Below are 223,026 nucleotides of genomic sequence, written 5' to 3'. Positions count from 1 at the left end.
GCGTCGTCAGCGTGATGAGCAACTGCTGCAGAAGACCGCGAGCGCGAAGGACGCCGTCGGCCTCGAGCGGGAGCTGGCGTCGCTGACTCGCCGACAGGACGAGCTCGAAGAGACGCAGTTGGAGCTCATGGAGCGTCTCGAAGCTGCGGAGGCTGCCGTTGCTGAGCAGCAGCAGCTCGTGGCCGCGAACAACGACGAAGGATCGCGCCTCTCGGCGGAGGCGAAGGAGACCGTGGAGACCGCGGCGGCTCTCGAACAGCAGCTGGGTCGTGACCGCGCCGCTGTCGCAGGCTCCGTTCCGGAGCAGCTCCTCGCGCTGTACGAGAAGCTGGCGACCCGCTCGGCGGGAGCGGCGCTGTTCCAGGCCCGCACCTGCGGCGGCTGCCACATGATGCTCTCCGGCACCGATCTCGCAGCCCTGCGACAGGTGGCCGACGACGTCGTGGCGACGTGCCCGGAGTGCGGCTGCATCCTCGTGCGCACCGCCGAGTCGGGATTGTGATCCGCCGCGGTCGGATGAGATGACCGGCCGCGATGGCACGCCGTCGTCGTGGCGCATCGTCGCCGCGGACGGCGTCCGTGAGGTGTCCGACGACGCGCCGTCGCCCGCCCGATGGGTGTGGGCCGACACCGGCGTGAGCTACCCCGCGATGCTCGCGGCGGGGGAGCGCGTCGCGAGGGCGTGGGATGTGCGGCTCGCGCGCCGCATCCTGCGCCACAGTCCGCTGAGCCCCTCGAGTGTGCCGTGGAGCGCGAGTGACAGGTGGGATCTCGCTCCGACCGTCCCGGACGGAGGCGAGGCGTTGTTCGCGTTCGACGAGGTACCCGCCTTCGGTCTCGATGAGGTCGAGGCGGAGTGGCGCGCCCAGCAGGGGGTGGTCGCCGCATCCCACGACCCGGGACGGTTGACGCTGCTCATCACGGCCGAATCGGCGGGCGCACTCGTCGCCGCAGAGATGCACGCGGCCGGGTTGCCCTGGCATCGCGCGACACACGAGCGGATCCTGGTCGACACGCTCGGCCGTCGTCCGGTGGGCGGCGGTGCGCCCGAGCGCATGCGCGAGGTGGGCGAGCGGGTGCGTACAGCGCTCGGTGACGCGTCGCTGTCACTGGACTCGCCGCCGCGAGTGCTGCGAGCGCTGCATCGAGCCGGACTGACGGTCGGCTCGACCAGCAAGTGGGAGCTCGCACACGTCGAGCATCCCGTCGTCGAGCCACTGCTCGAGTACAAGAAGCTCGCAAGGCTCTACACGGCGAACGGCTGGGCGTGGCTCGACGAGTGGGTACGCGATGACCGCTTTCGCCCCGTGTACGTGCCGGCAGGCGTGGTGACCGGTCGATGGGCCTCGAGCGGCGGCGGAGCGCTGCAGATCCCGAGGCAGTTGCGTCCCGCCGTGCGTCCCGATTCAGGCTGGGTCATCGTGGATGCGGATGTGGCCCAGCTCGAGCCACGGGTGCTGGCCGCGACGTCGCGCGACACTCGAATGGCGGAGGCGGCACGTGGGCGGGACCTCTACGAAGGGATCGTCGCGACGGGCGCGGTCGCGACCCGCGAGGAGGCCAAATATGCGGTCCTCGGCGCGATGTACGGCGCGACCACCGGCGACAGCGGACGCCTCGTGCCGCGTCTGCGCAAGACGTTCCCGACCGCGATGGCGCTCGTCGACGATGCGGCAGTCGCCGGTGAGGACGGCCGCGGGGTGGCCACCTGGCTCGGACGCGGCACGCCCGACGCGGAGGCGCCGTGGCTCGCGCTGCAGTCGCGGGCCAGCGAGGCGGATGCGGAGCCGGGCGTGCGCGAGGGCGCGCTGCGCGCAGCCAGGGAACGCGGGCGCTTCACGAGGAACTTCGTCGTGCAGGGCACGGCGGCCGAGTGGGCGTTGTGCTGGCTCGCCGAGATCCGGCGGCGTCTCGACGCGCTGCCACCTGCCGCCGGCACGCCCGCGGCCGCATCCGGCCCAGCCTTCGCGGATCGTGCGCACCTCGTCTTCTTCCTTCACGACGAGGTGATGGTGCACGCGCCGCAGGAGCAGGCGCAGGCGGCGGCGCAGGCAGTGGTCGAGGCCGCCGAGGCGGCCGGACGCCTGCTGTTCGGCACGTTTCCGATCGACTTCCCGCTGGATGTCGAGGTCATCCGCCACGAGCCGGAGGATGCGGTTCGCCCCCGGTAGACTCGACACGCGAATGGGTCGGCTGGACGGTCGCGTCGCGGGCAACCGCGCCGAGGAACGTCCGGGCTCCGTAGGGCAGGGCGGTGGGTAACACCCACCCGGAGCAATCCGCGAGACAGTGCCACAGAGAGCAGACCGCCCGGGCTTCGGCCCGGGTAAGGGTGAAAGGGTGGTGTAAGAGACCACCGGGGTCGTGGTGACACGACCCGCAAGGTAAACCTCGTCCGGAGCAAGGCCAGACAGGGGATGATGACGCGGCTCGCCGAGTCCCCGGGTAGGCCGCTGGAGCGGCACGGCAACGTGTCGCCGAGAGAGATGACCGTCCACGGGGCGAAAGCCCCCGGACAGAACCCGGCGTACAGGCCGGCCCATTCGCCCCGCCCGCCGCAGACCTAGACCGCGTGCGACTGGGCGTAGATCCTCTGGCGGAGTTCGTCGAGCCGCCGGTTCACCGCGGCGACCTGATCGTCGGTGACGGCGTGCCCGTTGGCCGGATGGATGATCAGATCGCTGAAGCTGCCCATCCCGCCGAACACGCCGCGCACATCGCGGGGATCGCCACCCAAGGCGATGCGGTCGGCGGCGCGCGCCGCCCACTGCGCCCAGTAGGTCTCGCCCACCGAGGCGAGCAGCGTGTTGAGCTCGCGGAGGGACTGCTCCAAGGGGGTGTCGCCCATCGTGCCGGTGCCGGCCGGTCACTGACCGGTGACGGTCTCCTCGAGATCCGGCTCGACGCCCAGCGAGAGCGCTGCCGCGCCGATGATCCCGGCGTTGTTGCGGTGTACGGCGGGGACGATCGGCGTGCGGAGATCGAGCAGGTGCAGGAACTTGTCCGCGTGCTTGGACACCCCGCCGCCGACGATGAACAGGTCGGGGCTGAACAGGAACTCGACGTGCGAGTAGTACCACTGCAGGCGTTCGGCCCACGCTTCCCAGCTCAGCTCGTCGCGCTCCATGGCGGAGTAGGCGGCGTACGCCTCGGCATCCTTGCCGTGCTTCGCACGCTGTAGGTGGCCGAGTTCGCTGTTGGGGATGAGGACGTCGTTGTAGATGACGGCCGATCCGATACCGGTGCCGAGGGTCGTGAGGATCGTGAGTCCGTCGACGCCCTTCGCGGCACCGAAGCGCATCTCGGCGACGCCGGCCACATCCGCGTCGTTGGCGAAGTGGATGTCGCGGCCGAGCCCCTCCTCGAAGAACTCCTCGGCGGGGAAGTCGATCCACTTGTCGGACACGTTCGCCGCCGACAGCGTGCGACCGTTCTTGACGATCGCGGGGAAGGCCACGCCGAGCGGGTAGTCGGAGTCCGCGACCTCGAGCGTGTCGAGCACGCTGCGCACGGCAGCCAGAACGTCCTTCGGCTCTGCGCCGGAAGGTGTGGACACCTTGATCCGGTCGCTGATCAGCTCGCCCTTGTCGAGGTCGACGATTCCACCCTTGATACCGGTTCCGCCGATGTCGATACCCACCGCGCGAGACTTCTGTGCTGCCATGGTTTCAGCCTATCCAGCACACGGGTCGCGATCAGTAGGATCGTCTCGAGAGCGATGAGGAGTCTGCCGTGAGCGAAGACAGCGAGAAGTACTGGTACAACCTCACCACCGGCGAGGTGGAGCGAGGTTTCGAGTCCCCGGCGATCGACCGCGCCGGTCCGTTCGACACCGCGGAAGAGGCGGCGAACGCCCCCGAGTTGATCAAGCAGCGCTCCGCGCAGTGGGCGGCTGACGACGCCCTCGAAAACGACTGACGCGCCTCTCGGAGCGCACCCCCATCACGTGATCGGGCCCTGTGGGGCCGGGAGGAAAAGCATGGACAAGCAGCGCGATTTCGTACTGCGCACGATCGAAGAGCGCGGCGTCAAGTTCATCCGCCTCTGGTTCACCGACGTGATCGGAACGCTGAAGTCGGTGGCGATCGCCCCCGCCGAGGTCGAGGGAGCCTTCACCGAGGGCCTCGGTTTCGACGGTTCCGCGATCGAAGGCCTCACGCGCACGTTCGAGTCCGACCTGCTCGCCCACCCGGATCCCACGACGTTCCAGATCCTGCCGTGGCGCGGCGAGATCGACCCGACCGCGCGCATGTTCTGCGACATCACGACGCCCGACGGCCAGCCGGCCGTCGCCGACCCGCGTCACGTCCTCAAGCGCACGCTCGCGAAGGCCTCGGATGCGGGATTCACGTTCTACACGCATCCGGAGATCGAGTTCTACCTGCTCAAGTCCTCCACCTACGGCCCCGATGGCCCCGAGCCGGTCGATTCCGCAGGCTACTTCGACAACGTTCCCGGAGGAACGGCACACGACTTCCGTCGCCGCTCGGTGCGGATGCTGGAAGACCTCGGCATCTCCGTCGAGTTCAGCCACCACGAGGGCGGTCCGGGGCAGAACGAGATCGACCTGCGCTACGCCGATGCGCTGGCCACGGCCGACAACATCATGACGTTCCGCACGGTCATCAAGGAGGTGGCGATCGAGCAGGGCGTCTACGCGACCTTCATGCCGAAGCCGCTCAGCGGGCAGCCGGGCAGCGGTATGCACACGCACATGTCGCTGTTCGAGGGTGACCGCAACGCGTTCTACGAAGAGGGCGCGCAGTACCAGCTCTCCAAGGTCGGCCGTCAGTTCATCGCCGGCCTGCTGCGTCACGCCAACGAGATCTCGGCCGTCACGAACCAGTTCGTGAACTCGTACAAGCGCCTGTGGGGCGGCGACGAGGCGCCCAGCTTCATCAGCTGGGGCCACAACAACCGTTCGGCGCTCGTGCGCGTGCCGCTCTACAAGCCCAACAAGGGCGGCTCCTCGCGCGTGGAGTACCGTGCCCTCGACTCGGCCGCCAACCCGTACCTCGCGTACGCCCTGATGCTGGCCGCCGGCCTCAAGGGCATCGAGGAGGGCTACGAGCTGCCGCCGGAGGCCGAGGACAACGTGTGGTCGCTCACGGATTCCGAGCGCCGCGCGCTCGGGTACGCGCCGCTTCCCGCGAGCCTCGATCAGGCGTTGCAGTACATGGAGGAGTCGGAGCTCGTCGCCGAGACACTGGGCGAGACCGTGTTCACCTACGTGCTCGCCAACAAGCGCCGCGAGTGGGCGGGCTACCGTTCGCAGGTGACGCCCTTCGAGCTGCAGAGCAACCTCGAGATGCTCTGAGCCGGCGATGGCCGGCACGGAGCGCTCCTCGAGCCGAACGGACCTCGTCCGGCTCGGACTCGGCGACCTCGACGCGGCGGAGCGGGCGTTCGATGAGCTCGTCGAGCTGCTGGCGCTCGGCCGCTCCGAGGTGATCGCCGATCTCGGCTTCGCCGCCGATCCCGACGGCGCGCTGCGCAGCGCGAGCAGGATCGCCCGGCGCAATCCCGATGCGGTCACGGCGACCTTGCGCGACCCGCACGCGCGCCGGGTCTTCTGGCTGCTGCTCGGCGCGTCGGATGGTTTCGGTGAGTTCTACCTGCGCCACCCGGAAGAACTCGCAGACCTCGCGACCGCGGGCGAGATCCTGCCGCGCGCCGATGAGATGCAGCGAGATCTGCAGGAGTCGGTCGGGGCGCAGGACGGCTTCGCCTCATCCGGGGACGAGTCCGCGTGGGTCGCACTGCGCGTGCGCTACCGTCGGCTGCTGGCACGCATCGCGGCCTTCGATCTGCGGGCGCCGGATGCGATCGATGTGCTGCCCGAGGTCGCGGCTGCCCTCGCGGATGCGGCGGGCGCCGCGCTCGAGGCATCGCTGAGCGTGGCCCGCACCCGCATTTCGCAGGGCAGACCCGGAGGTCTGTTCCCCCGGGAACAGGTCGCGGCCACCCGGCTCTCGATCATCGGCATGGGCAAGACCGGCGCACGCGAACTGAACTATGTCAGCGACGTCGATGTCATCTTCGTGTGCGGTGCCGCCGAGGGCGCCGAGGAGGAGTGGGGCGCCAGTCGCATCATCGACATCGCGACGCGCCTCGCCGTGCAGACCATGCAGGGAATCTCGGGGATCGAGATCGAACCGCCTCTGTGGGAGGTCGACGCGAACCTGCGACCCGAGGGCAAGCAGGGCGCTCTGGTGCGCACCCTCGAGTCCCACCTGTCGTACTACGACCGTTGGGCGGGCAGTTGGGAGTTCCAGGCGCTCCTGAAGGCGCGGCCGCTCGCCGGCGATCTGGATCTCGGTCGCGAGTACGTCGCCGCGGTACAGCCCAAGGTGTGGACGAGCGCCGCCCGCGAGAACTTCGTCGACAGCGTGCAGCGGATGCGCGAGCGCGTGACGGACCACATCCCGGCGCACGAGGTGCCGCTGCAGATCAAGCTCGGGCCCGGCGGCATCCGCGACATCGAGTTCACCGTGCAGCTGCTCCAGCTCGTGCACGGGCTCACCGACGACCGCATTCGCCAGCGGGGCACACTGGACGCATTGGATGCGCTCGTCGCTGAGGGCTACATCGGGCGCGCCGAGGCGGCGGCCTTCGCTCGCGACTATCGGTTCCTCCGTGTGCTCGAGCACCGATTGCAGCTGCGCGGCCTTCGTCGCACCCACCTCATGCCGGAGAAGGACGACGATCGCCGCGTGCTCGCGCGCGCGAGCGGCGTCGCCGACAGCGCCGCCGGAGTCACCGCCGAGTGGGAGCGGGTGAAACGCGAGGTGCGCGACATCCACGTGCGCCTGTTCTACCGACCGCTCCTCTCCGCCGTCGCAGCCCTCCCGGAGGGAGAGCGCACGTTGTCTGCCGCGCAGGCGCACGATCGTCTGGCGGCCATCGGTTTCCAGGACCCGGCCGGAGCGCTCCGGCACATCGCGGCGCTGACGAGCGGGATCAGCCGCAAGGCCACGATCCAGCGCCACCTCATGCCGATCATGATCCGGTGGTTCGCCGACGGCGTCGACCCCGATTACGGCCTGCTCGCCTTCCGCCGCATCAGCGAGCGGCTGGGGGACACCCCGTGGTTCCTGCGTCTGCTGCGGGACTCGTCGGCGGCGGCCGAGAGTCTCACCCGCGTGCTGTCGGGCTCTCGCTACATCGGCGAGCTCATGGAGTGGATCCCGGAAGCGGCGGCCTGGCTGGACGACCCCGAACTCCTGCGCCCGCGCAGCGGCGTCGCCCTGCAGACGGAGGCCCGCGCGATCCAGACGCGGCATGACAGCCTCGACGACGCGATGCCGTTCGTTCGCGCGCTGCGACGACGGGAGCTGCTGCGCACGGCGATGGCTGCCGTTCTGGGTGTGCTCACGATCGAGGAGCTCGCCGACTCGCTCAGCACGATCACCGAGGTCACGATCCAGGCGACGCTACGTGCCGTGCGTCGTGAGGCCGTGCCGCCCGAAGACGACGCGCTCGACTTCTCGGTCATCGCGATGGGGCGCTTCGGCGGGCGCGAGCTCGGTTTCGGCTCGGATGCGGACGTGCTGTACGTCTACCGGGCGAACGGCGTCGACCCGGAACGTGCGCACGCGCTGTCGCTGAAGCTCGTTCAGGGTCTGCGCACCCATTCCGAGGATCACCGCGTTCCGCTCGATCTCGACGCGGACCTGCGCCCGGAGGGACGCAACGGTCCGCTCGTGCGGTCGCTGGACTCGTACGCGGAGTACTACGGTCGGTGGTCGCTGTCGTGGGAGGCGCAGGCCCTGCTTCGCGCCCGCGGCGTCGCGGGCAGCGTGAAGCTCATCGACGCGTTCACGGCGCTGGCCGACCGCGTGCGGTACCCCGTGCGCGCCGACCCGCAGGGCGTCCGTGAGATCAAGCGCATCAAGGCGCGGGTCGAGAGCGAGCGGCTTCCGCAGGGCGTCGATCCGTCGCGCCATCTCAAGCTCGGTCCCGGCGGGCTCAGCGACGTGGAGTGGCTCGTCCAGCTGCTGCAGCTGCAACACGCACACGCCGTGCCGGCGCTGCGCACGACCTCGACGACGGACGCACTGCGCACGGCCGGAGAAGCGGGGCTTCTGCCCGAGAGTGCCGTTCCACGCCTGCACGAGGCCTGGCGGCTCGCCAGTCGCCTGCGTTCGGCCAACACCCTGTTGTCGGCGCAGACGAGTGATGTCCTCCCTGCCGACCGCCGCCGCCTCGACGGCATCGGACGGCTCTTGGAGTATCCGCCGCGTTCGGCATCGCGTGTCGAGGAGGACTGGATGCGGGCGGCCCGCCTGTCGCGGCGCGTGTTCGAGAAGCAGTTCTACGGGTGACCACCGACGTGGGGTGAGGCATCTCCGACCGGCTGCAACAATAGGGTCGTGCGCCGTTCCCGTCTTCCCCGCCTGCTGCGCGGGACGACGTCTGCGGCCGTGGCGACCTTCGTCGCGCTCCTCTCGCACGTCAGCGCCGGCGGTGCGGTGCCGGGGTGGCTCGGCATCCTGATCCCCTTCGTGTTGTCGCTCGCCGTCTGCACGGTCCTCACAGGGCGTCGCCTCTCGGTATGGCGCCTGTCGGCGGCCGTCCTGCTCAGTCAGGCACTGTTCCACACCCTCTTCGTCCTCGGGTCCTTCGCCGTGCCCGGTATGGGGCAGGAGCATCACGCGATGCACGGCATGGGTGACGCGCCGCCGACGTCGAGCGTCGGGACGATCGATGCTCTCCACGGCGATCCGGCGATGTGGCTCGGGCACGCCGTCGCCGCCGCCGTGACGATCCTCGCGCTGCACCGCGGGGAACGTTGCGTTCGTGCGCTCATCGAGTTGACGCGCACGCTGGTCGGGCGCCTCCGCATCCGCTTGGCCCTCGTCGTCGCGGACGTCGAAGCCGACGCTCCGCGCTTCTCGTCCGTCGCCTGCGCGCAGCAACGTCGGCCCCGTCAGAGGCTCTTCCTCCGAGACATCGCCCGTCGCGGCCCACCGCGACTTCACACGGTCTGATCACGCTGTCACGACGCGCTCGCGTCGTGTGCTGCGCTTCCGCCTGTCGTCGAGACAGGCGTCCCGTGTGGTGCGGCGCCTGCGCGCGCCGCTGTCGAAAGGTGTCCCATGTCCCTGTCGCGACGTATCGTCGCGGGGATCGTGGTGGCGTTCGCCGCCGTCTTGGCGGTGGCCGCCCCCGCGTCCGCTCACGATGAACTTCTCTCCTCCACGCCCGAGACCGGGCAACGACTCACCGAGGCTCCGACGCAGGTCACGTTGACCTTCTCCGCCGATGTGCTGGACACCGGCGCGGCGGTGATCGTCGCCGATGCCGAAGGGCATGACTGGGCGGCCACCGAGCCGGTGCTGGACGGGTCGACCGTCACCGTCGATCTACAGCCGGACATGCCGGCCGCAGGATACGAGGTGCGGTGGCGCGTGGTGTCGTCGGACGGGCATCCGATCGCGGGCACCGTCCCGTTCACGATCGGCGACGGGCCGCCTCTCGAGCACACGGCGCAGCCGACGGCGCCGAGCGCCGACGGCCAGGCGGCGCAGTCAGACGAGCCGACGGTCGACGAGGCCGGTCAGGAGAACGCCGGAGCGCTGCGCATCGCGTTCATCGGCGCCGCCGGCGCCGGCATTGCCGTCGCGCTCTTCGCACTCATCATCTTCCTCCGCCGCCGCTCCGACGCGCGCGGCACCGACGACGCAGAGCACTGAGCTCGCTCGTCCCGCTTTTGAAAGGCATACCCCTGTGAACACTCCCACCACTCGTATCCGCTTCACCGCAGCGCTCGCTCTCACCGCACTCGCCCTCGCGGGCTGTGCCGCCCAGGGCCAGCCGACCTCGGGCTCCGCCACCGCTGCCGAGGCGATCTCCGTCTCCGATGCCTGGGTCAAGTCCGCCGACTCCGGGATGTCGGCCGCGTTCGGCGAATTGAACAACGACGGCGATACCGACGTCACGGTGACCGCCGCGACGACGCCCGCCTCGTCGGCGGTCGAGCTCCACGAAACGGTCGAGAACGAGTCGGGGCAGATGGTGATGCGTCAGATCGAGGGCGGCTTCGTGATTCCCGCCCACGGCAGCCTCAGCCTCGCCCCCGGCGGCAACCACATCATGCTCATGGATCTGACCTCGCCCCTCGTCGCGGGTGACGACGTCACCCTCACCCTCACGTACGCGGACGGCACGAGCTCCCAGATCACCGCCCCGGTCAAGGATTACGCCGGAGCGAACGAGAACTACGAGGGCGGCGACATGGACATGAGCGGCGACAGCGGGATGAGCCACTGATGTCACGGCGCGATCCCGACGAGACCACGGTCCGGCATCGCGCCACCCGGCGACAGTTCCTCCTCGGAGGAGCTGTCGCCGGTATCGGCGCGGCGGCCGCGATCGCCATCGACGCTGCATTCCAGGCGGCCCCGCCCGCGGCATCCGCCGTCCCACCCCTCAACGGGGAGACCACGGTGCCGTTCTACGGCGTGCATCAGGCCGGAATCGACACGGATGCGCAGTCGCACGCGGTCTTCGTGGCCTTGGACCTGAAGCCTGACGTCGGTCGAGACGGCCTGCGCCGACTCATGCGCACGTTGAGCGACGACGCCGCGCGGATGACGCAGGGTGAGCCGGCGCTCGCAGACTCAGAGCCCGAGCTCGCGCTGGCGCCGGCCCGCCTCACGGTGACGTTTGCGTTCGGGCCGCGCTTCGTCGCGGTTGCGGGCGGCTCCGCCCCGGCGTGGCTGGCGCCTCTGCCTGCTTTCGGCATCGACCGGCTGCAGCCCGAGTACTGCGATGGGGACCTGCTGATACAAGTGGCGTCGGACGATCCGGTGACGCTCGCGCACGCGTCGCGGATGCTGCTGAAGGATGCGCGCAGCTTCGCGACCGTCCGGTGGACGCAGAACGGGTTCCGCCGCGCACACGGCACCGTGAAGCCCGGCACCACGATGCGCAATCTCTTCGGACAGGTCGACGGCACGGCCAATCCCGAACCCGGCACCGCCGATTTCGACGAGCTCGTGTGGCATCAGCGCGGATGGCTGGCCGGCGGCACCGGGGTGGTCGTGCGCCGCATCGCGATGGATCTGGACAAGTGGGATCGACTGGACCGTCCCGGACGCGACGAGTCCGTCGGCCGCTACCAGTCGAACGGTGCGCCGCTGACGGGGACGAACGAGCACGACGAGCCGGACTTCGAAGCGAAGACCCCCATCGGCTTCCCGGTCATCCCTGAGTTCTCGCACATGCGCCGTGCGCGCAGCGACGATCGCCGGGAGCGCATCTTCCGGCGCGGATACAACTACGACGACGCTCCCGCGGGTGGCGAGATCTCGCGTGCGGGTCTGGTGTTCGTCGCCTTCCAGGCGGATGTGGCGAGTCAGTTCGTGCCGTTGCAGCGGCGTCTCGACGAGCTCGACCTGCTGAACGAGTGGACGACGCCCATCGGGTCCGCGGTCTTCGCCGCTCCGCCCGGTTGCGCCGAGGGCGGGTTCATCGGCGAGACCCTGCTGTCGTGAGGAGCGAAGAGGTGACCGCTACACTCGTGCCTCCGCCGCAGGCACGCCCGCGCCGTCCGGCCCGTTCCCGCGGTGGCTGGTTCGGATCACTGCTGCTGCGGCTCCACTTCTACGCGGGGCTGCTCGTCGGTCCCTTCATCCTGGTGGCGGCGACGAGCGGGGCGCTGTACGCGATCGCCCCGACGCTCGATGAGCTCTTCTACGGGCATGAGCTTCATGCACCGGCGACTGCCACGTCGTTGTCGCTCGCGGAACAGATCATCGCGGCGGAGACGTATGCCGGTGAGGGCGCGGTGCTGACCGCCGTACGACCTGCTCCTGAGCCGGGCGATACGACCCGTGTCATGTTCGCCGGGGATGACCTTGGGGCCAGCGAGTCGCGTGCCGTGTTCGTCGACCCCGGGACGGGGGAGATCCGCGGCGACCTCACGGCATACGGTACGAGCGGGTCGCTCCCTGTGCGCACGTGGATCTCCAACCTCCACCGCAATCTCCACCTCGGTGAACCCGGACGCCTGTACAGCGAGCTGGCCGCATCCTGGCTCGCGATCATCGTGCTCGCGGGTGCGGTGCTGTGGGTCCATCGCATCCGCAAAGCGCGCGTCAAGCGAGAGCTCGTGATGCCCGCCGTGCGGCGAGGAGGGTACCGACGTCTGTTCAGCTGGCACGCATCCGTCGGTATCTGGGTGCTTCTCGGCGCTCTCATGCTCTCGGCGACCGGGATCACGTGGTCCACCTACGCCGGGGCGAATGTCTCCGCTCTGCGCGCGGCGATCGGAGGCGCGACACCAGTGCTGCAGACGGATCTCTCGGGTGCCGAGGCGGCGCCGGACGAGCACGCTGCTCATCACGGCGGCGCGGCGCGGATGCCGACGGGGGAGGCCAACCCTGCGACCTTCGAAGCCGTCCTTGCGATCGCACGTCGGATCAACGTCGACACGGGCGAAGTGGAGATCAAGCCTCCCGCGGCGTCCGGACAGGCGTGGACGGTCACAGAGATCAAGCGTTCCTTCCCCACGCAAGCGGATGCGGTCGCGATCGACGGTGCGACGATGCAGGTGGTCTCACGGGTGGACTTCGCCCAGTTCCCGCTGCTGGCGAAGCTCGCCAGGTGGGGCATCGACCTGCATATGGGCGTGCTCTTCGGATGGGTGAACCAGCTCGCGTTGCTGTTCATCGCCGTCGGCATCGGGACGCTCGTCGTGCTCGGCTACGCGATGTGGTGGACAGGCGGGAACAAGCGGTGGGGATCTGCACCGGCACGAGGTGGGTTGCGCGCCGCGCCCTGGTGGGGCGTGCTCTCGGTTGTCGCGATCGCGGGGCTGATCGGCTGGTGGCTGCCGCTCGTCGGATATCCGCTGATCGCTTTCGTCGTCATCGACGTGCTTCTCGGTCTGCGAACGCGAATACGTGCGTGCTGAAAGCGCCGGATCGTCAACCCCCTCCGGTGACCGCGGGGGCGCGCCTACGTTCGCCGAATGACAGAACAGCATGACGTTCTCCGGACGACCCAGCACGGTTCGGAGGTCACGCCGCTCCGCATCCGCCGACTGCCCGGAGACGCCACCGTCTCGCTCTGGCGTGAGGGCTACACCTTCGGGACGCGTCGCTTCGAGCGCTTCGACACGCAGGCGTTCCGCACCCGCATCCTTGGGCGATCGACATTGGTGATGCGTGGTGTGGACGCGGTGCGGTTCTTCTACGGGGAGGATCGTTTCGATCGAGGCGGCGTGGTACCTCGGTCAGTGCTGCACTCGCTGCAGGACGAGGGCAGCGTGCAGACCCTGGCGGGCGACGATCACCATGCGCGCAAAGAGGTCTTCCTCGATCTGGCGTTCGCACCTCGCTCGCGCCAGCCGCTCGTGCGCATCTTCCAGGAACTGCTTGCGGAGGAGATGGACCGCGCTGTCGGCCAGCACGATCACGACGTCCTGAAATGGCTGACGCGGATCCTCACGGCCACGGCATTGACCTGGGTGGGTCTGCCCTATGACGAGCGCTCGTTGCGAGAGCGTGCGGTCGAGTTCGACGCGATGATCGACGGCGCAGGTTCCTTCGGGGTGCGCAACGCGCGAGGACGCAGGTATCGGCGACGGACGGAACGCTGGGCGCGCCAGATCGTCGACGATGTCGCGGATGAGCGCTGGAACAACATGGTCGTGGCCCACATTCTGACGCACACCGGGGACCGCGACGTGGCGATGGTGGAGCTGCTGAACGTCGTGCGACCCGTCGTCGCCGTCGCCCGATTCGCGGCCTTCGCGGCGCTCGCCCTCTGGACATACCCCGAGGCCCGCGCCGTCGCAGCGGTGTCGGATGCGGGTGCGCGCTCGGTGGCGCAGGAAGTGCGGCGTACCGCGCCCTTCTTCCCCCTCATCGGGGGAGTGGCGACGCGGGAACTGGCCTGGCGGGGCGTGCGATTCTCACCCGGTGATCGCGTGATCGTCGACCTGTTCGCCACGAATCGTGACCCGCGCCACTGGCCTGCGGCGAGGTCCTTCGACGCACAGCGCTTCGTGGACGGGCGCGGCGAAGACGACATCGTCGCACAAGGAGCGGGTAGCTGGAGCGACGGGCATCGGTGTCCGGGGGAGCCGGCGACCGTCGACCTGTTGTCAGCCTTCGTGAGTGAGCTGGCCGCGCGACGCTGGGAAGCGCCGCATCAGGACCTCGGGGTGTCCTTGTCCCGTCTGCCGGCAAGGGCCGGTCGCCCCGGCATCCGCATCCGTATGCTGGACGGCAACCGCTGAGCGTGTTCGCAGCGCCCGGCGCGATGCACAGCGACACGAAGACGACCGGGGGAACGATGTCCGATCCGCAGCAACCGTCCGAGCCGCACACGGCGGCGCCCGACGGCTCTCTCCAGCCGGAACCGATGGTCGGCGGGCCGCAGCCGGCACCGCAGACGGGGTACCCGGCGCAACCGGCTCCCGGCTCCGGCGCGTATCAGGCCGGACAACCGCCCTATGGCGTACCGCCCCAGCCCCACGGGGCTCCGCCGCAGCCGACGTACCCGGGATACGCGCCGCCGGCGTATCCGCCGGCGCAGGGCTACGGCCGGCCGCCCGCACAGGGCTATGCGCCCGCTCCGGGCTATGGGCCACCCCCGCAGACGCCCGGCTACCCGCCTGCACTGAGTTACGGCCAGCCGCAGGTCGGGTATGCGCCTCAGCCCCGCTACCCGGCCCCGCACCAGGCCACGCCGACGGCGGACGGTGCCCCGTCCAACAACCCCGCACTGTGGTCGATGATCCTCGGCGCGATCTCCGCCGCATCCCTGCTCAGCCTGCTGATCCCCTTCCTCGGGTTCTTCATCGTGATCATGACGTTCCCGCTGAGCATCTGCTCCGTGGCGCTCGGCTACGCGGGCCTGTCGAAGGCGAAGCGCACGGGAGGCGTCGGTCGCACGAACGCCATCATCGGCATGATCCTCGGCCACATCGTGCTGCTGCTCGCGATCGCGGTCGGCATCTTCCTGTTGATGGCGCTCATTGCCGCCATGAGCGGCGGTTCGTTCGGCTGAGCCGAACGACGAAGAACCGCCCCGGCACATGCCGGGGCGGTTCTTCGTCGAAAGCGCGAAGCTCTCGGCGTCAGACGCCGAAGTAGAGCTCGTACTCGAAGGGGTGCGGGCGCTGAGCGATCGGCTGGATCTCGTTCTCGATCTTGTACTCGATCCAGGTCTCGATGAGCTCCTCGGTGAAGACACCGCCCTGCAGCAGGAACTCGTGGTCGGCGCGCAGCGCCTCGAGCGAGTCGAGCAGCGAGTTCGGCACCTGCGGGATGCCCTTGGCCTCCTCGGGGGGAAGCTCGTAGAGGTCCTTGTCGACCGGCTCGTGCGGCTCGATGCGGTTCTTGATGCCGTCGAGGCCGGCCATGAGCTGCGCGGCGAAGGCGAGGTACGGGTTGCCCGAGGCGTCGGGCGCGCGGAACTCGATGCGCTTGGCCTTGGGGTTGGTGCCCGTGATCGGGATGCGGATGGCCGCCGAGCGGTTTCCGGCCGAGTAGACCAGGTTGACCGGAGCCTCGAAGCCCTTCACCAGGCGGTGGTAGCTGTTCAGCGTGGGGTTCGTGAAGGCGAGGACGGCGGGGGCGTGCGCGAGGATGCCGCCGATGTACCAGCGGGCGATGTCGGACAGCCCGCCGTAGCCCTTCTCGTCGTAGAACAGCGGCTTGCCGTCGTTCCACAGCGACTGGTGCGTGTGCATGCCGGAGCCGTTGTCACCGAAGAGCGGCTTGGGCATGAAGGTCGCGACCTTGCCCCACTGCTCGGCGACGTTCTTGACGATGTACTTGAACTTCAGGATGTCGTCGGCCGCGTGCACCATGGTGTCGAAGCGGTAGTTGATCTCCTGCTGGCCGCCGGTACCCACCTCGTGGTGCGCGCGCTCGAGGATCAGACCCGCCTCGATGAGGCGCAGGCTGATGTCGTCGCGGAGATCCGCCGTCTTGTCGACGGGGGAGACCGGGAAGTAACCGCCCTTGTACGGAGTCTTGTTGGCCAGGTTGCCGCCCTCTTCGGCGCGGCCCGTGTTCCAGGCGCCCTCTTCGGAATCGACCGAGTAGAAGCTCGAGTTCTGCTTCACCTCGTAGCGGACGTCGTCGAAGATGTAGAACTCCGCCTCGGGGGCGAAGAACGCGGTGTCGGCGATGCCGGTGGACGCGAGGTACTTCTCGGCCTTCTTGGCGACCTGACGGGGATCCTTCGAGTAGATCTCGCCGTTGCGCGGGTTGTAGATGTCGAAGACCATGACGAGCGTCTTCGCCTCGCGGAACGGGTCGAGGTACGCGGTCGACACGTCCGGGATGAGCTGCATGTCCGATTCGTGGATGTTCGCGAACCCGCGGATCGACGAGCCGTCGAACAGCTGACCGACGGTGAAGAACTCCTCGTCGACGGTGGACGCGGGGATGTTGAAGTGCTGCTGCACACCAGGGAGATCCGTGAAGCGGATGTCGAGGAACTTGACGTCCTCGTCCTTGATGAACTTCAGCACCTCGGATGAATCACTGAACATGGAGACTCCAGAGGTAGGGCATTTCGGGAAGTTCCGCCCGCCACGGCGGGCTGATCCGACGCTATCGATCGGGCGTTGCTCGCCAGTGTCCCATATGTTTCCGGGATGTTACGGGTGCCCGATTAGGGTTGATGCATGCCCGAGACCCCCGTCGAGTCCAGCTATCCCGGTGAGCGCCTCGGGCTGCCCCGTACCGGTTCGACCTCGGTCGCGCGTGTCGGCCGTCGCCTGCTCGCTCTGCTGATCGACTGGACGTGCGCCACGATCCTGGCCGTCGCGTTCCTCCGGTACGACCCGTGGGCGTTGCCGGGGGAAGCGGGGCTGTCGACCTTCGCGCCGATGCTGGTGTTCGCGCTCGTGCAGATCGTCTTCATCCCCCTGATCGGGGGAAGCCCGGGGCACCGCATCCTCGGGATGCGGCTGGTTCTCGTCCGCGGCGGATGGATCGGTCTATGGCGGCCGATCATCCGCACGGTACTGCTGCTGCTCGTCATCCCCGCCGTCGTCTGGGATGCCGACCAGCGCGGCCTGCACGATCAGGCTGCGGGCACCATCCTCATCCGCGTCTGAGGATCAGCGCGGGCGCTGAGCCCGCACGCGGTTGGGGTCGACGCCCTTCGGGATCGGCAGTGAGGTCAGCGACTGCGACACCGAGTCGATGCGCTTGATGACGGCGGCCATGGTGGTGCGGTCGATCTTCTTCGGCAGGGCCTTGATCGTGCTCGCGAGCTTCGCGATCGGAACCTCGTCGTCGCCGTGACCCACATAGAACACGGTCACGGGCACGCCGGAGGCGACGCGCTGCGCCTTGGAGCGCTCATCTGCGATGAGGCGCGTCAGGCGACCGCGTGCGCCCTCACCGACGAGAACGATGCCGCCGCGGCCGACGGCGCGGTAGACGGCCTCCTGCGTGCGGGGGTTGATGCCGACGGGCATCTCGCTGGCCTGCCAGCGGCGGCCGAGCGACACGGACATGACGCGTCCCGCCGCTCCCGGCATGCCGTCGATCTGCTTGTACATCGCGATGGTCGAGAGGCGCGTGGTCAGAATCAGCGAACCGAGGATGCCGGCGAACAGACCCGTGATGCCCCAGAGGATCACACTCCAGATGGCGAAGGGCGGGATGAGGAAGCCGACGCCCGCGCCGAGCGCGATGCCGAGCAGCACGATGCCGATCAGGGCGTACGGCAGCCAAGAGTACGCGTCCTTGGTGTAGCGGTAGAGGGTCTTCAACTGCGAGAAGAATCCGGGGCGCTTCTCGGGTGCGGAATCGCGGGCTGCCATACCCTCCAGCCTACCGGTGCCGTCCGATCTCTTCTCCCCATCCGCCGGCGGCGCACCGTGTCTGCTCCCGTCCCGCGACCGGAGCAGCGCGCTTCGTTCGAGCGGACACGATCGGAGTATGTCGTCGTCGCTCCTGCCCGCACCGCCGCCGTTGCGCCCGCTCATCGAGCCCGTCGTGCTGCGCTCCGTGGCCGCGGATGCGGCACCCTTCCGCGGAGACGTGGTCGTCCACGAGGGCGAGCCGGCCCTGGCGGTGCCGGTGGCCGCCGTCGAGGGCACAGGCATCTGGGCGGCCTCGGGCGAGCACGTCATGGCGCCGCTGGAGGTCGTGACGACGGCGGAGGGGCCACTCGTCCTGCTCCCGGCGGTCCGCTGCACGCTGGAGTCGCTGCTTCGACGGCGGGTGACGGTGGAGCCGGGCGAGGCGGTCACCATCGCCGTGAGCCTGCTCCGGGGCGTCGCGGCGGAGACGTCCGCGCATCCACGGGGCAGCTGTATCGGCACCTGGTGGCTGGACACCGCAGGGACCCCGCTCTTCGTCCACGCTCACGATGGCTCCACCGCTGCGGCGGGAGCGGCCGAGCTGATCGCGGCGCTCGATCCCGGTGACCACGAACTCGCTGTACGCGCGATCGGCGCGGCGGCCGGCGCGGCGCGCGACACCGCGCGGATCGTCAGGGGACTTCCCGCCCTGGAGGACGACTTGTTCGCCGCGGCGCGGCCGCAGGCAGTGCGCATCGACGGAGCATCCATCGGAGCGTCGATCACCCGCGCCCAGGCGCGCGCGGAGGCGAACCGGCCCACGTCGGCGTTGCGCCGACTGACCGTGGCGATGGACGGTTCGCTGAGTGACCTCGTCGCAGAGCGCATGGACGCCCTCCGTCAGCGGTGGCGTCGTCCCACGCCGGCGAAGAAGCCCCGATCCCGTCGGCCGGTGCTGCTCGTCGGGATCGGGGTCCTTGGCCTCGTCCTGGCGCTGGGGCTCCTGTGGCCGGAGCCCGGCGACGCGTCGCCCGAGACCGCTCCGTCCGGAGTCTCCCTCCCCACAGATGATGGCGGGGTCGTGGTGCCGCCCGTCGATACTCATGCCGTCGCGCCGGTGACGGACGACCCCGTTGCTGCGGCGACCGCGTTGCTCGCCGCATGGAACGCGTGCGGCGACGATGCCTGTCGACAGAAGCTGCAGGAAGCGCGGATCGACGCGGACCCGGCAGGTGCGGCGGGCGTCGCGAACGTATCGCTGACGGTCATCGACGATCTCGGCGATCTGACACTCTTGCGTGCCGACGATCCAAGCGGCCGAGCGGTGTCGCAGATCGTGGCGATCGTGCGCCAGAACGACGAATGGGTGCTGCGCGGCATCCATGATGTCGCGCAGCACCCATAGGTGCGGGAAGGGTCAGATCCCGAGGTCTCCGGCGAAGTCGGCCGTCTCGAGGCGCGTCTTCATCGCCGAGAGGAAGCGTGCCGCGTCCGCGCCGTCGATGATCCGGTGGTCGTACGAGAGCGCCAGGTACACGTAGGAGCGGACCGAGAACGCGTCCTTGCCGTCGACCGTCACGACGCCGGGGCGCTTGACGACGGTCCCCGTGCCGAGGATGGCGGACTGCGGCAGGAACACGACCGGGGTGTCGAACAGCGCGCCGCGGGAGCCCGTGTTCGTCACCGTGAACGTGCCGCCGGCGAGCTCGTCGGGCTTCAGCTTGTTGTCGCGCGTGCGGGCCGCGAGGTCAGCGATGTCGTGAGCGATCTGGGCGAGGTTCTTGTCGCCCGCCTCGCGCACGACCGGCGTGAGCAGACCGCGCTCCGTGTCGACCGCGATCGAGATGTTCTCGCTCGACGGGTAGACGATCTGCTCGCCGTCGACGGTCGCGTTGATGACGGGGTACGTCTTCAGCGCCTCGGCGGCTGCCAGGACGAAGAAGGGCAGGAAGGAGAGCTTGTCACCCGTCCTCTGCTGGAACTCGTTCTTCACGCCGTCGCGGAACAGCGCGACCTTCGTCACGTCGACCTCGACCACGGTCGTGAGCTGCGCAGTGGCCTGCATCGACTCGACGGCGCGCTTGGCGAGCACCTTGCGCAGACGCGACATGGGCTGCGTCGTGCCGCGGAGCTCGGAGACCTCGACGGGAGCCTTGGTCGCAGCCGGGGTCGCGGGTGCGGATGCCGCGACGGGAGCGGAAGCAGCCTCGGCCGCCTTGAGCACGTCCTCCTTGCGGATGCGGCCGCCGACGCCCGAGCCGGTGACGGTCGAGAGGTCGACGCCCTGCTGAGCGGCGAGGCGGCGCACCAGCGGCGTCACGTAGCCGGAGCCCTCGTCGCCCGAGGACTCGGCTGCGGGTGCCGGAGCAGCGGCCGGGGCAGGGGCGGGCGCCGAGGCAGCGGCCGGAGCCGGTGCGGCCGGAGCCGGTGCGGCAGCGGGGGCGGGTGTCGCGGGGGCCTCGGCCTCAGCCTCTTCGACGTCGACGGGCTTCTCCGTGGACGGAGCCTCGGGAGCGGCCTCGGCGGCCGGAGCAGCGCCGTCGCCGATGCGGGCGAGCGGGCTTCCGACCGCGACCGTCTCGTCCTCCTGGACGAGGATGGCCTGCAGCGTGCCGGCGAACGGCGCGGGGATCTCGGTGTCGACCTTGTCGGTGGAGATCTCGAGCAGCGGCTCGTCCACGGCGACCTCGTCGCCCACGGCCTTGAGCCAGCGGGTGACGGTGCCCTCGGTGACGCTCTCGCCGAGCTCGGGCAGAACGACGTCACGGCCGCCGGATGCGGCGGGAGCGGCCGAGGGGGCGGCCTCCTCCGCGGCAGGTGCCGGCGCGGCGGCCGGAGCAGCCTCGGCGGCGGGCTCGGGAGCGGCGGCCACCTCGGGCTCGGCGGCGGGCGCTGCCGCGGCGGAACCGTCGCCGATCTTGGCGAGGACGGCGCCCACCTCGACGGTGTCGTCCTCCTGGAAGAAGATCTCTTCGATGACGCCGCTGACCGGCGAGGGGATCTCGGTGTCGACCTTGTCGGTGGAGATCTCGAGCAGACCCTCGTCCGCCTCCACCGTGTCACCCACATTCTTGAGCCAGCGGGTGACCGTTCCCTCGGTGACGCTCTCGCCGAGAGCGGGGAGGACAACGGAAGTGCTCATGGGATTTGCTCCTTCGAACTGCGATATCGGTGTCTAGCTTAGTGAAGCCGAAGCCTCATAGCGTGTGCAGGGGCTTGCCTGCCAGAGCCAGGAACGCTTCGGACAGCGCCTCGCTCTGAGTGGGGTGCGCGTGGATGAACGGGACGACATCCTCGGGGTGTGCATCCCAGCCGATCACCAGCTGCGCCTCGGTGATCAGCTCGCCCACGCGCGGACCCGCGAGATGGACGCCCACCACGGGGCCGTCGACGCGCCGGATCACCCGCGCGACACCGCCGCCGCCCAGGATCTCGGTGCGTGCGTTGCCCGCCAGGTTGTAGTCGACGACGCGGATGCCGTCGGCGCCGTAACGCTCCTCGGCCGCCTGGCGCGTGATGCCGACCGACGCGAGTTCGGGCGAGCTGTAGACCACGCGCGGCACGAGCTCGTCCGAGACGACCGTCGGCTCCTGGCCCGCGATCCTCTCGGCCACGGCGATGCCGTGCTGGAACCCGCGGTGAGCGAGCTGCGGGCCCGCCACGATGTCGCCGACGGCCCAGATTCCGGGGACGGCAGTACGCAGCCGCTCGTCGACGACGACGAAGCCGCGATCGAGAACGACCCCGACCTCCTCGAGTCCGATCCCGTCGGCGGCGGGTTCACGCCCCACCGCCACCAGCAGGTAATCGCCGGTCAGAACGCTTCCGTCCGCCAGCTCCACGTGCACGTGCTGCGCATCCTGCGTGACGGCGGCGAAGGGCGACCCGAGCCGGGTCTGGATGCCGCGACGGCGGAACGCGCGGGCGAGCTGCTGGCGCAGGATCTCATCCTCCGCGGGGACGAGGCTGTCGGCAGCCTCGACGACCGTGACCTCGGCGCCGAGGGAGCGCCACAGGCTGGCGAACTCCACGCCGATGACGCCTCCGCCCAGCACGATCGCCTGCGACGGAACCTCATCGAGCTCGAGGGCCGTCTCACTGGAGAGGATGCGGCCGCCGAGCTCGATCCCGAGGGTGCGGGTGCGAGCGCCGGTGGCGACGATGATGTCGGTGGCTGCGATCTTCTCGCCCCCTACCTCGACGACACCGGGGGAGGCGATCCGGCCGCGGCCGGGCACGATCTCCACCCCACGCGCCGCCAGCAGTCCCTGCAGGCCCTTGTACTTCTTCGCGACCAGATCGCTGCGGAATGCGTGCATCGCGGGCACATCGATCGCATCGAGGGTCGCCTTCACGCCCAACGAGGGTCCTTCGCGGACCGCGTCCGCCGTCTCCCCGACGTGCAGGAGCGCCTTCGTGGGCACGCATCCTCGGTGCAGGCACGTGCCGCCGACCTTGTCCGCTTCGATGACGACGACCTTCTTGCCCAGCTCCGCGGCGCGCAGAGCGGCCGCATAGCCTCCGCTGCCGCCGCCGATGATGGCGACGTCGGTGCTGCGGGCGGTCACCGCGAGGGTCCGGTGACGAGGTCGATGAGGCTGCGAACGGTGGCTGCGGTGGGGCCCTTGTCGGTGAAGCCGTAGCCCGCGCCCTTGTTCATCCCGACGCCCGCGATGTCGAGGTGCACCCACGGGATGCGCGGCGAATCGGGACCGTCGATGCGCCCGACGAACCGCTGCAGGAACAATCCGGCGAACAGCGAACCCGCCGCCGGGTCGCCGATCTTGGCGTTGACCATGTCGGCGATCGGGGAATCGAGCTCCTCCTCCATGTGCGCCGGGAGGGGCAGGCGCCACGAGAGCTCGGAGACCCGATCGGCGGACGCGAGGTACTCGGCGACCGCGTCGTCGGAACCCATGACGCCGGTGAGGCGGGTGCCGAGCGCGACGGTGATGGCGCCTGTCAGGGTGGCGACGTCGACGATCAGATCGGGGTTCTCGCGGCTGGCCGCGACGAGGCCGTCGCCCAGGACGAGGCGGCCCTCCGCATCCGTGTTCAGCACTTCGACCGTTGTCCCGTCCGCCATGCGCAGGACGTCGCCCGGGCGGGTCGCGCGGCCGGACGGCATGTTGTCGGCGATGCAGAGCCACGCCGTCACGCGGGTGTCTGCGGCGAGCTGAGCCGCTGCGCGGACGACGGCGAGGACGGTCGCGGCACCGCACATGTCGTACTTCATGCCGACCATGGATGCTGCGGGCTTGAGCGAGAGGCCGCCGGTGTCGAACGTGATGCCCTTGCCGACGAGCGCGATGTGCCGCTTGGGATCGGCGGGGGAGTAATCGAGGCGGACGAGTCGCGGCGGACGGTCGGAGCCCTGCCCGACGCCGAGGATCCCGCCGAAGCCCTCCTCGCGCAGGCGCACCTCGTCGTAGACCTCGACGGTGATCGGGAGGTCTGCCACCAGCTCGATGGCCTGATCCGCCAGATCCGCCGGACCGAGCCACTCGGCGGGGGTCGACACGAGGTCCTTAACCACGGCGGCGGCGGATGCGGTCGCCCGCGCGGCGGCCAGGTCTGCCTCGGAACCGTCGGCGTGCACGGTCACCGACTCGGCGCGGGTCTTTCCCGTCGAGCTCTTGTAGCCCGCGAAGCGATATCCACCGAGACCCGCACCTTCCGCGAGTTCGCGTGCTCCGCCGGTCACCGACGGGGCGGCGAGCGAGAGCGAGGTGAAGCCGGCGAGCGTCCGCACGCCCGCGCCCGCCGCGAACCGCAGCGCCCCGCGGTCGGGGGAGGCACCGGTGCCGACGACGGCGACCGGGATGGAGGGAAGCCCTGCCACTCCGGGGAGGACCACGCGCTGCACGGCACCTGCGGCGCCGGTGAAGCCCACCGCATCCAGCGTGTCGCGCATCGCTTGCCCGAGTCCGTCCTCGTAGAACGCATCGTCGAGCGGAGGCAGCGCCAGCAGCAGCGCGTCCGCGGTGCTGTCGGTGAGAGGGGCCGAGGTGAAGTGCAGATCCGGGAACGGCATGACTCCATCCTAAGGACGCCGACGCGAGTAGAGACGGCCCAGCGCGTCCGTCGCGTCTTCGCAGACTCGTACCATGGAGTAATGTCCTGGACCCCGCCGCTGTACGTGAGCGTCGATGACGCGCCCGCGGTGCCCACCGGGTTGCCGCTCGTGATCCTGCTCACGGGATTCACGGATGCGGGTTCCGCCGTGTCGCAGTCGATCGCGTATCTGCGCGACGAGGCGAGTCCCGCCGTGCTGCTGCGCTTCGAGAACGACGTCCTGCTGGACTACCGTGCGCGCAGGCCGCAGATCACCTTCGACGCCGACCACCTCACCGACTACCGTCCCGCGCGTCTCGAACTCTCGCTGGCCTACGACGCCCTTTCGCGCCCCTTCCTGCTTCTTGCCGGCTACGAGCCCGACTTCGCGTGGGAGGCGTTCGTCAACGCCGTCGTGGGCGCGGCGACGGCGTTCGCCGTCTCATCGGTCACGTGGGTGCACGCGATCGGCATGCCGGTGCCGCACACGCGCCCCTTGGGAACGACGGTCTCGGGCAACCGTGCCGCGCTCACCGAGGCGCACTCGGTCTGGAAGCCGCACACGACGGTGCCCGCGACGGTGGGTCATCTGCTCGAGTATCGCTTCGTCGCCGCTGGACACTCCGTCGCCGGCTTCGTGCTGCTGGTTCCGCACTATCTGAGCGACACCGAGTACCCGGCATCCGCCATCACGGCACTCGACAGCATCACGGCAGCCACGGGCCTCGTCTTCGCGGTCGACGACCTACGAGAGCAGAACGAGGACTTCCTGTCGAAGGTCGGCGAGCAGGTGGGGGCGAGCGACGAGCTCACGACCATGCTCACGGGCCTGGAGGAGCGCTACGACGCCTACATGGCAGGTGCAACGCTGGCCACGCCGCTGCTGCACGAGGCGGATCTGCCCAGTGCGGACGAGATCGCGGCCGAGCTGGAACGCTTCCTCGCCAACGGCTCCCCAGACGACGATCAACGAGGACCGAGTTTCGGCTGACGCCGGGCGCCGGGGGAATGCAGGGGGAACCGGGGGTGTTGTCAAGAGGAGCAGGCCGCGCGTGTAAAGCCGCGGTCGGGGGTATGAGACAATAGAGCACCGGCCCGTTGTCGATCAAGGAGTTTACCGCTCCGGACTTGACAAGGGTCTTACTCGTGTTCGAGAACGACCGGCGTGATCGCGTCGGTGAAAGGTGAACCGTGACTCCTGGCACGAAGACCGAATCCCGCTCGCGGAAGACCGCGACGCCGGGTGACGAGGAGGTCGTCGACACGGCGACCGAGACCGCGGCGCCGGCCAAGAAGGCGCCCGCGAAGAAGGCTCCGGCCAAGAAGGCACCTGCCAAGAAGGCGCCTGCCAAGAAGAAGGCCGCGGCCGACGACGAGGAAGAGTTCGAGGACGACGTCGACGTGGACGTCGAGGTCGACGACAGCGACGACGCCGAAGAGGGCGACGAGCAGCCGACTGCGGGCGACAAGAAGAGCGCCAAGGCGTCCGACGACGATGCGGAGGACGAAGACGGCGAGAACACCAAGCCCGCCTTCAGCGAGCCGCTTCCGACCGGTGCGATCGTCATCTCGTCGAGTGACGAGGACGACGTCCCTGTCTATTCGACGCAGATCACCGGTGCCACCGCCGATCCCGTCAAGGACTACCTGAAGCAGATCGGTAAGGTCCCGCTGCTGAACGCGGCCGAAGAGGTCGAGCTCGCCATGCGGATCGAGGCGGGCCTGTTCGCCGAAGAGAAGCTGTCGAAGATGTCGACGGCCGAGAAGTCGACGCAGCTCGGACTCGACCTGCAGTGGGTCGCTCGCGACGGACAGCGTGCGAAGAGCCACCTGCTGGGCGCGAACCTGCGTCTGGTCGTCTCGCTCGCGAAGCGCTACACCGGACGCGGCATGCAGTTCCTGGATCTCATCCAGGAGGGCAACCTCGGCCTCATCCGCGCCGTCGAGAAGTTCGACTACACCAAGGGCTTCAAGTTCTCGACCTACGCGACGTGGTGGATCCGTCAGGCCATCACGCGCGCGATGGCGGACCAGGCTCGCACCATCCGTATCCCGGTCCACATGGTCGAGGTCATCAACAAGCTCGCCCGCGTGCAGCGCCAGATGCTCCAGGACCTGGGTCGCGAGCCCACGCCTGAGGAGCTCAGTCGTGAGCTCGACATGACCCCCGAGAAGGTCATCGAGGTGCAGAAGTACGGTCGTGAGCCGATTTCGCTGCACACGCCGCTGGGCGAAGACGGCGACAGCGAGTTCGGTGATCTCATCGAGGACACCGAGGCGGTGGTCCCCGCCGATGCGGTGGGCTTCACCATGCTGCAGCGGCAGCTCGAGTCTCTGCTGGACTCGCTCAGCGAGCGCGAAGCGGGTGTCATCCGCATGCGTTTCGGTCTCGGCGACGGACAGCCCAAGACCCTCGACCAGATCGGCGACACGTTCGGTGTGACCCGCGAGCGGATCCGTCAGATCGAGTCGAAGACGATGGCGAAGCTGCGGCACCCCAGCCGTTCGCAGTCGCTGCGCGACTACCTGGAGTGATCGGGGCGTGAGCGGCAGCATCCGTTATGTCCCCGCGGTGCTCGCAGGCAAGGCCGCCCGTTTCGCCACGCGTCTGCGTGGTGGCGGGTCGGCCTTCCCGGGGTACGTCGCCAACCGGCTCGCGCCGACGCTGCTGAGCAGCCTCGCGGCGCAGTTCCCTTACGGCGTGGTGTTCGTCCTCGGCTCCAACGGGAAGACGACGACCACGCACATGGTCAGCGAGGTGCTGCGCGCCCACGGGCTGCGTGTGTTCACCAATCCCACCGGCGCCAACCTGCCCCAGGGTGTGACCAGCGCGCTGCTCGCCGAAGCGACCCCGACCGGCAAGGTCCGGGCCGACGTCGCCGTGCTCGAAGTGGACGAGGGGTACGCGGCGGATCTCGCCGACATCCTGTCGCCGCGCGTCATCGTCGCGCTCAACGTCCAGGTGGACCAGCTCTACCGCTTCTACGAGACCGAGCGGGTCGCCGACATGATGCTCGACGCCGCGACCCGCGCCTCGGTGCGTGTCGTGGTCAACCGCGACGATCCCTACCTCAGCAAGATCGACGCCTCGGCGCTGCGGTCTCCGGTGTCGTTCTTCGGCGCATCGCGCGAGGTCGTCGCCGCATCGGCGCACGGGCTCAACAACGCCGCCGACACCCGCAGCGGAACCGTCGGTGCTCTTGATCATCCGGCCGAGAGCGAGGTCACGTCCGTCACCGGACGCAATGTCGAGATCACGCTCGAGGGTCGACCGATCGCCGTGACGCTGCCCGCTCGCGGGCTGCACTACGCCGTGGATGCTGCGGCCGCGATCAGCACCGCGCGTCACGTTCTGGGTGAGAGCTTCCGGGCCGATGCTGCCGCTGCGGGCTTCGCGAAGATGACGCCGGCCTATGGCCGAGGCGAGCTCGTGCCGCTGCGCCGCGACCGATCGGGTGAACAGGTCGAGTTCGTGATGTTCAAGAACGGGCCCAGCCTCCAGCTCAACGTCGACGCCCTGGACGGCGCGCCCGAGCGCGTTCTCATGGCTATCGACGAGGGCACCCCCGACGTCTCCTGGCTCTACGATGTCGATCTCAGTGCCTTCGACCACGTGGACGTCGTCACGGGGGAGAAAGCGCACCAGATCGCGACACGACTCGCGTACGCGGGCATCCCGATCGGAGTCGTGGAACCTGACATGGAGAAGGCCGTCGAACTCATGCGCGCGTTCGCCCCGACCTCCGCGGGCCGCCAGATCTGGTTCGTCAACTACGAGCTCATGATGATCGGTCGCCGCATCCTCGGCTACGGCGATCAGGAGGTGGCTCGACGATGACGACGCTGCGAATCGTTCAGCTCTATCCCGATCTGCTCGGCGTGACGGGAGATCGCGGCAACGTGGAGGTGCTCGCGGCGCGGGCGTCGCTCGCCGGCCACGAATCAGAGGTGACTCCCGTCGGGATCGGTGAGGACGCGCCGGCGGAAGCCGACGTCGTCGTGATCGGCAACGGTCCGCTGTCGGCGCTGCGCGTCGTTCGAGACGACCTGGCGAGCCGTCGAGAGTGGCTCGCGGCGCTCATCGGAGCGGATGCCGTCGTGCTCGCCGTGGGCGGAGGGTCGGAGCTACTGTCTGAGGGCATCGACCTCGTCGACGGCACGCACCTCGACGGACTGGGACTCATCCCCGCCCGCGTGCGGCGTACGAAGCAGCGCCGGGTGGGATACGTCGTCGCCGACACCGCCGACGGAAAGCTCATCGGATTCGAAGACCATGCGTCGCTGTGGCGCCTGGGCGATCCCGTCATCGCCTACGGCACCGTGACCGCCGGCAACGGCGGAATCGAGGGCGGGTTCGAGACGGTACGCATGGGGTCGGTCTATGCCACGAACGTGCAGGGTCCGGTGCTGCCGCTCAACCCCGACCTGGCCGACGCGCTGCTCACGCAGGCGTTCGCGCGTCGGGACGCGCAGTACGCGCCCGGCCCCCGCGCATGCCGAGATCGATGCGCACGCCCGCGCGGCGCGCGCCGAGATCGAGCGACTGGCCGTCGACAAGCGCTTCACCGCGATCCAGCTCTGAGACGCATGAGCGACGACGGCGCTCCCGTGGCGCGCATCCGCACGTCGGCCATCGTGGCCAACGTCCGATCGGCCGGCATCGTCGCGCCGGTCGTCGACCTTCGCCGCGATGCCTACGGCCACGGTTTGCTGGCGACCGCCTCCGCGCTGAGAACCCAGACGGACGCTGTGCTGCTGATCGACGGCGAGGCCGCCGCCGAGCTCGCCATCCGCGATCGTACGGTGACGGAGGGGTCCGCGACGCTTCCGCCCGACGTCGTCTTCGGGTGGGATCGGACGCTTCCTGCGATGACGCTCGTCGGCACTGTGCTCTCCACCAAGGCCCTGCGTGCCGGCGAGGGCGTCTCGTACGGTTACCTGCATCGCGCGCCGCACGATACGCGTGTCGCACTGGTCACGGGCGGGTACGCGCAGGGCGTCGTGCGTGAACTCGGAAATCGAGCGCACGTCGTGATCGGCGGAGCTGCGCATCCGATTGTGGGGCGCGTGGCGATGGACGTGTGTGTCGTCGATATCGGCGACGCGCCTGTCGCACGCGGAGACCGCGCGGTGTTCTTCGGCGACGACGGTCCGCGCGTCGCCGACTGGGCGCGCGCGATCGGATGGCGCGCCGACGAGATCGCGACCGCTGTGGGACTGCGGGCTCGACGGGAGGAGGCGTCGTGACCTCCGTGCTGCACGTGGACCTCGATCAGCTTGCGCGCAACATCGCCGTCGTGAGCGATCGCGTGGCACCCGCCGCGCTCATGCTCGTGGTCAAGGACGACGCGTACGGTCACGGGGTGTCGCACGTGGTGCGTCGCGCCGTGGCCGAGGGGGTCGGCTGGATCGGCGCGTTCGATGTCGCGACGGCGCTCGAGGTGCGGCGCGCCGTCGCGCAGGAGCCGCGCATCTTCGTCTGGATGATCGCGGGCGAGAGCGCGATCCTCTCGGCGCTCGATGCCGATCTCGACCTCGGCGTGGGCGACGCGGATCTCCTCGAGGAGGTGGCGGCTGCGGCCCGATCGCGCGGTGTCCGCGCGCGCATCCACCTCAAGATCGACACCGGTCTGCACCGCAACGGCATCCGGCCCGAAGCGTGGACGGATGCGGTGGCCCGCGTCGTCGAGCTGGCGCGTGAGGGCGTCGTGGAACTCGCCGGTGTCTGGAGCCACATCGCCGAGGCATCCGACGAGGAGGACGATCTCTCGCGAGCCGCCTTCGAGCATGCCGTCGCGGCCGTGACGGATGCGGGATTCGACCGCCCGCTCCGCCATCTCGCCGCGAGCGCGGCTTCCTCGGCCCGCCCGGAGTTCCGGTACGACCTCGTCCGGGTGGGGGCGTTCTGCTACGGGATCCGCCCCGCGGGCGGCCCGGCCGACGTGGAACTGGGGATCGCGCCCATCGGCTCGTGGGACGCCGAGGTGCTCTCCGTCGACGGTGATCGGGTGCGCATCGATGCGGGCGCGATGGACGGGTTGGTCTCGGCGCTGGCAGGGCGTGTCGATGTCATGACGCCGGCGGGTCCGCGGCGTCTGTCTGCCGTGGAAGAGGTCACTGCGGTGGTCGTCGGATGGGACGGCGCACGCGCGGGGGACGTTGTCCGCATCTATGGCACGGATGCGGCGAGCCCCACCGATCTGGCCGAGACGATCGGCACGATCGGCGAGGAGATCGCGCTGCGGGTATCGCCGCTTGTGGAGCGGCGATACCGCTGAGGCGGATCAGACCGCGTCGACCAGGCGGGCGGTCTCGTCGTGCCAGCTGGTGGCGACGGCGCGGAGCTTCTCTTCGTACTTGCGGCCGTGGTGCGCGCAGAACAGCAATTCGCTGCCGTTGACCTCGGCGGCGATGTAGGCCTGCGCTCCGCACGAGTCGCAGCGATCGGCGGCAGTCAGCCGGTGTTCCAGTACGTCGGACTGCTCGGTGGGTGTCGACGTCGTGCTCATCGGAGACCTCCTCGGTGCGTCGGGCGGGTACGGATATGACATGTAACCATGCATGCCTGTGACCCATGCCCGCTCGGGCGCGCGTTTCGCTGACCGCGTACGGCGGCCCGGGTGGCGTCGTGTCTGTGCAGAGCCGCGGGGGTGGCCCCGGATACCCTTGAGGATTGTGACTGCCGAGTACTCCGCCCACCACCTGCAGGTCCTCGAAGGACTCGAGGCCGTCCGCAAGCGCCCGGGCATGTACATCGGCTCCACCGACTCCCGCGGCCTCATGCACTGCCTGTGGGAGATCATCGACAACTCCGTCGACGAGGCCCTCGCCGGGCACGGTTCGCGCATCGACATCCTGCTCCACGCCGACGGCAGCGTCGAGGTGCGCGACCGCGCGCGCGGCATCCCCGTCGATGTCGAACCGCGCACCGGACTGACCGGCGTCGAAGTCGTCTTCACGAAGCTCCACGCCGGCGGAAAGTTCGGCGGCGGCTCCTACGCCGCATCCGGCGGTCTGCACGGTGTCGGCGCCTCGGTCGTCAACGCCCTCTCGGAGCGTCTGGACGTCGAGGTCGACCGCGGCGGCAAGACCTACGCCATGTCGTTCCACCGCGGCGAACCCGGCACGTTCGCCGGCGATTCCCCGGATGCGCCGTTCACGCCCTACCAGCGCTCCTCGGAGCTGCGCGTCGTGGGCAAGGCACCGCGCGGAGTCACGGGAACCCGCATCCGGTACTGGGCGGATCGACAGATCTTCACGAAGGACGCCACCTTCGGACTCGACGAGCTCGTGCAGCGCGTACGCCAGACGGCGTTCCTGGTGCCCGGGCTCGAGATCGTGGTCGACGACCAGCGCGGCGAGGAGCGGGTGGAGACCAGCTACCGCTTCGACGGCGGCATCTCCGAATTCGCGGAGTTCCTCGCACCCGACGCGCCCATCACCGACACGTGGCGGCTGACCGGCGAAGGCACGTTCACCGAGACGGTCCCCGTGCTGCAGCCTTCGGGCGCGATGGTGCCGACCGAACTCGAGCGCTCGTGCGAGGTCGACGTCGCGCTGCGCTGGGGGACGGGCTACGACACGACCATGCGCTCGTTCGTGAACATCATCGCGACCCCGAAGGGCGGAACGCATCAGGCGGGCTTCGAAGCAGGACTGATGAAGGTCGTCCGCAGCCAGGTGGAGCAGAACGCCCGTCGACTCAAGGTGGGCAACGACAAGCTGGAGAAGGACGACATCCTCGCGGGGCTCACGGTCGTTCTCACCGTGCGCCTGCCGGAGCCGCAGTTCGAAGGTCAGACGAAGGAGATCCTCGGCACGCCGGCGGTGCGCCAGATCGTCGCCAACGTGGTCTCGCGCGAGCTGACGGCGAAGTTCACCTCCACCAAGCGCGACGACAAGAACCAGACCGCGCAGCTGTTGGAGAAGGTCGTCTCGGAGATGAAGGCGCGTATCTCCGCACGCACCCACAAAGAGACACAGCGTCGGAAATCCGCACTCGAGTCTTCGTCCTTGCCTGCGAAGCTCGCGGACTGCCGGACGAACGAGGTCGCCGACTCCGAGCTCTTCATCGTCGAGGGCGACTCGGCCCTCGGTACGGCGAAGCTGGCCCGCAACAGCGAGTACCAGGCGCTGTTGCCGATCCGCGGCAAGATCCTCAACGTGCAGAAGGCATCGATCAGCGACATGCTGTCCAATGCCGAGTGCGCGGCGATCATCCAGGTGATCGGTGCGGGCTCCGGCCGCTCCTTCGACCTCGATGCCGCGCGCTACGGCAAGGTCATCCTCATGAGCGATGCGGATGTCGACGGCGCCCACATCCGCACCCTTCTGCTCACCCTCTTCTTCCGCTACATGCGTCCACTGGTCGAGGCCGGACGCGTCTACGCCGCCGTTCCGCCGCTGCACCGCGTGGTCGTGATGAACCCGGGCACGAAGCCGAACGAGACGATCTACACGTACAGCGAGAAAGAGCTGCACACGTTGCTGGCGAAGCTGCAGAAGGCGGGCAAGCGCTGGCAGGAGCCCGTGCAGCGCTACAAGGGTCTGGGTGAGATGGACGCCGATCAGCTCGCCACCACGACGATGGACCGCGCAGGTCGTATGCTCCGGCGGGTGCGCGTCGAGGACGCGGATGCGGCGAACGCGGTGTTCGAGCTCCTGATGGGCAACGACGTGGCCCCGCGCCGCGACTTCATCGTGACTTCGAGCGACCGGCTCTCGCGCGAATCCATCGACGCCTGACCCGCCGCATCCGTCCGCTCTCGCGTCCTCTTTCCCGCTCGGGGTGTGAAGGAGCGGGGTCAGGCGACCGGGGTTCCGATGGCGCCGATGACGTCGTCGAACGGCTGACCGGATGCGTCGCGCTTCGCGCCCGCCTCGGGGAGCGTGCGCACAGCGCCGTCGGGACCGACGGCGCGCGGCTGGTCGCCGACCCACGCGAGCATCAAGGTGTCCTCGCCCTTCAGGAAGCGCTGCGCGCGCACTCCGCCGGTCGCGCGTCCCTTCGCGGGGAACTCGGAGAGCACGGAGACCTTGCCGCTGCCGCCGGCCGTGCCGGCTAGCGCCTGCGAGGAGTCCGCGATCGTCACGACGACGGACTCCTCGGACGCGGCGACGGCGGTGAACAAGATCACCTTGGCGCCGTCGGCGAGACGGATGCCGGCCATGCCGCCGGCGCTCTTGCCCTGGGGGCGTACCGCGGCCGCGTCGAAGCGCAGCAACTGGGCATCGGAGCTCACGAAGACGAGCTCGACGTCATCGGGCGCCAGAGCCGCGCCGACGACGCGGTCGCCCGGCTTCAGGGCGATGATCTCCGCATCCGGCTTGCCGGGCGCGAGCTCTGTGACGGCGACCCGCTTGACGACGCCCTGGGTCGTCCCCAGCGCGATCGGGGCGGTTGCGTCGAGCGGGACGAGAGCGAGGACGTGCTCGTTCGCGCTGAGACCGAGGTACTGATCGGCCTTCGCGCCGGCTGCGGGCTGCACGCTGTTGCCAGGAACCGAGGGGAGGTCGACGGGGGAGAAGCGCACGAGTCGTCCGGCGCTGGTGACCGCTCCCACATCACCGCGGACGGTCGCGTCCACCGCGCTGCGGATGGCGTCGTGCTTGCTGCGCCGAGCGGGCGGCACGATGCCGCCGTCGATCGCATCCGGGACGAGCTCGGCGCGCAGCATCCGTCCCGTCGCCGTGAGGAACACGCGGCACGGTGCGTCCGCGATCTGCAGGTCCGCAGCGGCCGCGGCCTTCGCGCCGCGAGGTGTGACGGGACCGCCGTTCAGCAGCAGGGTACGACGCGGCGTGCCGTACGTGTCGGATGCGGCCTCCAGCTCGCGAGCGACCTGGGCGCGCAGGAGCACGTCGCTGCCGAGCAGCTCTTCGAGTGCCGCGATGTCGGCGCGCAGCTGGTCGCGTTCGGTCTCGAGCTCGATCCGCGAGAAGCGGGTGAGGCGTCGCAGGCGCAGCTCGAGGATGTATTCCGCCTGCAGCTGCGAGAGGTCGAACACTTCGATGAGGCGCGTCCGCGCCTGCTCGCTGTCGTCCGAGGAACGGATGACCTGGATGACCTCGTCGATGTCGAGGATCGCGATGAGCAGACCTTCGACGAGGTGCAGCCGTTCCTGCTTGCGCGCGAGACGGTAGCGACTGCGGCGCGTGACCACGGAGATGCGGTGGTCGAGATACACGCGCAGCAGCGGCTTCAGACCGAGCGTCTGCGGTTGACCGTCGACGAGGGCGACGTTGTTGATGCCGAACGAGTCCTCCAGCGGCGTCAGCCGGTAGAGCTGATCGAGGACGGCCTTGGGATCGAATCCCGTCTTGATCGTGATGACCAGGCGCAGGCCATGGTTGCGGTCGGTGAAGTCAGCCACATCCGCGATGCCGGTGAGCTTCTTCGCATTGACGGCGTCCTTGATCTTCTCGATCACACGCTCGGGACCCACCATGTACGGCAGCTCGGTCACGACCAACCCGGTTCGCCGCGGGCCCAGCGACTCGACGGACACCTTGGCCCGGGTGCGGAAGCTCCCGCGTCCGTGAGCGTACGCGTCCTTGATCCCGTCGAGACCCACGATGACTCCGCCACCGGGAAGGTCGGGGCCGGGGACGAACTCCATGAGCTCTTCCAGCGTCGCGTCGGGGTTGTCGAGCAGGTGGATGGCGGCGGCGACGACCTCGTTGAGGTTGTGCGGCGCCATGTTGGTCGCCATGCCGACGGCGATACCGGTCGTGCCGTTGACGAGCAGGTTGGGGAACGCGGCGGGGAGGACCTCGGGCTGCTGGAACTGGCCGTCGTAGTTGGGGATGAAGTCGACGACGTCCTCGTCGAGATTCTCGGTGAGCGCGAGCGCGGCGGGCGCCAGACGCGCCTCCGTGTAGCGGGCGGCGGCCGGACCGTCGTCGAGCGAGCCGAAGTTCCCGTGGCCGTCGACGAGCGGCACGCGCAGCGCGAAGTCCTGCGCGAGGCGCACGAGCGCGTCGTAGATGGGGGAGTCGCCGTGCGGATGCAGCTTTCCCATGACCTCGCCGACGACGCGGGCGCTCTTCACATGCCCGCGGTCCGGGCGCAGGCCCATGTCGGCCATCTGGAACAGGATGCGTCGCTGCACCGGCTTGAGGCCATCGCGCGCATCCGGGAGGGCACGCGAGTAGATGACCGAGTACGCGTACTCGAGGAAGGACCCCTGCATCTCGGCAGACAGGTCGATGTCTTCGATGCGGCCTTCCTCGGCGGGCGCGGAATCGGACGTGGCTCGGGACATGCAGAACACCTCGGGTCGAAAAGGGCCTGGCGCGGGTATGCGAGACTGGGCCCGATGACCCTCAGCCTACCGGCGGACCCCTCCGGCGCCCCGAGGCTCACCGGTGTGCTGCCCGACGCGATCGCGGCCCTCGACGGCGGCTCCGCCCGCTGGCCCACCGTGCAGAGCCTCATCGTGTTCGTCGTCGACGGGCTGGGCGCCGCCAACCTCGCAGAGAACCTCGCCTACGCGCGTTTCCTCGCCGAACATCGCGGCAAGAAGCGCGTCGCGACATCGGTGTTCCCGAGTACGACGGCGGCCGCTCTGACGAGCCTGCTCACCGCGTCCGACGTCGGCGAGCACGGACTCGTCGGCTACCGCGCGCGCGATCCGCTGACCGGGCTCGTCCACAACCAGCTCACCGACTGGGGGCCCCGTGCTCTCGATCCGCTGGCGTGGCCGCAGATCGCCCCGCTCAGCGCGCACGACACCGCACACCGCTGGGTCGTCGCGTCCAAACCCGAGTACGCCGGTACAGGCTTCACCGAGGCGACTCTCCGAGGGGCTGAGAACTTCGGCGAGAAGCGGCTCGACGATCGCGTCGAGCGCGCGATCACCGAGGCCCGCAGCATGCCGGGAACGATCGTGTACCTCTACGCTCCCGAGCTCGACGCGGCCGGCCACCGGCACGGTGTCGCATCCGATCGTTGGACCGCCGCGCTCGAAGCGGTGGATGCGGCGGCGCGCCGCCTGCACGCGGGCGCGGGCGCGGGCGTGGGGGTCATCGTGACCGCGGACCACGGCATGGTCGACGTGCCGCGCCACCGTCAGATCGTCATGGTGGACGGCGACCCGCGCCTCGAAGCGGCTGCGGCCATCGCCGGGGAACCTCGGATGCTGCACCTCTACGCGCACCCGGGTGCCGACGAGTCGCTGATCCGCGCCTGGCGGGACGAACCGAGCGCCTGGGTGTTCACGCGGGAGGAGGCGATCGCCGCCGGCCTGTTCGGCGACGCCGTGTCCGCTGCGGTCGCCGCACGCATCGGCGACGTGATGGTGGCGGCGCGCGGTCGTGTCGCCTACTACGACGGCCGCCTCGCCGACACCTCGGCGCAGCACATGGTGGGCCAGCACGGTTCGCTCACCACAGAGGAGCGCGTGGTCCCCTTGATCGGACTGGGGGGCTTCGCCGGCTGAGAGCTCTCAGCTCTCGTCGGAACGGGCTCCGAAGACGATCTCGTCCCATGAGGGCATCGAGGTGCGACCCTTGCGGCGTCCCGCGTCGGATGCGGGCTCGCTTCGGGAGGTCTCTGCCGGTGCAGGTTCGCTCGTCTCGGTGTAACCCGGCTCCAGCGCGTCGAAGAGGGCGACCGGCGAGGGAGAGCGGTTCGGCTCCTCCGGAGTCTCTGAAGCGGGCGCGGGCGTCCGCTGGCCGCGCCGGCGGCGCAGGGCCTCCAAGAGGTCCGCCGTTTCGGCCGAAGTCTGCACAGCCTCGGGCGCACGCTTGATGGCCGCATCCTGCACCGCCGGGCTCGCCGGTGCCGGAAGGGTCGGGCGCTCGGTCACGTCGTGGCGGGGGCCGAACGCACCGCTGTCGAAGCGAGTGTCGTCCTTGATCCCGGGGGTGTCGAGCGCGCGCAGGCGCGGGATGAGCCCCTCGGGAAGCGATCCCTGGCGGGAAAGCTGAGTCGCGTCCGCGTTGAGCGGAGACAGCGAACTGCGCCGGGGCTCGAAGCTCCATCGTGCATCGCGCTCGACGTCACCGGCGACGAAGCCCAGTTTGACGACCCATCCGGTGGGCTCCTTCCAACTGGTCCACCGCTCTCCCGTCGCGCCGGCTTCGGCCAGCTTGGCGCGCACGGCGTCGCCGAAGCTCGTCTGGTTGTCGCCGTCGAAGTCGGATCCGAGCAGCACCGGCACCGCGAGAGCCTGCCCGACGATGAACTCGCGTTCGGCGAGCACGGGCGGCTCGAACCGGACGACGTCCTCGAGAGTCGCGCCGAGCACCTCGGCCACCTCGCGCGCCGAGAGGCCCGCGCGGATCTGCGCCTGGATCTCGCGGGGGCTGGGGCGGTTCGCCTTGGCCGGCTCTTCGCGCTCCTTGCGTGCCCGACGAAGCTCCGCGCGCAGCACCTCGTCGACGGCCAGGGAGTAGCGCTGCCCGGACTCGGTGGAGACCACCAGCACACCGTCTTCGGTGCCGATCACTCTGAGTTGTTCCATGCGACACACGCCTCCCATCTGCCGTGTGGGCCCATGCTGACACAGGGCATCGCCGCGGGCGGGAATATCCGGGGCGTGGCGCGAGTTTCGGTGCGTGCCGACCGCGATGCGAGCACTACGCATCCGCATTTGCTAAATGCCACCCGGTCATGCAAACTATCGCCGCCTGCCCGACGGCGGGAGATCCACAACGCGACAAGAGACACGAGAAGAATGGCTACGGACTACGACGCCCCCCGCAAGACCGAAGATGACAGCGAGTCCATCGAAGCGCTCAAGGAGCGCGTTCCGGACAAGATGTCCGGGGCCGTCGACGTCGAGGACGCCGACAACCCGTCAGGCTTCGAGCTGCCCGGCGCCGACCTTTCGGACCTGGAGCTCGACGTCGTCGTGCTCCCCGCGCAGGAGGATGAGTTCACCTGCGTCAGCTGCTTCCTCGTGAAGCACCGCTCACAGATCGACCACGAGGAGTCGCTCGGCGCTATCTGCGTGGAGTGCGCTGCCTGACCTGCGCCCTGCGCACCGCCGCGGCGAGTCGGTCGGGCGTCCGAGAGGACACCACCCACGCCGGTGTCGGATCGTCCGCATCCTCGACGGGAACGACGACCGCCCCACCGATTCCGCCGCGCACCAGAATCCATGACCGAGGGTCGGCATCCCGGCCACGCGCGAACCGCGCGTCCTCGCCCGTGTAGGCGACCGGCTCTCCCAGAAGGTCGACCGGGATGTGGGCTCGACCCGCACGAAGCTCCCCACCGCTGACCTCGACACGGGGCGCGGTCGCCATCAGGGCCCAGACGATCAGGGCCGCGACCGCGACGCCCGCCACGAGCGCGAGAGTGGTGTCGACGGGGGACAGGGCGAGCGCCACCATGGGGGCGCAGACCGCCGCGGCGACGAGAGTCCACAGCGAGGGGCTCAGGCGTTCGCGATAGACGACGTCGGAAGTCATGTTCTGCATTACCCTCGTGAGGTGGCCGAAAGCGTGGACATCCCCATTATCGCGCCCGTCGTCCCGGCGTTCGCTCATCCGGGCGACGCGGGCGCCGACCTGATCGCCGCGGAGGGGGTGCGACTCGGCCCCGGAGAGCGTGCTCTCGTGGGCACCGGTGTCCGCATTGCGCTGCCCGAGGGGTACGCGGCGTTCGTGATGCCCCGTTCGGGGCTCGCGGCCAAGCACGGGGTGACCGTCGTCAACGCTCCCGGGACCGTCGACGCCGGCTATCGCGGCGAGATCAAGGTCGCGCTGCTGAACACCGACCGCACGGAGGCCTACGAGGTTTCGGCGGGTGACCGGATCGCGCAACTGGTGGTCCTTCCGATCCCGCCGGTGCGCTTCCTCCCGGTCGACGAGCTGCCCGCCAGTGTGCGCGGCGAAGGGGGCTTCGGCTCCACCGGATACGACACTTCTGCGAGGACGACCCGATGACCGACGCATCTCTGGAACCGACCGGCAAGAGCGCGCCGATCGACCGCGAAACCGCGGGACCCTTCGACGAGTCGGAGGTGAACCCGGTTCGTCCCTACATCGATCTGGGTGCGATCAAGGTGCTGCCGCGCGAGGGGCTGAACCTGCGGCTCGAGGTCGAGGAGCAGACCAAGCGCATCGTCGCCGTCGGGCTCGACTACGCCGACTCGACGCTCCAGGTGCAGCCGTTCGCCGCGCCTCGGTCGAGCGGCCTCTGGGAGGAGACCCGTGAGCAGATCCGCCAGCAGGTGCGTCAGCAGGGCGGACGCGTCGAGGAGCGCGAGGGTCCGCTCGGCCCTGAGCTGCTCGCCGAGGTCCCGGTCGTCGTGGCCGGCGATGCCAGCAGTGGCGCCAAGCGACTCGCGCGCTTCGTGGGCGTCGACGGCCCCCGTTGGTTCCTGCGCGGCGTGATCGGGGGAGCGGCGACGTCCAACGTCGAGGCCGCGGCCCAGATCGAGGATCTCTTCCGATCGCTCGTGGTGGTCCGCGGCGGCACGCCGATGCCGCCGCGCGATCTCATCCCGTTGAAGATGCCGGCGACCCCGGGCGCGGCGTGAGCCCCGACGAGACGCACGACGAGCGCCCGTCGCTCGATCCGCCGGCTCCCGCCGAGCCCCGCGCATCCGAGCTCATCGGTTCCGCGCTGGGCGCGGCCGCCCGGCGCGCGGGACTGGACCCGGCGCAGGAGGCCAGCACCGGTCACGTGGTGTGGCACGCCATGGGCGGCTGGCGTGGTGTCGTCGAATCGGTGCTCCCGAGTCTTCTGTTCGTCATCGTCTACACGGTGACGACGAACCTCGTCCTCTCCCTTGCCACCTCCGTCGGTATCGCTGTCGTTTTCACCGTGGTACGCCTGTTGCAGAAGTCGCCGGCGTCCGCGGCCCTCGGGGGACTGGTGGCGGCCGGGGCCGCCGCCGTTCTCGCCCTGATCACGGGCAATCCCTCCGACAACTTCGTGCCGGGCCTTCTGACGAACGCCGGCTACGGTCTGGCCATGCTCGTGTCCGCCCTCATCGGCTGGCCGCTCATCGGCCTGGCCGCCGGATATCTGATGGGCGAGGGCACGTCGTGGCGGCAGGTGAAGGCGAAGCGTCGCGCCTACTTCTGGCTCACCATCGCCTGGGCGGCACTCTTCGTCGTCCGGTTGGGCGTGCAGCTTCCGATCTACTTCTCGTCGCTCGACCCAGCGAACCGGGAGAGCGCGGTGGCGCTGCTCGGGACCCTCAAGATCGCGATGGGCCTGCCGCTGTTCGCACCTCTCGTAGCGGCCACCTGGCTCACCGTCCGCGCCGTGCACGCACGGGTCTCGCAGGGCGGCGCGTCCGTCGAGGAGTCCGACGCCCGGTGATACTATTTATCTCGACATCGAGATAAATTTCCGGGCGACGGGGTAAGGCTTACCTTCCTAGCAACCCCTTCCGGACGCGGGGAAGATGGGCAGATCGGGCCCCGCGACGACGCCCGTGAACGCCGACGAAGGAGACAGACGTGTCCACGGTTGACAGCTTCGGTGCGAAAAGCACCCTGACGGTCGGCAGCACCGACTACGAGATCTTCCGTATCGACACGGTCGCCGGTTACGAGAAGCTCCCCTTCAGCCTCAAGGTCCTCCTGGAGAACCTGTTGCGCACCGAGGACGGCGCCAACGTGACGAAGGAGCAGATCCAGGCCCTCGGCTCGTGGAACCCGGATGCGGAGCCCGACACCGAGATCCAGTTCACGCCCGCACGCGTCGTGATGCAGGACTTCACGGGTGTGCCCTGCATCGTGGACCTCGCCACGATGCGTGAGGCCGTCACCGCCCTCGGCGGCGACCCGAACCGCATCAACCCGCTCTCGCCCGCCGAGATGGTCATCGACCACTCGGTCATCGCGGACCTCTTCGGTTCCGAGAACGCGCTCGAGCGCAACGTCGAGATCGAGTACGAGCGCAACGGCGAGCGTTACCAGTTCCTGCGCTGGGGTCAGACGGCCTTCGACGACTTCAAGGTCGTCCCGCCGGGCACCGGCATCGTGCACCAGGTGAACATCGAGCACCTCGCCAAGGTCATCTACGACCGGTCGGTCGACGGCGTGCTGCGCGCCTACCCCGACACCTGTGTCGGCACCGACTCGCACACCACCATGGTCAACGGCCTCGGCGTGCTCGGCTGGGGCGTCGGCGGCATCGAGGCAGAGGCTGCGATGCTCGGTCAGCCGGTCTCCATGCTGATCCCGCGCGTCGTCGGCTTCAAGCTCACCGGCGAGATCCCTGCCGGTGTCACCGCGACCGACGTCGTCCTGACGATCACCGATATGCTGCGAAAGCACGGCGTCGTGGGCAAGTTCGTCGAGTTCTACGGCGAGGGCGTCGCCTCCGTCCCCCTGGCCAACCGTGCCACGATCGGCAACATGAGCCCGGAGTTCGGCTCCACGGCCGCGATGTTCCCGATCGACGACGTGACCCTCGACTACCTGCGCCTCACCGGCCGCAGCGACGAGGCGATCGCGCTCGTCGAGGCGTACGCGAAGGAGCAGTCCCTCTGGCACGATCCCTCGCGCGAACTGGTGTTCAGCGAGTACATGGAACTCGATCTCGCCACGGTCGTCCCCTCGATCGCCGGCCCCAAGCGTCCCCAGGACCGCATCCTGCTGTCCGAGGCGAAGACTCAGTTCGAGAAGGACATCCTCAACTACGCGACCGCGTCCACCTCGGACTCGATCGTGGACCTCGAGGGCGACCAGTCGTTCCCCGCATCCGACCCGGGCCCCGTGCCCGGCGAGGAGCACGTGCACACCGGCGAGATCCTGATCTCCAGCGGAGGACCGGCGGCCGCATCCAACCCCGTCAAGGTCACGCCTCCCGAGGGTGCGCCCTACATCCTCGACAACGGCGCGGTCACCCTCGCGGCGATCACGTCGTGCACGAACACGTCCAACCCGTCGGTCATGATGGCGGCGGGTCTGCTCGCGAAGAAGGCCGTCGAGAAGGGCCTGACGCGCAAGCCCTGGGTCAAGACGACGCTCGGCCCCGGCTCAAAGGTCGTGACCGACTACTACGAGAAGTCTGGCCTCGACAAGTCGCTCGAGGGTCTCGGTTTCTACACCGTCGGCTACGGCTGCACGATCTGCATCGGCAACTCGGGTCCGCTCATCGAAGAGGTCTCCGAGGCCATCAACGAGAACGACCTCGCCGTGACGGCCGTCCTCTCGGGCAACCGCAACTTCGAGGGTCGCATCAGCCCGGATGTGAAGATGAACTACCTCGCGTCGCCGCCGCTCGTGGTGGCCTACGCGCTGGCCGGTTCGATGAACTTCGATTTCGACAACGACCCGCTCGGCAAGGACCAGAACGGTCAGGACGTGTTCCTCAAGGACATCTGGCCCTCCACCGAGGAGGTCCAGGCCGTCATCGACACCTCGATCTCGCGTGAGCAGTTCATCAAGCAGTACGCGACCGTCTTCGACGGCGACGACCGCTGGCGGAACCTGCCCACGCCCACCGGTCCGGTCTTCGAGTGGGATGCGGACTCCACCTACGTGCGCAAGGCGCCCTACTTCGACGGCATGTCGATGGAGCTGACTCCCGTCACCGACATCACCGGTGCGCGTGTGATGGCGACTCTGGGCGACTCCGTGACGACCGACCACATCAGCCCGGCCGGCAACATCAAGGCGGGCACCCCCGCCGCGCAGTACCTGACCGAGCACGGTGTCGCGCAGAAGGACTTCAACTCCTACGGCTCGCGCCGTGGAAACCATGAGGTCATGATCCGCGGCACGTTCGCGAACATCCGCCTGAAGAACGCGATCGTCAGCGCGGTCAACGACGGTGCCGTCGTCGAGGGCGGCTACACCCGCGACTTCACGCAGCCCGGCGGTCCGCAGTCGTTCATCTACGACGCCTGCCAGAACTACGCCGCGCAGGGCACGCCCCTCGTCGTCTTCGGCGGCAAGGAGTACGGCTCCGGCTCGTCGCGCGACTGGGCGGCCAAGGGCACGAGCCTCCTCGGCGTCAAGGCGGTCATCACCGAGAGCTTCGAGCGCATCCACCGCTCGAACCTCATCGGCATGGGCGTGGTCCCGCTGCAGTTCCCGGAGGGTGAGAGCTGGTCCTCGCTCGGCCTCGACGGCACCGAGATCGTCTCGATCACGGGCCTCGAGAAGCTCAACGAAGGCGTCACGCCCAAGACCGTGACCGTCACGGCCGAGCCGAGCGAGTTCTCGCCGGAGGGCAAGCAGACGATCACGTTCGAGGCGAAGGTGCGCATCGACACACCCGGTGAGGCGGACTACTACCGCAACGGCGGCATCCTGCAGTACGTGCTGCGCTCGCTCGTCTGAGCGTTCGCGCCCCAGACGGGTCGGTCCTGGCAAGGGACCGGCCCGTCTTCTGCTGCAGCGGCTAACCTGTGGAGATGAGCCGGATCTTCGCGACGCCGTTCGCCGACATCTACCCGCTCTATGTGGCGAAGATCGAGCGGAAGGGGCGCGTGAGCGCCGAGCTCGACGAGGTCGTCCGGTGGCTCACGGGGTTCGATGACGAGGAGATCTCCCGCCACCTCGCCGAGCGCACGAGCCTCGAGGATTTCTTTGCTCTGGCGCAGCTCAACCCGCAGGCCGACCGGATCACCGGGGTGATCTGCGGCGTCCGGGTCGAGGAGATCGACGATCCCCTCATGCAGCGGATCCGATATCTGGACAAGCTCGTCGACGAACTCGCGAAGGGGCGCCCGATGGTGAAGGTGCTGCGGCAGGAGCCTGCCGATGCCCGGGGGACTCGATGATGACCGCCTCGCCCGAGAGGAAGGGAACCGATATGTCGCTGTTGTCCCGCGTGACCCAGCCAGGCGAACTGCGCACCCTGACGGCCGCCCAGCTCGAAGAACTCGCCGGGGAGATCCGTGCGTTCCTCATCGAGAACGTGGCACGCACCGGCGGGCACCTCGGACCGAACCTCGGGGTGGTCGAACTCACCATCGCGTTGCACCGCGTCTTCGATTCGCCGAACGACCCCATCGTGTTCGACACGGGCCACCAGTCGTACGTGCACAAGCTCCTCACCGGTCGGCAGGACTTCTCAGCTCTGCGCTCACGCGGCGGCCTCGCCGGGTATCCACAGCGTTCGGAGAGCAAGCACGACATCGTCGAGTCCTCCCACGCCTCCAGTTCCCTCAGCTGGGCCGACGGCATCTCTCGCGCTTTCGCGCAGACCGGCCGCCGGGACCGTCACGTCGTCACCGTCGTCGGCGACGGCGCCCTCACCGGTGGCATGACCTGGGAGGCGCTCAACAACATCTCCGATGACAACGATCGGAACCTGGTCATCGTCGTCAACGACAACGGCCGCTCGTACGCGCCGACGATCGGCGGCATGGCGCGCTACCTCAACCGCGTACGCACCGCCGACGCGTACCAGAGCCTGCACCGCGGGTCCCGTAACCTCATCACCCGTCTGGGGCCGGCCGCTCGTGCGTTCTATCGCGGCGTGCGCGGTGGCACGCGCGGCTTCCTCTCGAGGTTCACCAACAACGAGGCGCTGTACTCGAACCTCGACATCAAGTACCTCGGCCCCCGTCGACGGCCACGACATCCGGGCGCTGCTCGAGACGCTCGAGCTCGCGAAGAACTACGGCGCTCCCGTGATCGTCCACACGATCACGGAGAAGGGGCGCGGCTACCAGCCGGCCGTCGATGACGAAGCCGATCAGTTCCACGCGGTCGGCCGCATCGACCCGGTGACGGGCGCGACGCTCGGTGCGGACGCGGGGACCGCCTGGACCGACGTGTTCGCGGAGGAGCTGACGCGCATCGGAGCGGAGCGGTCCGACGTGATCGCCGTCACAGCCGCCATGCTGCGCCCGACCGGCCTGCTGCCGTTCGCGCAGCGGTTCCCCGACCGTGTCTACGACGTCGGCATCGCCGAGCAGCACGCGGCCGCGTCGGCCGCTGGTCTCGCGTACGGGGGTCTGCACCCGGTCGTCGCGATCTACGCGACGTTCATGAACCGTGCCTTCGACCAGGTGCTGATGGATGTGGCTCTGCACCGCGCAGGGGTGACGTTCGTCCTCGACCGCGCCGGTGTCACGGGCCCCGACGGCCCGAGTCACCACGGGATCTGGGACCTCGCGATGCTGCAGCTGGTGCCGCGCATCCGGATCGCCGCGCCGCGTGACGCCGCGCGCCTGCGCGAGGAGCTGGCAGAGGCGGTGGAGGTCTCGGACGCGCCGACGGTGCTGCGCTACCCGAAGGGAGCGGTGGGCGAAGAACTTCCCGCCGTCGAGCGTCTGGACGACGGCGTCGACGTGCTCGTGAGGCCCCAGGCGGCCGACGTGCTCGTCATCGGCATCGGGCCCATGGCCCACACCGCGGTGGAGGTCGCGGAGCGCCTCTCCGCGCAGGGCATCGGCGCCACCGTCGTCGATCCCCGGTGGGTCGTGCCCGTACCAGGCTCCCTCGTCGACCTGGCGGCGGCGCACCGTCTCGTGATCACGATCGAGGACGGCATCCGGGTGGGCGGGATCGGCACCCGCATCCGTCAGGTACTCCGTGAGAACGGCGTCGACACGGCTGTCGACGAGCTCGGAGTCCCGGACGAGTTCATCGACCATGCATCCCGCGACCAGATCCTGGCGGATGCCGGCCTCACCGCTGCGAAGATCGCACAGGACGTGGTGGCGCAGGTCCTCGGTACGCGGATCCCCGTCGCCCGGGGATCGAAGGACGCGGCAGAGCTCCGCGTTCCGGACGACGAGGGCGTCGGTACGCGCAACTCCTGACACGACGCGACAGGGGCGGCCCACCGTTCGGTGAGCCGCCCCTGTTTGTGTCAGGCGCCGACGCCGCGGATGGGCGGTGTGTGGAACGTCGCTCCGAACACGCGCTCAGAGGCTCCCTCCCGGTCGAGGCAGGGCGACGCCCCGCCGTCGATGAACGGCCAGCCCGCGCCGAGGATGAGGCACAGATCGATGTCCTGCACCTCGGGCACGACGTCGTCGTCCAGCATGATGCGGATCTCCTGCGCCAGGCCGTCCTGCACGCGCCGGAGGATCTCCGTCTCCGCAACGGGAGTCGTGCCGACGGCGGGCTTCAACACCTTCTCGGCCGCCTTCGTCCAGCCGGTGACCCGTCCGTTCTTGTCCTTCTCGACGACCTCCGGCAACGCGGCCAGCTGGTGGAAGTTCTCCGACGCGAAGAACCGGTCGGGGAAGGCGTGAGCCATGGTGTCCTGCACGTGTGCCGCGACCTTCCAGCCCACCAGATCGATGAGCTGGAACGGCGTCATCGGCAGCCCGAGGGGAGCGAACGCCTTCTCGACGGTGAGCAACGGCGTGCCTTCGTAGACGGCGCGTGCGGCTTCGCCCATGACCTTGGCCAACAGCCGGTTGACGACGAAGCCGGGAGCGTCGGCGGTCAGCACGGCGTTCTTGCCCAGGCCCTTCGCGACGACGAAAGCCGTGGACAACGCCGCATCCGAGGTCGCGTCCGTCTTGACCACCTCGATGAGCGGCATCACGGCCACCGGGTTGAAGAAGTGGAAGCCGACCAGGCGCTCGGGGTGCGCGAGCTTGGACCCGATCTCGGTGACCGAGAGCGACGAGGTGTTTGTCGCGAGGATCGCATCCTCGGCCACGATCGACTCGATCTCCGCGAACACCTGCTGCTTGACGCCGACTTCCTCGAAGACCGCCTCGATGACGAAGTCGCAGTCCGCGTACTGCGACTTGTCGGTCGTACCGGTCACGAGTCCGCGCAACTGGTTGGCGGTGTCCGCGTCCAGACGACCCTTCGCCTCGAGCTTGCCGATCTCGTCGTGGATGTGCGCCACCCCCTTGTCGACCCGAGCCTGGTCGATATCGGTGATGAGCACGGGCACGCGGAGCTTGCGCACGAACAGCAGCGCGAACTGACTGGCCATGAGGCCTGCGCCGATCACGCCCACCTTGGTGACCTTCTTCGCGAGCGCCTTGTCCGGCGCGCCGACGGGGCGCTTGGCGCGCTTCTGGACGAGGTCGAACGCGTACATCGAGGCCGCGAACTGATCGCCGACGACGAGATCCGCCAGCGCCTCGTCTTCCCGCGCGAAGCCCTCGGCCTTGGTGCCGCCCTTGGCCTTGTCGAGGAGTTCGAGTGCGACATAGGGGGAGCGCGGGACCGTGCCGATACGGCTCTCCAGCATGCCCCTCGCCATCTTGATGGCGATCGGCCACTTCGTGAGGCGTTCGATCTTGCCGGGCTCGTTCTTGCGCTCGACCTTGACCGTGCCGCCGATGACACCGTCGGCCCAGACGAGCGATTCCTCGAGGAAGTTCGCCGGGGAGAAGATGGCGTCGAACATGCCCAGCTCGAAGGCCTGGCGCGGCTTGAGCGTGCGGTTCTGCTTCAACGGGTTCGAGATGACCACCTCGAGCGCCATCTCGATGCCGATGAGGTTCGGGAGGAGGTACGACCCGCCCCAGCCGGGGATGATGCCGAGGAACACCTCCGGCAAGGCGATCGCGGCTGCGGACGCGTCCACCGTTCGGTAGGTGGAGTTGAGCGCGATCTCGACGCCGCCGCCGAGCGCCAAGCCGTTCACGAAGGCGAAGGACGGCACGCCGAGCTCTGCGAGGCGCCCCAGCACCTGATGACCGCGCTGCGCGATGAGCTTGGCGGCATCCCGTGAGGGGACCTTCGAAACATCGGACAGGTCTGCGCCCGCGGCGAGGATGTACTGCTTTCCCGTGATGCCGACCGCGTGGATCTCGCCCGCGGCGGCACGCGCGGCGAGCGTGGACAGCGTCTCGCCGAGCTCCTTGAGCGTCGCGGGGCCGAGAGTGTTCGGTCGTGTGTGGTCGCGGCCGTTGTCGAGCGTGATGAGCGCCAGCACCTTGCCCGAGGGCAGACGGATGTCGCGCACGGGGGAGTGGGTGACGACTTCGTCGCCGGAGAACTGGTCGAGGGGGGAGAAGTCGATCGCATCGTAGTCGGTCATGGTCGCACTCACTTCCGCTTCTTGCCGTCGAAGAACGGGTTCTCCCAGATGACCGAGCCGCCCTGGCCCAGTCCCACGCACATCGCTGTCAGCCCGTAGCGGACGTCCGGCCGCTCACGGAACTGCGCGGCGAGCTGGATCATCAGGCGCACGCCGGATGCGGCCAGCGGGTGTCCGAGGGCGATGGCGCCGCCCCAGGCGTTCACACGCGGGTCGTCGTCGGCGATCCCGAAGTGATCGAGGAGCGAGATCACCTGGATCGCGAACGCCTCGTTCAGCTCGAACAGGCCGATGTCGTCGATCGTGAGTCCCGCCTTGCGCAGGGCCTTCTCGGTGGCGGGGATCGGCCCGATGCCCATGATCTCCGGCTGCACACCCGCAAAGGCGAAGGAGACGAGCCGCATCTTCGGCTGCAGGCCGAGCTCCTTGACCGCGCTACCGCCGGCCAGCAGGCCCATCGTCGCACCGTCGGTGAGCGGCGAGGAGGTGCCGGCCGTCACACGGCCATGCGGGCGGAACGGGGTCTTCAGAGTCGCGAGCTGCTCAAGCGTCGTCTCCGGACGGCGTCCCTCGTCCTCGGTCGCGAGGCCCCATGCGCCGTCGGCGTCCTTGATGGCGACCGGAACGAGGTCGGGCTGGAACTTGCCGTTCTCGTACGCCGCTTGCGCCTTGTGCTGGCTGAGCATGCCGAACATGTCGCTGCGTTCGCGCGTCAGGTGCGGGAAGCGGTCGAAGATGCGCTCGGCGGTCACGCCCATGTTGAGCGCTCCCGGGTCCACCATCCGCTCGGCGACGAAGCGCGGATTCGGGTCGGCGTTGGCGCCGATGGGGTGACGCCCCATGTGCTCCACACCGCCGGCGAGGGCGACGTCGTACATACCGACGCCGATCGAGCCGGCCATCGTCGTGACGCTCGTCATGGCGCCCGCGCACATGCGGTCGATCGCGAAACCGGGGACCGTCATCGGCAGGCCTGCCAGGATCGCCGCCGACCGACCCAGGGTGAGTCCCTGGTCGCCCGTCTGGCTGGTCGCGGCGATGGCGACATCGTCGATGCGGTCCGCGGGGACCTGCGGATTGCGCTCCATGACGCCGATGATCGTCTTGACCACCAGATCGTCCGCGCGGGTGTTCCAGTACATGCCCTTCTCGCCGGCGCGCCCGAAGGGCGTACGCATGCCGTCGACGAAGAAGACGTCCGAAATCTCGGCCACTCTGCCTCCAATGATCGGGGTTTCCTCCAACGTAGGAGGGGCTCGGGGCCGGAAAAAACCGGTTGGATCGAACCTACGAAGCGCCCTCCGCCGCGTTCTCGACCGATTGCACGGAAGCCACAAAAGCATCGGCGATCACCTGTGCGGTTTCTCGCACCTGCCAGTGCCGGGCGCCGAGGTCCAGGAGGGCTGCGCCCACGGTGTCCGCGTCGATCGGCGTCGGCGGCTCCCACGCGACGCGTCGCAGCAGTTCGGGGGTCAGCAGGTTCTCGGTCGGCATCGTCAGCTCTTCGGCGCGCGCTTCGACGAGGGGCCGCGCGGCCTTCAGACGGGCATCGGCCTCGGGGTTGCGGTCGATCCATGCGCGGGGCGGGGGCAGCGCGTCGCTGCCGACGCGTTCGAGGGGGAGGTCCGTCGCTGCGCGTCCCTCCTCTATGGCCGCCCACCATCGGTCGAGCTCCGAGCGGCTCGCCCGACCGGTGAACTCCTTCACCGCGGCGAGAGCACGCTTGCTGTCGGGGGCGGCCGCCACGGCCGCCACGAGAGCCCGGTCGGGCACGAGGCGGCCCGGCGACACGTCCTGTGCGACGGCGAGATCTTCCCGTGCCTGCCAGAGAGCGCGAGCGACGGCGAGGTTGCGCCGCCCCCGGAGGGTGTGCAGGCCGCTCAATCGTCGCCAGGGATCCGTGCGCGGCGGCTTGACGGGCCGGTCCAGCACGGCCTGGAACTCCTCCTCTGCCAGGTCGGTCTTCCCCTGCTCGGCAAGCTCCGACACGAGTGCGTCGCGCACGTCGACCAGATGCACCACATCCAGCGCGGCGTACTCGAGCCAGGACTGGGGGAGCGGCCGCGTCGACCAATCCGCCGCGGAGTGCGCCTTGGCGAGGGTGATGCCGAGCGTGTCTTCGACGACGGCCCCCAGCCCGACGCGGGCGTGTCCGAGAAGCCGCGAGGCGAGTTCGGTGTCGAAGATGCGCGGCGGCTCCAGACCCAGCTCCCGCAGCGAGGGCAGGTCCTGGCTGGCAGCGTGGAGCACCCAGTCCGCCGTGGCCAGGACGGCCTGCAGCGGGGTGAAGTCGGAGAGGGCTGGCGGGTCGATGAGGAACACGCCCGACCCGCGCCGGTAGATCTGCACCAGGTAGGCCCGCTGCGAGTAGCGGAAACCGGATGCACGCTCCACGTCGACAGCGAACGGACCTTCACCCTCGGCGAGTCTCTCTATCGCCGACGTGAACTCTGCTTCGTCGGCGATGACGGAGTACTCAGGCACGGGATGAACCCCTTCCCCGGATCTGCGCGATCCCTTCCGAGCCGGGTGGGAGCCCGGCGAGCATGCATACCAATTCTGCCCACGCTTCGACGTGCCGTTCGATATCGCCCTCCGGCGACCAGGACGCACGCAGTTCGATCTGGGCGCCGTCGCCCTCTACGGCGAGCGAACCGAACCCCTTCGAGAGGGTCTTCGTGGCCGTGCCCGATGCGGCGTGATAGCCGGCACCGCGGGCCTGGAGGGCGTCGACCAGCCAGGACCAGGCGACATCGGCCACCAGCGGATCCGTGCCGATCTCCGTGTCCAGAGGAGCTTGCGCGAAGCACACGATGCGCCACGGTGAGTCCCAGGGCTCCGGCTCCGACGCGTCGTGCAGGAGGAGGAAGCGACCCGTGCCGAAGGCGGATTCTTGCTCGCCGGGTTCGGGGCGCACGTCGCCCGCCAACGCGAACGATGCGGGTGCGATCCCGGACGGAGCCGGAATCTGACGCACGACGAGGTCCTCGCGGAACGAAACCTCGAGGATCCGCGCGACGGCGTCGTCGAGTGCAGACGCGGGTGCGGCTGGGTCGGAGGGCACGGCGACAGACTAGAGTGAAGCCACGATGTTGGACTCCAGGCGCGCCGCCCGCCATGGCGCCTCACCCACCGCCTTCGCCCTCTTCCGCGGCGCAGCCGTCGCTCTCGCGACCGCGACCGCGCTCTGCTCCGCCCTGATCGGAGCCGTCGCCATCCGGGTCGCGCGTCAGGTCGTGACGCCCGCCGGCCGTCGTGCCGACACCCGCATCCTCGCACTGGACCCGGCCTCGCAGACGATCACCCTCGAGCGCAACGACGACACCGAGCTGCCGGGGCGCTACGGCCTGTTCACTCGCGGCACAGAGGACTACGTCAAGCTCGGCAGCGTGCTGGCCGAGAACGAAGCGGGCGTCAAGCGCAAGCTGCTGACGCACGTCGGTTCGGATGCGCGCCTTTCCGCCGAGGCGGCCTTCAGCGGCTGGTATTTCGACCGACCGGAACAACTGCAGCTGCCCTTCAGCTCGCAGCTCATCGGTTCGGCGGTCGGGCCGTGCCCCGCGTGGCTCTTCCCGGCCGAGCAGGACACGGATCTGTGGTGCATCCAGATCCACGGCCGCGGCACGACCCGCGCGGAGTGCCTCCGTGCCGTTCCTCTCATGCGCAACCTGGGCATCACCACGCTCGTCGTCTCGTACCGCAACGACGGCGAGGCGCCGCGTAGCCGCACCGGCACCTATGGGCTCGGTGCCACGGAGTGGCGCGATGTCGATGCGGCGATCGGCTTCGCCCGCCGCAACGGCGCCCGCCGCATCCTGCTCATGGGATGGTCGATGGGCGGCGCGATCGCGCTGCAGCTGGCGCTCAGCTCGGCCCACCGGGACATGATCGCCGGTGTCGTGCTGGACTCTCCGGTCATCGACTGGCGCGTCGTGCTCGATTACCAGGCGGGCCTCATGAAGCTCCCGCCCACCGTCACCAAGCTCGCCATCTCGGCGCTGGAGTCGGACTGGGGCACGGCCTTCACCCGCACGGGCGCGCCGATCCCGTTCGATCGGCTGGATGTCGTCGCGCGGGCGGACGAGCTGCGTGATCCGATCCTCATCCTGCACAGCGACGACGACGGCTTCGTCCCCTCGGACGCATCGCACGATCTCCGGCAGGCGCGGCCCGATCTCGTCGAGCTCGAGGTCTTCGAGGTGGCTCGCCACACGAAGCTGTGGAACTACGACGAGCAGCGGTGGAGCGCGCGCATCCGCGACTGGGTGCGGGCGCAGGGACTCACGCCGACGGTCGAGCCCGCAGAAAGCTGAAGCCGGAGTCATCGACGAGCAGACCGTGCGGAGCCGCCAAGGCGTGACCGTCGGGCACACGGATGAACGGCGCGGTCGCCGGTACGAGTTGCGGTGCGACAGAAACGCAGAACTCGTCGATCACCCCCGCCTGAGCGAATTGAGAGGCGAGCGTCGGCCCGCCCTCGCAGACGACACGCAGCCATCCCCGATCCGCGAAGGCCGAGATGACGCGGGAAGGGTCGAGATCGTCGCCGGGAACGGCGATGACGTCGAGCCCCAGACTTTCGCTGTTGCTTCTCACGGTGTCGGCATCGCGCTCGGCGCAGACGAGGAAGACGCGGGCAGTGTCGTCGTCCGGCGCCAGCTGGTGGCCCTCGAGCCGTCCCGTTCGTGTGACGATCGCCAGCCGGGTGCGCTTGGGGACGACGTACCGCTCGGCGCGCACGCTCTGTGCTCCTACGACCACGACATCGCTCCACCCGCGGATCACCCCCAGGATGCGTCGATCGACGGGACTCGACAGCGTGTCGCTCGTGCCGTCCGCGCCGGTCGCAGAACCCGTCAACGACGTGATCATGTTGAGGCGCACCGACCGCTCAGCATCCGGTTCGTACTCGGCGCGGAGCCACGCAAGCCCTGAGTCGCCATCGGCGTCGATGCGTTCCACAGGACGGGGGATGACACGCGTGAGGTGCATGCTCACGCGCCGCTCTTGCGCTGGATCTGTCGCTTCGCGCGCAGGAGCATCCCCGTCATCCCCGCGATGCGCAGAGGGGACACCGCGCGGGTCAGGCCCAGGCTCTGCGGGTAGTCATCGGGAACCGCGAGCGCGTCGGCGACCGTGAGGCCGGTCAGACCCTGGGCGAGGATGCTCGCGAAGCCTCGGGTCGTGGGAGCCTCCGCCGGGGCTGCGGCGTGCATGGCGACGATGCCCTCGCCATCCACATCGACGACGATGTACACGGGGGACTGGCACTCGGCCACCCGCTCGCACAACTCGGGGTGCCCCTCGTACTCCGTAGGGATCGGCGGGAGCTCCTGCGAGAACTCCAGAAGAAGCTGCAGGCGTTCGGGTTCGGCGAGGGCGAGGAAGTCCTCGCGGATCTCGGCGAGCTTCTCGGGGAGGGCGCTGTCGGTCATCCGCGACATTCTCGCATGCAGCGTCTAGCGGCCGGGCACCTCGCCCGGCTCCGCGCCGGTGACGATGGGGACACGCACCGCGCTGCCCCACTCGGTCCAGGACCCGTCGTAGTTGCGGACGTCTTCGAAACCGAGCAGGTGCTTCAGGACGAACCAGGTGTGGCTGGAGCGCTCACCGATCCGGCAGTATGCGACGACCGGCTCGCCGTCGGTCAGACCGGCCTCATCGCGGTAGATCGCATCCAGGTCCTTGCGGGTCTTGAACGTGCCGTCCTCGGCGACCGCGCGTGCCCACGGCACGCTCTGCGCCGAGGGGATGTGGCCGGCACGCAGCGCGCCCTCCTCGGGGTAGGCGGGAGCGCTGGTGCGCTCACCCGAGTACTCCTCGGGTGACCGCACGTCGATCAGCGGATGTCCGAGGTGTGCCAGGACGTCTTCCTTATAGGCGCGCAGAGCGCTGTCGTCGCGCTCGATGACGGGGTACTCGGTGCGCGCGCGACTCGCGGGCTCGGTCGTGATCTCCCGCCCCTCGGCGATCCACCGGTCGCGGCCGCCGTCGAGCAGGCGGACATCCTCGTGTCCGAACAGTGAGAACACCCACAGTGCGTAGGCCGCCCACCAGTTGTTCTTGTCGCCGTAGATGACGACGGTGTCGTCGCGCGAGATGCCCTTGCTGCTGAGGAGCTCGGCGAACCCGTGACCGTCGACGTAATCGCGCACGACGGGATCGTTCAGCTCGGTGTGCCAGTCCACCTTCACCGCGCCGGGGATGTGTCCCGTCTCGTACAGGAGAACGTCCTCATCCGACTCGACGACGACGAGTCCCGGAGTGCCCAGGCGATCCTGCAGCCATTGCGTGGTGACGAGTCGCTCGGGGTGCGCGTAGGCGGCGAACTTCTCGGACGAGGCATCGAGGTCGACGGGCACGGGGATCTCCTGTTCAGTCGGGGTGCGACCGAGCACGTAAAGTGAGCACGTCGCTCGACCGAGCCTAGGTTCGCGTCGCCGCGTCCGCATCCGCTCCGTAACCGTGTGACACAGGATCCCGCATGACTTCGCCCGCTCACCAGAACGCATTCGTGCACCTCGCCGAGCGGTCGCCGCAGGTGACCGGTGCCGAGATGGTCGCCTCCCTCGTGCCTCCACCACAGTTCGCCGACGCGAGCTTCGACACCTACCGGGCGGATGATGCCTTCCCCTCGCAGGCAGAGGCCAAGCAGACGCTTCGTGAGTTCGCCGGTGCCGTGGCCGAGACACCCAAGCGCGGTCTGTTCCGCCGCGCCCCCCGCTCACCCGAGCGCAAGCCCGGCGTCTACCTCGACGGCGGCTTCGGTGTCGGCAAGACGCACCTGCTCGCATCGATCTATCACGCGATGCCCGCGCGCCGGAAGTACTTCGGCTCGTTCATCGAATACACGGCGCTGGTCGGCGCGCTCGGCTACCAGCAGACCGTCGAGCTGTTCCGCGGCTCCGACCTTCTGTGCATCGATGAGTTCGAGCTGGACGACCCGGGCGACACGATGGTGATGACGCGCCTGCTCGGCGAGCTCGTCGCATCCGGCACCAAGCTGGCTGCCACCTCGAACACCCCGCCGAACGCACTCGGCGAGGGGCGCTTCGCCGCACAGGACTTCCTACGCGAGATCCAGGCGATGTCGGCCTCGTTCGAGACGCTGCGCATCGACGGCGTCGACTATCGCCAGCGCGCGGTGGACGGCCATGCCGTCGTTCTGGAGCCGGGAGCATACGAGGGCGCTCTCGCCGAGGCCGCTGGATCCGGAGTCGTCTCCGATGACGAGTTCGCGAGCCTCATCGCCCATCTGGCAAAAGTCCACCCGTCGCGATACATCCGCCTCATCGACGGCGTGACGACCATCGGACTCCGCGACGTACATCAGCTGACCGACCAGTCCGCGGCCCTCCGCTTCGTCGCCTTCGTCGATCGCGCGTACGACGCGCAGATCCCGGTCCGCTCCACCGGCGTGGCGTTGGACGAGGTGTTCGGTGACGAGATGCTCGCGGGCGGCTACCGCAAGAAGTACCTGCGTGCCATCTCACGACTGATCGCGCTCACCCACTCCTGAGCCGCGATCCCTGGCGGGTTCCCGGTGTGGGGAAACCTGTTGTTTACCGTGGCGGGCTCGCTGTAACAAAGCCGAAACACCATTCGCGCACCACTGGAACTCCTTCTCGACAAACTGTGGACGTCCTGAGGAGCTGCGACCCGATCTGCGGCCCTGGGATTACCTCGAGTAACACGACATGGATGAGGAATTTCATGGATAGCGGAAATCTCGCCTGGTCCGTCGCTGCGACGGCACTTGTGCTCTTCATGACGCCGGGCGTCGCGTTCTTCTACGGAGGACTCGTCAAGGCCAAGAGCGTCGTCAGCATGATGATGATGAGCTTCGGCGCGCTGGGCCTGGTCAGCGTCCTGTGGATCCTCTACGGGTTCAACATGAGCGCCGTCGAAAGCCCGTTGTCGTTCGCCGGCAACCCCTTCTCCGACTTCGGCCTGGGCGGCCTCGACGACAACGGTCTCGTCGGTGCCACTTACGGCGCTACGTTCGCGATCATCACCGTCGCCCTGATCTCCGGTGCGATCGCCGACCGCGCCAAGTTCGGCGCTTGGATGATCTTCGCCGGCGTCTGGGCCACGGTGGTCTACTTCCCCGTCGCAGCCTGGGTCTGGGGTGGCGGCTGGGTCATGAAGCTGGGGGAGACCTTCGGCTTCTCGACGTCGGTCATCGACTACGCCGGTGGTACGGCCGTGCACATCAACGCCGGTGCTGCGGCGCTCGCGCTCGCGCTGGTCCTCGGCAAGCGCATCGGGTTCCAGAAGGGCATCACGAAGCCGCACAACGTGCCGCTCGTCATGCTCGGTGCGGCCATCCTTTGGTTCGGCTGGTTCGGCTTCAACGCCGGCGCTGAGGGCACCTTCGGTCTGCTCGGCACCGAGGACTCTTCGGTCGGTCTCATCATCATCAACACGCTGGGTGCGACCGCCGCGGCCATCATCGGTTGGCTCGTCGTCGAGAAGCTCAAGGACGGCAAGGCCACCTCGGTGGGCGCCGCCTCGGGTGCGGTCGCCGGTCTCGTCGCCATCACCCCCTCGTGCGCCAACCTCACGCCCGGCTGGGCCCTGCTGCTCGGTGTCGTCACCGGTGCTGTGTGTGCTCTCGCGATCGAGCTCAAGTGGAAGCTCGGCTACGACGACTCGCTCGATGTGGTCGGCATCCACCTCGTCGGTGGTCTGATCGGAACGATCTACCTCGGCTTCTTCGCAACCGAGACGGGCCTGTTCGTCGGCGGCAACTACGAGCAGCTCGTGCTGCAGGTCATCGCCGCGGTGGGCGTGCTGGTCTACTCCTTCGTGGTGGCCTGGATCATCGGCTTCGCGATCGAGAAGACCATCGGCTTCCGCATCAAGAACGAGGACGAGCTCGCCGGCGTGGACTCCACGGTTCACGGCGAGGAAGGCTACTCGCTCGCCGAGCAGTCCTGACTCATCGTCTCCAGCAGGGGAGGGCGTCGCGGATCACCGCGGCGCCCTCTCCTTTCGGCATCTGCGGCATCCGTCGGGCTGGATAGGCTGGCCCGATGGGTCTGCTCTCCCGTCTCGGCCGCGGTGTCCTGCGCCTGGTACGTCCTGCGGCGTCCACTCAGACCTACGAGGTGGATCCTCGTTCCGCGGGGCGTCTGAGGCTCGCGTATGCGCCGCGTCACGATGGGATCCCGGATGCGGGGGAGATCGTCTGGACATGGGTGCCGTACGCCGAACGTGATGGGCGCGGTAAGGACCGTCCCGTGCTCGTCATCGCACGTCAGAGCCGCGACCGTGTCTACGCGGTCAAACTCACCAGTCGTGCGCATCCGGGCTCTGACGCGTACGTCGCTCTGGGAGCAGGTGGGTGGGACCCGAAGCGCCGCCCGTCATGGGCCGACATCGATCAGCTCTACAGTGTGTCCCACGCGGGACTGCGCCGTGAGGGGGCGGCGCTGGACGCGGTGCGCTTCGCCCGCGTCGCGGACGCCTTGCGCGCGCGCTTCGGGTGGCGATGAGCGTCAATCGTCGCTGATCGAGATCCCGACGTGCGCCGCGAGGAGCGGCGCCAACTGAAGCGCCTGCTCGTGGGTGATCGTGGCACCGGACAGATGGCCGACGCCCGAGACAGCCGAGAGCGTCGCGCCTCGGAAGTCGACGTTCGTCAAGGATGCGCGAGGCACCTCGAGTGAGGCGATCCGCGTGTCCGTGAACCGCACCCGACGGCATCGCGTCTCGCCCAGATCGAGTTCGTCGATCGAGCAGTCCGTGAATTGGACATCGAGCAGCTCTGCGCCGCGCAGGTTCACGAAGCCCAGCCGGCATCCGGTGAAGTGGATGCTGCGCAGCGAGCTGTCGTACGCGGTGAGAGCTCCGACACGGCCGCTGAGGCGGGCGTCAGACCAGTCTGTGCGCGCGGCGTCCACGACGGGGACGTCGAGGGCGTCGAACGCGACCTCCAGCAGGCCCGCGCCGCGCAGGCGCAGCTCGGGGGCGACGAATCGATCGAAGCGGACGCCGTCGAGTCTGGTGTCGGTGAGATCGACGGGTGAGCGCTGGTCGACGCCGAGGCTCCTGCCGGTCAGCGTCGCCCCGGGATGCAACTCCTCAGGGCTTGCCTCGGCGAGGTCGTCGAGGTGGAGCGTGTTCAGCTGCGGAGGCTTCGGCGCAGACGGCATGCGTCCATCCTGGTGTGTCACGGATCTTTTCGTGGGCTCGGCGTGGATCCGGACGCGTTCACCTGTAGCCTCGGCCCATGCGGCGAACATGGAGGTCGGCTCTCCGCGGACTGGTCTGGGGAGCGCTTGTCCTCATCGGCGCCGCGGTCGTCCTGTTCATCACGACCTCCAGCCAGGGAGTCTGCTACGACTCGGGTGCGGACCCCGACGCAAGCTACTGCACGAGCGGACCGGTCGTGGGCGTGGCGGGTGTCTGGATCCTCTGGGCCGTGTGGGCGCTCCTCGCCGCCTACACGGGTTACCGATTTCTTCGGCGAAGGACTCCGTGACGACGGTGCGGGCAGCCCGGGAAAACACGAAGCCCCCGGCTGAACCGGGGGCTTTCATGGTGGGCGATACCAGACTCGAACTGATGACCTCTTCCGTGTGAAGGAAGCGCGCTACCAACTGCGCCAATCGCCCATGACCCGTGGGTCCGAGAATCGAGCATACCGGATGCGGGCGGGCTCCGTTGACCAGACCGCGAGACACGCGCGGGCCCGTCTCGGTTTTGCGAAGCGTCGGAGTTGGGATAATGTTTTCCAAGTGCCCGAGAGATCGGGAACGAAATGCGGATGTAGCGCAGTTGGTAGCGCATCACCTTGCCAAGGTGAGGGTCGCGAGTTCGAGTCTCGTCATCCGCTCGAGTGCGGGGATCTCCCTCCGGGGAGATCACGTCACGTGGGTCGAACCACACACGGTGGCGTGGCCGAGCGGCTAGGCACCGGCCTGCAAAGCCGTTTACACGGGTTCGAATCCCGTCGCCACCTCGCCCATAACTGAACAGCCTGTACAGGCGCGATTGGCGCAGCGGTAGCGCGCTTCCCTGACACGGAAGAGGTCACTGGTTCGATCCCAGTATCGCGCACCGAAGAACCCCCGGTTATCCGGGGGTTTTCTCGTTTCCGGGGTGGGTCGTACGACCCACGGACCCGTCTCGCGCAGACGTCGTGGCGCCCGGGAGATGCGACATCTGCACGAGACGTGGTGCAGATGAGGCCTCCTGCGGTCGGTGTGGCGCTCAATCCCTCATCCGTCGTGCAGCTGTCGCGTCACCGGACCTGCTCCACCCGGCCGATCCCTGCCCGGCGCGGGATGATGCCGCGCCGGGCAGGCGCGAGGGTCAGGCGAGCTCTGCGAGTGCCGTCTTGATCAGTTCAGCGACCGCCCCGGGGTTCGAGACCATGACCGAGTGCGACGCACCGTCGATCACGCGGGTGCCGCGCGAGCCGGCACGCTCCGCCATGAACGCGAGCCCGGCCTCGGGGATGTTCTTGTCGCCCGTGCCGTAGACGAACCACGACGGGAGAGTCTTCCATGCCGGCGTCTCGGCGGGCAGGCCCTCGCCGAGGGCGTAGTCCCGGACCGGGCGCTGGGCGAGGGCGGACAGCTTCGCGACCTCGAGCGGTACGTCGGCGGCGAACTGGTCGGGGAACAGCGCGCGGTCGACGACGAGATCGTTCGTGCCGTCGCCGAGCGGATACGGGCGCACGCGCTCACCCAGGGTGCTGCCCGGGAACTGACCCGTCAGGTCGAGAGCGTTTTCGCCGTGGTCGGGTGCGAAGGCCGCAACGTATACGAGTCCCTTGACCTTGACGTTTCCTGCGCCGGCTTCGATGATGACCGCACCGCCGTACGAGTGGCCTACCAGCAGCACGTCGCGGGGCAGCGAGTCCACGAGGCGACGCACGTTCTCGGCATCCGTGGTCACGCTGCGCAGCGCATTCGGCGTCGCGATCGCGTCGACGCCCGCATCCTGCAGGAGGGTGAGGACGCCGTTCCAGCTCGAGGACTCGGCGAAGGCGCCGTGGACGAGGACGACGGTGATATCGGACATGGGCGGGTTCTCCTCAGGTTCCTGTGCTCGCTCGCGAGGCGCCCGGCGGCGCGGCGCGGCGCGTACGGCCCGAACCTATGAGCGGTGCCGGTAGCCCGCATCCGCTCTGCGTCGGAAGCCGCCCCGCTCCCTGACGAGGGGCGTCCGAGGCTCGACGCGCGTCGAAGCGACTTCCGTCACCACGCGGTGCCAGGTCGGGATGCGGCTCGGCGAGACTCACCGGCATCCAGTTCACGGGACGAAGGAGCATCACCATGGACACCCCGGACAGCACCGCGCCGCATCACGAGGCGGCCACACTCGGCAATCCTGACCTTCCGCCGGAGGGCGGGGTCAACACGGTGGACCGGCCGCAGAGCACCGTCATGACCGGTCCGCAGAACCCCGTCATCGCGTCGCAGTTCCCGAACCAGATCGACGCCCCGGCCACCGACATCTCGACGCAGCCGTTCTTCTGGTCCTCGTTCAACATCTCGCCTCGTCGCGTGCAGCGCGGGGGATGGGCGCGTGAGCTCACCAGCAGCGACTTCCACATCTCGGACGAGATCGCCGGCGTCAACATGTACCTCGAGCCGGGTGGTATCCGCGAGCTGCACTGGCATCAGACCGCGGAATGGGCTGTCATGACGCGCGGCAAAGCTCGTGTGACGACCCTGAGCCGTTCGGGGCTGCCGGCGGTGGAGGACGTGGAGGAAGGCGACCTGTGGTTCTTCCCCGCGGGGACCCCGCACTCGCTGCAGGGACTGGGTCCGGACGGCGCGGATTTCGTGCTTGCTTTCGACGACGGGCAGCAGTCGGAGTCGAACACGCTTCTGCTGACGGACTGGTTCGCGCACACGCCGCCGGACGTGCTGGCGAAGAACTTCGGGGTCGCTCAGGAGGTCTTCTCCGACATCCCGTTGCACAACCTCTGGATCTTCCCCGGCGACGAGCCGCCCGCCCTGGAGGTCGATCAGGCCGCCGCGGGCGTCGAGTGGGGCATGGAGCCGGTCATCTTCCGTCTGTCGCGCTCTCAGCCGCGGTATCAGAACTCGGGCGGCAGTGTGCAGGTCGCCGATTCCACCAACTACGAGTACTCGAACACCGTCGCGGCGGCTCTCGTGACGGTCGAGCCCGGTTCGATGCGTGAGCTGCACTGGCATCCCAACGCCGACGAGTGGCAGTACTACCTGCGCGGCTCCGCCCGCATGACCGTGTTCAACACGGGCCCGCACGCCAACACGACGGATTTCCGGCCGGGCGATGTCGGGATCGTGAAGAAGAACTACGGCCACTACATCGAGAACACCGGCGACGACATCCTGCAGTTCCTCGAGGTGTTCCGCACCGACAGGTACGAGGAGATCAGTCTCGCCAACTGGCTGGCGCACGTGCCGCCCCAGCTCGTCTCCGCCCACCTCAGTATCGACCCCGCCGTCCTCGCGACCTTCCCGCGGACGGCGCAGGGCATCACGCCCCTGCGCGGATGAGCGGATGCGTGCGCCGGGACCTGGCCCGCGGGATGATGGCCCGGCGCACGCGTCGTTCAGCGCCCCGCTTCGGGCGGCAGCGCCAGCCAGGCGGCGCGGCGCTCCGCCTGCGCCACCGGATCCGGCACCGGCAACGACGTCAGGAGGCGCTCTGTGTAGGCGTCCTGTGGATGCAGGAGCACCTGCGCGGTCGTTCCCTGCTCGCGCACCTCACCCCGTCGGAGGACGACGACGCGATCCGCCACGGCGTCGATGACGGCGAGGTCATGGCTGATGAACAGTGACGCGAAGCCCAGCTCCCGCTGGAGTGCCGCGAACAGCTCCAGCACCGTCGCCTGCACCGACACGTCGAGCGCACTGGTCGGCTCGTCCGCGATCAGCAGCTTCGGGCCGAGTGCGAGGGCGCGGGCCTAGACCACCGCAGGGGTCGTCGCAACCGCCCCGTGCCGGGGTGGACGGCAGCGCATGGTGGATGCATGAGACGCATCACCTACGCCGGCGAGAACGTTCTGACCACCGACGATGTGGCGCGCCTCCTCGTCGAATTGACGGCGGAGCTCGCCAAGCGTGGTGAAGCGGCCGCGGTGCGGATCCCCATCGATCCGGAGGGCACCGCCGAACTCGTCGTCGGACTCGGCAACGATGTGCTCTCGGTGCCCGTCACGAGGGACGGTGACGACCCGGACTTCGACAGCTCCGAACTCGAGGCTCACCTGCAGCGGGTCCGCCCGACACCCGAGCGCCATCTGCGGGCGGTCGAGGGCTTCGACGGGCCGGATGACGGATACGACCCCGACTACGACATCTCCGAAGCCTGAGCTCACCGCATCCACAGCAGCGGAAGCGCGGCGAGTCCGACGATCAGCGGAGCGGCGAGCGCACCCCAGAGGATGAATCGTCCCCACGACACCTCGATGCCCTCCGACTGCAGCCTCTCGTGCCACAGCAGCGTCGCCAGCGACGCCCACGGCGTGATGAGCGGACCGGCGTTGACGCCGATGAGGAGGGCCGCAAGATGAACAGGGGATGCCGCGACCGCCGGTTCGAGAGCCAGGTAGGCGGGCAGGTTGTTGATGACGTTCGCGCCGACGGTGCCCGCACCGGCCACCGCGAACACCGTCCAGGGCTGGTCCGAGGAGTTGAGGACGGCCGACACGGAATCGAGGAGGCCCGCCGCATCCGCCGCCGAGGCGACCAACAGCAGACCGCTCGCGAACACGAGCAGTTGCCACGGGATGAGCCGCAGCGACAGCAGCCGGGGCGAGCGCCACGAGACGAACCCGACGAGCACGACGGCCGCGGCCGTCGCCGGGATCCACGGCTCGAGGCCGGAGACCAGCAACGGCAGCATGACCGCGACGATCACCCCGGCGGCGATCAGCAGCGCCTTGTCGGCGATCTGCGGCGATCTGGCGGGGGTGAAACGTCCCCGCAGTCGCCGGCGATCGCGTAGCCACAGCAGGAGCACGGTGACGATCACGGCGATCAGCGCCGACGGTCCCAGGAGACCGACGAACGCTGCCGTGCCTCCCTCGAGGTTGTGGGCGGCGAGCAGGTTGGTGAGATTGGAGACCGGCAGGAACAGCGACGCCGTGTTCGCCAGCCACACCGTCGCGAACGCGAACGGCAGTGGGGGAAGTCCGTTCGCTCTGGCGACAGCGACGACGACGGGTGTCAGCAGCACCGCGGTGGTGTCGAGCGAGAGGAAGGCGGTGGACACGAGCGCGAGAGCCACCACAAGCAGCCAGAGGACGATCGTGCGACCGCGCGAGAGGCGGGCGAGAAAAGCACCCAGCACATCGAACAGCCCGATGCGGGTCGCGAGCTCGGCGACGACGGTGATCGCGGTGACGAAGCCGAGAACCGGCACGATGCGTTCGGTCACCGCGACGGCCGCATCCGGGGGGAGGACGCCGAAAAGGACCGCGGCGATGCCGACCAGCAGCAGCGCGCCGCCGATGAGGGCCAGCTTCACGACACCATCTTGCCGCCTCGCAAGCTCGATAGGATCGATTGAGACCCACTCCAGGAGCGTCCTTTGACTGATCTGACCCCGGCAGCCGTCGCCTACCCCGCAGACGGATTCGCCCTCTTCCCCGACCGCTCCGTCATCGCGTTGCGCGTGAACGGCGAACTGAAGGACCTGGCGACGACGGTCGCCGAGACCGACGTCGTCGAGCCGGTCACGATCTCTTCCGAGGACGGCCTGGCCATCCTTCGGCACTCCACCGCGCACGTGCTCGCACAGGCGGTGCAGCGCATCAAGCCGCAGACGAACCTCGGCATCGGCCCGCCGGTCACCGACGGCTTCTACTACGACTTCGGCACCGACACGCCTTTCACGCCGGAGGACGTCAAGGCCATCAAGAAGGAGATGGAGCGGATCGTCCGCGAGAACCAGCGCTTCGTGCGTCGGGTCGTGACCGATGACGAGGCGCGCGCGGAACTGGCCGACGAGCCCTTCAAACTCGAGTTGATCGGTCTGAAGGGCGGCAAGAAGGAAGCGGCCGAGGGAGCGTCGGTAGAGGTCGGCGCGGGCGAGCTCACGATCTACGACAACGTGAACCGCGACGGCGAGACGGTCTGGAAGGACCTCTGCCGCGGGCCGCACGTGTCGAGCACGCGCGTCATCGGCAACGGCTGGGATCTGCAGCGCATCGCCGGCGCGTACTGGCGCGGCAGCGAGAAGAACCCGCAACTGCAGCGCATCTACGGCACCGCGTGGGCGACCAAGGACGACCTGCGCGCCTACCAGCATCGACTGGAGGAGGCGGCCAAACGCGATCACCGCAAGCTCGGCAAGGAGCTGGACCTATTCTCGTTCCCCGACGAGATCGGCTCCGGCCTCAGCGTCTGGCACCCGAAGGGCGGCATCGTCCGCGGCGAGATGGAACAGCATGCCCGACGTCGGCACGTCGAAGGCGGCTACACGTACGTCTACACCCCGCACATCTCCAAGGAAGACCTGTTCATCACCTCCAACCACCTGGTGACCTATCGGGAGGGCATGTTCCCGCCCATCACCATGGATGAGGAGCGCGACGCGGAGGGCAACGTCACCAAAGTCGGCCAGGAGTACTACCTCAAGCCGATGAACTGCCCGATGCACATCCTCATCTACAAGGAACGCGGCCGCAGCTACCGCGACCTGCCGATGCGTCTCGCCGAGAACGGAACCGTCTACCGCAACGAGCTCTCGGGCGCGCTGCACGGGCTCACCCGCGTGCGTGGGTTCACCCAGGACGACTCGCACCTGTTCGTCACGCCCGAGCAGCTCGAGTCCGAGGCGACCCGCGTGCTGGAGTTCGTCATCTCGATGCTTCGCGACTTCGGCCTCGAGGACTTCGAGCTCGAGCTGTCCATGCGCGATGACGAGAAGTCGAAGTGGATCGGATCGGACGAGTTCTGGGACTACTCGACGAACGCGCTGCGCAACGTCGCCATGGCGAGCGGTCTGAAGCTCACCGAGGTGCCGGGTGAGGCCGCCTTCTACGGTCCGAAGATCGATCTCAAGACCCGGGACGCCATCGGCCGCACCTGGCAGCTGTCGACCGTGCAGGTCGACCCGAACCTTCCCGAGCGCTTCGGCCTCGAGTACACCGGCCCCGACGGTGAGAAGCACCGCCCGATCATGATCCACCGGGCGCTGTTCGGCTCGATCGAGCGCTTCTTCGCCATCCTGCTCGAGCACTACGCCGGGGCTTTCCCGGTGTGGCTCTCGCCGGTGCAGGTCGTCGGCATCCCGGTCGCCGAGCAGTTCGCGGACTACCTCGACGGCATCGTCGAGCGCCTCAAGGTGTCCGGCGTCCGCGCGGAGGTCGATCACTCCGATGACCGGATGCAGAAGAAGATCCGCACGCACACGACGCAGAAGGTTCCGATCCAGTTGATCGCGGGGGAGCAGGACCGCAGCGCCGGCACCGTCTCCTTCCGCTTCCGTGACGGGACGCAGACGAACGGGATTCCCGTAGATGACGCGATCGCGATGATCCAACGGGCGATCGCCGAGAAGACACTCGTCAACACCGCGGAGGACCTCGCGTGACGACCGAGCCGGAGCAGACGGATGCGGCGCTGATCGCCGCATCCGATCTGCCCGGCGTGCCGGATGAGTTCCAGCGGCTGTGGACTCCGCACCGCATGGCCTACATCCAGGCGGGTCCCGAGCCGCACTCCGAGCGGTGCCCGTTCTGCGCCGCGCCCCACAAGAGCGACGAGGACGGACTCATCGTTCATCGCGGGGTTCGCGCGTACGTCCTGCTGAATCTGTTCCCGTACAACTCCGGCCATCTCCTGGTGTGCCCGTACCGCCACATCCCCACGTACGATCAGGCGGATGCGGACGAGGTCGCGGAGATCGGTGCGCTCACCCAGACCGCGATGCGCGTGTTGCGCGAGACGTCCCGGTGCGACGGGTTCAACATCGGCATGAACCAGGGCGCCGTCGCCGGTGCGGGGGTCGCGGGCCATCTTCACCAGCACGTCGTCCCGCGATGGGCGACCGACGCGAACTTCTTCCCGATCATCGCGCGCACGAAGGCGCTGCCGCAGCTGCTCGGCGACGTGCGCCGCTCGCTCGCGGACGCATGGCCGCTCTGAGCGTTCTCCACAAGCCCCCGATACGAGCAACGACCTGCCGATAGCGTGTCGGGCATCGTTCCACGAGCCCGGGGGTCTCTCATGCGCACACGTTCCGTCCGACTCGTCGCGCCGATGCTGCTGCTTGCGCTGGTGCCGTTGGCGGGGTGCCAGTTCACCCCGCTGCCCGCATCCAGCGAACCGGGCGAAGCGCTCGCTCCCTCGGACGAACCCACGGGGAGCGCCGGCGAATCGGGATCCGACGACCTGATCGACGGCGACGTCTTCGCCGAGCGCGATGCCTTCTTCGAAGCTCAGCAGCAGATCCCCGGCGACCCGATGCTCACGCCGAAGACCCCCGAGCAGCAGGAGTTCATCTCCCAGCAGCGGGCCTACACCGAGTCGCAGGGAGGCACGTGGTCGCCGGAGATCGAGAGCATCACCCTCGCTCTCGCGCTGGACGCCTGTGAGACCTCGATCCTCAACGGTCACGATGTCGGCCAAGACCTGTATGCCACGCACGTGGCGACGTCGCCGCTGATCTCCGCACTCACGAACGGCGATCCGACGGCGGAGCGCAACGTCACCAGCATCATGGTGTTCGGAACGGGATTCCTGTGCCCGGCCGACGCTCCGCAGTGGGAGAGCGCCTTCCGTGCCGCCACGGGCGGCTGAGTCGGCTCAGCGCACCTGACGAACGGCGAACTGCAGGCGGGGGTGCGCGTAAGCCTCCTGCGACTCGACCAGCTGCAGCTCGCGTTCGCCCGAGCGGTGCGTCGCCTCCAGCAGGTCGAAGACGCTGGACGCGGTGCGCGCGAGGGCATCCGCAGCATCGCCGCTGCGCGTGTAGTGCGCGGTGAAGAGGGCGGCGGTCACATCGCCGGATCCGTTCGCCTTCATGGGCAGCAGGGGGGTCGTCACGATCCAGGCGCCCCGGGGGGTGACGGCCATCATCTCGATCGTGCCCTCCTCGCGGTCGGGGCGCTCGACGCTCGTGACCAGTACCGTGCCCGGTCCCATCGCGCGGGCGGCATCCGCCGAAGCGAGCGTCTCCTCGATCGTGTGCGGATCGGTGCCCGTGAGAAAGCCGAGCTCGAATTGATTCGGCGTGATGATGTCCGCCACCGGAACGACCTTCTCGCGGAGGAGCTCGGGGATGGCGGGAGCGACGAAACAGCCGGACCTGGCGTTGCCCATCACCGGATCGCACGCGTAGACCGCGCTCGGGTTGGCGGCCTTCACGCGGGCCACCGCGTCGACGATCACGTCGGCGATCCCCTCGGAGCCCTGGTACCCGGACAGGATCACGTCGATCTTGTCGAAGACGCCGCGCTCCTCGATTCCCGTGATCACATCGCGCACGTCGTCCGGTGCGATGAGCGGTCCCCGCCAGGCGCCGTACCCGGTGTGGTTCGAGAAGTTCACGGTGTACACAGGCAGAACCTCGACACCGATGCGCTGCAGGGGGAAGACCGCAGCGGAGTTGCCGACGTGACCGTAGGCGACGGCGGACTGGATCGAAAGTACCTTCACAGCGGAGTCATCCCATCTTCGAGGTGGCGGCGACCGCATCCACGGCCGCGACGAGGTCCGTGATGAGCCGATCGGCGTCATCGTCGGAGAGATCATGCACCGTCAGGCGCAGGTAGTGCGTGGCGCGCGCGTCGGCGAGCACGAACTCGTCGCCGGGGCGTGCGAGCCAGCCGCGGCGCATGAGCTGCTCGGCGACGGCGCGAGCGGGTACGCCGAGGGGGACCCACAGGTTCAGTCCGTCGCCCGACTCGACGGCGAGGCCGTGGTCCCGAGCCCGTTCGGCGAAGACGCCGTTGCGGTCTGCGTAGTGCCGTCCTGTCGCCCGAATCGCGCTCTGCACGGTGTCGTCGGCGAGCAGGGCGATCGCGAGCCGCTGCAGGAGATGGCTGACCCAGGTGGTCCCGGGACTGAGTCGCAGCGCGAGACGATCCGCGGTCTCGGGATCTGAGGCAGCGACGGCCAGGCACATATCGGGTCCCAGGAACTTCGACACCGACCGCACGAGCGCCCACCGTCGGTGGCTCTCGCCGATGATCGAGTGGTACGGCTGCGGCGACAGAAGCGAGAAATGGTCGTCCTCGATGATGAGGACGTACGGATGGTTCTCGAGCACCGCGCGCAGCTTGGCGGCGCGGCGTGCACTCAGACTCGCGCCGGTCGGGTTCTGGGCGCGTGGCGTGCAGACGATCGCGCGGACGCCGGCGGCGAGAGCAGCGCGAAGCCCGTCGACCGTCATCCCCTCGGCGTCCACGGGAACAGGAACGGCGCGATAGCCGCCGAGGCGCACGGTGTGGATGCTGGCAAGGAAGCAGGGGTCTTCGAGAGCGACGGCATCGTCTCTGGTCAGCGCCTGCGCGAGCAGGCGCTCCACGGCATCGACCGCCCCGCTGGTGATCGTCAACCGCACCGTCGACGGCGCGAGATCGGCGCGCACCCAATCCCGGGCCCACGACTCGAGATCGGGGTCGATGACGGGTTCGCCGTAGAGGACCGGGCGCCGGGCGATGCGCGTCAGCGCGGGAAGGGCCTTCGGGATGCGGTCCGGATCGGGATTGCCGGTGCCCACATCGCGCAGCACAGTGCCGGCGGCGAAGCCCTCTTGCGCGACCGGTGCCGCCTCGGCCACGAGCGTGCCGCCGCGCCCGCGGGTGACGACGATACCGGCCTGGGTGAGGAGCCGATATGCCGCCGCGACCGTGTTGCGATTGACGTCCAACGACTCGGCGAGCGCCCGGACGGGCGGGAGCGACTGGCCGGGAGCGAGTTCGCCGCGCTCGACGAGTGCGCGAATGCTGTCGGCGATCTCCGCGGCGGAGGAGCCGCGGATCTCGGAGCGGGTGTCAGACAGAGACATCGGGGACAGCCTACGCCGTAGGACATGCTACGTTCTGGCCTAGGACAAAGCGTCGCATGCGGCGGCGTCGACGAAGGAGCACCCGATGACCGATTCCCTCACCGGTTCCACGCGCGTCAAGCGCGGACTCGCCGAGATGCTGAAAGGCGGCGTGATCATGGACGTGGTCACCGCCGAGCAGGCGCGTATCGCGGAGGATGCGGGCGCCGTGGCCGTCATGGCCCTCGAGCGCGTCCCCGCCGACATCCGTGCGCAGGGCGGAGTGGCACGGATGAGCGATCCCGACCTGATCGACGAGATCATCGCCGCGGTGTCGATCCCGGTCATGGCGAAGGCGCGGATCGGCCATGTCGTGGAGGCGCAGGTCCTGCAGGGTCTCGGTGTGGACTACGTCGACGAGTCCGAGGTGCTCTCGCCGGCGGACTACGTCAACCACATCGACAAGTGGGGCTTCACCGTTCCGTTCGTGTGCGGCGCGACGAACCTCGGTGAGGCGCTGCGGCGCATCACCGAGGGCGCGGCGATGATCCGTTCCAAGGGGGAGGCGGGCACGGGCGACGTCTCCGAAGCCACGAAGCACATCCGCACGATCCGCGGTGAGATCGCGGTCCTCGGCGCGAAGAGCGCCGATGAGCTCTACGTCGCGGCCAAGGAACTCCAGGCGCCGTACGAACTCGTGGCAGAGGTCGCCCGCACCGGCACGCTGCCGGTCGTCCTGTTCACGGCCGGCGGCGTCGCGACGCCGGCGGATGCCGCATTCATGATGCAACTGGGCGCCGACGGCGTGTTCGTGGGCTCCGGGATCTTCAAGTCCGGCAACCCCGCCCAGCGCGCAGCGGCCATTGTGAAGGCGACCACGTTCTTCGACGATCCCGCGGTCATCGCCGAAGCCTCGCGCGGACTCGGTGAGGCGATGGTCGGCATCAACGTGGCAGACCTCCCGGCCCCGCATCGCCTCGCCGACCGTGGCTGGTGACGCACCGCGCATCGGGGTCCTCGCGCTCCAGGGCGACGTGCGCGAGCACGTGCGCATCCTCCGGCTGCTGGGCGCACAGACGCGGCCGGTTCGCCGGCCCGCGGAACTCGCCGAGGTCGACGGCCTGGTGATCCCGGGCGGTGAGTCGAGCGTGATCGACAAGCTGAGCCGGGCGTTCGGGATGCGTGACCCCCTGCGCCGTGCGATCGCCGAGGGGCTCCCGGTCTACGGCACGTGCGCCGGTCTCATCCTCCTCGCCGACGAGGTTCTCGACGGCCTCGCCGGGCAGCAGAGCTTCGGCGGTCTCGATGTGGCCGTGCGGCGCAACGCCTTCGGCTCGCAGCTCGACTCGTTCGAGAGCGACCTGCGGGTCGACGCGTTCGGCGGGCCGCCGGTCAAGGCCGTCTTCATCCGTGCGCCCGTGGTCGAGCGGGTCGGTACGGGCGTCGAGATCCTCGCGGCCCTCGACGACGGGCGCGTGGTCGCGGTGGAGCAGGGCAACCTCCTGGGAACCTCGTTCCACCCCGAGGTCTCGGGCGAGACACGGTTCCACGAACGCCTTCTCGAGCGGGTCCGCGCGCGGCTGAACTAAGATCGACGCTGGACTTTCCAGCCGCTGAACACGGGAGACTCATGTCCGGTCACTCCAAATGGGCCACCACGAAGCACAAGAAGGCCGTCGTCGACGCGCGCCGTGCGAAGTCGTGGGCGAAGCTCATCAAGAACATCGAGGTCGCCGCGAAGCTGGGCGGCGCCGATCTGGCGGGCAACCCGACGCTCTTCGATGCGGTCCTCAAGGCGAAGAAGACCTCGGTGCCCAAGGACAACATCGATCGCGCCATCAAGCGCGGAGCCGGGATCGGCGGCGAGTCGGTCGAGTACTCCTCGATCATGTACGAGGGCTACGGGCCCAACGGCGTCGCTCTCATGATCGAGTGTCTGACCGACAACAAGAACCGCGCCGCTGCCGAGGTCCGCACGGCACTGTCCCGCAACGGCGGCACCCTGGCCGACCCCGGGTCGGTCGCGTACAACTTCACGCGCAAGGGCGTCATCGTCGTGTCCGAGGAGGGCACGAGCGAGGACGACGTCATGATGGCCGCGCTCGAGGCGGGCGCGGAGGAGATCGAGCCGCATGCGCAGGGCTTCGAGGTGATCACGGAGGCCTCCGACCTCGTGTCCGTCCGCACCGCGCTCACCGACGCGGGCATCGAGTACGAGTCGGCCGATGTCGAGTTCGTGCCGAACCTCAAGGTCGAGGTCGACGCCGAGACGGCGCGGAAGGTCTTCCGCCTGATCGACGCGCTCGAAGACAGTGACGACGTGCAGAACGTCTTCAGCAACTTCGATCTGACGCCCGAGGTGCAGGCGGAGCTCGAAGCCGACGAGTGAGCGTCCTCCGTCACGGGCGCGTCGGGTGCCCGGCACGTCCCGGGGCGCGTAGCGTGGCGGGGTGGCTTCCTCTCTGCGCGTGCTCGGTGTCGACCCGGGTCTGACGCGCTGCGGCGTGGGCATCGTGGACGTCGCTGCCGACCGTCGCGCGAGTCTCGTGCATGTCGGGGTGATCCGCTCGTCACCCGAGCTGCCGATCGCCGAACGGCTGCATCTGATCGCGCAGGGGCTTCGCGACGCCGTGCGGGAGCATCGCCCCGAGGTGGTCGCCGTCGAGCGGGTGTTCGCCCAGCAGAACCGCAGCACCGTGATGGGGACGGCGCAGGCCAGCGGTATCGCGTTGCTCGTCGCGGCCGAGCACGGTCTGCGAACGGCGACTCACACACCGAGCGAGGTCAAGGCCGCGATCACCGGCTACGGGTCCGCCGAGAAGCTGCAGGTGCAGACGATGGTGGCCAGGGTCCTCCGACTGGACGCGCTCCCTCAGCCGGCGGATGCCGCGGACGCGCTCGCGCTCGCGCTGTGCCATGCGTGGCGCGGCGGCGGTGCCGGGGGAGCGGCGGTCACGGATGCGGCCCTCACTCCGGCGCAGCGTGCATGGCGAGCGGCGGAGAAGGCACGACGCTGAGCGTGTCGAATCGAACAAAGGTGCGAAGCGGGATAAGCTCACAGCCATGATCGCCTCGCTCCGCGGCTCCGTCGTGCACGCATCCTCCGACGGCCTCGTCCTCGAGGTCGCCGGCGTCGGCTACAGCGTCGCGGTGACCCCGGACGTCTCGCGCACGGTGCGCCTGGGCGACGAGATCCTGCTGCACACGCACATGATCGTCCGTGAGGACGCCCTCTCGCTCGTGGGCTTTCGCACGCGAGAGGAGCTGGCGGTGTTCGCGGCGCTGATCGCCGTGTCCGGGGTCGGTCCGAAGTCCGCGCTCGGTGTGCTGGCCGAGCTCAGCATCGACCAGATCGCGCAGGCGGTGGCAGATGAGGCCGATGGTCCCTTCCGCAAGGTCTCCGGCATCGGACCCAAGACGGCCAAGCTGATCGTGGTGCAGCTCGCCGGCAAGCTGGCGCCGCCCACCGCATCCGCCACCGGCTCCTCGGCGGCGTCCACCGATCTCGTCGATCAGCTCGCACAGGCGCTCGTCGGCCTGGGCTGGTCCGAGCGCGTCGCCGCAGAAACGGCAGCGGTCGTGGTCGCCGACGCGCCCGAGGAGCGGACGGTCGCGGCACTCTTGCGCAGGGCCCTCGCGGCGCTGGGCCCGGCTCGCGGGGAGGCTGTGCGTGGATGAGCTGAGGGATGCGGGTACCCCCGCGGACGAGAGCGAACTCGCCATCGAGGGGGCGTTGCGCCCCGACTCCCTCGCCGACTTCGTCGGGCAGCAGAAGGTACGGGGGCAGCTGCAGCTGCTGCTCGACGCGGCGCGCATCCAACAGCGCCCGCCCGACCACATCCTGCTCTCGGGACCGCCCGGGCTGGGCAAGACGACGCTCGCCATGATCGTGGCGCATGAGAGCGGCCGTGCGCTGCGCATGTCGAGCGGGCCTGCCATCCAGCATGCCGGCGATCTTGCGGCCCTGCTGTCGTCGCTCACGCCCGGCGAGGTGCTGTTCATCGACGAGATCCACCGCATGGCGCGCTCGGCGGAGGAGATGCTCTACCTCGCGATGGAGGACTTCCGGATCGACATCATGGTCGGGAAGGGCGCCGGTGCCACGAGCATCCCCCTCGATCTCGCCCCCTTCACCCTGGTGGGAGCCACCACGCGGTCCGGGCTGCTGCCCAACCCGCTGCGTGACCGCTTCGGCTTCACCGCGCACCTCGAGTACTACGAGCCCGAGGAACTCGAACGGGTCATCGCCCGCTCGAGCTCGATGCTCGGCGTCGAGCTGCCCACCCCGGCACGCTCCGAGATCGCCCGCCGCTCGCGCGGGACCCCGCGCATCGCGAACCGATTGCTGCGGAGAGTGCGCGACTACCTCATCGTCTACGCCGACGGTGGATCGGGCAGCCTCGCGAGCGTGGATGCTGCGCTCGAGCTGTACGACGTCGACCCGATCGGCCTCGACCGGCTCGACCGGGCCGTGCTGGACGCGCTCATCCGACGCTTCCGCGGCGGTCCCGTCGGTCTGAACACCCTGGCTGTCGCGGTCGGCGAGGAAGCAGACACGATCGAATCGGTCGTCGAGCCCTACCTGGTCCGGATCGGCTTCATGGGGCGCACGCCCCGGGGGCGCGTGGCGACTCCGGAGGCCTACGGACACCTGGGCGTGCCGCATCCGACCGGAGCGCTGCGCCTGGATGACCTATAATCGCTGAAGGCTTTCGCCGCAACTGACTCGACCAGCGCTGGACCCGGTTCGCGCTGCCCCGGAAAGGGCCCCTCCACTTCATGGACTTCGCGACCTTCTTCGCCAACTACGGTCTGATCATCCTGCTGGTGATCCTCCTGATCTTCATGTTCTGGAGCTCGCGTCGCCGCATGCAGAAGGCGAAGGCCGAGCAGGAGCAGAAGGCCCGCCAGACGGTTCCCGGCGCCGAGGTGCTGTTGCAGGGCGGCCTGTACGGAACGATCGTCGAGTTCGACGCCGACAACCTCGACCAGCCGGCACTCATCGAGATCGCCCCCGGTGTCGAGATCAAGGTGCACAGCCAGGCCATCCTTCGTGTCGTCGACCCCGTCGAGGGCGTCGTGACCGAGGACGAGTTCATCGAGGCCGAGGCGAGCGAGGCGGAGTACATCGCCGGCGTCGCCGACGGCGACATCACCTCGATCAGCGACGACCACAAGTACTCGTCGCACAGCGACGAGGTCGAGAACGACAAGAAGGACAAGCCCGAGGCCTGACACCTCCGTCCCTTCCTGCACGAGAAAGCTGATCGTCCGTGGCGACATCCACTCCCGTCCGTCACGCCTGGCGCGCCCTCATCGGGCTCCTCGCGGTGACCGCTGTGCTCTTCGGCGTGAACGCCCTGGGCGTCTACGTCTTCAAGACCTCCGCCGGAGCTCCCGCGAGCTCCTGGTCTCCTGAACTCGCTCTGGATCTTCAGGGCGGCACGCAGATCATCCTCGCGGCGCAGACCGCCGACGGCGCTGCTCCGAGCGGCGACCAGATGACGCAGGCCGTCACGATCATCCGCCAGCGCGTCGACGCCTCCGGCGTCGGCGAGGCCGACGTCACGACCGAGGGCGGACGCAACGTGGTCGTCCAGATCCCGGGCGAGGCCGACGAGGAGACGCGTCAGCGTATCCAGGACTCGGCGCAGCTGCAGCTGCGCCCCGTGCTCGTCGAGTCGGGCGAGGTCAGCGGCAGCTTCATCGGTCAGGACGGAACGGCCACGCCGTATCCGACGCCCGATCCCTCGCTCGAGGCGACGCCGACCGCGTCGCCGACCAACGGCAGCGACGTGAGCTGGATCACCCCGAAGCTGCAGGCGGAGTTCCAGGCGTACGACTGCGCCAACCCGACGAACGATCCGGCGAACGCTCCCGACGCCGATCCGTTGATCACCTGCTCGACGGACGGCACGGCCAAGTACATCCTCGGCCCGGTCGAGATCAAGGGCGACGACGTCGCGGACGCGAGCTCGGGGGTCGTCCAGACCAACGGTCAGTGGGCGGTCAACCTCGTCTTCAACGCAGAAGGCACCGACAAGTTCACCGAGATCAGCCAGCGGCTCTACCCGCTCCAGCGACCGCTCAATCAGTTCGCGTTCGTGCTCGACGGAACTGTGCTCTCGGCTCCGTCGATGAACGGCATCATCACCGACGGCAAGCCGCAGATCACGGGCTCCTTCACGCAGGAGAGCGCGAAGACGCTCGCTGACCAGCTCAAGTACGGCGCGCTGCCCTTGAGCTTCACGGTGCAGAGCTCCGACACGATCTCGGCCACCCTCGGTTCTCAGCAGCTGATGATCGGCCTGATCGCCGGCCTCATCGGTCTGGCTCTCGTGGCGGTGTACTCGTTGACCGTCTACCGAGCACTCGGCACGGTGATCATGGCCTCGCTCGTGGTCATGGGTGTCCTGACCTACATCACGCTCTGCATCCTCGCCTGGCGCATGGGCTACCGCCTGTCGCTGGCAGGCGTCGCGGGTGTCATCGTGTCGATCGGGTTCACGGCCGACTCGTTCATCATCTACTTCGAGCGCATCCGCGACGAGTTGCGCGACGGCAAGTCGATCACCGCCGCCGTCGAGGACGGCTGGAGCCGCGCCAAGCGCACGATCTACATCTCGAAGTCGATCAACGTGCTCGCCGCGGTCGTGCTGTACATCCTCGCCGACGCGACCGTGAAGGGCTTCGCGTTCACGCTGGGCCTCACGACCGTGATCGACGTGCTCATCTTCATCCTGTTCACCCACCCCGTGATGCAGCTGCTGGCGCGCACCCGGTTCTTCGGCTCCGGCCACCCGCTGTCCAGTCTCGACCCGACGGCGCTCGGCGCTGTCTACCGCGGTCGCGCGCAGTTCCGTGCTCCCGTGGTCCAGACCGGCCGCGTGGCCCGCTCACGCGGTGAGGCGGAGCGTCGTCAGACCATCGCCGAGCGTAAGCGCGCTGCGCAGCAGGGGGATGCCGGCTCCACATCCGCGGACGAAACCGTGTCCCAGTCGAAGGGCGGTCGCAGCTGATGCGCTCGATGTCCCAGGTCGGTAACGACCTCTACACCGGCAAGACGTCGTTCCCGTTCGTCGGACGCCGCCGGCTCTGGTTCCTGATCGGAGCCCTGCTCGTCATCGCCTCCGCGCTGGTGCCGCTGTTTCGTCCGATCGAGTTCTCGATCGAGTTCACCGGCGGGTCCCAGTTCACGATCAACGAGTTGTCGAACCCCGACCAGGCCATTGCGACGACTGCCGTGCAGTCGGTCGTCCCGAACGCCGAGACACGCGTCACGACGGTCGGTTCAGACTCTGTCCGAGTACAGACCGACCAGATGTCCAACGACGAGACGCAGCGCGTCTCCGAGGCCCTCGCGGAGGCATACCAGGTGCCCGCCGCGGATGTCACCTCGTCCTTCATCGGCCCGAGCTGGGGCGAGGGAGTGACGCGGCAGTCCCTGTGGGGCCTGGCCATCTTCCTCACGCTGACATTCGTGATCCTGGCGCTGTACTTCCGCACCTGGAAGATGTCCGCGGCCGCGATCATCGGCGTCGTCGATGTGCTCATCGTCACGATCGGCATCTACGCGGTGTTCGGCTTCGCGATCTCTCCCGCCGCCGTGATCGGATTCCTCACGATCCTCGCGTACTCGCTCTACGACATCACCGTCGTCTTCGACAAGATCCGAGAGAACACGAGGGACGACGGGGAGATCTCTGCCCGCACCTTCGGCGAGTCGGTGAACCTGGCGGTCAACCAGACCCTCATCCGCTCGATCAACACGACTGTCGTCGCCATCCTGCCGACCGGGGCCATCCTGTTCATCGGCGCGTTCTGGCTCGGAGCGCAGACCCTGACGGACATCTCGCTGTCGATCTTCGTGGGAACCATCGTGGCGGCGTACTCGACGCTGTTCCTCGCGGCTCCGCTGTACAGCCTCTTCCGAGAGGGCGAGGCGAAGGTCAAAGCGAGCGACGCGCGAGTGCTCTCGGCGCGCGAGCGCGCGGTCGTCGAAGCCTGAGCGGATCGCACACGCGTAAGATGATCCGACCGGGCGAAGGGTGGTGATCGAGGCATGGCCGAGACGCTTCCCGCGGGCGCCCAGAGCTCTTCTCTGCGCCGCCTGATCCCGCGGATCTTCTCGCGCGCCGCCCGCCGCGACGATGTCGACAAGCTCGTCCGTACGGTGCGCACCCACCACCCGAAGGGCGATCTCGCGATCGTCGAGCGCGCCTACGTGGTCGCGGCGCGGGCGCACGAGGGACAGAAACGGCAGAGCGGCGAGCCGTACATCACGCATCCGCTCGCGGTGGCCCAGATCCTGGCAGACCTCGGCCTCGGCCCGAAGGCTGTCGCCGCGGCTCTCCTGCACGACACCGTCGAGGACACGGGGTACCGGCTCGACGAGCTGAGCGCCGAGTTCGGCGACGAGGTCGCGATGCTCGTCGACGGCGTGACGAAGCTCGACAAGGTCAAGTACGGCGAGAGCGCGCAGGCGGAGACCGTCCGCAAGATGATCGTGGCGATGTCTCGCGACATCCGCGTGCTCGTCATCAAGCTCGCTGACCGCCTCCACAACGCCCGGACGTGGGGCTTCGTACCGCCCGAGAAGGCGTCGAAGAAGGCGACCGAGACGCTCGAGATCTACGCGCCGCTGGCGCACCGGCTCGGCATCCAGGCCATCAAGTCCGAGCTGGAAGACCTCTCGTTCGCGGTGCTCCACCCCAAGCTCTACGTCGAGATCGACAGCCTCGTCAAGCAGCGCACCCCCCAGCGCGAGCAGTACCTGCAGAACGTCATCAACGCGGTCGAAGAGGATCTGCGCGAGCTGCGGATACGTGGTCGAGTAGCGGGTCGCCCGAAACAGCTCTACTCCGTGTACCAGAAGATGGTCGTGCGAGGTCGCGAGTTCGACGACATCTACGACCTGATCGGCATCCGCGTGATCGTGGCGACCGTTCGCGACTGCTACGCCGTCCTCGGTGCGCTCCACGCGCGGTGGACGCCGCTTCCCGGGCGATTCAAGGACTACATCGCGACGCCCAAGTTCAACCTCTACCAGTCGCTGCACACGACCGTCATCGGCCCGAACGGACGCACGGTCGAGATCCAGATCCGCACGAACGAGATGCATCAGCAGGCCGAGTTCGGTGTCGCGGCGCACTGGAAGTACAAGGAGCGGATGTCGGGCGCCAAGACCGACGGGAAGGCCGTCGACGCCGACATGGCCTGGCTCGCGCACATCTCCGATTGGCAGGCGGAGACCGCCGATCCGGGCGAGTTCCTCGATTCGCTCAGGTTCGAGATCGGCGCGAAGGAGGTCTACGTCTTCACGCCCAAGGGGCGTGTCATCGGCCTGCCGGCGGGTGCCACTCCGGTGGACTTCGCGTACGCGGTGCACACCGAGATCGGGCACCGGACGATGGGCTCGAAGGTCAACGGCCGGCTCGTGCCGCTCGAGTCGGAGCTGCACTCCGGTGACGTCGTCGAGGTGTTCACCTCGAAGAACCCGGACGCGGGACCCAGCCAGGACTGGCTGGGATTCGTCAAGAGCACCCGCGCGCGCAACAAGATCCGCGGGTGGTTCACCAAGGAGCGCCGTGAAGAGGCGATAGAGCAGGGTCGGGAGTCGATCGCGCGCGCGATGCGACGGCAGAACCTGCCGCTGCAGCGCTTGATGAGTCAGGACTCGTTCACGCAGGTCGCACAGCAGCTGCGGTACGAAGACGTGTCGGCGCTCTACGCGGCTGTCGGTGAGGGGCACGTCTCCACCCAGTCGGTGATCGAGAAGGTCACGGCGCTCGTCGCGGCTGACAACGACACCTCCACCGGTCCCATCGACATCCCCCACATCGGTCGGGGTCGTGCGCCGCGCGACGGTGATTCCGGTGTGCTCGTGCGAGGTGCACCCGACATCCTCGTCAAGCTCGCGAAGTGCTGCACGCCCGTTCCGGGCGATGAGATCGTCGGGTTCGTGACCCGCGGGAGCGGTGTCTCGGTGCACCGCGCCGACTGCACGAACGTCAAGGCACTCGAATCCGACCCGGAGCGCATGATCGATGTCGAGTGGGCGCCGACCACGAAGAGCGTCTTCCTCGTGCAGATCCAGGTCGAGGCACTCGATCGCTCGGGGCTGCTCAGCGACGTGACGCGGGTGCTGAGCGAACACCACGTCAACATCCTCTCCGCGACGGTCTCCACCTCGAACGATCGTCTCGCGCTCAGTCGTTTCGTGTTCGAGATGGGCGACACGGTCCACCTCGACCGCGTGCTGAACGCGGTGCGTCGCATCGACGCCGTCTACGACGTCTACCGCGTCACTTCGTCCTGACGAGCTCCTGCAGAAGGGCGAGCGCGGCGAGGCGGCGCGGCACGCGTCGTCTGGATTCGAGCCACGCGATCGCGCCGTGCACGGCGTCTGGTGCCCGCTCGCCGCACTGACCCAGCAGGCCGCGGGCCGTCGCATCGGTGCCCCGCGCCAGATCGGCCAAGGTGCGAGCCGGCGTCGTGACGGGGACGCCGCCGAGACGGAGCAGATCCTCATCGGGGATGCGCGGATCGCGATAGACGAAGCGCCGGTCGACGGGCTCGTGCAGGCGATGCGCGCTGATGCGCTGAAGGTCGTGACGGCTGGGCACCTCGTCGATGAAGCCGTGCACCCAAGCAGCGCTGCGGTGCGTCGCGGCCATTCGTTCGCCGACGAGCGGACGCAGGGATGCGGCGCGTAGCGCGGCCGTCTCGATCGTGTCCGCGGGAACGAAGCCCTCGCCGAGTCCCACGAGGTCACCGTCGAGGCAGGCGGCCGTGAGCTCGGCACGGCTGAGCAGTTCGCTCGGGAAATAGAGGAAACGGGATCCCATCGCCTCAGTGTGCCGGGAGGGGAAGTGGCGACGCGCGGGGCCCGTCCGATCTGTGGACAGGCCCCGCGCGTCGAGGTCAGATGGAGGAGGGGTCAGCCGCCGATGGCGCGCAGCCACGCCTTCCGCGCTTCGAGGGACTCACGTGCCGTCTTCGCCGCCTTGGTGTCCTTGCGGGCCTCGGCGTCGGCGAGTTCGCTCTCGAGCTTCTCGATGGCATCCGTCAGCTGACGGGTCATGTCGTTCGCGCGCGCGGTCGTCTCGGGCTCGTTGCGCTTCCACTCGGCGTCCTCGCGGCCGCGCACCTGCTGCTCGATCTTGCGGAGTTCGTCGTCGAGCGCGCGTTCGCGATCACGCGGGAAGATGCGGCCGATCTCGTCCCACTGGCGCTGGATCTCGGTGAGACGCTGACGGGCCGTGGACAGGTTCTTCTCGTCGACGATGGGCTTCGCCGTCTCGAGCAGCGCCTGCTTGGCGACGATCCGCTCCTTGGACTCTTCGGCCTCGGCGGCTTCGCGGCCCTGACGCGCTCCGTAGAGCGCGTCACCGGCCGCCTTGAAGCGGGCCCAGAGAGCGTCGTCGACGCGCTTGCCGGCACGCCCCGCGGCCTTCCAGTCGTCGAGGAGATCGCGGTAGGCGGGGATGCCGTCCTCACCGCGCGGGGCGAGAGCCTCGGCGCGCTCCACCAGCCGCGTCTTGCGGTCCTTGGCAGCCTTGTGGACCTCATCGAGTTCCGCGTAGAACGCTCGGCGATGACGCTCGAGCGCACTGCGCGCGTCGCGGAAGCGCGTCCACAGCTGCTGCGACGCGGACTTCGGCAGACGCGGCCCGTTCTGCTGCTGGCTCTGCCACTGGTCGAAGAGCTCCGTCAGCTCTGCGGTGACCTGCTTCCACTGCAGCGATTTCGGGTCGCGCTGAGCGAGAGCCTCTGCCCGCTCGACGAGGACGGTACGCTGCGCGAGTGCCTCGTCGACAGCGGCTTTCGCCGCCTCGGCCTCGTTCGCGGTCGCCTCGGCCAGCGACGCGACCAGAGTGTCGAGCCGAGTGCGCAGTGCGTCGAGGTCGCCGACGGCTGCGGCATCCGTGACCTTCTCGCGCAGTGAGTTCGCCGTGTGGCGCAGGTCCGATGCCGACGCACCGCCACGGCGGTGACGCACCTCGAGGAGCGTCACCTCGCTCGCAAGGTCGGTGTACTTGCGCACGAAGTACGCCAGTGCCTCGTCCGGAGTCCCGTCGGGGTACTGGCCGACGACACGCCAGTTCTCGCCCTCGCGCACGGCGACGGTGCCGTCGGCATCCACCCGGCCCCAGGGCTCGTCAGCGGCCCCGGTGGTGTCGGGCTGGTCAGGGGTGTGGTCTGTCGCGGCAGTCACGGGGCACCTCGAGCGTCTCGCGTCGGCGGGGGAAATCGGACTCAGCCTAGTACGCCGGCCGCTCCGGCGCCGCGCAGGTCAGGACGTCGGCTCCGGCGTCGGCAGCGGTGTCGAGGCCGGAGCGGGGTCGGAGGGTGTCGGGCTGGGCGTCTCGACGGTCGGGGAGGTCGCACCGGGACCGACCGTGTAGTAGGCGATCTGACCGCCGAGGATGGCGAGGACCAGCACTCCGCCACCGAGCCCCGCGACGAGGTTGTCGCGCCGGCGCCGAGCGATCTGCGCGTGGTGGTGGGCGCGGCGCGCCTGATACAGCCGTGCGCGTTCGCGCTCGGCGCGCTGCTGCTTGTTTCCCGATGCCACGGTTCCTCCTCGCCGGCCGGACCAGCCGATCTTATGCGTCGGCGACGGCGACCATCAAAGCCGGGCGTCGCCGGCCGCCGTTAGCCTGGGGGAGTGACCTCCTCCGGCGCCCTCTTCCAGGGCCAGACGCCTCTTGCCGTGCGCATGCGTCCGGCGTCGTTGGCCGAGGTCGCGGGCCAGGCGCATCTGTTGAAGCCCGGTTCGCCGCTCGTCGCGCTGGCCGACCCCGAGCGGCAGACGTCGGGAGCGGTGTCCGTGATCCTCTGGGGGCCGCCGGGCACCGGCAAGACCACCCTCGCGCAAGCGATCGCGCGTTCCTCCGGACGTCGTTTCGTCGAGCTGTCCGCCATCACGGCCGGTGTGAAAGACGTTCGCGAGGTGATGCAGGAGGCGCTCAACCAGCGCGACCTGTACGGCCAGTCCACCATCCTGTTCCTGGATGAGATCCATCGCTTCACGAAGGCGCAGCAGGACGCGCTGCTGCCCGGCGTCGAAAACGGCTGGGTCGTCCTGATCGCTGCGACCACGGAGAATCCTTCGTTCTCTGTCATCTCGCCGCTCTTGTCCCGGTCTCTCCTGCTCACGCTGCAGCCGCTCGGCGATGACGACCTGGGAGAGCTCGTGGATCGGGCCGTGAGCGATCCACGGGGACTGGCCGGGCGGATCGCGCTCGACCGCGAGGCCAAGGAGGCGCTCGTCCGACTGGCCTCCGGCGACGCCCGGCGTGCGCTGACGGCACTGGAGGCCGCTGCGGCCATGACCGAAGGTGACGAGGAACCGCGGATCACGGCGGCCCTCATCGCGCAGGCGGTCGATCGGGCACTCCTGCGCTACGACCGCCAGGGCGATGAGCACTACGACGTCATCAGCGCCTTCATCAAGTCGATCCGCGGATCGGATGCGGACGCCGCGATCCACTACCTGGCACGGATGCTCGAGGCGGGGGAGGACCCCCGGTTCATCGCGCGGCGCCTGGTCATCTCCGCTGCCGAGGACATCGGGCTCGCCGATCCGCAGGCTCTGCCGATCGCCGTCGCCGCGGCGGATGCGGTGGCGTTCATCGGAATGCCCGAAGGGCGTATCCCTCTCGCGGAGGCGACGGTGTATCTGGCGACCACGGCGAAGTCGAATGCCGCCTACAACGCCATCAACGCCGCGATGGCCGATGTGAAGGCCGGTGGTTTCGGCCGGGTCCCCGCACACCTGCGGGACGGACACTATCCGGGTGCCAAGCGTCTCGGGCACGGCAAGGGCTATGTGTATCCGCACGACCTCGACGTCGGCGTGGCGACTCAGCAGTACCTCCCGGACGAACTGCGAGGCCGGCGGTACTACCAGCCCACACAGCGCGGCCTCGAGCGCGACATCGCCGCGCGCGTCGAGAAGATCCGCAGGATCCTCGAGGGTTGAGTGTCCGGTGGCGGCGTCATGACGGCTCGGCCAGGCGGTGACGCCGACGCGGCCGCATCCGTCGCGGACCGGAATCTCGAGTACGGGCTGCTCGTGTTCTACGGCATGCGCGAACTCGCGGAAGGGCTCTCCCGTGACGCCGCCGCGCTGAGCCGCCGGATGGAGCGGGAGGCGAAGCGGTCTGCACGCCGTCGTTTCGGCGTGGCGACCTCGTTCGGCGCGCCACTGGCGGGACTGCAGTTCCTGCTCCTGCTCGTGGCCGCGACCGTTCTCATCAGTGTCAACATGCTCAGCGTGCAGTTCGACCGGGAGCACCGACTCGAGCAACTGCAGCCCGATGCTGCGTCGCTCGCCGTCTCCGGTGTCGTCGCTCTCAGCCTCGTCGCGATGTTGGCGGCAGTGGGCCCCAGGGTCGTCGATCGTTCCGTTTCCACTGTGGCCGCGCGTGCGGCGCTCGTGTACGCCCTGGCCGGAGGCGCCGCGGTCTTCGCCTCTGTGAACGGGTCGGCGGCGCCCTCCGCCGCCGTGGCCGTCGTCGCCATGGCCCTGCTGGCGACGGGCGCCGCGGTGTGGTTCGCCGCCAACCGACGTCGCAGGCCCGCTGCCGCGGCAGCGGTCGATGAGGCGTGGTCATGGGCTGTGACTCAGCAGCTGCCGGCCTTCGAGCACGAACGGGAACTGCTTCGCGAGCGGGTGGCGTCCGCTTTCGCCGGACGTGCGGACGCGGCCACGATCATCGCCGACCGCGACAGCATCCGCGCTCCCGCCACCGCGGGCGCGCTGCCGGGCGAGGCCATCATCTCGATGCAGAGTTCACTGTGGCTGACCGCGGGGCGGCACGCTCGTGGGCGCCGCATGCCGGTCTGATAAGATGAACCGGCTCGAAACCGAGTTTTCGGGCATCCCCCTCCTTCAGCATCACCGTCCGACGCGCCCCGGCGTGCGCGTCATCGGGAGAAGTCGGGTGATACGCCCGTGAGCCGCGAAAGGCGCGGCCACGTCATCGGAAGGACATCTTCGTGACCACGAAGTCCCAGGACCGCCGCAAGGTCCGCCTGTCGCGCGCGCTCGGCGTCGCGCTGACCCCCAAGGCCGCCCGCTACCTCGAGAAGCGTCCCTACGCTCCCGGCGAGCACGGCCGCACCAAGCGCAAGGCTGACAGCGACTACGCCGTCCGTCTGCGTGAGAAGCAGCGTCTGCGCGAGCAGTACGGCATCCGCGAGAAGCAGCTGCGCATCGCGTTCAACGAGGCCCGTCGCACCGACGGTCTGACGGGTGAGAACCTCGTCGAGCTCCTCGAGATGCGTCTCGACGCCCTCGTGCTGCGCTCCGGCTTCGCCCGCACCACGGCGCAGGCCCGCCAGTTCGTCGTGCACCGCCACATCATGGTCGACGGCCAGATCGTGGACCGCCCGTCGTTCCGCGTGAAGCCCGGTCAGCTCATCCACGTCAAGGCCCGCAGCGAGGGCACCGAGCCGTTCCAGGTCGCGGCCGCCGGCGGTCACGCCGAGGTCCTGCCGAACGTTCCCGGTTACCTCGAGGTCGAGCTCGACAAGCTCCAGGCCCGCCTGGTGCGTCGTCCGAAGCGCGCCGAGGTCCCCGTGACCTGCGACGTGCAGCTGGTCGTCGAGTACTACGCCGCGCGCTGAGTCGTTCGCGCACGAAGGGCGTCGGGGTCATCCCGGCGCCCTTCGTCGTCGGCCCGTCGCCGGCATCCGTTGTCGCCTACGATGGAGGATGCTCGCGACAGGCGCGGACACGATGAGGAAGAGGTCACGGTGAGAAGTCTTCTCTGGTTCGCGGTCGGAACGACGGCCGGGTTCGTGCTCGCGCACCTCGTCAACAAGGATCCCCGCGGACACGAGGTGCTCGCCGAGATCGACGCCCGCATCACAGAGTTCACCGATCGCATCCAGGACGCCTACCACGAACAGCAGGCGCGGTTCGATACCGGACCCGCCGCCGCAGGCTCCGCCGACGATCGCTGACCACCCGCGAACTCCGAACGGCCGCTCCGGCGGCCTTCCTGTCCTGCCCGAGGAAGACACCGCATGAAGACCGCCGAGATCGCCCAGCGTTACCTCGACTTTTTCGAGAAGAACGATCACACCATCGTTCCCTCCGCCTCTCTGGTCAGCGATGACCCGACGCTCCTGTTCACCGTCGCCGGCATGGTGCCGTTCGTCCCGTTCCTGAACGGGACGGTGCCGCCGCCGTTCCCGCGGGCCGCCGATGTGCAGAAGTGCATACGGACGAACGACATCGAGGAGGTCGGGCACACGGCCCGTCACGGCACGTTCTTCCAGATGCTCGGGAACTGGTCTTTCGGCGACTACTTCAAAGAAGGCGCCATCACCTACGCCTGGGATCTGCTGACGCGCTCCGAGGCGGACGGCGGTCTCGGCTTCCAGGAGAAGGATCTGTGGGTCACGGTCTACGAGACCGACGACGAGGCCGCCGATCTGTGGCGTCGCATCGCCGGGCTCCCCGAGCACCGCATCCAGCGACTGGGCCGCGAGGACAACTACTGGTCGACGGGTCAGCCCGGTCCGGCGGGTCCCTGCTCCGAGATCTATTTCGACCGTGGGCCGGCCTACGGCCGCGACGGCGGACCCGCCGTCGACGATTCGCGGTTCACGGAGATCTGGAACCTCGTGTTCATGCAGTACGCCATCACCAACGTGCGCTCGAAGATCGACTTCGACATCGTCGGCGAGCTGCCGAACAAGAACATCGACACCGGCATGGGACTCGAGCGCGTCGCCTTCATCAAGCAGGGCGTCGACAACATGTACGAGACCGACCAGGTGCGCCCCGTCCTCGACCGTGCCGTCGAGCTCTCCGGCCGCCCGTACGGCAAGGAGCACGAGGACGACGTGCGCTACCGCGTCATCGCGGACCACGTGCGCTCCTCCCTCATGCTGCTCTCCGACGGTGTGACGCCGTCGAACGAGGGCCGTGGGTACATCCTCCGCCGCCTCATGCGCCGCTCCATCCGCGCGATGCGACTGCTCGGCGTCGACGGCGCCACCTTCCCGGAGCTCTTTGCGGCGTCCCGCGACGCGATGGCGGCGTCGTATCCCGTCGTGGCCGAGGATTGGGGCCGCATCTCGCAGTACGCCTTCGCGGAGGAGGAGACGTTCCTGCGCACCCTCGCATCCGGTTCGTCGATCCTGGACCTCTCGATCGCTGAGACGAAGAAGACCGGCGGTTCGTCGATCTCCGGCGACCAGGCGTTCCTCCTGCACGACACCTACGGCTTCCCCATCGATCTGACGCTCGAAGTCGCCGAGGAGGCCGGCCTCAGTGTCGACCGCGACGCATTCGACACCCTGATGCAGGAGCAGCGCACCCGGGCGAAGGCCGACGCGAAGAGCCGTCGTCGCCAGCTTGCCGATCACAGCGTGTACCGCGACTTCCGCGCTCAGGGTGAGACGGTCTTCACCGGGTACACGGACCTCGCGACGGAGTCGCGCGTGCTGGGCATCCTGCAGGACGGAGTGTCGGTCGACCGCGCGCGTCAGGGTCAGGTCGTCGAGGTGATCCTGCCCGCCACCGCGCTGTACGCGGAGTCCGGCGGTCAGGTCGCCGACAAGGGCACCATCGTCGGTTCGGGCTTCGAGCTCGACGTCCTGGACGTGCAGAAGCCCGTTCCCGGACTCATCAGCCACACCGTCGAGGTGCTCACGGGTGAGGTCGGGGTCGGTGACGCGGCGACGACGGTGGTGGATGCGGCCAACCGCCGCGCCGCGCGACAGGCGCACTCCGCGACCCACCTCGTGCACGCGGCGCTCCGCGACACCCTGGGAAGCTCCGCGACCCAGGCGGGCTCGTTGAACCGTGCCGGATACATGCGCTTCGACTTCAACTGGAGCCAGGCGCTCTCGCCCGCGACGCGGAGCGAGATCGAGGAGATCGCCAACAACGCCGTGCGCGACAACCTCGAGGTGACCACGCGTGTGCTGCCCCTCGACGAAGCCAAGGAACTCGGCGCGATGGCGCTGTTCGGCGAGAAGTACGGGACCACCGTGCGCATGGTCGACATCGGCGGTCCGTGGTCGCGTGAGCTGTGCGCCGGTACGCACGTCGCCTCCAGCGCAGAGGTGGGACTCATCAACCTCGTGGGGGAGTCCTCGGTGGGCGCGACCGCGCGGCGCGTGGAGGCGCTCGTCGGACTCGACGCGTTCCGCGATCTGGCGGCAGAGCGTGCGATCGTGTCTCAGTTGACGTCGGACCTGAAGGTGCCGCGCGAGCAGATCCCCGCGAGGATCGCCGATCTCGCGGCGAGTCTGAAGGCGGCGGAGAAGAAGATCGCGGCATTCGAGGCGCAGGCTCTCGCGCAGCGCGCCCCCGAGCTCGCGGCGCAGGTGCGGCGCGTCGGACAGGTGGGCGCCGTCGTCGCATCGATCGGCGCCGTCGGATCGGCCGATGATCTGCGCACGGTGGCCCTGGCGGTCCGCGATCGCCTCGGCGAGGACGCGAGCGTCGTCGCCCTCGGCGCGACAGCGGGAGGACGTCCGATCGTCATCGTCGCCACGAACGAGGCGGCACGGCGGTCGGGTGTGAAGGCCGGCGTTCTGGCCAAGGGCGCTGCGGGAGTGCTCGGCGGCGGCGGCGGCGGACGCGACGACGTCGCACAGGGCGGCGGTTCGGATGCGGCTGCGCTGCCCGACGCGCTGGATGGCATCGTCCGATCGCTGGAGACCACGTCGGCGTGAGCGACTTCCGCAGGGGCGTCCGGCTCGGCATCGATGTGGGGAAGGCGCGGGTCGGCGTGGCCCGGTGCGATCCCGACGGGATGCTCGCGACGCCGGTGGAGACGGTTGCGCGCGCGGACGACGCACCGCAACGCGTACTCGCCATCGCCCGGGAGGAGAACGCGACCGCGCTGTACGTCGGGCTTCCGATCAGCCTGAACGGCAACGAGACCGCCTCGACGCAGGACGCCCGCGAGTTCGCGCGCGTCCTCGCCGCGGACGGATCTCTGCCCGTGCGGCTGGTTGACGAGCGATTGAGCACAGTCTCGGCCCACGCGGCGCTCCGGCGTTCAGGACGTTCCCAGCGCTCTTCGCGTGGGATAGTGGACCAGGTCGCCGCCGTGATCCTGTTGCAGAACGCCCTCGATGTCGAGAAGCAGACAGGGCGGGCGCCCGGCACTCCCGTCGACCCCGGACCAGGAGACCGACTGATGTCCGACACTCCCTCCTCCCGCCGCGAAGCGCGCGAGGCCGCCGAGCGCGCCAGCGCGCCTCAGCCCGCCTCGGCTCCCACACCGACGCCCGCGGCCGCCGAGCAGATCTTCCGCGCACCGGCGGAGCCCGCGCCCACCACCCCTTCGCGTCCCTCGTTGGACGATCTCTTCACGGGTGACGCGACGACGGACGTTCTGGGCGCGCCCCCGCCCCCACCGGACAAGCGCCGCCGCCGCAAGGGAGGGTGGATCGCTCTGGCGATCGTGCTGGTGCTCCTCGGCGGCGTCGCCGCGGGCGGCCTCTGGGTGTGGAACACGTACGAGGACAAGATCCGCGCGGTGCTGGGATGGGAGGAGCCGACCGAGTTCGAGGCCGGACAAGCGCACGGCGAGGCGACGATCACGGTCGTCAGCGGCGACGCCGGTCCCCAGGTGTCCCAGAAGATGTTCGATGCAGGCGTGACACGCACGGCGAACTCGCTGTACAGCTACATGATCGACAACAACGTCGCCTTCACCTTCCAGCCCGGAACGTACAAGCTGCAGCAGGAGATGACATCGGCGGCGGCACTGGAGGCGCTCGGGGATCCCGCCAACCGGCTGGAGGGTCGCGTCGTGCTCCCCGAGGGGCTGACGGTGGATGTGGCGCTGCAGCGGATCGCCGACGGCGCGAGCGTCCCGCTCGACGAGTTGACCGCCGCTGTTGCGGACCCCTCCGCCTATGGCGTCTCGGCGTCGAGCCTGGAGGGCTGGCTCTTCCCCGCGACGTACACGATCGAGCCCGGCACCGGTGCGACATCGATCATCCAGATGATGGTGGACCGCACCGTCCAGTCGCTCGATGCGGCGGGGGTCCCTGCCGATCAGCGAGAACGCATCCTGACGATCGCATCGATCATCCAGCGCGAGGCGCGATACGAGGCGGACATGCAGAAGGTGTCGCGCGTCATCCTCAACCGACTCGACCCCTCCAACCAGGAGACATTCGGTCTGCTGCAGATGGACTCGACCGCGCAGTACGGATACGGCGAGCTCCATGCCGGCTCGGTGAGCACCTCGGAACAGGCGCAGCGCGACGACAATCCATGGAACACCTACGTCCATCCCGGTTTGCCGGTGGGGCCGATCTCGAACCCGGGTGATGTGGCGATCGATGCCGCGATGCATCCCGCGGACGGCCCATGGCTGTACTTCGTGACCGTGAACCTGGACACCGGGGAGACGGTGTTCACGACGACCTATGCGGAGCACCAGAAGTACGTCAAGCAGTTCCAGCAGTGGTGCAGCGAGCACCCGGATTCTGGATGTTGACCGGCACGCGCCTCGCCGTGTGGGGTGATCCCATCTCCCACAGCCGTTCGCCGCTGCTGCACGCAGCCGCCTACGAGGTGCTCGGTGCGGAGTGGACGTACGACAGACGGCGTGTCGATGAAGCGGGGTTCGGCGCCGAGCTCTCGTCGCTGGACGCGTCCTGGCGAGGGCTGTCGCTCACCATGCCCCTCAAATCTGCGGGCTTCCGCGCGGCCGTCGAGGTCGACGGGAGGGCGCGCGCGACAGGAGCCGTCAACACGCTGCTGCTCGACCCGCGGGGGCCGCGCGGGTACAACACGGACGTCGGGGGCATCGTTGCCGCGCTCGGCGAGGCGGGTGTCGCGGAGGCTTCTTCGGCGCGCATCCTGGGGGCCGGCGCCACCGCCACATCGGCGCTGGTCGCGTTGTCGGAGATGGGCGTCGGTTCCGTGGAGGTCGTGGCTCGCCGGCGGGAAGCCGCGAAGGATCTCGTGGCCCGGGGCGCAGAGCTGAGGCTGCACAGTACTGCTCGCTCTCTGGATGGCCGGCATGGCGCCGTCGACGTCACCGTGTCGACGCTCCCGGGAGACGCCTCCTTGGCCCCCGACATCGTGGCGTCGCTGGCGGATGCGGGCGGCACCCTCATGGATGTCGTCTACGGAACCTGGCCGACATCCCTGTCGGCGGCATGGGTCGAACGCGGTCTCACCGCGGTGTCCGGGCTGCCGATGCTCCTGCATCAGGCGCTCCGACAGGTGCGCGTGTTCGTGGGCGGAGCGCAGGACCAGGCGCTCGATGACGAAGCGCGGGTACTGGCCGCAATGCGCCGGGCGCTCGTGGGAGAATAGACGAATGCTCCGCGTGCTCACGGCCGGCGAATCGCACGGCCCCGAACTCGTCGCCATCATGGAGGGCCTGCCTGCCGGCGTGCCCGTCGCCCGTGACGCGATCCAAGCCGACCTCGCCCGACGCAAGCTGGGCTACGGCCGCGGCTCACGGATGAAGTTCGAGGAGGACGAACTCTCGATCTCCTCGGGCGTGGTGCACGGGTACTCCATCGGCAGCCCGATCGCGCTGCGCGTGGGCAACACGGAGTGGCCGAAGTGGGTCGAGGTCATGAGCCCCGATCCAGTGGAGCTCACGGAGCGCTCGCGCGGTCGCGGGGCAGCGCTCACGCGTCCTCGGCCCGGACACGCCGATCTCGTCGGGATGCAGAAGTACGGGTTCGACGAGGCCCGTCCCATCCTCGAGCGCGCGAGCGCCCGCGAGACCGCCGCGCGCGTCGCCCTGGGCGCCATCGCGCGCTCGTTCCTCGGCGAGCTCGGAATCCGCCTCGTGAGCCACACGCTCTCCATCGGCCCGGTGCGCGTCCCCGAGGGCGCGGCGCTTCCGACCCCGGACGACGTCGACGCACTGGATGCGGATCCGCTGCGCTGCTTCGACGCGACGACGTCCGCGGCGATGGTGGCCGAGGTCGACGCCGCGAAGAAGGACGGCGACACCCTGGGCGGCATCGTCGAGGTGCTGGCGTACGGCATGCCGCCGGGGCTGGGATCACACGTGCAGTGGGACCGCCGTCTCGACGCCAAGCTGGCGCAGGCGCTCATGAGCATCCAGGCGATCAAGGGTGTGGAGGTCGGCGACGGCTTCGAGACGACCCGTCGGCGCGGCTCTGCGGCACACGACGAGTTGTTCGCGACCGACGGCGGGATCACGCGCGGCACCGACCGCGCCGGCGGCACCGAGGGTGGCATGTCCACCGGGACCGTGTTGCGGGTGCGAGCCGGAATGAAGCCGATCGCGACCGTCCCGCACGCGCTGCGGACCATCGACGTCGCCACGGGCGAGACCGCCTCGGCGCACCACCAGCGTTCGGACGTCTGCGCAGTCCCCGCCGCCGGTGTCGTCGCGGAGGCCATGGTCGCCATCGTCCTCGCCGACGTCGTGCTCGAGAAGTTCGGCGGTGACAACATCGTCGAGACCCGCCGCAATCTGCAGTCCTACCTGGCGGCGATCCCGGACACCTTGCGCACGGCGGACGCCAGCGATCCCGATCTCGATCGATGACAGGGCCCGCCGCCTCGGCGATCGTGCTCGTCGGACCCATGGGTGCGGGAAAGACCAGCATCGGCAAGCGGGTCGCCAAGATCCTGGAGCTCGGTTTCGTCGATACCGACGCGATCGTCGTCCGATCGCACGGTCCGATCGCCGACATCTTCTCCACGCGCGGCGAGGCGCACTTCCGCGAGCTCGAACGTGAGGCCGTCACGCAGTCTTTGGCTCAGGGCGGCGTCGTCTCGCTGGGCGGCGGCTCCGTCCTCCATCCCGACACGCGGGCCGATCTGCGAGCCCACCGCGTCGCCCTCCTGACGGTCTCGCCGGCGATCGTCGCCGGCCGGATCGGGGGTGGGCACCGTCCGCTGCTCGCCGCCGAGGGCGAGGATCCCGTCGCGCGCTGGCACTGCATCCTCGAGGAGCGGATGCCGCTGTACACAGACGTCGCCGACGCGACCTTCGACACCTCGCACGGACCACTTTCCGACGTCGCCGACCAGATCGTGGCGTGGGCGCGCACAGCCGCACCGAAGGGACACTCATGACCGAGACGACCGAGATCACCGTCGCCGGTGACAACGGGTACACGATCCATCTCGGGCGCGACATCCTGGATCGGGTGGGGGAGTCTCTCGCGGCGTCGGTCCGCAAGGTTCTCGTGGTCCACCCGCCGACACTGGCCGCGGCAGCAGCCTCCCTGCGTGAACGAATCATGGCCGACGGGGGGCGCGAGGTGCTCCTGGCTGAGATCCCCGACGCGGAGCAGGGCAAGCGCGTCGAGGTGGCCGCGTTCTGCTGGCAGGTCATGGGCCAAGCGGACTTCACGCGGACGGATGCGGTGGTCGGGTTCGGCGGGGGAGCGGTGACAGATCTGGCGGGCTTCGTCGCCGCCACCTGGCTGCGTGGCATCCAGGTCGTTCAGGTTCCGACGACCGTCCTCGGCATGGTGGATGCAGCTGTCGGCGGGAAGACGGGCATCAACACGGCAGAGGGCAAGAACCTCGTCGGCGCCTTCTGGGCGCCGCAGGCCGTCGTCTGCGACCTGTCGATGCTGGACGGTCTGTCCCAGAACGAGGCGACCGCCGGCTTCGCCGAGGTCGTGAAGGCGGGTTTCATCTGGGCACCGGAGATCCTCGATCGGATCGAGGCTGAGCCGCAAGCGATCGTCGACCCGTCATCGGCATCCTTCCGCCGCTGCCTCGAGCTCGCGATCGACATGAAGGCGCGCGTGGTGGGCGAGGACTTCCGCGAGGCGGGGCTGCGGGAGATCCTCAACTACGGTCATACGCTCGGCCACGCGATCGAGCACGCCGAGCGCTACCGGTGGCGCCATGGCGCCGCCATCTCCATCGGCATGGTGTACGCCGCCGAGCTCTCGCGCCTGGCAGGGCGACTGTCGGACGGGGCTGCGGCGCGCCATCGCGAGATCCTCGAGTCGCTCGGGCTGCCCACAAGCTATCGCGCCGGCGCCTGGCCGCAGCTGCTGGCGACCATGCAGCGAGACAAGAAGTCGCGCGGCGGGATGCTGAGGTTCATCGTGTTGGATGACATCGCTCGCCCGACGGTTCTGCAGGCACCAGACGAGTCGCTGCTGTTCGCGGCCTATCAGGAAGTCGCGGGCTGAAGCGGGCGACTCGGCGCCTCGCCGGTCGCTTCGATCAGTCGGGCGAAGTCCCTGCCCATGCGGGCCGGATCCGGGCGGATGCCGGTGATCAGCTCGAAGGCGTCGGCCGCCTGGTGGACGGCCATGCCGCCGCCCGAGACCGTGCGGCAGCCACGCTCGCGCGCGACACGGAGCAGTTGAGTCTCGAGCGGCCGATAGACGATGTCAGCGACCCAGAGGTCCGGACGCAGGAAGTCGGCCGAGACCGGGAGGCCCGGATGCTCTCGCATCCCGGTGGGCGTGCAGTGCGCGAGACCGTCGGCTTCGGCGAGCACATCCGCGATCCCGTCGGCGCTGCGGGCGCTCACCGGGACGCCGTGGCGTCGGGCCAGTTCACCGGCGAGGCGCTCGGCGCGGGAGCGATCGACGTCGATGATGTCGAGGCGTCGGGCCCCGAGCCGCAGGAGCGCGTCGGCGACGGCAGAACCGGCGCCCCCGGCGCCGAGCAGCGCGACCGCGCCGGGCTCTTCGTCACCCATCTGCTCGCGGAATGCGGACTCGAATCCCGAGGTGTCGGTGTTGTGTCCGATTCGGCGCCCGTCACGAAGGAGCACGGTGTTGACGGCTCCCAAGCCCGCGGCCTGCGGCGAGAGCTCGTCGAGGTGGGGGATGACGCCCTGTTTGCAGGGATGTGTCACGTTCACCGCGTCGTAGCCCAGCCGCTCGGCCCAGGTGAGGATTTCGCCGATCTCGTCGGGCTGAAGGCTCAGTTCACCGAGATCGATCCGACGGTAGACGTAGGACAGGCCGTGACGCGCGGCCTCTGTCATGTGCAGACTCGTGTGAGCGACGGACCGATGCCCGAGCCGATCAGTCCGACGAGAAATGCTCGCGGCGTTGACATCCATGTCCTCGCATTCAATGTACGAACTGGTACGTACGGAAGTGAATCAGGATGCGGGGCTCCTGTCAACCGCGTGGCACCCGTTCCGGACCGTCGGTCAGCCAGCCGACGACGATGTCGCCCAGGGTGGCGCGCATGCGTGCTCTCTGTCGTGGATCCTCGAAGTCGAGGCCGAAGAGGTAGCCGAACGTGTGGCGGTTGGCGATCTGGAAGACGCAGTAGGAGCTGATCATGAGGTGCACCTGCAGGGCATCGACGTCGTCGCGGAAGACCTCGGCCGCACGTCCGCGCTCGAGAACGCGCTCGAGAACGTCGACCGCCGGCTGCGAGAGTTCGCGAAGTGCGGGCAACTGCGTGATGTGCTCGCCCCGGTGGATGTTCTCGACGGCGACGAGGCGGATGAAGTCCTGGTGACCCACGTGGTGATCGAACGTCAGTTCGGCGAGTCGACGTATCGCATGCAGGGGGTCCTCTTCGTCGACGTCGAGCGTCTGCTCTGCGTCGCGGATGCCGCGGTACGCCTCCTCGAGAACCGCACGGTAGAGCCCCTCCTTGCCGCCGAAGTAGTAGTAGATCATCCGCTTCGTCGTGCGGGTGCGTTCGGCGATGACGTCGACGCGAGCGCCCGAGAAGCCCTCGGCCGCGAACACCTCCGTCGCCACGGCCAACAACTCCATGCGCGTGCGCTCGGCATCGCGTGTCGGCTTTGTGGTCACGACGTCAGCGTAGTGCAGGCGTTCGCCGGGCCCCTCGGGCCATGGCGGGCGGGATTGACAGGGAGAGGCGAAACGTGCACCATGCCAGTGGACTAACTAGTACGTTCGCAAATGTCCTCAAAGTGGAGAACAAGGAGCAGTCGATGACGACCCACCCGAACACGCCCGTCCGCGCGGCAGGCAACCCCCGAAAGGCGGCAACGGCCGCCTGGATCGGAAGTGCTCTCGAGTACTACGACTTCTTCATCTATGGGACCGCCGCGGCGCTCGTGTTCGGAAAGGTGTTCTTCGGCGGTTCCGATCCGATCCTCGCGACCGTGTTGGCGATCGGCACGTTCGGGGTCGGATATCTCGCGCGACCGCTGGGTGCTCTGGTGCTCGGGCACATGGGCGACCGGTTCGGTCGCAAGCGCGTCCTCGTGCTCACCGTCCTGCTCATGGGGGTCGCCACCTTCGTCGTGGGATGTCTCCCGACGTACGAGCAGATCGGCGCCGCTGCGCCGGTCTTCCTCGTGATCCTGCGTCTGCTGCAGGGGTTCTCCGCGGGGGGCGAGCAGTCGGGCGCGAACTCGATGACTCTCGAGCATGCGCCGGATGACCGACGGGCATACTTCACGAGCTTCACCATGAGCGGAACGCAGGCGGGGCAGATCCTCGCCACCGGTGTGTTCATCCCCGTCGCCCTGCTGCCGACCGACCAGCTTCTCACGTGGGGCTGGCGACTGCCCTTCTGGCTCAGCGCGGTCGTCGTGGTTGCGGCGCTCATCATCCGGCGCACCCTGGAGGAGACCCCGGCGTTCTTGGCCGAACGGGCGGAGGGCGCCGTCGCGCAGGCCCCGCTGGGTGTGCTGATGCGCCGTCACTGGCGGCCTCTGCTGCGGGTGATCTGCGCGGCCGTCATCGCCTCCGTCAGCACGATCTTCACGGTCTACGCCCTCTCATACGCGACCAACGACATCGGGCTCGACCGTGCCGCGATGCTCTGGGTGGGCGTCTTGGCGAACGTCGTCGCTCTCGTCACGATCCCGCTGTGGGGTCGCCTCGCCGACCGGATCGGACGCAAGCCCGTGTTCCTGTTCGGCTCGATCGGGTGCGCGGTGCTGATCTTCGGCTATCTCGGAGCGATCGCGGCGGGTTCGTACCTCTGGATCTTCGTCGTCGGCATCCTGATGTTCGGCGTGATCCACAGCGCCACAGCGGGCGTGTGGCCTGCGTTCTACGCCGAGTGGTTCCCCACGAAGGTCCGCCTCTCCGGAATCGCGCTGGGCACACAGATCGGCTTCGCCATCGCGGGCTTGGCCCGACCATCGCGACGGCCGTGGCGGGTCAGTCTGAGCAGGCGTGGCTCATTGTCGCTGCGATCACGGCCGGTTGCGTGGTCATCAACGTCATTGCGATCGCCACCGCCAAGGAGACCTACCGCACCCCGCTGTCGGAGCTCGGAGACGCGGATGCGGCCGACGCTCGTCGCGAGGCGGTGCACGCGGGATGAGTGCGGTGCTGCGCCCGAGCGCGTCCGAGGACGAGTACGTGGTCTACGCCGTGCGCTACGCGTCGCGCGAGGGTGTCCGGGCGCAGCACTTCCATCACTGGACGCCGCGATACGACGAGGAACACGCGACGGCCTACTACGTGTGGGTCCTGCGTTCGGCGGCCCGCACGATCCTCGTCGATGCCGGCATCAGTCCCGAACGTGCGGCGGCCGCCGACGGGATCGACTACGTGGGATCTCCCGCGGACCTGATGCGCGATCTGGGCGTCGCGGCGCCCGAGGTGGATGCGGTGGTGCTCACACACCTCCACTACGACCATGTCGGCACGGTGGGGGACTTCGAGGGGGCGTCCATACATCTGCAGCGTGCCGAGCTCGAGTACTGGGAGGGTGATATCGCGCGGCGCAATCACAGGGAGAGCTGGCTCTCGGACCCCGACGACCGTGCGCGCCTCCGCGCCGGCGCGTGCGGCGGGCGCGTCGTGCTCGAGGACGGCGACCGCGAGATCGCTCCGGGCGTGAGCGTGCATCTGGTGGGCGGGCATACCCCGGGCATGCAGGTGGTCCGAGTGATCACGCCCGCCGGCGTGGTGGTCATCGCATCCGACGCGAGCCACTACTACGAGAACATCGAGGTGGATCGGCCCTTCGCGATCCTCCACGACGTGCCCGGGATGTACGCGGCCTTCGACCGCATCGCCGACCTCGCAGGGGAGCTGCCGGTCGTGCTTCCGGGACACGACCCCGCCGTGTTCGCGCGCCATCCCCGGCTCGATGGCACGGCGATCGATGTGGCCGTGGTGGGGGAGTGATGAGAACGTCGATCGCCACCGTGTGCCTCAGCGGGACACTGGTGGACAAGCTTCGGGCGGCGGCCGCGGCCGGCTTCGACGGCGTGGAGGTCTTCGAGCCCGATCTGGTCGCCGCAGCGGAGTCCCCCGAGGAGATCCGCGCGCTGGCAGAGCGGCTCGGACTGACGCTGGATCTCTACCAGCCCATGCGCGACGTCGAAGGCGTCACGGAAGACCTCTTCGTCGACGTGCTCCGCCGGGCGGAGGCGAAGTTCTCGATCATGGCCCGGCTCGGGAACGGCACGGTGCTGTGCTGCAGCAACGTCGCCACGGCGACGATCGACGATGACGCGGTGAGCGCCTCCCAACTGCGTCGCCTGGGTGAGGCGGCAGCGCGCCACGGCGTTCGCATCGCCTTCGAGGCGCTCGCCTGGGGGCGCTACATCGATGACTACCGCCGGGCCTGGAGGGTGGTCGAGCTCGCCGCGCACCCGAGCGTCGGCGTGTGTCTCGACTCGTTCCACATCCTCTCCCGGGGGCATGACACGCAGGCGATCGAGTCCATACCGGGTGATCGGATCTTCTTCCTCCAACTCGCGGACGCCCCGTCACTCTCGATGGACGTCCTGTCGTGGAGCCGTCACCACCGCCTGTTCCCGGGCGAGGGCAGCTTCGATCTGGTCGACTTCGTCCGGCGAGTGCTTCGCGCCGGCTACCGCGGCCCACTGTCCTTGGAGGTGTTCAACGACACGTTCCGCCAGACGCCGGTCGAGGTCACGGCGCGGCACGCGCGACGGTCGCTGCGGTACCTCGAGGACGCGGTCGCCCGTGCGGGCGTCGACGTGCCGGAGATGCTCGTGTCCGCTCTGCCGGATCCCGGCCGCACACGTGGTGTCGACTTCATCGAGATCAAGGCGGACGACACGTCGGAGGTGGAGGCGCTGCTCGAGCGGGCGGGTTTCGCGTCACGCGGCCGCCATCGGACGAAGCCCGTCACGCTCTGGGCGGCCGGCGAGGCGCGTGTCGTCCTCAACGAGCAGCACGCGCGCGGTCAGACGCCGCATGTGAGTGCCCTGGGGATCTTGGTCGAGGACCCGGACGCTCTCTCCCGGCGTGCGAGCGAGTTCGGCGTCGTCCGTCCCTACCGCCGGACCTACGCGAGCGAGCAGCGCCTCGATGCGGCCATCGCGCCCGATGGGACGGAGGTCTACTGGGCCGCGGCGCAGGTAGGCGAGCCGGCGTGGGTGGCGGAGTTCGAACACGGTGCGGGAAGCGGCGCCGACGAGGTCGAGTCGGTCGACCATCTCAGCCTCACGGTGGACTGGCAGGTGGTGGAGGACGCGGTTCTGTTCCATCGCGCTCTCGTCGGGATGCGGGTCGTCGCAACCACGGATGTCCCCGGACCGGAGGGGCTGGTGCGTTCCCGCGTGCTCAGCACGGGGGACCGCGCGGTGCGCCTCCCGCTGAACGTCGCGCCTCCCGCGAGCATCGACCGCGGCGCCGGGACAGCATGTCGCGTTCGCCTGTCGGGACGCGGCGGCGCTCGCGGAGCGGATGAGGCAAGCGGGCACGGACCTGCTCTCGATGCCGCAGAACTATTACGACGATCTCGCTGCGCGCTTCGGTCTGAGCGAGGAGCGCGTCGCCGAGCTGCGCCGCCTGCACCTCGCTTACGACCGCGATGCGGACGGCGAGTATGTGCACTTCTACACCGGGACCATCGGTCACGTGTTCTTCGAGTTCGTCCAACGCATCGGCGCCTACGACGGCTACGGCGCCGGTACTGCGCCGGTGCGTTTGGCAGCGCAGAGCGCACTGCCGTCGACTGGTAGCGTGCTCGAGTGACCGCCCCACGTCGTCTTCTGCTCGTCAACGGCCCCAATCTGAATCTGCTCGGGACGCGTGAGCCCGACATCTACGGGACGGAGACGCTCGCGGACGTCGAGCGCATCGCGTCGGAGGCCGCGCGTGCGCACGGTTTCCAGCTGCGCGCCGTGCAGAGCAACCATGAGGGCGTCCTGCTCGATGCGATCCATGCCGCGCGGGAGGACTGCGCGGGGATCGTGATCAACCCGGGCGGTCTCACCCACACCTCCGTCGTGCTGCGCGACGCTCTGAGCGGTGTCTCGCTCCCTGTCGCGGAGGTCCACATCTCGGATGTCATGACGCGTGAGGACTTCCGACACCACTCGTACGTCCGGGACGTCGCGATCGTGCACGTCGTCGGCGAGGGCGTGCAGGGCTATGCGACGGCGGTGGATCGCCTCATCCGGGTGATCGCCGGGCAGTCGGATGGGTGAACAACCTCTTTGCGAATGGGAATGAGTCGACTCACTTTTGAGTTGACTCATTCGTGGCCGATGAAGAGGGACGCCGGGAGCGCGGAAAGCAGCTGAAGCGGGAGCGCATCTTCGCTGCCGCGCGTGATCTGTTCGACGAGTTCGGCTACGCGCGCGTGACCACTCAGCAGGTGGCGGATCGCGCCGATGTCGCCGTGGGCACGGTGTTCCGCTACGCCGCCACCAAGGCGGAGCTGCTGCTCATGGTGCGCAACGAGGACGTCCGCCACGCCGTGCGCCGCGGACTGGAGGCGGCCCGGTCGGTGCCGGACGCGACAGCGGCCGTGCATGCCGCCCTGACCCCGCTCTTCGACACGGCGGCGCAGCACGCCGCCGATGCGGCCGTGTACCAGCGGGAGCTCATGTTCGGCGACGCGAACGAGCCCCACCGCGCCGACGGCTTGGCGGTGGTCGCGGAACTGGAGGACGGCATCGCCCGGATTCTCTCCGGCGGCAAGGAGAGCGCGTCGGCCCGCAGTGCGGCCCGCGCGATCTTCGCCTGCGCGCATATCGTGCTCGTCCGGCCCAGGGGCGAAGTGCGCTTCGACACCACCGACCTGCCCAGGCAGATCGCGCTGATCGTCGCCGGCTACCGTGCCGGCGCGGCTGATACCGCGGCCGACCCGACCGCGAAGTGAGCGACGGGGGATCCCCGTCAGGAGGAAGAGATCATGACTGACATCACGACCGTCGCGGTTCTCGGAACAGGTGTTCTGGGATCGCAGATCGCGTTTCAGAGCGCATACAGCGGGTTCCCCGTCGTGGCGTACGACATCGACGACGAGGCACTCGTGGGTGCGCGCGAGCGATTCGAACGCCTCGCTGCCACCTACCGCGCCGAGGTGCCGGGCGCTGCCGAGGGAACGCGTGTCGAGGATGCGCTGGCGCGCGTGACGCTCACCAGCAGTCTTGCCGACGCGGCGAAGGTCGACCTCGTCATCGAGGCCGTTCCCGAGGTGCTCGAGCTGAAGCGCGAGGTGTACTCGCGGCTCGCCGAACTCGCGAACGAGAACACGATCTTCGCGACCAATTCCTCCACGCTCCTGCCGTCCGACATCGTCGAGTTCACGGGGCGGGCCGATCGCTTCCTCGCGCTCCATTTCGCGAACCGCGTGTGGAAGTTCAACACCGGCGAGGTCATGGGGACCGAGCGCACCGCCCCCGAAGTGTTCGACGCGGTGATGCACTTCGCCGACGCCATCGGCATGGTGCCGATCGCCATCCGCAAGGAGAAGGCGGGCTACGTGCTCAACTCGCTCCTCGTCCCGCTGCTCAACGCCGGCATGGGACTCGCAGCGGGCGGATACGCCTCCGTCGCCGACATCGACAAGACGTGGCGCATCGCCACCGGCGCCCCCATGGGGCCGCTGCAGATGCTCGACGTCATCGGGCTGAACACGCCGTACAACATCCTCACGCACTCGAGCACGGGGGATCAGGCGCTGGCCGCCTGGTTGAAGGAGAACTACATCGACCAGGGCAAGCTGGGTGTCGCCACCGGCGAGGGCTTCTATCGGTACGCATGACGCCGCCGCCGCCCCCGCCGCGTCATCGTGCGCCCGGCGGGGCCGGCGAGCATCCCGTAAGATGGGTCGCTGGGTCGTCGCCTGATGCGACAGGCCCGCAGATCTCACGACGAACGGAACCTCCACCCCCATGGCATCTACCGCAGACATCAAGAACGGCGTCGTCCTCAGCATCGACGGACAGCTGTGGAACGTCGTGGAGTTCCAGCACGTCAAGCCCGGCAAGGGTGGCGCGTTCGTGCGCACGAAGTTGAAGAGCGTCATGACCGGCAAGGTCGTCGACAAGACGTTCAACGCCGGGGCCAAGGTCGACATCCAGAACGTCGACCGTCGCGACTTCACGTACCTCTACAACGACGGTGAAGGCTTCGTCTTCATGGACGTCGCCGACTACGACCAGATCACGGTGGGCGCGGCGACGGTCGGCGACGCGGCGAACTACCTGCTCGAGAACCAGCAGGTGCAGATCGCGCTGCACGACGGCAACCCGCTCTACATCGAGCTGCCCGCGTCCGTCGTCCTCGAGATCACCTACACCGAGCCCGGTCTGCAGGGCGACCGCTCATCGGCGGGAACGAAGCAGGCGACGGTGGAGACCGGTCACGAGATCCAGGTGCCCCTGTTCGTCGAGACGGGCACGAAGGTCAAGGTCGACACGCGCACGGGCGACTACCTCGGTCGCGTCAGCTGACGGGTGAGCGCTCGTAGCAAGGCGCGTAAGCGCGCCCTCGACATCCTTTTCCAGGCCGACGTCCGCGGCGAAGACCCGGCGGCCATCCTCGCCGCAGAGGCTTCCCGTGCCGCCGGCGAGCCCGACCGTCAGAGCTCCTGGTTGTACGCTCGCGACATCGTCGACGGTGTCATCGACCACCGGGACGAGATTGACGAGCAGATCGTCACGCACGCCCGCGATTGGAAGATCGAGCGGATGCCGGCGGTCGACCGTGCGGTTTTGCGCATCGGCGTCTGGGAGGCCGTCTTCAACGACGAGGTTCCGGTCGCGGTCGCCATCGACGAAGCCGTGGAGCTCGCGAAGGAGTACTCGACCGACGAAGCCGGGTCGTTCGTTCACGGCGTGCTCGCGCGCATCGCCCGCTCGGCCTGACGCGGGGCCGCCTGCCCGAACGCGAGCGAGGCGGCGTCGGCGGTGCGGACGGGACACACAGCTGCCGCTGCCTAGACTCGAACGCGGAAAGGACTCTTCTATGCGCATCACGGGTCTCGGCCACGCGGGCATGTTCATCGAAACGGCGGGCGGCAGCATCCTCTGCGATCCCGTCATCGGACCCTCGTTCTTCGGGTCGTGGTTCCCGTTCCCCGACAACCGCGGGCTCGATTGGGAGCGTTTCGGTCAGGCGGACTTCCTCTACATCTCGCACCGTCATCGCGATCACTTCGATCCGCGGCTGCTGAAGAAGTACGTGCGCTCCGACATCCCCGTGCTCCTGCCCGATTACCCGACGGACGATCTGGAGCAGGATCTGCGCGCTCTCGGCTACGAGAACATCGTCTACACGCAGTCCGGCGTTCCGCTGCAGTACGGCAAGCTCGCCGTCATGGTGACCCCGCTGCGCGCGCCGAGCGACGGCCCCATCGGGGACTCGTCCCTGAGCGTCGATGATGGAACGGCCTCCGTGCTGAACCAGAACGACTCGCACCCGCTCGATCTCGAGAAGCTGCTGGCGTTCTCCAAGCCCGATGCCTACTTCACCCAGGTCTCGGGGGCGATCTGGTGGCCGATGGTCTACGACCTGCCGCAGGACGCGAAGCAGAACTTCGCACAGCTGAAGCGCGACGCGCAGAACAAGCGCGCGATGTACTACATCGAGAAGGTCGACGCCGAGCACGTGTTCCCGATGGCCGGACCGCCGATGTTCCTGCGCGAGGAACTGTTCCGCTACAACGGCCTCGGTCTCGAGAACGACTCGATCTTCACGGACCAGAGCGAGTTCTTGGCGCACATGGCCGAGCTCCGTCCCGAGCAGAAGGGCTACCTTTTCGTGCCCGGCACGCAGGTCGACCTCGACAACGGGGCGATCGAGGTCACGCAGACCCTCTATACCGATGCCGAGATCGAACGCATCTTCGCCGACAAGTGGGCCTACCTCGCCGAGCAGCGAGACAGCCGTCAGCAGGAGATCCGCGACGAGGAGGCGACCCGCGCGGACGTGCTGGCGCCGGCCGAGATGCTGGCCGCCATCAAGGAATGGTGGGAACCGCTGCTGCGTCGTGCCCGCACGATCCGCAACGGTGTCGGCGGCAATGTCCGGTTCCGCATCGGGGACCTGGACATGGTGGTCGACTTCCCGAAGGCGAAGGTCCGCGAGTACGCGGGGGAGGAGTGCATCTACTGGTACACGATCCCGGCCGACCTCGTGTCCACGAACATCGCCGACCATGAGATCGACTGGTCGAACTCCATCTTCCTGTCTATGCAGTTCGAGGTCGGACGAAGCGGCAAGTTCAACGAGTTCCTCACCACGTTCCTGAAGTGCCTCTCACGCGACCGCATCGAGTACGTGGAGAACTGGTACGCCGAGCAGTCCGATCAGACTGAGGACACCCAACTGGGTGACTGGGTCGTGCAGCGCCGGTGCCCGCATCTGCGCGCGGACCTGACGAAGACCGGCAAGATCGAGGACGGCGTGCTGACGTGCAGCCTTCACGATTGGAAGTGGGACCTCGCGGGCGGGCGGTGCCTGACGACGCAGGGGCACCCCATCCGCGCGTCGCGCGCCGCCGCCGAGGTCGCCTCCGGCGTCTGAGAACGGGTTTCGTCTCGCCCGCTCGTCGGCCGGAGCTGACTGCTCGGCCGACGAGCGGGCGATCGGAACGCGGAATCTCAGGTCCGGTCGGCGGAATACTGGCGTGCGCGCCCGCGTACGCCCGCGAAGTGGTACGGCCACGGGGATTGTGCCGGCACGGTGACGTCCTGACGGCTACCCAGGTGGGCGGCGGCGTGCAGTGCGCGGTACGCGGGCACATCCACGCGCGTACGGGCAGCGAGCAGCTCCGCGGTCTCATCGGCGCGGGTGTGCTCTCGGTATCCGGGCTGCACCACACCGGCGAAGAACTCGCTGACGCTGCCGGAGCCGTAGCTGAACATGCCCACGCGCTTGCCGGTCAGGTCGTCATCGCCGTCCAGCAAAGCGGCGAGTCCGAAGTACAGCGACGCCGTGTACGAGTTTCCGATGCGCCGGTTGTAGAGGGTGGAGCGCAGGTAACGGTCCTCAGAGAGTTCCGTCCCCAGGTGCTCGGCGAGCCGGCGATGTGCCTTCGCGGCCATCCGCGTGAACGGCTGGTGATGCGTGAAGACGTCGATCTCGTCGATGGCCGCCCCGCCGTGGGCGCGGTAGTCGTCCCATGCGCCGACGAAGCCGTCCAGGTACGCGTCGATGGACAGCTTGCCGTCGACCACGGCGGTCACGCTGTCGTTGGGCCGCCAGAAGTCATCGACATGGGCGGTGTGCAATCCGGTCGCCGGCTCGATGCTCAGCAGTGCCGGATCCGCAGTGACGAGCATGGCGACCGCTCCGGCGCCCTGCGTGGGCTCGGCGGCGGAGTCCAGCTCGTAGCGGGCGACGTCGCTCGCGATGACGAGGACCTTCGATCCGGGCTCGCGCGCGACGAGACCCGCGGCCGCCTGCAGGGCGGCGGTGGCGGAGTAGCAGGCCTGCTTGAGCTCGATCACGCGGCTGGTGGAGGGCAGGCCCAGCAGATCGTGCACCCAGACGCCGGCGGACTTGGACTGGTCGACGCCGGACTCGGTCGCGAAGAACACGGTGCGGATGCCGTCGACGCCGTGCCGATCGATGATGCGCCGTGCCGCGGTCGCACCCATCGTCACGATGTCCTCATCAGGGCCGGGGACGCTCATCTGATCCTGGCCGAGCCCGATGTGGAACTTGCCCGGATCGACGCCTGTCGCCGCCGCCAGGTCGTCGAGTTCCAGCACGTGGCCGGCGGTCGCGACCGCCAGGTCATGGATACCGATCAGGGGCGCGGTCATCGCGTGGCCTTTCCGTTTCGCTCCAGCTGGAGGTGGGAGGTCATGAGTTCTCCGGGGTTGGTCTGCGCGGCCAGGAGCGAGAGCTCGCCGCAGAGCACGGTCGCTGCCACGAGGGCGGCGAGGCGGCGGGCGTTCTCGCCCGACTCGCGCTCTTCACGGCACCCGAGGCGGGTGAGTGCCTCCTCGACCTGGGGGAGGTCCTTGCCGTTGCCGACCGTGCCCACGATGAGGGTGGGCAGGGTGCAGGAGAAGTACAGGTCGCCGTCGCCGCGGACCTCGGCCCACGTGATCCCCTGCGAGCCTTCGACGATGTTCGCGGCGTCCTGACCGGTCGCGAGGAAGATCGCGAGAAGCATGTTCGCGTAATGCGCGTTGGCCGAGCGCAGCGCGCCGGCGATGGTGGAGCCGACGAGGTTCTTGCGCGTGTTCAGCTCGACGATCCGCGCCGCGGTGGAACGCAGCTGCGCCTGGACGAGCTCTGCCGGGATGAGGATGTCGGCGACGACGTTGCGACCGCGACCGAGGATGCCGTTGACGGCGGTCGCTTTCTTGTCGGAGCAGTAGTTGCCGGAGATCGATCCGTACTCCAGCTCGGGGTGCCACTGGAGGATCTGCGTCATGAGCGACTCGGCAGCCAGCGTCACCATGTTGTGCCCGGACGCGTCGCCGGTCGACAGAGCGAAGCGCACGAAGAGCAGGTTGCCGACGACCTCGGTGTCGACATCGAGCAGTCGAGCGTGCCGGCTCTGCGCGGCCACGGTGGCTGCGAGCTCGGCGAAGCGACCGCGGATGTCCCGACCGGCGCGGACGGCCGTCGCGGCGTCGACGGCCGTGAACAGCGAGGAGCGCGTCATCCGCTCGTCCACGACCGTGACCCGGATGCCGTCGTCGACCAGGCGGGAGATGCGCGCGCCGCGCCCGACGGACGGCCAGAGCGGGCTCTCGTAGGTGGCGAGGGGAACCTCCTGCTCACCGACGACGTCGCCGCTCAGACGCAGCGGGCCGACCCAGCGCGTGGGCAGGGGAGTGAACTCACCGGTCATTCCGGCTCCTTCCAGGTGCGCCGAGCGCATCGGAGCGATGCGTCAGCGAGGTGATGTCGATCGCGCGTGCCCGCGCGAAGTCGGCGGTCTCGCCGCCGATGATCAGATCCGTCGTGACCAGGTCCGCACACGTGCGCGCACCGAGGACGGTGAGGAGGGCTCGGAGCTGGCTTTTCCACGCGTCGAGTGCGACGGACAGGGCATCCGCGCCTCCGTCGAGCACGATCCGCAGGAACGTGCCCGACACGCCGACCGCTCCTGCGCCGAGGGCGATGCCCCGGACGATGTCGAGGGGTGTGCGCACCCCTCCGGAGGCGAGCAGCGGGGGTGCGTCGGGCGGCGCGTCGAGCAGACACTCGACCGCGCTCTGCCCCCATCCGGCCAAGTAGCCGAAGTCGGCATCCGCGCGGCGCGCATTCTCGATCCGCACGAAATCCGTTCCGCCGCGACCTGCAACGTCCGCGGCGGAGACCCCGATCTCCCCGAGGACGGAGAGCGTGCGTCGACTGAAGCCGAACCCGACCTCTTTGACGACGACGGGGACGTTTACCGCCGCGACGATACGCTCCAGAGAGGCGACCCAGTGGCCGAAGGAGCGTCCGCCCTCCGGCATCACGATCTCCTGCACGGCGTTCACGTGGATCTGCAGGGCGTCCGCCTCGATGAGGTCGATCGCACGGCGGGCGTCATCGGCTGATCGCTCGATCCCGATGTTGGCGAACAGGACTCCCTCGGGGTTCTCCTCGCGCAGCACACGGAACGTCGGTGCCGCATCGGGATGGTCGAGCGCGACACTCATCGAGCCCGAAGCGATCGGCACACGCGCGGCCGCGGCCGCGCGGGCGAGCGCACGATTGATCTCGCCCGTGCGAGCGCTGCCGCCGGTCATCGCGTTGATGTAGAACGGCGCGGACCACTGCAGCCCGATCACCTCGGTGTCGAGCGTCACCTCGGCCGCATCGATACCGGACAGGGCGTGATGCAGGAAGCGGACGTCGTCGAAGCCGTTCCCGTCGACCAGCGGATGCTGAGCGGCGGCCAGCCGCACGTGATCGTCCTTGCGATCCGGGGCGCTCACGGCGCACCTCCCTCGGCGGGGGACACCGAGAGCGTCAGATGCCGGATGTCGCGTTCCTCCCAGTCGCGGAGCATGCCTGCGATGTCTGCGTCTTCAGGCGCGAGCACGATGCCGCAGTCGCCGCCGCCCGCGCCCGACGACTTCGCCGCGGCACCTGCGGCTTCCGCAGTGTCGCAGAGGGCCGCGAGCGCATCCGTCTCGATGGCGACGCCGGCGCTTCGTCCGAGACGGCGCAGCAACCGACGCGCCCGGCGGACCGCGTGGAGGGTGGCGCTGTCGTCGGAGTCGTCCAGAGCGCGCGCCAGGTCCGTCACGCACGCGCGAGAGTCGAGCAGGAACGCCGGGTAGTCCATCGCGCCGGATCCGTCGCGCACCGCGTCGACGAGGCGGGCGGTGGATGCCGGTCGACCGGTCCAGCCGACGAGGAAGCGGAGGGATGCGGGCGGCGCGAGGCGGGCGATGTCCAGCGGTTCCCACCCGCGCGACGCCAGCAGACCGGCGACCGACTCCTCCGCGTCGAGCGCAGCCCGAAGCACTTCGCGGTCCGGCGAGCGGTAGGAGATCCAACCGCCGAACGCACTGGCGGCGAGGTCGCCCCCGGACGCCTGCGGAGCGACCTGGATGGTGGCCAGCAGTGCGAGGCGGTACGCGTCTCGTCGGGAGAGTCCGAACCCGTAGAACTCGTCGATCGCGCGGATCGTCGCGATCGTGACCGCCGCCGACGATCCGAGACCGAACTTCCGGCCGGACGCGTCGTCGAGTCCGCTGTCGATGCGGAGGTCGTAGTACCGCGCGGGAAGTCCGCGCTCGGAGCGGAGACGCTCAGCGAGGCTGATGGCGGCGAGCACGTACTCGTAGGGATGATGCTCGGCATCGATCGTGAGTCCATCACCCGCCCGGCCCCACACCAGGGGAGTGCGGCCGAACTCGGGGGAGTGAACACTTCCGGAGTCCGCGCTCGGCGTGAGACGGACCGTCAGGTAGCGATCGACGGCGACGAGCACGGCCGGCTCTCCGGGAGTGACGACCGCGTACTCGCCCGCGATGAAGAGCTTGCCCGGCGAGCGGACGATGATCGGGGCGGTCATCCGACGGACCTTCCGCCGACCACCAGCCCGGGCCCGGGCAGCGCGACGACCGTCTGGGCGAACGCGCCGAGCTCGCTCGCGACGGCCTCCGCATCCGCGGCGCGGCACAGGGCGACGACGTTCGGTCCCGCATCCGCCGTCGCATAGGACTCCAGGCCCGCGTCGCGGAGCGCCGCCACGCGGTCGAAGAGCGCGATGCTCGTCGGCGAGAGGTAGCGGATGGACGGAGCTGAGGCCTGGATCACGGCGTGCATCCGGAGCGCGTTGTTCTCGGTGAGACGTCCGAGCTGCGCGACGTCGCCCTCGACGCATGCGCGCCGCGCCTCCTCGAGCGTCGCCGCGGTCGAAGAGATCCACGCGGGGTAGAAGGGCGAGGTATCCGCCGTGCGGCGCATCGCCTCACGGCTGGAGACCTGCTTCTCACCGCTGTCCACGATCGCGACGACCATCGCGAGATCCGCCGGGGCCGGCAGCGGCTCGGCGTAGGACTGTTCGTCGTCGCCGGCGTGCCAGAGGGCGAAGCCCCCGAAGATCGAACGCGCGGCGGATCCCGAACCGCAACGCGCGAGCCTGCTGAGCTCCTGTGCGCTCAGCTGCAGTCCGTAGGCGGATGCGGCGGCGCCGGCGAGTGCGGCGAAGCCGGCCGCGGAGGATGCGAGCCCCGCAGCCGACGGCACGGTGTTGTGCGACTCCACGCGAGCATGGAGGGCGGAGCCGGAGAGTGCCCGCACGAGGTCGAGGAATCGTGCGGTGCGCTCGGCGGGGACCCCCGACTGCTCACGGCCGTTCAGCACGAAGACGTCGGCGTCCAGCGCCTCGTCCACCACGACCGTGGTCGTGGTCGGGAACACGCCCAGCGTCATGGACAGGCTGCCGGTAGCCGGCAGGTTGAGCGCCGCGTCGGCTTTGCCCCAGTACTTCACCAGTGCAATGTTCGGATGCGCGATCGCGCGGGCCTCTGTCATATCGTCGCCTCCACCGTGGTGGTCCAGGTCGCGGCCGCTCCCGCGCCGCGCAGGGCGCCGGCGACCTCGGCGGCGCTTTTCGTCGTCGCGGATCAGCACGAGGACGCATCCGCCCCGCCCTCCGCCGGTCAGTTTCGCTCCCCAGGCGCCGTGCGCGCGTGCCGTAGCCGCAAGCTCGTCCAGCGACGGGTCGCCCACACCCAGGAGGTCGAGCGTCGCGTGACCCCGGTCCATGACGGCGCCGAGACTTCGGGCATCGCCGGTCGCGAGGTGCGTGCGGGCGTCGCGGGTCAGCTCGCCCAGTTCGTCGAGCAGAGCCGTCGTGCCCTGCGGGTCTTCATCGTGACGCCTGCGGACATCGGCGACGGCTTCTCTCGTGCGGCCCGCGACGCCGGTGTCGGCGATCACGAAGGTGAGGGGAGCGGCAACCGCGACGGGTGACACGGCTCCGTCCTCGAACCAGATCGGTGCGTCGGCGCGCACGGCGTGTGCGTCGAGACCGCTCGGTGACACGTGAGCGACCCGTTCGGCCTGCTGGATCACTTCGTGCTCGGCCGCGGCGTCCAGGTCGGTCCCGAACGCGGCGGCCACGGCGCGCACGACGGCAGCGGCGACGGCGGCGGAGGATCCGACACCGCGCTCGGCCGGCAGGTCGCTCGCGATGCGGAGATCGATCGACTCACCGGCGGCCCCGACCGCTTCGAGCGCCGCGGCGGCAGCCATGGCGGTGGGGCCCAGGCGTGCGGGGGCTGCGGTCAGAGGTCCGTCGTACAGGTCACTGTGCAGATGGCTCGGACCGCTCGACCGCCGGACCTCAGCCCGCACCTGAAGCGCGGAGAGCGGAATGGCAAGCGCGGGCCGTCGGTAGACGACGGCGTGCTCGCCGAGGAGGATCGCCTTGCCGGATGCCCGCCCGCTCGCTGCAGCAGTGGGGGTCGGCGTCGCCGGCGCATCGGATGGGCGCGCGGGACGGACGGAAGAACTGGTCATAGGAACGCACGCGAGCCTAACAGCGTCCGCGCCGCCGGGCGCGGAGCCGACTGTCTGGGATAGGCTGTATGCAAACCACAGCAACCTTTAACCCCGTCCTGAGAGGCGGAGAAGGGAGCGGCGGATGAGCACGCGAACCGTGCTGCATGAGGCCGACATCGCCAGGGCCCTGACTCGGATCTCCCACGAGATCCTGGAGTCCAACCGCGGTCCGGAGGGGTTGGTGATCCTCGGCATCCCGACGCGAGGGGTGCCACTGGCCCGTCGTATCGGCGCCCTCGTGTCCGACTTCGGCGGGGTACCGGTGCCCGTGGGTGCTCTCGACGTCACGATGTACCGCGACGACCTCGCCAGCAACCCCACCCGGGCACCGCACCGCACCGACATCCCCGCGGGCGGCATCGACCACCGCACGATCGTCCTCGTCGACGACGTGCTCTTCTCGGGCCGGAGCATCAGGGCCGCTCTCGACGCGCTGCAGGACATCGGACGCCCCGCCGCAGTGCGGTTGGCCGCCCTGATCGACCGGGGCCATCGCGAGCTTCCGATCCGCCCGGACTTCGTCGGCAAGAATCTCCCGAGCGCGCGCGACGAGCGCGTCAACGTCCGCCTCGCAGAGACCGACGGCGTCGAGGAGGTGACGATCGAGTCATGAGGAACCTCCTCGACACCCGCACGCTGGACCGTGCACAGGCCCTGCGCATCCTCGACGTCGCAGAAGACATGGCGGACACGCAGCAGCGTGAGATCAAGAAGCTGCCGACGCTGCGCGGCAAGACGGTGGTGAACCTCTTCTTCGAGGACTCGACACGCACCCGCATCTCCTTCGAAGCGGCGGCGAAGCGCCTGTCCGCCGACGTCATCAACTTCTCGGCCAAGGGCTCGAGCGTCTCGAAGGGGGAGTCCCTGCAGGACACCGCCCAGACGCTGCAGGCGATGGGCGCGGATGCGGTCGTCATCCGACACGGCGCATCCGGGGCTCCTCGCACACTCGCCACGAGCGGTTGGATCACCGCCGGTGTGGTCAACGCCGGCGACGGGACCCACGAGCATCCCACCCAGGCGCTGCTGGATGCGTTCACCCTGCGCAAGCGCCTGTTCGGGGCCGACAGCCGCGGGCGGGACCTCTCCGGTGTGTCGGTCGCGATCGTCGGTGACATCCTGCATTCGCGCGTCGCACGCTCCAACGTGTGGCTGCTGCACACGCTGGGCGCGCGGATCACTCTCGTCGGGCCACCGACCCTCATCCCGCAGGATGTGTCGGCATGGCCGGCAGCGATCGAGTACGACCTCGACCGTGCCATCGCCGACGGTCCCGATGCGCTCATGATGCTGCGCATCCAGCTCGAGCGGATGAACGCGGCGTACTTCCCGACCGAGCGCGAGTACGCGAGAGCGTGGGGACTGGACGGCGAGCGTCTCGACGCGCTCCCGGCCGATAGCATTGTCATGCACCCTGGGCCGATGAACCGCGGGCTGGAGATCTCCGCTGCGGCGGCGGATTCGCCGCGATCCACGGTGCTCGAGCAGGTCACCAACGGCGTATCCGTGCGGATGGCCGTGCTGTACCTGCTGCTTGCGGGCGAACGCCCCGCCTCCGAGAAAGAAGGTGCGTCATGAGCGGAACGTACGTGATCCGCGGCGTGCGGCCGGTCGGCGCCGCCGCGGTCGATCTCGTCGTCGCGGACGGCCTCATCCAGGAGATGGGGAGCGGCCTCAGTCGAGCCGGGGCCCAGGTCATCGATGCCGACGGCCTCGTCGCCCTTCCCGGCCTCGTCGATCTGCACACGCATCTGCGAGAGCCTGGCTACGAGGCGTCGGAGACCATCCTCACCGGCTCCCGTGCGGGCGCCGCGGGCGGGTACACGGCCCTGTTCGCCATGCCGAACACGTCGCCCGTCGCGGACACCGCGGGAGTCGTCGAACAGGAGCTCGCGCTCGGCGAAGCCGCCGGCTTCGTCGACGTCCAGCCGATCGGGGCCGTGACGGTCGGACAGAAGGGCGAGCGTCTGGCGGAGCTGGGAGCGATGGCCCACTCCCGCGCCCGTGTGCGTGTGTTCAGCGATGACGGCTTCTGCGTCTTCGATCCGCTCATCATGCGTCGCGCCCTCGAGTACGTGAAGGCGTTTGACGGCGTGATCGCGCAGCACGCGCAGGACCCGCGCCTGACCGAGGGCGCTCAGATGAACGAGGGCGCCGTCTCGGCCGAGCTGGGGCTCACCGGGTGGCCCGCCGTCGCGGAGGAGTCGATCATCGCCCGCGACGTCCTGCTCGCCGAGCATGTCGGCTCGCGCCTGCACGTCTGCCACCTCTCCACGGCCGGCAGCGTCGACATCATCCGCTGGGCGAAGAAGCGGGGCATCGCGGTGACCGCCGAGGTCACCCCGCACCACCTGCTGTTGACCGAAGAACTCGTTCGCGGATACGACGCGCGGTTCAAGGTGAACCCCCCGTTGCGGCGGGACGAGGACGTGCAGGCGGTCCGGGAGGGCCTCGCCGACGGCACGATCGACATCGTCGCAACCGACCACGCACCGCATCCCGCCGAGGCGAAGGCCTGCGAGTGGCAGGCCGCGGCCAACGGCATGGTGGGACTCGAGAGCGCCCTGCGCGTCGTGCACCACGCCATGGTCGAGACCGGGCTGCTCGACTGGGCGGACGTCGCGCGCGTCATGAGCAGCGCGCCCGCCGCGATCGGGCGCCTGCAGGGACACGGCCGTCCTCTCGCCGTAGGCGAGCCGGCTCACCTGGCTCTGTACGACGACGGCGTGCGCGCGAGGTTCGCCGTCGACGACCTGCACGGACGCAGCACCAACTCGCCCTACCTCGGGCGCGAGCTGCCGGGTTCAACGCGGTGGACGTTCCGCGCCGGCACCGCGACCGTGCGCGACGGCGTCGTCGTGGATGCGGCGGAGGTGCACGCATGAGCCGGGAGGGTGCGCTGCTGGTCATGCTCGCCGTCGCGCTGCTGCTGATCGGCCTGATGCTCTGGGGCTGGCTGCGACGAGTGCGACGAGACAGCGGCCTTGCCGCGCCGCTCGGATCGCCGCCCGCCGACGCGGACGTGCTCGCACGCTTCGCCGGCCTGTACGTGGCGACGACCGCGCACGACAGCGCCCTGGAACGTCTCGCCGTTCGAGGGCTCGGGTTCCGCGCCAAGGCCGACCTCCTGATCACCGACGCCGGCGTGGCACTGCTCGCCCACGGAGGCGAGCCGGTGTTCATCGACAGAACGCGCCTCGTGTCCGCGCAGCAGGCCACGGTCACGATCGACCGCGTGGTCGAACGCGACGGGCTCGCCCGCCTCACCTGGCGCATCGACGACGACTCGCTCGTCGACTCCTACTTCCGCCCGCAGGACGCCTCGGCACGCGCGGTCGCCGCCGCCCTCGACGCGATTCTGCCCCACCCCACCTCGACGGGAACCGACGTATGACTCTCTTCCGCTCCGGACCGGCCGTCCTCGTCCTCGAAGACGGCACGCGCCACACCGGCCGCGCCTACGGCGCCACCGGCACCACCCTCGGCGAGGTCGTCTTCGCCACCGGCATGACCGGCTACCAGGAGACCCTCACCGACCCCTCCTACGCGGGGACAGATCGTCCTGCAGACCGCGCCGCACATCGGCAACACCGGTGTCAACGAGGAGGACCCCGAGTCGCGGCGCATCTGGGTCGCCGGCTACATCGTGCGCGACCCCTCGCGCGTCGTGTCCAACTGGCGTGCCGACGAGTCGCTCGACGACGCGCTGACGAACGACGGCATCGTCGGCATCAGCGGGATCGACACCCGTGCCGTGACGCGCCACATCCGCTCCGCCGGCAGCATGCGTGGCGGGATCTTCTCGGGCGACGCGGCCGCGATCGATCCCGAGGAGCAGCTGCGCATCGTCCGCGAAGCGCCGGCGATGGCGGGACAGAACCTCTCCGCATCCGTCTCCGTGATCGAGACCGAGATCACCCCTGCGACCGCGGAGCGCGTCGGCAACCTCGCCGTGCTCGACCTCGGCGTCAAGCAGGCGACGATCGACAACCTCGCCGCTCGCGGCTTCGACGTGCACGTGCTGCCGCAGACCGCCACGATCGAGGAGATCCGTGCGATCGACCCCGTCGCGGTGTTCTACTCCAACGGTCCCGGCGACCCGGCGGCATCCGCCGATCACGTGGAGCTGCTGCGCGCGGTGCTCGATGACCGCCTGCCGTTCTTCGGGATCTGCTTCGGCAACCAGCTGCTCGGGCGCGCGTTGGGCTACGGCACGTACAAGCTCCCCTTCGGTCACCGCGGCATCAACCAGCCCGTCATGGACCGCACGACCGGGCGCGTGGAGATCACCGCGCACAACCACGGCTTCGCGGTGGACGCGCCACTGGATGGCGTGAGCGACAGCCCGAACGGCTACGGCCGCGTCGAGGTCAGCCACGTCGGCCTCAACGATCAGGTCGTCGAGGGCCTGCGCGCGCTCGACATCCCCGCGTTCAGCGTGCAGTACCACCCGGAGGCCGCAGCCGGCCCGCACGACGCGAACTACCTCTTCGACCGGTTCCGGGACATGGTCATCGCCGAGCAGAGCAAGAAGGACACCAAGTAATGCCCAAGCGCGACGACATCCGCTCCGTCCTCGTCATCGGCTCCGGCCCGATCGTCATCGGTCAGGCTTGTGAGTTCGACTACTCCGGCACCCAGGCGTGCCGTGTGCTGCGCGCCGAAGGGGTGCGCGTGATCCTGGTCAACTCGAATCCGGCCACGATCATGACGGACCCCGACTTCGCCGACGCCACCTACATCGAGCCCATCAACTGGCGGGTCATCGAGACCATCATCGCCAAGGAGCGCCCCGACGCGATCCTGCCGACCCTGGGTGGCCAGACGGCGCTGAACGCGGCGATCGACCTGCACAAGAACGGTGTGCTGGAGAAGTACGGCATCGAGCTCATCGGCGCCAACTTCGAGGCCATCAACAAGGGCGAGGACCGCCAGATCTTCAAGGAGCTGGTGATCGAGGCCGGTGCGGATGTGGCCGCCTCCGTCATCTGCCACTCCATGGACGAGCTCCTCGCCGGCGCGGAGAAGCTCGGATACCCGCTCGTGGTGCGCCCCTCGTTCACGATGGGCGGCCTCGGTTCGGGATTCGCCTACGACGAGGCCGACCTCCGCCGCATCGGCGGTGCCGGTCTGCACGACTCTCCGACCAACGAGGTCCTCCTCGAGGAGTCCATCCTCGGGTGGAAGGAGTACGAGCTCGAGCTCATGCGCGACACCGCCGACAACACGGTGGTGGTCTGCTCGATCGAGAACGTCGACCCCGTCGGCGTGCACACGGGAGACTCGATCACCGTCGCCCCCGCCCTCACGCTGACCGACCGCGAGTACCAGAAGCTGCGCGACATCGGGATCGAGATCATCCGTCGCGTGGGTGTCGACACGGGCGGTTGCAACATCCAGTTCGCCGTCGACCCCGTGACGGGCCGCATCATCGTGATCGAGATGAACCCGCGCGTGTCGCGCTCCTCGGCGCTGGCGTCCAAGGCCACGGGATTCCCGATCGCCAAGATCGCCGCCAAGCTCGCGATCGGCTACCGCCTCGACGAGAGATCCCGAACGACATCACGAAGGTGACCCCGGCGAGCTTCGAGCCGACGCTGGACTACGTCGTCGTCAAGGTGCCCCGGTTCAACTTCGAGAAGTTCCCCGCTGCGGACACGACCCTCACGACGACCATGAAGTCCGTCGGCGAGGCGATGGCGATCGGTCGCAACTACGCGACGGCTCTGCAGAAGGCGCTGCGCTCGCTCGAGAAGCGCGGCTCCAGCTTCCACTGGGGCGAGGAGCAGCGCTCGGTCGATGAGCTCCTGGAGATCGCAGCCACCCCGACCGACGGGCGCATCGTGGTGCTGCAGCAGGCCATGCGCAAGGGCGCCACGATCGAGCAGGCGTTCGAGGCGACGGCGATCGACCCCTGGTTCCTCGATCAGATCGCACTCATCAACGAGGTGGCCGAGTTCGTGCGCGCGGCCGCCGAGCTCGACGCCGAGGTGCTGCGGGTCGCGAAGGAGCACGGCTTCAGCGACGTGCAGATCGCCGAGCTGCGCGGCATCGGCGAGGCCGAGGTGCGCGGCATCCGCCACGCCCTGGGGTTGCGCCCCGTCTACAAGACGGTCGACACCTGCGCCGGGGAGTTCCCGGCCCTCACGCCGTACCACTACTCGAGCTACGACACCGAGACGGAGGTGTCGCCCTCGGAGCGCACCAAGGTCGTCATCATCGGCTCCGGTCCCAACCGCATCGGTCAGGGCGTCGAGTTCGACTACTCGTGCGTGCACGCCAGCTTCGCGCTCTCGGATGCGGGCTACGAGACGGTCATGATCAACTGCAACCCCGAGACGGTCTCGACCGACTACGACACGAGCGATCGGCTGTACTTCGAGCCCCTCACGCTCGAAGACGTCCTCGAGGTGCTGCACGCCGAGAGCGCCTCCGGCGAGATCCTCGGTGTCATCTGCCAGCTCGGCGGTCAGACCCCGCTGGGCCTCGCGAAGGGCATCGAAGCAGCGGGCTACCGCATCCTGGGCACGAGCCCCGCGGCGATCGATCTGGCGGAGGAGCGCGAGCTGTTCTCGCGCCTCCTGGACGACGCGGGCCTGGTGGCGCCGCGCAGCGGCACGGCGATCGACGTCGACGGCGCGGTGAGCGTCGCCGAGGAGATCGGCTACCCGGTGCTGGTGCGTCCGAGCTTCGTGCTCGGCGGCCGCGGCATGGAGATCGTCTACTCGACCGAGGCGCTGCGCGACTACTTCGTCCGTATCGCCGACGCGGCGATCATCGGCCCGGGGCTGCCCCTGCTCGTCGACCGGTTCCTGGACGACGCGATCGAACTCGACGTCGATGCCCTGTTCGACGGCCAGGAGCTGTACATCGGCGGCGTGATGGAGCACCTGGAGGAGGCGGGCATCCACTCCGGCGACTCCTCCTGTACGCTCCCGCCGGTTTCGTTGGGCCGCACCGACATCGACCGGGTCCGCGAGGCGACGCTCGCCATCGCCCAGGGCGTGGGGGTGCGGGGACTGCTCAACGTGCAGTTCGCCATCAGTGCGGGTGTGCTCTACGTGATCGAAGCGAACCCGCGCGCGAGCCGTACGGTGCCCTTCGTCTCCAAGGCGCTCGGCATTCCGCTCGCGAAGGCGGCCAGCCGCATCATGGCGGGCAGCTCCATCGCCGAGCTCAAAGCGGAGGGCATGCTGCCCGAGCAGGACGGCTCGCGCGTTCCGCTGGACGCGCCCGTCGCCGTCAAAGAGGCCGTGCTGCCCTTCAAGCGGTTCCGCACGAAGGACGGTCAGACCGTCGACTCCGTGCTCGGCCCTGAGATGCGCTCGACCGGTGAGGTCATGGGGTTCGACCGCGATTTCCCGACGGCGTTCGCGAAGAGCCAGCAGGCCGCCTACGGCGGAATGCCCCTGTCGGGCACGGTGTTCATCTCCGTCGCCGACGCCGACAAGCGCGCCGTCATCCTGCCGGCGCATCGTCTCCAGGAACTCGGCTACGAGCTCGTGGCGACGGAGGGAACGGCCGAGATCCTGGCACGCAACGGCATCGCCGTGCGCACCGTGAACAAGTACTCCGCGACGCAGGAGACGGGGGAGACGAACATCGTCGACCTCATCAACGCGGGTGAGATCGACATGATCGTCAACACGCCCAGCGGCGGCCTGGCGCGTGCAGACGGCTACGAGATCCGCGCGGCCGCGGTGGCTGCGGACAAGGCCCTGTTCACGACGATGGCCGTGCTCGGCGCCGCCGTCAGCGCGCTGCCCGTGTTGCGCGAGGGGTTCGACGTGAAGAGCCTTCAGGAGTACGCGGTGGAGCGGACGGCGCGCGCGTGAGCGCAGCCGGTTTCGGAACGCGGCTCCACGCCGCGCTCGAGGAGTACGGGCAGCTGTGCGTGGGGATCGATCCCCACGCACAGCTGCTGCGCGCCTGGGGCCTCGGCGAGGATGCGGCCGGTGTGCGCGAGTTCGGCCTCCGCGTCGTGGACGCGGCGGCCGGGCGCGTGGGCGTCGTGAAGCCGCAGGTCGCGTTCTACGAACGATTCGGGTCGGCAGGCTACGCGGCCCTCGAGGACGTGCTCGCGGCAGCGCGGGATGCGGGTCTGCTGGTGATCGCCGATGCGAAGCGCGGTGACATCGGTTCGACGATGGACGGCTACGCCGCCGCTTGGCTCGAGCCGGGTTCGCCCCTGGAAGCGGATGCGCTCACCCTCAGCCCGTATCTCGGACCGGAATCGCTGCACGAGACCATCACGCGCGCGATCCGGGCGGACAAGGGCGTGTTCGTCCTGGCGGCGACGAGCAACCGAGAGGCCGCCGCCGTGCAGACCGCCATCACGGTGGACGCATCCGCCGGCGATGACGAGCCGACCGCGGCCCGTGTCGCCCGCGAGGTCGGTTCCTACAACGTGGGAAGCGCGGGAGCCCTCGGCCCCGCGGGGGTGGTCGTGGGAGCGACGCTGCAGCGCACATCGTTCGGCCTCACCGACACCGTGCTGGCCGGGACTCCCATCCTGGCGCCGGGCTTCGGTGCGCAGGGTGCACAGCCGTCGGACCTCGACGCGCTCTTCGGCTACGTGGCTGCGCAGGTCGTCGCCAGTGAGAGCAGGAGCATCCTGTCTGCCGGCCCTGCTCGCCTGGCCGCCCGCATCGACGAGAGACGCGCGCTCTATTCGGAGGTTCGCCGTGGTTGACAGCCGAACGCCTCCCGAGGTCGACCGAGCCGCCGCTTCGCGGCGGGCCGTCGAAGCCCGCCGCGCCCGGGCATCGCTCAAACGCGACCTCGCCACTCGCGTGATCAGCGGCCAGGAGGTTCTGCGACGTGCGGTGGCAGAACCCACATCCGCCGCCGGGACCCTGCGCGTCCCGGAGTTCCTCACCTCGCTCCCGGCCATCGGAGAGGGCAAGCGCGACCGCATCCTCGCCGAGCTCGGCATCTCGCCCGTGAAGCGTCTCGGCGGTCTCGGGGTGCGCCAGCGCGCCGCGCTGCACGGGTGGCTCGACGGGCGTCTCCCGGAACCCGAGCCGCGCGCGGCACGCAGCCGTCTGCTCGTGCTCGCAGGCCCGACCGCGGTCGGCAAGGGCACCGTGGCCGCCCATATCCAGGAGCACTACCCGGAGATCCTTCTCTCCGTCTCGGCGACCACGCGTCCGCCTCGCCCCGGCGAGATCGACGGCACGCACTACTTCTTCGTGGACGACGCCGCCTTCGACGAACTCATCGCCCGCGGTGAGCTGCTGGAATGGGCGACCGTGCACAACAAGTACCGGTACGGCACGCCCCGCGGGCCGATCGAACGCGCGTTGGCCGACGGTCGCACGGTTCTGCTCGAGATCGATCTGCAGGGAGCTCGGCAGGTGCGGGCGGCAGCGCCGGACGCCGCGCTCGTGTTCCTGCTCCCGCCCAGCTGGGACGAGCTCGTGCAGCGTCTGGTCGGGCGCGGCACGGAGGATGCCGAGGAGCGCACGCGACGCCTGCGCACCGCACGGGTGGAACTGGCGGCTCAGGGCGAGTTCGACTACCGGGTCGTGAACGCAGAAGTCGCCGAGGCGGCGCGCAAGGTCGTAGAATTGACGAAGGCTTCCGCGCGTCTATCGTGATGCGTCGTCGTCGAACGACTCTCCGCCGACATCCCCGAACCAGGAGGTACCGCCATGGCTGGGACCAACCAGGGCATCATCGAGCCCCCCATCGACAGCCTTCTCGACAAGGTCGACTCGAAGTATCAGCTCGTCATCTACGCATCCAAGCGGGCGCGTCAGATCAACGACTATTACTCCGATCTGCACGAGGGCAACCTCTTCGACAACGTGGGCCCGCTCGTGGACTCCACGATCGAGGACAAGCCGCTCACGATCGCGCTGCACGAGATCAACGAAGACAAGCTGCGGCTGCGTCACGCCGAGTGATCTGATCATCTCGACGCTCCCCCCGGCACTTCGGTGTCCGGGGGGAGCGTCACAGTGGGGGGGTGTCCCTCACATCTCGAGTGGAGTTGCGATGACCGAGCTGCGTCTTTTCACGTCCGAGTCCGTCACGGAAGGCCATCCGGACAAGATCTGCGACCAGATCTCCGACAGCATCCTCGACGCGATCATCGCGGAGGATCCGACGGGCCGCGTCGCCGTCGAGACCCTCGTGACGACGGGTCTCGTGCACGTCGCCGGCGAAGTGTCGACGCGTGCCTACGTCGAGATCCCCGCGATCGTGCGCGACGTCGTGAACCGCATCGGATACACCTCCAGCGACACCGGTTTCGACGGCGACTCGTGCGGTGTCTCGGTCTCCATCGGCGCACAGTCCTCGGATATCGCCGCGGGCGTCAACCAGGCGTTCGAGCAGCGCGAGGGACGATCGGTGGATCCCCGCGACGAACAGGGCGCCGGCGACCAGGGCATCATGTTCGGCTTCGCGACGACCGAGACGGCACAGCTCATGCCCATGGCGGCGTGGACAGCGCACCGGATGGCGGAACGCCTGGCGGCGGTGCGCCGATCGGGCGCCCTCGACTTCCTCCGTCCCGACGGCAAGACGCAGGTGACCCTCGGCTACGACGGCCACACGCCCAAGACGGTGGAGTCGGTCGTGCTGTCGACGCAGCATCATCCCGATATCAGTCAGGATGAGCTGCGCAAGCTGGTGCGTCGGGAGGTCATCGACCCCGTCCTCGCGGACACCGGGCTCGACACGCCCGATGTGCGGTACTACATCAACCCCGCGGGCCCCTTCGTGACCGGCGGCCCCAAGGGCGACGCCGGCTTGACCGGCCGCAAGATCATCATCGACACCTACGGGGGCGCCGCGCGCCACGGCGGTGGCGCCTTCAGCGGCAAGGACCCCTCCAAGGTCGACCGCTCCGCCGCCTACGCCATGCGCTGGGTCGCCAAGAACGCGGTCGCGGCAGGTCTCGCCGAGCGCCTCGAGGTGCAGGTCGCGTACGCGATCGGTAAGGCGAGTCCCGTCGGCCTGTACGTCGAGAGCTTCGGCACGGGACATGTGAGCGACGAGACGATCACCGCGGCGATCCTCGACGTCTTCGACCTGCGACCCAAGGCCATCATCGACCAGCTGGATCTGCTGCGTCCCATCTACTCGGCCACGGCCGCCTACGGTCACTTCGGTCGCGAGCTTCCCGAGTTCACCTGGGAGCGTCTGGACCGCGTCGACGAGTTGCGCGCCGCAGCCGGGCTCTGAGATGCCCGGGGCAGCCGGCCCCGGTCGGCCCGTCGCGCGCGTCCTGCTCGACTCGCCGCTGCCGCAGCTCGACCGCCTCTTCGACTACGCGATCCCGCCCGAGTTCGACGCGGATGCTGTGCCCGGGGTGCGCGTCCGTGTCCCGTTGCGAAGTGCCGGCCGCGTCGTCGACGGGTTCCTCGTCGAACGCGGCGAGGAGACGGACCATGAGCGTCCGCTCTCCGAGCTCGACAGCGTGGTCTCGCCGATGCGCGTCCTACCTCCGAGCCTCTACAGCCTCGCCCGGCGCGTCGCCGATCGGGCGGCGGGATCCGCATCCGACGTCCTTCGCCTCGCGGTGCCGAAGCGGATGGTGCGTGCCGAGAAAGCATGGCTGCACTCGCCCGAGCCCGTCGTCGAGGCGCCCCATGCCGATGCGGTGAAGACCGCCGAAGAGGTCCTCGCGGCGTTTCCGCACCTGGCGGAGGGTATCCGCGCCGGCGAACGCCTCGCCGTGGATGCGACGCCGCGCGTCGTGGAGCTCGCGGAGGGCGGCACGGTCGGATCGTGGGCCGTCCTGATCGCTGCGGCGGCGACCATCACCCTCGCCGCGGGACGGAGCGTGGTGATCGTCGTTCCCGACCACCGTGATCAGGAACAGGTGATGACCGCCCTCGCGGGGCGCGTGCCGCCGAACGCGCTCGTGCAGTCCGACGCTCGGCAGACCGGACCCTCACGCTACGGCGCGTACCTGCGCACCCTCGCGGCGGCGCCCTGCATCGTGGTCGGGAACCGATCCGCCGTCTACGCGCCCACGAGTGACACGGGTCTCGTCGTGATCTGGGACGACGGCGACCCGTTGCTGGCAGAGCCCCTGAGCCCCGGCGTGCACGCGCGCGACGTCGCGCTGCTGCGCCAGGAGAGCGAGCAGAGCGCCTTGCTGGTGCTGGGGCACACGCGCACCACGGATGTCGAGCGGCTCGTTCAGATCGGGTGGTTCCGCCACCTGGCCGCGGCCCGTCGGGTCACGCCGCGCGTCGTGCTGACGGCGACGTCCGATGCGGTCGCGCAGGCACGCATCCCCTCCTCGGCGTTCCAGGCCGTGCGGGACGCGCTGACGGAGGGACCGGTCCTGGTCCAGGTGGCCCGCCCCGGATACGCGCCGGTAGTGGTCTGCTCCTCGTGCCGCGCGCCCGCGCGCTGCCTGCACTGCTCGGGGCCGCTCCGCGTGCGCAGGCAGGGCAGACCACCGGAGTGCGCCTGGTGCGGACGCGGGATCGCCGGCTGGCAGTGCGCGGTGTGCGAGGGGCAGCATCTGCGTCTCGCATCGTCGGGAAGCGAGCGCACTGCGGACGAACTCGGTCGGGCATTCCCCGGGACGCGCGTGATCGTGGCCGACGGCGAACATCCGGTCGCGCGCGTCGAGCATCGCCCTGCTCTGGTCATCGCGACCAGGGGGGCGGAGCCGATCGCGGAAGGCGGGTACCGAGCGGTGCTGCTGCTGGACGGCGACCGGATGCTGCTCGCCGAGGACCTGCGGATCGGCGAGTCGTGTCTGCGGTGGTGGTCGAACGCGGCCGCGCTGACCACGCCCGGCGCACCGGTGCTGCTGACCGGGGTCGCCGGTCCGCTCGCCCGAGCTCTGGCCACGTGGACGCAGGCCGCCTACGCCCGCGCGGAGCTCGCCGACCGAGCGGTGCTGCATCTGCCGCCCGCGGTGCGGGTCGCGGTCGTCGAGGGCGAGCCCCGGACCGTCCACGAGGCGCTTGCGCAGCTGCGCGCCGAGGTTCCCGCGCTCGACCCCGATGCCGTCCTCGGGCCGTCCGAGATCCTCGGAGAGGATCCGCCCCGGTCGCGAGCCCTCGTGCGATTCGACTATGGCCATGGGAAGGCCGTGACGGGCTCTCTGCGGGCCGCACTCATCGCCGACGCCGTCCGCGCGCGCCGTGCGCGCGGCCGGAGCCCTGCGCGGAGCCGGAATACACTCAGAGTTCGGGTGGACGTGCCCGATCCCGAGCTGTGAGGAACCCGATGCGTCTTGTCTTCGCGGGAACGCCCGAACCCGCCGTCGCCTCGCTTCGCGCCCTGGCCGGCACCGATCACGAGGTCGCCTGCGTCGTCACCCGCCGTGACGCGCCCGTGGGGCGCAAGCGCGTGCTCACGCCGTCGCCCGTCGCCGCTGCTGCCGCGGAACTGGATCTCGACGTGTTCAAGACCGATCGCTTGGATGCGGAGGCGACCGAGCACATCGCGGCGCTCGAACCGGATCTGGGCGTCATCGTGGCGTACGGCGGCCTCGTCCGGGAGCCGCTGCTGAGCACACCGCGGCTCGGGTGGATCAACCTTCACTTCTCGTTGCTGCCGCGCTGGCGCGGAGCCGCGCCCGTGCAACGGGCGCTCATCGCCGGGGACAGCGAGACCGGGACGAACGTGTTCCAGTTGACCGCGGGTCTCGACGAGGGCGCCGTGTACGGGGGAACCCGCTACCGCATCCCCGCAACAGCCACCGCCGGACGCGTGCTGGACGATCTCGCGCGCGACGGTGCCGCGGCGCTCGTCGACGTCGTCGATCAGCTGGCGACCGGGACCGCTCGCGGAGTTCCGCAGGCGGGAGAGAGCACGTACGCGGGCAAGCTGACCGCCGAGGACGGCCGTCTGGACTGGACGCAGGCGGCGGATGCGGTCCTGTCGCGCTTCCGGGGCACGACGCCCGAACCGGGCGCCTTCACGACGGTCGACGGCGCGCGCGTGAAGATCCACGACATGCATCGCGCGGAGCACGCCGCGGCCTTGGCGCCGGGGGTGATCCGTGCGGCGCGGTCCGAAGTGCTCGTCGGTACCGCGACCGACCCCGTCGCGCTCGTGCGCGTGCAGCCGGCGGGGAAGGCGGCGATGGCTGCGGGCGACTGGCTGCGAGGCCTTCGCGCCCCGGAAGGGCTGGTGGCGTCGTGAGCGGCTCCGATCCGCGGCGGGTGGCCTTCGACACGCTGCGCGCCGTCGCCGCATCCGATGCCTACGCGAACCTGCTTCTGCCGGCCGAGATCGCGCGAGCGGGCCTCGATGCGAAGGACGCTGCCCTCGCGACCGAGCTGACCTACGGGACCCTGCGGCGCCTGGGCACCTACGACGCCATCATCGCGTCGGCGGCGGGGCGGCCCACCGACGAGATCGACGAGGACGTGCTCGACGCCCTGCGACTGGGCGCGCATCAGCTGCTGTCGACCCGGATCGCGTCCCACGCGGCCGTGCACGAAACGGTGGGGCTCGTGCGCGAGACGATCGGCGCTGCGCCGACCGGGTTCGTCAACGCCGTGCTCCGGAGGATCTCCCGCGACACGCCGGGGGAGTGGCTCGCCCGTATCGAGGCGGCGGCACGTTCCGACGACGAACGGCTGGGGCTCGCGTATGCGCATCCGGTCTGGGTGATCCGCGCCTTCCGCCGGGCGCTGGCCGCCGAGGGGCGCGCCGACGAACTCGAAGACCTGCTGCGTGCGGACAACGCGTCGCCGCGGGTCTCGCTGGCGGTGCTTCCCGGTCTCGCCGATCGGCCGGCCGAGCTCGCGCCGACGCGGTACTCGCCCGTCGGCGCACTCTCCGCAGGCGGAGACCCCGAGCCGCTGATCCGTGCGGCCGGCGGCCGCATCCGCGTGCAGGACGAGGGCTCGCAGCTGGCCGCGCTCGCACTCAGCCGGGCCGAGCCGGTGACCGCAGGGGAGCGGTGGCTCGATCTGTGCGCCGGGCCCGGCGGCAAGACAGCCCTGCTCGCCGCCGAGGCTCTGGCAGGCGGAGCGCTGCTCGAGGCGAACGAGATCGCTCCCGCGCGTGCGGGCCTCGTGCGTCAGGCTCTCGCGGGCGTTCCCGCAGAGATCGCGGTCAGCGAGGAGGACGGCCGTTCGCGTGCGGGCAGGGCCCGTTACGACCGCATCCTGGTCGATGCGCCCTGCACGGGCCTGGGTGCCCTGCGCCGGCGACCCGAGGCGCGCTGGCGGAAGTCGCCGTCAGACGTGGCGGCGCTCGCGAGCCTTCAGCGGGAACTGTTGGAGAGCGCTCTCGATGCGCTGACGCCCGGCGGCATCGTCGCCTACGTCACGTGCTCGCCCCACCTGGCGGAGACGAGCGCGGTCGTGGCCGAGGTGCGTGGACGCCGAGGCGACGACATAGAGGAGCTCGACGCCCGCGCCGTGCTCCAGGATGTGGCCAGCCACCCCCTGGATCTGCCCACGCCCGCCGATGGCTCAGGACGCGCCCAGCTGTGGCCCCACCGTCACGGGACGGACGCGATGTCGATCTCGCTCCTGCGGCGACGCGCGTGACCGTCGCCGATAATGGCAGGGTGAGCGCCCCCCGCATCAATCCCTCGATCCTCGCCGCAGACTTCGTCAACATGCAGGCGGAGCTCGGTCGCATCTCCGGTGCCGACTTCGTGCACGTGGACGTGATGGACAACCACTTCGTGCCGAACCTCACGTTCGGTCCGCAGATGGTCGAGCGCGTGCAGGCGACGAGTCCCGTGCCGCTGGACGTCCACCTCATGATCGACGACCCCGATCGCTGGGCGCCCGGATACGCGGAGCTTGGTGCGGCCTCGGTGACCTTCCACCTCGAAGCCGCCGCCGACCCGGTGGCTCTCGCACGGCGGCTGCGTGAGATCGGTGCACGTGCCGGGGTGGCGATCAAACCCGGGACCTCGGAGGAGCCGCTCCTGGAGCTGCTGCACGAGTTCGATCAGATCCTGGTGATGACCGTGGAGCCGGGATTCGGCGGACAGTCGTTCATGCCCGAGACGATGCCCAAGCTCGCCCGGCTCGCCGACGCCGCGCGCCGGGTCGACTCCGCGGTCTGGCTCCAGGTCGACGGCGGCATCGCTCCAGCCACCATCGAGCAGGCGGCCTCCGCCGGCGCGGACACGTTCGTCGCCGGATCCGCCGTGTTCGGCGCGGCGGATCCGGATGCGGCGATCGCCGGGCTCAGGGCGCAGGCCGCCGATGCGAGGATGCACCGCCACTGAGGGCGACATCCGAGTCGGTCGGCGGACGGTACCCTAGGACGGTGAAGACGTTCGACGACCTGTTCGCGGAGCTGGAGCTCAAGGCCCGGACGCGACCGGCCGGATCCGGCACCGTCGCGGAGCTGGATGCCGGTGTGCACGCGATCGGCAAGAAGATCGTCGAAGAGGCCGCGGAGGTCTGGATGGCCGCCGAGTACCAGAGCGACACCGAAGCGGCTGAGGAGATCTCCCAGCTGCTCTACCACCTCCAGGTGCTCATGCTGGCCAAGGGTCTGACGCCGGCGGACGTGTACCGACATCTCTGATGCCCGCACCCGCCGCATCCGTCACCTTCCCGAGAGTTTTCCCATGCTGAGAATCGCCGTGCCCAACAAGGGCTCCCTTTCCGAGACCGCGGCGGCCATGCTCGCCGAAGCGGGCTACAAGGGCCGTCGTGATCCGAAGGATCTGCACGCCATCGACCCGCTCAACGACGTCGAGTTCTTCTACCTGCGCCCCAAGGACATCGCCACCTACGTCGGTTCGGGCGCGCTCGATGTCGGAATCACCGGTCGCGACCTGCTGCTGGACGCCCGCATGCCGGGTGCGCGCGAGATCGAGGCGCTCGGATTCGGCGGCTCCACGTTCCGCTTCGCCGGCCCTCCCGGTCGGTTCACCGAACTCGCCGACCTCGAGGGGATGCGGGTCGCCACCGCCTACCCGGGCCTCGTCGACGCCTACCTCGACGAGCACGGTGTGGCCGTCGACCTCGTGCCGCTCGACGGTGCCGTGGAGTCGGCCGTCGAACTCGGCGTCGCCGACGCGGTGGCCGACGTCGTCTCCACCGGCACCACGCTTCGCCAGGCGGGGCTCGAGATCTTCGGCCCGGTCCTTCTGGAGTCGGATGCGGTCTTGATCACCGGCGCGCAGGAGCCTGCAGGCCTCGAGACGCTGCTGCGCCGCCTGCGCGGTGTCATCGTCGCGCGCGAGTACGTGCTCATCGATTACGACCTGCCCGCCGCCCTCGTCGACGACGCGATCGCCGTCGCCCCAGGTATCGAATCACCGACGATCTCGCCGCTGCGGGATCCGTCGTGGGTGGCGGTGCGTGTCATGAGCCCGCGCAAGGGCGTGAACCAGGTCATGGACGCGCTCTATGCGATTGGTGCGAGGGCGATCCTCGTGACCGAGATCCACGCGGCGAGGCTCTGATGAGCGTGGTCTGCCGAGTCATCCCGTGCCTGGACGTGGCGGCGGGGCGAGTGGTGAAGGGCGTGAACTTCGAGAACCTCCGCGACATGGGAGACCCCGTCGAGCTCGCGCGCGTGTACTTCGAACAGGGTGCTGACGAGCTCACGTTCCTCGACGTGACGGCGACCGTCGACGAGCGGGCGACGACCTACGACGTCGTGCGTCGCACGGCGGAAGAGGTCTTCATCCCGTTGACCGTCGGCGGCGGCGTTCGTTCGGACGAGGACGTCGCGAGGCTGCTCGCGGTCGGCGCGGACAAGATCGGCGTGAACTCCGCGGCGATCGCCCGTCCTGGCCTGATCGACGAGATCGCCGACCGCTTCGGTGCGCAGGTGCTCGTGCTGTCGCTCGATGTCAAGCGCGCCGAGGGGATGCCCTCCGGGTTCGCCATCACGACCCACGGCGGACGTACGCTGACGCAGCTCGACGCGCTCGCGTGGGCACGCGAGGCGATCGAGCGCGGTGCGGGCGAGCTGCTGGTCAACTCGATCGACGCCGACGGCACGAAGAACGGCTTCGACCTCGAGCTCGTCGCTCTGATGCGGGAGATCTCTCGCGTTCCGGTCATCGCCTCCGGCGGCGCCGGGCAGGTCGGCGATTTCGCGCCCGCGATCCGAGCCGGCGCCGATGCCGTGCTCGCCGCATCCGTGTTCCACTCCGGTCAGCTCACGGTCGGCGACGTCAAGGACGCGCTGGTCGGAGACGGGATCGAGGTGCGGCGGTGAGCGAGAGCATCGAGGAGCGCATCTCCCGAGTCCGCTTCAACGACCAGGGCCTGGTCGCGGCGATCGTGCAGCAGTGGGACACCCGAGAGGTGCTCATGATGGGCTGGATGGATGCGGAGGCGCTGCGGCGCACGCTCACGTCCGGCCGCGCCACGTACTGGTCGCGCTCGAGGCAGGAGTACTGGCGCAAGGGCGACACCTCGGGGAACATCCAGGTCGTGCACGGTGCCCGTCTGGACTGCGACGGCGATGCCGTGCTGCTGTCCGTCGAACAGACCGGCCCCGCCTGTCACACCGGCACACGGACCTGCTTCGACTCCGACGACCTGGACCCCGTTCGAGGCGGCGAGTGATCCGTCGCGCGCGCTCGAGCGCGGTTCTGGCGATCCTGGTAGGCGGTGCCGCGAGCACCCTGGCGGCCACGCAGACCTGGATCCACGTCGCGCTGACGGACGGCGCGGCCGCCGATGTCGCGGTCGCGGGGACCGCCGCCATCCCCGTGCTCACGCCGCTGAGTCTCGCGGTGCTCGCGTTGGGCGCTGCGTTGTCGATCGTCGGCCGGGTCCTCCGGGTCGTGTTCGGCGCTCTGACGGTGGCTGCCGCGATCGGTATCGCGCTGCTCACGGCGCCCGTCGCCTTCGACGCTCCCATCGACGCCTATGCCCCGAGCGTGACGGAGACCACCGGCATCACCGGTGACTCGTCGGTGGCGGCACTCGTCGCGAGCACGAGCGTCACGGGGTGGCCCGTGGTCACCCTCGTCGCCGCCGTCGTGCTGCTGGTGGCGGGCTCGTTCGTTCTCGTCACCGGTTGGCGCTGGCCGGGCGGAGGGCGCAAGTACGACGCTCCGCGCCGTAGGGGAGCCACCGCCGACGGCGCACCGCTGGACGCGATCGACTCGTGGGACGACCTCTCGCGCGGCGATGATCCGACCTTCCCCGACCCGCCCCGCTAGACTGGATCCGGCCGTCACGAGGCCGCACCCGAAGGAGAGACATGAGCAATTCCATCGACGACCCCGGCCACGGACACTCCCCGGCAGCCTGGACGGCCGTGGTGATCATGCTCGTCGCCGTCGCGCTGGGCACGGTGTTCTTCGTGCTCGACATGCCCGTGCTCGTCTGGGCGTCGGTCGGTCTGCTCGTGGTGGGTCTGATCACCGGGTGGGCTCTGGCCCGCGCCGGTTGGGGCGTCAACGGCCCCAAGTACGTCGCGAAAGAGCACTGATGGTGCTCGCCGACCTCACGGCCGGCGCAGTGGAGGATGCCCGCGAGCGAGAGTCGCGCACGCCTCTGGCGGTCGTGGAGCGCGCTGCGCTGGACCGCCCCGCTGCGCTCGACGCGCTGGCCGCCCTCGCCCCCGCGGACCGCGTGAAGATCATCGCCGAGGTGAAGCGGGCGAGCCCGTCCCGCGGCGACCTGGCGGCGATTCCCGATCCCGCCTTCCAGGCATCTCGATACGAAGAGGGCGGCGCGAGCGCGATCTCGGTGCTCACGGAGGGGCGCAAGTTCAAGGGCAGCCTCGCCGACCTCGAAGCGGTGCGCGAGCGCGTCTCGGTCCCGGTTCTGCGCAAGGACTTCATCGCCACGCCCTACCAGGTGCTCGAAGCCCGCGCATCCGGGGCGGATCTGGTGCTGCTGATCGTCGCGGCCCTCGAGCAACAGCTGCTCGCCGAGCTGCACGAGCTCGTTCTCCAGCTCGGCATGACGCCGCTCGTGGAGACGCACTCGGCCCAAGAGTTGTCCCGCGCAGCCGATCTCGGAGCACGTCTCATCGGGGTCAACGCGCGCAACCTCAGCACGTTCGAACTCGATCGCGATCTGTTCGGCCGTCTCGCCGATTCGTTCCCGAGCGATGCGATCAAGATCGCCGAATCGGCGGTCCTCACTCCCGATGACGTGCGCCACTACCGCTCCGGCGGCGCGGACGTCGTCCTCATCGGCGAGGCTCTCGTGACCTCGGAGCCGGTCGCGACCCTGCACGCTTTCCTGGAGGCTGGATCATGAGTCTGCGCGATGTCAAAGGACCCTTCTTCGGTCAGTACGGCGGGCGCTACATGCCCGAGTCGCTCATCGCCGCGATCGACGAGCTGACTGCTGTCTACGAGTCCGCGATCGTCGATCCCGCCTTCCAGGCGGAGTTCGCGGAGCTGCTGCACTCCTACGCCGGACGTCCTTCGGTGCTCACGGAGGTGCCGAGGTTCGCCGCCCACGCGGGTGGCGGACGCGTGTTCCTCAAGCGCGAGGACCTCAACCACACCGGCTCGCACAAGATCAACAACGTTCTCGGACAGGCCCTGCTCACCAAGCGCCTGGGAAAGACGCGCGTCATCGCGGAAACGGGCGCCGGGCAGCACGGCGTCGCGACCGCGACCGCTGCGGCGCTGTTCGGATTCGAGTGCACGATCTACATGGGCGAAGTCGACACCGAGCGGCAGGCTCTGAACGTCGCGCGGATGCGGCTGCTGGGCGCCGAGGTCATCCCGGTCACGACGGGCTCGCGCACTCTCAAGGACGCCATCAACGAGGCGTATCGCGACTGGGTGGCGAGCGTCGAGACGACGAACTACATCTTCGGTACCGCAGCGGGGCCGCATCCGTTCCCCGCCCTCGTGCGCGACTTCCAGAAGGTCATCGGCGAGGAAGCTCGCGCACAGCTCCTCGATCAGGTGGGCCGGCTTCCCGACGCCGTGTTCGCGTGCGTCGGGGGCGGCTCGAACGCGATCGGCATGTTCGACGCGTTCCTCGACGACGAGTCGGTCGCGCTCTACGGCGTCGAAGCGGCGGGTGACGGGGTCGACACCCCGAAGCACGCGGCCTCCATCGAACGCGGTCGTGCGGGCATCCTGCACGGCGCGAAGACCTATGTGCTCCAGGACGAGGACGGCCAGACCGTCGAGTCCCACTCGATCTCCGCGGGCCTGGACTACCCGGGTGTCGGCCCCGAGCACGCGTGGCTGGCCGACATCGGGCGTGCGTCCTACATCCCGGCGACCGACGACGAGGCCATGCAGGCTCTGCGTCTGCTCTCGCGCACCGAGGGCATCATCCCCGCCATCGAGTCGGCGCATGCGCTGGCGGGCGCGCTGCGCATCGGCAAGGAGCTGGGCCCCGACGCGGTCATCGCCATCAACCTGTCCGGTCGCGGTGACAAGGACATGGACACCGCCGCCCGCTACTTCGACCTTTACGACGCCGCAGGCGAGGAGGGGTCGCCGGTCGATGTCCCGCCGTCGTCCGACGAGGCACGAGGAGAGGGGACCGAGCTGTGAGCTCACGCGTCGCAGCGGCCATCGAGGCCGCCCACGCCGAGGGACGGGGAGCGTTCGTCGGGTACCTCCCGCTCGGTTTCCCCGACATCGCCACCAGCATCGAGGCGGCGGTCATGCTCGCCGAGAACGGCGCGGACATCATCGAGCTCGGCCCGCCGTACTCCGATCCCGTGATGGACGGCCTGGTCATCCAGGAGGCGACGCAAGCCGCGCTGGCCGCAGGCTTCCGACTGCGCGACCTGTTCCCGGCGATCAAGGAGATCACGAGCCGCGTCGACGTTCCGGTCGTCGTGATGACGTACTGGAACCCCGTTTTCCAGTACGGCGTCGATCGATACGCCGACGACCTGCTCGCGGCCGGGGGAGCCGGGCTCATCACCCCCGACATCACTCCGGAGGCGGCTGCCGAATGGATCGCCGCGAGCGAGCGGACGGGACTCGACCGCATCTTCCTCGCCGCACCCACTTCGAGCGACGAGCGGCTCGAGCTCGTCGTGCAGAACTCGACGGGATTCGTCTACACGGTCTCGACGATGGGGATCACCGGGGAGCGCGCCGAGCTGGATGCGGCCGCACGCACGCTCGTGGCGCGACTGCGCGAGAAGGGCGTAGAGCACGCCGCGGTCGGCATCGGAATCTCGAACGCGGAACAGGTCTCCGGCGTCCTGGAGTACGCCGACGGCGCGATCGTGGGAACGGCCCTGGTGCGCGCGCTCCGTGACGGCGGACTCGAGGAGCTGGGGCGCACCGCCCGCGCCCTCGCTGACGGCACGCGTCGCTGAGCCCGGCTCGCGAGGAAGGCTCGGTTCGCGTAGCGTCGCCGAGGTGAGCTCCTCCGTGATCCCCCTGTCGTCGCCGCTCTACGGAGCGTCCTGGGCGCAGGCGATCGCGCGTTACTTCCTGAAGTACGCGACGTTCGCGGGCAGGGCGAGCCGCAGCGAGTTCTGGTGGTGGGTGCTGACGAACGCCCTGGTCGGGATCGGATTCCAGATCGTCTCGACCGCCGCCGGCGAGCCGCTGACCTTCGCGGCGTGGCCCGCACCCTACGTGGTGTGGAACGGCGCACAGTCTGACGCCGGCGTGACGACGGTGATCGGGGCCATCGCCACGCTCTACTCCCTGCTCACCCTCCTGCCCGGTCTCGCCCTGACCTGGCGCCGTCTGCACGACACCGATCGCAGCGGGCTCTGGTTCTTCATCCTGCTGATCCCGCTGATCGGGGCGATCGTCCTGCTGGTGTTCACGATCGAGCGTTCCCGACCCGAGGGCGCGCGCTTCGACAGGTATGCCTGAGCGCGCACGAGCGCACCATCGACGCCTTTAGACTCGTCGTCATGACGTTCGCCCTCACGAGCGCGCCCGCAGGCGTGCTCGCCAGCATCCCGAGCCCTCCGATCAACCACTTCGACCTGTGGCCGGGCGGTCCGGAGATCCGCTTCTACGCGCTGTGCATCATCGCCGGCATCGTCGTGGCCACGATCCTCACCAACCGGCGCCTGACCAAGCGCGGTGGCGAGCCCTGGGTCGTCGTGGACATCGCACTGTTCGCGATTCCTCTCGCCCTCATCGGCGCCAGAGCCTTCCACGTGCTCACGCACCCGGGGTTCTACTTCGGTGACGGCAAGAACACGTGGAACCCCTTCGAGCAGGGTTCCGTGTGGGCCATCTGGGAGGGCGGCATCGCGATCTACGGCGCCCTCATCGGCGGTGCGATCGGCGCGCTGATCGGCTGTCGCTGGACGGGTATCCGGTTCTGGAGCTTCGCCGACGCCCTCGCTCCTGGGCTCATCATCGCCCAGGCGATGGGCCGTTTCGGCAACTACTTCAACCAGGAGCTGTTCGGTCAGCCGACCGACGGGTGGTGGGGGCTGGAGATCGCCCGGCCGAACGACGCGATCCCCGTGGGACTGCCAGAAGGGACGCTTTTCCAGCCGACCTTCCTCTACGAGGTGATCTGGAATCTTCTGGGCGCGGCCGTGATCCTGTGGGCCGGCAAGCGCTTCACGCTCCAGTGGGGTCGTCAGTTCGGTCTCTACCTCGTCTGGTACTCGGCGGGCCGAATCGTCTGGGAGAACATCCGCATCGACCCGAGCGAGGTGTTCCTCGGGCTGCGCTCGAACGTGTGGGCCGCCATCGTCGGCGTCATCCTGGGACTCGTCATCCTGGTCGTGCAGAAGGTGCGTCACACGGGTCTGGAGGCATCGCCGTACCGGCCCGGTCGCGAGTGGGTGGACAAGTCGGCTGTACAATCGCAGAACACCGAGGACTTCGTCGATGTGAGCGCACCCCCCGCCGACGAAACCATCACCACTGGCAGCGCCACAAGCACCGCCGCCAAGTAACTCTCCGGGCCGACGTCGTCCCAGCAACAGCAACAATCGAGGACGGTTGGTATGGCTTCGAGCCCCCGTCACAGCGCCCCCGGATCTGCGGGCTTCGGCGCCTTCCCTGCCAAGCAGGGCATGTACAACCCCGCGTTCGAAAAGGATGCGTGTGGTCTGGCCATGGTCGCGACCCTTCGCGGCGAGGCGGGCCACGACATCATCGATCTCGCCCTGACGGCGCTTCGCAATCTGGAGCACCGCGGCGCGATCGGATCCGACGCCGGCACCGGCGACGGCGCGGGAATCCTGACGCAGATGCCGGACGCGTTCCTGCGCGCCGTCGTCGATTTCGACCTGCCGCCGGTGGGGGAGTACGCGGCCGGTCTCGCGTTCCTGCCGCGCGACGGTGAGGAGCGCGCCGCGCAGAAGGCCGGCATCGAGCGCATCGCCGCGAGCGAGAACCTCGTGGTGCTCGGCTGGCGCGAGGTGCCCACGGAGGAGGAGCACCTCGGCAAGCTGGCTCTCGAGGCGCGTCCGGCGTTCGAGCAGCTCTTCCTGTCGCGTCCGGCGGTGGGCGACGCGCCCGCGCTCAGTGGCATCGACCTGGATCGTCGGGTGTTCCGGCTCCGCAAGCGCGCCCGCAACGAGCTCGACGCCTACTTCGTCTCGCTGTCCAGTCGCACCCTCGGATACAAGGGCATGGTCACGACCCTGCAGCTCGAGCCGTTCTATCCCGACCTGCAGGACGAGCGTTTCGCCTCCGAGCTCGCGGTCGTCCACTCCCGTTACTCGACCAACACGTTCCCGTCGTGGCCGCTCGCGCAGCCGCTGCGGATGGTCGCACACAACGGTGAGATCAACACGGTCAACGGCAACCGCAACTGGATGCGGGCGCGTCAGTCGCAGCTCGAGTCAGAGGTGCTGGGCGACATCCGTCCGCTTCTGCCGATCTGCACCGACGGGGCGAGCGACTCCGCGTCGTTCGACGAGGTGCTGGAGCTTCTGACGCTCACGGGCCGGAGCCTGCCGCACGCCATCATGATGATGGTCCCGGAGGCGTACGAGAAGCAGCCCGACATGGATCCGAAGCTGCGCTCGTTCTACGAGTACCACTCCATGCAGATGGAGCCCTGGGACGGTCCGGCCGCGCTGATCTTCACCGACGGCACCGTCGTCGGTGCCACCCTCGACCGCAATGGGCTGCGCCCGGGACGCTGGACGGAGACGACCGACGGACTGGTCGTCATCGGCAGCGAGACCGGCGTGCTCGATTTCGAGCCCGAGCGCATCAAGCGCCGCGGTCGGCTGCGGCCCGGTCGGATGTTCCTCGTCGACACGGCCCAGCGCCGCATCATCGAGGACGACGAGATCAAGAACGAGCTCGCGACGCTCCAGCCGTGGCAGGAGTGGCTGGATGCGGGCCGCGTGCGCCTGTCCGAGCTTCCCGAGCGCGAGCACATCGTGCATCCCATCGCCTCCATCACACGACGTCAGCGCACCTTCGGCTACACGGAGGAAGAGGTCCGCATCCTCCTGACGCCCATGGGGCAGACCGGCGCCGAACCTCTCGGAGCGATGGGCAGCGACACGCCCGTCGCGGTACTGAGCGAGCGCCCCCGGCTCCTGTTCGACTACTTCACGCAGCAGTTCGCGCAGGTGACCAACCCGCCGCTGGACTCGATCCGTGAAGAGGTCGTGACCTCGCTCTCGCTGGGCCTCGGCCCCGAGCCGAACCTGCTGAGCTGGGGCGCGGAGCACGCGCGTACCGTCACGCTCGACTTCCCGGTGATCGACAACGACGAGCTCGCGAAGATCCAGCACATCGACACGGCTCTGCCGGGTCGCACCTCCGCGACCATCCGAGGCCTCTACCGCGTGCAGGCCGGCGCGAAGGGGATGGAGAAGCGTCTGACGCAGATGTGCGCCGAGGTCGACCGCGCCATCGAGGACGGCGCCGAGTTCATCGTGCTCAGCGACCGCGACTCCAACGCGGATCTGGCACCCATCCCGTCGCTGCTGATGCTCGCCGCGGTGCACCACCACCTCATCCGCAAGGAGACCCGCATGAAGGTCGGCCTCGTGGTCGAGGCGGGCGACGTGCGCGAGGTGCACCACGTGGCCACCCTCATCGGCTACGGAGCCTCGGCGGTGAACCCCTACCTGGCGATGGAGAGCGTCGAGTACCTCGTGCGCGCAGGCTTCATCACGGGCATCTCACCGGAGAAGGCGGTCAAGAACCTGATCAAGGCGCTCGGCAAGGGCGTCCTGAAGATCATGTCGAAGATGGGCATCTCCACGGTCTCGTCGTATGCGGGGGCTCAGGTCTTCGAGGCGGTAGGACTGTCCGAGGAGTTCATCGCGTCCTACTTCACCGGCACCGAGTCGAAGCTCGGCGGCGTGGGTCTGGACGTCATCGCTGCCGAGAACGCGGCACGCCATGCGTTCGCATACCCGGAGGATGCGGCAGCGCGCGCCCACGAGCGGCTGTGGACCGGCGGCGAGTATCAGTGGCGTCGCGACGGTTCGCCGCACCTGTTCAACCCGGACACGGTGTTCCGGCTGCAGCACGCGACCCGCGAGCGCCGCTACGACATCTTCCGCGAGTACACGAAGCTCGTGGACGACCAGGCGAGCGAGCTCAAGACGCTGCGCGGCATGTTCGGCCTGCGCACCGGCGTCCGGCCTCCCGTGCCGATCGACGAGGTCGAGCCGATCTCGGCGATCGTGAAGCGCTTCTCGACCGGGGCGATGAGCTACGGCTCGATCTCCAAGGAGGCGCACGAGACCCTCGCGATCGCGATGAACCGCATCGGCGGAAAGTCGAACACGGGGGAGGGCGGCGAGGACGTCGAGCGCCTGCTCGATCCCGAGCGGCGCAGTGCCATCAAGCAGGTGGCGTCCGGCCGGTTCGGTGTCACGAGCCTGTACCTCACCGAGGCCGACGACATCCAGATCAAGCTCGCCCAGGGCGCGAAGCCCGGTGAGGGCGGACAGCTGCCCCCGCAGAAGGTGTACCCCTGGGTCGCGCGCACGCGCGGCGGCACGCCCGGTGTCGGTCTCATCTCGCCGCCGCCGCACCACGACATCTACTCGATCGAAGACCTCAAGCAGTTGATCTTCGACCTCAAGCGCGCGAACCCGTCGGCACGTGTGCACGCGAAGCTCGTGAGCCAGTCGGGCATCGGCGCGGTCGCGGCGGGCACGGCGAAGGCCCTGGCCGACGTCATCCTGGTCTCCGGATTCGACGGCGGAACGGGCGCCAGCCCCCTCAACTCGCTCAAGCACGCCGGCACCCCGTGGGAGCTGGGCCTCGCCGAGACGCAGCAGACGCTCATGCTCAACGGCATGCGCGATCGCGTGGTCGTGCAGGTCGACGGACAGCTGAAGACGGGCCGCGACGTGATCATCGGTGCGTTGCTGGGTGCCGAGGAGTTCGGATTCGCGACAGCCCCGCTCGTCGTCTCCGGCTGCATCATGATGCGCGTGTGCCATCTCGACACCTGCCCGGTGGGAGTCGCGACGCAGAACCCCGTTCTGCGTGAGCGCTTCACCGGCAAGCCCGAGTTCGTCGTGAACTTCATGGAGTTCATCGCTCAGGAGGTGCGCGAGTACCTCGCCGAGCTCGGGTTCCGCTCGCTCGACGAGGCGATCGGCCACAACGAGCTGCTGGACGTCAACGGTGCGATCGAGCACTGGAAGGCGAGCGGCCTCGATCTGGCTCCCGTCCTGGAGGGCCCCGTGTTCGCCGAGGAGGAGCCGCGTCGGAACGCCCGCGCGCAGCTTCACGAGCTCGAGAAGCATTTCGACGTCGCGCTCATCGAGCGCGCGCAGGATGTCATCGCGCACGGCGGAACGGTCGAGATCACCCTGCCGGTGCGAAACACCGAGCGTGCGGTCGGCACGATGCTCGGTCATCACGTCACGAAGGCGCGCGGTGCGAACGGGCTGCCGAGCGGTTCGATCGTCGTGAACCTCACGGGATCCGCCGGCCAGTCCTTCGGCGCCTTCATGCCGTCGGGAATCACGCTGCGTCTCGAGGGCGACTCGAACGACTACGTCGGCAAGGGCCTCTCGGGCGGTCAGATCGTCGTGCGGCCGCCTCGAGGCTCGAGCTTCGACGCCTCGCAGAACGTGATCGCGGGCAACGTCATCGGCTACGGAGCGACGCAGGGCACCATGTTCCTGCGCGGCGTCGTGGGCGAGCGCTTCCTGGTGCGCAACTCGGGTGCGACCGCCGTCGTCGAGGGTGTCGGCGACCACGCCCTGGAGTACATGACCGGCGGGCTCGCCGTCATTCTCGGAACGACCGGACGCAACCTCGGCGCCGGGATGTCGGGCGGCACGGCCTACGTGTACCGCCTGGACGAGAACCTGGTGAACCGCGAGTCGCTCGCCTCGGGCGAGCTCGAGCTGGGGGAGCTGGGATCCGGCGACGCCGCGATCCTGCGCGATCTGCTCGAGCGCCACACCGCGGAGACGGACTCGTCTCTGGCGGCATCGCTCCTCGAGGACTTCGAGGAGGAAGTGAAGAACTTCGTGCGGGTCATGCCGCGCGACTACGCAGCGGTGCTGCAGACCCGCGAGGAGGCGTTGGCGGAGGGGCTCGACCCCGACGGCGACATCGTGTGGAGCCGCATCATGGAGGTGACCGGTGGCTGACCCCAAGGGCTTTTTGAAGGTGACCGAGCGGGAGCTGCCCGCGCGGCGCCCCGTTCCCGTGCGCATCCTGGACTGGAAAGAGGTCTATGAGCCCGGTGATTCGGCGGTGCTGCGCCGGCAGGCAGGCCGGTGCATGGACTGCGGTATCCCGTTCTGTCACAAGGGATGCCCGCTGGGCAACCTCATCCCGGAGTGGAACGACCTGACCTGGCGCGGTGAGGGACGCAGCGCGATCGAGCGTCTGCACGCGACCAACAACTTCCCGGAGTTCACGGGACGGCTCTGCCCCGCCCCCTGCGAGAGCGCGTGCGTGCTGGGCATCAATCAGCCGGCCGTGACCATCAAGCAGGTCGAGGTGTCGATCATCGACGAGGCCTTCTCCCACGGCTGGGTCGAGCCGGAGCCGCCGGAGCGGCTCACCGGCAAGACGGTCGCCGTCGTCGGCTCCGGACCGGCGGGGCTCGCTGCGGCTCAGCAGCTGACCCGCGCGGGTCACACGGTCGCGGTGTTCGAGCGCGATGACCGCATCGGCGGTCTGCTGCGCTACGGCATCCCCGACTTCAAGATGGAGAAGCGCCACCTGGAGCTTCGACTTCGTCAGATGCAGGACGAGGGCACGCGATTCCGCGCCGGCGTCGAGATCGGGCGCGACATCACGTGGGACGAGCTGCGCAGCCGGTATGACGCGGTCGTCGTCGCGACCGGCTCCACCGTCCCGCGCGACCTCTCCATCCCCGGCCGCGATCTGGCGGGCGTGCACTTCGCGATGGAGTACCTCGTCGAGTCGAACCGCGCGGTCGCCGGTGAGAAGCTCCACACGCAGATCAGCGCCGAGGGCAAGCACGTCGTCGTCATCGGCGGTGGCGACACCGGCGCCGACTGCATCGGAACGGCGCACCGTCAGGGCGCGCTGAGCGTGACGAACCTCGCCATCGGCAAGCAGCCCCCCGCATCCCGCCCGGATGCGCAGCCCTGGCCGACCACGCCCACGATCTTCGAGGTGCAGTCCGCGCATGAAGAGGGCGGGGAGCGCGTCTTCCTCGCGTCCACCGTCGAGTTCCTCTCGAACGAGGTCGGGGAGGTGCGCGCACTGCGCGTGGCCGAGACCGAGTTCGTCGACGGCCGCCGCGTGCCCAAGAGCGGCACCGAGCGGGAGATCCCCGCCGACCTGGTGCTCATCGCGATGGGCTTCACCGGACCGGAGCGCTCGGAGCTCGAGGGTCAGCTGCAGACGCAGTTCACCTCGCGAGGCAACGTCGAGCGCGACGACGCGTACCAGACGACCACGCCCGGCGTGTTCGTCGCTGGTGACGCGGGGCGCGGCCAGTCGCTCATCGTGTGGGCGATCGCCGAAGGGCGTGCGGCGGCCGCATCCGTCGACCGCTATCTGATGGGTTCGACCGCATTGCCCGCTCCTGTACGGCCCACCGATATCGCGATCGGGTTGTAGCCCGCGTAGGCTGAACCTGCATCCCCTTCATCGCTAAAAGACCCGGAGTTCGAACTCGGATGAGACGCGCGAAAATCGTCGCAACCCTAGGCCCGGCAACTTCCTCCTATGAGATGGTCCGCGCGATCATCGACGCAGGTGTGAACGTCGCCCGCCTCAACCTCAGTCATGGTGACTACTCGGTCCACGACGCGAACTTCGCGAACGTGCGCCGTGCCGCGGAGGACGCCGGCTCCGCCGTCGCGATCCTCGTCGACCTGCAGGGGCCCAAGATCCGCCTCGGCAAGTTCGCCGATGGACCACACGAGCTCGCCGTGGGTGACATCTTCAAGATCACGGTCGAGGACATCCTGGGTACCAAGGAGATCGTCTCGACGACCTTCAAGGGCCTGCCGCAGGACGTCAAGCCGGGCGACTTCCTCCTGATCGATGACGGCAAGGTGCGCGTCGAGGTCGTCGAGACCGACGGCACCGTCGTCACCACGAAGGTCATCGTCGCCGGCCCCGTCTCCAACAACAAGGGCATCAACCTGCCCGGCGTGGCCGTCAACGTCCCTGCGCTCTCGGAGAAGGACGAGGCGGATCTTCGCTGGGGTCTGAACGCGGGTGCGGACATCATCGCCCTGTCGTTCGTCCGCAACGCGGAGGACGTCAACCGCGTGCACGAGATCATGGCGGAAGAGGGTCGGCGTGTGCCGGTCATCGCCAAGATCGAGAAGCCGCAGGCGGTCGACAACCTCGAGGAGATCATCGACGCCTTCGACGGCATCATGGTCGCTCGTGGCGACCTCGGTGTGGAGCTCCCGCTGGAGGCCGTCCCGATCGTGCAGAAGCGCGCGGTCGAGCTGTGCCGCCGGATGGCGAAGCCCGTCATCGTGGCCACACAGATGCTCGAGTCCATGATCGAGAACCCGGTTCCCACTCGCGCCGAGACGAGCGACGTCGCCAACGCCGTCCTCGACGGTGCGGATGCGGTCATGCTCTCCGGCGAGACGAGCGTCGGCAAGTATCCGGTCGGCGTCGTCGAGACGATGGCGCGCATCGTCGCCTCCACGGAGGAGCACGGTCTCGACCGCATCGCTCCGCTGAACACGAAGCCGCGCACGCAGGGTGGCGCGATCACCCTCGCCGCGATGGAGGTCGCTCAGTTCGTCGAGGCGAGCTGGCTCTGCATCTTCACCGAGTCCGGCGACACCGCCCGCCGCATGTCGCGCCTGCGTCCCAGCATCCCGATGATGGCGTTCACGCCGGACCCGGCGATCCGCCGCCGCATGGCCGTCACGTGGGGCATCCAGTCCGCGCTGGTGGAGCACGTGCCGCACACCGACCACATGTTCATGCAGGTGGACGAGTTCTTCCTCTCCAAGGGCCTGGCGAAGGAGGGTGACAAGGTCGTCGTGATCTCCGGTTCCCCTCCCGGAATCGCCGGGTCGACGAACGACATCCGCATCCACAAGATCGGCGACGCCGTCAACGGCCGCGCCCCGATCTGGTCGGGCGAGTAACCCGCGAGGTGCACAGAAGGGACCTTCCCCACCGGGGGAGGTCCCTTCTGCTGTGCGACGCCTGCAGGTCTGGTGCGGCTTGCGGTGCGCGACGCAGGCATGCGCGGCTCAGCCCTTCACGAGGGAGGCCCCGAGAACGTGCACGAGTGAGACACGAAGGACCCAAGGCAGCCCGCACAGGGATGCGTGTCTCAACCCTTCACGTTCCCGGGGGCGCGAGCGTGCACAAGTGCGACACGGAGCCGTCACGGCCCCTAGCCCGGCGGTGCGTGTCTCAACCCTTCACGCAGGAGGCCCGGGGAACGTGCACGCGTGAGACACGAAGGACCCGGGGCGGCCCGCACAGGGATGCGTGTCTCAACCCTTCACGCAGGAGGCTCCCGGAACGTGCACGCGTGAGACACGAAGGACCCGGGGCGGCCCGCACAGGGATGCGTGTCTCAACCCTTCACGCAGGAGGCTCCCGGAACGTGCATGAGTGAGACACGAAGGACCCGGGGCGGCCCGCACAGGGATGCGTGTCTCAACCCTTCACGCGGGAGGCCCCAGCAACGTGCACAAATGAGACACGGATGCGGGGGAGACACGGATGCGGGGGAGACCGTGCCGCGGGAGGTGCGGGTCTCCCGCTGGGTGCCGGCGGTGGGAGTCGAACCCACACACCCTTTCGAGTAACCGAGTTTGAGTCGGTCGCGTCTGCCATTCCGCCACGCCGGCAATCGGCCACTCACGTGGCCGGATTCGACTTTATCGCACCGCTCGCCCGCTTCCCGCCGCCGGGAGGTCCGGTCCGGCCGCGCGGTTTCCTCGGGGGCGGAAGATCGCCTCGCAGACCCCGGCCGGCCGCATCCTGGGCGAGGGCGGTGTCGCATCCGGATGCGGGGTGGCCGCGTGCCGTAGGATTCAAAGGTGACTGAGCAGGAAACCGCCGCGACCAACCCGACCGCCCCCCGCCGCGTGGTGGTGGCAGAGGACGAGTCGCTGATCCGCCTCGACATCGTCGAGATCCTCCGCGACAACGGCTTCGACGTCGTCGGCGAGGCCGGAGACGGTGAGACCGCCGTGCAGCTCGCGACCGATCTGCGTCCCGACCTCGTGATCATGGATGTGAAGATGCCGCAGCTCGACGGCATCAGCGCAGCGGAGAAGCTGAACAAGAACCACATCGCGCCGGTCGTTCTCCTCACCGCCTTCAGTCAGAAGGAGCTCGTGGAGCGCGCGAGCGAGGCCGGAGCGCTCGCCTACGTGGTGAAGCCGTTCACGCCGAACGACCTGCTGCCCGCGATCGAGATCGCCCTGGCCCGCTACGAGCAGATCATCACGCTCGAGGCCGAGGTCGCTGACATGGTCGAGCGCTTCGAGACCCGCAAGCTCGTCGACCGGGCCAAGGGCCTGCTGAACGAGAAGATGGGCCTGAGCGAGCCCGAGGCGTTCCGCTGGATCCAGAAGGCGTCGATGGACCGCCGCCTGACGATGCAGGATGTCGCGAAGGCGATCATCGAGCAGCTCGCCCCGAAGAAGTGAGGCTCATCGCCTGATCCGATGGATCAGGCGATGCCGTCGGTGTCCTTCACGAGGTTCGTGATGCGCACGGTCGAGCAGCGGCGCCCCGCGTCGTCCGAGAGGACGATCTCGTGCACCATCAGCGTGCGTCCGACGTGCAGGGGAGTGCACACTCCTGTGACGAATCCGGACGTGGCGGACCGCGTGTGCGTCGCGTTGATGTCGACCCCGACGGCGAGGCGCCCGGGTCCCGCGAGATAGTTCGCGTGCATCGAACCCAGCGATTCGCCGAGCACGACGTAAGCCCCGCCGTGGAAGAGACCAACGGGCTGGGTGTTGCCCTCGACGGGCATGCGTGCGATTCCGCGCTCCGCGGTGAACTCGAGCCACTCGAGCCCCATCTTGTCGGCGAGGGCGCCCGTGCCGCGGCGCGTCACCCATTCCAGCGGATCGATCGTGTACTCGGGCGCGGTCATGCTGCTCCTGGGTTCCGGGGTGTCGTGTCCGCAGGCCTTACTAGGCTGTCAGGGTGACGGACTCCGAAAAGCCTACTCTGCTGGTCGTCGACGGCCATTCGCTCGCCTTCCGGGCCTTCTACGCCCTTCCCGTCGACAACTTCACGACGAAGGACGGGCAGCACACCAACGGGGTCTACGGCTTCCTCTCGATGTTCGTGAATCTGTTGAAAGCCGAGAAGCCGACACACCTGGCGGTCGCCTTCGACACCTCGCGGGTCTCCTTCCGAACCCGGGAGTACCCCGAGTACAAGGCGACGCGCAGCGAGACCCCGCCGGAGTTCTCCGGGCAGATCCCCCTGCTGCAGGAGTGCCTGCGCGCCATGAACGTCACGGTGCTGACGAAGGAAGACATCGAGGCGGATGACATCCTCGCGACCCTGGCGACCGAGGGCGTCGCTGCGGGCTACGACGTCCTCGTCTGCTCCGGCGATCGCGACACCATCCAGCTCGTGACCGACGAGGTGACGCTGCTCTACCCGAGCGTCCAGGGCGTCTCGCAGCTCAAGCGCTACACACCCGAGACGGTGCGTGAGCGCTATGGCGTGGCCCCCGAGCAGTACCCCGAGATCGCGGCTCTGGTGGGGGAGACGAGCGACAATCTTCCGGGCGTACCCAAGGTCGGCGAGAAGACGGCCGTGAAGTGGCTCACGCAGTGGGGATCGCTCGACGAGCTGCTGGCCAACGCCGACAAGATCACCGGCGTCGTGGGCAACAACCTGCGCGAGCACATCGACGACGTGCGTCGCAATCGCACGCTCAACCGTCTCCTGCGAGACGTGGAGCTGCCCGTGACGCCGGACGACCTCGCCGTGCGTCCGATCGACGCGCAGGGGGTGCGCGACATCTTCGCGCGGCTGGAGTTCCGCACGCTCCTGCCGCGCGTGTTCGAGGCGACCGGAGCGGATGCGGCCGGCGCCGTCGCCGACGAGGCACCCGTCGTCGCGGCCCCCGCGCCCGTGGAGGCGGCAGACCCCGCGATGCTCACCGCCTGGCTCGACGAGGCCGGAGACGCAGAGGTCGGAGTGACCGTCGTTTTGGGTGCCTCGGTGCCCGTGCGCATCGGGCTCGCCCGCGCTTCCGGGGTGATCGAGGCGGGCTGGAGCGACGGCGTCGCCGAAGCCCTCGCTCCCTGGCTCGCCTCCGACCGGCCCAAGACGTTCACCGACGCCAAGGGGCAGGTGAAGGCGCTGCGGCGCGCGGGACTCACGGTCGCCGGCGTGGCGTTCGACACGCTCCTCGCCGGCTGGCTGATCCGTCCGAGCCTTCCCGACAAGTCGCTCGGCGATCTCGTCGACCGCTACCTCGGAGAGAAGCTCCCGGAGGCCGATCCGTCCCAGCTCGTGCCGGAGACCGAGGGAGCCACCCCCGGTCAGCTCGCGTGGTACACGCTCCGCGTGGCCGAGCCGCTGCGCGCCGCCCTGGGCGAAGGCCCGTCGTCGGTCCTCACCGACATCGAGCTGCCGACGCTGCTCGCCCTCGCGGACATGGAGATCGCGGGTGTGGCGGTGTCGCACGACGTGCTGTCGGGGTTCTCGACCGAACTCGCCGAGCGTGCGGACGGCTTGGCCCAGCGCGCATATGCGGCGATCGACCGCGAGGTGAACCTCGGTTCTCCCAAACAGCTGCAGGAGGTCCTCTTCGAGCAGCTTCAGCTGCCCAAGACCCGCAAGACGAAGACGGGCTACTCGACGGATGCAGCCGTCCTGGCCGATCTGCAGGAGTCGCATCCGCATCCGTTCCTCGATCTGCTGCTGCAGCACCGTGAAGCGACGAAGCTGCGACAGATCATCGAGACGCTGGATGCCGCGATCGCATCCGACGGGCGGATCCACACGACCTATCTGCAGACGGGTTCGCAGACGGGCCGTCTGTCGAGCACGGACCCGAACCTGCAGAACATCCCGATCCGCACCGAGGAGAGCCGCCGCATCCGCTCCGCCTTCCAGGTCGGCGCCGGCTACGAGACCCTTCTCACCGCCGACTACTCGCAGATCGAGATGCGCATCATGGCGCACCTGTCGGAAGACCCGGGGCTGATCGAGGCGTTCAACACCGGGGAGGATCTGCACCGTTTCGTCGGCGCGCGCGTGTTCGGTGTGGCTCCCGACGAGGTCACCTCGCAGATGCGCACGAAGGTCAAGGCGATGTCGTACGGCCTCGTCTACGGACTGTCTGCGTTCGGGCTCTCGAAGCAGCTGCGCATCGAGCAGTCCGAGGCGAAGCAGCTGATGGGTGAGTACTTCGCGCGCTTCGGTGCGGTGCGCGATTACCTGCGCGCGTCCGTCGAGAAGGCCCGTGAAGACGGCTACACCGAGACGATCTTCAAGCGGCGCCGTCCGTTCCCCGACCTCTCCAGCCCCAACCGGGTGCTGCGCGAGAATGCGGAGCGTGCGGCGCTCAACGCCCCGATCCAGGGCAGCGCGGCCGACATCATGAAGATCGCCCTGTTCCGCATCCACGCGGAGTTCCAGGAGCGGGGGCTGGCCTCGCGCGTGCTCCTGCAGATCCACGACGAACTTGTCGTCGAGGTCGCCGCGGGGGAGTGGGACCAGGCTGAGCAGATCGTGCGCGCGCGCATGGGGGATGCGGCGCAGCTCACCGTCCCGCTCGATGTACAGATCGGGCGCGGTGCCGATTGGAACGCGGCCGGGCACTGAAGCGTGACGGCCCTCGGCGTAGGCTCGAAACCATGAGTGAAACGTCTCGCCCCTCCACTCCCATCGACGCCATCGCCGACACGTGGGTCGACACCGTGGCCGAGCTGTCGCCCACGACCGCCACCTACATCGGCCGGTTCGAGTACAACGACCGTTTCGGGGACTACTCGCCCGAGGGGGCGGAGCGCTACGCCGACGCGGCTCGCCGCACGCTCGACCAGCTCGAAGCCACCGCGCCCCTCGACGACATCGACGGCGTGACGAAGGCTGACCTGTCGCGCGAGCTGCGCCTGGACCTCGAGCTGCACGATGCGCGGGCCGGCCTGCGAGACCTCAACGTCATCGCGTCGCCGGCGCAGGACATCCGTTCCGTGTTCGATCTCATGCCCACCGACACGGTGGAGGACTGGGAAGTCGTCGCCCGTCGTCTGCAGGCACTCCCCGGGGCTATCGACGGCTACATCGCCACCCTCCGGGCGGGCATCGCAGCGGGCACGGTCCCCGCGCGTCGGCAGGTGCTGGAGGTCGTCGCCCAGATCGAGCGGTACACCGCGGAGACCGGATTCTTCGCGAGCTTCGCGGGCGATGCCGCGCCCGCCGAGGGGCAGCTGCCCGCATCCCTCGCTCGCGAGCTGGCCGATCAGTCCGGCGCAGCCCGCGTCGCGTACGACGATCTTGCAAGATTCCTTTCGGCGGAGCTCGCCCCGGTCGCGAGCGAGCAGGATGCGGTGGGGCGCGAGTTGTACGCTCTGCACTCGCGTCGCTTCCTGGGTGCCGAGATCGACCTCGACGAGACCTACGAGTGGGGTATCGAGGAACTGGCCCGGATGGTCGCCGAGCAGGAGGCCATCGCGAACGAGATCCTCCCCGGCGCCAGCGTCGCAGAAGCCGTCGCCCATCTCGAAGCGGATCCGTCGCGCAAGCTGCACGGCACCCAGGCGTTGCAGGAATGGATGCAGGCGACGAGTGACCGCGCCGTAGCCGAACTCGGCCGCACCCACTTCGACATCGCTGAGCCGATCCGCCGACTCGAGTGCATGATCGCCCCGACGCAGGAGGGTGGGATCTACTACACCGGCCCGACCGACGACTTCTCGCGACCCGGCCGTATGTGGTGGTCGGTCCCCGAGGGCGTCACCGAGTTCGACACGTGGCGCGAACTCACCACGGTCTACCACGAGGGGGTTCCGGGACATCACCTCCAGATCGCGCAGGCCGTCTACAACCGCGCGCAGTTGAACTCGTGGCGGCGTCTGCTGGCCGGCACCTCCGGACACGCCGAGGGCTGGGCCCTGTACGCCGAGCGACTCATGGAGCAGCTGGGATACCTTGACGACCCCGCCGACCGGCTGGGCATGCTCGACGGTCAGCGGATGCGGGCGGCCCGTGTGGTCCTCGACATCGGTGTGCACCTGGGCAAGCAGCGCCCGGACGGCGGCGGCACCTGGGACCACGATTTCGCGCTCGCCTTCATGCGGCAGAACGTCAACATGCCGGACGCGTTCATCCAGTTCGAAGTCAACCGCTACCTCGGATGGCCGGGTCAGGCCCCCTCGTACAAGGTCGGTCAGCGCATCTGGGAGCAGATCCGCGACGATGCGCGTGAGGCGCAGGGCGAGGCGTTCTCCATCAAGCAGTTCCACAAGCGCGCGCTCGACATCGGCGGGGTCGGCCTCGACACGCTGCGCGACGCGCTGCGTGCTCACTGAGGGAATGGTGAGGCCCGCCCGCGAGTTGTATCCGTCTGAATGAAAGGTGGTCGCGATGACCGTGGAATTCGGGCTGGACACTTTCGGTGACGTCACCGCAGACGAGCACGGTGTGCCCCTGACGGACGCTCAGACGATCCGCAACGTGGTCGAGCAGGCGGTGCGTGCCGACGAGGTCGGGCTGGCATTCTTCGGCGTGGGGGAGCACCACCGCAAGGAGTTCGCCGTCTCGAGCCCGGAGATCGTTCTGGCTGCCGCTGCTGCCCGAACCCGCGACATCCATCTCGGCACCGCTGTGACAGTGCTCTCCTCCGACGACCCGGTGCGCGTGTATGAGCGTTTCGCGACGCTGGATGCGGTCTCGAACGGCCGCGCGGAGGTCATCCTCGGACGCGGGTCGTTCATCGAGTCGTTCCCGCTCTTCGGGTTCGATCTCGCCGACTACGAGGTGCTCTTCGACGAGCGCCTGGATCTGTTCAGCAGGCTGCGCGACGAGACGCCGGTGACCTGGCAGGGGAGTACCCGCGCGGCTCTGAACAATGCCGACGTGTTCCCCAAGACCGAGAACGGCTTCCGCGCGTGGGTGGGCGTGGGTGGCTCGCCGGAGTCCGTCGTGCGCGCGGCGCACCACGGCTACGCGCTGATGCTGGCAATCATCGGGGGAGCGGCGGCACGATTCCGTCCCTATGTCGACCTCTTCCACCGGACGCGTGACTCGATGGGAGCGGATCGCCTGCCGGTCGGCGTCCACTCGCCGGGCCACATCGCCGACACGGACGAGCAGGCGTGGGACGAGATGTATCCGGCGATGGAGGCCAACCGCAACGCGATCGGACGCGAGCGTGGCTGGCCGCCGTACAGCCGCGCACAGTTCCAGAACGACGTCGGGCCCGAAAGCGCCGTGTACGCCGGATCGCCGGAGACCGTCGCGCGCAAGCTCGCGACCACCATCCGTACTCTTGGTATCGACCGGTTCGATCTGAAGTTCTCGAACGGCACGCTCGCGCACGAGAAGATGCTGCACTCCATCGAGCTCTACGGCACGGCGGTCGCCCCGCGGGTGCGCGAGCTGCTGGCCGAGGCCGGCGAGTAGGCTCGACAGGTCGGGCGCAGGAAGCCGGCGGAACAGGGGGACGCGTGCCCGACATCCGGTACGTCGCGATCGGCGATTCCTTCACCGAGGGAGTGGGGGACGAGCTTCCGGACGGTCGTGTGCGCGGCTGGGCGGACCTCACCGCCCAGGGATGGGCGAATTCGCTCGGTGACGAAATCTCGTACGCGAACCTCGCGATCCGCGGCAAGCTGATCTGGCCGATCGTCGCCGAGCAACTGGAACCGGCGCTCGCGCTCCGGCCGACTCACCTCTCGTTCAACGGCGGCGGCAACGACATGCTGCGACCGCGCACCGCGATCTCGCACCTGGCGGATGCCTTCGACCAGGTGCTGCGTCGGTGCGACGAGGAGGGAGTGACCCTCATCGTGCTCAGCGGTGCGAATCCTGCGCCGCATCTGCCGATGGGCCGTCTCATCCAGCGCCGCGGCGACGAGCTCTCGGCCGCCGTCGTGTCGCGCATCGAGCACCGTCCGGACGTCGTCCAGGCTCTGAACTGGCCCGACACCGAGCTGTCGTCACGGGGCTACTGGTCGGACGACCGCCTGCACATGAATGCGCGAGGCCATCATCGCGTCGCGGCACGCGTGCTGGACTCTCTTGGAGAGACCCCGGATTCCTCGTGGTGGTCGCTTCCGACCGAGACCGCCGCGCGCACGAGCTCCGGCCTCGCGTACTACCGCACGCACGTGGGTCCCTGGGTTCAGCGTCGGCTGACCGGCCGGTCGTCGGGCGACGGTCGCGTACCGAAATTCGGAGACTGGGTCACGGTGACACCGACAGCGTGACCTGCGCGAAGGGCCCGTCCATGGCGGCTTCCTCGACGCGCAATCGCGCGGAGTCCAGCCGTCGCGGCAGCAGGGGGCGTCCCGATCCGAGGGTCGCCGGAGCGTACGTCACGATGATGCGATCCAGACGGCCGATGTCGGCGAACTGACCCGCGAGGTCACCGCCGCCGACGATCCAGACATCTCGTCCCGCGGCCGCCGCTTCGATGTCCGCGAGGTGCGACGAGACGGTTCCGTGGACGTGTCGGATATCGGCCCCCGTAACCGGTGCGACCTGACGTGAGCTGAAGACGAACGCGGGGCGCTCGGCGTAGGCGCTACGCCAGCGCTCGGGGTGGTCGTGCAGGTTCTCGTGCCGGTGCACCCAGTCGAAGGTCGTCGATCCCATCACGAGAGCGCCGACGCCGTCGAGGAATGTGGCGAAGGCGCTGGCTCCGTCGCCCCCGGGCACGTTGAGCAGCCAGTCCAGGCTGTCCGCGTCATCGGCGAGGAACCCGTCGAGAGTGGATGCAGTGCAGTAGACGTAACGAACCATCGTGTCACCGTATGCGCAGGGTCCGACATCCGTGCGGCGTTCGTGAAACCTCAGCGGCGACAGTCGTCGTCAGGGGAGGGGAGTGGCCGCAGCGGAGAGTCGCCCCCGACCGAACGGAAAGAGCGGCGCGCGGTAGACCAGTGGCACCTGCGCGCCGGGTTCGAGATCGATGACTGCCGTTCCGAATCTCCAGACGCGGTTGAACAGAAACACGCCGATGCGCTCGGGCTCCGTCGCCGACACCTGCCACGTGCCGCGTCCCCATTGCGCGGGCTGCCCGCGGCCGCCGATCACGACGGTCGGTCGCACGGAGTACAGGGCGAAGCGCGGCTTTCGCAGATCGAACTCGACCCGTCGGGTGGCGGGGGTGGGATCGGAGGACATGTGCTCGAGAGTAGTCGGCCGCGTCTCCGTCATACGATGAAGGGATGTCCGTGCAGATCCGCCCCGCCGTCGCGGCCGACCTCCCGCACCTCGAGCGAGTCGAGAATGAGGCCGACGCACTCCTGGTGGACTTGCTCCAACCGGATCAGTGGCACCCCGCGCCGACGGATGCCGAGCGGCTCGCCGACGGAGGGATCATCCTGGTCGCGGAGGGGGAGGACAGCGCCGTCGTCGGTTTCGTGCACGTTCTCGAGTTCGACGGGGGTGCGCATCTCGAGCAGGTGTCCGTCCTCCCGGCCTTCGGCGGTCGCGGCATCGGACGCGCGCTCGTCGAAGCGGCCAAGGATGCGGCGCGCAATGCCGGCTACGACAGGCTGACGCTGCGGACGTTCGCCGACGTCCCCTGGAACGCGCCGTTCTACGCATCCGCCGGATTCGTGATCGAGGAGCCGACCGACGACTTCCACCGCATGCTCGTCGAGACGGAGACGAGACTCGGGCTGGACCGGTTCGGGCTCCGCGTGCAGATGGGCGTCGACCTCGGCGCGAGCCGGCGGGACTGACTGACCGACGCGCGAGCGGACTGCGCGTCGGTCACGCTCTGCGCGAGGTGCGCCGGGGAGTAGGTCGAACCGTCACAGGCTTACGCCACAGCTCCCATAATGACATAATGTGCATTATCGGCAATTGCGGCGAGACGCACACATGAACCGATCAACGACCGCCCGGTCCTCGGAGTCTGTCCGAGCAATCGGCTCCGCGCACAGGCGCACCATAGGCTGAAGGTGTGCTGGAGACGTTGACCGGATTCGCCGTCGTCGGAACCGCCATCATCGTCGGCTACATCATCGGGCGCGTCGACCTCCTCGGCCCTCACGCACGGCATGTCCTGAGTCGGCTCACGTTTTACGTGCTCTCGCCGTTCCTCCTCTTCACCGTGCTCAGCCAGGCGGACATCACGACTCTCTTCTCCGCGCTGCTTCCGGTGTCGACGGCCGCCGCAGCGATGATCATCGGGCTGCAGTGGCTCCTGTCTCGCTTCATATGGCGACGCAGCGTGGCGGATGCGACGATCTCCTCGCTGTCGGCCGGTCAGGTCAACTCCAACAACATCGGTATCCCCCTGTCGTTGTACCTGCTGGGCAGCGCCGCATACCCGGCGCCCGTCATCCTGATGCAGCTGCTCCTGTTGACGCCGATCGCGCTGGCCATCCTGGATGCCGCCACCACCGGCACCAGGTCCTTCTGGCGCGTGTTGGGCCGGACCGCCCGCAATCCCATCGTGATCGGTTCGGCGCTCGGAACGCTCGTGTCGATCTCGGGCGTCTCGCTCCCGACAATCGTCTTGGAGCCGGCGCTGCTGATTGCCAACGCGTGCGTTCCCGTCCTCCTGATCAGTTACGGGATCTCGCTCCACGGTCAGCGCGTCCTGGCGGATGCCGGCCGCCGCGGTGAGGTCCTGATTGCGAGCGTACTGAAACTGTTCGCGATGCCCGCTGCAGCGTGGGCGTTGGCGACGCTCTTCGGGCTCTCGGCTCACGAAGTCCTCGTCGTCACGGTGCTGGCGGCTCTGCCGACGGCGCAGAACGTCTTCAACTACGCCCAGCGCTACGCCGTCGGCGAGTCCGTCGCGCGCGACACGATCTTCCTCACGACCCTCGGGAGCGTGCCCGTGCTGCTGGGGATCGTACTGCTGCTGTGACGCAGCGAGTCGGTCGCCACTCCCCTACATCGCTTCACCGCGCTACGGTGGATTCGTACACTCAGCTTCTTCTCAGAAAGAGTAGGACATGTCCGAGACCGTTACTCCCAGCGCCGACAAGACCTTCGTCAACGGCATCCGCACCGCCTTCGGCATCGGCGGCGCGATCGCCCTCATCGTCGGTATCCTCATCCTCGTATGGCCGCTGAAGACGGCAGCCGTGGGAACCGCGATCATCGCCGTCTACGCCATCGCGTCCGGCCTGGTGTACGCGGGTCTCGGCATCTTCTCGAAGACCCTCGGCGGATGGTCCCGTGTGGGTCATATCGTGCTCGGTCTGCTGTTCGTTGCGGCGGGCATCATCGCGCTCGCCAACCTCGGCGACACCACGGTGTTCCTCGCGATCTTCGTCGGGGTCTTCATCGGCATCACCTGGATCGTGGAAGGCGTCGTCGCCTTGACGACACTGGGCAACAGCGCGTCGCGGGGATGGACCATCTTCTTCGCGGTGATGAGCCTCATCGCGGGCGTCATCCTCGTGTTCTCGCCGCTCTACGTCGCGCTGCTCTGGCTGTTCGTCGGCGCCTCGCTCGTCATCCTGGGAATCATCCAGATCGTTCGCGCATTCTCCTTCGGCCGCGCCTGAAAACAACGCGAGAACGCCCCCGGATCCTCGGAACCGGGGGCGTTCTGCATGCTCATCACTCGGCGACGAAAGAGCTGGTCTCCCCCACGAGGCGCGTGTTGTCCGCGGGCACCGGCTCCACCGCCGCGAGAGCGACCTCTGCCGCGAACTCCGACACGTTGTAGAGCTTTCCGGCATCCTCTCGGCGCGACGCGATGGCGCCGGGGTTCGCGCGCTCCAGGAGCGTCGCGGTGATGGTGCCCTCGATCATGTCGCCCGAGACGACCACGAACTCGACGCCGCGCTCGAAAAGGCCGGGGATCCGCTCGCGAAGCGCATCCTCACCGGCGCGCTTGGAGAGCGCGACCGGCTCGTACTCGGGCATGGTGGGCGACGTGTGGATGAAGTGCGCCTGGTGGCTCGTGACGAAGACGACGCGCGAACCCGACCCCAGCAGAGGCAGCGCGGTCTCCAGCACACGCACCTGTGCATCCCGGTTCAGCTGCAGCGCGTAGTCCGCGGCCATGCCGCCCTCCATGCCTCCGGAGGCGTTGAGCACGAGGATGTCGAGCGATCCGAACGTCTGCTCCACCTCCGAGAACATCGCCGTAACGGACGCCTCATCCGTCAGATCCGCTCCGACCACGAGAACCTGCACCCCGAGTTCGCGCAGCTGTGCGGCGAGCTTCTCGGCGCGCGGCGCCTTGTTCCGGAAGTTGATCACGACATTCGCGCCGGCCTGCGCGAAGTAGCGCACGGTGTCGGCTCCGATACCGCGCGACGATCCGGTCACGAGGGCGGTCTTGCCGGCGAGGGAACCGGCGGCGAGGGGGGTGAGCGAATCGGTCACGGGCACTCCTGAATCTGGCGCGAAAAGGCATCGCCGCGCGCCGAAACGGCGCATCGGGGCGACACCCGACCCTACCAATCCCCGCTCGGCGTCGCGCGCGATAACGTGGGCGCCGTGACGCATCCGTACCTGAGTGGCACACCTCGCCCGCGGGTCCTCGCTCATCGAGGACTCGTGCCCGTGGGAAGCCCCGAGATGGTCGAGAACTCCTTCGCAGCGATCGCCGCCGCTCATGCCGCGGGCGCCGTCTACGTGGAGTCGGATTGTCATCTGACACGTGACGGAGAAGTCGTCCTCTTCCACGACGACGACCTCTCGCGGGTGGCCGGAGACCCCCGTCTGATTCGCGATGTCACGCTGCGGGAGCTCGAAGAGCTCATGGCCGACCGTGGTGGACTCGCGAGCTTCGAACAGGCGCTGCAGAGCTTCCCCGACGTGCGCTTCAACATCGACGTCAAAGCGGATGCGGCCGCCGAACCCGCGGGCCGCCTCGCCGCGAGCGCGGCTGAGCGCGTCCTGCTGACGAGCTTCTCGGAGCGCCGGCGCCGAACCGCTCTCGCGGCGGCGGCGCGCGCTCGCCCGGCTCTCCAGCCCGCCACATCCGCCGGCGCGACGCTGGTCGCGCGCGTCGCCGCGGCCGCGGTCACCGGTTCCCGTGGGCTCGTGCGTCGTACACTGGCGGGCATCGACGCCCTCCAGGTGCCGGAATACCAGAATCGCATCCGTGTGGTCACGCCGCGCTTCCTTGATGCCGCCCATGACGCGGGCGTGGAAGTCCACGTGTGGACCGTCAACGACGAGGCCGACATGCGACGCCTGATCGGGATGGGGGTCGACGGCCTGGTGACCGACCGCGCCGAACTCGCGCTGCGGATTCTCGGCCCTGGTCGCTGAAGATAGACTGTGAGTTGTGCTCCGTCATAGCCGCCTCGGATGATCCTCCCACCTCGACGCGTTATACCGGGTAAGCACCACGCGACGAGAGGACCACACAATGGCAGACCGCAGTCTTCGCGGCATCCGACTCGGCGCCCAGAGCCTACAGAGCGAAGAGGGCGTCGTTTTTCATGAGCGCGCGCAGCAGACCTACGTCTGCAGCGTATGTTCGAAAGAGACCACATTGACTTTCGCGGCAGACGCTGAGCCGCCGCAGACCTGGGAATGCCGCGCGTGCGGCGGAGAGGCGTTGCTGCGCGTGGGCGAGCAGACCGTCTCCGTCGACCACAGCGACGACAAGGCCGCACGTACCCACTGGGACATGCTGCTCGAGCGCCGCACCATCCCGGAGCTCGAGGAGCTGCTGGAAGAGCGTCTCGCCTTCGTGCGCGCCCGCCGCGGCGCCGGCGACGACGTCACCAAGAAGACGGCCTGACCGCATTCTCTTCGAAAGGCGCCGCACCCCGCGGGTGCGGCGCCTTCTTCGTTATCCGCGCTCCCGGCGTGGTGCGCGCAGCCGCGCCGCGAGTCCCGCTCCCAGGAGCGCGACCAGGCTCCCCCATGCGAACACGGCGTGCAGAGCCGGGCCGAGCACCATTGCGGCGGTCGTGCCGGTGCGCAGCGGAACCTCGGTCACCATCGCACCGGCGGTGTCGGCGGCGATGCCGTCGATGACCTCGCCGGAGGGCGCGATCACCTGGCTCGTCCCCACGGTCGAGATGTTCACGACGGCTCGTCCGGTCTCGATCGCCCGAGCGCGCGCGAACGCCAGCTGCTGAAGATTCTCATCGGTCCCGCGGAAGTCCGCGTTGTTGGTCTGGTAGATGTACACCTGCGCGCCGCCGTCGGAGGCCGCCCAGATCACGTCGTCGTAGATCACGTCGAAGCAGATGGCGAGGCCGATCGGGGTGTCACCGAGTTCGACGACAGGTTCGGCGGTGCCCGGGGTGTACTCCCGCTGGATGAGGTTGATGAGATCCGGCGCCAACGCGGCGAAGAAGGAACGATCGGGGACGTACTCGCCGAACGGCACTGGATGGATCTTGTCGTAGGACGCGACGACGCCCTTCCCCGGCTGCCACAGCATCGACGTGTTGAAGTAGCGATCGCCGCGAGCCGTGGCCGCGTTGACGAGGAGAGGTGCGCCGATGCGATTCGACAGCGCATCCAGCGTGGCGGCCGTGGTCCGGTTGGCCGTCGGATCGGAATCGATGCCGCCTTCGGGCCAGACGAGCAGATCCATACGATCGTCCGCGATCGCCTCGGTGGCCTTCATCTGGGCGTCGAGGAGCGCACCCCGCGTGCGCTGGTCGAAGTAGCCCGCGGGGCCGTTTCCCTGCACCGACCCGATGCGCAACGTACCGGCGGCGGCGGTGTCGAACGCGGGCATCGCGAACGCGATCACGGCGACGAGCACGACCGGGACGGGCGTGCGGATGTCCGTGAACCTGCGCACCCGCACATACTCGATCGCCGCGGCGCACAGCAGGACGATGACGAAGCCGACACCCGACATCCCGATCCACGACAGGAGCGGGGCGAACGGGCCGTTGACCTGCGTCACGCCCACTCTTCCCCAGGGGAAGCCGCCGTACGGGAACGTTCCGACCCATTGCTCGCGCAGCACCCAGAGGCCTGCGACGAGGAGAGGTAGCACGGTGAGGCGAGGCCAGGTGGCCCGCAGTGCCTGCGGGACCCACCGATACGCCCAGGCGATGAGGACGGCGGCAGCGCCGGTCAGGACAGCTTCGAGCACCGACAGCGCGAGCCAGGGCACGGGTCCCAGATAGCGAGCGGTGAAGGAGACGTTGACGAGGAAGAACGCGGCTCCGTAGGAGGTTCCGACGAGGAACGCGCCGCCCGCGCTGCGGCCGATGAGCGAGACGAGTGCGAGCGGGATCGCGACGAACACCATCGGCCACCAGCTCAACGCCGGGAACGCCGTCGTGAGGGCGAGACCGCCGAGCACGGATGCGAGCACGGCGGCCCACAGCGGAAGGAGGGCACGCGGTCTCGGCACGATCTCCAGCCTAAGCCGAGCCGGCCGGGCGTCCGCCGTCAGACGCCGGCGTACGCGACGATGCCGCGGCGGACCGCGTCGAGCGCGGTGCGCGCGGTCGTCGCCAGGGGCGCGTCGGCCACGAGCGAGAGCTGATCGAGCAGGTCGATCGTCTGCTTGGCCCACCGCACGAAGTCGCCGGCCGCCATGTCGGCCTCCGTGAGCACGCGATCGAGGATCGACCCCCGAGCCCACGAGTACATCGCCTGCGACAGCCCGGCCGCCGGCGGCGCGGATCCGGGAAGGTGGTGGTCGCGCTCGAGGTCGTCGAGGCGCTGCCACAGATCCTCTGTCGCGGTGAGGGCGGTGCGGAAGGCACCGCGGGGCAGGCCCCGCTCCCCCACCCCCGCCTCATCTCGTCGGGGCTCGTACACGAGAGCGCACACCAGCGCTGCCAGCGACGGCGCGTCCAGACGATCCCAGATGCCGGTGCGCAGTGACTCCGCCACCAGAAGGTCGCGCTCTCCGTAGATGCGCCGCATCCGTCGACCCGATGCGGTCAGGATGGTGCGTCCGTCGTCGTCGGGAGCGACATAGTCTAGCTCGCTCAGGACGTCCACGACGCGATCGAAGATGCGCGCGACCGTGCCGGTGCGTGAGGAGATCTGGCCGCGCATGCGTTCCACGCGCTTGTTCAGCTTGAGATACCGCTCCGCCCACCGCGCGTGCGATTCGCGCTCCGGACAGGAGTGACACGGGTGATGCTGGAGCCGGCGGCGAAGCGATTGGATGCGGCGCGTACGCTCGTCGCGGGTTGCACGGGAGGCGTTGGCGTCCTTGCGCCCGAGCTTCTCCAGCTCGGAGACCTCCTGACGCAACTGCGCGTACTCAGCGTAGTCGCCACGATCGCAGGTCATCGCTTCGCGGTAGCCCGCGAGGGACTCCTCCGCCGCTCGCACCTCCCGGGCAAGCCCGACGACGGAGCGGTCGGCCTGGAACTGCGCGAACGAGGACTCGAGGATCTCCCGGGCCCTGGCTCGGCCGAACTGGTCGATCAGGTTGACCGCCATGTTGTAGGTGGGCCGGAAGCTCGAGTTCAGCGGGTAGGTGCGTCGCGACGCGAGCGCCGCGACGGCCTGGGGGTCCATCGACTCGCTCCACTGCACCACCGCGTGCCCCTCGACGTCGATGCCACGACGCCCGGCGCGGCCGGTCAACTGCGTGTACTCGCCCGAGGTGATGGCGACACGCGTCTCGCCGTTGAACTTCTCGAGCTTCTCGAGCACGACGGTGCGGGCCGGCATGTTGATGCCCAGGGCCAACGTCTCCGTGGCGAAGACGACTTTCACGAGCTTTCGGCGGAACAGCTCCTCGACGATCTCCTTGAACGCGGGCAGGAGCCCGGCGTGGTGGGCTGCGACGCCCCGTTCGAGGTTCTCGCGCCACTCCCAGAAGCCGAGAACGGCGAGATCCTCGTCCGGCAGATTGCGCGTGCGCTCCTCCACGATCTCTCTGATCGCACGCCGTTCGTCGGCGTCCGTGAGACGAAGTCCCGAACGTCGCACCTGCTGCACGGCCCCATCGCACCCCGCGCGGGAGAAGATGAAGAAGATCGCGGGGAGCAGGTTCGCCCGCCCCAGCAGATCGACGACCTCGGGCCGGTCGATGCGCTCGAGTCGCCGGGCGTTGCCGGAGCGCAGCTGCTTGGTCCCGTGCCGATGCGGACGGCGGTGCGCGTCCGCATCCCGTCGTGCCTGCTGACCGTAGCGCTTGCGCTCGTGCCCCGGTCCCCCACCGGAGCGGATGCGGAGCAGTTCCTGATTCACCTGAGCCGCGGCGACCCCGGCACGGTCGTCGAACAGCGGCAGCAGGTCGCCCCGCACGAGGACGTGCTGTTCGAGAGGCACCGGACGGGTCTCGGAGACGATGATGTCCGTCTCGCCGCGCACGGTGTCCAGCCAGTCGCCGAACTCTTCGGCGTTCGACACGGTCGCCGACAGCGAGACCAGTCGTACGCTCTCGGGGAGGTGGATGATGACCTCTTCCCAGACCGCTCCGCGGAAGCGATCCGCCAGGTAGTGGACCTCATCCATCACGACGAAGCGGAGGTCGCGGAGTGCCGACGAGCCCGCGTAGAGCATGTTGCGCAGCACCTCTGTCGTCATGACCACGATGCGCGCGTTGCCGTTGATGTTGGTGTCGCCGGTGAGAAGCCCGACGTTCTCGGGCCCGTAGACCTCGGTGAGCTCGCGGAACTTCTGGTTCGACAGTGCCTTCATCGGCGTCGTGTAGAAGGCCTTGTCACGCGATGTCAGCATCGCCAGATGAATGGCGAACTCGCCGACGATCGTCTTGCCCGCGCCGGTCGGGGCCGCCACGAGGACGCTCCTGCCCTCCTCGAGGGATGCGCATCCCTCGAGCTGGAACGGATCGAGCTCGAAGCGCTGCGCAGCCGCGAACGCGGCGGTCTCGGGATGGGACGCCCGCGACTGTGCGGCGGCGAATCTCTCAGCGGCGGAGGGCTCCGTCACAGCGTGGTGTCCAAAAGGGCGTTCTCACGCTTCCGTCGGCGGCGGTCGAAGATCATGGACAGACCGGCCGCCGCGAAGAACAGCACGATCAGGATCGCGCCCAGCAGAAGCATGCTGACCACGTCCGCAGCGGGGGTGGCGACCGCGGCGAAGACCGTCGCCAGAAGCACCGCGACGCGCCAGCCCTTGAGGATGGCCATGCCCGACATGATGCCGGCGAGGTTCAGCGCGACGAGGAACACGGGCAGGACGAAGGAGATTCCGATGACGATCATCAGCTTGAAGATGAAGTCGTAGTACTCGGACGCGGAGTAGAAGTTCACCGCGCCCTCCGGCGTGAAGCTCCACATGACTTCGATGACGTGCGGCATGACCAGAACGGCGACGTAGCAGCCGGCGAAGAAGAGCGGGATCGCCGCAGCGACGAAACCGATCGTGTAACGGATCTCCTTGCGGGTGAGCCCGGGCATGACGAACGCCCAGATCTGCCACAGCCAGACGGGTGCGGACAGGAAGATGCCGATCGTCACCGCGATGCGCATCCGCATCTCGAACGCGGAGGTCACCGTGGGAAAGTTCAGAGCTGCGAAGTTGTCGCCGCGCTGCTCTGCGACGATGCGGATCGGTCCTGTGAGCCAATCGAGGATCGGGTCCGTCACGAAGAAGGCCACGATCATCGCCGCAACGAGCGCGATGGCCGCGATCATCAGGCGGCGCCGCAGCTCGATGAGGTGCTGCCCCAGCGACATGCGCTTCTCGCGGCGCGGTTCTTCAGCTCCCGTGATGGGCGAGGCCGGGGCCGTCACGACGGGTCAGGCGCGAGTATCGGGCGAAGTCCCCGTGTCGGGGGCCTTCGGAGCGGACTCTGCCGGCGTCGGAGCCGGCGCGGCGGTCGTCGCGGTCGTCGACGCTGCGGCGTCGTCTTCCTTCATAGCCTTCATCTCGCCGCGGAACACCCGGGCGGACTGTCCCACGCTCTTGGCCAGAGCCGGCAGCTTGGCAGCGCCGAAGAGGAGCAGAATCACCGCGAGGATGACCAGCAGGTGCGGCCAACCGAAAGCGCCCATGGAGATCTCCAAAAGTTCGAGGTCTCCCCAGTGTAACCCGCGCATCTGCGACCGGGTCGGGGGTCAGTCGGAGTGTTCGTACTGCGCCAGGCCTGCGTGCGCCCAGGATGCGGCGGCTCGTCGGGCGGCCTCCGGCGCCAGGATCTCGACATCGCCCGCGCGGCGGGCCGCGAGCCGCCGCAGCACACCCTCGTCCGCCAGGCGGACGGTGGCGGTCGCCATGCCGCCTGAGATCTCGATCTCGGCGTGTGACAGGAACTCCCCCAGGAGGGGCGCGACCGCCTCGGGAAACCGCAGACGCGCGACGATGTCGCCCTGCAGCGTGTCGAACAGTGCCGGCAGAGGATCTGCCCCGTGGGTCACCGGGATGCCGGTCACCTCGACGTCGGAGACGCGGTCGAGGTGGAACGTGCGCGTCGCCTGGCGCAGATGGCACCAGCCCTGCAGATACCACTGTCCGTCGGCGATGTGGACCTTCACCGGGTCGACCGTGCGAGTCGTCGCAGCCGCATCCGGGGTCTTGTACGCGAACGAGACGGCGCGCCCGCGACGCAGCGCCTCGTCGACGCGCTCGCGCACCTGGTCGACGGGAGCAGGGGCGACGATGACGTCGGCCGGTGCCGCCGCCGCGCCGCGTGCGAGCTTCGCGAGAAGCCCTTCGAGAAGGGCGGAATCGCTCACCCCGGGCAGCGAGCCCGTGAGCTGCAGCCCGGCGAGCAGCGCCGCGGCCTCTCGTGCCGTCAGGCGAGGCGTGCGCTCGAGGCCGACCGTGTGGGTCAGGGCGACACGGGTCCTGCGAGTCGAGGAGGTCCCAGTCGATGTCGAACAGATCCCCGGGCAGCGACCAGAAGCCGCCCTCTCCCGGACGGCCGATGACCGTCAGCTTCTCGACCATTCCCCGCATCTGCGCGGGACTCACCTCGAAGTCCCGCGCCGCCTCTTCCAGCGATACGTCGCCGCGCTCGAGAAGGTAGGGCACCAGCTGCATGATCAACGCAGCGCGCTCGGTGGCCACCAGCGGACGCGAGGCACTCATGAGCGTTCTCCATGCAGCGCGATCACCGCGCGCAGCCGCTCGACCACGAGCTCCCGGAGCTGGGGCGGGTCCACGACACGCGCTTCCGGACCGTAGGAGGCGAGCTCGTCCGCGAGGATGTGCGCATCGACGTACGGCACCAGGATGCCTTGCGCGGCGGAGCGGCCTCGGCGTGAGAGACGAAGAGCCGCCTCGGTCCCGGGATGCACTTCGACGAGGGCCTCCTGTCGTGCCGCAAGCTCCTGGAGTTCGCGCAGGGCGCGCTCGCCGGCGCCCGCACGCAAGGAGGGATCGAAGCCCTCCTTGGTGATCTGAACGGCGTCGGTGATGCGGGACAGCAGGAACGTGCGCTCCGCGCCGAGCGTGACATCCGTGCCGTAGACGTGCCAGCGTGCTTCGTACTCGACGAGGGCGAGCGGTCGCACACGGCGGCGCCGAGCCGTCGACTCCCCCGGACGCACATAAGTGAACGAGACGACACGAGCCTGCTCGATGGCGCGCTGGAGCGGAGCGAACGCCGTGTCGCGCACGCTGATGCGCGGTGCATAGCCGACGATCTCCGCGTCGACCTCATTGCCCAGCGCACGGATCTTCCGCAGTCCGCTCCGCGCCGGCAGCGACATGCTGTTCTCGCTCCAGACCGTGCCCGCAAGGTTCAGCAGGGCGATCTCCGCCGGTGTGAACGTGATGTCTTCGGGCAGCGCGTACTCCGCCGTCGGCACACGATAGCGGGCCTCGCGGAGGTCGTCGGGATCGGCGTGATCGCCGATCGTCTCGATCGGGACGCCCAGCGCGCGCAGGTTCTCCTTGTCACGCTCGAACATCTTCTCCAGAGCGGTCTTCGACGCGCCGGATTCCGCCTGTTCCCTGTAGCCCGACACCGAGCGGAGGATGGTGTCCTTGGTGAGCCCCTGCTCCGTGGCCATGAGAGCGACGGCGAGGTTCACCAGGCGCTCCTCGGGCGCGACGGAACTCGTCTCGTTCATGGGCACCCCCATATCCTAGGCGCGCCACTGCCCGTCGGCGCGGTGCGGGCGGGGCTCAGCCCAGCGCGCCGAGGATGTCGATCACGTAGATCGAGGCGGCGGAGGAGGCGTCGGCGGGCGGCTCGACGACCAGCACCTGCGATCCGATCGGAAGGCCGGCGATCGTCTGCGAGACGACGGAGTCGCCGCCGAGCGTGACCGCGTCCGGCTTGTCGTCCCACGTGGTCTTCGTCACGCGCTTGCTCTTCCAGTCGACCTGCAGCACGTTCACGACGACGGTGGACCCGTCGGCGGGCACATCGTGGTCGCCCTTCTTCAGGACCTCCACCGTACGCTCGGTCGGCGCGGAACCGTCGGGGACCACGACCCCGGGGTGGCCGTCGTCGGTGAGCACGACGGAGGGCATGCCGTGCGCGTCGTTGTACTGCGGCGCGCCGTCGGCCGCCGAGAGCATGACGGAGCGCAGATCCAGGACAGCGACGAGCGGGGTGCCCTCGGCGAGCCGCAGCTGCTCGAGGAATCCGGGCTCGACCTGGTCGCCGGCGAGACCCACGACGATCCGCGAGCCGCCGGTCGCGCACTCCAGCGCGCTCTTGATCCCCGGCATCGCCTGCGTGAGACCCGTCAGCGGCAGGTAGAGCGGCTGCCCATATCCCTCCGCGGCCAGGACCTCGCCATTCGTCGCGTCGGCGAGGGTGAAGCCCACGTCCACCACCTGGTTGTCGGAGACGATGGCGCTGCCATCCCCGGTCACGAGATCGTCGTACTGCACGCCGTCGATCTTGACCGGCGAGGAGACCTGCACCGTGGGCGCGACGTTGCTGTCGTCCCCGGAGACGGTGACGAGCGAGCCGATCCCGCCGAGCGAGTCCGGGCGGTCACAGCCCGATGCTGTCGACGACGAGCATCCGACGAGGGCCAGGGTCATCAGGCCGACTGCGGCGGCCGCGGCGGGAAGTCTGCGCACCGGATCAGTCTACGTGCTCGTCGGTGTCGTCCTCCGCCGCCGCCTGGCGTGCACCTGCGGCCGCACGCTGCGCCTCGCGCACGCGCTTGCGAAGGTTCTTGTCGGTGATCTGCCGCTCCCCCACCGCGCCGGGCGTCCACAGCTCCACATCCTCGTCGCTGTAGCTCGACTTGGATGCGCGCCGCTTCTGCTCGGGGAGCACGGCTCCCGGGGCGAGTCGCCGCGCCGTCAGCAGGAACCCGGTGTGGGCGACCATGCGGTGATCCGGGCGCACGGCCAGTCCCTCGACGTGCCAGCCGCGCACGAGCGTCTCGCTCGCCTCAGGGTCCGTGAAGAGCTCCGTGTGGCGGATGTACTCCGCGACCCGGCTGAGCTGCGTGGCGGTGGCGACATAGCAGATGACCACACCACCGGGCGCGAGGGCATCGGCGACCACATCGATGCACTCCCAGGGTGCCAGCATGTCCAGCACGACGCGGTCGACGGATGCCGGTTCGACCGCTTCGGGCAGGCGCTCGACGAGATCCCCGACCTCGAGGGCCCAGTTCTCGGGCACGGACCCGAGGAAGGTCTCCATATTGGCACGCGCGACCTCGGCGAAGTCCTCCCGCCGTTCGAACGACGTGAGCCGTCCCGCGGCTCCGACTCCGCGCAGGAGCCAGAGCGCGAGCGCACCCGACCCGACACCGGCTTCGACGACGACCGCCCCGGGAAAGATGTCGGCTTGCGCGACGATCTGCGCCGCATCCTTCGGGTAGACGATCGCCGCGCCGCGTGGCATCGACATGACGAAGTCGCGAAGCAGCGGGCGCAGAGCGAGGTACTCGTGACCGCCGCTGTTGGCGACGACGGAGCCGTCCGGCAGCCCCTCGAGATCGCGATGACGCAGGACGCCGTGATGCGTGTGCAGCTCGCCGCCGTCCTTCAGCGTGATCGTGTGCAGTCGGCCCTTCGGTCCGGTCAGCTGGATGCGGTCGCCGAAACGGAAAGGGCCGCGGGGAGCGGAGGCGGGAGTGGTCATCGTGCGACGTCCTCGAATTCGTGATGTGCGGTGAACAGGCGCGCGATGTCGCCGGCGCCGGTCTCGGCCAGCGTGGGCCACAGGGCGGCGGCACCGACGCCCTCGAGCGAGACCATGTGGGGAACGCCCAGGGCCACGGTTCCGGCTGCGACCGCGGAGCGCAGTCCGTTGGGCGAGTCCTCGATCGCGACGGTACGGGCCGGATCCACGCCGAGTGACGCGCAGGCCTGGAGGTACGGGTCCGGGAACGGCTTCGGACGTGTGGCCTCGTCTCCGGCGATCACGAGGTCGAAGGCGTCGAAGTCGATGAGCTCGACCACCGCATCCGCCATCCGACGCAGCGACATTGTCACGAGGGCCGTGCGCACTCCCGCCGCGCGCAGACTGGCCAGCAGCTCCCGGGCCCCGGGGCGGAAGGGCACGCCGTCCTCCCGCAGCGACTGCATGACACGCGCGGTCAGGGTGTCGATGATCTGATGTTCGGGAAGGCGGACGCCCGCGTCCTGAAGAAGACGCGCCGCGTCGTCGAGCCCGAGACCGACCATCCCCAGTGCCTGTTCATGGGTCCAGACACCGCCGTACTCAGCGACGAGAGGGCCCTCGGCCGCCATCCAGTAGGGCTCGGTGTCGACGAGTGTGCCGTCCATGTCCCACAGGACGGCGTCGGGAAGCTGGGGGTTCACCGTCCCATGCTACGAGGCACCCCGACCGCACCCGCGCCACGTCGCGCCGCTGCGCCTATCCTGGAACGATCCCCGCGGCGCTCAGCTGCCGCGGAAGAGAGGGAGTGACGGTGGAGGGACTGGGTCGGCGCGTTCTGGTCGCCGCCTTCGACGGCTGGAACGATGCGGGTGAGGCGGCATCCGCGGCGCTCGCTCTGCTGCGCGCCGAGGGCGATTACGAGCCCGTGTACTCGGTCGATCCCGAGCTGTACTTCGATTACCAGTACACCCGTCCGACGGTGACAGTCGATGCGGAGGGCAATCGCGCGCTCTCCTGGCCGGAGACGACGCTGCTGCGCCCGTCGCAGCAGACCCGCGGAACGCAGCTGTGGCTGCTGACGGGGGTCGAGCCGGCACGGGCCTGGAAGGCGTTCGCCTCCGAACTCGTCGACTTCGCGCTCGCCGAAGACATCACGGGCTTCGTCGCGCTCGGCTCGATGATGGCGGATGTGCCGCACACCCGTCCGATCTCCATCTTCGCGGGCAGCGACAGTGATGCACTGCGCACCGGCCTGGGCCTCGAGAGGAGCTCCTACGAGGGCCCCGTCGGCATTCTGAGCGTCCTTGCGCATGTCGCGGAACAGGCCGGCATCCCTGCGGCATCGCTCTGGGCCAGCGTCCCGCACTACGTCGCGGGTCACACGCCGTCTCCGAAAGCCACCCTGGCGCTGCTGGACCGCCTCGAGGACATCACCGGGGCGAAGGTGCCCCGCGGCGAGCTGTCGACGCAGGCCGCCGCGTGGGAGGCATCCATCGACGCCGCCGCGGCCGATGACGAGGAGATGACCGAGTACATCCGCGGGCTCGAGCGCACGCGCGACACCTGGGACTCCCCGGACGCATCCGGCGACGCCATCGCCCGCGAGTTCGAGCAGTATCTCCGCCGCCGCGGTGACGGACCGGGCAAGCCCGGCCGCGACGAACCGCGTCGCTGACGCGCAGTCGATCAGGCCGCGATGACCCCGGTCGCCAGCATGATCATCACGAACGCGCCCAACGCGACGCGGTAGATCACGAACGGCAGGAAGCTGCGCTTCGAGATCCAGGCCATGAAGTACTTGATGACCACGAGTGCCACGAAGAACGCGACGACGGTCGCGGCGCCCGTCTCCCACAGGTTGAAGGCGGGATCGACCTCGGGCTCGCGGAGCACCTTGAACAGCTGGTAGAAGCCGCTGCCGAACACCGCCGGGATGGCGAGCAGGAACGCGTACCGCGCCGCCGCCGCACGCTCGTAACCGAGGAAGAGACCCGCGGTGATGGTGCCTCCGGAACGCGACACCCCCGGCACGAGCGCGAGCGACTGCGCCAGACCGAACACGATGCCGTGGCCGACCGTGAGGTCCTTGAGCTTGCGGCGATGTGCGCCGACCGCATCGGCGATACCGAGGAGCACGCCGAAGAAGATGAGCATGCCCGCGACCAGCCAGAGCGAACGGAACACGCCCTCGATCTGATCCTGGAAGAAGAGCCCCAGCGCGACGATCGGCACCGACCCGATGATGATCAGCCAGCCCATCCGTGCGTCGGGATCGTTACGCGGCACGCGTCCGGTGAAGGAGCCGAACCAGTGCGAGATGATGCGGACGATGTCCTTCCAGAAGAAGATGACCACCGCCGCCTCGGTTCCGATCTGCGTGATCGCCGTGAACGCCGCGCCCGGATCCTGAGCGGAGGGCAAGAAGGCACCGAGGATCGCGAGGTGCGCGCTCGAGGAGACCGGGAGGAACTCCGTGAGACCTTGGACGAGGCCCAGGAGGAGCGCTTCGAGGAAATTCTGCATCGACGGCCTTTCGCCTTATCGGATGACGGGTCAGCAGGTGCGGAGGAAGTCGGTCAGCACGCGCTGCCCGAACACGAGCGAATCGATGGGGACGCGCTCGTCGACACCGTGGAACATACCGGTGAAATCCATGCCCGGTGGAAGGCGCAACGGCGCGAAGCCGTAGCCGGTGATCCCCAGACGTGACAGAGCCTTGTTGTCGGTGCCCGCACCGAGCAGGTACGGGATGACGGGTGCCTCGGGATCGTGGCGCGCGAGGGCACCGACCATGCGGTCGACGAGGTCGCCCTCGAACGTCGTCTCCAGGCCCACGTCGCGCACGACCGTCTCGATCTCGATGCCCTCGCCTACGATGCGCCGGATGTCGGCAAGAGCCGCGTCCTCGGTCCCCGGCAGCACACGGACATCGATCAGCGCCTCGGCACGATCGGGGATCACGTTGTGCTTGTAGCCGGCAGCGAGTCCCGTCGCATTCGCCGTCGTGCGCAGGCTCGCCCGGAGGAACGCGGATGCGGGTCCGGCCGCGTCCGCCAACGCGTCGGGGTCGGAGGTGTCGATCCCCGTGAGACGGGACATCTCGGCGAGGAAGCGCTCGGTCGTGTCGGTGAGGCGCAGGGGCCACTCGGTGCGCCCGAGGGCCGCGACGGCTTCGGCGAGGCGGAGCACGGCGTTGTCGGGATGGAACCTGCTGCCGTGGCCGGCTGCACCGCGCGCCACCAGTCGCAACCAGAGAAGCGCCTTCTCCCCGACCTGCAGGAGGTAGGCCCGTCGGGAACCCACGTCGACGGAGAAGCCGCCCACCTCGCTGACGGCCTCGGTCGCGCCGGCGAAGATGTCGGGCCGGTGCTCGACCACCAGCGAAGAGCCCTCGACACCGCCGTTCTCCTCATCGGCGAAGAAAGCCAGCACGAGATCACGCTCCGGCTGCTCACCCGCACGCACGAGCTCCGCGACCGAGGTGAGGATCATGGCGTCCATGTTCTTCATGTCCACCGCGCCGCGCCCCCACAGCATCCCGTCACGGACGACGCCAGCGAACGGGTCGACGCTCCAGTCCTCCGCCACCGCGGGGACGACATCGAGGTGACCGTGGACGACGAGAGCCGGTCGCGTGAGGTCGCGCCCCGGCACACGGGCGAACACGTTCGTGCGGCGCGCGACCGGCTCGTAGTACTGCGCCTCGAGGCCGAGCCGCTCCAGGTAGGCGCCCACGTACTCGGCGGCCTCACGTTCGCCGACGGCACGACCACCGCCGTAGTTCGTCGTGTCGATCCGGATGAGGTCGCGCGCGATCCGCGCGACCTCGGGCAGATCGGGCGCGCCCCCGGCAGTCGCGTCCGTCATGGGGTTCAGGCTACCGGCTCCGTGTGTCCGTCCCGTGACGCGCGACACACGCGGGGCGTGCCGGATTAACGACCGGACACGGGACGTGGTAACGTTGCTCCTCGTTGCGAAAGCGACGAAAACACTGCGCGGGTGGCGGAATAGGTAGACGCGCTAGCTTGAGGTGCTAGTGCCCGTATAGGGCGTGGGGGTTCAAGTCCCCCCTCGCGCACAGTGACGGAAGAGGGTCCCGGAAGGGGCCCTCTTCTTCGTTGTCCGAGCGGCGTCCTGCACTCCGCAGCCGACGACCTGTCAGCTGTGGACGCGCTTGCGCAGCAGCTCGATCCGGGCCTGCAGTTGAGCCACGGTTGCGTGCGACACCGCCGGACCGCCGCACAGTCGACGCAGTTCGGTGTGCACCGCGCCGTGCGGCTCGCCGCTCTGTCGCGCGTACAGCCCTACGAGGCTGTTCAGCAGCTGGCGCTGCTCCTTGAGCGTGCGGTGAAGGGGCGCGGGGATGTCGCTCGGCGGCTCCTGCTCCCCCGCCGCCTCGCGCGCTTCCCTCGCGGAGCGATGGCGTCCCTGACGGGCCTGGCGCTGCATCAGGAGTTCGTGCACGTGCTCCGGTTCGAGCAGCCCCGGGATGCCCAGGAACTCTTCCTCCTCCGGAGTACCGGGCACGGCGAGCTGACCGAACTCCTTGCCGTCGAACAGCACACGGTCGAAGTGGGCGTTCGCTCCGAGTGCCTGGTAGGCGAACTCCTCGGTCAGCGCGTCGGATGCGGAGTCCTCGCGCTCCGCAGCGTTCATCATGTCCTCTTCGGCGTCCCACATGTCCTCCGCGTCGCTTTCGCGGTCGAGCGCGTGGTCGCGCTGGCGCTCCATCTCGTTGGCGAGCGTCAGGAGCTGCGGGACGTTGGGAAGGAACACGCTCGCGGTCTCACCGCGGCGCCGAGCACGCACGAAGCGCCCGATCGCTTGCGCGAAGAAGAGCGGGGTGGACGCGGAGGTCGCATAGACGCCGACGGCGAGGCGCGGAACGTCCACCCCCTCGGACACCATTCGCACGGCCACCATCCAGCGCGAATCGGAGGCGGAGAACGTCTCGATGCGCGACGACGCCTCGGCCTCGTCGGAGAGGACGACGGTGACGGGTTCGCCGGATATCTGCTGCAGGATGTCGGCGTACGCGCGTGCCGCGGTCTGGTCGGTCGCGATGACGAGGCCACCCGCGTCGGGGACCTGCTCCCGCACCTCGGAGAGGCGCCGATCGGCCGAGCGCAGGACGGCGGAGATCCACTCCCCCTCCGGGGCGAGCGCCGTGCGCCACGCCTGAGACGTGATGTCCTTCGTGTTGTCCTGGCCGAGCTGCGCCTCCATCTCGTCGCCCGTCTTGGTGCGCCAGCGCATGTGCCCGGCATAGACCATGAACAGCACGGGCCGCACGACGCCCGTCCTCCAACGCGCGACGGTAGCCGTACGCGTAGTCGGTCCGCGAGATGCGGTTGCCCTTGGCGTCGGGGTGATATTCGACGAACGGGATGGGGGCGGTATCGGAGCGGAAGGGCGTGCCGGACAGCAGGAGCCGACGGGTCGCGCGACCGTACGCCTCGCGCAGCGCATCGCCCCAGCTGAGCGCGTCGCCGCCGTGGTGCACCTCGTCGAGGATGACGAGACTGCGCTTCTCGATGGTCAGGTACTGGTGGACGGACGCCTTGACCGCCACCTGCGCGTACGTCACCGCGACCCCGTGGTACTGCCGAGCCGGAACGGTGTGGCGGTTGCTGAAATGGGGGTCGAGGCGGATGCCCACCCGCGCCGCCGCATCCGCCCACTGGGTCTTGAGGTGCTCCGTCGGTGCGACCACGATGATGCGGTCGACGACGCCACGACGCAGCAGCTCGCTCGCGAGGCGCAGCGCGAAGGTCGTCTTTCCGGCGCCGGGGGTGGCCGCGGCCAGGAAGTCGCGCGGACCCTTGCCGACGCCGTCGGGACCGTCCGTCGAGAAGTAATGGTCGAGGGCCTCCGCCTGCCAGGCGCGCAGCCGCTGTGCGGTTCCCCACGGCGCTCGCTGCGGATACGTCGGAGAGAGGTGCTCGGCGGCGAAACTGCCGATGTGTTCGGCTCCGTGCTCATCGATCCGGTCGGCGTCGATGGTCGTCTCCCGCTCGTCGTCCATCGCACCTCCGTTCTCGAACGCGAGAATCCACGATAGGCGAGATCGCGGACGCCCGAACCCGGGCGGCGCTCAGGGCGCGGGGCTACCCTGAGAGGTCAGGAGGAACGATGACGACCGAATCGGCTCTGCCCCACCGCACGCCCTACGTTGCCAACGATCAGGGGCATCCGTGGCGGCGTTTCGTCGCCATCGGCGACTCCTTCACCGAGGGACTCGGCGATCCGTCGCCCGACTCACCGGGCGGCAACCGGGGGTGGGCGGACCGCGTCGCCGAGGTGCTGGGCGCCGGCGTCGACGACTTCGCGTACGCGAATCTCGCGGTGCGCGGCCGCCTGATCGGCCAGATCGTCGCCGAGCAGATCGAACCGGCCCTCGCCCTCTCCCCCGACCTGATCAGCTTCTGCGCAGGCGGCAACGACGTCATCCGCCCCGGCACCGATCCGGACGAGATCTCGCAGCAGTTCGAGGATGCGGTCATCCGGCTCTCATCGACCGGCGCCACCGTCGTCGTGTTCACGGGCATCGACACGAACTTCTCCCCGGTGTTCCGAGGCTTCCGTGGGAAGGTCGCGATCTACAACGAGAACCTGCGCGCGATCGCCGACCGGTACGACTGCATCGTCGCGGACCAGTGGGGTCTCAAGGAGATCCAGGACACTCGCTTCTTCGCGGACGACCGCCTGCACCTGAACACCCTCGGGCATCACGAGGTCGCACGGATGGTGCTGCGCGCCCTCAACGTCCCCAACGACCTGACCCCCATGCAGCCTGCGCCGATCGCGGTGCGGAACTGGCGTGCGGCCCGCGCCGACGATCTCGTCTGGGCACGGACCTACCTCGTCCCGTGGGTGCTCCGGCGCCTACGGCACCAGTCGTCGGGCGACCATGTGACCGCGAAGCGCCCGGAGCCGTCGCGCGTGGCGCGCATCGACGATCAGGACCCCGCCGCGGGCGGATGAGCGAGCGCCCAGAGCGCCACGGCGCCCGCCGAGGCCACATTCAGCGAGTCGACGCCGCCCGACATCGGGATCGTCACGACCGTGTCGGCGGCGCGTAGCGCGCCGCGACTCAGGCCATCGCCCTCCGCGCCGAGCAGCAGCGCCACCCGATCGGGTCTCGAGGCCGCGAACGACTCGAGCGCGACGGCGTCGTCCGCGAGCGCGAGAGCCGCCAGGTGGAAGCCCGCCTCGTCGAAGAGGTTGCGGGCTTCGGGCCACGCGGGAAGGCGGGTCCACGGCACCTGGAAGACGGTCCCCATGCTGACGCGCACACTGCGCCGGTAGAGCGGGTCGGCGCATCGCTCGGTCACGAGCACCGCATCCGCACCCATCCCCGCAGCCGCGCGCAGTGCAGCGCCGACGTTCGTGTGGTCGACGATGTCCTCGAGGACGAGCACCGTGCGGGCGTCCCGCAGGAGGTCGGCCACCTCCGGCAGCTTCGGTCGGTGCATCGCCGCGAGCGCGCCGCGGTGCACGCTGTAGCCCGTCACCGACTCGGCGACCTCGGCTGGGACCACGTACACCGGCGTCTCCGAGTGCGCCAGGAGCGCCGACACCTCCTCGACCCACTTCTGCTGCACGAGCACGGACCGGGGCCGATGACCCGCCGCGAGCGCACGCGCGATCACCTTCGCGGATTCCGCGATGTACAGCCCCTCCTCCGGTTCCGACACCCGCCGCAGTGCGACGTCGGTGAGGTTCCGGTAGTCGTGCAGGCGCGGGTCGTCGGGGTCGGTGATCTCTTCCAGGTGCATACGTCCTCCTCCGCCAGCTAATCAGCCCCGGACGCCTGCGACGAAACATGCCCGCAAACCGGCAGGCGTAGGCTCGGCAGCAGGAGGTACTGTGCCACTCGTGACGGAACCCGATCCGACCGCCCTCGCCGAGCTGGCGCGTGCGATCGATGCGCTCGCCGGCCGCCGGGTCGCCGTCCTCACCGGCGCCGGGGTATCGACCGACTCCGGCATCCCGGACTACCGCGGACAGGGCGCTCCGGTGCGCAAGCCGATGAGTGTCGAACAGTTCCTCGCCGAAGAGAGCGCCAGACGGCGGTACTGGGTGGGTAGTCATCTGGGATGGCGGCGCTTCGCCGCGGCCCAGCCCAACGAGGGCCACCGAGCGCTCGCGCAGCTCGAGGCTGCGGACATCACGAGCGGTGTGATCACCCAGAACGTCGACGGACTGCACGTGCGTGCCGGGTCTCGTCGCGTGGTCGAGCTGCACGGCACGATGCGCCGCGTGGGCTGCCTCCAGTGCGGGCAGGTGTTCGACCGACGGGATCTCGCCGCCCGGGTGGAGGCGGACAACCCCTGGCTCAGTGAGACGGAGGAGCTCCCGCTCGGTCCCGACGGCGACGTCGCGGGGGCAGAGGTGGAGGGTTTCCGCATCCCCGAATGCAGCGTGTGCGGGGGCGTGCTCAAACCGGACGTCGTCTTCTTTGGCGAGTTCATCCCCGCAGAGCGGTTCCGTGAAGCCGAACAGCTGGTGCGCACGGCCGATGCGCTTCTGGTGGCGGGCTCCTCGCTCGTCGTGAACTCGGGCATCAGATTGGTCGAGCGTGCCCGGCGACGTAGGCTTCCGGTGGTCATCGTCAACCGCGGACAGACCCGGGCCGATGCCCGGGCGACGGTCAAGATCGACGCCGGGACGAGTGAGGTGCTCACCGCCCTGGCCGAGGCTCTTCCCCGCCGACGCTGACTCCGCTTCGACACTCCGACAGGCCTGTGACCCACCTCATCCTCATCCGCCACGGCGAAACCGACTGGAACCGCGCACGCCGCATCCAGGGCGCGACAGACATCCCCCTCAACGACACCGGCCGCGCCCAGGCGCGGGAGGCGGGCCTCGCCCTGCGGGACCGCCTCGAAACGGACACGCCGCTCGTTCTCGTCTCGAGCGACCTGCAGCGCGCCGCCGAGACGGCGGACATCATCGGCGCGATCCTGGGGCGGCCCGTGACCGGCCGTTATCCGGAGCTGAGAGAACGCTCGTACGGCGAAGCCGAGGGCGTGTCCATCGATGAGCTCGCCGAGCGCTGGGGACGCGGGCCGGATGCGCGGGTGCCGGGCGCGGAGACACGCGAGCAGCTGCGGGAGCGCGCGCTGCATGCCGTGTCCAAAGTCGTCGACGACGCATCGGCGGAGGGCGAGCCTCCCGTCGTGGTAGCCGTCGCGCACGGCGCCCTGATCCGCGAGGTGCTCGCCTTCGCGACCGACGAACAGCTTCCCGCCGACGGCGATCGGCTCGGCAACGGATCGGCGCAGGAGTTCTCCTGGGAGAAGGGCGTGCTGCGACTCCTCTCCTACTCGTCCGTCTGAGCCGCGGCGATGCCTCGAGTGCGATGCCGTAGCCTGTCTCCACGATGAGCCGTCGACCGAGGAACGATCCGCACCCGGATGCCGGAGCAGCCTCCCGGCGTGACTTCCTCCGGGTGGGCGGTCTCGCCCTCGGCGGACTGGCACTGGGAGGAGCCGCCGGAGCGGGGGCGGCGACTGTGCAGGCCTCGACGCGTCCGTCACGCGCCGCGAACGAGCCCGCGTTCGCCCACGTCGTGGTCCTCATGGGCGAGAACCGGTCGTTCGACAACCTTCTCGGCCACCTCTACACACCCGAGACGCTGTCCACCGGTGCACGGTTCGACGGTCTCGCGTTCGGCGACTATTCGAACCCTGCACCCGACGGGCGGACGGTGCCTGCGCACGTATACACGGGCAGCACCGATGACATCATGTGCTCGCCCGATCCGGATCCGGGCGAGACGTATCCCCACGTGAACACCCAGATCTTCGGCACGGTCGACCCCGCATCCAACGAGACCTCCTGGCACCGGCCGCTTCGCGCTCCGTGGAACGCCCCGTCCGCGGACAGCACTCCGACGATGCAGGGCTTCGTGCGCGACTACGTGGCGAACTACCGACGCACGAGCAAGGGCAGGGAGCCGTCCCCGACCGACACGGACGTCATCATGGGCGGATTCTCGCCCGCGATGCTGCCGGTGCTGTCCACGCTCGCTCAAGGGTTCGCGGTGTACGACCATTGGCACTGCGCCGTGCCCAGCCAGACGTACTGCAACCGTTCCTTCTTCCACGCGTCGACGTCACACGGCTTCGTCACCAATCGCGGTGGCGGCGGCTACAGCAAGTGGCTGGATGCGGCTCCGGCGCCGACGATCTTCAACCGCCTGGAAGAGGCGGGTCGCAGCTGGCGCATCTACTTCGACGAACAGCAGCTCGTCTCCCTCACGGGTGTCATGCACGCGCCCGTGCTCGAGAAGTACTGGCGTACCGACCATTTCGCGTACATGGACCGGTTCTTCGCGGATGCGAAGGCCGGAACGCTCCCCGACTACGCGTTCATCGAGCCGCGTATGGTCTACAACCACAACGACTTCCACCCACCGTTCGGAGTCGTGCGCGGAAGCGAGGTCGACGGATCCCCCGTGTTCGACTCCGCGGTGTCGGACGTCCGCGCCGGCGAAGCACTCGTGGCGAGCGTCTACGATGCGATCCGAACGTCCGACAGCAGCGACGGCTCCAACGCGCTGAACACCCTGCTGCTCATCACATTCGACGAGCACGGCGGCACCTACGACCACGTCGTCCCGCCCAAGGCCACTCCTCCGGACCCCGAGGCCGCCGAGGGCGAGATGGGCTTCCGATTCGATCGGCTCGGACTGCGGGTGCCCGCGATCGCCGTATCCGCGTACACCAGAGCAGGGACGGTCATCAATGAGGAGATCCATCACGCGGCCGTCATCGCCACACTGTGCCAGCTGCACGGTCTCGAGCCGCTGACCGATCGCGACCGCGGCGCTCCCGCCCTGTTCGGTGCGACGAATCTGACCGAGCCGCGCGACCCGTCCACCTGGCCCACGGTCAGCCCCGCCTATGTGCCGCCTCTGCTGGAGGAGGACGAGCTGGAGGAGATCCGCAGCTCGGACAAGCCGCTGACGTCGCCCGCGAAGGGGCTGCTCGGCCTCCTCCTCGAACGTTACGGTCCGACCGGCGCCCCCGAGCCGGAGACCTACGCCGACGCGTACAACATCCTGAAGGCGCACGGACTGGGGCTGTTCACGACGCAGGGCGCTTCCCCGAGTCCCACCGCGTCGTGACGCCCGCCGCGCAACATGCGCAAACGGAGCTTCCCACTGCTGCTAGCGTTGCGCATCATGCCCGCCTTGGACCGTATCGACATCGAGCTGCTCCGTGCCCTCGCTGACGACCATCGCGCGACGGTCGTCGCTCTCGCGGAGCGCCTCCAGCTGTCCCGCAACACGATCCAGGCACGACTCGCCCGCCTGGACCGCACGGGTGCGTTCCTCAGCTACCAGCGCTCCCTCTCGACGAAAGCCCTCGGGTTCCCCATCGAGGCGTACGTGAGCGTGACGGTGCGCCAGCACGAGCTCCCGCGTATCCGGGAGCAGCTGGCGGAGGTGCCCGAGGTTCTGCAGGCGCACGGCCTCGCCGGCTCGGTCGATCTGCTCGTCCGTGTCGCCTGCCGCGACGCGCAGCATCTGTTCGACACGGATGCCCGCATCCTCGCGATCAGCGGGGTGGAGCGCACGGAGACCTCGCTCGTCATGGACGAGGTGATCCCCTATCGCGTGACGCCTCTCATGGCGTTGGCGCAACCGCAGCGCTAGATACTGCCGCTTTCACGGATGCCGCAGAGGCATCCATCCGCACCAGCACGACGCCGACGATCAGGACCGCACCGCCAACGATCTGAATCGGCCCCGGGGCCTCACCCAGAAGCAGCCACGCGAACAACAGCGCGAAGAGAACCTCGGACAAGCCCACGAAGGATGCCACCCGCGAGCCGAGCATCGGTACGGCGACCACCCCGAGGGCGTAGCCGAGTGTCGTTGCCACCGCACCGACCCAGCCGATGGCCACCCACGCCGGGAGCTCGAGCCCCGCCAACGCGACGGACACATCGGGGGCCGAGAACGCCAGCAGGCCGGTGGCGCAGAGGACACCCATGAGGGCGGCACCGACGATCAGTCCCCCGGCTGCGAGAGCCAGAGCCGGCAGCTCCTCACCGGTGCGCTCGGACAGCAGGAAGTACGCGCCGACGCAGACCGCGGCGCCGAGCGCGAAGATCGTGCCGAGCAGGTCGAAGCGCGCGCCCGCGACGTCCACGACCAGCACGAGACCGACGATCGCGACCGCTGAGCCCATGAGCACCAGTCGGGACGGAGCGCGACGTGTGCGCACCCACGCGAGCAGGACCAGCAGTACCGGGGCGAGGTACTGAACGAGCAGTGCGACAGCCACACGGCATCCGCTGCATCGCGGCGAAGTAGAAGATCTGGCAGCCCGCGACACCCGTCAGACCGAATCCGACGATGAGCGGCCACTGCCGGCTCAGGAGCCCCGGCCGGCGCCGCACCGCGCGGACCAGAGCCGGCGACAAGATGAGCGCCGCGAGCGACATCCTCACCAAGAGGGCGGCTCCCAGAGTCCACCCCGCCTCGATCAGCGGCTTCACGACCGGGCCGCTGGAGGAGAAGGCCAGCGCGGACGCGAGTCCCACGGCGAGCCCGGCGGCGCGGCGACCCGGAACGGGAAGCGGCTCGGTCAGTGCGAGGGAGGAGGTCTGGGCGACCATCGGCATCTCCGACTGTCAGGGGTAAACTGGGACGACGCTGGTGACGCTATCCCCCTTCGAGTCAGGAGTCAACTTGATTTTCACCCCTGACACGCGTTCGTCGCTCATCATGACCGCGGACATGGTCAACACGCTGCCGGGAACGGCCTCGCCGGACGCGGACGGCCTCGTCGACCTCGACGATCTCGCCGCGTACTTGCGGGTTCACCCCTACTCAGGATCGATCCGTCTCGACACCGACGAACTCGATGCGATCCGCCGCATCCGGCCACGCCTGCGGGAGCTCTGGGCGCTCGATCGCGACTCCGCGGTGCCCGTCGTCAACGCGATGCTCCACGACAGCAACGCCGTGCCTCGCCTGGTCCGCCACGACGCCTACGACTGGCACATCCACGCCACGCCCGACGACGGACCACTGGCCGATCGCATCCTCATCGAGGCCGCGATGGCGTTCGTGGACGTCATCCGCGCGAATGCGTACGAACGGATCCGCGTCTGCTCGGCCGATGACTGCGGCGCAGTCTACGTCGATTTCTCCCGCAACGGCTCCAAGCGCTACTGCGACACGGGCAACTGCGGCAACCGGATGAACGTCAACGCGTACCGTCAGCGGAAGGCGCAAGAAACCGACTGATCGCGGCCGCCGCCGGCTCGGGCGTCTCGTAGTGGATCAGGTGCCCGACACCGGGGATCTCGACGAGCTCCGCGTCGCGGAACAGCCGTCGCAGGGTGCGCTCCGCCTCGATCGGAGTGATGTCGTCCAGTTGCGCCGCAATGAGCAGCGTGGGCTGCGAGATGCGCGGCGCGAACTCCCGAACGTCGTGCGAGACGGACGCGACGAACGCCTGCAGAAGGACGTCGCGGTCCGCGAACCGCGAGAAGTAGCGATCGTGCTGATCGTGCACGAACCGTCGCAGCAGCGGCTGACGCGTCTTGACCATGGCGACGCTCATCCCCCGCACGATCGCACGGTTGCGCAGCAGCGCATCGCCGACGGGCGCGGGCAGGCGCGCCGCCGCGCGGTAGTAGAAGACCGCGAGACGAGTGAGGAACCCGCGTGGCCCTTCCAGCGCCGGTGCCCCGATCGGATTGACGAGGACGAGACGTTCCGTCGGGAGCCCTTCCGCCACGGCCGCCGAGGCGACGATCGACCCGAACGAGTGACCGAGGACCGGTGCTCCCGGCGCCACCGCCGCCGCGAAGCCGTGCAGCCATTGCGCGTACAGGTCCAGATCATGGACTCGGTTCGGGATCGGAGCGGTGTCGCCGAAGCCCGGGAGATCGGGGGCGATGACGCGGAATCCCGGAAGGTTCGCGATGACCGGCTCGAGTCCGTGGTGGTCACCGCGGAAGCCGTGGACGAGCAGGAGCGTCGTGTGGGCGTCTTCCTCGCCGTACACCCAGTAGACGGTCTCGCCGCCCAGCACCTCGATGCTTCGCCGATGGACCGGAATGGGCGTGAGCTTGTCGGCGTAGGGATGCGGCGCTGTCACCGTTCGAGTCTACGTCGCGTGCGGCGTGGTCTTCCGGGCGTGGGGGTGGTCTCGCGTAGCGTGATCGCATGCCCGAGGATCCCGTCGCTGCCGGCGCCCCCGAAGCGCTCTTCGACCTCGAGATGTTCCTGCCCGGCCGCCCTCCGGAGTGGGCTCGCCGTATCGGCGTCTTCGACCTCGAGACCACCGGCATCGACGTGACCCGCGACCGCATCGTCACCGCGCACGTCGGTGTGCTGGACGAGACCGGCACCGTGGTCGAGGCCCGCTCGTGGCTCGCGGATCCGGGCATCGCGATCCCGCAGGGCGCGGAGGCGGTGCACGGCATCTCCACGGCGCATGCCCGCGCGCACGGGCGCCCCGCGCGCGAGGTCGTCGCCGAGGTCACCGGCGCCCTTGCGGATCTCTTCGCGGCGGGTACACCCGTCGTCGCGTACAACGCGCCGTACGACTTCTCACTTCTCCGGCACGAGGCCGCGCGTCACGGGGTGTCGCAGATCGAGAACCCTTCGCCCGTGATCGATCCACTCGTCCTCGACAAGGCGTTCGACACCTACCGTCGCGGCAAGCGCACGTTGAGCGTCGTGGCCGAGCACTACCGCGTCGTCCTCGACGGTGCGCACGAGGCCGCAGCGGATGCGGTCGCCGCCGGACGGGTGGCGCTCGCCCTCTGCGAACGCTTCGGCGATCTGCTGCCGGCGGCCGTGACGGAGCTGCACACCAACCAGATCGCGTGGGCGAGGTCTCAGGCGGAGAGCCTGACCGAGTACTTCGTCCGCATCGGCCGCATCGACCCTCTAGACCCCGTCGACGGGCGCTGGCCGATCCGGTGACACGAACGAAGGGCCCCGCGTTCTCGCGGGGCCCTTCGTTCGTGATGGCGTCTTACTTGGCGCCGAAGTTCTTGAAGCGCTGGTTGAACTTCTCGACGCGGCCGGCCGAGTCCATGATGCGCTGCTTGCCCGTGTAGAACGGGTGCGAGGCGGACGAGATCTCGACGTCGACGACGGGGTACTCGACGCCGTCGAGCTCGATCGTCTTGTCGCTCGAGACCGTCGAGCGGGTGAGGAAGGTCTCGCCCGAGCCGAGGTCGCGGAAAACGACGTCGCGGTAGTCGGGGTGGATGTCAGTCTTCATGGGTGTTCCTTGCGGGAGTGCTTCGGAGGAAAGTCTGCGGTGCCGGAAGCACCAAAAGACGAGTCTAACAGGAGGAGCGGCGCTTCGCCGCATCCGGCGCTCAGTGCGCCGCGCGTGCGGCGTAGCGGCCGTCGGCTTCGGTGACCACGATCGACATCCCGAACGTCTCGGAGAGGGTCTGCGCGGTGAGCGTCTCGGCGATCGGCCCCGATGCCACGACGGCGCCCGCGCGCAGCAGCAGCACGTGGGTGAATCCGACCGGAATCTCCTCGACGTGGTGTGTCACCATCACCATCGCCGGCGTCGTGGGCGCCTGTGCGTAGCCGCTCAGCAGCTCAAGGAGCTCCTCGCGAGCACCCAGGTCCAGGCTCGCGGTCGGCTCATCCAGGAGCAGCAGCTCGGGGTCGGTCATGACGGCACGGGCGATCTGGACGCGCTTCTGCTCCCCGTCGGAGAGCGTGCCGAACGTACGATCGGCGAGGTGGTCGAGCTTCCACTCCGCCAGCACACGCAGCGCCCGGCGCTCGTCGATGCGGTCGTACTGCTCGTTCCAGCGTCCGAGCACGGAGAACGCCGCGGTCAGCACGACGTTCAGGACCGTCTCTTCGGCGGGGATGCGCTTGGCCATCGCGCTGGAGGCGAATCCGATGCGGGGACGCAGCTCGAACACATCGGTGCGGCCGAGACGCTCCCCCAGGATGGTCACCGCGCCCGAGGTCGGGTGATCGAGGGTCGCGGCGAGCTGCAGGATGGTCGTCTTGCCCGCACCGTTCGCACCGAGGACCACCCAGCGCTGGTCGCCGTCCACCTGCCAGTCCAGATGGGAGACGATGTCCCTGGCGTTGCGGCGGACGACGACGTCGGAGAAATCCAGCACCTGCGGCATGCCGTCCAGCCTACCGGGACGACGCTTCACGCCGAGCCGGATCAGCGCGCCTGGAGCACCTCGCGATAGAGCTGCTCGGTCTGGGCGGCGATGCGCTTCCAGCTGAACTCCTCGACCGCGCGGCGGCGGCCGGCGGCGCCATAACGCGCGGCCTGCTCGGGGTCGGAGACGACCTCGGTGAGCACTCGGGCGAGATCTTCGACGAAGCGGTCGGGATCGAGCGGCGTCCCCGTCCCGTCCTGGACCTGCTCGATCGGCACGAGGCGCCCCGTCTCACCGTCGACCACGACCTCGGGGATGCCACCGGTGGCGGTTCCGACGACGGCCGCACCGCATGCCATCGCTTCCAGGTTCACGATGCCGAGCGGCTCGTAGATCGACGGACAGACGAAGGTGGTCGCGGCCGTCAGGATGGCGGACAGCTCGGCGCGGGGAAGGTGCCGATCGATCCAGATGACGCCGTCACGCGTCTCCTGCAGCTCGCGCACCAGAGCTTCGACCTCCGCCATGATCTCGGGCGTGTCGGGGGCTCCCGCACAGAGCACCAGCTGCACATCCGCGGACAGCAGCCTTGCCGCGCGGAGCAGGTAGGGCAGGCCCTTCTGCCGCGTGATGCGCCCGACGAAGACCACGGACGGCCTCGTCGGATCGATGCCGAGAGTGCGGAGGAGATCCTCGTCGCGGGTCGGCTGCCAGGCTTCGGCGTCGATGCCGTTGTAGATGACGCGCACACGCTCGGGGTCCACCTGCGGGTACGCGCGCAGGATGTCGGCCCGCATCCCCTCGCTGACCGCGACGATCGCCGCTGCGGACTCGTAGGCCGTGCGTTCGACCCAACTCGACACCGCGTAACCGCCCCCGAGCTGTTCGGCCTTCCACGGCCGCAGCGGCTCGAGCGAGTGCGCAGTGACGACGTGCGGGATCCCGTGCAGCAGCGACGCGAGGTGACTCGCGAAGTTCGCGTACCAGGTGTGGCTGTGCACGATGTCGGCGCCGGCGACGTCGCCGACGATCTCCAGATCGGTTCCCAGCGTCTTCACCGCGGGGTTCGCGTGCGCAAGTTCCGCCGGTGTGGCATACGACGTCGTGTCCGCCTCTTCGCGCGGTTCTCCGAAGGCGCGCACCTGCACCTCGATGCGCTCCCGAAGGGCGCGGACGAGCTCGGCGACATGGACTCCGGCCCCGCCGTAGATCTCGGGCGGATATTCCTTGGAAACGATGTCGACGCGCATGTCATGGACGCTAGTACAGGGGGTGCGTGCGGCATAGTCTGGTGCCATGCCGGCACCCAAGGTCTTCGGAATCATCCTCGCGGGTGGCGAAGGTAAGCGACTCATGCCGTTGACGGCCGACCGGGCTAAGCCGGCGGTGCCGTTCGGCGGACAGTACCGACTCATCGACTTCGCCATCTCGAATCTCATCAACTCGGGACTGCGACAGATCGTCGTGCTCACGCAGTACAAGTCGCACAGCCTCGATCGCCACGTCTCCCAGACCTGGCGCATGTCGGCACTGCTCGACTCCTACGTGACGTCGGTGCCGGCCCAGCAGCGCCTCGGCAAGCGGTGGTTCTCCGGCTCGGCCGACGCGATCCTGCAGAGCCTGAACCTCATCAACGACGAACAGCCCGACATCGTCGTCGTGGTCGGCGCCGACCACGTGTACCGGATGGACTTCCAGCAGATGCTGGACGCGCACATCTCGTCCGGAGCACGCGCGACGGTCGCCGGCATCCGCCAGCCGATCGGGCTGGCCAATCAGTTCGGCGTCATCGACGTCGAGCCGGACGACCCGACCCGCATCCGCGAGTTCCTCGAGAAGCCCCAGAATCCCGCAGGGCTCGTCGACAGCCCGCATGAGGTGCTGGCCTCGATGGGCAACTACATCTTCAACACCGACGCGCTCATCGAGGCCGTCGAAGCCGACGGCGAGCTCCCCACGTCGAATCACGACATGGGCGGCGACATCGTGCCGTACTTCGTCGACCGGGGCGAGGCCGGAGTCTACGACTTCATCCGCAACGAGGTGCCCGGCTCCACCGACCGAGACCGCGCGTACTGGCGCGATGTCGGCACGATCGACTCGTTCTACGACGCGCACCTCGATCTGATCTCCACGCTGCCGATCTTCAACCTGTACAACACGCAGTGGCCGATCCACTCCCAGCTGGTGAACTCGCCGCCCGCGAAGTTCGTGCGGGATGCGGTGGGGCGCATCGGAAACGCCATCGACTCCGTCGTCTCGCTGGGATCCGTCCTGTCGGGAACGCACCTGGAGCGCAGCGTCGTGGGCCCCTGGACATTGGCCGGCGGCGGGTCGACCATCACCGACTCGGTCCTCTTCGACCGCGTCCGCGTGGGGGCAGGCGCGCGCATCCATCGCGCGATCCTCGACAAGAACGTCGTCCTTGCCGACGGCGCGACCGTGGGCGTGGATCGCGAACGCGACCTGGCACGGGGATTCACGGTCACGGACTCGGGGATCACCGTCGTCGGCAAGAACGTCCGCGTCGAGCCGTAACAGCAGCGGAGCCTGTCAAGCGCGCCGCGCCGCGGGCGCTAGCGTGGACGGATGCGTGAGAACCGCCCTCGTCGTCTCCTCGTCGTCCTCGACGCCGACTCCACTCTCATCCGCAACGAGGTCATCGAGCTGATCGCGGACGAGGCCGGTCGAGGTGCCGAGGTCGCGGCGGCGACGGAGGCCGCCATGCGGGGGGACGTCGACTTCGCGACGAGTCTGCGCTCACGTGTCGCCCGCCTGCGCGGTGTGCCCACGGCCTCCTTCGCACGCGTGCGTTCGCGCATCCAACCGACGCCGGGTGTGCGCGAGCTGATCGATACCGTGCATGCCCGCGAGGGCATCGTCGGAGTGGTCTCCGGCGGCTTCCACGAGATCCTCGACGAGATCGCGCCGGCCCTCGGCGTCGACCTCTGGCGCGCAAACCGCCTCGAGGTCGACGCCGGCGTACTCACGGGCATCGTGTCGGGAGAGATCGTCGACGGCGAGGTCAAGGCATCGCAGCTGCGCGAGTGGGCGACTCGATACGAGGTGGATCCGCGCCGCACGATCGCCATCGGCGACGGTGCCAACGACCTGTCGATGATGCGCGCCGCCGCTCTGGGTCTCGCGTTCAACGCCAAACCGGCGGTGCGCGCCGCCGCAGACCTCGTCATCGGTCCCGTGGATCTGCGCGAAGTCATCCCGCTCCTGCCCTGACGGCGTCCGGAGCCGGGCGTAGAGTCCGGGGATGCAGCTCATCCTCGTTCCCGGCCTGTGGCTGGATGCCGGATCATGGCGCGACGTGGTGCCCACGATCGACGATGCCGGCTTCGACGCCGTTCCCCTCACCCTTCCGTCGTCGGCAGAGGCGCACCTGGCCGACTGGGTCGCAGCCGTCGTCACCCGGATCGATGAGGCAGGAGAGCCCGTCGTGCTCGTGGGGCACAGCGGCGGGGGCAACGTCGCCTGGGGCGCCGCGGACGCACGCCCGGAGGCTGTCGCGCGTGTGGTCTTCGTCGACACCGTGCCCGTCCCCGACGGCGCCGGCATCTCCGAGTTCCCGATCGTCGACGGTGTGGTCCCCTTCCCCGGCTGGGGCACGTTCGACGCGCCGGACATCGCCGACCTCGATGCCGCCACGCGCGAGCGCGTCGCAGCTGAGGCGGTGCCGGTCCCGGCATCCGTTCCGACCGACCCGCTGCACCTGCACGACCGGCGCCGACACGGCATCCCCGTCACGGTCCTCTCCGGCAGCACAGACGCCGAGGAGCTCGACGCGCAACTGGCGCAGTGGCCGAGCTATCGCGACGAGTGGCAGGCCATCGTCGACCGCGAGGTGGTGCCGATCGGCTCCGGCCACTGGCCGCAGTTCTCACAGCCCCAGCGCCTGGGAGCGCTCATCGTGAGAGCGGTCGAGCGCTGACGGTCAGTGCCCCATCCCCAGGCCGCCGTCGACCGGGATGACCGCGCCGGAGATGTAGGCGGCGTCGTCGGAGGCGAGCCACGCCACGACCGCGGCGACCTCCGCGGCGGTTCCGTAGCGACCGGCGGGAATCGCCTTCTTGTACTCCGCCTGCGTCTCGGCGGGCAGCTCCGCCGTCATGTCAGTCTCGATGAAACCCGGGGCGACGACATTCGTCGTGACGCCGCGCGCCCCGAGTTCGCGCGTCAGCGACCGGGCGAAGCCGACGAGAGCGCTCTTCGAGCTCGCGTAGTTGATCTGGCCTGCCGACCCGTAGAGGCCGACGACACTGGAGATGAGGATGACGCGACCCCATCGTGCGCGGACCAGTCCCTTGGCGGCGCGCTTGACCACACGGAACGTGCCGCCGAGGTTCGTGTCGATGACATCGTCGAAATCGTCCTCGCTCATGCGCAGAAGCAGCATGTCTCGGGTGATTCCCGCGTTGGCGACGAGGATGGTCACCGGACCGAGCTTCTCTTCGACCTCGGTGTAGGCGGCGTCCAGCGCAGCGGCGTCCGTCACGTCGGCGCGCACCGTGAGCGTGCCCTCCGGGCCTTCACCCGAACGGGCCGTCACCGCGACGCGGTATCCGTCGGACACGAAGCGTTCGGCGATCGCGCGGCCGATGCCGCGGTTGCCTCCGGTGATGAGCACGACACGGTCGCTCGACATGGTTCTCCTCGTCAGATCGGGCAGAGCCCCCAGCCTATCGACAGGCTCGTTTGACACCGCCCGGCGGTCACTGGAAGGCTTCCCTCACAGACGGAAAGGCATCCAGATGAGCGATCAGAACAACGACCTCCCCGCACCCACATCAGCGGGAGAGGGCACCACCCCCGACGCTCAGCCCCGGCCCGCGGAGCCCGCCGCGGCGGCCCCGGCCTCACCCGACTACCCCGCGCCGGCGTACGCACCGCCGTCCTACCCCGCACCGTCGTCGCCGGCCCCGTCTCCCGCGCCGCCCGCCGGCTACCCGGGATACAGCGCGACGCCAGCGGCCCCTGCGGCCTACCCGGCGTACAGCGTTCCGCCCGCTGCCCCCGCGTACCCTCCGTCCTACCAGGGAGCACCGGGCTACGGCGCACCGCCCGTGTACACGCCGTATCCGGCGGGCCCCAAGACGAACAGCCTCGCCGTGGTGTCGCTGGTCTCCTCGATCGTCGGGGTCGTTCTCATCCCGTTCATCGGTTCCATCGTCGGCATCATCACCGGGCACATCTCGCTCAAGCAGATCCGCGATCGCGGAGAGGGCGGTCGCGGGCTGGGGCTGGCCGGCACGATCGCCGGTTACGCGGGCCTGGCGCTCTACGCGATCATCACGGTGCTCTTCGTCCTCTGGATCATCTGGGTCGTGAACCTCTCGAACGGCGCCTACTACGACTACAGCTACTCTTCCTGACCGACCCCGCGAGCGGTGCCTCCGGCGTACTCTGGAAGCACCGTGAAGCAGCCCTCCCCACCACAGTCGGCGACCTCGCTCCCCCACGCGCCGCGTGAGGAGTCGAGCGCTCGCATGCTCAAGTACGTCATCATGATGGGCGTGCGGGTGGCCTGCTTCGTCGCGATGATCCTCGTCACCCCCTACGGCTGGTACACGTGGCTGTTCGCGGCGGGAGCGGTGTTCCTTCCCTACATCGCCGTCGTCGTCGCGAACGTGGGCCAGGAGTCCCGCGCCGCGCCCGCCGAGACGGTCACGCTGCCCGCTCTCGAGCAGCGAGGCGAGAAGCCGTCTCCCACTCCCCCCAGCCAGGTGATCACCATCTCTGAGACACCACCGAACCCGCACGACGCATGAGCGACGCGGCCATCTGTTCGCGCGCGGGATGTCGCGACGGCGCTCACTGGCGCGTGCTGTGGCGCAATCCGCGAATACATGACGCCGAACGGCGAAAGATCTGGTTGGCCTGCGATGCGCATGTGGCGTATCTCCGGGACTTCCTCGCGACCCGTTCCTTCCCGGTCTCCGTCGAGCCTTTCGTGAAACAGGGCACATCGTGAGCATGCGTCGTGACACGGCGCTGCGGTGGGCCGCCTACGTCGGCGTCGCCATCGCGTTCGCGATCGCCTGCGTCTTCCTCTCCAACTGGCAGTTCGCGCGCAACGATGAACGAGCCGCACAGTTGGCCCTCGTGGAGCGGAACTACGACGCGGCCGCGGTCCCCCTGGACGAGCTCCTGCCCGGCGATCAGCTCGATCCCGAATCGGAGTGGCATCCCGTGGTCGTCACGGGCGAGTACGTCCCGGAGCAGCAGGTGGTGGTGCGCAATCGCCCGCACGGCGGCACGAGCGCCTTCGAGGTCCTGACACCCCTGCGCGCATCCGATGGACGCGTGCTCATCGTCGACCGCGGATGGATCCCGCCGGCGGAGAGCGGCGACGGACCCGCCCTCATCCCCGCACCGCCGTCGGGAACGGTCAGCGTCGTCGTGCGGCTTCGCGCCCCGGAGGCCCTCCCGAACTCCGGACGCACGGCACCGGCAGGGCAGGTACCGACGATCAACCTGCCGCTCGTCGCGGAGACCACCGGTTCGGCGACCCTGACCTCCGCCTACGGGGTGCTCGTGAGCGAGGACCCTCCGGTCTCGGACATGCCGTACGCGCTGGCGGCGCCGTCGGAGGATCCTGGACCCCATCTGTCGTACGCGATCCAGTGGATCCTGTTCGCCGTGATGGGATTCGTCTTCATCGGTTACATCATTCGCACCGAACGTCGCAAACGCGTCGAAGACGAGAAGGACGACGATCAGCCGGCCGCGACTCGTGCCGTTCGGCCCCGCAAGCGCGTGGATAGAGACGCCGAGCAGGAGGACGCGATCCTCGACCGCGCCGACGCGTGAGCGATCAGGCGAGCGTGATCAGGTCGACGTAGTCGCGACCCCAGATGTCCTCGACCCCGTCGGGCAGGATGAGGACGCGCTCCGGGTTGAGCGCCTCCACGGCTCCCGCGTCATGCGAGACGAGCACCACAGCGCCCTCGTAGTGCGCGAGCGCACCGAGGATCTCCTCGCGCGAGGCCGGATCGAGGTTGTTCGTCGGCTCGTCGAGGAGCAGCATGTTCGCGCTGGAGACGACCAGGGTCGCCAGCGACAGTCGCGTCTTCTCACCGCCCGAGAGCACCCCGGCAGGCTTGAGGACGTCGTCACCGGTGAACAGGAACGAACCCAGCACCTTGCGGGCCTCCGTCGCCGTGATGTCCGGCGCCGCCGACATCATGTTCTCCAGGACCGACCGCGACACGTCGAGGTTCTCGTGCTCCTGGGCGTAGTAGCCGATCTTCAGGCCGTGCCCGGGCTCGATGGTTCCGGTGTCGGGAGCGTCGACTCCCGCGAGCATCCGGAGCAGTGTCGTCTTCCCGGCGCCGTTGAGGCCCAGCACGACGACCTTCGAGCCGCGATCGATCGCCAGGTCCACATCGGCGAAGATCTCCAGCGAGCCGTACGACTTCGACAGACCACGCGCCATCAGCGGCGTCTTTCCGCAAGGGGCGGGCTTCGGGAAGCGGAGCTTCGCGACGCGATCCTCCTGACGCACCTCGTCGAGACCGGAGAGCATCTTCTCCGCGCGCGCGACCATCTGGTGCGCGGCCGCGGCCTTCGACGCCTTGGCACCGAATCGCGCCGCCTGCAGTTGCAGGGCGGTCGCCTTCTTCTCGACGTTGACGCGCTCCTTCTTGCGGCGTTCCTCGTCGGCCACCCGCTGACGCTGGTAGTTCTTCCAGTTCATGTTGTAGATGTCGATGACCTGGCGGTTGGCGTCGAGGTAGAACACGCGGTTGACTGTTTCGCCCACCAGCTCGACATCGTGACTGATGACGATGAGCCCGCCCTTGTAGTTCTTCAGGAACTCGCGGAGCCAGACGACGCTGTCGGCGTCGAGGTGGTTGGTCGGCTCGTCGAGGATCATCGTGTCCGCGTCCGAGAACAGGATGCGGGCCAGCTCGATGCGCCGGCGTTGGCCGCCGGAGAGCGTCTTCAACGGCTGATCGAGGATGCGATCGGGCAGGGACAGGTTGTGAGCGATCGAGGCCGCCTCCGCCTCTGCCGCGTAGCCGCCGAGCGATTCGAAGCGCTCCGTGAGGGTGCCATAGCGACGCATGGCCTTCGCAGCGACATCGGGATCGTCGTCCGCCATCGCGAGCGATGCCTCCTGCATGCCGAGCGCGAGCGTTCCCAGCCCGCGCGCGTCCAGGATGCGCGTACGTGCCAGCATCTCCGGGTCGCCGGAACGGGGGTCCTGGGGCAGGTAACCGAGCTCTCCCCCGCGCTGCACCTCGCCTGCCGAAGGCAGCAGGTCGCCGGCGAGGACCTTCGTGAGCGTCGTCTTGCCCGCACCGTTGCGTCCGACCAGGCCGATCTTGTCGCCTCGGGAGACGCGGAAGGCGACCTCGGACATGAGAACGCGCGCGCCGACGCGGATCTCGAGGTCATGCACGGCGAGCACGGCGTACGTCCGTTCTGTCGGGAGGGAAGCAGGGAGGCCGCAGAAGGCCATCGTTCAGTCTACCGGCGCGCACCGCGACGGTGGTTCCGACCGGATGGGCGGACGGGCGGATGGATTCGGGTCGAGAACGAGAGTCGAGTTAGGGTAGCCTCGCCTAGCACTCTCCAGAAAGGCCTCCTTCGTCATGCAGCTCAAGCGCTGGACCGCTGTCGCGGTCGCCGCCGTCTCTCTCGCCGCCCTCACTGCCTGCAGCTCGGGAGCAGCGGCCCCCGCTGCCACCGATGACGGCGCGGATCAGAGCGGCGCGTTCCCACTCTCGATCGAGAACGCTTTCGGCACCACCACCATCGATGCCAAGCCGCAGCGCGTCGTCACGGTCGACTGGGGCAATCAGGATGTCGCGCTGGCATTGGGGATCGTTCCCGTCGCGATGCCGAAGGTGACGTACGGCGACGAGGACGGCGACGGGCTTCTGCCCTGGGTGAAGGACAAGCTCGACGAGCTGGGCGCGGAGACCCCCGTGCTCATGGACGAGACGGACGGGTACGACTACGAGGCCATCGCCGATGCCGCGCCCGACGTCATTCTCGCCGCGTACTCCGGGATGACCCAGGAGCAGTACGACACCCTGAGCAAGATCGCGCCGGTCGTCACCTACCAGGACATGGCCTGGGGAACCTCGTGGCAGGACATGACCATCCTCGACGGGACGGCGCTGGGCCTGGCGGATGAGGCGCAGGAGCTCGTCTCGTCGCTCGAGAAGCACGTCGCCGACACGGCCGCCGAGTACCCCGCGATCGCTGGGAAGACCACGCTTCTGTCGTACTTCGACCCCACCGACCTGAGCAACCTCGGCTTCTACAGCCGGTCGGACCCGCGTGTGGGCTACCTCGAGGAGATCGGATTCGCTCCCTCCGCCTACGTCAAGGAGCAGTCGGCCGCATCCGACCAGTTCTGGATCGTCACCAGCACCGAACAGATCGAGAGCTTCGAGGACGTCCAGGTGATCGTGACCTACGGCACGGACGAGACGCTCGCCCAGTGGCAGGCCGACCCGCTCATGTCTCGCATCCCCGCCGTCGCCAAGGGCGCCGTCGCGGTGATCACCTCCGACTCGACGCTCTCTTCCGCCATCACGCCATCGCCTTTGTCGATCGGCACCAGCTACGGCGACGACTACATCAAGCTCGTCGGAGAGGCCGCCGCCAAGGCATCATGATCCGGCCGATGGTCCGCGGGCGCGGGCGGCGATGAGTGCCGCCGTCCCTTCCACCGCTGCCGCCCCCACGTCGTCGTCGCGACGACGCTGGGGGCGGCGGCGGGCGTTGTGGATCCTGATTCTGCTCGCAGCGTTGCTGGCGATCTCCTTCCTGTCGGTGACCTTCGGCGCACGCGCGGTCGGATGGCATGACATCTGGGCGGGGCTCGGCGGGGCGGTCGACACGGCGGGGGCAGCCGCCGTGAACAAGCGCATTCCTCGCACCGTCCTCGCGGTCATGGTCGGCGCGGCGCTCGGTGTCGCGGGCGCGGTCCTCCAGGGCGCGACCCGCAATCCTCTCGCCGACCCGCAGATCCTGGGGATCAACGGCGGAGCCGCCCTCGCCGTCGTCTGCGGCATCGCATTCCTGGGTCTCGCGACGCCGACCGCGTACATCTGGACCGCACTGGTGGGAGCGGCCGTCGCCGCCGTGTTCGTCTACGCGATCGGCGCACTGGGTCGGGGCGGCGCGACGCCGCTCAAGCTCGCTCTCGCGGGCGCGGTGACGGCCGTCGCCTTCTCATCCTTGACGAGTGCGATCCTCCTGCCTCGCGTCGACGTGATGAGCCAGTTCCGGTTCTGGCAGGTGGGCGGCGTCGGAGGCGCGACGATCACGACCATCCTCCAGGTCGCACCGTTCCTGATCGTCGGTCTCGTCGTGTGCCTGGCGTGCAGCCCCGCACTGAACACTCTGGCACTGGGCGACGAGCTCGCCGCGGGGCTCGGTGAGCGCGTGCGCACGGCACGTCTGGCATCCACGCTCGGCGCGGTCCTGCTCTGCGGCGCCGCCACGGCAGTCGCCGGACCCATCGGCTTCGTCGGATTGGTCGTCCCGCACATCTGCCGGTTGCTCATCGGCGTCGACCACCGCTGGCTCCTCCCCTTCAGCGCCGTCGCAGGAGCAGTGCTCCTCACGGGCGCGGATGTCATCGGTCGCGTCATCGCCCGCCCCGAGGAGATCGAGGTCGGCATCATCACCGCCCTCGTCGGCGCGCCGTTCTTCATCGCCATCGTTCGGCGGCAGAAGGTGAAGACGCTGTGACCGTCACCGCCGGAGCCGTCGAGACACTCTCTCTGGTACGCACCGGGCGCCGACGACGGCGCCGACGGTGGATCGTCGTCACGTCCGTCCTCGCCGCAATCGCGATCATCGTCTACGCCCTCTCCCTCATGCTGGGGCAGACGTTCTACTCCCCCGCAGAGGTCTGGGCCGTGGTGACCGGGCAACGCGTGCCGGGCGCGTCCTTCACCGTGGGCGAACTGCGGCTGCCGCGCGCCACGACGGCGCTGCTGACAGGTCTCTGCTTCGGCATGGGCGGCGTCGTCTTCCAGACGATGCTGCGCAACCCGCTCGCAAGTCCGGACGTCATCGGCATCAGTTCGGGCGCGAGTGCCGCCGCCGTCACGGGGATCGTGGTCCTGGGCCTCGGCGAGACATCCGTCTCGTTCCTGGCGACCGGTGCCGCACTGGCCGCAGCTCTGCTCATCTATCTGCTCGCGTACAAGCGCGGCGGCTCGGGAGCCCGTCTGATCCTGATCGGCATCGGCGTGGCGGCCATCTGCAACAGCGTGATCTCCTACGTCATCTCCCGCGCCGCTGAATGGGACCTTCAGACAGCCATGCGCTGGATCACCGGAAACCTCAACGACGCGAGCTGGGCGAAGGTCCTCCCCCTCGCCGCGGTCATGGTCCTGGTCGTGCCCGCGCTGCTGTTCCTGTCGCGCGATCTCGAGCTGCTGCGGGTCGGCGACGAGGCCGCATCCGCTCTCGGGGTACGTGTCGAACGCAGCCGCCTCCTGCTCATCGTGGCCGCCGTCTGCCTGCTGGCATTCGCGACTGCGGCCGCCGGTCCGATCTCGTTCGTGGCCTTCCTCGCCGGCCCCATCGCCGTGAGGATCCTCGGGCCGGTCGGCTCCCCCGTCGTGCCGGCGGGGCTCGTGGGCGCCGTCCTCGTGCTGGTGTCCGACTTCATCGCGCAGTACGCGCTCGGCACACGCCTGCCCGTGGGCGTCGTGACCGGTGTGCTGGGCGCGCCGTATCTCGTCTACCTGCTCATCCGCAGCAGTCGGGCAGGAGGAACCTCGATATGACCGCCGAACACACCCTCGTCGCCGACACGCTCACGCTCGCCTACGGAGAGAGAGTGATCGTCGACGCGCTCGATCTCTCCGTCCCCGCGGGCAGGATCACGACGATCGTGGGGGCCAACGCGTGCGGCAAGTCCACGCTGCTGAAGTCGATGGCACGCCTGTTGACGCCCGAGGCGGGGAGCGTGCTGCTCGACGGGAAGAGTATCCATCGACTGCCCACCCGCCAGGTCGCGCGCGTGCTGGGCCTGCTCCCGCAGTCCCCCATCGCTCCAGACGGCATCGCGGTGGCCGACCTCGTCAGCCGGGGGCGGCATCCGCACCAGGGCCCACTGGCACGGTGGAGCGCCGCCGACGACGCTGCGATCGCGGGGGCGCTCGAGGCGACCGGGACCGCTCATCTCGCCGACCGGTCGGTGGACGAACTCAGCGGTGGTCAGCGCCAGCGCGTCTGGATCGCAATGGCACTGGCGCAGCAGACGGACCTGCTCCTACTCGACGAGCCGACGACGTTCCTCGACATCAGCCATCAGATCGACGTCCTGGATCTACTGACCGATCTGAACCGCGACCGTGGCACGACCATCGTCATGGTGCTGCACGACCTGAACCTGGCGGCCCGCTACGCCGATCATCTCGTCGCGATGGTCGACGGCCGCATCCTCGCCGCGGGAGAGCCCGCGAACGTCCTGACGGCGGATGTGGTGCGCACGGTCTTCGGCCTGGAGAGCAGGATCATGCCGGACCCTCTGACGGGCAGACCCATGGTCATCCCGCTCGGTCGTCATCACACGATCACGGACGCGGACGCACCTGCCTGAGCCCCCGCCGTCTACTCGGTGCGTTCCGAGACGCCGCGGCGCCAGTAGCCCATGAAGGCCACGCGCTTGCGGTCGACGCCGTTGCCCTGGACGAGCAGCCGTCGCAGTGTCTTCACCGTCTGCGACTCACCGGCGATCCAGGCGTAGAACTCGCCCTCCGAGTCTCCCGGGCTGTCCCACAGGAGCTCACGGTCGACATCCACGTCCTCAAGTTCCTGCGGACGGGGCGCCGCGGCACGCGCGAGCACGTCGCCGGCGGTCTGGGTCCAGGAGGCGACGGCCGCGATGAGCGCCTCACCATGGCCCCGTTCTTCGCGGGCGAGCCACGTCACACGCGCGTGCGTCGCGATCGGGAGGTCGTCCTGTCGCGACGGCACCTCGATGAATGCGTCGACGTCCGTGTCGTCCGGCAGCGATTCGAGGATGCCGGCAATGGCCGGCGCGGCGGTCTCGTCACCGGCGAGCAAGAGCCTTCTCGCACTGCCCGGATGCCAGTCGATGCCCAGATGAGAGTCCGGACTGCGCTGGTCCGGACCGACGATCACCAGTTCGTCGCCGGCGACGGCAGCTTCCGCCCACGCACCCGCGGGACCCGGGTCATGGTGGAGCACGAAGTCGATGTCGACCTCGCAGCTCTCGGGGTCGACGCGTCGCACGGTGTACGTGCGGAAGGGGGTGCGCTCCGCCTGCGGCAATCCGCGCCAGCGCGTGTACCAATCGCCCCTGGCGATCGCTTCCTCGTCGCGCTGACCGACGTCGCATATGCGGCCGTCCGTGCCCGGGAACAGGACCTTCAGCCGCTGATCCCGGCCAGCGGTGCCGAAATGCTCGAAGTCCGGGCAGGAGAAGGTGAGACGGACGAAGTGCGGTGACAGCCGAAGCACACGAGAGACGTGCGCGATGTACGGACGATAGGACGGTCGAGTCGCGAGGGCTGTCACCCGATAAGGCTATCCTTACCTGCGCTGAAGCCCAAGCGGGATCAGCGAAGAGCAGCGATCCGCTCGATCGCCGAGATGAGCAACTCCGGTGCGCAGCCGAGAGTCAGACGGATGTGCCCCGCTCCACCCGCGCCGAAGGCAGGACCGGAGTGCACCGCGACGCGTGCCTCGCGGAGGATCCGCCGCGCCGGCGCGTCCCCCCAGCCGTATCGAGAGAGATCCACCCACCCGAGGTATCCGGCCGCGGGCGGACGGAAGCCCGCATCCGGAAGGTGTGTCTCGAGCAAGGCGCGCAGGAGGTCGATGTTCGCATCGATAGCGAGCGCCTGCGCATCCAACCAGGCGTCGGACTCGACCGACAGGGCGGCCACCGTGGCGACGGCGCCGAAGAGTCCGGTGCGCCACGAGACCTCGTCCGGAAGGGAGCGGAGGACGGCGTGGGTCCCGTCGTCCGCGGCCACCATGATCGCGCACTTCAGACCCGCCAGATTGAACGCCTTGCTCGCGGAGACGACGGCGTACCCGCATCGCGCGGCCGCATCCGAGACGGAGAGGAATGGCGTGACGACGTTCCCGACGCGCGGCAGGGGCGCATGGATCTCGTCGCTGACGACAACGGCTCCGTAGCGCACCGCGAGCGCGGCCAGCGAGGCCAGCACGCCCGCCGCGTGGATCGTCCCGGTGGGGTTGTGCGGGTTGCACAGGAGGATGGCGCGCGCGCCCTCGCGGAAAGCGGCCTCGATCCCCTCGAGGTCGAGCTCCCAGCCCACTCCCGTGTCTCGTAGCGGTACGGAATGGACGACCCCGCCGGCTTCGGGCACGGCCTCGAAGAACGGCGGGTACACGGGCGGGGTGATCACGACCCGATCCCCGGGCCCGATGACCCGGCGCAGGATCTCGACGACGCCCATGATGACGTCGCCCGTGATCCGCATCCGCCAGGGATCCGGATCCCATCCGAGACGCCGCGCGGCGAAGGCGGTGTACGCCGCAGTGACCCCCGGATCAGCGGGTGTGTAGCCGGTGTCTCCGCGCGAGACTGCCTCGTGCAGCGCCGTGCTGATCGCGGGCGCCAACGGGTAATCCGTCTCAGCGACGAACAACGGGATCACGTCGTCGGGGTACGACCGCCACTTCGCGCTCCGGCGATGACGCAGCTCATCGAGGGGCAGCGCGCGAAGCGGCTCGATCGTCACCTGAGGAGCCTATCGACGGCCGTCAGATGGCGAAGCCGAGGGCCCGCATCATGTCGCGGCCGTCGTCGGTGATGCGCTCCGGCCCCCACGGCGGCATCCAGACCCAGTTGATCCGGAACCGCTCGACGACCGAATCCAATGCTTGCGCCGTCTGTTCCTCGAGCACATCCGTCAGCGGGCACCCCGCAGAGGTCAGCGTCATGTGGATGACGAGAGCGTCATTCTCGTCATCCCAGGCGAGGTCGTAGATGAGACCCAGGTCGACGACGTTGACACCCAGTTCGGGGTCCATGACGTCCTTGAGAGCCTCGGTGACCTCGTCGTACTTCTCCGGGGTGATCGTCGCGGTCATAGTCGAATCCTACGCGCCGGTCTGCACACCCGGCTCGAGGAACCGGTCGTATCCCTCGTTCTCGAGGCGCTCGGCGAGCTCGGGGCCGCCCTCTTCGGCGACGCGACCGTTGACGAGCACGTGCACGAAGTCGGGGCGGATGTAGTTGAGGATGCGGGTGTAGTGCGTGATGAGGAGTACACCGAGGTCGGTCTCGGCCTTGGCGCGGTTCACACCCTCGGAGACGATCTTCAGCGCGTCGACATCGAGGCCGGAGTCGGTCTCGTCCAGAATCGCGACCTTCGGCTTGAGCAGCTCGAGCTGGAGGATCTCGTGGCGCTTCTTCTCTCCGCCCGAGAAGCCCTCGTTGACGTTGCGCTGGGCGAACTTCGCATCCATGCGCAGATTGCTCATGGCCGCCTTGACGTCCTTGGTCCACGTGCGGATGGCCGGAGCCTCGCCGTCGATCGCGGTCTTGGCCGTGCGCAGGAAGTTGGTCACGGTGATCCCCGGGACCTCGACGGGATACTGCATCGCGAGGAACAGACCCGCGCGTGCACGCTCGTCGACGGTCATCTCGAGGACGTCTTCGCCGTCGAGGGTGATCGAGCCGCCGGTCACGGTGTACTTCGGGTGTCCGGCGATCGTGTAGGCGAGCGTCGACTTGCCCGACCCGTTCGGGCCCATGATGGCGTGGGTCTCACCGGTGCGGATCGTCAGCGTGACGCCGTTCAGGATGGGGGTGGTCCCCTCATCGGTCTCGACCGTCACGTGGAGGTCGCGGATCTCGAGCACAGACATGTCAGTTCCTTCGTCAGTCGACGTTCTTGGTCACGGCGGGATCGATCAGAACATCGTCTCCGTCGATCGTGACTTCGTATACGGGCACCGGCTCGTACGCCGGCAGGTTCAGGGGCTTTCCGGTGCGCAGCGAGAACGCGGATCCGTGCGCCCAGCACTCCAGCGTGTCCCCCTCGACGAATCCGTCCGAGAGCGAGATGTCGCCGTGGGTGCAGGTGTCGCCGATCGCGTGCACCTCGCCGTTGCCGTCCAGCACGACCGCCATCGGCACGCCGTCGATCTCGACGCGACGGGCTTCGTCCTGCTGCAGCTCGCTCAGAGCGCACACGCGCGTCGCGCTCACCGCTGCTCCCCCGCGAGCTCGGCCTCGATCGAGCCGACGAGGCGTTCCTCGAGCTCCGCGATGCCGATCTTCTGCACGATCTCCATGAGGAAGCCGAGCACGACCAGCCGCCGCGCCTGCTCCGCGTCGATGCCGCGGGCCTGCAGGTAGAACAGCTGCTCGTCGTCGAAACGACCGGTCGCGCTCGCGTGCCCCGCTCCGCGGATGTCGCCCGTCTCGATCTCGAGGTTCGGGATGGAATCGGCCCTGGCGCCATCGGTGAGCACCAGGTTGCGATTGGCCTCGTAGGAGTCGGTGCCGACGGCATCCGGTCCGATCAGCACATCGCCGATCCAGACGGAATGCGCGGTATCGCCCTGCAGCGCGCCCTTGTAGAGCACATCGCCGACGGTCTGCGCACCCTTGTGGTGCAGATACACCTGGCTCTCGAGGTGCTGACCGGCATCCGCGAACGAGAGACCGTACAGTTCGCCGCGCGCACCGGTGCCGGCGAGCTCGACGTTCGGGTTCACGCGCACGACGCCGCCGCCGAACGAGACCACGACATGGCGCAGGCTCGCGTCACGATCGACACGCGCCTGATGCGCGGCGACGTGCACCGCCTCGTCGTCCCACTCCTGAAGCGTCACGAGGGTGAGGGCGGCGCCGTCACGGACGACGATCTCGACGTTCTCGGCCAGTTGGGCGACACCCGCATGGCGCAGCAGCACCGTCGCACGCGCGTTCGGCTGTGCCTCGATGACGAGATGCACGTGTGCGCGGCCGCCGGCACCGCGAAGGTCCACGACGACGGGCTCACTCAGCTCCGTGCCCGCGGGGATGCTGAGATACAGCGCCTCTGCGGAACGCTCCCAGGCGATCGCCGCGCTGAGGTCCTCCGCCGTGAAGACCTCGCCGCGCGGCGCCTGGTCGGCGGACAGACCAGCCGCAGCGAGCGGCCCGGTCACGGAGACCGCCACCGCACCGGCGTCACCCGCGACATCCTCGAGCAGACTCCGGATGCGGTCGATCGGCGTGTGCTTCCAGTTCACCTCACGGCCGGTCGGAGCCTCGAAGAACGACACCTCGTTCGCGCGCGGGCGCTCCGAGCGGGTCTGCACCGGCACGAACGCGGCGGCAGGGTCGATGTGCCCCTTCGCGGTCTCGACCACGGGGGCTTCGGCCTGGGGGCTCATCCGACGCTGCCTTCCATGCCCATCTCGATGAGCTTGTTCAACTCCAGTGCGTACTCCATCGGCAGCTCGCGCGCGATGGGCTCGATGAACCCGCGCACGATCATGGCCATCGCCTCGTCTTCCGCGAGCCCGCGGCTCATCAGATAGAAGAGCTGCTCCTCGCTGACCTTCGAGACCGTCGCCTCGTGCCCCAGCTGGACGTCGTCGACGCGGATGTCGATGGCCGGGTACGTGTCCGAGCGCGAGATCGTGTCGACCAGCAGCGCGTCGCATCGCACCGTGTTGGCGGAGTGGTGGGCGTTCGCGTCCACTCGGACCTCGCCCCGGTATCCGGCCCGCCCGCCGCCGCGCGCGATCGACTTCGAGACGATCGAGGACTGCGTGTAAGGCGCCATGTGGATCATCTTGGCGCCGGCGTCCTGGTGCTGACCGGGCCCGGCGAAGGCGACCGACAGGGTCTCGCCCTTCGCGTGCTCCCCCATGAGGTAGATCGAGGGATACTTCATCGTGACCTTCGAGCCGATGTTGCCGTCGACCCATTCCATGGTGGCGCCCTCGTGTGCGACAGCACGCTTGGTCACGAGGTTGTAGACGTTGTTCGACCAGTTCTGGATCGTCGTGTAGCGCACACGGGCGTTCTTCTTCACGATGATCTCGACGACGGCCGAATGCAGCGAGTCGCTCTTGTAGATGGGAGCCGTGCAGCCCTCGATGTAGTGCACGTACGAGCCCTCATCGGCGATGATCAGCGTCCGCTCGAACTGCCCCATGTTCTCCGTGTTGATGCGGAAGTAGGCCTGCAGCGGGATCTCCACGTGCACGCCCTTGGGAACGTAGACGAACGATCCGCCCGACCACACGGCCGTGTTGAGGGCGGCGAACTTGTTGTCACCCGCGGGGATGACGGTGCCGAAGTACTCCTCGAAGAACTCCGGGTGCTCCTTCAACGCCGTGTCGGTGTCCATGAAGATGACGCCCTGGGCCTCCAGATCCTCCTGGATCTGGTGGTAGACGACCTCGGACTCGTACTGCGCCGCGACGCCCGCCACCAACCGGGAGCGCTCCGCCTCGGGGATCCCAAGCTTCTCGTAGGTGTTGCGGATGTCCTCAGGGAGATCCTCCCAGGACTGCGCCTGCTTCTCCGTGGACCGCACGAAGTACTTGATGTTCTCGAAGTCGATGTCGCTGAGGTCCGCGCCCCAGGTCGGCATCGGCTTGCGGCCGAAGAGCTGGAACCCTTTCAGACGGGTCTTCAGCATCCATTCGGGCTCGGCCTTCAACGCGGAGATATCACGAACGACGGCTTCGGTGAGGCCGCGCTTGGCGCTCGCACCCGCTGCGTCGGGGTCGTGCCATCCGAACTCGTACACCCCCAGACCTTCGAGTTCCGGGCGGTCGATCAGCACATCCGACATCACACTCTCCTTATTGGACCGCAACGGTGTCATCCGCCCCGGCATCCGCCGCCCCGTCGAGTCTGCGGGGACGAACGCCGCTCTCGGGCCCTCATCATGGGCGCTCACGTGGCGCCTAAACTGTTGTCGATGCACCCTGCGCGAAGCGCGGCATCGCAACAACCAAGATTCTACAGGTTCCCCCTGACTTCCGGGCCGCGTCCGGGGTCCGGAACGGGCCGGAGGACACATGCCCGCTCGCACTGCTCTGCCCGCATCCGATCGCGTCCGGGGAGGTTCCGGGCTCGTGGTGCGACGACCGCTGCGCGTCCTCGCGTGGCTCTCGTTCCTGACCGAGGTCATCATCATCGGGACCGGCGGCGCAGTACGGCTGACCGGGTCGGGCCTGGGATGCTCGGAGTGGCCGCTGTGCACGCCGGAGTCCCTCGTCCCGCTGCCCGAGCAGGGCATCCATGGCGTCATCGAGTTCGGCAACCGCACGATGACCGGTGTCGTGGGGATCGTCGCGGTGGCCGTCGTCCTGCTGACGCTGCACGCCATCGCGGGCCGCCCCGCTGTGATGCGCGCGCTCGTGTTCGCGGGCGGCGGCATCCTCCTCGCCATCCCGGTCTACGCGCTGGCGGCCGCCCTCAACCTGCCGGCTTTCGGTTTCGCCTCCGGCGCCCTCCTCGCGGCGGTCATCGCCGCGGCGATCGATTCCGGGCGGCGACTTCCTCGACGTCGCGACCTGTCGGCGCTCGCGTGGATCGTGCTGGCCGGCGTCATGGCCCAGGCCGTGGTCGGCGGATTCGCAGTGCTCACGGACCTGAACCCCTTCCTCGTGGGGTTCCACTACACCTGCTCGCTGCTGCTGGTGTGCGTCGCTGCGGCGTATCTGGTGCGACTCGATGCGAGCGAGGGCCCGCGGGAGCGCGTCGTTCCGCTGTGGTTCCAGATCGGGGCGCACGTGACCGGACTCGTTCTGGCCGTGACGATCGTCTTCGGCGTGCTCACCACGGGCTCCGGACCGCACTCGGGTGACGCGAACGTGATCCGCGACGGGTTCGACGCGACGATCCTCGCGCACGTCCACGCCTGGCCGGGCTATGTGCTCGCCGCCCTCGTGCTCGCGCTCACGATCAGCGCGTGGGTCCTGCGCCTGGATCCGCGGCGCTGGCTGCTCGTGCTCGTCGTCGCCATCGCCGTGCAGGTGACCGTCGGGGTGTGGCAGGCGCGAGAGGGCCTGCCCGAGCTTCTCGTGGGGATCCATATGGTGCTCGCCTCGCTCTCCGCGGCCGTCTACACCGTCGTCGTCCTCCACCTGAAGAGAGCGGTCGGGTACGACGACTCCTCAGCAGACGCATAGACGCATCATCGGGCACACCTGGATTCACCCGAGAGGGTGGCCAGGTCGCGGCAACCGTTGCCGCGCGTTCGAGGAGTGATCCACATGACGACCCGTCCCCGCCTGTCCCGCAGCATCCCGTTCTGGGGGCTCATCGCAGGCTCCGCCGCCGCCGTCGGCTTCGGTGCCTGGCTCACGATCGACAAGATCTCGGTCATGACCTCCACCCTCACCGACGGCAGTGCGACCGGCGTCGAGGTGTACGCCGGCCAGGCGTGGGCCCTGTTCGGCGCCGTCATCGCCGGCGCGGGCCTCGTCGGCCTCGTCGCGTCACTCGCGCTCGGTGCGGCACGCAGTCTCGTCACCCCGAAGGTCGACGTCGTGGAGACCATCACGTGGCAGGACGAGGCAGAGCCCGTGGCGGCCGACACCGCGTCCGACGAGCCCGCGGCGCCCGCCGACACGGCGTCGGCGCCGGAGAACGGCCTGGAGGCATCCGCGGAGCAGCCCATCACCCGCTGATCCGGCGACGCTCACGCGAAGCGAAGACCCCTCGGCCCCGTCTTGCGGGCCGAGGGGTCTTCGCGTGTCGCGAAGCGATCAGAACGGCAGCAGCGGATCGATCGCGATGGCGACGAAGAGGAGGGTCAGATAGGTGATCGACGCGTGGAAGACCCTCATCGGGCGCGGTTCGGTGCCGCGCACCGCGCGTGCGTAGAGGCGGTGCGATTCGTAGAGGAACCAGCCGCCGAAGACGAGCGCCGACACCGAGTAGACCATGCCCATGGACGCGACCGGGATCAGCAGCAGCGAACAGGCCACGGTGGCCCAGGCGTACAGGATCACCTGCAGTCCGACCTGGGAGCCCGATCGGGTGGCGCCGAGCATCGGCACGTCGACGTTCTCGTACTGGTCCTTGTACTTCATCGACAGCGGCCAGTAGTGCGGCGGGGTCCACAGGAAGATCAGGACGAAGAGGATCAGCGGCGCCCACGACAGAGAGCCCGTCACAGCAGACCAGCCGATGACGACCGGGAAGCAGCCCGCGATGCCTCCCCACACGATGTTCTGCTCGGTGCGACGCTTGAGCAGGATCGTGTAGACGACCACGTAGAAGAAGATGGCGCCCGCCGACAACGCGGCTGCCAGCCAGTTAGTGGTCAGAAGCAGCCAGACCGTCGACACGACCGCCAGGGTCCACGCGAAGATGAGCGCTCCGCGCGGCGAGACCTCACCGGTCACGAGGGGCCGGTTGACCGTGCGCTGCATATGCGCATCGATGTCCCGATCGAGGTACATGTTGAACGCTGCGGCGGAACCCGCGCTCAGCGATCCACCGATGACCGTCGCCAGCACCAGCCAGAGATTCGGCAACCCGTTCTGCGCCAGGATCATCACCGGCACGGTCGTGACGAGCAGCAGCTCGAGCACGCGCGGCTTGGTCAGGGTGATGTAGGCACGCACCGTCCGACCCATCGAGGGACGGACGGCGGATGCGGGCTCGCCCTGGCTCGTCGTCATGATGTCCATCTGCTGCGTTGTCGCCCCTCGTCAAGCTCCAGACCAGTCTATGCTGAAACCACACGCGCGCCTGCCGTGGTCGTGGCCCTCCCGGGCCGGACTCATCGGACCTCTGTGGCGCACTCCTCTTTGTGAAAGGCGGTCCCGTGGCCGATTTGCGTTGGGATGAGATTGATGCACGCGCCGTGGACACGGCCCGCATCCTCGCGGCGGATGCAGTGGAGAAGGTGGGCAACGGTCATCCCGGCACGGCCATGAGCCTCGCCCCCGCTGCCTACCTGCTCTACCAGCGGGTGCTTCGCCACGACCCCGCCGACCCCCACTGGATCGGCCGCGACCGCTTCATCCTCTCCGTGGGGCACTCCTCCCTCACGCAGTACGTCCAGCTGTACCTGGGTGGATTCGGCCTCGAGCTGAACGACCTCGAGTCGCTGCGCACGTGGGGCTCGCTGACTCCGGGGCACCCGGAGTACGGCCACACCAAGGGCGTCGAGATCACCACCGGCCCCCTGGGTCAGGGGCTCGCGTCCTCCGTCGGCTTCGCATACGCCGCCCGGTACGAGCGCGGCCTGTTCGACCCCGAGGCACCGGCCGGCACCTCGCCCTTCGACCACTTCGTCTACGTCATCGCCGGAGACGGAGACCTGCAGGAAGGTGTGACGAGCGAGGCGTCCTCACTCGCCGGCCACCAGCAGCTCGGCAACCTCGTCGTGATCTACGACTCCAACCAGATCTCCATCGAGGACGACACCAACGTCGCCTTCACCGAGGACGTCGCCGCACGCTACGAGGCCTACGGCTGGCAGGTCCAGACCGTGGACTGGAAGAAGACGGGCCAGTACGTCGAGGACGTCGCAGAGCTCTACGCGGCCATCGAGCGCGCGAAGGGCGAAACCGACAAGCCGTCGCTCATCATCCTCAAGACGATCATCGGCTGGCCCTCCCCCGGCAAGCAGAACAGCGGCAAGATCCACGGCGCGGCACTCGGCGCCGACGAGCTGGCCGCCACGAAGAAGGTGCTCGGGTTCGACCCCGAGAAGAACTTCGCCGTGGCCGAAGACGTCATCGCGCACACTCGCGAGCTCGTGAAGCGCGGCGAACAGGCGAAGGCCGAGTGGCAGCAGTCGTTCGATGCGTGGGCCGCGGCCAACCCGGAGCGCAAGGCGCTTCTCGACCGCCTCGAGGCCCGGGAGCTCCCCGCCGACATCGCCGACGCCCTCCCGGTCTTCGAAGCGGGCAAGGACGTCTCCACCCGCGCCGCCAGCGGCCAGGTCATCAACGCCCTCGCCGCGCAGCTGCCCGAGCTCTGGGGCGGCTCGGCCGACCTGGCCGAGTCGAACCTGACCACCATCAAGGATGCGCGCTCCTTCATCCCGCAGGAGTGGTCGACGCACGAGTGGACCGGCTCGCCCTACGGCCGCGTCCTGCACTTCGGAATCCGTGAGCACGCCATGGGCGCGATCCTGAACGGCATCGTGCTGCACGGACCGACGCGTCCGTTCGGCGGCACGTTCTTGATCTTCAGCGACTACATGCGCCCGCCGGTCCGGCTGGCGGCGCTGATGAACATCCCCACGGTCTTCGTCTGGACGCACGACTCGGTCGCTCTCGGCGAGGACGGCCCCACCCACCAGCCGATCGAGCAGCTGGCGACCCTGCGCGCCATCCCGAACTTCTCGATGGTCCGCCCCGCCGACGCCAACGAGACCGCCGTGGTCTGGCTCGAGATGCTGCGCCGCACCGCAGGCCCCTCGGGCATCGCCCTCACCCGCCAGAACATCCCGGTGTTCGAGCGCGGCGACGGCGCCGCATCCGGTGACGTCTTCGCGTCGGCGGACAACGCCGTCAAGGGCGCCTACGTTCTGGCCGAGGCTCCCGGCGGCATCCCCGACGTGCTCCTGATCGCCACCGGCTCGGAAGTGCAGTTGGCCGTCGAGGCACGCGCGACCCTCGCCCAGGAGGGCGTCTCGGCGCGCGTCGTGTCGGTTCCTTCGCTCGAGTGGTTCGCCGAGCAGGACGCCGAGTACCGCGAATCCGTCCTGCCGTCGTCGGTGAAAGCGCGTGTGTCGGTCGAAGCCGGCTCGGCACTCACCTGGCAGGGAATCGTGGGCGACGCCGGTCGCTCGGTGGCCATCGAGCACTTCGGCGCGTCCGCCGACTACAAGACGCTGTTCCAGAAGTTCGGGATCACCACCGAAGCCGTCGTCACCGCCGCCCGCGAGTCCATCGCCGCGGCAGCCGAGTAAGTACGAGGAGAAGCAAGAAAATGAGCACCCCTACCGAACAGCTCGCCGCGGCGGGCGTCAGCATCTGGCTCGACGACCTCTCGCGTGAGCGCATCACCACGGGCAACCTCAGCGCGCTGATCTCGGACCGCACGGTCTCCGGTGTGACGACCAACCCGACGATCTTCGCCGGCGCCCTCTCGAAGGGCGAGGCGTACGCCGAGCAGGTCGCCACCCTCGCCGCCGCCGGTGCGGACGTCGACACGGCGATCTTCGAGATCACGACGGACGACGTGCAGGCAGCGTCGGACATCTTCCGCCCTGTGTACGACGCCACGAACGGTGTCGACGGGCGCGTGTCGATCGAGGTCTCCCCCGACCTCGCCCATGACACCGCAGCGACCGTGGCGCAGGCCAAGGAACTGTGGGCCAAGGTCGACCGTCCCAACGCGCTGATCAAGATCCCCGCGACCAAGGCGGGGCTCCCCGCGATCACGGAGGTCATCGGAGCCGGCATCTCGGTCAACGTCACGCTCATCTTCAGCCTGGAGCGCTACGCCGCCGTCATCGACGCGTACCTGTCCGGCCTCGAGAAGGCGCGCGACGCGGGCATCGACATCTCCGGCCTGCAGTCGGTGGCATCATTCTTCGTCTCGCGCGTGGACACCGAGGTGGACAAGCGCCTGAAGGCCATCGGCACGGACGAGGCCACCGCGCTGCTGTCCCAGGCGGGTCTGGCCAATGCGCGCCTCGCCTACGAGCTGTTCGAGCGTGAGTTCGGCTCTCCGCGTGCACAGGCCCTGCTCGAGGCCGGCGCGAATCTGCAGCGCCCTCTCTGGGCCTCCACGGGAGTCAAGGACCCGGCGCTGCCCGACACGCTGTACGTGACCGAACTGGTCGCGGCGGGCACGGTGAACACCATGCCGGAGAAGACGCTCGAGGCCACTTTCGACCACGGCGTCATCGAGGGCGACACCGTCACGGGCAACATCGAGGCGGCCCACGCCTTCTTCGACCAGCTCGCCGCGGTGGGCGTCGACTTCGCCGACGTCACCCAGACGCTCGAGGACGAGGGCGTCGAGAAGTTCATCGTGTCCTGGCACGAGCTGCAGGAGACGGTGGAGACGGCGCTCAAGGCTGCGCGATGAGCTTCGACATCCACGTCAGCGGCGACGTCCGCGACGTGGTGGAGGCGGAGCTCCCCGCTCTCGTCGAGTCCCTGATCGCCTCCGGCATCACCGCCGGCGACCCGGACCTCTGGGGTCCGGGCGCCGCCGCGGACGCCGCCGAGCGACTCGGCTGGGTGCAGGCCGTGACCGTGTCCCGACCGCTGGTCGAGGAGATCGTGACGCTGCGCGACGTCCTGCGCGCCGACGGTGTCACACGCATCGTGCTGGCCGGGATGGGCGGCTCGTCCCTCGCTCCCGAGGTGATCGCCGCCACGGCGGGCGTTCCTCTCGTCGTCCTGGACTCCACCGCCCCCGGTGAGGTCGCGGCCGCCATCGGCGGCGACGCGGAGGCCGGCGGTCTTGCACAGACGGCTCTCGTCGTCTCGTCGAAGTCGGGGTCCACGATCGAGACGGACTCCGCCAAGCGCGCGTTCGAGGCCGCCTACCGCGCAGCGGGAATCGACCCGGCCGGCCGCATCGTCGTCGTCACCGATCCGGGTTCTCCACTCGCCCAGTCTGCGGATGCCGACGGCTACCGCCTGTTCACCGCAGACCCCACCGTCGGGGGGCGCTATTCCGCGCTGACCGCGTTCGGGCTCGTGCCGGCAGGCCTGGCGGGCGTGGACATCGACGAGCTTCTCAACGAGGCCGAGGCGACGCTTCTCGAGGTGGCCATCGACGATCCTCGTAACCCTGCGCTCGTCCTCGCGGCGGCCATCGCCGGCGGCGGCGCTGCGCGCAAGGACAAGCTCGGTCTCATCACCGATGGCACGCACATCGTGGGACTGCCCGGCTGGATCGAGCAGCTCGTCGCGGAGTCGACCGGCAAGAACGGCACCGGCATCCTGCCCGTCGTCCTGCTGCCCGTCTCCCCCGAGGTCGAGGAGACCCCCGCTGACCTGCGGCTGCTGCGCCTCGTCGACGACGTGCGCCACGATCACCTGTTCGAGCACCACCGCGGCGAGATCCTCGTCGCCGGATCCCTCGGCGCGCAGTTCGTCGTGTGGGAGTATGCGACGGCCATCGCCGGGCGGATGCTGCAGATCAACCCCTTCGATCAGCCCGACGTGGAGGCCGCGAAGGTCGCTGCTCGAGCTCTCCTGGACGACCGTCCCCAGCCCACCCCCGCCGTCTTCGTGCAGGACGGCATCGAGGTCCGTGTGTCCGATCCGTCGCTTGCCGCGAGCGGCACATTGAGCGGTGTCCTCGACGCCCTCTGGGCCCGCGTCCCCGAGAACGGATATGTGGCGCTGCAGGCATATGTCGACCGACGAGAGCTCGCGCCGCTCGAGGGGCTCCGCGAGCTCGTCGCGGCCGACTCCGGACGGCCCACGACGTTCGGGTGGGGTCCACGGTTCTTGCACTCCACCGGTCAGTATCACAAGGGCGGCCCCGCGGACGGCGTGTTCCTGCAGATCCTGCAGCAGCCCCGTACCGACCTGGCCATCCCCGGCCGCCCCTTCACCTTCGGCGAACTGATCGCCGCGCAGGCCGCCGGCGACGCATCCGTGCTGGCCGACGAGCACGCGCGCCCGGTCGTCACGCTCACCCTCGTCGACGCGCAAGCCGATGTGCTCGCGCTGTTCGACGCCGCCCAGTAGGAGAACACCCTCGATGACTGCCGAGATCTCGCGGGGACACAACCCCCTCCGCGACCCGGATGACCGACGCCTCAGTCGGATCGCTGGCCCCAGCGCCCTCGTGATTTTCGGAGTGACAGGCGATCTGTCGCGCAAGAAGCTCATGCCGGCCGTGTACGACCTCGCCAATCGCGGCCTTCTGCCGCCCGGGTTCGGGCTGGTCGGGTTCGCCCGCCGGGACTGGGAGGACGAGGACTTCGCCGAAGTCGTCCGTGACGCGGTGAAGCAGTACGCGCGCACCGAGTTCCGTGACGAGACCTGGGAGCAACTGCTGCAGGGCATCCGTTTCGTTCAGGGGCAGTTCGACGATCTCGACGCGTTCCGTCGCCTTCGCGAGACCGTCGAGAAGCTCGACGTCGAACGGGGCACGATGGGAAACCACGCGTACTATCTGTCCATCCCGCCGCGGGACTTCCCGATCGTCGCCGAACAGCTCAAGGCCTCCGGCCTCGTGGACGACACCGCAGACGGCGTGGACCGGTGGCGGCGCGTGGTGATCGAGAAGCCCTTCGGCCACGACCTCGAGTCGGCGCGCGAGCTGAACGACGTCGTGCGCTCCGCCTTCCCAGCCGATTCCATCTTCCGCATCGACCACTACCTGGGCAAGGAGACGGTCCAGAACATCCTGGCGCTGCGGTTCGCGAACGAGCTCTACGAGCCCATCTGGAACCGCAACTACGTCGACCACGTTCAGATCACCATGGCCGAAGACATCGGCGTGGGCGGGCGCGCGGGGTACTACGACGGGATCGGCGCAGCGCGCGACGTCATTCAGAACCACCTGCTCCAGCTCCTGGCTCTCACGGCCATGGAGGAGCCCATCACCTTCGACGCTGCGCAGCTGCGCGCCGAGAAGGAGAAGGTCCTCGCGGCGGTGACCCTGCCCGATGACCTCTCCACGGCCACCGCTCGCGGACAGTACGCCGGCGGGTGGCAGGGCGGCGAGAAGGTGCTCGGCTTCCTCGAGGAGGACGGCATGGCCGCCGACTCGACGACCGAGACCTATGCCGCCATCAAGCTCGACATCAACACGCGCCGCTGGGCGGGTGTCCCGTTCTATCTGCGCGCCGGCAAGCGACTCGGCCGTCGGGTGACCGAGATCGCCGTGGTCTTCAAGCGTGCGCCCGAGCACCTGTTCGGGCGCAGTCAGACCGACGGCCTCGGCCAGAACGCGCTCGTGATCCGCGTCCAACCCGATGAGGGCGTCACGATCCGATTCGGATCCAAGGTGCCGGGCGCCGACATGCAGGTGCGCGACGTGACGATGGACTTCGGCTACGGACACGCATTCACCGAGGCCAGTCCCGAAGCCTACGAGCGACTGATCCTCGACGTGCTCCTGGGCGACCCGCCGCTGTTCCCTCGCCATGAAGAGGTGGAACTCAGCTGGAAGATCCTCGACCCGATCGAGAAGTTCTGGTCGGAACAGTCCGGCCCGCTCGAACAGTACTCCCCTGGTTCGTGGGGACCGCAGTCCGCGGACGAGCTCCTCGCCCGCGATGGTCGCACCTGGAGGCGCCCGTGATCATCGATCTGCCCGACACCACTGTCAGCAAGATCTCCCGCGCCCTCGTCAACGTACGGGAGGAGGGCGGAGCGGTCGCTCTCGGCCGCGTCCTGACGCTCATCATCGCGACACGTCGCGGCATCGAGGAAGAGGCGATCGAGGCGGCGAACGACGCGTCCCGCGAACACCCGATGCGGGTCATCGTGCTCATGCTCGACAACCCGAAGGCAGAGCCGCGTCTGGATGCGGAGATCCGCGTCGGCGGCGACGCCGGCGCGAGCGAGGTCATCCTGCTGCACGCCCACGGGCCCGCGGGCTCGAACGCCGAGAGCCTCGTGACGGGCCTCCTCCTGCCCGACGCTCCCGTCGTCGCCTGGTGGCCCGCGGACACTCCCGAGGTTCCGTCGCGTTCCGACATCGGCAAGATCGCCCAGCGTCGGATCACGGATGCCGCGATGCAGAGCGATCCACACGAGTGGGTGCTCAACCTGGGCGGCCACTACGCGCCCGGTGACACCGATCTCGCGTGGACGCGTCTCACACGCTGGCGGGAGCAGCTCGCGGCGGTGCTGGATCAGCCTCCCTACGAGCCGATCACGGCCGTGGAGGTCCTGGGCGGCGGCGACTCCCCCTCGACTCCCCTGCTGGCGGCCTGGCTCCGCCTCCAGCTGAAGGTCGATGTGACCTGGCGCTATCTGGACGGCGACGAGTGGGCGAGCGGGATCAAGTCGGTGCGGCTCACGCGTGCCAGTGGCGACATCGTGCTCGAACGTCCCGACGCGCTGACGGCGGTGTTGACGCAGCCGGGACAGCCCAGCCATGAGTTGGCTTTCCCGCGGCGGTCGCTGCGCGAGTGCCTGGCCGAAGAGCTGCGGCGACTGGATGCCGACCTGCTGTACGGTCGCGTCGTGACCGAGGGCAGCGCCCTCATCGAGCACTGATACGAGGAGCATGATGCCCGAGGCCACCGAGAAGCAGGTCGTCGTCCGTTCGGACCCCGACCGGATCGCGCGCGCTGTGGCCCGTCGCCTCCTCAGCCGGATCGCGAAGCGCGTCGTGGAGGGGAAGCCGGCCCACATCTCGTTGACCGGCGGGTCGATGGGCGGGCGCGTTCTCGCCGCCGTCGCCGAGAATCCGCGGTGCCACGAGATCGACTGGTCGCTCGTCCATTTCTGGTGGAGCGACGAACGGTTCGTGCCGCGGGGATCCGAGGATCGCAACGACGCCGAGGCCTTCACCGCTCTGCTCCATCGCATCCCGGTGCCGGCGGAGAACGTGCACACCATGGCCGCCAGCGACGACGGGCTCAGTATCGAAGATGCCGCCGCGGCATACGAGGCCGAGCTCGCCCGCTTCGCGGATCCGAGCGTCGGCGCGTGGCCGTCGTTCGACGTCTGCTTCCTCGGGGTGGGACCGGACGCGCACATCGCCTCGCTGTTCCCCGATCGTGGCGAGATCCAGGTGACCGATCGCGCGGCATTGGCCGTCCGCGACGCGCCGAAGCCGCCTCCGGAGCGGATCACGGTCACACGGCCAGTGATCAACTCCGCCAAGCGCGTGTGGCTGGTTCTCGTCGGTCCGGACAAGGCGTCCGTCCTCGGGCTCGCTCTTGCAGGAGCCAGCTATCAGAGCGTTCCTGCGGCCGGTGCGAAGGGACGCAAGCGCACCGTGTTCTTCGTCGACGAGGCGGCCGCGGCGAAGGTACCCGTCGAGTTGATCGACAGCGACTACTGACAACACGAGAGGAGCCCCGGTCATCGACCGGGGCTCCTCTCGTGTGAGTTGCGGATCAGTCCTGACCGCGGCGCTCACGCAGCTTGTGCAGCGCCTCATCGAGGAGCTGTTCGGCCTCGTCGTCCGTGCGACGCTCCTTCACGTAGGCGAGGTGCGTCTTGTAGGGCTCCGGCTTGGCCAGCGCGGGCGGATTGGCCTGGTCGCGGCCCGCCGGAAGACCCGAATGCGGCGAGTCGATCGTCTCCGGAATCTCCTCCTCGGCGATGCCCGCGGCGAAGTACCGCACCGTCTCATTGCCCAGAGCGTCCCAGTACGACACCGCCACGCGGTCGGCATGGTAGCCGTGGTCCTGTTCGCCCATCGGCCCCGCTCCCACGCGGGTACCCCGGATCGCGTTTCCCCCGGTGGCCATGATCAGACCAGTCCGGTGAACTTGGTGACCAGGCCGAGAGCCACGATCGAGATGAACCAGACGAGCGCGAGAACGATCGTGAAGCGGTTCAGGTTGCGCTCTGCCAGGCCCGAGGAGCCCAGGGACGAACTCATACCGCCTCCGAACATGTCGGACAGACCGCCGCCGCGCCCCTTGTGGAGCAGGATCAGCAGCGTCAGCAGCAGGCTCGTGATGCCGAGGAGCACCTGGAGCACGAACTCGAGAATCTGCACTGTGTTCGTCACCCTTCTTGGCGATCTCGAGATCGCACAAGGTACAAGTATAGCCATCGGGCCGACCAGAGCCGTGAGACGGGGCCGCGCCCCGTCTCACGGCCGAGATCAGACGCCGACGTGCTTCTGGTAGCGGATGATCGCCGCGAACTCCTCGGCGACCAGGCTGGCACCGCCGACGAGCGCGCCGTCCACGTCGGGCTGGCGCATGAACGTGGCGATGTTGCCAGACTTCACGGACCCGCCGTACAGAACGCGGGTTCGCTGAGCGGCCTCCTCGCCCAGGACCTCTGCCACGACGCCGCGAAGCGTCGCGCAGACATCCTGCGCCTGCTCGGGCGTAGCCGCCTGGCCGGACCCGATGGCCCAGACGGGCTCGTACGCGACGACCACGTCCGCATCAGCCGAGACGCCCTCAAGGGAGACCCGCAACTGACCGACCGGCACGGCGCTCGCACCGAACTTCTCCAGGTCCTCCGCCGTCTCGCCGACGCAGATGACCGGGCTCAGCCCGTGGCGGAGCGCCGCCTGGACCTTCGCTGCGACGACCTCGTCCGTTTCGCTGTGGTACTCACGACGCTCGGAGTGACCGATGATCACGTACTTCGCATCGAGCTTCGCCAGGAACGCACCGGAGATCTCGCCCGTGTAGGCGCCCGAGTCGTGTGTCGACAGATCCTGCGCGCCGAGGGCGAACGGGATCTTGTCGGCGTCGATCAGCGTCTGCACCGTCCGCAGGTCCGTGAACGGCGGGAAGACCGCGACTTCGACGCTGTCCTGCTCGTGCTTCGCGTCCTTCAGCGTCCAGTAGAGCTTCTGAACGAGCGCGACCGCCTGCAGGTGGTCGAGGTTCATCTTCCAGTTGCCCGCGATGAGCGGGGTGCGTGTCACTGCCATCCGAGGACCTCCAGTCCGGGAAGCTTCTTGCCCTCGAGGAACTCGAGGCTGGCGCCGCCGCCGGTGGAGATGTGGCCGAACTGATCGTCACGGAAGCCGAGCTGACGGACAGCCGCGGCGGAGTCCCCTCCACCGACGACCGACAGGCCTTCGACCTCGGTCAGTGCCTTCGCGACCGCGCGTGTGCCGTCGGCGAACGCCGCCATCTCGAACACGCCCATGGGGCCGTTCCAGAACACGGTCTTGCTCGCGGCGATCGCCGCCGCGAACGTCTTCGCGGTCTCCGGACCGATGTCGAGTCCCAGACCCGAGGCACCGAATGGAGTGTCCTCCAGGGCATCGACCGCGGCGACCACGTGCTCCGCATCCGCCGAGAAGGATGCGGCCACGACGGCGTCCACCGGAAGCACGATCTTCACGCCGCGCTCCTCGGCGGCGGACAGGTAGCCCTTGACCGTCTCGATCTGGTCCTTCTCGAGCAGGCTCGCACCCACCTTGTGACCGAGAGCGGCGAGGAAGGTGAACATCATGCCGCCGCCGACGAGCAACGTGTCCACGCGGGGCAGGAGGTGCTCGATGACGCCGAGCTTGTCGCTCACCTTCGAGCCGCCGAGCACGACCGCGTACGGACGCTCGGGGTTCTCGGTCAGGCGGTCGAGCACGTCGACCTCCTTCTCGATGAGCAGACCCGCTTGCCGAGGGGAGGAGCTCGGCCAGCTCGTAGACGCTGGCCTGCTTGCGGTGCACGACACCGAATCCGTCGGAGACGAGAGCGTCGCCGAGCGCGGCGAGCTCCTGCGCGAAGGCGCGGCGCTCGTCCGCATCCTTCGAGGTCTCTCCGGGGTTGAAGCGGAGGTTCTCGATGATGGCGACGTCGCCGTCGGCCAGCGAGGATACCGCTTCTTGCGCCGAGACGCCGACGGTGTCGCGTGCGAAGGCGACGGGCTTGCCGAGCAGCTCGGACAGTCGCTGCGCGACCGGCTCGAGGCTGTACTTCGGGTTGGGTTCGCCGTCGGGACGCCCGAGGTGGGAGCAGACGACGACGCGGGCGCCCTGGTTGATCAGGGCGTTGAGGGTCGGCAGCGTAGCCCGCACGCGACCGTCGTCCGTGATGACCCCGTCCTTGAGAGGAACGTTGAGGTCAGCACGGACGACGACGCGGCGGCCTGCGAGCGACCCCAGCGAATCGAGGGTGCGCAGTGCCATGGTGTGGATCAGAGACGCTCGGCGACGTACTCGGTCAGGTCGACGAGACGGTTGGAGTAGCCCCACTCGTTGTCGTACCAGCTGGAGAGCTTCACCTGGTTGCCGATGACGCGCAGCAGACCGGCGTCGAAGATCGACGAGTGCGGGTCGGTGACGATGTCGCTGGAGACGATCTCGTCCTCGGTGTACTTCAGGATGCCCTTGAGGGGGCCCTCGGCCGCAGCCTTGTACGCGGCCTTGATCTCGTCGACCGTGACCTCACGCGACGCCTCGACCGTGAGGTCGGTGATGGAGCCGGTGGGCACGGGCACACGCAGCGCGAAGCCGTCGAGCTTGCCCTTGAGCTCCGGCAGCACCAGGCCGATGGCCTTCGCGGCGCCGGTCGAGGTCGGCACGATGTTGATCGCGGCGGCACGCGCGCGACGAAGGTCGCTGTGGGGGCCATCCTGCAGGTTCTGGTCGGCCGTGTACGCGTGGACCGTGGTCATGAGGCCGCGCTCGATGCCGAAGTTGTCGTTGAACACCTTCGCCAGCGGGGCGAGGCAGTTCGTGGTGCAGGACGCGTTCGAGATGATGACGTCGGTCTCGGGGTTGTAGTCGCCCTCGTTGACACCCATGACGATGGTGACGTCGTCACCGGTCGCGGGAGCCGAGATGAGGACCTTCTTCGCGCCGCCGGCGATGTGCTTCTTCGCGTCCTCGGCCTTGGTGAAGCGACCGGTGGACTCGATGACGATGTCGACGCCCAGCTCGCCCCAGGGGAGGTTGGCGGGGTCGCGCTCGGCGAGCACCTTGATCTTGTGACCACCGACGGTGATCGAGTCTTCGTCGTACGTGACCTCTGCGTCCAGACGACCCGTGATGGAGTCGTACTTGAGCAGGTGGGCCAGAGTCTTGTTGTCGGTGAGGTCGTTCACCGCCACGATGTCCAGGTCCGCACCCTGCGCGAGCGCTGCGCGCAGGTAGTTGCGTCCGATGCGGCCGAAGCCGTTGATGCCGATCTTGACAGACACGGTGTCTCCCGTTTTCTCGTCGCGCCGCAGCGCCTTTTCCATCCCGGGTTGTCCTCCCGGGGTGAGCCGTGCGTGGGTGCGCATCGACTCGGAGAGGGGGATGCCGGAGCCCCCGCACGGCGAGGGCTCCGAGGCATCCTCACCTGATCATGACCCTACCAGCAGGCCCGCCGTCTTCTCTCGCGCCGTGACAAAGCGGGACTGGACGTTGGACCAGTCGGCGATGTTCCAGAACGCCTTCACGTAGTCGGCACGGACGTTCTTGTAGTCGAGGTAGTACGCGTGCTCCCAGACGTCCAGCAGCAGGAGCGGAACGCTGCCTGCGGCGAACTGGGACTGCTGGTCGAAGAACTGCTGGATGATGAGGTTCTCGCCGATCGAGTCCCAGAACAGACCCGCCCAGCCCGAGCCCTGCACGCCCAGAGCAGCAGCGGTGAAGTGCGCCTGGAACTTGTCGAACGAGCCGAAGTGGTCGTCGATGGCGGCCTCGAGCTCGCCGGTCGGCTTGTCGCCGCCGTTGGGCGAGAGGTTCGTCCAGAAGATCGAGTGGTTGGTGTGACCGCCGAGGTTGAACGCGAGGTCCTTCTCGAGCTTGTTCACGTTCGCGAGGTTTCCGCTGTCGCGGGCCTCCGCCAGCTGCTCCAGCGCGGTGTTCGCGCCGGTGACGTAGGCCTGGTGATGCTTGCTGTGGTGCAGCTCCATGATCGTCGCGCTGATGCTCGGCTCGAGCGCGGCATAGTCGTAAGGGAGCTCGGGCAGCGTGTACTTCGCCATGTTCTCTTCCTCCTGTCGGGCGCAGCGCCGAACGCCTCGGCGATGCGGGGATGACGCCTTCATCCTACTGAGGGAGAACCGAGCGAGGCAGGGGTTGATTCCTTCGATGACGTCGCCCCGTCGGAGCGGTCAGTCCTTGGCGGCGGCGGGCACGGCGGACTCCGTGTCCGGCAGACCCTCGGTCTCGGCCTTCTTGTCGGCCATCGCCAGCAACCGGCGGATGCGGCCGGCGACGGCGTCCTTGGTCAACGGCGGGTCGGCGTGATGGCCGAGCTCGTCCAGGCTCGCATCGCGGTGCGCGAGGCGGAGTTCACCGGCGGCACGCAGATGCTCGGGCACGGTGTCGCCGAGGATCTCGAGCGCGCGCTCGACGCGCGCGCACGCGGCGACGGCAGCCTGCGCGGAACGTCGCAGATTGGCGTCGTCGAAGTTCACGAGGCGGTTGACCCCCGCACGGACTTCGCGACGCTGACGCAGCTGCTCCCACTCCTGAGCGGCGCGACGCGCGCCCATCTCGTGCAGCACGGCGCGGATCGCGTCGCCTTCCCGGACGACGACGCGCGGGAGCCCGCGCACCTCGCGCGCCTTGGCGGCGATCCCGATGCGGTGAGCGGCGCCGACGAGCGCCATCGCGGCCTCACCGGACGGGCACGCGATCTCGAGAGCCGCAGAGCGGCCGGGGTCGCTGAGGCTGCCCGCGGCGAGGAATGCACCGCGCCAGATGGCGGCGAGATCGTGACGAGCGCCCGTCGTCAGGCGATTCGGCAGCCCCCGCACCTGACGGCGACGCTGATCGAGCAGACCCGTCTGGCGGGCGAGGGTCTCGCCGCCGTCGATCACGCGCACCGCATACGTCGTGCCCGGCCGGCCCGAGGTGCCCTGCACGTGCGCGAGCTCGGGCCGCACACCGTACAGGTCGACCAGTTCGCGGGCCACGCGTCGCGCGAGAGCCTCCGAATCGACCTCCGCCTCGACGGCGACGCGCCCCGCGATCGCGTGAAGCCCGCCGGCGAACCGCAGGATAGCGGTCAACTCGGCCACTCGGGCACTCGGACGCGGATCGCGACCGGCGATCAGTTCGGCCTTCACATCGGCGGTCAGCGGCACGGTACTCCTTGTGGGAATGGGGAACGGGACGACGTTCCAGCCTACTCTCGCCCCAGGTCCCGATGTGTGACGCCGACGGCCACATCCGGCATCTCGGACAATCGTGCAGCGATCTCCCGCGCCATGACGACGGACCGGTGCTTGCCACCCGTACAGCCGATCGCGATGATCGAGTGCCTCTTGTTCTCCCGCTGATACCCGGCGATGACGGGGGCCAGCGCGGCGGTGTACGCGTCCAGGAACTCACGCGCTCCGGGCTGCGAGAGCACGAAGTCGCGCACCGCCTCGTCTTCGCCCGTGAGCGAGCGCAGCTCATCCGTCCAATAGGGATTGGGCAGGAAGCGCATGTCGGCGACGAGGTCCGCGTCCGCCGGGAGACCGTACTTGAACCCGAAGCTCATCACCGAGACCGTGTGCAGCGGGCTTCCCTCGGCGGAGAACAGCTCGGCCGCCCGCGTCGTGAGCTGGTGGATGTTGTAAGACGAGGTGTCGATGATCAGGTCGGCGCTCTCGCGCAGCGGAGCCAGGCGCTGACGCTCGCGGTGGATGCCGTCGACGATCGTTCCCGTGCTCTGCAGCGGATGCGGCCGTCGCACGGCTTCGAACCGCCGCACGAGAACCTCGTCGCTGGCGTCGAGGAAGACGATGCGCAGCCGTCGATGCGCACGAAGGGCGTCGGCGATCTCGGGCACGCGCCCGAACAGCTCCCGCCCGCGTACGTCGACGACCACAGCGACCCTCGGGACCGCACCCCCGGCCAGCTCCGAGAGCTCGAGCAGCGGGCGCAGCATCTGGGGAGGAAGGTTGTCGACCACGTACCAATCGAGGTCTTCAAGGGCGTTCGCGACGGTCGAGCGCCCCGCGCCCGACATGCCGGTGACGATCAGCACCTCTCCGGCGTTCGCCGTGTCCGGGTCCGTCATCCCTCTCCCCTGTCCGCCTCGCCCAGACTATCGACTCGTCAGGTGCTCATGCACGGCCGTCGCCAGCTTGGGTCCGATGCCGGGGAGTTCGGCGATCTGTTCCACCGTCGCACCGCGCAACGCCGTGACCGAACCGAAGTGACGCAGCAGCGCCCGGATGCGCGCAGCGCCGAGACCGGGAATCTCCTCCAGCACGCTGGAGATGTCGCGCCGACGGCGTTTGCGCTGGTGTGTGATCGCGAACCGGTGCGCCTCGTCGCGCAGGCGCTGCACGAGATACAGCGCCTCCGAGGTGCGGGGCAGGATGACCGGGTACTCCTCCCCCGGCAGCCAGATCTCCTCCAGCCGCTTGGCGATGCCGCACAACGCGATCTCGGTGTGGCCCGACTCCTCCAGCGCCCGCGCGGCCGCCGCGACCTGCGGCTGGCCGCCGTCCACGATCAGCAGCTGCGGCGGATAGGCGAATCTCGGACGCTTTCGCACGGTCGCCACCTCGCCGTCGGCGGATGCCTGTTCGGCATCGATCGCCGCGGCGGCGATCTCGACGTCGTCCGCGTCCTCGGGGCGATCGAGGTGGGCGAGGCGACGGGTCAAGACCTGGTACAGCGAGTCCGTGTCGTCCGTCGTCTCCGCGACCGAGAAGGACCGGTACTGGTCCTTGCGCGGCAGGCCGTCCTCGAACACGACCATCGAGGCCACCACGTTGGTGCCCGCCAGATGCGAGACGTCGAAGCACTCGATGCGCAACGGCGCCGTCGCGAGCCCCAGCCCCTCCTGGAGGTCGGTCAACGCCTGCGTCCGGGCGACGTAGTCACTCGTGCGCCGGGTCTTGTGCAGCATGAGCGCCTGCTGCGCGTTGAGCGTGGCCGTGCGCATGAGATCGGCCTTGCCGCCGCGCTGGGCGATCTGAATCGTGACGTTCTTGCCGCGCTTGCCCCGCAGCCACTGCTCGAGCTCCGCGACATCGTCCGGAAGGGCCGGCACGAGGACCTGCTTCGGGATGTCGGCGGCAGCCGCATCCCCGTACGTGCGCTGGAGGACCTGGTCCACGAGCTCGGCACCGGAGATGTCGATCTCCTTCTCGATCGTGGTCGCGCGCACACCGCGCACGCGACCGCCGCGCACCACGAAGTGCTGCACGGCGGCTGCCAACTCGTCCTCCGCGATGCCGAACAGATCCGCGTCCGTGTCGTCGGAGAGCACCAGGGCGCTCTTGCCCAGAACGGCCTCGATCGCCTGCAGCTTGTCGCGGTACCCGGCTGCGGCCTCGTAGTCCATCGCTGCGGCGGCCTCTCGCATCCGGGCCGTGAGAGCCCGCGCGAAACGCTGGTCGCCGCCCGCCATGAAGGCGATGAAGTCATCGACGATCGCGCGGTGCTCCTCGATCGTGACCTTCATCGAGCACGGACCGCCGCAGCGCCCGATCTGCCCGGGGAAGCAAGGGCGTCCGGTCGCCATCGCCTTCTTGTAGGACGCATCCGAACAGGTGCGGATCGGGAAGACCTTGATCATGAGGTCGATCACGTCGTGCACGGCCCAGACCTTCGGATACGGCCCGAAGTACTTCGCCCCCTTGATCCGCCGGTTGCGGGTGACGATCACCCGCGGCGCCGCGTCCGCCAGGGTGATCGCCATGTAGGGGTAGGACTTGTCGTCCTTGTAACGCACGTTGAAGGTCGGCGAGAACTCCTGGATCCACATGTACTCCAGCTGCAACGCCTCGACGTCGCTGCCGACGACCGTCCACTCGACCGACGTCGCGGTGGTGACCATGCGGCGCGTGCGCTCGTGGAGGGTATGCAGTGGAGCGAAGTAGTTCGAGAGCCGCGCGCGCAGGTTCTTCGCCTTGCCGACGTAGAGGATGCGGCCCTCGGCGTCACGGAAGCGGTAGACCCCCGGGCTCGTCGGGATCTCCCCCTGCTTGGGTCGATAGGGCAGCACGCTCAGCCGGCCTTGCGCTGTTCGGCGACGCCCAGCACCTCCGCGAGGAACGCGCCGGTGTGGCTCTCGGACACCTGGGCTACCTGCTCCGGCGTGCCGGTCGCGACGATCGTCCCTCCGCCGGAACCGCCCTCGGGGCCGAGGTCGATCACCCAGTCGGCCGACTTGATCACGTCGAGGTTGTGCTCGATCACGATGACGGTGTTGCCCTTGTCGACGAGGCTGTTGAGCACCTCGAGGAGCCGGCTCACGTCCTCGAAGTGCAGACCCGTCGTCGGTTCGTCCAGCACGTAGATGCTGCGCCCGTTCGAGCGTCGCTGAAGCTCGGTCGCGAGCTTCACGCGCTGCGCCTCGCCCCCCGAGAGGGTCGTCGCCGACTGTCCGAGACGGACGTAGCCGAGACCCACGTCGACGAGCGTCTTGAGGTAGCGGTGGATCGCCTGGATCGGCTCGAAGAACTCCGCCGCCTCGGCGATGGGCATCTGCAGAACCTCGGCGATGTTCTTGCCCTTGTAGTGCACCGTGAGCGTGTCGCGGTTGTAGCGCTGGCCGTGGCAGACCTCGCAGTCGACGTACACGTCGGGAAGGAAGTTCATCTCGATCTTGATCGTGCCGTCACCCGAGCACGCCTCGCAGCGCCCGCCCTTGACGTTGAAGCTGAACCGTCCGGCCTGATAGCCGCGCGCCTTGGCTTCGAGGGTCTCCGCGAACAGCGTGCGGATGCGGTCGAAGACGCCGGTGTAGGTGGCGGGGTTCGATCGGGGCGTACGACCGATCGGGGCCTGATCGACGTGCACGACCTTGTCGAGGTTCTCCAGGCCTGTCACCCGCGTGTGCTTGCCGGGAACGCGGCGCGCGCCGTTCAGCCGTGACGCGAGCACCTCGTAGAGGATGCCGTTGACGAGCGATGACTTGCCCGACCCGCTGACGCCGGTCACAGCGGTCAGCACACCCAGCGGGAAGGTCGCGGTGACGTTCTTGAGGTTGTTCTCGCGCGCGCCCACGACCGAGATCTGCCGCTTCTTGTCGATCTTGCGACGCTTGGCCGGCACCGCGATGGAACGCCGGCCGGACAGATATGCGGCGGTGAGCGACTCGGACTCCTCGAGCAGCTGCGGGTAGGTGCCGGAGTGCACGACGCGTCCGCCCTCCACGCCCGCGCGCGGGCCGATGTCGACGATCCAGTCCGCGGCCTGGATCGTCTCCTCGTCGTGCTCGACGACGATGAGCGTGTTGCCGAGGTTCTTGAGCGCCAGCAGCGTTTCGATGAGTCGCCGGTTGTCGCGCTGGTGAAGGCCGATGGAGGGCTCGTCGAGCACGTAGAGCACGCCGGTGAGGCCGGAACCGATCTGTGTCGCGAGCCGGATGCGCTGCGCCTCACCCCCGGAGAGCGAGCCCGCCGCACGGGACAGGCTCAGGTAGGTGAGGCCGACCTGGATGAGGAAGTTCAGACGGGCGCGGATCTCGCGCAGCACGGCGGCGGCGATCTTCGCCTCCCGGTCTGTCAGTTCGAGGCCGTCGAAGAAGCCCTGCGCGTCGATGAGACTGAGACTCGAGGCGTCGGCGATCGAGTGGCCGTGCACCTTGACGGCGAGCACCTCCGGCTTCAGGCGCGTGCCGTCGCACACCGGGCAGGGCACCTCGCGGAGATACTCCCCCCACCGCTGCCGGGCGCTGTCGGACTCGGCCTGCTGGTACTGACGCTCGATGTACGGCACGACGCCCTCGAAGCCGGAGGTGTAGCGCATCTCGCGGCCGTAGCGGTTCTTCCACTTCACCGAGACCTTGAAGTTGTCGCCGTGCAGCACCGCATCCTTGACGTCCTGCGGGAGCTTGCGCCACGGCGTATCGAGTGAGAAGCCGAGGTCGGAGGAGAGTCCTTCGAGCAGGCGCTCGTAGTACTGGAACAACCCCTTGCCCTGCGTCGTCCACGGCACCAGGACGCCCTCGCGGATCGAGAGGTCTTCGTCTCCGAGCATGAGCTCGACGTCGACCGACATCCGCGTGCCGAGGCCCGAGCACGTCGGGCACGCACCGAACGGAGCGTTGAAGGAGAACGTCCGCGGCTCGATCTCGGTGAGCTGGAGAGGGTGTCCGTTCGGGCACGCGAGCTTCTCGCTGAAGTTCTGCCATGCGTCGTCGCCCTCTTCGTCGACGAAGTTGACCTGCATGACCCCGCCCGCGAGACCGAGAGCCGTCTCGACCGAGTCCGTGACGCGCGAGAGGATGTCGGCGCTGGCGACGAGCCGGTCGACGACGACGGCGATGTCGTGCTTGTAGCTCTTCTTCAGCGTCGGCGGCTCGGACAGCTGGATGAGCTCGCCGTCGACCACGGCCCGCGCGTAGCCCTTCGCGCTGAGCTCCTTGAAGAGGTCGACGAACTCCCCCTTCTTCTGTGTGACGACGGGCGCCACGATCTGGTAACGCGTGCGCTCGGGCAGCGTCATCAGCTGGTCGGCGATCTGCTGCACGGTCTGACGCTGGATGACCTCGCCGCACTCCGGACAGTGCGGCACGCCGATGCGCGCCCACAGCAGGCGCATGTAGTCGTGGATCTCGGTGATCGTGCCGACCGTGGAACGCGGGTTGCGGTTGGTGGACTTCTGGTCAATCGACACCGCGGGGCTCAGCCCTTCGATGAAGTCGACGTCGGGACGATCCACCTGCCCCAGGAACTGGCGCGCGTAAGAGCTCAGCGACTCGACATACCGGCGCTGCCCCTCGGCGAAGATCGTGTCGAACGCGAGGCTCGACTTGCCGGATCCGGAGAGACCCGTGAAGACGACGAGGCAGTCGCGAGGGATGTCGAGGTCGACGCCGCGCAGGTTGTGGACCCGGGCGCCACGGACACTGAGAGTTCCGGCGTCGTGGGCGAGTTCGGAGACAGGCGAGATGGGCACCACGCAAGTCTAGGCAGGGCCACGGACACGGGCTCCGAGCTTCGCCGAGAGCGCACGATCGTGTACGGGCGTCCGCTCAGAACTCGGGTCGTCGTCCGGCGAACGGCGCCAGTGAGTCCCGCAGCGCCGCGAGCTGCGCGGCATCCATACCCACGCGCGCCATGATCTGCTGCGGCACGCGGACGGCGGCCTCGCGGAGCTCGCGCCCGGCATCCGTGAGCCCGATCTCCAAGACGCGCTCGTCGTCGGCGCGACGCGTGCGGGTGACCCTTCCCTGTGCCTCGAGCCGCTTCACCAGCGGCGACAGAGTCGCCGGCTCCATCGCCAGCTCTTCCGCGAGCTCCCCCAGGGTGCGCGGCGAGTGCTCCCACAGCGCGAGCAGCACGAGGTACTGCGGATGCGTGAGGCCGAGCGGCTCCAGCACGGGCCGATAGATCGCGACGACGTTGCGCGCCGCGGTCACCAGGGCGAAACAGAGCTGGTTCTCGAGCCGGAGCAGATCGTCGGTCATCGCTCCATCGTACCGATTCATTAGTACACTAATGGTTATGGCACACAAGAACCCGCGTCCACCCCTGCGACAGCGCGTGCGTGACGCAGGCGGCTGGTACGCCTGGATCAACCGCACACTGATCCGCGCGGCGGGTCCGGCATCCGTGGGTCCCTATGAGACGGCGCCGGAGCCGGTGCGCACCGAGAGGCCGTGCCCGCTGTGCGGCGCCCCGATGTCGGCGCACACGTTCGACCGGTCCGGGCCGAAGCCGATCATGCACTGCCCCTGAGCGATGGGCGCGCCAGCCGACCGGCGTGATCGGCCCGCAGCGCGTCGGCACGCGCAGACCGGGACGCTCCCCGATCAGGCGTGGCCGGCGCGCTCCATGGCGCGAAGCTCCTTCTTCAGGTCCTGAACCTCGTCGCGCAGCCGCGCGGCCAGTTCGAACTTCAGCTCCGAAGCCGCCGCGAGCATCTGATCGGACAGATCGGAGATCGTCGCCTCGAGCTGGGCAGCACCCTCGGCCGCGATGCCCTCGCGACGGAGATTCGGTGTGGGCGACTTGCCCTTGCCCTTCGGATCGCGCGAGAGCATCGCCTTCGTGTCGGCGCCCTCGCGGATCAGCGCGTCCGTGATGTCGGCGATCTTCTTGCGCAGCGGCTGGGGATCGATGCCGTTAGCCGTGTTGTAGGCGATCTGCTTCTCGCGGCGCCGCTCGGTCTCGTCGATCGCGTTGCGCATCGAATCGGTGATCTTGTCGGCGTACATGTGCACCTGGCCGGATACGTTGCGCGCGGCGCGACCGATCGTCTGGATCAGGGAGGTTCCGCTGCGCAAGAACCCTTCCTTGTCGGCGTCGAGGATCGACACGAGGGAGACCTCCGGGAGGTCGAGACCCTCGCGCAACAGATTGATGCCCACCAGCACGTCGTAGACCCCCGCTCGCAGTTCGCTCAGCAGCTCGACGCGGCGCAACGTGTCGACGTCGGAGTGCAGGTACCTGACGCGGACGCCGTGCTCGCCGAGGAAGTCGGT

Annotated in this window: 204 protein-coding genes, 6 tRNA genes, 1 other RNA gene and 11 pseudogenes (1 of these 222 cut by a window edge); 139 read left to right on the top strand and 83 right to left on the bottom strand. The window is 68.9% G+C overall.

Going from position 1 to position 223,026, the window contains the following annotated elements:
- The 3 genes from QE377_RS17270 to rnpB all read left to right on the top strand — a co-directional run.
- Positions 1-502 (top strand): zinc ribbon domain-containing protein (locus tag QE377_RS17270; protein WP_307325790.1); only part of this gene is annotated, 502 nt, incomplete at its 5' end.
- Between the two features lie 19 nt (positions 503-521).
- Positions 522-2,171 carry a bifunctional 3'-5' exonuclease/DNA polymerase gene (locus QE377_RS17265; RefSeq protein ID WP_307325788.1) on the top strand — a complete coding sequence of 550 codons (1,650 nt, stop codon included), beginning with the start codon at positions 522-524 and terminating at the stop codon, positions 2,169-2,171.
- 14 nt (positions 2,172-2,185) lie between these two features.
- Positions 2,186-2,546, top strand: an RNA gene (gene rnpB / locus QE377_RS17260) — RNase P RNA component class A.
- A gap of 17 nt (positions 2,547-2,563) precedes the next feature.
- Here the strand turns inward: rnpB and QE377_RS17255 are convergent.
- A complete protein-coding gene (locus QE377_RS17255) occupies positions 2,564-2,848 on the bottom strand; it encodes a hypothetical protein (RefSeq protein ID WP_307325786.1) in 285 nt (94 codons plus the stop codon).
- An 18-nt stretch (positions 2,849-2,866) separates the two neighbouring features.
- Positions 2,867-3,664, bottom strand: a complete 798-nt coding sequence (gene ppgK, locus QE377_RS17250; RefSeq protein ID WP_307325784.1) for a polyphosphate--glucose phosphotransferase — start codon at positions 3,662-3,664, stop codon at positions 2,867-2,869.
- A gap of 68 nt (positions 3,665-3,732) precedes the next feature.
- Here ppgK and QE377_RS17245 point away from each other — a divergent pair, with 68 nt between their 5' ends.
- From QE377_RS17245 to QE377_RS17200, 10 genes are all read left to right on the top strand, one after another.
- On the top strand, positions 3,733-3,918 hold the full coding sequence (locus tag QE377_RS17245; RefSeq protein ID WP_137416882.1) for an SPOR domain-containing protein: 186 nt from the start codon (positions 3,733-3,735) through the stop codon (positions 3,916-3,918).
- Between the two features lie 61 nt (positions 3,919-3,979).
- On the top strand, positions 3,980-5,317 hold the full coding sequence (locus tag QE377_RS17240; RefSeq protein ID WP_307325783.1) for a glutamine synthetase family protein: 1,338 nt from the start codon (positions 3,980-3,982) through the stop codon (positions 5,315-5,317).
- A 7-nt stretch (positions 5,318-5,324) separates the two neighbouring features.
- A complete protein-coding gene (locus QE377_RS17235) occupies positions 5,325-8,324 on the top strand; it encodes a bifunctional [glutamine synthetase] adenylyltransferase/[glutamine synthetase]-adenylyl-L-tyrosine phosphorylase (protein ID WP_307325781.1) in 3,000 nt (999 codons plus the stop codon).
- Positions 8,325-8,372: 48 nt separating this feature from the next.
- Complete coding sequence (locus QE377_RS17230; protein ID WP_307325779.1) at positions 8,373-8,990, top strand: hypothetical protein; 618 nt, start codon at positions 8,373-8,375, stop codon at positions 8,988-8,990.
- A gap of 108 nt (positions 8,991-9,098) precedes the next feature.
- Positions 9,099-9,695 (top strand): copper resistance CopC family protein, encoded by a 597-nt coding sequence (locus tag QE377_RS17225; protein WP_307325777.1) that lies wholly within the window; start codon positions 9,099-9,101, stop codon positions 9,693-9,695.
- Positions 9,696-9,729: 34 nt separating this feature from the next.
- On the top strand, positions 9,730-10,272 hold the full coding sequence (locus QE377_RS17220) for a copper chaperone PCu(A)C (protein WP_307325775.1): 543 nt from the start codon (positions 9,730-9,732) through the stop codon (positions 10,270-10,272).
- On the top strand, positions 10,272-11,498 hold the full coding sequence (locus QE377_RS17215; protein ID WP_307325773.1) for a Dyp-type peroxidase: 1,227 nt from the start codon (positions 10,272-10,274) through the stop codon (positions 11,496-11,498). The genes QE377_RS17220 and QE377_RS17215 overlap by 1 nt, the downstream gene beginning before the upstream one ends.
- A gap of 11 nt (positions 11,499-11,509) precedes the next feature.
- Entirely contained in the window at positions 11,510-12,919 is a 1,410-nt protein-coding gene (locus QE377_RS17210) for a PepSY domain-containing protein (protein ID WP_307325771.1), read from the top strand.
- Positions 12,920-12,976: 57 nt separating this feature from the next.
- Positions 12,977-14,248, top strand: a complete 1,272-nt coding sequence (locus tag QE377_RS17205; RefSeq protein WP_307325768.1) for a cytochrome P450 — start codon at positions 12,977-12,979, stop codon at positions 14,246-14,248.
- Between the two features lie 56 nt (positions 14,249-14,304).
- Positions 14,305-15,021, top strand: a complete 717-nt coding sequence (locus QE377_RS17200) for a DUF4190 domain-containing protein (protein WP_307325766.1) — start codon at positions 14,305-14,307, stop codon at positions 15,019-15,021.
- Between the two features lie 70 nt (positions 15,022-15,091).
- Here the strand turns inward: QE377_RS17200 and glnA are convergent, their stop codons facing one another.
- Complete coding sequence (gene glnA, locus QE377_RS17195) at positions 15,092-16,516, bottom strand: type I glutamate--ammonia ligase (RefSeq protein WP_137416890.1); 1,425 nt, start codon at positions 16,514-16,516, stop codon at positions 15,092-15,094.
- Between the two features lie 135 nt (positions 16,517-16,651).
- On the opposite strand from glnA, the gene QE377_RS17190 reads away from it, so the two are divergent.
- Positions 16,652-17,086, top strand: a complete 435-nt coding sequence (locus QE377_RS17190; RefSeq protein ID WP_307325763.1) for an RDD family protein — start codon at positions 16,652-16,654, stop codon at positions 17,084-17,086.
- A 3-nt stretch (positions 17,087-17,089) separates the two neighbouring features.
- On the opposite strand, the gene QE377_RS17185 is transcribed toward QE377_RS17190, so the two are convergent.
- Positions 17,090-17,800, bottom strand: coding sequence for a DUF4191 domain-containing protein (locus QE377_RS17185; protein ID WP_307325761.1), 711 nt, complete (start codon positions 17,798-17,800; stop codon positions 17,090-17,092).
- A 118-nt stretch (positions 17,801-17,918) separates the two neighbouring features.
- Here QE377_RS17185 and QE377_RS17180 point away from each other — a divergent pair, with 118 nt between their 5' ends.
- Complete coding sequence (locus tag QE377_RS17180; protein WP_307325759.1) at positions 17,919-19,187, top strand: hypothetical protein; 1,269 nt, start codon at positions 17,919-17,921, stop codon at positions 19,185-19,187.
- Between the two features lie 12 nt (positions 19,188-19,199).
- Here QE377_RS17180 and sucB read toward each other — a convergent pair whose 3' ends face one another.
- The 3 genes from sucB to QE377_RS17165 are packed head-to-tail and all read right to left on the bottom strand — an operon-like array spanning position 19,200 to position 23,816.
- Positions 19,200-20,924: a 2-oxoglutarate dehydrogenase, E2 component, dihydrolipoamide succinyltransferase gene (sucB, locus tag QE377_RS17175; protein ID WP_307325757.1), complete on the bottom strand. Its 1,725-nt coding sequence runs from the start codon at positions 20,922-20,924 to the stop codon at positions 19,200-19,202.
- A gap of 55 nt (positions 20,925-20,979) precedes the next feature.
- Positions 20,980-22,350, bottom strand: coding sequence for a dihydrolipoyl dehydrogenase (gene lpdA, locus QE377_RS17170; protein ID WP_307325755.1), 1,371 nt, complete (start codon positions 22,348-22,350; stop codon positions 20,980-20,982).
- Entirely contained in the window at positions 22,347-23,816 is a 1,470-nt protein-coding gene (locus tag QE377_RS17165; RefSeq protein ID WP_307325753.1) for a leucyl aminopeptidase, read from the bottom strand. Before QE377_RS17165 ends, lpdA begins: the two co-directional genes overlap by 4 nt.
- Positions 23,817-23,897: 81 nt before the next feature.
- On the opposite strand from QE377_RS17165, the gene QE377_RS17160 reads away from it, so the two are divergent.
- The 5 genes from QE377_RS17160 to QE377_RS17140 all read left to right on the top strand — a co-directional run bounded on the left by QE377_RS17160 (position 23,898) and on the right by QE377_RS17140 (position 30,114).
- A complete protein-coding gene (locus QE377_RS17160) occupies positions 23,898-24,827 on the top strand; it encodes a proteasome assembly chaperone family protein (protein WP_307325751.1) in 930 nt (309 codons plus the stop codon).
- Between the two features lie 200 nt (positions 24,828-25,027).
- The gene (locus tag QE377_RS17155; RefSeq protein WP_307325749.1) at positions 25,028-26,371 is read left to right on the top strand and encodes an RNA polymerase sigma factor; all 1,344 of its coding nucleotides are present in this window, start codon (positions 25,028-25,030) and stop codon (positions 26,369-26,371) included.
- Between the two features lie 7 nt (positions 26,372-26,378).
- Positions 26,379-27,674, top strand: coding sequence for a MurT ligase domain-containing protein (locus QE377_RS17150; protein ID WP_307325746.1), 1,296 nt, complete (start codon positions 26,379-26,381; stop codon positions 27,672-27,674).
- The gene (locus QE377_RS17145) at positions 27,671-29,083 is read left to right on the top strand and encodes an alanine racemase C-terminal domain-containing protein (protein ID WP_307325743.1); all 1,413 of its coding nucleotides are present in this window, start codon (positions 27,671-27,673) and stop codon (positions 29,081-29,083) included. Before QE377_RS17150 ends, QE377_RS17145 begins: the two co-directional genes overlap by 4 nt.
- Positions 29,080-30,114: an alanine racemase gene (locus QE377_RS17140; RefSeq protein WP_307325740.1), complete on the top strand. Its 1,035-nt coding sequence runs from the start codon at positions 29,080-29,082 to the stop codon at positions 30,112-30,114. The genes QE377_RS17145 and QE377_RS17140 overlap by 4 nt, the downstream gene beginning before the upstream one ends.
- Before the next feature lie 6 nt (positions 30,115-30,120).
- Here the strand turns inward: QE377_RS17140 and QE377_RS17135 are convergent, their stop codons facing one another.
- Complete coding sequence (locus tag QE377_RS17135) at positions 30,121-30,345, bottom strand: hypothetical protein (protein WP_307325738.1); 225 nt, start codon at positions 30,343-30,345, stop codon at positions 30,121-30,123.
- A gap of 166 nt (positions 30,346-30,511) precedes the next feature.
- On the opposite strand from QE377_RS17135, the gene QE377_RS17130 reads away from it, so the two are divergent.
- A complete protein-coding gene (locus QE377_RS17130) occupies positions 30,512-32,581 on the top strand; it encodes a type IIA DNA topoisomerase subunit B (RefSeq protein WP_373459545.1) in 2,070 nt (689 codons plus the stop codon).
- Positions 32,582-32,640: 59 nt separating this feature from the next.
- On the opposite strand, the gene QE377_RS17125 is transcribed toward QE377_RS17130, so the two are convergent.
- A complete protein-coding gene (locus tag QE377_RS17125; protein WP_307325735.1) occupies positions 32,641-35,100 on the bottom strand; it encodes a DNA topoisomerase (ATP-hydrolyzing) subunit A in 2,460 nt (819 codons plus the stop codon).
- Positions 35,101-35,154: 54 nt separating this feature from the next.
- Between QE377_RS17125 and QE377_RS17120 the strand changes: the two genes are divergently transcribed.
- Complete coding sequence (locus tag QE377_RS17120) at positions 35,155-36,276, top strand: alkaline phosphatase family protein (protein ID WP_307325732.1); 1,122 nt, start codon at positions 35,155-35,157, stop codon at positions 36,274-36,276.
- A 6-nt stretch (positions 36,277-36,282) separates the two neighbouring features.
- On the opposite strand, the gene sepH is transcribed toward QE377_RS17120, so the two are convergent.
- Positions 36,283-37,302, bottom strand: coding sequence for a septation protein SepH (gene sepH / locus QE377_RS17115; RefSeq protein WP_307325729.1), 1,020 nt, complete (start codon positions 37,300-37,302; stop codon positions 36,283-36,285).
- Positions 37,303-37,515: 213 nt separating this feature from the next.
- Here sepH and QE377_RS17110 point away from each other — a divergent pair, with 213 nt between their 5' ends.
- A complete protein-coding gene (locus QE377_RS17110) occupies positions 37,516-37,809 on the top strand; it encodes a DUF4193 domain-containing protein (RefSeq protein WP_137416906.1) in 294 nt (97 codons plus the stop codon).
- Here the strand turns inward: QE377_RS17110 and QE377_RS17105 are convergent.
- The gene (locus tag QE377_RS17105) at positions 37,784-38,254 is read right to left on the bottom strand and encodes a DUF3093 domain-containing protein (RefSeq protein WP_307325723.1); all 471 of its coding nucleotides are present in this window, start codon (positions 38,252-38,254) and stop codon (positions 37,784-37,786) included. The two genes, QE377_RS17110 and QE377_RS17105, sit on opposite strands and share 26 nt — an antisense overlap.
- A gap of 21 nt (positions 38,255-38,275) precedes the next feature.
- Here QE377_RS17105 and dut point away from each other — a divergent pair, with 21 nt between their 5' ends.
- The 6 genes and pseudogenes from dut to dxs all read left to right on the top strand — a co-directional run bounded on the left by dut (position 38,276) and on the right by dxs (position 45,528).
- Positions 38,276-38,731 (top strand): dUTP diphosphatase, encoded by a 456-nt coding sequence (gene dut, locus QE377_RS17100; protein ID WP_274288079.1) that lies wholly within the window; start codon positions 38,276-38,278, stop codon positions 38,729-38,731.
- Positions 38,728-39,327, top strand: coding sequence for a DUF3710 domain-containing protein (locus QE377_RS17095; RefSeq protein ID WP_137416908.1), 600 nt, complete (start codon positions 38,728-38,730; stop codon positions 39,325-39,327). Before dut ends, QE377_RS17095 begins: the two co-directional genes overlap by 4 nt.
- A complete protein-coding gene (locus tag QE377_RS17090) occupies positions 39,324-40,118 on the top strand; it encodes a DUF3159 domain-containing protein (RefSeq protein ID WP_307325717.1) in 795 nt (264 codons plus the stop codon). The genes QE377_RS17095 and QE377_RS17090 overlap by 4 nt, the downstream gene beginning before the upstream one ends.
- 140 nt (positions 40,119-40,258) lie before the next feature.
- A complete protein-coding gene (acnA, locus tag QE377_RS17085) occupies positions 40,259-43,093 on the top strand; it encodes an aconitate hydratase AcnA (protein WP_307325715.1) in 2,835 nt (944 codons plus the stop codon).
- 74 nt (positions 43,094-43,167) lie between these two features.
- Positions 43,168-43,536: a DUF2200 domain-containing protein gene (locus QE377_RS17080; RefSeq protein WP_307325713.1), complete on the top strand. Its 369-nt coding sequence runs from the start codon at positions 43,168-43,170 to the stop codon at positions 43,534-43,536.
- 32 nt (positions 43,537-43,568) lie between these two features.
- A pseudogene (gene dxs / locus QE377_RS17075) lies at positions 43,569-45,528 on the top strand (1-deoxy-D-xylulose-5-phosphate synthase).
- Between the two features lie 50 nt (positions 45,529-45,578).
- Here dxs and QE377_RS17070 read toward each other — a convergent pair.
- The 4 genes from QE377_RS17070 to QE377_RS17055 all read right to left on the bottom strand — a co-directional run bounded on the left by QE377_RS17070 (position 45,579) and on the right by QE377_RS17055 (position 50,787).
- Positions 45,579-47,723, bottom strand: a complete 2,145-nt coding sequence (locus QE377_RS17070; protein WP_307325710.1) for a 3-hydroxyacyl-CoA dehydrogenase NAD-binding domain-containing protein — start codon at positions 47,721-47,723, stop codon at positions 45,579-45,581.
- An 8-nt stretch (positions 47,724-47,731) separates the two neighbouring features.
- Positions 47,732-48,937 (bottom strand): thiolase family protein, encoded by a 1,206-nt coding sequence (locus tag QE377_RS17065; protein ID WP_307325708.1) that lies wholly within the window; start codon positions 48,935-48,937, stop codon positions 47,732-47,734.
- 73 nt (positions 48,938-49,010) lie between these two features.
- A complete protein-coding gene (locus QE377_RS17060; RefSeq protein ID WP_307325706.1) occupies positions 49,011-50,207 on the bottom strand; it encodes an HRDC domain-containing protein in 1,197 nt (398 codons plus the stop codon).
- On the bottom strand, positions 50,200-50,787 hold the full coding sequence (locus tag QE377_RS17055) for a DUF3000 domain-containing protein (protein WP_307325704.1): 588 nt from the start codon (positions 50,785-50,787) through the stop codon (positions 50,200-50,202). The genes QE377_RS17060 and QE377_RS17055 overlap by 8 nt, the downstream gene beginning before the upstream one ends.
- A gap of 25 nt (positions 50,788-50,812) precedes the next feature.
- On the opposite strand from QE377_RS17055, the gene QE377_RS17050 reads away from it, so the two are divergent.
- Positions 50,813-52,036: a S9 family peptidase gene (locus QE377_RS17050; RefSeq protein WP_307325701.1), complete on the top strand. Its 1,224-nt coding sequence runs from the start codon at positions 50,813-50,815 to the stop codon at positions 52,034-52,036.
- Here the strand turns inward: QE377_RS17050 and QE377_RS17045 are convergent.
- The 3 genes from QE377_RS17045 to QE377_RS17035 are packed head-to-tail and all read right to left on the bottom strand — an operon-like array spanning position 52,005 to position 54,091.
- Positions 52,005-52,715, bottom strand: a complete 711-nt coding sequence (locus tag QE377_RS17045) for a dihydrofolate reductase family protein (protein WP_307326080.1) — start codon at positions 52,713-52,715, stop codon at positions 52,005-52,007. The genes QE377_RS17050 and QE377_RS17045 overlap by 32 nt on opposite strands.
- Before the next feature lie 2 nt (positions 52,716-52,717).
- Positions 52,718-53,158 (bottom strand): SufE family protein, encoded by a 441-nt coding sequence (locus QE377_RS17040; RefSeq protein WP_307325699.1) that lies wholly within the window; start codon positions 53,156-53,158, stop codon positions 52,718-52,720.
- A 24-nt stretch (positions 53,159-53,182) separates the two neighbouring features.
- Entirely contained in the window at positions 53,183-54,091 is a 909-nt protein-coding gene (locus QE377_RS17035) for a sulfurtransferase (RefSeq protein WP_373459567.1), read from the bottom strand.
- A 116-nt stretch (positions 54,092-54,207) separates the two neighbouring features.
- Here QE377_RS17035 and zapE point away from each other — a divergent pair, with 116 nt between their 5' ends.
- From zapE to QE377_RS17020, 3 genes are all read left to right on the top strand, one after another.
- A complete protein-coding gene (gene zapE, locus QE377_RS17030) occupies positions 54,208-55,242 on the top strand; it encodes a cell division protein ZapE (protein ID WP_307325693.1) in 1,035 nt (344 codons plus the stop codon).
- 194 nt (positions 55,243-55,436) lie between these two features.
- Positions 55,437-56,663, top strand: coding sequence for an ammonium transporter (locus QE377_RS17025; RefSeq protein ID WP_307325689.1), 1,227 nt, complete (start codon positions 55,437-55,439; stop codon positions 56,661-56,663).
- A gap of 95 nt (positions 56,664-56,758) precedes the next feature.
- Positions 56,759-57,220 carry a type II toxin-antitoxin system PemK/MazF family toxin gene (locus tag QE377_RS17020; RefSeq protein WP_307325686.1) on the top strand — a complete coding sequence of 154 codons (462 nt, stop codon included), beginning with the start codon at positions 56,759-56,761 and terminating at the stop codon, positions 57,218-57,220.
- Between the two features lie 3 nt (positions 57,221-57,223).
- Here the strand turns inward: QE377_RS17020 and QE377_RS17015 are convergent, their stop codons facing one another.
- Positions 57,224-57,880, bottom strand: a complete 657-nt coding sequence (locus QE377_RS17015; RefSeq protein ID WP_307325683.1) for a pentapeptide repeat-containing protein — start codon at positions 57,878-57,880, stop codon at positions 57,224-57,226.
- Between the two features lie 77 nt (positions 57,881-57,957).
- On the opposite strand from QE377_RS17015, the gene QE377_RS17010 reads away from it, so the two are divergent.
- The gene (locus QE377_RS17010; RefSeq protein ID WP_307325681.1) at positions 57,958-58,209 is read left to right on the top strand and encodes a hypothetical protein; all 252 of its coding nucleotides are present in this window, start codon (positions 57,958-57,960) and stop codon (positions 58,207-58,209) included.
- Between the two features lie 57 nt (positions 58,210-58,266).
- Here the strand turns inward: QE377_RS17010 and QE377_RS17005 are convergent.
- A tRNA-Val gene (locus tag QE377_RS17005) sits at positions 58,267-58,342 on the bottom strand.
- A 148-nt stretch (positions 58,343-58,490) separates the two neighbouring features.
- Here QE377_RS17005 and QE377_RS17000 point away from each other — a divergent pair.
- The 3 genes from QE377_RS17000 to QE377_RS16990 all read left to right on the top strand — a co-directional run bounded on the left by QE377_RS17000 (position 58,491) and on the right by QE377_RS16990 (position 58,787).
- Positions 58,491-58,563, top strand: a tRNA-Gly gene (locus QE377_RS17000).
- A gap of 55 nt (positions 58,564-58,618) precedes the next feature.
- Positions 58,619-58,689, top strand: a tRNA-Cys gene (locus QE377_RS16995).
- Positions 58,690-58,715: 26 nt separating this feature from the next.
- Positions 58,716-58,787, top strand: a tRNA-Val gene (locus QE377_RS16990).
- A 255-nt stretch (positions 58,788-59,042) separates the two neighbouring features.
- Here QE377_RS16990 and QE377_RS16985 read toward each other — a convergent pair.
- Complete coding sequence (locus QE377_RS16985; protein ID WP_307325678.1) at positions 59,043-59,756, bottom strand: alpha/beta fold hydrolase; 714 nt, start codon at positions 59,754-59,756, stop codon at positions 59,043-59,045.
- Positions 59,757-60,010: 254 nt separating this feature from the next.
- Between QE377_RS16985 and QE377_RS16980 the strand changes: the two genes are divergently transcribed.
- Positions 60,011-61,225, top strand: coding sequence for a cupin domain-containing protein (locus QE377_RS16980; protein ID WP_307325675.1), 1,215 nt, complete (start codon positions 60,011-60,013; stop codon positions 61,223-61,225).
- 56 nt (positions 61,226-61,281) lie between these two features.
- On the opposite strand, the pseudogene QE377_RS16975 reads toward QE377_RS16980, so the two are convergent.
- Positions 61,282-61,635: pseudogene (locus tag QE377_RS16975) on the bottom strand (glutathione ABC transporter ATP-binding protein); the annotation flags it as partial.
- A gap of 66 nt (positions 61,636-61,701) precedes the next feature.
- Between QE377_RS16975 and QE377_RS16970 the strand changes: the two are divergent.
- Positions 61,702-62,043, top strand: a complete 342-nt coding sequence (locus QE377_RS16970; protein WP_307325673.1) for a hypothetical protein — start codon at positions 61,702-61,704, stop codon at positions 62,041-62,043.
- A gap of 2 nt (positions 62,044-62,045) precedes the next feature.
- Here the strand turns inward: QE377_RS16970 and QE377_RS16965 are convergent, their stop codons facing one another.
- Positions 62,046-63,200, bottom strand: coding sequence for an SLC13 family permease (locus tag QE377_RS16965; protein WP_307325670.1), 1,155 nt, complete (start codon positions 63,198-63,200; stop codon positions 62,046-62,048).
- 63 nt (positions 63,201-63,263) lie between these two features.
- Between QE377_RS16965 and thrS the strand changes: the two genes are divergently transcribed.
- From thrS to QE377_RS16950, 3 genes are all read left to right on the top strand, one after another.
- A complete protein-coding gene (gene thrS / locus QE377_RS16960) occupies positions 63,264-65,270 on the top strand; it encodes a threonine--tRNA ligase (RefSeq protein ID WP_307325667.1) in 2,007 nt (668 codons plus the stop codon).
- Complete coding sequence (locus QE377_RS16955; RefSeq protein WP_307325665.1) at positions 65,267-65,824, top strand: HIT domain-containing protein; 558 nt, start codon at positions 65,267-65,269, stop codon at positions 65,822-65,824. Before thrS ends, QE377_RS16955 begins: the two co-directional genes overlap by 4 nt.
- 81 nt (positions 65,825-65,905) lie before the next feature.
- On the top strand, positions 65,906-66,478 hold the full coding sequence (locus QE377_RS16950; protein WP_307325661.1) for a hypothetical protein: 573 nt from the start codon (positions 65,906-65,908) through the stop codon (positions 66,476-66,478).
- Positions 66,479-66,484: 6 nt separating this feature from the next.
- Here QE377_RS16950 and pdxY read toward each other — a convergent pair whose 3' ends face one another.
- Entirely contained in the window at positions 66,485-67,336 is an 852-nt protein-coding gene (pdxY, locus tag QE377_RS16945; protein WP_307325658.1) for a pyridoxal kinase PdxY, read from the bottom strand.
- A 7-nt stretch (positions 67,337-67,343) separates the two neighbouring features.
- The gene (locus QE377_RS16940) at positions 67,344-68,690 is read right to left on the bottom strand and encodes an aminotransferase class I/II-fold pyridoxal phosphate-dependent enzyme (RefSeq protein WP_307325656.1); all 1,347 of its coding nucleotides are present in this window, start codon (positions 68,688-68,690) and stop codon (positions 67,344-67,346) included.
- Positions 68,691-68,775: 85 nt separating this feature from the next.
- Between QE377_RS16940 and pdxS the strand changes: the two genes are divergently transcribed.
- From pdxS to QE377_RS16890, 10 genes are all read left to right on the top strand, one after another.
- On the top strand, positions 68,776-69,666 hold the full coding sequence (gene pdxS / locus QE377_RS16935) for a pyridoxal 5'-phosphate synthase lyase subunit PdxS (protein ID WP_307325653.1): 891 nt from the start codon (positions 68,776-68,778) through the stop codon (positions 69,664-69,666).
- Positions 69,656-70,258 carry a pyridoxal 5'-phosphate synthase glutaminase subunit PdxT gene (gene pdxT, locus QE377_RS16930; protein ID WP_307325650.1) on the top strand — a complete coding sequence of 201 codons (603 nt, stop codon included), beginning with the start codon at positions 69,656-69,658 and terminating at the stop codon, positions 70,256-70,258. Before pdxS ends, pdxT begins: the two co-directional genes overlap by 11 nt.
- A gap of 41 nt (positions 70,259-70,299) precedes the next feature.
- Positions 70,300-71,058 carry a YebC/PmpR family DNA-binding transcriptional regulator gene (locus tag QE377_RS16925; protein WP_234072908.1) on the top strand — a complete coding sequence of 253 codons (759 nt, stop codon included), beginning with the start codon at positions 70,300-70,302 and terminating at the stop codon, positions 71,056-71,058.
- Positions 71,059-71,119: 61 nt separating this feature from the next.
- Positions 71,120-71,686, top strand: a complete 567-nt coding sequence (gene ruvC, locus QE377_RS16920) for a crossover junction endodeoxyribonuclease RuvC (RefSeq protein WP_307325647.1) — start codon at positions 71,120-71,122, stop codon at positions 71,684-71,686.
- A 46-nt stretch (positions 71,687-71,732) separates the two neighbouring features.
- A complete protein-coding gene (gene ruvA / locus QE377_RS16915) occupies positions 71,733-72,347 on the top strand; it encodes a Holliday junction branch migration protein RuvA (protein WP_307325644.1) in 615 nt (204 codons plus the stop codon).
- The gene (gene ruvB / locus QE377_RS16910; RefSeq protein WP_307325642.1) at positions 72,340-73,368 is read left to right on the top strand and encodes a Holliday junction branch migration DNA helicase RuvB; all 1,029 of its coding nucleotides are present in this window, start codon (positions 72,340-72,342) and stop codon (positions 73,366-73,368) included. Before ruvA ends, ruvB begins: the two co-directional genes overlap by 8 nt.
- 80 nt (positions 73,369-73,448) lie before the next feature.
- Positions 73,449-73,904, top strand: coding sequence for a preprotein translocase subunit YajC (gene yajC / locus QE377_RS16905; protein ID WP_307325639.1), 456 nt, complete (start codon positions 73,449-73,451; stop codon positions 73,902-73,904).
- 38 nt (positions 73,905-73,942) lie between these two features.
- On the top strand, positions 73,943-75,688 hold the full coding sequence (gene secD / locus QE377_RS16900) for a protein translocase subunit SecD (RefSeq protein ID WP_307325635.1): 1,746 nt from the start codon (positions 73,943-73,945) through the stop codon (positions 75,686-75,688).
- Positions 75,688-76,677 (top strand): protein translocase subunit SecF, encoded by a 990-nt coding sequence (secF, locus tag QE377_RS16895; RefSeq protein ID WP_307325632.1) that lies wholly within the window; start codon positions 75,688-75,690, stop codon positions 76,675-76,677. Before secD ends, secF begins: the two co-directional genes overlap by 1 nt.
- Positions 76,678-76,731: 54 nt before the next feature.
- Positions 76,732-78,987 (top strand): bifunctional (p)ppGpp synthetase/guanosine-3',5'-bis(diphosphate) 3'-pyrophosphohydrolase, encoded by a 2,256-nt coding sequence (locus tag QE377_RS16890; protein ID WP_307325629.1) that lies wholly within the window; start codon positions 76,732-76,734, stop codon positions 78,985-78,987.
- Here the strand turns inward: QE377_RS16890 and QE377_RS16885 are convergent.
- From QE377_RS16885 to QE377_RS16875, 3 genes are all read right to left on the bottom strand, one after another.
- A complete protein-coding gene (locus tag QE377_RS16885; protein WP_307325626.1) occupies positions 78,974-79,516 on the bottom strand; it encodes a type IV toxin-antitoxin system AbiEi family antitoxin in 543 nt (180 codons plus the stop codon). The two genes, QE377_RS16890 and QE377_RS16885, sit on opposite strands and share 14 nt — an antisense overlap.
- A gap of 92 nt (positions 79,517-79,608) precedes the next feature.
- Complete coding sequence (locus QE377_RS16880) at positions 79,609-80,886, bottom strand: DUF349 domain-containing protein (RefSeq protein ID WP_307325624.1); 1,278 nt, start codon at positions 80,884-80,886, stop codon at positions 79,609-79,611.
- 78 nt (positions 80,887-80,964) lie between these two features.
- A complete protein-coding gene (locus tag QE377_RS16875; protein WP_307325621.1) occupies positions 80,965-81,246 on the bottom strand; it encodes a dioxygenase in 282 nt (93 codons plus the stop codon).
- A gap of 93 nt (positions 81,247-81,339) precedes the next feature.
- Here QE377_RS16875 and QE377_RS16870 point away from each other — a divergent pair, with 93 nt between their 5' ends.
- The 10 genes from QE377_RS16870 to aroB all read left to right on the top strand — a co-directional run bounded on the left by QE377_RS16870 (position 81,340) and on the right by aroB (position 92,816).
- Complete coding sequence (locus tag QE377_RS16870; protein ID WP_373459544.1) at positions 81,340-82,656, top strand: replication-associated recombination protein A; 1,317 nt, start codon at positions 81,340-81,342, stop codon at positions 82,654-82,656.
- 18 nt (positions 82,657-82,674) lie between these two features.
- Entirely contained in the window at positions 82,675-83,523 is an 849-nt protein-coding gene (locus tag QE377_RS16865; RefSeq protein WP_307325618.1) for a hypothetical protein, read from the top strand.
- A gap of 152 nt (positions 83,524-83,675) precedes the next feature.
- The gene (rpsD, locus tag QE377_RS16860) at positions 83,676-84,305 is read left to right on the top strand and encodes a 30S ribosomal protein S4 (protein ID WP_243227891.1); all 630 of its coding nucleotides are present in this window, start codon (positions 83,676-83,678) and stop codon (positions 84,303-84,305) included.
- Positions 84,306-84,434: 129 nt separating this feature from the next.
- The gene (locus tag QE377_RS16855; RefSeq protein ID WP_307325615.1) at positions 84,435-84,644 is read left to right on the top strand and encodes a hypothetical protein; all 210 of its coding nucleotides are present in this window, start codon (positions 84,435-84,437) and stop codon (positions 84,642-84,644) included.
- Between the two features lie 63 nt (positions 84,645-84,707).
- Complete coding sequence (alaS, locus tag QE377_RS16850) at positions 84,708-87,374, top strand: alanine--tRNA ligase (protein WP_307325612.1); 2,667 nt, start codon at positions 84,708-84,710, stop codon at positions 87,372-87,374.
- Positions 87,371-89,158 (top strand): endolytic transglycosylase MltG, encoded by a 1,788-nt coding sequence (mltG, locus tag QE377_RS16845; RefSeq protein WP_307325609.1) that lies wholly within the window; start codon positions 87,371-87,373, stop codon positions 89,156-89,158. The genes alaS and mltG overlap by 4 nt, the downstream gene beginning before the upstream one ends.
- Positions 89,128-89,985, top strand: coding sequence for a shikimate dehydrogenase (locus QE377_RS16840; protein ID WP_307325607.1), 858 nt, complete (start codon positions 89,128-89,130; stop codon positions 89,983-89,985). The genes mltG and QE377_RS16840 overlap by 31 nt, the downstream gene beginning before the upstream one ends.
- A 4-nt stretch (positions 89,986-89,989) precedes the next feature.
- Positions 89,990-91,204, top strand: a complete 1,215-nt coding sequence (aroC, locus tag QE377_RS16835) for a chorismate synthase (RefSeq protein ID WP_307325604.1) — start codon at positions 89,990-89,992, stop codon at positions 91,202-91,204.
- Entirely contained in the window at positions 91,201-91,737 is a 537-nt protein-coding gene (locus QE377_RS16830; protein ID WP_307325601.1) for a shikimate kinase, read from the top strand. The genes aroC and QE377_RS16830 overlap by 4 nt, the downstream gene beginning before the upstream one ends.
- Positions 91,734-92,816, top strand: coding sequence for a 3-dehydroquinate synthase (gene aroB / locus QE377_RS16825; protein ID WP_307325598.1), 1,083 nt, complete (start codon positions 91,734-91,736; stop codon positions 92,814-92,816). Before QE377_RS16830 ends, aroB begins: the two co-directional genes overlap by 4 nt.
- Here aroB and QE377_RS16820 read toward each other — a convergent pair.
- A complete protein-coding gene (locus QE377_RS16820) occupies positions 92,798-93,625 on the bottom strand; it encodes a shikimate dehydrogenase (RefSeq protein WP_307325595.1) in 828 nt (275 codons plus the stop codon). The genes aroB and QE377_RS16820 overlap by 19 nt on opposite strands.
- 139 nt (positions 93,626-93,764) lie before the next feature.
- A complete protein-coding gene (locus tag QE377_RS16815; protein WP_307325591.1) occupies positions 93,765-94,415 on the bottom strand; it encodes a TetR/AcrR family transcriptional regulator in 651 nt (216 codons plus the stop codon).
- 41 nt (positions 94,416-94,456) lie between these two features.
- Between QE377_RS16815 and QE377_RS16810 the strand changes: the two are divergent.
- From QE377_RS16810 to QE377_RS16765, 10 genes and pseudogenes are all read left to right on the top strand, one after another.
- Positions 94,457-95,650, top strand: a pseudogene (locus QE377_RS16810) (MFS transporter); the annotation flags it as partial.
- Positions 95,651-95,733: 83 nt separating this feature from the next.
- Complete coding sequence (locus tag QE377_RS16805) at positions 95,734-95,907, top strand: hypothetical protein (protein ID WP_307325588.1); 174 nt, start codon at positions 95,734-95,736, stop codon at positions 95,905-95,907.
- On the top strand, positions 95,904-96,719 hold the full coding sequence (locus tag QE377_RS16800; protein ID WP_307325585.1) for an N-acyl homoserine lactonase family protein: 816 nt from the start codon (positions 95,904-95,906) through the stop codon (positions 96,717-96,719). The genes QE377_RS16805 and QE377_RS16800 overlap by 4 nt, the downstream gene beginning before the upstream one ends.
- Entirely contained in the window at positions 96,719-98,530 is a 1,812-nt protein-coding gene (locus QE377_RS16795; protein WP_307325582.1) for a sugar phosphate isomerase/epimerase and 4-hydroxyphenylpyruvate domain-containing protein, read from the top strand. Before QE377_RS16800 ends, QE377_RS16795 begins: the two co-directional genes overlap by 1 nt.
- 9 nt (positions 98,531-98,539) lie before the next feature.
- The gene (locus QE377_RS16790; protein WP_307325580.1) at positions 98,540-98,998 is read left to right on the top strand and encodes a type II 3-dehydroquinate dehydratase; all 459 of its coding nucleotides are present in this window, start codon (positions 98,540-98,542) and stop codon (positions 98,996-98,998) included.
- Positions 98,999-99,051: 53 nt separating this feature from the next.
- Positions 99,052-99,675 carry a TetR/AcrR family transcriptional regulator gene (locus QE377_RS16785; RefSeq protein ID WP_307325577.1) on the top strand — a complete coding sequence of 208 codons (624 nt, stop codon included), beginning with the start codon at positions 99,052-99,054 and terminating at the stop codon, positions 99,673-99,675.
- A gap of 33 nt (positions 99,676-99,708) precedes the next feature.
- Entirely contained in the window at positions 99,709-100,563 is an 855-nt protein-coding gene (locus QE377_RS16780) for a 3-hydroxyacyl-CoA dehydrogenase (RefSeq protein ID WP_307325574.1), read from the top strand.
- A 130-nt stretch (positions 100,564-100,693) separates the two neighbouring features.
- Positions 100,694-101,254 (top strand): elongation factor P, encoded by a 561-nt coding sequence (gene efp, locus QE377_RS16775; RefSeq protein WP_307325571.1) that lies wholly within the window; start codon positions 100,694-100,696, stop codon positions 101,252-101,254.
- Between the two features lie 3 nt (positions 101,255-101,257).
- Entirely contained in the window at positions 101,258-101,668 is a 411-nt protein-coding gene (gene nusB / locus QE377_RS16770; protein ID WP_307325568.1) for a transcription antitermination factor NusB, read from the top strand.
- A 100-nt stretch (positions 101,669-101,768) separates the two neighbouring features.
- Positions 101,769-103,328: a Rieske 2Fe-2S domain-containing protein gene (locus QE377_RS16765; protein WP_307325565.1), complete on the top strand. Its 1,560-nt coding sequence runs from the start codon at positions 101,769-101,771 to the stop codon at positions 103,326-103,328.
- Positions 103,329-103,405: 77 nt separating this feature from the next.
- Here the strand turns inward: QE377_RS16765 and QE377_RS16760 are convergent, their stop codons facing one another.
- From QE377_RS16760 to mvaD, 5 genes are read right to left on the bottom strand one after another with little or no spacing between them, the layout of a single operon-like run.
- Positions 103,406-104,572 carry a hydroxymethylglutaryl-CoA synthase gene (locus QE377_RS16760; RefSeq protein WP_307325563.1) on the bottom strand — a complete coding sequence of 389 codons (1,167 nt, stop codon included), beginning with the start codon at positions 104,570-104,572 and terminating at the stop codon, positions 103,406-103,408.
- Positions 104,569-105,615 carry a hydroxymethylglutaryl-CoA reductase gene (locus QE377_RS16755; protein WP_307325561.1) on the bottom strand — a complete coding sequence of 349 codons (1,047 nt, stop codon included), beginning with the start codon at positions 105,613-105,615 and terminating at the stop codon, positions 104,569-104,571. The genes QE377_RS16760 and QE377_RS16755 overlap by 4 nt, the downstream gene beginning before the upstream one ends.
- Positions 105,605-106,693: a type 2 isopentenyl-diphosphate Delta-isomerase gene (gene fni, locus QE377_RS16750; protein ID WP_307325559.1), complete on the bottom strand. Its 1,089-nt coding sequence runs from the start codon at positions 106,691-106,693 to the stop codon at positions 105,605-105,607. The genes QE377_RS16755 and fni overlap by 11 nt, the downstream gene beginning before the upstream one ends.
- Entirely contained in the window at positions 106,690-107,781 is a 1,092-nt protein-coding gene (locus tag QE377_RS16745) for a phosphomevalonate kinase (protein ID WP_307325556.1), read from the bottom strand. Before QE377_RS16745 ends, fni begins: the two co-directional genes overlap by 4 nt.
- Positions 107,778-109,736 carry a diphosphomevalonate decarboxylase gene (gene mvaD / locus QE377_RS16740; protein ID WP_307325552.1) on the bottom strand — a complete coding sequence of 653 codons (1,959 nt, stop codon included), beginning with the start codon at positions 109,734-109,736 and terminating at the stop codon, positions 107,778-107,780. Before mvaD ends, QE377_RS16745 begins: the two co-directional genes overlap by 4 nt.
- A 121-nt stretch (positions 109,737-109,857) precedes the next feature.
- On the opposite strand from mvaD, the pseudogene pyrR reads away from it, so the two are divergent.
- The 28 genes and pseudogenes from pyrR to pyk form a co-directional block, all read left to right on the top strand.
- Positions 109,858-110,391, top strand: a pseudogene (gene pyrR, locus QE377_RS16735) (bifunctional pyr operon transcriptional regulator/uracil phosphoribosyltransferase PyrR); the annotation flags it as partial.
- On the top strand, positions 110,388-111,356 hold the full coding sequence (locus tag QE377_RS16730; RefSeq protein ID WP_307325549.1) for an aspartate carbamoyltransferase catalytic subunit: 969 nt from the start codon (positions 110,388-110,390) through the stop codon (positions 111,354-111,356). The pseudogene pyrR and the gene QE377_RS16730, both read left to right, overlap by 4 nt.
- Positions 111,353-112,663 carry a dihydroorotase gene (locus QE377_RS16725; RefSeq protein ID WP_307325546.1) on the top strand — a complete coding sequence of 437 codons (1,311 nt, stop codon included), beginning with the start codon at positions 111,353-111,355 and terminating at the stop codon, positions 112,661-112,663. Before QE377_RS16730 ends, QE377_RS16725 begins: the two co-directional genes overlap by 4 nt.
- Entirely contained in the window at positions 112,660-113,172 is a 513-nt protein-coding gene (locus tag QE377_RS16720; RefSeq protein WP_307325543.1) for a hypothetical protein, read from the top strand. Before QE377_RS16725 ends, QE377_RS16720 begins: the two co-directional genes overlap by 4 nt.
- A pseudogene (gene carA / locus QE377_RS16715) lies at positions 113,169-114,324 on the top strand (glutamine-hydrolyzing carbamoyl-phosphate synthase small subunit). The gene QE377_RS16720 and the pseudogene carA overlap by 4 nt, the downstream one beginning before the upstream one ends.
- Positions 114,324-117,613, top strand: a pseudogene (carB, locus tag QE377_RS16710) (carbamoyl-phosphate synthase large subunit). The pseudogenes carA and carB overlap by 1 nt, the downstream one beginning before the upstream one ends.
- Positions 117,610-118,470 carry an orotidine-5'-phosphate decarboxylase gene (pyrF, locus tag QE377_RS16705; protein WP_307325539.1) on the top strand — a complete coding sequence of 287 codons (861 nt, stop codon included), beginning with the start codon at positions 117,610-117,612 and terminating at the stop codon, positions 118,468-118,470. The pseudogene carB and the gene pyrF overlap by 4 nt, the downstream one beginning before the upstream one ends.
- Positions 118,463-119,377, top strand: a complete 915-nt coding sequence (gene gmk / locus QE377_RS16700; RefSeq protein ID WP_307325537.1) for a guanylate kinase — start codon at positions 118,463-118,465, stop codon at positions 119,375-119,377. The genes pyrF and gmk overlap by 8 nt, the downstream gene beginning before the upstream one ends.
- 54 nt (positions 119,378-119,431) lie before the next feature.
- Entirely contained in the window at positions 119,432-119,686 is a 255-nt protein-coding gene (gene rpoZ, locus QE377_RS16695; RefSeq protein WP_137416980.1) for a DNA-directed RNA polymerase subunit omega, read from the top strand.
- Between the two features lie 91 nt (positions 119,687-119,777).
- Positions 119,778-120,971 carry a methionine adenosyltransferase gene (gene metK / locus QE377_RS16690; protein WP_307325533.1) on the top strand — a complete coding sequence of 398 codons (1,194 nt, stop codon included), beginning with the start codon at positions 119,778-119,780 and terminating at the stop codon, positions 120,969-120,971.
- Between the two features lies 1 nt (position 120,972).
- Positions 120,973-122,973, top strand: a complete 2,001-nt coding sequence (locus QE377_RS16685; protein WP_307325530.1) for a primosomal protein N' — start codon at positions 120,973-120,975, stop codon at positions 122,971-122,973.
- Between the two features lie 8 nt (positions 122,974-122,981).
- Complete coding sequence (gene fmt, locus QE377_RS16680) at positions 122,982-123,902, top strand: methionyl-tRNA formyltransferase (protein WP_307325527.1); 921 nt, start codon at positions 122,982-122,984, stop codon at positions 123,900-123,902.
- The gene (locus QE377_RS16675; RefSeq protein ID WP_307325524.1) at positions 123,899-125,263 is read left to right on the top strand and encodes an RsmB/NOP family class I SAM-dependent RNA methyltransferase; all 1,365 of its coding nucleotides are present in this window, start codon (positions 123,899-123,901) and stop codon (positions 125,261-125,263) included. The genes fmt and QE377_RS16675 overlap by 4 nt, the downstream gene beginning before the upstream one ends.
- A 20-nt stretch (positions 125,264-125,283) precedes the next feature.
- Complete coding sequence (gene rpe, locus QE377_RS16670) at positions 125,284-125,958, top strand: ribulose-phosphate 3-epimerase (RefSeq protein ID WP_307325521.1); 675 nt, start codon at positions 125,284-125,286, stop codon at positions 125,956-125,958.
- Between the two features lie 41 nt (positions 125,959-125,999).
- Complete coding sequence (locus QE377_RS16665) at positions 126,000-126,263, top strand: phosphoribosyl-ATP diphosphatase (RefSeq protein ID WP_137416985.1); 264 nt, start codon at positions 126,000-126,002, stop codon at positions 126,261-126,263.
- Positions 126,264-126,306: 43 nt separating this feature from the next.
- Positions 126,307-127,149: an ATP phosphoribosyltransferase gene (gene hisG / locus QE377_RS16660; RefSeq protein WP_307325517.1), complete on the top strand. Its 843-nt coding sequence runs from the start codon at positions 126,307-126,309 to the stop codon at positions 127,147-127,149.
- Positions 127,149-127,913 (top strand): imidazole glycerol phosphate synthase subunit HisF, encoded by a 765-nt coding sequence (hisF, locus tag QE377_RS16655; protein WP_307325514.1) that lies wholly within the window; start codon positions 127,149-127,151, stop codon positions 127,911-127,913. Before hisG ends, hisF begins: the two co-directional genes overlap by 1 nt.
- Positions 127,910-128,266 carry a phosphoribosyl-AMP cyclohydrolase gene (hisI, locus tag QE377_RS16650; protein WP_307325511.1) on the top strand — a complete coding sequence of 119 codons (357 nt, stop codon included), beginning with the start codon at positions 127,910-127,912 and terminating at the stop codon, positions 128,264-128,266. Before hisF ends, hisI begins: the two co-directional genes overlap by 4 nt.
- Positions 128,263-128,868: a Trp biosynthesis-associated membrane protein gene (locus QE377_RS16645; RefSeq protein ID WP_307325509.1), complete on the top strand. Its 606-nt coding sequence runs from the start codon at positions 128,263-128,265 to the stop codon at positions 128,866-128,868. The genes hisI and QE377_RS16645 overlap by 4 nt, the downstream gene beginning before the upstream one ends.
- A gap of 41 nt (positions 128,869-128,909) precedes the next feature.
- Complete coding sequence (locus tag QE377_RS16640) at positions 128,910-129,140, top strand: DUF6704 family protein (protein WP_137416990.1); 231 nt, start codon at positions 128,910-128,912, stop codon at positions 129,138-129,140.
- A gap of 2 nt (positions 129,141-129,142) precedes the next feature.
- Positions 129,143-129,919, top strand: a complete 777-nt coding sequence (gene trpC / locus QE377_RS16635; protein WP_307326076.1) for an indole-3-glycerol phosphate synthase TrpC — start codon at positions 129,143-129,145, stop codon at positions 129,917-129,919.
- Positions 129,916-131,184, top strand: coding sequence for a tryptophan synthase subunit beta (gene trpB, locus QE377_RS16630; RefSeq protein ID WP_307325505.1), 1,269 nt, complete (start codon positions 129,916-129,918; stop codon positions 131,182-131,184). Before trpC ends, trpB begins: the two co-directional genes overlap by 4 nt.
- Positions 131,181-131,966: a tryptophan synthase subunit alpha gene (gene trpA, locus QE377_RS16625; protein ID WP_307325502.1), complete on the top strand. Its 786-nt coding sequence runs from the start codon at positions 131,181-131,183 to the stop codon at positions 131,964-131,966. Before trpB ends, trpA begins: the two co-directional genes overlap by 4 nt.
- 43 nt (positions 131,967-132,009) lie before the next feature.
- On the top strand, positions 132,010-132,477 hold the full coding sequence (locus QE377_RS16620) for a DUF805 domain-containing protein (protein WP_307325499.1): 468 nt from the start codon (positions 132,010-132,012) through the stop codon (positions 132,475-132,477).
- A 41-nt stretch (positions 132,478-132,518) separates the two neighbouring features.
- Complete coding sequence (lgt, locus tag QE377_RS16615; RefSeq protein WP_307325496.1) at positions 132,519-133,526, top strand: prolipoprotein diacylglyceryl transferase; 1,008 nt, start codon at positions 132,519-132,521, stop codon at positions 133,524-133,526.
- 51 nt (positions 133,527-133,577) lie between these two features.
- Complete coding sequence (gene gltB / locus QE377_RS16610; protein ID WP_307325493.1) at positions 133,578-138,167, top strand: glutamate synthase large subunit; 4,590 nt, start codon at positions 133,578-133,580, stop codon at positions 138,165-138,167.
- Complete coding sequence (locus QE377_RS16605) at positions 138,160-139,617, top strand: glutamate synthase subunit beta (protein WP_307325491.1); 1,458 nt, start codon at positions 138,160-138,162, stop codon at positions 139,615-139,617. The genes gltB and QE377_RS16605 overlap by 8 nt, the downstream gene beginning before the upstream one ends.
- Before the next feature lie 59 nt (positions 139,618-139,676).
- Entirely contained in the window at positions 139,677-141,122 is a 1,446-nt protein-coding gene (gene pyk, locus QE377_RS16600; RefSeq protein WP_137416997.1) for a pyruvate kinase, read from the top strand.
- A gap of 634 nt (positions 141,123-141,756) precedes the next feature.
- Here pyk and QE377_RS16595 read toward each other — a convergent pair.
- Positions 141,757-141,839, bottom strand: a tRNA-Leu gene (locus QE377_RS16595).
- A gap of 192 nt (positions 141,840-142,031) precedes the next feature.
- On the opposite strand from QE377_RS16595, the gene QE377_RS16590 reads away from it, so the two are divergent.
- Positions 142,032-142,646: an ANTAR domain-containing response regulator gene (locus tag QE377_RS16590; RefSeq protein WP_137416998.1), complete on the top strand. Its 615-nt coding sequence runs from the start codon at positions 142,032-142,034 to the stop codon at positions 142,644-142,646.
- A gap of 23 nt (positions 142,647-142,669) precedes the next feature.
- Here QE377_RS16590 and QE377_RS16585 read toward each other — a convergent pair whose 3' ends face one another.
- Complete coding sequence (locus QE377_RS16585) at positions 142,670-143,101, bottom strand: hotdog fold thioesterase (protein ID WP_307325488.1); 432 nt, start codon at positions 143,099-143,101, stop codon at positions 142,670-142,672.
- A gap of 53 nt (positions 143,102-143,154) precedes the next feature.
- Here QE377_RS16585 and polA point away from each other — a divergent pair, with 53 nt between their 5' ends.
- Genes polA through QE377_RS16565 form a run of 4 tightly spaced genes read left to right on the top strand, consistent with a single transcriptional unit; the run spans position 143,155 to position 149,408 of the window.
- A complete protein-coding gene (gene polA / locus QE377_RS16580; RefSeq protein ID WP_307325486.1) occupies positions 143,155-145,800 on the top strand; it encodes a DNA polymerase I in 2,646 nt (881 codons plus the stop codon).
- A gap of 32 nt (positions 145,801-145,832) precedes the next feature.
- Positions 145,833-147,509: a DUF885 domain-containing protein gene (locus tag QE377_RS16575; protein WP_307325483.1), complete on the top strand. Its 1,677-nt coding sequence runs from the start codon at positions 145,833-145,835 to the stop codon at positions 147,507-147,509.
- Positions 147,510-147,564: 55 nt separating this feature from the next.
- On the top strand, positions 147,565-148,602 hold the full coding sequence (locus QE377_RS16570) for an LLM class flavin-dependent oxidoreductase (protein ID WP_307325481.1): 1,038 nt from the start codon (positions 147,565-147,567) through the stop codon (positions 148,600-148,602).
- 44 nt (positions 148,603-148,646) lie between these two features.
- Complete coding sequence (locus QE377_RS16565) at positions 148,647-149,408, top strand: SGNH/GDSL hydrolase family protein (protein ID WP_307325479.1); 762 nt, start codon at positions 148,647-148,649, stop codon at positions 149,406-149,408.
- Here QE377_RS16565 and QE377_RS16560 read toward each other — a convergent pair.
- Together QE377_RS16560 and QE377_RS16555 are read right to left on the bottom strand one after the other, a co-directional pair.
- A complete protein-coding gene (locus QE377_RS16560; protein WP_307325477.1) occupies positions 149,386-149,943 on the bottom strand; it encodes a dihydrofolate reductase family protein in 558 nt (185 codons plus the stop codon). The two genes, QE377_RS16565 and QE377_RS16560, sit on opposite strands and share 23 nt — an antisense overlap.
- A 69-nt stretch (positions 149,944-150,012) precedes the next feature.
- Positions 150,013-150,327, bottom strand: a complete 315-nt coding sequence (locus QE377_RS16555) for a hypothetical protein (RefSeq protein WP_307325475.1) — start codon at positions 150,325-150,327, stop codon at positions 150,013-150,015.
- Positions 150,328-150,371: 44 nt separating this feature from the next.
- Here QE377_RS16555 and QE377_RS16550 point away from each other — a divergent pair, with 44 nt between their 5' ends.
- From QE377_RS16550 to QE377_RS16540, 3 genes are all read left to right on the top strand, one after another.
- Positions 150,372-150,890, top strand: a complete 519-nt coding sequence (locus tag QE377_RS16550; RefSeq protein WP_307325472.1) for a GNAT family N-acetyltransferase — start codon at positions 150,372-150,374, stop codon at positions 150,888-150,890.
- Positions 150,891-151,114: 224 nt separating this feature from the next.
- Complete coding sequence (locus QE377_RS16545; protein WP_307325469.1) at positions 151,115-152,029, top strand: AEC family transporter; 915 nt, start codon at positions 151,115-151,117, stop codon at positions 152,027-152,029.
- Between the two features lie 88 nt (positions 152,030-152,117).
- Positions 152,118-152,675: an HdeD family acid-resistance protein gene (locus QE377_RS16540; RefSeq protein WP_307325466.1), complete on the top strand. Its 558-nt coding sequence runs from the start codon at positions 152,118-152,120 to the stop codon at positions 152,673-152,675.
- 55 nt (positions 152,676-152,730) lie between these two features.
- Here the strand turns inward: QE377_RS16540 and QE377_RS16535 are convergent, their stop codons facing one another.
- A complete protein-coding gene (locus tag QE377_RS16535) occupies positions 152,731-153,504 on the bottom strand; it encodes an SDR family oxidoreductase (RefSeq protein ID WP_307325464.1) in 774 nt (257 codons plus the stop codon).
- Positions 153,505-153,618: 114 nt separating this feature from the next.
- Between QE377_RS16535 and QE377_RS16530 the strand changes: the two genes are divergently transcribed.
- A complete protein-coding gene (locus tag QE377_RS16530; RefSeq protein ID WP_307325461.1) occupies positions 153,619-154,398 on the top strand; it encodes a glycerophosphodiester phosphodiesterase family protein in 780 nt (259 codons plus the stop codon).
- A 100-nt stretch (positions 154,399-154,498) separates the two neighbouring features.
- Positions 154,499-154,876: an RNA polymerase-binding protein RbpA gene (locus QE377_RS16525; protein ID WP_137417009.1), complete on the top strand. Its 378-nt coding sequence runs from the start codon at positions 154,499-154,501 to the stop codon at positions 154,874-154,876.
- Positions 154,877-154,927: 51 nt separating this feature from the next.
- Here the strand turns inward: QE377_RS16525 and lnt are convergent, their stop codons facing one another.
- The 11 genes and pseudogenes from lnt to QE377_RS16470 form a co-directional block, all read right to left on the bottom strand.
- Positions 154,928-156,460 carry an apolipoprotein N-acyltransferase gene (gene lnt, locus QE377_RS16520; RefSeq protein WP_307325453.1) on the bottom strand — a complete coding sequence of 511 codons (1,533 nt, stop codon included), beginning with the start codon at positions 156,458-156,460 and terminating at the stop codon, positions 154,928-154,930.
- Positions 156,461-156,498: 38 nt separating this feature from the next.
- The gene (locus QE377_RS16515) at positions 156,499-158,970 is read right to left on the bottom strand and encodes an RNA helicase (RefSeq protein WP_307325450.1); all 2,472 of its coding nucleotides are present in this window, start codon (positions 158,968-158,970) and stop codon (positions 156,499-156,501) included.
- The gene (tatC, locus tag QE377_RS16510) at positions 158,967-159,719 is read right to left on the bottom strand and encodes a twin-arginine translocase subunit TatC (protein ID WP_307326073.1); all 753 of its coding nucleotides are present in this window, start codon (positions 159,717-159,719) and stop codon (positions 158,967-158,969) included. The genes QE377_RS16515 and tatC overlap by 4 nt, the downstream gene beginning before the upstream one ends.
- Before the next feature lie 63 nt (positions 159,720-159,782).
- Positions 159,783-160,037, bottom strand: a complete 255-nt coding sequence (gene tatA, locus QE377_RS16505; protein ID WP_307325448.1) for a twin-arginine translocase TatA/TatE family subunit — start codon at positions 160,035-160,037, stop codon at positions 159,783-159,785.
- Between the two features lie 63 nt (positions 160,038-160,100).
- Positions 160,101-160,718 carry a WYL domain-containing protein gene (locus QE377_RS16500; protein ID WP_307325445.1) on the bottom strand — a complete coding sequence of 206 codons (618 nt, stop codon included), beginning with the start codon at positions 160,716-160,718 and terminating at the stop codon, positions 160,101-160,103.
- Positions 160,719-160,733: 15 nt separating this feature from the next.
- Positions 160,734-160,781: pseudogene (locus QE377_RS16495) on the bottom strand (hypothetical protein); the annotation flags it as partial.
- Between the two features lie 127 nt (positions 160,782-160,908).
- A pseudogene (locus QE377_RS16490) lies at positions 160,909-161,025 on the bottom strand (FeoC-like transcriptional regulator); the annotation flags it as partial.
- A gap of 44 nt (positions 161,026-161,069) precedes the next feature.
- Entirely contained in the window at positions 161,070-162,059 is a 990-nt protein-coding gene (locus tag QE377_RS16485) for a YafY family protein (protein ID WP_307326071.1), read from the bottom strand.
- A 55-nt stretch (positions 162,060-162,114) separates the two neighbouring features.
- Positions 162,115-163,026: a hypothetical protein gene (locus QE377_RS16480; protein ID WP_307325442.1), complete on the bottom strand. Its 912-nt coding sequence runs from the start codon at positions 163,024-163,026 to the stop codon at positions 162,115-162,117.
- A gap of 4 nt (positions 163,027-163,030) precedes the next feature.
- Positions 163,031-164,047 carry a tRNA (adenine-N1)-methyltransferase gene (locus QE377_RS16475; RefSeq protein ID WP_307325440.1) on the bottom strand — a complete coding sequence of 339 codons (1,017 nt, stop codon included), beginning with the start codon at positions 164,045-164,047 and terminating at the stop codon, positions 163,031-163,033.
- Positions 164,044-164,730, bottom strand: a complete 687-nt coding sequence (locus QE377_RS16470; RefSeq protein ID WP_307325437.1) for an HAD family phosphatase — start codon at positions 164,728-164,730, stop codon at positions 164,044-164,046. Before QE377_RS16470 ends, QE377_RS16475 begins: the two co-directional genes overlap by 4 nt.
- Before the next feature lie 110 nt (positions 164,731-164,840).
- Between QE377_RS16470 and QE377_RS16465 the strand changes: the two genes are divergently transcribed.
- Positions 164,841-165,704, top strand: coding sequence for a PAC2 family protein (locus tag QE377_RS16465; protein WP_307325434.1), 864 nt, complete (start codon positions 164,841-164,843; stop codon positions 165,702-165,704).
- Between the two features lie 11 nt (positions 165,705-165,715).
- On the opposite strand, the gene QE377_RS16460 is transcribed toward QE377_RS16465, so the two are convergent.
- Positions 165,716-166,552, bottom strand: a complete 837-nt coding sequence (locus QE377_RS16460; protein ID WP_307325432.1) for an undecaprenyl-diphosphate phosphatase — start codon at positions 166,550-166,552, stop codon at positions 165,716-165,718.
- Between the two features lie 30 nt (positions 166,553-166,582).
- Positions 166,583-167,896 carry a M20/M25/M40 family metallo-hydrolase gene (locus tag QE377_RS16455; RefSeq protein ID WP_307325429.1) on the bottom strand — a complete coding sequence of 438 codons (1,314 nt, stop codon included), beginning with the start codon at positions 167,894-167,896 and terminating at the stop codon, positions 166,583-166,585.
- Positions 167,897-168,022: 126 nt separating this feature from the next.
- Between QE377_RS16455 and QE377_RS16450 the strand changes: the two genes are divergently transcribed.
- Positions 168,023-168,107 (top strand) — tRNA-Leu (locus QE377_RS16450).
- Between the two features lie 80 nt (positions 168,108-168,187).
- Here the strand turns inward: QE377_RS16450 and QE377_RS16445 are convergent.
- A pseudogene (locus QE377_RS16445) lies at positions 168,188-170,054 on the bottom strand (DEAD/DEAH box helicase).
- A gap of 107 nt (positions 170,055-170,161) precedes the next feature.
- On the opposite strand from QE377_RS16445, the gene QE377_RS16440 reads away from it, so the two are divergent.
- Positions 170,162-171,013 carry an SGNH/GDSL hydrolase family protein gene (locus tag QE377_RS16440; RefSeq protein WP_307325427.1) on the top strand — a complete coding sequence of 284 codons (852 nt, stop codon included), beginning with the start codon at positions 170,162-170,164 and terminating at the stop codon, positions 171,011-171,013.
- Here QE377_RS16440 and QE377_RS16435 read toward each other — a convergent pair.
- Entirely contained in the window at positions 170,989-171,807 is an 819-nt protein-coding gene (locus QE377_RS16435; RefSeq protein WP_307325424.1) for an RNA methyltransferase, read from the bottom strand. The genes QE377_RS16440 and QE377_RS16435 overlap by 25 nt on opposite strands.
- A 100-nt stretch (positions 171,808-171,907) precedes the next feature.
- Here QE377_RS16435 and QE377_RS16430 point away from each other — a divergent pair, with 100 nt between their 5' ends.
- From QE377_RS16430 to QE377_RS16415, 4 genes are read left to right on the top strand one after another with little or no spacing between them, the layout of a single operon-like run.
- Positions 171,908-172,750 (top strand): Sir2 family NAD-dependent protein deacetylase, encoded by an 843-nt coding sequence (locus tag QE377_RS16430; RefSeq protein ID WP_307325421.1) that lies wholly within the window; start codon positions 171,908-171,910, stop codon positions 172,748-172,750.
- A gap of 26 nt (positions 172,751-172,776) precedes the next feature.
- Positions 172,777-173,370 (top strand): histidine phosphatase family protein, encoded by a 594-nt coding sequence (locus QE377_RS16425; protein WP_307325418.1) that lies wholly within the window; start codon positions 172,777-172,779, stop codon positions 173,368-173,370.
- A 44-nt stretch (positions 173,371-173,414) separates the two neighbouring features.
- The gene (locus tag QE377_RS16420; RefSeq protein WP_307325415.1) at positions 173,415-175,163 is read left to right on the top strand and encodes an alkaline phosphatase family protein; all 1,749 of its coding nucleotides are present in this window, start codon (positions 173,415-173,417) and stop codon (positions 175,161-175,163) included.
- A gap of 57 nt (positions 175,164-175,220) precedes the next feature.
- Positions 175,221-175,694, top strand: coding sequence for an Lrp/AsnC family transcriptional regulator (locus QE377_RS16415; protein WP_307325413.1), 474 nt, complete (start codon positions 175,221-175,223; stop codon positions 175,692-175,694).
- Here QE377_RS16415 and QE377_RS16410 read toward each other — a convergent pair.
- Positions 175,666-176,328 (bottom strand): EamA family transporter, encoded by a 663-nt coding sequence (locus QE377_RS16410; RefSeq protein ID WP_307325409.1) that lies wholly within the window; start codon positions 176,326-176,328, stop codon positions 175,666-175,668. The genes QE377_RS16415 and QE377_RS16410 overlap by 29 nt on opposite strands.
- A 61-nt stretch (positions 176,329-176,389) precedes the next feature.
- Positions 176,390-176,542: pseudogene (locus tag QE377_RS16405) on the bottom strand (EamA/RhaT family transporter); the annotation flags it as partial.
- On the opposite strand from QE377_RS16405, the gene QE377_RS16400 reads away from it, so the two are divergent.
- Together QE377_RS16400 and QE377_RS16395 are read left to right on the top strand one after the other, a co-directional pair.
- Complete coding sequence (locus QE377_RS16400; RefSeq protein ID WP_307326086.1) at positions 176,469-176,687, top strand: hypothetical protein; 219 nt, start codon at positions 176,469-176,471, stop codon at positions 176,685-176,687. The pseudogene QE377_RS16405 and the gene QE377_RS16400 sit on opposite strands and share 74 nt — an antisense overlap.
- Before the next feature lie 48 nt (positions 176,688-176,735).
- Positions 176,736-177,296, top strand: coding sequence for a CGNR zinc finger domain-containing protein (locus QE377_RS16395; RefSeq protein WP_307325406.1), 561 nt, complete (start codon positions 176,736-176,738; stop codon positions 177,294-177,296).
- Here the strand turns inward: QE377_RS16395 and QE377_RS16390 are convergent.
- Positions 177,256-178,155 carry an alpha/beta fold hydrolase gene (locus QE377_RS16390; RefSeq protein ID WP_307325403.1) on the bottom strand — a complete coding sequence of 300 codons (900 nt, stop codon included), beginning with the start codon at positions 178,153-178,155 and terminating at the stop codon, positions 177,256-177,258. The two genes, QE377_RS16395 and QE377_RS16390, sit on opposite strands and share 41 nt — an antisense overlap.
- Positions 178,156-178,277: 122 nt before the next feature.
- Between QE377_RS16390 and QE377_RS16385 the strand changes: the two genes are divergently transcribed.
- On the top strand, positions 178,278-178,988 hold the full coding sequence (locus QE377_RS16385; RefSeq protein ID WP_373459566.1) for an exonuclease domain-containing protein: 711 nt from the start codon (positions 178,278-178,280) through the stop codon (positions 178,986-178,988).
- A 52-nt stretch (positions 178,989-179,040) separates the two neighbouring features.
- Here the strand turns inward: QE377_RS16385 and QE377_RS16380 are convergent, their stop codons facing one another.
- The 3 genes from QE377_RS16380 to glgA form a co-directional block, all read right to left on the bottom strand.
- Positions 179,041-179,292, bottom strand: coding sequence for a type B 50S ribosomal protein L31 (locus QE377_RS16380; RefSeq protein WP_137417031.1), 252 nt, complete (start codon positions 179,290-179,292; stop codon positions 179,041-179,043).
- A gap of 100 nt (positions 179,293-179,392) precedes the next feature.
- Positions 179,393-180,178 (bottom strand): ABC transporter ATP-binding protein, encoded by a 786-nt coding sequence (locus QE377_RS16375; RefSeq protein WP_307325398.1) that lies wholly within the window; start codon positions 180,176-180,178, stop codon positions 179,393-179,395.
- A gap of 41 nt (positions 180,179-180,219) precedes the next feature.
- Positions 180,220-181,410 carry a glycogen synthase gene (gene glgA / locus QE377_RS16370; protein WP_307325397.1) on the bottom strand — a complete coding sequence of 397 codons (1,191 nt, stop codon included), beginning with the start codon at positions 181,408-181,410 and terminating at the stop codon, positions 180,220-180,222.
- A 46-nt stretch (positions 181,411-181,456) separates the two neighbouring features.
- Here glgA and glgC point away from each other — a divergent pair, with 46 nt between their 5' ends.
- From glgC to QE377_RS16355, 3 genes are read left to right on the top strand one after another with little or no spacing between them, the layout of a single operon-like run.
- Positions 181,457-182,698, top strand: coding sequence for a glucose-1-phosphate adenylyltransferase (gene glgC / locus QE377_RS16365; protein WP_137417034.1), 1,242 nt, complete (start codon positions 181,457-181,459; stop codon positions 182,696-182,698).
- 51 nt (positions 182,699-182,749) lie between these two features.
- Positions 182,750-183,394 carry a phosphoserine phosphatase SerB gene (gene serB / locus QE377_RS16360; protein WP_307325396.1) on the top strand — a complete coding sequence of 215 codons (645 nt, stop codon included), beginning with the start codon at positions 182,750-182,752 and terminating at the stop codon, positions 183,392-183,394.
- 31 nt (positions 183,395-183,425) lie between these two features.
- Positions 183,426-184,100: an alpha/beta fold hydrolase gene (locus QE377_RS16355; protein ID WP_307325395.1), complete on the top strand. Its 675-nt coding sequence runs from the start codon at positions 183,426-183,428 to the stop codon at positions 184,098-184,100.
- A 3-nt stretch (positions 184,101-184,103) separates the two neighbouring features.
- Here QE377_RS16355 and fabG read toward each other — a convergent pair whose 3' ends face one another.
- Entirely contained in the window at positions 184,104-184,814 is a 711-nt protein-coding gene (fabG, locus tag QE377_RS16350) for a 3-oxoacyl-ACP reductase FabG (protein ID WP_307325394.1), read from the bottom strand.
- Positions 184,815-184,920: 106 nt separating this feature from the next.
- Here fabG and QE377_RS16345 point away from each other — a divergent pair, with 106 nt between their 5' ends.
- The 3 genes from QE377_RS16345 to QE377_RS16330 all read left to right on the top strand — a co-directional run bounded on the left by QE377_RS16345 (position 184,921) and on the right by QE377_RS16330 (position 186,979).
- Positions 184,921-185,541: a DUF4190 domain-containing protein gene (locus tag QE377_RS16345; RefSeq protein ID WP_307325393.1), complete on the top strand. Its 621-nt coding sequence runs from the start codon at positions 184,921-184,923 to the stop codon at positions 185,539-185,541.
- A gap of 42 nt (positions 185,542-185,583) precedes the next feature.
- On the top strand, positions 185,584-185,937 hold the full coding sequence (locus QE377_RS16340) for a DUF3099 domain-containing protein (protein ID WP_307325392.1): 354 nt from the start codon (positions 185,584-185,586) through the stop codon (positions 185,935-185,937).
- 205 nt (positions 185,938-186,142) lie between these two features.
- Positions 186,143-186,979 carry an SURF1 family protein gene (locus QE377_RS16330; RefSeq protein ID WP_307326069.1) on the top strand — a complete coding sequence of 279 codons (837 nt, stop codon included), beginning with the start codon at positions 186,143-186,145 and terminating at the stop codon, positions 186,977-186,979.
- Positions 186,980-186,983: 4 nt separating this feature from the next.
- On the opposite strand, the gene abc-f is transcribed toward QE377_RS16330, so the two are convergent.
- The gene (abc-f, locus tag QE377_RS16325; RefSeq protein ID WP_307325389.1) at positions 186,984-188,582 is read right to left on the bottom strand and encodes a ribosomal protection-like ABC-F family protein; all 1,599 of its coding nucleotides are present in this window, start codon (positions 188,580-188,582) and stop codon (positions 186,984-186,986) included.
- Positions 188,583-188,766: 184 nt separating this feature from the next.
- On the opposite strand from abc-f, the gene QE377_RS16320 reads away from it, so the two are divergent.
- Genes QE377_RS16320 through QE377_RS16305 form a run of 4 tightly spaced genes read left to right on the top strand, consistent with a single transcriptional unit; the run spans position 188,767 to position 192,749 of the window.
- The gene (locus QE377_RS16320) at positions 188,767-189,801 is read left to right on the top strand and encodes an iron-siderophore ABC transporter substrate-binding protein (protein WP_307325381.1); all 1,035 of its coding nucleotides are present in this window, start codon (positions 188,767-188,769) and stop codon (positions 189,799-189,801) included.
- A 31-nt stretch (positions 189,802-189,832) separates the two neighbouring features.
- On the top strand, positions 189,833-190,882 hold the full coding sequence (locus QE377_RS16315; RefSeq protein WP_307325378.1) for an iron ABC transporter permease: 1,050 nt from the start codon (positions 189,833-189,835) through the stop codon (positions 190,880-190,882).
- Positions 190,879-191,931, top strand: a complete 1,053-nt coding sequence (locus tag QE377_RS16310) for an iron chelate uptake ABC transporter family permease subunit (protein ID WP_307325376.1) — start codon at positions 190,879-190,881, stop codon at positions 191,929-191,931. The genes QE377_RS16315 and QE377_RS16310 overlap by 4 nt, the downstream gene beginning before the upstream one ends.
- Entirely contained in the window at positions 191,928-192,749 is an 822-nt protein-coding gene (locus QE377_RS16305; RefSeq protein WP_307325373.1) for an ABC transporter ATP-binding protein, read from the top strand. Before QE377_RS16310 ends, QE377_RS16305 begins: the two co-directional genes overlap by 4 nt.
- 11 nt (positions 192,750-192,760) lie before the next feature.
- On the opposite strand, the gene QE377_RS16300 is transcribed toward QE377_RS16305, so the two are convergent.
- From QE377_RS16300 to sufB, 7 genes are read right to left on the bottom strand one after another with little or no spacing between them, the layout of a single operon-like run.
- Entirely contained in the window at positions 192,761-193,690 is a 930-nt protein-coding gene (locus QE377_RS16300; protein WP_307325371.1) for a siderophore-interacting protein, read from the bottom strand.
- A 41-nt stretch (positions 193,691-193,731) separates the two neighbouring features.
- The gene (locus tag QE377_RS16295; protein ID WP_307325368.1) at positions 193,732-194,886 is read right to left on the bottom strand and encodes a MalY/PatB family protein; all 1,155 of its coding nucleotides are present in this window, start codon (positions 194,884-194,886) and stop codon (positions 193,732-193,734) included.
- A 22-nt stretch (positions 194,887-194,908) separates the two neighbouring features.
- On the bottom strand, positions 194,909-195,238 hold the full coding sequence (locus QE377_RS16290; RefSeq protein WP_137417044.1) for a metal-sulfur cluster assembly factor: 330 nt from the start codon (positions 195,236-195,238) through the stop codon (positions 194,909-194,911).
- A gap of 9 nt (positions 195,239-195,247) precedes the next feature.
- Positions 195,248-196,018 (bottom strand): Fe-S cluster assembly ATPase SufC, encoded by a 771-nt coding sequence (sufC, locus tag QE377_RS16285; RefSeq protein ID WP_307325365.1) that lies wholly within the window; start codon positions 196,016-196,018, stop codon positions 195,248-195,250.
- A 13-nt stretch (positions 196,019-196,031) separates the two neighbouring features.
- Entirely contained in the window at positions 196,032-196,361 is a 330-nt protein-coding gene (locus QE377_RS16280; protein ID WP_307325363.1) for a non-heme iron oxygenase ferredoxin subunit, read from the bottom strand.
- Positions 196,358-197,536, bottom strand: a complete 1,179-nt coding sequence (gene sufD, locus QE377_RS16275; RefSeq protein WP_307325361.1) for a Fe-S cluster assembly protein SufD — start codon at positions 197,534-197,536, stop codon at positions 196,358-196,360. The genes QE377_RS16280 and sufD overlap by 4 nt, the downstream gene beginning before the upstream one ends.
- Positions 197,533-198,951: a Fe-S cluster assembly protein SufB gene (sufB, locus tag QE377_RS16270; protein WP_137417048.1), complete on the bottom strand. Its 1,419-nt coding sequence runs from the start codon at positions 198,949-198,951 to the stop codon at positions 197,533-197,535. Before sufB ends, sufD begins: the two co-directional genes overlap by 4 nt.
- A gap of 229 nt (positions 198,952-199,180) precedes the next feature.
- Between sufB and QE377_RS16265 the strand changes: the two genes are divergently transcribed.
- Complete coding sequence (locus QE377_RS16265) at positions 199,181-200,296, top strand: heme A synthase (protein ID WP_307325358.1); 1,116 nt, start codon at positions 199,181-199,183, stop codon at positions 200,294-200,296.
- Positions 200,297-200,380: 84 nt separating this feature from the next.
- Positions 200,381-200,797, top strand: coding sequence for a dinucleotide-utilizing enzyme (locus QE377_RS16260; protein WP_307325357.1), 417 nt, complete (start codon positions 200,381-200,383; stop codon positions 200,795-200,797).
- A 78-nt stretch (positions 200,798-200,875) separates the two neighbouring features.
- Here the strand turns inward: QE377_RS16260 and QE377_RS16255 are convergent, their stop codons facing one another.
- A complete protein-coding gene (locus tag QE377_RS16255) occupies positions 200,876-201,796 on the bottom strand; it encodes a heme o synthase (RefSeq protein ID WP_307325356.1) in 921 nt (306 codons plus the stop codon).
- Positions 201,797-201,942: 146 nt separating this feature from the next.
- On the opposite strand from QE377_RS16255, the gene tkt reads away from it, so the two are divergent.
- The 6 genes from tkt to pgl are packed head-to-tail and all read left to right on the top strand — an operon-like array spanning position 201,943 to position 210,071.
- On the top strand, positions 201,943-204,042 hold the full coding sequence (gene tkt / locus QE377_RS16250; RefSeq protein ID WP_307325354.1) for a transketolase: 2,100 nt from the start codon (positions 201,943-201,945) through the stop codon (positions 204,040-204,042).
- 20 nt (positions 204,043-204,062) lie between these two features.
- Positions 204,063-205,169 carry a transaldolase gene (tal, locus tag QE377_RS16245; RefSeq protein ID WP_307325352.1) on the top strand — a complete coding sequence of 369 codons (1,107 nt, stop codon included), beginning with the start codon at positions 204,063-204,065 and terminating at the stop codon, positions 205,167-205,169.
- Entirely contained in the window at positions 205,166-206,791 is a 1,626-nt protein-coding gene (locus tag QE377_RS16240) for a glucose-6-phosphate isomerase (protein ID WP_307325349.1), read from the top strand. The genes tal and QE377_RS16240 overlap by 4 nt, the downstream gene beginning before the upstream one ends.
- A 13-nt stretch (positions 206,792-206,804) precedes the next feature.
- Positions 206,805-208,355 carry a glucose-6-phosphate dehydrogenase gene (zwf, locus tag QE377_RS16235; RefSeq protein ID WP_307325347.1) on the top strand — a complete coding sequence of 517 codons (1,551 nt, stop codon included), beginning with the start codon at positions 206,805-206,807 and terminating at the stop codon, positions 208,353-208,355.
- On the top strand, positions 208,352-209,278 hold the full coding sequence (locus tag QE377_RS16230; RefSeq protein ID WP_307325345.1) for a glucose-6-phosphate dehydrogenase assembly protein OpcA: 927 nt from the start codon (positions 208,352-208,354) through the stop codon (positions 209,276-209,278). The genes zwf and QE377_RS16230 overlap by 4 nt, the downstream gene beginning before the upstream one ends.
- A gap of 10 nt (positions 209,279-209,288) precedes the next feature.
- The gene (pgl, locus tag QE377_RS16225) at positions 209,289-210,071 is read left to right on the top strand and encodes a 6-phosphogluconolactonase (RefSeq protein WP_373459543.1); all 783 of its coding nucleotides are present in this window, start codon (positions 209,289-209,291) and stop codon (positions 210,069-210,071) included.
- 55 nt (positions 210,072-210,126) lie between these two features.
- On the opposite strand, the gene QE377_RS16220 is transcribed toward pgl, so the two are convergent.
- The 11 genes and pseudogenes from QE377_RS16220 to QE377_RS16170 form a co-directional block, all read right to left on the bottom strand.
- Positions 210,127-210,483, bottom strand: a complete 357-nt coding sequence (locus tag QE377_RS16220; RefSeq protein ID WP_243227789.1) for an RNA polymerase-binding protein RbpA — start codon at positions 210,481-210,483, stop codon at positions 210,127-210,129.
- Between the two features lie 2 nt (positions 210,484-210,485).
- Entirely contained in the window at positions 210,486-210,737 is a 252-nt protein-coding gene (secG, locus tag QE377_RS16215) for a preprotein translocase subunit SecG (protein ID WP_137419120.1), read from the bottom strand.
- Positions 210,738-210,845: 108 nt separating this feature from the next.
- Positions 210,846-211,634: a triose-phosphate isomerase gene (gene tpiA / locus QE377_RS16210; RefSeq protein ID WP_307325338.1), complete on the bottom strand. Its 789-nt coding sequence runs from the start codon at positions 211,632-211,634 to the stop codon at positions 210,846-210,848.
- Positions 211,625-212,840, bottom strand: a pseudogene (gene pgk / locus QE377_RS16205) (phosphoglycerate kinase). Before pgk ends, tpiA begins: the two are co-directional and overlap by 10 nt.
- Before the next feature lie 8 nt (positions 212,841-212,848).
- On the bottom strand, positions 212,849-213,853 hold the full coding sequence (gene gap / locus QE377_RS16200) for a type I glyceraldehyde-3-phosphate dehydrogenase (RefSeq protein WP_137417061.1): 1,005 nt from the start codon (positions 213,851-213,853) through the stop codon (positions 212,849-212,851).
- A gap of 147 nt (positions 213,854-214,000) precedes the next feature.
- Positions 214,001-214,627 (bottom strand): superoxide dismutase, encoded by a 627-nt coding sequence (locus tag QE377_RS16195; protein ID WP_137417062.1) that lies wholly within the window; start codon positions 214,625-214,627, stop codon positions 214,001-214,003.
- A 129-nt stretch (positions 214,628-214,756) separates the two neighbouring features.
- Complete coding sequence (gene whiA, locus QE377_RS16190) at positions 214,757-215,734, bottom strand: DNA-binding protein WhiA (protein WP_234075379.1); 978 nt, start codon at positions 215,732-215,734, stop codon at positions 214,757-214,759.
- 41 nt (positions 215,735-215,775) lie between these two features.
- On the bottom strand, positions 215,776-216,657 hold the full coding sequence (gene rapZ, locus QE377_RS16185; protein ID WP_307325331.1) for an RNase adapter RapZ: 882 nt from the start codon (positions 216,655-216,657) through the stop codon (positions 215,776-215,778).
- Positions 216,658-216,684: 27 nt separating this feature from the next.
- On the bottom strand, positions 216,685-218,598 hold the full coding sequence (gene uvrC / locus QE377_RS16180; protein ID WP_307325329.1) for an excinuclease ABC subunit UvrC: 1,914 nt from the start codon (positions 218,596-218,598) through the stop codon (positions 216,685-216,687).
- A 2-nt stretch (positions 218,599-218,600) separates the two neighbouring features.
- A complete protein-coding gene (gene uvrA, locus QE377_RS16175; RefSeq protein ID WP_373459542.1) occupies positions 218,601-221,498 on the bottom strand; it encodes an excinuclease ABC subunit UvrA in 2,898 nt (965 codons plus the stop codon).
- A gap of 76 nt (positions 221,499-221,574) precedes the next feature.
- Entirely contained in the window at positions 221,575-222,009 is a 435-nt protein-coding gene (locus tag QE377_RS16170; protein ID WP_307325323.1) for a MarR family winged helix-turn-helix transcriptional regulator, read from the bottom strand.
- A gap of 37 nt (positions 222,010-222,046) precedes the next feature.
- Here QE377_RS16170 and QE377_RS16165 point away from each other — a divergent pair, with 37 nt between their 5' ends.
- Complete coding sequence (locus QE377_RS16165; RefSeq protein ID WP_307325320.1) at positions 222,047-222,280, top strand: hypothetical protein; 234 nt, start codon at positions 222,047-222,049, stop codon at positions 222,278-222,280.
- Between the two features lie 74 nt (positions 222,281-222,354).
- Here the strand turns inward: QE377_RS16165 and uvrB are convergent, their stop codons facing one another.
- Positions 222,355-223,026 carry the final stretch of an excinuclease ABC subunit UvrB gene (uvrB, locus tag QE377_RS16160; RefSeq protein ID WP_307325317.1) on the bottom strand. The gene runs 1,395 nt beyond the window's last position, so only the last 672 of its 2,067 coding nucleotides appear in the window; its start codon lies off the right edge, out of view; it ends in the stop codon at positions 222,355-222,357.

Origin of the sequence: Microbacterium sp. SORGH_AS_0862 (assembly GCF_030818795.1) — a bacterium.
In the GTDB taxonomy this organism is placed as follows: Bacteria; Actinomycetota; Actinomycetes; order Actinomycetales; family Microbacteriaceae; genus Microbacterium.
This window is presented reverse-complemented; position numbering and strand designations above follow the sequence as displayed.

Bases quoted from the DNA above. Each gene is read 5' to 3' on its own strand.
- QE377_RS17265 (WP_307325788.1), top strand. From the start codon at position 522: ATGACCGGCCGCGATGGCACGCCGTCGTCGTGGCGCATCGTCGCCGCG.
- QE377_RS17255 (WP_307325786.1), bottom strand. From the start codon at position 2,848: ATGGGCGACACCCCCTTGGAGCAGTCCCTCCGCGAGCTCAACACGCTG.
- ppgK (WP_307325784.1), bottom strand. From the start codon at position 3,664: ATGGCAGCACAGAAGTCTCGCGCGGTGGGTATCGACATCGGCGGAACC.
- QE377_RS17240 (WP_307325783.1), top strand. From the start codon at position 3,980: ATGGACAAGCAGCGCGATTTCGTACTGCGCACGATCGAAGAGCGCGGC.
- QE377_RS17235 (WP_307325781.1), top strand. From the start codon at position 5,325: ATGGCCGGCACGGAGCGCTCCTCGAGCCGAACGGACCTCGTCCGGCTC.
- QE377_RS17225 (WP_307325777.1), top strand. From the start codon at position 9,099: ATGTCCCTGTCGCGACGTATCGTCGCGGGGATCGTGGTGGCGTTCGCC.
- QE377_RS17215 (WP_307325773.1), top strand. From the start codon at position 10,272: ATGTCACGGCGCGATCCCGACGAGACCACGGTCCGGCATCGCGCCACC.
- QE377_RS17205 (WP_307325768.1), top strand. From the start codon at position 12,977: ATGACAGAACAGCATGACGTTCTCCGGACGACCCAGCACGGTTCGGAG.
- QE377_RS17200 (WP_307325766.1), top strand. From the start codon at position 14,305: ATGTCCGATCCGCAGCAACCGTCCGAGCCGCACACGGCGGCGCCCGAC.
- glnA (WP_137416890.1), bottom strand. From the start codon at position 16,516: ATGTTCAGTGATTCATCCGAGGTGCTGAAGTTCATCAAGGACGAGGAC.
- QE377_RS17190 (WP_307325763.1), top strand. From the start codon at position 16,652: ATGCCCGAGACCCCCGTCGAGTCCAGCTATCCCGGTGAGCGCCTCGGG.
- QE377_RS17185 (WP_307325761.1), bottom strand. From the start codon at position 17,800: ATGGCAGCCCGCGATTCCGCACCCGAGAAGCGCCCCGGATTCTTCTCG.
- QE377_RS17180 (WP_307325759.1), top strand. From the start codon at position 17,919: ATGTCGTCGTCGCTCCTGCCCGCACCGCCGCCGTTGCGCCCGCTCATC.
- sucB (WP_307325757.1), bottom strand. From the start codon at position 20,924: ATGAGCACTTCCGTTGTCCTCCCCGCTCTCGGCGAGAGCGTCACCGAG.
- QE377_RS17165 (WP_307325753.1), bottom strand. From the start codon at position 23,816: ATGCCGTTCCCGGATCTGCACTTCACCTCGGCCCCTCTCACCGACAGC.
- QE377_RS17160 (WP_307325751.1), top strand. From the start codon at position 23,898: ATGTCCTGGACCCCGCCGCTGTACGTGAGCGTCGATGACGCGCCCGCG.
- QE377_RS17145 (WP_307325743.1), top strand. From the start codon at position 27,671: ATGACGACGCTGCGAATCGTTCAGCTCTATCCCGATCTGCTCGGCGTG.
- QE377_RS17135 (WP_307325738.1), bottom strand. From the start codon at position 30,345: ATGAGCACGACGTCGACACCCACCGAGCAGTCCGACGTACTGGAACAC.
- QE377_RS17125 (WP_307325735.1), bottom strand. From the start codon at position 35,100: ATGTCCCGAGCCACGTCCGATTCCGCGCCCGCCGAGGAAGGCCGCATC.
- QE377_RS17120 (WP_307325732.1), top strand. From the start codon at position 35,155: ATGACCCTCAGCCTACCGGCGGACCCCTCCGGCGCCCCGAGGCTCACC.
- sepH (WP_307325729.1), bottom strand. From the start codon at position 37,302: ATGGAACAACTCAGAGTGATCGGCACCGAAGACGGTGTGCTGGTGGTC.
- QE377_RS17110 (WP_137416906.1), top strand. From the start codon at position 37,516: ATGGCTACGGACTACGACGCCCCCCGCAAGACCGAAGATGACAGCGAG.
- QE377_RS17105 (WP_307325723.1), bottom strand. From the start codon at position 38,254: ATGACTTCCGACGTCGTCTATCGCGAACGCCTGAGCCCCTCGCTGTGG.
- QE377_RS17095 (WP_137416908.1), top strand. From the start codon at position 38,728: ATGACCGACGCATCTCTGGAACCGACCGGCAAGAGCGCGCCGATCGAC.
- QE377_RS17080 (WP_307325713.1), top strand. From the start codon at position 43,168: ATGAGCCGGATCTTCGCGACGCCGTTCGCCGACATCTACCCGCTCTAT.
- QE377_RS17070 (WP_307325710.1), bottom strand. From the start codon at position 47,723: ATGACCGACTACGATGCGATCGACTTCTCCCCCCTCGACCAGTTCTCC.
- QE377_RS17050 (WP_307325701.1), top strand. From the start codon at position 50,813: ATGTTGGACTCCAGGCGCGCCGCCCGCCATGGCGCCTCACCCACCGCC.
- QE377_RS17045 (WP_307326080.1), bottom strand. From the start codon at position 52,715: ATGCACCTCACGCGTGTCATCCCCCGTCCTGTGGAACGCATCGACGCC.
- QE377_RS17040 (WP_307325699.1), bottom strand. From the start codon at position 53,158: ATGACCGACAGCGCCCTCCCCGAGAAGCTCGCCGAGATCCGCGAGGAC.
- zapE (WP_307325693.1), top strand. From the start codon at position 54,208: ATGACTTCGCCCGCTCACCAGAACGCATTCGTGCACCTCGCCGAGCGG.
- QE377_RS17025 (WP_307325689.1), top strand. From the start codon at position 55,437: ATGGATAGCGGAAATCTCGCCTGGTCCGTCGCTGCGACGGCACTTGTG.
- QE377_RS17020 (WP_307325686.1), top strand. From the start codon at position 56,759: ATGGGTCTGCTCTCCCGTCTCGGCCGCGGTGTCCTGCGCCTGGTACGT.
- QE377_RS17015 (WP_307325683.1), bottom strand. From the start codon at position 57,880: ATGCCGTCTGCGCCGAAGCCTCCGCAGCTGAACACGCTCCACCTCGAC.
- QE377_RS17010 (WP_307325681.1), top strand. From the start codon at position 57,958: ATGCGGCGAACATGGAGGTCGGCTCTCCGCGGACTGGTCTGGGGAGCG.
- QE377_RS16985 (WP_307325678.1), bottom strand. From the start codon at position 59,756: ATGTCCGATATCACCGTCGTCCTCGTCCACGGCGCCTTCGCCGAGTCC.
- QE377_RS16980 (WP_307325675.1), top strand. From the start codon at position 60,011: ATGGACACCCCGGACAGCACCGCGCCGCATCACGAGGCGGCCACACTC.
- QE377_RS16970 (WP_307325673.1), top strand. From the start codon at position 61,702: ATGAGACGCATCACCTACGCCGGCGAGAACGTTCTGACCACCGACGAT.
- QE377_RS16950 (WP_307325661.1), top strand. From the start codon at position 65,906: ATGCGCACACGTTCCGTCCGACTCGTCGCGCCGATGCTGCTGCTTGCG.
- QE377_RS16940 (WP_307325656.1), bottom strand. From the start codon at position 68,690: ATGTCTCTGTCTGACACCCGCTCCGAGATCCGCGGCTCCTCCGCCGCG.
- pdxS (WP_307325653.1), top strand. From the start codon at position 68,776: ATGACCGATTCCCTCACCGGTTCCACGCGCGTCAAGCGCGGACTCGCC.
- QE377_RS16925 (WP_234072908.1), top strand. From the start codon at position 70,300: ATGTCCGGTCACTCCAAATGGGCCACCACGAAGCACAAGAAGGCCGTC.
- ruvA (WP_307325644.1), top strand. From the start codon at position 71,733: ATGATCGCCTCGCTCCGCGGCTCCGTCGTGCACGCATCCTCCGACGGC.
- yajC (WP_307325639.1), top strand. From the start codon at position 73,449: ATGGACTTCGCGACCTTCTTCGCCAACTACGGTCTGATCATCCTGCTG.
- secF (WP_307325632.1), top strand. From the start codon at position 75,688: ATGCGCTCGATGTCCCAGGTCGGTAACGACCTCTACACCGGCAAGACG.
- QE377_RS16890 (WP_307325629.1), top strand. From the start codon at position 76,732: ATGGCCGAGACGCTTCCCGCGGGCGCCCAGAGCTCTTCTCTGCGCCGC.
- QE377_RS16885 (WP_307325626.1), bottom strand. From the start codon at position 79,516: ATGGGATCCCGTTTCCTCTATTTCCCGAGCGAACTGCTCAGCCGTGCC.
- QE377_RS16865 (WP_307325618.1), top strand. From the start codon at position 82,675: ATGACGGCTCGGCCAGGCGGTGACGCCGACGCGGCCGCATCCGTCGCG.
- alaS (WP_307325612.1), top strand. From the start codon at position 84,708: ATGAAGACCGCCGAGATCGCCCAGCGTTACCTCGACTTTTTCGAGAAG.
- aroC (WP_307325604.1), top strand. From the start codon at position 89,990: ATGCTCCGCGTGCTCACGGCCGGCGAATCGCACGGCCCCGAACTCGTC.
- QE377_RS16830 (WP_307325601.1), top strand. From the start codon at position 91,201: ATGACAGGGCCCGCCGCCTCGGCGATCGTGCTCGTCGGACCCATGGGT.
- aroB (WP_307325598.1), top strand. From the start codon at position 91,734: ATGACCGAGACGACCGAGATCACCGTCGCCGGTGACAACGGGTACACG.
- QE377_RS16820 (WP_307325595.1), bottom strand. From the start codon at position 93,625: ATGACAGAGGCCGCGCGTCACGGCCTGTCCTACGTCTACCGTCGGATC.
- QE377_RS16800 (WP_307325585.1), top strand. From the start codon at position 95,904: ATGAGTGCGGTGCTGCGCCCGAGCGCGTCCGAGGACGAGTACGTGGTC.
- QE377_RS16795 (WP_307325582.1), top strand. From the start codon at position 96,719: ATGAGAACGTCGATCGCCACCGTGTGCCTCAGCGGGACACTGGTGGAC.
- QE377_RS16780 (WP_307325574.1), top strand. From the start codon at position 99,709: ATGACTGACATCACGACCGTCGCGGTTCTCGGAACAGGTGTTCTGGGA.
- efp (WP_307325571.1), top strand. From the start codon at position 100,694: ATGGCATCTACCGCAGACATCAAGAACGGCGTCGTCCTCAGCATCGAC.
- QE377_RS16765 (WP_307325565.1), top strand. From the start codon at position 101,769: ATGCGCATCACGGGTCTCGGCCACGCGGGCATGTTCATCGAAACGGCG.
- QE377_RS16760 (WP_307325563.1), bottom strand. From the start codon at position 104,572: ATGACCGCGCCCCTGATCGGTATCCATGACCTGGCGGTCGCGACCGCC.
- QE377_RS16755 (WP_307325561.1), bottom strand. From the start codon at position 105,615: ATGACCGGTGAGTTCACTCCCCTGCCCACGCGCTGGGTCGGCCCGCTG.
- QE377_RS16745 (WP_307325556.1), bottom strand. From the start codon at position 107,781: ATGACCGCCCCGATCATCGTCCGCTCGCCGGGCAAGCTCTTCATCGCG.
- mvaD (WP_307325552.1), bottom strand. From the start codon at position 109,736: ATGACCAGTTCTTCCGTCCGTCCCGCGCGCCCATCCGATGCGCCGGCG.
- QE377_RS16730 (WP_307325549.1), top strand. From the start codon at position 110,388: ATGAGGAACCTCCTCGACACCCGCACGCTGGACCGTGCACAGGCCCTG.
- QE377_RS16725 (WP_307325546.1), top strand. From the start codon at position 111,353: ATGAGCGGAACGTACGTGATCCGCGGCGTGCGGCCGGTCGGCGCCGCC.
- QE377_RS16720 (WP_307325543.1), top strand. From the start codon at position 112,660: ATGAGCCGGGAGGGTGCGCTGCTGGTCATGCTCGCCGTCGCGCTGCTG.
- rpoZ (WP_137416980.1), top strand. From the start codon at position 119,432: ATGGCTGGGACCAACCAGGGCATCATCGAGCCCCCCATCGACAGCCTT.
- metK (WP_307325533.1), top strand. From the start codon at position 119,778: ATGACCGAGCTGCGTCTTTTCACGTCCGAGTCCGTCACGGAAGGCCAT.
- QE377_RS16685 (WP_307325530.1), top strand. From the start codon at position 120,973: ATGCCCGGGGCAGCCGGCCCCGGTCGGCCCGTCGCGCGCGTCCTGCTC.
- fmt (WP_307325527.1), top strand. From the start codon at position 122,982: ATGCGTCTTGTCTTCGCGGGAACGCCCGAACCCGCCGTCGCCTCGCTT.
- hisG (WP_307325517.1), top strand. From the start codon at position 126,307: ATGCTGAGAATCGCCGTGCCCAACAAGGGCTCCCTTTCCGAGACCGCG.
- hisF (WP_307325514.1), top strand. From the start codon at position 127,149: ATGAGCGTGGTCTGCCGAGTCATCCCGTGCCTGGACGTGGCGGCGGGG.
- QE377_RS16640 (WP_137416990.1), top strand. From the start codon at position 128,910: ATGAGCAATTCCATCGACGACCCCGGCCACGGACACTCCCCGGCAGCC.
- trpB (WP_307325505.1), top strand. From the start codon at position 129,916: ATGAGTCTGCGCGATGTCAAAGGACCCTTCTTCGGTCAGTACGGCGGG.
- lgt (WP_307325496.1), top strand. From the start codon at position 132,519: ATGACGTTCGCCCTCACGAGCGCGCCCGCAGGCGTGCTCGCCAGCATC.
- gltB (WP_307325493.1), top strand. From the start codon at position 133,578: ATGGCTTCGAGCCCCCGTCACAGCGCCCCCGGATCTGCGGGCTTCGGC.
- pyk (WP_137416997.1), top strand. From the start codon at position 139,677: ATGAGACGCGCGAAAATCGTCGCAACCCTAGGCCCGGCAACTTCCTCC.
- QE377_RS16585 (WP_307325488.1), bottom strand. From the start codon at position 143,101: ATGACCGCGCCCGAGTACACGATCGATCCGCTGGAATGGGTGACGCGC.
- QE377_RS16575 (WP_307325483.1), top strand. From the start codon at position 145,833: ATGAGTGAAACGTCTCGCCCCTCCACTCCCATCGACGCCATCGCCGAC.
- QE377_RS16570 (WP_307325481.1), top strand. From the start codon at position 147,565: ATGACCGTGGAATTCGGGCTGGACACTTTCGGTGACGTCACCGCAGAC.
- QE377_RS16560 (WP_307325477.1), bottom strand. From the start codon at position 149,943: ATGGTTCGTTACGTCTACTGCACTGCATCCACTCTCGACGGGTTCCTC.
- QE377_RS16555 (WP_307325475.1), bottom strand. From the start codon at position 150,327: ATGTCCTCCGATCCCACCCCCGCCACCCGACGGGTCGAGTTCGATCTG.
- QE377_RS16550 (WP_307325472.1), top strand. From the start codon at position 150,372: ATGTCCGTGCAGATCCGCCCCGCCGTCGCGGCCGACCTCCCGCACCTC.
- QE377_RS16540 (WP_307325466.1), top strand. From the start codon at position 152,118: ATGTCCGAGACCGTTACTCCCAGCGCCGACAAGACCTTCGTCAACGGC.
- QE377_RS16525 (WP_137417009.1), top strand. From the start codon at position 154,499: ATGGCAGACCGCAGTCTTCGCGGCATCCGACTCGGCGCCCAGAGCCTA.
- tatC (WP_307326073.1), bottom strand. From the start codon at position 159,719: ATGTCGCTGGGGCAGCACCTCATCGAGCTGCGGCGCCGCCTGATGATC.
- tatA (WP_307325448.1), bottom strand. From the start codon at position 160,037: ATGGGCGCTTTCGGTTGGCCGCACCTGCTGGTCATCCTCGCGGTGATT.
- QE377_RS16485 (WP_307326071.1), bottom strand. From the start codon at position 162,059: ATGAACGAGACGAGTTCCGTCGCGCCCGAGGAGCGCCTGGTGAACCTC.
- QE377_RS16475 (WP_307325440.1), bottom strand. From the start codon at position 164,047: ATGACCACTCCCGCCTCCGCTCCCCGCGGCCCTTTCCGTTTCGGCGAC.
- QE377_RS16460 (WP_307325432.1), bottom strand. From the start codon at position 166,552: ATGCAGAATTTCCTCGAAGCGCTCCTCCTGGGCCTCGTCCAAGGTCTC.
- QE377_RS16455 (WP_307325429.1), bottom strand. From the start codon at position 167,896: ATGACGGACGCGACTGCCGGGGGCGCGCCCGATCTGCCCGAGGTCGCG.
- QE377_RS16440 (WP_307325427.1), top strand. From the start codon at position 170,162: ATGACGACCGAATCGGCTCTGCCCCACCGCACGCCCTACGTTGCCAAC.
- QE377_RS16435 (WP_307325424.1), bottom strand. From the start codon at position 171,807: ATGCACCTGGAAGAGATCACCGACCCCGACGACCCGCGCCTGCACGAC.
- QE377_RS16420 (WP_307325415.1), top strand. From the start codon at position 173,415: ATGAGCCGTCGACCGAGGAACGATCCGCACCCGGATGCCGGAGCAGCC.
- QE377_RS16415 (WP_307325413.1), top strand. From the start codon at position 175,221: ATGCCCGCCTTGGACCGTATCGACATCGAGCTGCTCCGTGCCCTCGCT.
- QE377_RS16400 (WP_307326086.1), top strand. From the start codon at position 176,469: ATGAGCGCCGCGAGCGACATCCTCACCAAGAGGGCGGCTCCCAGAGTC.
- QE377_RS16385 (WP_373459566.1), top strand. From the start codon at position 178,278: ATGTTCCTGCCCGGCCGCCCTCCGGAGTGGGCTCGCCGTATCGGCGTC.
- QE377_RS16380 (WP_137417031.1), bottom strand. From the start codon at position 179,292: ATGAAGACTGACATCCACCCCGACTACCGCGACGTCGTTTTCCGCGAC.
- QE377_RS16375 (WP_307325398.1), bottom strand. From the start codon at position 180,178: ATGCCGCAGGTGCTGGATTTCTCCGACGTCGTCGTCCGCCGCAACGCC.
- glgA (WP_307325397.1), bottom strand. From the start codon at position 181,410: ATGCGCGTCGACATCGTTTCCAAGGAATATCCGCCCGAGATCTACGGC.
- glgC (WP_137417034.1), top strand. From the start codon at position 181,457: ATGCCGGCACCCAAGGTCTTCGGAATCATCCTCGCGGGTGGCGAAGGT.
- serB (WP_307325396.1), top strand. From the start codon at position 182,750: ATGCGTGAGAACCGCCCTCGTCGTCTCCTCGTCGTCCTCGACGCCGAC.
- QE377_RS16355 (WP_307325395.1), top strand. From the start codon at position 183,426: ATGCAGCTCATCCTCGTTCCCGGCCTGTGGCTGGATGCCGGATCATGG.
- fabG (WP_307325394.1), bottom strand. From the start codon at position 184,814: ATGTCGAGCGACCGTGTCGTGCTCATCACCGGAGGCAACCGCGGCATC.
- QE377_RS16345 (WP_307325393.1), top strand. From the start codon at position 184,921: ATGAGCGATCAGAACAACGACCTCCCCGCACCCACATCAGCGGGAGAG.
- QE377_RS16330 (WP_307326069.1), top strand. From the start codon at position 186,143: ATGCGTCGTGACACGGCGCTGCGGTGGGCCGCCTACGTCGGCGTCGCC.
- QE377_RS16320 (WP_307325381.1), top strand. From the start codon at position 188,767: ATGCAGCTCAAGCGCTGGACCGCTGTCGCGGTCGCCGCCGTCTCTCTC.
- QE377_RS16315 (WP_307325378.1), top strand. From the start codon at position 189,833: ATGAGTGCCGCCGTCCCTTCCACCGCTGCCGCCCCCACGTCGTCGTCG.
- QE377_RS16305 (WP_307325373.1), top strand. From the start codon at position 191,928: ATGACCGCCGAACACACCCTCGTCGCCGACACGCTCACGCTCGCCTAC.
- QE377_RS16290 (WP_137417044.1), bottom strand. From the start codon at position 195,238: ATGACCGCGACGATCACCCCGGAGAAGTACGACGAGGTCACCGAGGCT.
- sufC (WP_307325365.1), bottom strand. From the start codon at position 196,018: ATGTCTGTGCTCGAGATCCGCGACCTCCACGTGACGGTCGAGACCGAT.
- sufD (WP_307325361.1), bottom strand. From the start codon at position 197,536: ATGAGCCCCCAGGCCGAAGCCCCCGTGGTCGAGACCGCGAAGGGGCAC.
- sufB (WP_137417048.1), bottom strand. From the start codon at position 198,951: ATGTCGGATGTGCTGATCGACCGCCCGGAACTCGAAGGTCTGGGGGTG.
- QE377_RS16265 (WP_307325358.1), top strand. From the start codon at position 199,181: ATGCCCGCTCGCACTGCTCTGCCCGCATCCGATCGCGTCCGGGGAGGT.
- QE377_RS16260 (WP_307325357.1), top strand. From the start codon at position 200,381: ATGACGACCCGTCCCCGCCTGTCCCGCAGCATCCCGTTCTGGGGGCTC.
- QE377_RS16255 (WP_307325356.1), bottom strand. From the start codon at position 201,796: ATGACGACGAGCCAGGGCGAGCCCGCATCCGCCGTCCGTCCCTCGATG.
- tal (WP_307325352.1), top strand. From the start codon at position 204,063: ATGAGCACCCCTACCGAACAGCTCGCCGCGGCGGGCGTCAGCATCTGG.
- QE377_RS16240 (WP_307325349.1), top strand. From the start codon at position 205,166: ATGAGCTTCGACATCCACGTCAGCGGCGACGTCCGCGACGTGGTGGAG.
- zwf (WP_307325347.1), top strand. From the start codon at position 206,805: ATGACTGCCGAGATCTCGCGGGGACACAACCCCCTCCGCGACCCGGAT.
- pgl (WP_373459543.1), top strand. From the start codon at position 209,289: ATGATGCCCGAGGCCACCGAGAAGCAGGTCGTCGTCCGTTCGGACCCC.
- QE377_RS16220 (WP_243227789.1), bottom strand. From the start codon at position 210,483: ATGGCCACCGGGGGAAACGCGATCCGGGGTACCCGCGTGGGAGCGGGG.
- tpiA (WP_307325338.1), bottom strand. From the start codon at position 211,634: ATGGCAGTGACACGCACCCCGCTCATCGCGGGCAACTGGAAGATGAAC.
- QE377_RS16195 (WP_137417062.1), bottom strand. From the start codon at position 214,627: ATGGCGAAGTACACGCTGCCCGAGCTCCCTTACGACTATGCCGCGCTC.
- rapZ (WP_307325331.1), bottom strand. From the start codon at position 216,657: ATGACGGACCCGGACACGGCGAACGCCGGAGAGGTGCTGATCGTCACC.
- QE377_RS16170 (WP_307325323.1), bottom strand. From the start codon at position 222,009: ATGACCGACGATCTGCTCCGGCTCGAGAACCAGCTCTGTTTCGCCCTG.
- QE377_RS16165 (WP_307325320.1), top strand. From the start codon at position 222,047: ATGGCACACAAGAACCCGCGTCCACCCCTGCGACAGCGCGTGCGTGAC.